Source organism: Butyrivibrio sp. INlla18 (assembly GCF_900103635.1).
GTDB lineage: Bacteria > Bacillota > Clostridia > Lachnospirales > Lachnospiraceae > Butyrivibrio.
The window spans coordinates 55576-286135 of the sequence record NZ_FMXK01000005.1 but is presented as its reverse complement, the minus strand read 5'-3'; the positions used below and the strand labels follow the sequence as shown (position 1 = coordinate 286135).

General features: G+C 40.8%; 197 protein-coding genes, 8 tRNA genes and 2 riboswitches (1 of these 207 cut by a window edge). Of the genes, 176 read left to right on the top strand and 29 right to left on the bottom strand.

All coding sequences use genetic code 11. The annotated features are described in order from the left end of the window. The 3 genes from BLS24_RS15325 to BLS24_RS04110 all read left to right on the top strand — a co-directional run. Positions 1-371: hypothetical protein (locus tag BLS24_RS15325; protein WP_207647964.1), on the top strand; the 371-nt coding region annotated here is incomplete at its 5' end. Next, positions 343-702: a hypothetical protein gene (locus BLS24_RS04115; protein WP_091756377.1), complete on the top strand. Its 360-nt coding sequence runs from the start codon at positions 343-345 to the stop codon at positions 700-702. The genes BLS24_RS15325 and BLS24_RS04115, both read left to right, overlap by 29 nt. Before the next feature lie 24 nt (positions 703-726). Next, positions 727-2130, top strand: coding sequence for a hypothetical protein (locus BLS24_RS04110; RefSeq protein ID WP_091756375.1), 1404 nt, complete (start codon positions 727-729; stop codon positions 2128-2130). A gap of 273 nt (positions 2131-2403) precedes the next feature. On the opposite strand, the gene BLS24_RS04105 is transcribed toward BLS24_RS04110, so the two are convergent. Together BLS24_RS04105 and BLS24_RS04100 are read right to left on the bottom strand one after the other, a co-directional pair. Then, on the bottom strand, positions 2404-3039 hold the full coding sequence (locus tag BLS24_RS04105; protein ID WP_072700871.1) for a helix-turn-helix domain-containing protein: 636 nt from the start codon (positions 3037-3039) through the stop codon (positions 2404-2406). Next, positions 3017-3694 carry a DUF3990 domain-containing protein gene (locus BLS24_RS04100; RefSeq protein ID WP_091756373.1) on the bottom strand — a complete coding sequence of 226 codons (678 nt, stop codon included), beginning with the start codon at positions 3692-3694 and terminating at the stop codon, positions 3017-3019. The genes BLS24_RS04105 and BLS24_RS04100 overlap by 23 nt, the downstream gene beginning before the upstream one ends. Before the next feature lie 148 nt (positions 3695-3842). Here BLS24_RS04100 and BLS24_RS04095 point away from each other — a divergent pair, with 148 nt between their 5' ends. The 66 genes from BLS24_RS04095 (at position 3843) to BLS24_RS03770 (ending at position 70632) form a co-directional block, all read left to right on the top strand. Then, on the top strand, positions 3843-5126 hold the full coding sequence (locus BLS24_RS04095; RefSeq protein ID WP_176764322.1) for a DUF4422 domain-containing protein: 1284 nt from the start codon (positions 3843-3845) through the stop codon (positions 5124-5126). An 18-nt stretch (positions 5127-5144) separates the two neighbouring features. Further along, positions 5145-7523 carry an FAD synthase family protein gene (locus BLS24_RS15370; RefSeq protein WP_242872227.1) on the top strand — a complete coding sequence of 793 codons (2379 nt, stop codon included), beginning with the start codon at positions 5145-5147 and terminating at the stop codon, positions 7521-7523. A gap of 17 nt (positions 7524-7540) precedes the next feature. Continuing rightward, complete coding sequence (locus tag BLS24_RS04085; protein ID WP_091756368.1) at positions 7541-8866, top strand: sugar phosphate isomerase/epimerase family protein; 1326 nt, start codon at positions 7541-7543, stop codon at positions 8864-8866. Beyond that, complete coding sequence (locus BLS24_RS04080) at positions 8863-9813, top strand: sugar phosphate isomerase/epimerase family protein (protein WP_091756366.1); 951 nt, start codon at positions 8863-8865, stop codon at positions 9811-9813. The genes BLS24_RS04085 and BLS24_RS04080 overlap by 4 nt, the downstream gene beginning before the upstream one ends. Next, on the top strand, positions 9810-10961 hold the full coding sequence (locus tag BLS24_RS04075; RefSeq protein ID WP_091756364.1) for a CgeB family protein: 1152 nt from the start codon (positions 9810-9812) through the stop codon (positions 10959-10961). Before BLS24_RS04080 ends, BLS24_RS04075 begins: the two co-directional genes overlap by 4 nt. Positions 10962-11004: 43 nt before the next feature. After that, on the top strand, positions 11005-11784 hold the full coding sequence (rfbF, locus tag BLS24_RS04070) for a glucose-1-phosphate cytidylyltransferase (RefSeq protein WP_071176913.1): 780 nt from the start codon (positions 11005-11007) through the stop codon (positions 11782-11784). A gap of 6 nt (positions 11785-11790) precedes the next feature. Further along, complete coding sequence (locus BLS24_RS04065) at positions 11791-13695, top strand: thiamine pyrophosphate-binding protein (RefSeq protein ID WP_091756362.1); 1905 nt, start codon at positions 11791-11793, stop codon at positions 13693-13695. A gap of 212 nt (positions 13696-13907) precedes the next feature. Beyond that, positions 13908-14123, top strand: coding sequence for a hypothetical protein (locus tag BLS24_RS04060; RefSeq protein WP_091756360.1), 216 nt, complete (start codon positions 13908-13910; stop codon positions 14121-14123). A 49-nt stretch (positions 14124-14172) separates the two neighbouring features. Beyond that, positions 14173-22383: an InlB B-repeat-containing protein gene (locus BLS24_RS04055; protein WP_091756358.1), complete on the top strand. Its 8211-nt coding sequence runs from the start codon at positions 14173-14175 to the stop codon at positions 22381-22383. A 127-nt stretch (positions 22384-22510) separates the two neighbouring features. Beyond that, positions 22511-22975, top strand: a complete 465-nt coding sequence (locus tag BLS24_RS04050) for a hypothetical protein (protein WP_091756356.1) — start codon at positions 22511-22513, stop codon at positions 22973-22975. 10 nt (positions 22976-22985) lie between these two features. Continuing rightward, a complete protein-coding gene (locus tag BLS24_RS15190) occupies positions 22986-24098 on the top strand; it encodes an alpha/beta hydrolase (RefSeq protein ID WP_176764321.1) in 1113 nt (370 codons plus the stop codon). Between the two features lie 3 nt (positions 24099-24101). After that, positions 24102-24377 carry a barstar family protein gene (locus BLS24_RS04040; protein WP_091756354.1) on the top strand — a complete coding sequence of 92 codons (276 nt, stop codon included), beginning with the start codon at positions 24102-24104 and terminating at the stop codon, positions 24375-24377. 282 nt (positions 24378-24659) lie between these two features. Continuing rightward, positions 24660-25928 (top strand): ArsB/NhaD family transporter, encoded by a 1269-nt coding sequence (locus BLS24_RS04035; protein ID WP_176764320.1) that lies wholly within the window; start codon positions 24660-24662, stop codon positions 25926-25928. A 127-nt stretch (positions 25929-26055) separates the two neighbouring features. Then, entirely contained in the window at positions 26056-27327 is a 1272-nt protein-coding gene (locus BLS24_RS04030; RefSeq protein WP_091756402.1) for a M18 family aminopeptidase, read from the top strand. 45 nt (positions 27328-27372) lie between these two features. Beyond that, entirely contained in the window at positions 27373-28677 is a 1305-nt protein-coding gene (locus BLS24_RS04025; RefSeq protein WP_091756352.1) for an SseB family protein, read from the top strand. A 64-nt stretch (positions 28678-28741) separates the two neighbouring features. Further along, positions 28742-29359, top strand: a complete 618-nt coding sequence (locus BLS24_RS04020) for an HAD family hydrolase (protein WP_242872226.1) — start codon at positions 28742-28744, stop codon at positions 29357-29359. A gap of 134 nt (positions 29360-29493) precedes the next feature. After that, positions 29494-30144: an ECF transporter S component gene (locus BLS24_RS04015; RefSeq protein ID WP_091756348.1), complete on the top strand. Its 651-nt coding sequence runs from the start codon at positions 29494-29496 to the stop codon at positions 30142-30144. 10 nt (positions 30145-30154) lie between these two features. Next, positions 30155-30937, top strand: coding sequence for a type III pantothenate kinase (locus BLS24_RS04010; RefSeq protein ID WP_091756346.1), 783 nt, complete (start codon positions 30155-30157; stop codon positions 30935-30937). A gap of 11 nt (positions 30938-30948) precedes the next feature. Then, positions 30949-32145 carry a bifunctional phosphopantothenoylcysteine decarboxylase/phosphopantothenate--cysteine ligase CoaBC gene (gene coaBC / locus BLS24_RS04005; RefSeq protein ID WP_091756344.1) on the top strand — a complete coding sequence of 399 codons (1197 nt, stop codon included), beginning with the start codon at positions 30949-30951 and terminating at the stop codon, positions 32143-32145. A 193-nt stretch (positions 32146-32338) separates the two neighbouring features. Then, on the top strand, positions 32339-32965 hold the full coding sequence (locus BLS24_RS04000) for a GDSL-type esterase/lipase family protein (protein ID WP_091756342.1): 627 nt from the start codon (positions 32339-32341) through the stop codon (positions 32963-32965). Between the two features lie 139 nt (positions 32966-33104). After that, a complete protein-coding gene (locus BLS24_RS03995) occupies positions 33105-33362 on the top strand; it encodes a hypothetical protein (RefSeq protein ID WP_091756340.1) in 258 nt (85 codons plus the stop codon). A gap of 45 nt (positions 33363-33407) precedes the next feature. Beyond that, positions 33408-34148, top strand: a complete 741-nt coding sequence (locus tag BLS24_RS03990; RefSeq protein ID WP_091756338.1) for a class I SAM-dependent methyltransferase — start codon at positions 33408-33410, stop codon at positions 34146-34148. 122 nt (positions 34149-34270) lie between these two features. Next, a complete protein-coding gene (locus BLS24_RS03985) occupies positions 34271-35689 on the top strand; it encodes an alanine/glycine:cation symporter family protein (RefSeq protein WP_242872225.1) in 1419 nt (472 codons plus the stop codon). Positions 35690-35805: 116 nt separating this feature from the next. After that, positions 35806-36396, top strand: a complete 591-nt coding sequence (locus BLS24_RS03980; RefSeq protein ID WP_091756335.1) for a hypothetical protein — start codon at positions 35806-35808, stop codon at positions 36394-36396. A gap of 140 nt (positions 36397-36536) precedes the next feature. Next, positions 36537-37235, top strand: coding sequence for a transglutaminase-like domain-containing protein (locus BLS24_RS03975; protein WP_091756333.1), 699 nt, complete (start codon positions 36537-36539; stop codon positions 37233-37235). Between the two features lie 68 nt (positions 37236-37303). After that, positions 37304-37771, top strand: a complete 468-nt coding sequence (locus BLS24_RS03970; RefSeq protein WP_091756330.1) for a GNAT family N-acetyltransferase — start codon at positions 37304-37306, stop codon at positions 37769-37771. Continuing rightward, complete coding sequence (locus tag BLS24_RS03965; protein WP_091756328.1) at positions 37768-38016, top strand: hypothetical protein; 249 nt, start codon at positions 37768-37770, stop codon at positions 38014-38016. Before BLS24_RS03970 ends, BLS24_RS03965 begins: the two co-directional genes overlap by 4 nt. A 2-nt stretch (positions 38017-38018) precedes the next feature. Beyond that, positions 38019-38693 carry a class I SAM-dependent methyltransferase gene (locus BLS24_RS03960; protein ID WP_091756326.1) on the top strand — a complete coding sequence of 225 codons (675 nt, stop codon included), beginning with the start codon at positions 38019-38021 and terminating at the stop codon, positions 38691-38693. A 447-nt stretch (positions 38694-39140) separates the two neighbouring features. Further along, a complete protein-coding gene (locus BLS24_RS03955) occupies positions 39141-40025 on the top strand; it encodes a chemotaxis protein CheX (RefSeq protein WP_091756324.1) in 885 nt (294 codons plus the stop codon). A gap of 13 nt (positions 40026-40038) precedes the next feature. After that, the gene (locus tag BLS24_RS03950; RefSeq protein WP_071176890.1) at positions 40039-40392 is read left to right on the top strand and encodes a response regulator; all 354 of its coding nucleotides are present in this window, start codon (positions 40039-40041) and stop codon (positions 40390-40392) included. A 109-nt stretch (positions 40393-40501) separates the two neighbouring features. Continuing rightward, a complete protein-coding gene (ymfI, locus tag BLS24_RS03945; RefSeq protein WP_091756322.1) occupies positions 40502-41224 on the top strand; it encodes an elongation factor P 5-aminopentanone reductase in 723 nt (240 codons plus the stop codon). Beyond that, on the top strand, positions 41224-42000 hold the full coding sequence (locus tag BLS24_RS03940) for a Cof-type HAD-IIB family hydrolase (RefSeq protein WP_091756320.1): 777 nt from the start codon (positions 41224-41226) through the stop codon (positions 41998-42000). Before ymfI ends, BLS24_RS03940 begins: the two co-directional genes overlap by 1 nt. 98 nt (positions 42001-42098) lie before the next feature. Continuing rightward, positions 42099-43037, top strand: a complete 939-nt coding sequence (trxB, locus tag BLS24_RS03935) for a thioredoxin-disulfide reductase (RefSeq protein ID WP_091756318.1) — start codon at positions 42099-42101, stop codon at positions 43035-43037. Positions 43038-43141: 104 nt separating this feature from the next. Next, positions 43142-44479, top strand: a complete 1338-nt coding sequence (locus BLS24_RS03930; RefSeq protein ID WP_242872224.1) for a C40 family peptidase — start codon at positions 43142-43144, stop codon at positions 44477-44479. Between the two features lie 170 nt (positions 44480-44649). Then, positions 44650-45678: a LacI family DNA-binding transcriptional regulator gene (locus BLS24_RS03925; RefSeq protein ID WP_091756315.1), complete on the top strand. Its 1029-nt coding sequence runs from the start codon at positions 44650-44652 to the stop codon at positions 45676-45678. A 206-nt stretch (positions 45679-45884) separates the two neighbouring features. Further along, positions 45885-47531, top strand: a complete 1647-nt coding sequence (locus BLS24_RS03920) for an ABC transporter substrate-binding protein (protein ID WP_176764319.1) — start codon at positions 45885-45887, stop codon at positions 47529-47531. 70 nt (positions 47532-47601) lie between these two features. Then, entirely contained in the window at positions 47602-48525 is a 924-nt protein-coding gene (locus BLS24_RS03915) for an ABC transporter permease (protein ID WP_207647963.1), read from the top strand. A 24-nt stretch (positions 48526-48549) separates the two neighbouring features. Then, a complete protein-coding gene (locus BLS24_RS03910) occupies positions 48550-49446 on the top strand; it encodes a carbohydrate ABC transporter permease (protein WP_091756311.1) in 897 nt (298 codons plus the stop codon). 14 nt (positions 49447-49460) lie between these two features. Continuing rightward, positions 49461-50969 carry an alpha-N-arabinofuranosidase gene (locus tag BLS24_RS03905; protein ID WP_091756309.1) on the top strand — a complete coding sequence of 503 codons (1509 nt, stop codon included), beginning with the start codon at positions 49461-49463 and terminating at the stop codon, positions 50967-50969. A 337-nt stretch (positions 50970-51306) separates the two neighbouring features. Beyond that, positions 51307-51837, top strand: a complete 531-nt coding sequence (hpf, locus tag BLS24_RS03900; protein ID WP_091756307.1) for a ribosome hibernation-promoting factor, HPF/YfiA family — start codon at positions 51307-51309, stop codon at positions 51835-51837. 187 nt (positions 51838-52024) lie between these two features. Continuing rightward, positions 52025-53215, top strand: a complete 1191-nt coding sequence (locus tag BLS24_RS03895) for an acetyl-CoA C-acetyltransferase (protein WP_091756305.1) — start codon at positions 52025-52027, stop codon at positions 53213-53215. 68 nt (positions 53216-53283) lie between these two features. Then, entirely contained in the window at positions 53284-54078 is a 795-nt protein-coding gene (locus tag BLS24_RS03890) for an enoyl-CoA hydratase-related protein (RefSeq protein WP_091756302.1), read from the top strand. 39 nt (positions 54079-54117) lie between these two features. Then, the gene (locus tag BLS24_RS03885) at positions 54118-54993 is read left to right on the top strand and encodes a 3-hydroxyacyl-CoA dehydrogenase family protein (RefSeq protein WP_071176872.1); all 876 of its coding nucleotides are present in this window, start codon (positions 54118-54120) and stop codon (positions 54991-54993) included. A 26-nt stretch (positions 54994-55019) separates the two neighbouring features. Further along, a complete protein-coding gene (locus BLS24_RS03880; RefSeq protein ID WP_071176871.1) occupies positions 55020-56180 on the top strand; it encodes an acyl-CoA dehydrogenase in 1161 nt (386 codons plus the stop codon). A gap of 36 nt (positions 56181-56216) precedes the next feature. Continuing rightward, on the top strand, positions 56217-57008 hold the full coding sequence (locus BLS24_RS03875; protein ID WP_071176870.1) for an electron transfer flavoprotein subunit beta/FixA family protein: 792 nt from the start codon (positions 56217-56219) through the stop codon (positions 57006-57008). Between the two features lie 28 nt (positions 57009-57036). Beyond that, on the top strand, positions 57037-58086 hold the full coding sequence (locus tag BLS24_RS03870) for an electron transfer flavoprotein subunit alpha/FixB family protein (protein ID WP_072700788.1): 1050 nt from the start codon (positions 57037-57039) through the stop codon (positions 58084-58086). 91 nt (positions 58087-58177) lie between these two features. Then, positions 58178-58372 (top strand): hypothetical protein, encoded by a 195-nt coding sequence (locus BLS24_RS03865; protein WP_091756299.1) that lies wholly within the window; start codon positions 58178-58180, stop codon positions 58370-58372. A 9-nt stretch (positions 58373-58381) separates the two neighbouring features. Continuing rightward, entirely contained in the window at positions 58382-59467 is a 1086-nt protein-coding gene (mtnA, locus tag BLS24_RS03860; RefSeq protein WP_091756296.1) for an S-methyl-5-thioribose-1-phosphate isomerase, read from the top strand. A 167-nt stretch (positions 59468-59634) separates the two neighbouring features. Next, entirely contained in the window at positions 59635-60639 is a 1005-nt protein-coding gene (locus BLS24_RS03855; protein ID WP_091756293.1) for an energy-coupling factor ABC transporter permease, read from the top strand. Between the two features lie 15 nt (positions 60640-60654). Beyond that, entirely contained in the window at positions 60655-61428 is a 774-nt protein-coding gene (gene cbiQ, locus BLS24_RS03850; RefSeq protein ID WP_091756291.1) for a cobalt ECF transporter T component CbiQ, read from the top strand. Continuing rightward, on the top strand, positions 61425-62177 hold the full coding sequence (locus tag BLS24_RS03845; protein ID WP_091756289.1) for an energy-coupling factor ABC transporter ATP-binding protein: 753 nt from the start codon (positions 61425-61427) through the stop codon (positions 62175-62177). Before cbiQ ends, BLS24_RS03845 begins: the two co-directional genes overlap by 4 nt. Before the next feature lie 130 nt (positions 62178-62307). Beyond that, complete coding sequence (locus BLS24_RS03840; RefSeq protein ID WP_091756287.1) at positions 62308-63489, top strand: acetyl-CoA C-acetyltransferase; 1182 nt, start codon at positions 62308-62310, stop codon at positions 63487-63489. A 31-nt stretch (positions 63490-63520) separates the two neighbouring features. Beyond that, a complete protein-coding gene (locus tag BLS24_RS03835; protein WP_091756284.1) occupies positions 63521-64660 on the top strand; it encodes an HD domain-containing phosphohydrolase in 1140 nt (379 codons plus the stop codon). 56 nt (positions 64661-64716) lie between these two features. Further along, positions 64717-64790 (top strand) — tRNA-Arg (locus tag BLS24_RS03830). A gap of 80 nt (positions 64791-64870) precedes the next feature. Next, on the top strand, positions 64871-66022 hold the full coding sequence (locus BLS24_RS03825; RefSeq protein WP_091756396.1) for a THUMP domain-containing class I SAM-dependent RNA methyltransferase: 1152 nt from the start codon (positions 64871-64873) through the stop codon (positions 66020-66022). 25 nt (positions 66023-66047) lie between these two features. Next, on the top strand, positions 66048-67034 hold the full coding sequence (locus BLS24_RS03820) for an N-acetylmuramoyl-L-alanine amidase (RefSeq protein ID WP_091756282.1): 987 nt from the start codon (positions 66048-66050) through the stop codon (positions 67032-67034). Then, on the top strand, positions 67031-67651 hold the full coding sequence (gene rdgB, locus BLS24_RS03815; protein WP_071176860.1) for an RdgB/HAM1 family non-canonical purine NTP pyrophosphatase: 621 nt from the start codon (positions 67031-67033) through the stop codon (positions 67649-67651). Before BLS24_RS03820 ends, rdgB begins: the two co-directional genes overlap by 4 nt. Positions 67652-67673: 22 nt before the next feature. After that, positions 67674-68156 carry a metallophosphoesterase family protein gene (locus tag BLS24_RS03810; protein WP_091756280.1) on the top strand — a complete coding sequence of 161 codons (483 nt, stop codon included), beginning with the start codon at positions 67674-67676 and terminating at the stop codon, positions 68154-68156. A gap of 109 nt (positions 68157-68265) precedes the next feature. Then, positions 68266-68340, top strand: a tRNA-Pro gene (locus BLS24_RS03805). A gap of 77 nt (positions 68341-68417) precedes the next feature. Continuing rightward, positions 68418-68488, top strand: a tRNA-Gly gene (locus BLS24_RS03800). A 63-nt stretch (positions 68489-68551) separates the two neighbouring features. Continuing rightward, a tRNA-Arg gene (locus BLS24_RS03795) sits at positions 68552-68625 on the top strand. A 100-nt stretch (positions 68626-68725) separates the two neighbouring features. Then, a tRNA-His gene (locus BLS24_RS03790) sits at positions 68726-68799 on the top strand. Between the two features lie 45 nt (positions 68800-68844). Further along, positions 68845-68916 (top strand) — tRNA-Gln (locus tag BLS24_RS03785). A gap of 45 nt (positions 68917-68961) precedes the next feature. Beyond that, positions 68962-69034, top strand: a tRNA-Lys gene (locus tag BLS24_RS03780). Between the two features lie 56 nt (positions 69035-69090). Further along, positions 69091-69171 (top strand) — tRNA-Leu (locus BLS24_RS03775). 96 nt (positions 69172-69267) lie between these two features. Next, positions 69268-70632 (top strand): MATE family efflux transporter, encoded by a 1365-nt coding sequence (locus tag BLS24_RS03770; protein ID WP_091756278.1) that lies wholly within the window; start codon positions 69268-69270, stop codon positions 70630-70632. 150 nt (positions 70633-70782) lie between these two features. Here the strand turns inward: BLS24_RS03770 and BLS24_RS03765 are convergent, their stop codons facing one another. Continuing rightward, positions 70783-73485, bottom strand: coding sequence for a transglycosylase domain-containing protein (locus BLS24_RS03765; protein WP_091756275.1), 2703 nt, complete (start codon positions 73483-73485; stop codon positions 70783-70785). A 127-nt stretch (positions 73486-73612) separates the two neighbouring features. Between BLS24_RS03765 and BLS24_RS03760 the strand changes: the two genes are divergently transcribed. After that, complete coding sequence (locus BLS24_RS03760; protein WP_091756273.1) at positions 73613-74245, top strand: YigZ family protein; 633 nt, start codon at positions 73613-73615, stop codon at positions 74243-74245. A 69-nt stretch (positions 74246-74314) separates the two neighbouring features. On the opposite strand, the gene typA is transcribed toward BLS24_RS03760, so the two are convergent. After that, positions 74315-76147, bottom strand: coding sequence for a translational GTPase TypA (gene typA / locus BLS24_RS03755; RefSeq protein WP_072700770.1), 1833 nt, complete (start codon positions 76145-76147; stop codon positions 74315-74317). A gap of 207 nt (positions 76148-76354) precedes the next feature. Between typA and BLS24_RS03750 the strand changes: the two genes are divergently transcribed. From BLS24_RS03750 to hisA, 5 genes are all read left to right on the top strand, one after another. Then, positions 76355-77788, top strand: a complete 1434-nt coding sequence (locus BLS24_RS03750) for a TldD/PmbA family protein (protein WP_091756394.1) — start codon at positions 76355-76357, stop codon at positions 77786-77788. 14 nt (positions 77789-77802) lie between these two features. Continuing rightward, positions 77803-79077, top strand: coding sequence for a metallopeptidase TldD-related protein (locus BLS24_RS03745; RefSeq protein ID WP_091756272.1), 1275 nt, complete (start codon positions 77803-77805; stop codon positions 79075-79077). Between the two features lie 76 nt (positions 79078-79153). Then, positions 79154-79326, top strand: a riboswitch (Lysine riboswitch). A gap of 103 nt (positions 79327-79429) precedes the next feature. After that, the gene (gene dapA / locus BLS24_RS03740; RefSeq protein WP_091756270.1) at positions 79430-80320 is read left to right on the top strand and encodes a 4-hydroxy-tetrahydrodipicolinate synthase; all 891 of its coding nucleotides are present in this window, start codon (positions 79430-79432) and stop codon (positions 80318-80320) included. Between the two features lies 1 nt (position 80321). Further along, positions 80322-81077 carry a 4-hydroxy-tetrahydrodipicolinate reductase gene (gene dapB / locus BLS24_RS03735; RefSeq protein ID WP_091756268.1) on the top strand — a complete coding sequence of 252 codons (756 nt, stop codon included), beginning with the start codon at positions 80322-80324 and terminating at the stop codon, positions 81075-81077. Between the two features lie 42 nt (positions 81078-81119). Next, a complete protein-coding gene (hisA, locus tag BLS24_RS03730; protein WP_091756266.1) occupies positions 81120-81893 on the top strand; it encodes a phosphoribosylformimino-5-aminoimidazole carboxamide ribotide isomerase in 774 nt (257 codons plus the stop codon). 179 nt (positions 81894-82072) lie between these two features. On the opposite strand, the gene BLS24_RS03725 is transcribed toward hisA, so the two are convergent. Then, positions 82073-82273: a cold-shock protein gene (locus BLS24_RS03725; protein WP_013281837.1), complete on the bottom strand. Its 201-nt coding sequence runs from the start codon at positions 82271-82273 to the stop codon at positions 82073-82075. Positions 82274-82547: 274 nt separating this feature from the next. Between BLS24_RS03725 and BLS24_RS03720 the strand changes: the two genes are divergently transcribed. Continuing rightward, positions 82548-82832: a YerC/YecD family TrpR-related protein gene (locus BLS24_RS03720; protein ID WP_071176850.1), complete on the top strand. Its 285-nt coding sequence runs from the start codon at positions 82548-82550 to the stop codon at positions 82830-82832. Positions 82833-83043: 211 nt separating this feature from the next. On the opposite strand, the gene BLS24_RS03715 is transcribed toward BLS24_RS03720, so the two are convergent. From BLS24_RS03715 to BLS24_RS03705, 3 genes are all read right to left on the bottom strand, one after another. Beyond that, positions 83044-83508 carry a bactofilin family protein gene (locus tag BLS24_RS03715; RefSeq protein WP_091756264.1) on the bottom strand — a complete coding sequence of 155 codons (465 nt, stop codon included), beginning with the start codon at positions 83506-83508 and terminating at the stop codon, positions 83044-83046. A 16-nt stretch (positions 83509-83524) separates the two neighbouring features. Next, complete coding sequence (locus tag BLS24_RS03710) at positions 83525-84304, bottom strand: murein hydrolase activator EnvC family protein (protein ID WP_091756263.1); 780 nt, start codon at positions 84302-84304, stop codon at positions 83525-83527. A gap of 128 nt (positions 84305-84432) precedes the next feature. Beyond that, positions 84433-86877: a glycoside hydrolase family 94 protein gene (locus tag BLS24_RS03705; protein ID WP_091756261.1), complete on the bottom strand. Its 2445-nt coding sequence runs from the start codon at positions 86875-86877 to the stop codon at positions 84433-84435. 386 nt (positions 86878-87263) lie between these two features. Between BLS24_RS03705 and BLS24_RS03700 the strand changes: the two genes are divergently transcribed. From BLS24_RS03700 to BLS24_RS03660, 9 genes are all read left to right on the top strand, one after another. Then, a complete protein-coding gene (locus tag BLS24_RS03700) occupies positions 87264-88286 on the top strand; it encodes a LacI family DNA-binding transcriptional regulator (protein ID WP_091756259.1) in 1023 nt (340 codons plus the stop codon). Positions 88287-88306: 20 nt separating this feature from the next. Further along, a complete protein-coding gene (locus BLS24_RS03695; protein WP_071176844.1) occupies positions 88307-89212 on the top strand; it encodes an ABC transporter permease subunit in 906 nt (301 codons plus the stop codon). Positions 89213-89240: 28 nt separating this feature from the next. Next, complete coding sequence (locus BLS24_RS03690; RefSeq protein ID WP_091756257.1) at positions 89241-90185, top strand: carbohydrate ABC transporter permease; 945 nt, start codon at positions 89241-89243, stop codon at positions 90183-90185. Positions 90186-90362: 177 nt separating this feature from the next. Further along, positions 90363-91916 carry an ABC transporter substrate-binding protein gene (locus BLS24_RS03685; protein WP_091756255.1) on the top strand — a complete coding sequence of 518 codons (1554 nt, stop codon included), beginning with the start codon at positions 90363-90365 and terminating at the stop codon, positions 91914-91916. Positions 91917-92265: 349 nt separating this feature from the next. After that, complete coding sequence (locus tag BLS24_RS03680) at positions 92266-94290, top strand: glycoside hydrolase family 31 protein (RefSeq protein WP_091756253.1); 2025 nt, start codon at positions 92266-92268, stop codon at positions 94288-94290. A 253-nt stretch (positions 94291-94543) separates the two neighbouring features. Next, positions 94544-95050, top strand: coding sequence for a helix-turn-helix domain-containing protein (locus BLS24_RS03675; protein ID WP_091756251.1), 507 nt, complete (start codon positions 94544-94546; stop codon positions 95048-95050). A 147-nt stretch (positions 95051-95197) separates the two neighbouring features. Continuing rightward, positions 95198-95653, top strand: coding sequence for an ACT domain-containing protein (locus tag BLS24_RS03670; RefSeq protein ID WP_071176840.1), 456 nt, complete (start codon positions 95198-95200; stop codon positions 95651-95653). Between the two features lie 36 nt (positions 95654-95689). After that, entirely contained in the window at positions 95690-96898 is a 1209-nt protein-coding gene (locus BLS24_RS03665; protein ID WP_176764318.1) for a homoserine dehydrogenase, read from the top strand. A 25-nt stretch (positions 96899-96923) separates the two neighbouring features. Continuing rightward, positions 96924-98243, top strand: coding sequence for an aspartate kinase (locus BLS24_RS03660; RefSeq protein ID WP_091756247.1), 1320 nt, complete (start codon positions 96924-96926; stop codon positions 98241-98243). Between the two features lie 51 nt (positions 98244-98294). Here the strand turns inward: BLS24_RS03660 and BLS24_RS03655 are convergent, their stop codons facing one another. Then, entirely contained in the window at positions 98295-99092 is a 798-nt protein-coding gene (locus tag BLS24_RS03655; protein WP_091756245.1) for a hypothetical protein, read from the bottom strand. A 312-nt stretch (positions 99093-99404) separates the two neighbouring features. On the opposite strand from BLS24_RS03655, the gene BLS24_RS03650 reads away from it, so the two are divergent. From BLS24_RS03650 to BLS24_RS03630, 5 genes are read left to right on the top strand one after another with little or no spacing between them, the layout of a single operon-like run. Next, positions 99405-99917: a DUF6106 family protein gene (locus BLS24_RS03650; RefSeq protein WP_091756243.1), complete on the top strand. Its 513-nt coding sequence runs from the start codon at positions 99405-99407 to the stop codon at positions 99915-99917. Positions 99918-99937: 20 nt separating this feature from the next. Beyond that, the gene (guaB, locus tag BLS24_RS03645) at positions 99938-101389 is read left to right on the top strand and encodes an IMP dehydrogenase (RefSeq protein WP_071176835.1); all 1452 of its coding nucleotides are present in this window, start codon (positions 99938-99940) and stop codon (positions 101387-101389) included. A 34-nt stretch (positions 101390-101423) separates the two neighbouring features. Then, the gene (locus tag BLS24_RS03640) at positions 101424-104138 is read left to right on the top strand and encodes a bifunctional diguanylate cyclase/phosphodiesterase (RefSeq protein WP_242872223.1); all 2715 of its coding nucleotides are present in this window, start codon (positions 101424-101426) and stop codon (positions 104136-104138) included. Between the two features lie 54 nt (positions 104139-104192). Further along, positions 104193-105899: a glutamine--tRNA ligase/YqeY domain fusion protein gene (locus BLS24_RS03635; RefSeq protein WP_091756241.1), complete on the top strand. Its 1707-nt coding sequence runs from the start codon at positions 104193-104195 to the stop codon at positions 105897-105899. Between the two features lie 22 nt (positions 105900-105921). After that, a complete protein-coding gene (locus tag BLS24_RS03630) occupies positions 105922-106776 on the top strand; it encodes a DUF2225 domain-containing protein (RefSeq protein WP_091756239.1) in 855 nt (284 codons plus the stop codon). A 49-nt stretch (positions 106777-106825) separates the two neighbouring features. On the opposite strand, the gene BLS24_RS03625 is transcribed toward BLS24_RS03630, so the two are convergent. Beyond that, complete coding sequence (locus tag BLS24_RS03625) at positions 106826-107116, bottom strand: hypothetical protein (protein ID WP_091756237.1); 291 nt, start codon at positions 107114-107116, stop codon at positions 106826-106828. Between the two features lie 176 nt (positions 107117-107292). Between BLS24_RS03625 and BLS24_RS03620 the strand changes: the two genes are divergently transcribed. From BLS24_RS03620 to BLS24_RS03605, 4 genes are all read left to right on the top strand, one after another. Further along, entirely contained in the window at positions 107293-107895 is a 603-nt protein-coding gene (locus BLS24_RS03620; protein WP_091756235.1) for a TetR/AcrR family transcriptional regulator, read from the top strand. Positions 107896-107906: 11 nt separating this feature from the next. Then, entirely contained in the window at positions 107907-108848 is a 942-nt protein-coding gene (locus BLS24_RS03615) for a carbohydrate kinase family protein (RefSeq protein WP_091756233.1), read from the top strand. Positions 108849-108959: 111 nt separating this feature from the next. After that, positions 108960-110480 carry a 4-alpha-glucanotransferase gene (malQ, locus tag BLS24_RS03610; protein ID WP_091756231.1) on the top strand — a complete coding sequence of 507 codons (1521 nt, stop codon included), beginning with the start codon at positions 108960-108962 and terminating at the stop codon, positions 110478-110480. 25 nt (positions 110481-110505) lie between these two features. Beyond that, entirely contained in the window at positions 110506-111534 is a 1029-nt protein-coding gene (locus BLS24_RS03605) for a LacI family DNA-binding transcriptional regulator (protein ID WP_091756228.1), read from the top strand. A 126-nt stretch (positions 111535-111660) separates the two neighbouring features. Here the strand turns inward: BLS24_RS03605 and BLS24_RS03600 are convergent, their stop codons facing one another. After that, entirely contained in the window at positions 111661-112191 is a 531-nt protein-coding gene (locus tag BLS24_RS03600; protein ID WP_091756226.1) for a CYTH domain-containing protein, read from the bottom strand. 144 nt (positions 112192-112335) lie between these two features. On the opposite strand from BLS24_RS03600, the gene BLS24_RS03595 reads away from it, so the two are divergent. Next, a complete protein-coding gene (locus BLS24_RS03595; protein ID WP_091756224.1) occupies positions 112336-112887 on the top strand; it encodes a DJ-1 family glyoxalase III in 552 nt (183 codons plus the stop codon). A 350-nt stretch (positions 112888-113237) separates the two neighbouring features. After that, complete coding sequence (tig, locus tag BLS24_RS03590) at positions 113238-114749, top strand: trigger factor (RefSeq protein WP_091756222.1); 1512 nt, start codon at positions 113238-113240, stop codon at positions 114747-114749. Between the two features lie 62 nt (positions 114750-114811). On the opposite strand, the gene BLS24_RS03585 is transcribed toward tig, so the two are convergent. Beyond that, positions 114812-115408: a hypothetical protein gene (locus tag BLS24_RS03585; RefSeq protein WP_091756220.1), complete on the bottom strand. Its 597-nt coding sequence runs from the start codon at positions 115406-115408 to the stop codon at positions 114812-114814. Positions 115409-115619: 211 nt separating this feature from the next. On the opposite strand from BLS24_RS03585, the gene clpP reads away from it, so the two are divergent. From clpP to BLS24_RS03565, 4 genes are all read left to right on the top strand, one after another. Further along, positions 115620-116222, top strand: coding sequence for an ATP-dependent Clp endopeptidase proteolytic subunit ClpP (gene clpP, locus BLS24_RS03580; protein ID WP_071176822.1), 603 nt, complete (start codon positions 115620-115622; stop codon positions 116220-116222). 21 nt (positions 116223-116243) lie between these two features. After that, positions 116244-117521: an ATP-dependent Clp protease ATP-binding subunit ClpX gene (clpX, locus tag BLS24_RS03575; RefSeq protein WP_091756218.1), complete on the top strand. Its 1278-nt coding sequence runs from the start codon at positions 116244-116246 to the stop codon at positions 117519-117521. Positions 117522-117843: 322 nt separating this feature from the next. Beyond that, positions 117844-119577 (top strand): ABC transporter ATP-binding protein, encoded by a 1734-nt coding sequence (locus tag BLS24_RS03570; protein ID WP_091756216.1) that lies wholly within the window; start codon positions 117844-117846, stop codon positions 119575-119577. Then, on the top strand, positions 119577-121358 hold the full coding sequence (locus BLS24_RS03565; RefSeq protein WP_091756214.1) for an ABC transporter ATP-binding protein: 1782 nt from the start codon (positions 119577-119579) through the stop codon (positions 121356-121358). The genes BLS24_RS03570 and BLS24_RS03565 overlap by 1 nt, the downstream gene beginning before the upstream one ends. Positions 121359-121417: 59 nt before the next feature. Here BLS24_RS03565 and yihA read toward each other — a convergent pair whose 3' ends face one another. After that, positions 121418-122017, bottom strand: coding sequence for a ribosome biogenesis GTP-binding protein YihA/YsxC (gene yihA, locus BLS24_RS03560; RefSeq protein WP_091756212.1), 600 nt, complete (start codon positions 122015-122017; stop codon positions 121418-121420). A gap of 151 nt (positions 122018-122168) precedes the next feature. Between yihA and BLS24_RS03555 the strand changes: the two genes are divergently transcribed. The 4 genes from BLS24_RS03555 (at position 122169) to clpB (ending at position 127401) form a co-directional block, all read left to right on the top strand. After that, on the top strand, positions 122169-122900 hold the full coding sequence (locus tag BLS24_RS03555; RefSeq protein ID WP_091756210.1) for a tRNA threonylcarbamoyladenosine dehydratase: 732 nt from the start codon (positions 122169-122171) through the stop codon (positions 122898-122900). 53 nt (positions 122901-122953) lie between these two features. After that, positions 122954-123559: an HdeD family acid-resistance protein gene (locus BLS24_RS03550; protein WP_091756209.1), complete on the top strand. Its 606-nt coding sequence runs from the start codon at positions 122954-122956 to the stop codon at positions 123557-123559. Then, entirely contained in the window at positions 123560-124708 is a 1149-nt protein-coding gene (locus BLS24_RS15365; protein WP_242872222.1) for a cob(I)yrinic acid a,c-diamide adenosyltransferase, read from the top strand. Between the two features lie 104 nt (positions 124709-124812). Next, positions 124813-127401 (top strand): ATP-dependent chaperone ClpB, encoded by a 2589-nt coding sequence (gene clpB / locus BLS24_RS03540; RefSeq protein ID WP_091756207.1) that lies wholly within the window; start codon positions 124813-124815, stop codon positions 127399-127401. A gap of 7 nt (positions 127402-127408) precedes the next feature. Here clpB and BLS24_RS15565 read toward each other — a convergent pair whose 3' ends face one another. Continuing rightward, positions 127409-127591: a DUF4250 domain-containing protein gene (locus BLS24_RS15565; protein WP_091756205.1), complete on the bottom strand. Its 183-nt coding sequence runs from the start codon at positions 127589-127591 to the stop codon at positions 127409-127411. 182 nt (positions 127592-127773) lie between these two features. Here BLS24_RS15565 and BLS24_RS03530 point away from each other — a divergent pair, with 182 nt between their 5' ends. From BLS24_RS03530 to BLS24_RS03460, 15 genes are all read left to right on the top strand, one after another. Further along, positions 127774-128499, top strand: a complete 726-nt coding sequence (locus tag BLS24_RS03530; protein WP_091756203.1) for a CpsB/CapC family capsule biosynthesis tyrosine phosphatase — start codon at positions 127774-127776, stop codon at positions 128497-128499. A 28-nt stretch (positions 128500-128527) separates the two neighbouring features. Continuing rightward, entirely contained in the window at positions 128528-129253 is a 726-nt protein-coding gene (locus BLS24_RS03525; protein ID WP_091756201.1) for a YveK family protein, read from the top strand. A 13-nt stretch (positions 129254-129266) separates the two neighbouring features. Further along, positions 129267-130100 (top strand): polysaccharide biosynthesis tyrosine autokinase, encoded by an 834-nt coding sequence (locus BLS24_RS03520; RefSeq protein WP_091756199.1) that lies wholly within the window; start codon positions 129267-129269, stop codon positions 130098-130100. Positions 130101-130219: 119 nt separating this feature from the next. Continuing rightward, positions 130220-130582, top strand: a complete 363-nt coding sequence (locus BLS24_RS03515; protein WP_091756197.1) for a DUF5011/hyalin repeat domain-containing protein — start codon at positions 130220-130222, stop codon at positions 130580-130582. Between the two features lie 9 nt (positions 130583-130591). Beyond that, positions 130592-131650, top strand: coding sequence for an LCP family protein (locus BLS24_RS03510; protein ID WP_091756195.1), 1059 nt, complete (start codon positions 130592-130594; stop codon positions 131648-131650). A 4-nt stretch (positions 131651-131654) separates the two neighbouring features. Beyond that, positions 131655-132398: a class B sortase gene (locus tag BLS24_RS03505; protein WP_091756193.1), complete on the top strand. Its 744-nt coding sequence runs from the start codon at positions 131655-131657 to the stop codon at positions 132396-132398. Positions 132399-132435: 37 nt separating this feature from the next. Beyond that, positions 132436-133149: a hypothetical protein gene (locus tag BLS24_RS03500; RefSeq protein ID WP_091756191.1), complete on the top strand. Its 714-nt coding sequence runs from the start codon at positions 132436-132438 to the stop codon at positions 133147-133149. 30 nt (positions 133150-133179) lie between these two features. Next, positions 133180-133881 (top strand): sugar transferase, encoded by a 702-nt coding sequence (locus BLS24_RS03495; protein ID WP_091756387.1) that lies wholly within the window; start codon positions 133180-133182, stop codon positions 133879-133881. A 132-nt stretch (positions 133882-134013) separates the two neighbouring features. After that, complete coding sequence (gene hisC, locus BLS24_RS03490) at positions 134014-135063, top strand: histidinol-phosphate transaminase (RefSeq protein WP_091756189.1); 1050 nt, start codon at positions 134014-134016, stop codon at positions 135061-135063. Next, the gene (locus BLS24_RS03485; RefSeq protein WP_091756187.1) at positions 135063-135536 is read left to right on the top strand and encodes a COG2426 family protein; all 474 of its coding nucleotides are present in this window, start codon (positions 135063-135065) and stop codon (positions 135534-135536) included. The genes hisC and BLS24_RS03485 overlap by 1 nt, the downstream gene beginning before the upstream one ends. A gap of 3 nt (positions 135537-135539) precedes the next feature. Then, positions 135540-136376, top strand: a complete 837-nt coding sequence (locus BLS24_RS03480) for a class I SAM-dependent DNA methyltransferase (protein WP_091756185.1) — start codon at positions 135540-135542, stop codon at positions 136374-136376. Positions 136377-136388: 12 nt separating this feature from the next. Then, positions 136389-137087 carry a LytR/AlgR family response regulator transcription factor gene (locus BLS24_RS03475; protein ID WP_091756183.1) on the top strand — a complete coding sequence of 233 codons (699 nt, stop codon included), beginning with the start codon at positions 136389-136391 and terminating at the stop codon, positions 137085-137087. Between the two features lie 4 nt (positions 137088-137091). Next, on the top strand, positions 137092-137754 hold the full coding sequence (locus BLS24_RS03470; RefSeq protein WP_091756181.1) for a sensor histidine kinase: 663 nt from the start codon (positions 137092-137094) through the stop codon (positions 137752-137754). Between the two features lie 92 nt (positions 137755-137846). Further along, a complete protein-coding gene (locus BLS24_RS03465) occupies positions 137847-139655 on the top strand; it encodes an ABC transporter ATP-binding protein (protein WP_091756179.1) in 1809 nt (602 codons plus the stop codon). A gap of 1 nt (position 139656) precedes the next feature. Next, positions 139657-141525: an ABC transporter ATP-binding protein gene (locus tag BLS24_RS03460; protein ID WP_242872221.1), complete on the top strand. Its 1869-nt coding sequence runs from the start codon at positions 139657-139659 to the stop codon at positions 141523-141525. A gap of 53 nt (positions 141526-141578) precedes the next feature. Here the strand turns inward: BLS24_RS03460 and dapF are convergent, their stop codons facing one another. Then, a complete protein-coding gene (dapF, locus tag BLS24_RS03455; protein WP_091756175.1) occupies positions 141579-142490 on the bottom strand; it encodes a diaminopimelate epimerase in 912 nt (303 codons plus the stop codon). Positions 142491-142885: 395 nt separating this feature from the next. On the opposite strand from dapF, the gene BLS24_RS03450 reads away from it, so the two are divergent. Then, entirely contained in the window at positions 142886-144112 is a 1227-nt protein-coding gene (locus BLS24_RS03450) for an LL-diaminopimelate aminotransferase (protein WP_091756173.1), read from the top strand. 64 nt (positions 144113-144176) lie between these two features. Here BLS24_RS03450 and BLS24_RS03445 read toward each other — a convergent pair whose 3' ends face one another. The 3 genes from BLS24_RS03445 to BLS24_RS03435 form a co-directional block, all read right to left on the bottom strand. Further along, positions 144177-144986 carry a hypothetical protein gene (locus BLS24_RS03445; RefSeq protein WP_091756171.1) on the bottom strand — a complete coding sequence of 270 codons (810 nt, stop codon included), beginning with the start codon at positions 144984-144986 and terminating at the stop codon, positions 144177-144179. Between the two features lie 10 nt (positions 144987-144996). Beyond that, positions 144997-146529, bottom strand: coding sequence for a hypothetical protein (locus BLS24_RS03440; protein WP_176764317.1), 1533 nt, complete (start codon positions 146527-146529; stop codon positions 144997-144999). A 151-nt stretch (positions 146530-146680) separates the two neighbouring features. After that, positions 146681-147667, bottom strand: a complete 987-nt coding sequence (locus tag BLS24_RS03435) for an ABC transporter substrate-binding protein (RefSeq protein ID WP_091756167.1) — start codon at positions 147665-147667, stop codon at positions 146681-146683. A 152-nt stretch (positions 147668-147819) separates the two neighbouring features. Between BLS24_RS03435 and BLS24_RS03430 the strand changes: the two genes are divergently transcribed. The 4 genes from BLS24_RS03430 (at position 147820) to BLS24_RS03415 (ending at position 152599) form a co-directional block, all read left to right on the top strand. After that, positions 147820-148326, top strand: a complete 507-nt coding sequence (locus tag BLS24_RS03430) for an SEC-C metal-binding domain-containing protein (protein ID WP_071176796.1) — start codon at positions 147820-147822, stop codon at positions 148324-148326. Positions 148327-148416: 90 nt separating this feature from the next. Next, positions 148417-150300: a threonine--tRNA ligase gene (locus BLS24_RS03425; protein WP_091756165.1), complete on the top strand. Its 1884-nt coding sequence runs from the start codon at positions 148417-148419 to the stop codon at positions 150298-150300. A gap of 72 nt (positions 150301-150372) precedes the next feature. Beyond that, a complete protein-coding gene (locus BLS24_RS03420) occupies positions 150373-151983 on the top strand; it encodes a hypothetical protein (protein ID WP_091756163.1) in 1611 nt (536 codons plus the stop codon). A gap of 13 nt (positions 151984-151996) precedes the next feature. Further along, positions 151997-152599, top strand: a complete 603-nt coding sequence (locus BLS24_RS03415) for a DcrB/PsbP domain-containing protein (protein ID WP_091756161.1) — start codon at positions 151997-151999, stop codon at positions 152597-152599. A gap of 31 nt (positions 152600-152630) precedes the next feature. Here the strand turns inward: BLS24_RS03415 and bilS are convergent, their stop codons facing one another. Beyond that, positions 152631-153173 (bottom strand): flavodoxin family protein BilS, encoded by a 543-nt coding sequence (gene bilS, locus BLS24_RS03410; RefSeq protein WP_091756159.1) that lies wholly within the window; start codon positions 153171-153173, stop codon positions 152631-152633. Between the two features lie 142 nt (positions 153174-153315). Between bilS and trkA the strand changes: the two genes are divergently transcribed. The 3 genes from trkA to BLS24_RS03395 all read left to right on the top strand — a co-directional run bounded on the left by trkA (position 153316) and on the right by BLS24_RS03395 (position 156824). Further along, the gene (gene trkA / locus BLS24_RS03405; protein WP_091756157.1) at positions 153316-154677 is read left to right on the top strand and encodes a Trk system potassium transporter TrkA; all 1362 of its coding nucleotides are present in this window, start codon (positions 153316-153318) and stop codon (positions 154675-154677) included. 3 nt (positions 154678-154680) lie between these two features. After that, a complete protein-coding gene (locus tag BLS24_RS03400) occupies positions 154681-156126 on the top strand; it encodes a TrkH family potassium uptake protein (RefSeq protein ID WP_091756154.1) in 1446 nt (481 codons plus the stop codon). A gap of 113 nt (positions 156127-156239) precedes the next feature. Then, the gene (locus BLS24_RS03395) at positions 156240-156824 is read left to right on the top strand and encodes a hypothetical protein (protein ID WP_091756152.1); all 585 of its coding nucleotides are present in this window, start codon (positions 156240-156242) and stop codon (positions 156822-156824) included. Positions 156825-157860: 1036 nt separating this feature from the next. On the opposite strand, the gene BLS24_RS03390 is transcribed toward BLS24_RS03395, so the two are convergent. Further along, complete coding sequence (locus BLS24_RS03390; protein WP_091756150.1) at positions 157861-158616, bottom strand: TraX family protein; 756 nt, start codon at positions 158614-158616, stop codon at positions 157861-157863. A gap of 15 nt (positions 158617-158631) precedes the next feature. Further along, a complete protein-coding gene (locus BLS24_RS03385; protein ID WP_091756148.1) occupies positions 158632-159777 on the bottom strand; it encodes a DUF3048 domain-containing protein in 1146 nt (381 codons plus the stop codon). Between the two features lie 168 nt (positions 159778-159945). Here BLS24_RS03385 and BLS24_RS03380 point away from each other — a divergent pair, with 168 nt between their 5' ends. From BLS24_RS03380 to BLS24_RS03350, 7 genes are all read left to right on the top strand, one after another. Next, on the top strand, positions 159946-160302 hold the full coding sequence (locus BLS24_RS03380) for a BlaI/MecI/CopY family transcriptional regulator (protein WP_091756146.1): 357 nt from the start codon (positions 159946-159948) through the stop codon (positions 160300-160302). 14 nt (positions 160303-160316) lie between these two features. Further along, a complete protein-coding gene (locus tag BLS24_RS03375; RefSeq protein WP_091756144.1) occupies positions 160317-162377 on the top strand; it encodes a M56 family metallopeptidase in 2061 nt (686 codons plus the stop codon). Between the two features lie 18 nt (positions 162378-162395). Beyond that, positions 162396-162773 carry an SH3 domain-containing protein gene (locus BLS24_RS03370; RefSeq protein ID WP_091756142.1) on the top strand — a complete coding sequence of 126 codons (378 nt, stop codon included), beginning with the start codon at positions 162396-162398 and terminating at the stop codon, positions 162771-162773. Between the two features lie 113 nt (positions 162774-162886). Further along, on the top strand, positions 162887-164491 hold the full coding sequence (locus tag BLS24_RS03365) for an MBL fold metallo-hydrolase RNA specificity domain-containing protein (RefSeq protein WP_091756140.1): 1605 nt from the start codon (positions 162887-162889) through the stop codon (positions 164489-164491). 13 nt (positions 164492-164504) lie between these two features. Then, positions 164505-165356, top strand: a complete 852-nt coding sequence (gene thyA / locus BLS24_RS03360) for a thymidylate synthase (protein ID WP_091756138.1) — start codon at positions 164505-164507, stop codon at positions 165354-165356. Between the two features lie 10 nt (positions 165357-165366). Continuing rightward, on the top strand, positions 165367-165855 hold the full coding sequence (locus tag BLS24_RS03355; RefSeq protein ID WP_091756135.1) for a dihydrofolate reductase: 489 nt from the start codon (positions 165367-165369) through the stop codon (positions 165853-165855). A 37-nt stretch (positions 165856-165892) separates the two neighbouring features. After that, positions 165893-166795, top strand: a complete 903-nt coding sequence (locus tag BLS24_RS03350; RefSeq protein ID WP_176764316.1) for a diacylglycerol/lipid kinase family protein — start codon at positions 165893-165895, stop codon at positions 166793-166795. Positions 166796-166833: 38 nt separating this feature from the next. On the opposite strand, the gene BLS24_RS03345 is transcribed toward BLS24_RS03350, so the two are convergent. Then, the gene (locus tag BLS24_RS03345) at positions 166834-168021 is read right to left on the bottom strand and encodes a DUF362 domain-containing protein (protein ID WP_091756130.1); all 1188 of its coding nucleotides are present in this window, start codon (positions 168019-168021) and stop codon (positions 166834-166836) included. A gap of 79 nt (positions 168022-168100) precedes the next feature. Here BLS24_RS03345 and BLS24_RS03340 point away from each other — a divergent pair, with 79 nt between their 5' ends. The 5 genes from BLS24_RS03340 to BLS24_RS03320 are packed head-to-tail and all read left to right on the top strand — an operon-like array spanning position 168101 to position 176910. Continuing rightward, the gene (locus BLS24_RS03340; protein ID WP_091756127.1) at positions 168101-169021 is read left to right on the top strand and encodes a leucine-rich repeat protein; all 921 of its coding nucleotides are present in this window, start codon (positions 168101-168103) and stop codon (positions 169019-169021) included. 6 nt (positions 169022-169027) lie between these two features. After that, on the top strand, positions 169028-170638 hold the full coding sequence (locus BLS24_RS03335; RefSeq protein ID WP_091756125.1) for an Mbeg1-like protein: 1611 nt from the start codon (positions 169028-169030) through the stop codon (positions 170636-170638). A gap of 45 nt (positions 170639-170683) precedes the next feature. Beyond that, positions 170684-174004, top strand: a complete 3321-nt coding sequence (locus tag BLS24_RS03330; protein ID WP_091756123.1) for a DUF5107 domain-containing protein — start codon at positions 170684-170686, stop codon at positions 174002-174004. 57 nt (positions 174005-174061) lie between these two features. Continuing rightward, complete coding sequence (locus BLS24_RS03325; RefSeq protein WP_091756121.1) at positions 174062-175408, top strand: vWA domain-containing protein; 1347 nt, start codon at positions 174062-174064, stop codon at positions 175406-175408. A gap of 26 nt (positions 175409-175434) precedes the next feature. Next, positions 175435-176910 (top strand): ATP-binding protein, encoded by a 1476-nt coding sequence (locus BLS24_RS03320; RefSeq protein ID WP_091756119.1) that lies wholly within the window; start codon positions 175435-175437, stop codon positions 176908-176910. Positions 176911-176916: 6 nt separating this feature from the next. Here BLS24_RS03320 and BLS24_RS03315 read toward each other — a convergent pair whose 3' ends face one another. Beyond that, positions 176917-177390, bottom strand: coding sequence for a Crp/Fnr family transcriptional regulator (locus BLS24_RS03315; RefSeq protein ID WP_091756117.1), 474 nt, complete (start codon positions 177388-177390; stop codon positions 176917-176919). Between the two features lie 58 nt (positions 177391-177448). Beyond that, on the bottom strand, positions 177449-178288 hold the full coding sequence (locus tag BLS24_RS03310) for an AraC family transcriptional regulator (protein WP_176764315.1): 840 nt from the start codon (positions 178286-178288) through the stop codon (positions 177449-177451). 168 nt (positions 178289-178456) lie between these two features. On the opposite strand from BLS24_RS03310, the gene BLS24_RS03305 reads away from it, so the two are divergent. From BLS24_RS03305 to thiC, 12 genes are all read left to right on the top strand, one after another. Next, positions 178457-180655 (top strand): alpha-galactosidase, encoded by a 2199-nt coding sequence (locus BLS24_RS03305; protein ID WP_091756113.1) that lies wholly within the window; start codon positions 178457-178459, stop codon positions 180653-180655. A 140-nt stretch (positions 180656-180795) separates the two neighbouring features. After that, positions 180796-182139, top strand: a complete 1344-nt coding sequence (locus BLS24_RS03300) for an ABC transporter substrate-binding protein (protein ID WP_091756111.1) — start codon at positions 180796-180798, stop codon at positions 182137-182139. Between the two features lie 16 nt (positions 182140-182155). Continuing rightward, a complete protein-coding gene (locus BLS24_RS03295) occupies positions 182156-183040 on the top strand; it encodes a carbohydrate ABC transporter permease (RefSeq protein WP_242872220.1) in 885 nt (294 codons plus the stop codon). A gap of 13 nt (positions 183041-183053) precedes the next feature. Then, complete coding sequence (locus BLS24_RS03290) at positions 183054-183884, top strand: carbohydrate ABC transporter permease (RefSeq protein WP_242872219.1); 831 nt, start codon at positions 183054-183056, stop codon at positions 183882-183884. 286 nt (positions 183885-184170) lie between these two features. After that, a complete protein-coding gene (locus BLS24_RS03285) occupies positions 184171-185502 on the top strand; it encodes an MATE family efflux transporter (RefSeq protein ID WP_091756109.1) in 1332 nt (443 codons plus the stop codon). 100 nt (positions 185503-185602) lie between these two features. Then, positions 185603-185914, top strand: coding sequence for a helix-turn-helix domain-containing protein (locus tag BLS24_RS03280; RefSeq protein ID WP_091756107.1), 312 nt, complete (start codon positions 185603-185605; stop codon positions 185912-185914). Between the two features lie 5 nt (positions 185915-185919). After that, complete coding sequence (locus tag BLS24_RS03275; protein WP_091756104.1) at positions 185920-187239, top strand: MFS transporter; 1320 nt, start codon at positions 185920-185922, stop codon at positions 187237-187239. 624 nt (positions 187240-187863) lie between these two features. Then, a riboswitch (TPP riboswitch) is annotated at positions 187864-187969 on the top strand. Positions 187970-188167: 198 nt separating this feature from the next. Next, complete coding sequence (gene thiW, locus BLS24_RS03270) at positions 188168-188704, top strand: energy coupling factor transporter S component ThiW (RefSeq protein ID WP_091756102.1); 537 nt, start codon at positions 188168-188170, stop codon at positions 188702-188704. Further along, entirely contained in the window at positions 188705-189523 is an 819-nt protein-coding gene (gene thiM / locus BLS24_RS03265; protein WP_091756100.1) for a hydroxyethylthiazole kinase, read from the top strand. A gap of 10 nt (positions 189524-189533) precedes the next feature. After that, entirely contained in the window at positions 189534-190169 is a 636-nt protein-coding gene (gene thiE / locus BLS24_RS03260) for a thiamine phosphate synthase (protein WP_091756097.1), read from the top strand. Positions 190170-190179: 10 nt separating this feature from the next. Then, the gene (gene thiD, locus BLS24_RS03255; protein ID WP_091756095.1) at positions 190180-191007 is read left to right on the top strand and encodes a bifunctional hydroxymethylpyrimidine kinase/phosphomethylpyrimidine kinase; all 828 of its coding nucleotides are present in this window, start codon (positions 190180-190182) and stop codon (positions 191005-191007) included. Positions 191008-191034: 27 nt separating this feature from the next. After that, positions 191035-192339 (top strand): phosphomethylpyrimidine synthase ThiC, encoded by a 1305-nt coding sequence (thiC, locus tag BLS24_RS03250; protein ID WP_091756093.1) that lies wholly within the window; start codon positions 191035-191037, stop codon positions 192337-192339. A gap of 115 nt (positions 192340-192454) precedes the next feature. Here the strand turns inward: thiC and BLS24_RS03245 are convergent, their stop codons facing one another. Together BLS24_RS03245 and BLS24_RS03240 are read right to left on the bottom strand one after the other, a co-directional pair. After that, positions 192455-192925, bottom strand: a complete 471-nt coding sequence (locus BLS24_RS03245) for a hypothetical protein (RefSeq protein WP_091756091.1) — start codon at positions 192923-192925, stop codon at positions 192455-192457. Between the two features lie 119 nt (positions 192926-193044). Beyond that, complete coding sequence (locus tag BLS24_RS03240; RefSeq protein WP_091756089.1) at positions 193045-194598, bottom strand: glycoside hydrolase family 43 protein; 1554 nt, start codon at positions 194596-194598, stop codon at positions 193045-193047. Positions 194599-194888: 290 nt separating this feature from the next. On the opposite strand from BLS24_RS03240, the gene BLS24_RS03235 reads away from it, so the two are divergent. The 11 genes from BLS24_RS03235 to BLS24_RS03185 all read left to right on the top strand — a co-directional run bounded on the left by BLS24_RS03235 (position 194889) and on the right by BLS24_RS03185 (position 208839). Next, positions 194889-196880, top strand: coding sequence for a 2-isopropylmalate synthase (locus tag BLS24_RS03235; protein WP_091756087.1), 1992 nt, complete (start codon positions 194889-194891; stop codon positions 196878-196880). 145 nt (positions 196881-197025) lie between these two features. Continuing rightward, a complete protein-coding gene (locus tag BLS24_RS03230) occupies positions 197026-198423 on the top strand; it encodes an NAD(P)/FAD-dependent oxidoreductase (RefSeq protein WP_091756086.1) in 1398 nt (465 codons plus the stop codon). Further along, a complete protein-coding gene (locus BLS24_RS03225; RefSeq protein WP_091756085.1) occupies positions 198420-199481 on the top strand; it encodes a peptidylprolyl isomerase in 1062 nt (353 codons plus the stop codon). The genes BLS24_RS03230 and BLS24_RS03225 overlap by 4 nt, the downstream gene beginning before the upstream one ends. A gap of 17 nt (positions 199482-199498) precedes the next feature. Beyond that, complete coding sequence (locus BLS24_RS03220) at positions 199499-201307, top strand: hypothetical protein (protein ID WP_091756084.1); 1809 nt, start codon at positions 199499-199501, stop codon at positions 201305-201307. Positions 201308-201332: 25 nt separating this feature from the next. Beyond that, positions 201333-202073 (top strand): DUF3592 domain-containing protein, encoded by a 741-nt coding sequence (locus BLS24_RS03215; RefSeq protein ID WP_091756083.1) that lies wholly within the window; start codon positions 201333-201335, stop codon positions 202071-202073. A gap of 253 nt (positions 202074-202326) precedes the next feature. Further along, entirely contained in the window at positions 202327-202869 is a 543-nt protein-coding gene (locus BLS24_RS03210) for a hypothetical protein (protein WP_091756082.1), read from the top strand. Between the two features lie 65 nt (positions 202870-202934). After that, positions 202935-204293: an ABC transporter substrate-binding protein gene (locus tag BLS24_RS03205; RefSeq protein WP_091756081.1), complete on the top strand. Its 1359-nt coding sequence runs from the start codon at positions 202935-202937 to the stop codon at positions 204291-204293. Positions 204294-204377: 84 nt separating this feature from the next. Then, positions 204378-205292, top strand: a complete 915-nt coding sequence (locus BLS24_RS03200) for a carbohydrate ABC transporter permease (RefSeq protein ID WP_091756080.1) — start codon at positions 204378-204380, stop codon at positions 205290-205292. A gap of 2 nt (positions 205293-205294) precedes the next feature. Then, entirely contained in the window at positions 205295-206143 is an 849-nt protein-coding gene (locus BLS24_RS03195) for a carbohydrate ABC transporter permease (RefSeq protein WP_091756079.1), read from the top strand. Between the two features lie 103 nt (positions 206144-206246). Next, positions 206247-208028 carry a sensor histidine kinase gene (locus tag BLS24_RS03190; protein ID WP_091756076.1) on the top strand — a complete coding sequence of 594 codons (1782 nt, stop codon included), beginning with the start codon at positions 206247-206249 and terminating at the stop codon, positions 208026-208028. Between the two features lie 4 nt (positions 208029-208032). Next, entirely contained in the window at positions 208033-208839 is an 807-nt protein-coding gene (locus BLS24_RS03185; RefSeq protein ID WP_091756074.1) for a response regulator transcription factor, read from the top strand. A 46-nt stretch (positions 208840-208885) separates the two neighbouring features. Here the strand turns inward: BLS24_RS03185 and BLS24_RS03180 are convergent, their stop codons facing one another. Both BLS24_RS03180 and BLS24_RS03175 read right to left on the bottom strand, forming a co-directional pair. Continuing rightward, on the bottom strand, positions 208886-209371 hold the full coding sequence (locus tag BLS24_RS03180) for a hypothetical protein (protein ID WP_091756072.1): 486 nt from the start codon (positions 209369-209371) through the stop codon (positions 208886-208888). 48 nt (positions 209372-209419) lie between these two features. Continuing rightward, a complete protein-coding gene (locus tag BLS24_RS03175) occupies positions 209420-209860 on the bottom strand; it encodes a PH domain-containing protein (protein ID WP_091756070.1) in 441 nt (146 codons plus the stop codon). A gap of 146 nt (positions 209861-210006) precedes the next feature. Here BLS24_RS03175 and BLS24_RS03170 point away from each other — a divergent pair, with 146 nt between their 5' ends. The 3 genes from BLS24_RS03170 to BLS24_RS03160 all read left to right on the top strand — a co-directional run bounded on the left by BLS24_RS03170 (position 210007) and on the right by BLS24_RS03160 (position 213861). Then, positions 210007-210786: a YdcF family protein gene (locus BLS24_RS03170; protein ID WP_091756068.1), complete on the top strand. Its 780-nt coding sequence runs from the start codon at positions 210007-210009 to the stop codon at positions 210784-210786. Between the two features lie 140 nt (positions 210787-210926). Then, entirely contained in the window at positions 210927-212999 is a 2073-nt protein-coding gene (htpG, locus tag BLS24_RS03165) for a molecular chaperone HtpG (RefSeq protein ID WP_091756066.1), read from the top strand. A 154-nt stretch (positions 213000-213153) separates the two neighbouring features. After that, positions 213154-213861: a hypothetical protein gene (locus BLS24_RS03160; protein WP_091756064.1), complete on the top strand. Its 708-nt coding sequence runs from the start codon at positions 213154-213156 to the stop codon at positions 213859-213861. A 104-nt stretch (positions 213862-213965) separates the two neighbouring features. Here the strand turns inward: BLS24_RS03160 and BLS24_RS03155 are convergent, their stop codons facing one another. After that, positions 213966-214751: a formate/nitrite transporter family protein gene (locus tag BLS24_RS03155; protein ID WP_091756062.1), complete on the bottom strand. Its 786-nt coding sequence runs from the start codon at positions 214749-214751 to the stop codon at positions 213966-213968. Between the two features lie 322 nt (positions 214752-215073). Here BLS24_RS03155 and BLS24_RS03150 point away from each other — a divergent pair, with 322 nt between their 5' ends. The 11 genes from BLS24_RS03150 to metF form a co-directional block, all read left to right on the top strand. Further along, entirely contained in the window at positions 215074-215772 is a 699-nt protein-coding gene (locus BLS24_RS03150) for an ABC transporter ATP-binding protein (protein WP_091756061.1), read from the top strand. A gap of 40 nt (positions 215773-215812) precedes the next feature. After that, positions 215813-217387, top strand: a complete 1575-nt coding sequence (locus BLS24_RS03145) for an efflux RND transporter periplasmic adaptor subunit (protein WP_176764314.1) — start codon at positions 215813-215815, stop codon at positions 217385-217387. A 15-nt stretch (positions 217388-217402) separates the two neighbouring features. Then, positions 217403-218614, top strand: coding sequence for an ABC transporter permease (locus BLS24_RS03140; protein WP_091756056.1), 1212 nt, complete (start codon positions 217403-217405; stop codon positions 218612-218614). Between the two features lie 14 nt (positions 218615-218628). Then, positions 218629-219840, top strand: a complete 1212-nt coding sequence (locus BLS24_RS03135; protein ID WP_091756054.1) for an ABC transporter permease — start codon at positions 218629-218631, stop codon at positions 219838-219840. A 123-nt stretch (positions 219841-219963) separates the two neighbouring features. Next, complete coding sequence (locus tag BLS24_RS03130) at positions 219964-223557, top strand: DUF5717 family protein (RefSeq protein WP_091756052.1); 3594 nt, start codon at positions 219964-219966, stop codon at positions 223555-223557. Further along, positions 223557-224858: a DUF5716 family protein gene (locus BLS24_RS03125; protein ID WP_091756050.1), complete on the top strand. Its 1302-nt coding sequence runs from the start codon at positions 223557-223559 to the stop codon at positions 224856-224858. Before BLS24_RS03130 ends, BLS24_RS03125 begins: the two co-directional genes overlap by 1 nt. 17 nt (positions 224859-224875) lie before the next feature. Further along, positions 224876-225715: a hypothetical protein gene (locus BLS24_RS03120; RefSeq protein ID WP_091756047.1), complete on the top strand. Its 840-nt coding sequence runs from the start codon at positions 224876-224878 to the stop codon at positions 225713-225715. Between the two features lie 21 nt (positions 225716-225736). Continuing rightward, on the top strand, positions 225737-226930 hold the full coding sequence (locus tag BLS24_RS03115; RefSeq protein WP_091756045.1) for an AAA family ATPase: 1194 nt from the start codon (positions 225737-225739) through the stop codon (positions 226928-226930). A gap of 119 nt (positions 226931-227049) precedes the next feature. Then, positions 227050-228495, top strand: a complete 1446-nt coding sequence (gene purF / locus BLS24_RS03110; protein WP_091756043.1) for an amidophosphoribosyltransferase — start codon at positions 227050-227052, stop codon at positions 228493-228495. 180 nt (positions 228496-228675) lie between these two features. Beyond that, positions 228676-230109 carry an adenylosuccinate lyase gene (gene purB, locus BLS24_RS03105; protein ID WP_071176741.1) on the top strand — a complete coding sequence of 478 codons (1434 nt, stop codon included), beginning with the start codon at positions 228676-228678 and terminating at the stop codon, positions 230107-230109. Between the two features lie 110 nt (positions 230110-230219). Beyond that, a protein-coding gene (gene metF / locus BLS24_RS03100) for a methylenetetrahydrofolate reductase [NAD(P)H] (protein WP_091756041.1) crosses the window boundary here: on the top strand, positions 230220-230560 show its start. The gene runs 523 nt beyond the window's last position; only the first 341 of its 864 coding nucleotides appear in the window; the start codon lies at positions 230220-230222; its stop codon lies off the right edge, out of view.

The window sequence follows — 230560 nt, the reverse complement described above, 5'->3', positions numbered from 1 at the left end:
CAGGATTGGTGAGCTTCTGGACAAGCAGGCAGATATTTACAGGACTCTCGGAGTGGCATTGCCAACCTCGTCATGTTAATCCGAGAATCCAGGTTAAAAGTTTCTTGGTAGAAAGATTTATTTCAACCTTACTTCTTTCTTTTAAAACCCAGGTTGGTATACATGCTCATGATAAACAGAACATAGAATTATTGCAGAAGCTTCATAGCATAATTGAGACATATTTAGATAATGGTATGTTGGATTTACAGAGAATTCCAGAATCTTTAAAAGATGACTTGAATTTTCTCATTAATAATATGGCTAGATATGAGTCATACATCTATGAATTAGCGCAAGAAGATGATTCTTACGAGAAAAAAGTTTGCTGAAAGAGTAAATGACTTTAACAGTCTCATTATTTTTGGTGCTGGTAAATCAGGCATCGCTGCATATTTTTATATTGTAAGAAATAGCCTACCGAAGGTAATTGCTGTATGTGACAACAATACAGAAAAATGGGGGAATGCTTTTTATAGCACGGTAGTAGCGAATCCAAAGGAAATAATTGAAAAGGAAAAAGACGCAGGAATAGTAATAGCAAGCAAGAAATATGAAGATCAGATTTATAGACAGTTGATTGACATGGGAATATCAGAGGAACGCATCATTATATACAGATGTGGTGATAGTTCGTTTGAATGTACAGAACTTGCATTTTAGCAGAGAACGGATGAGAGGGAATACATGAACAATACTTGGGCTGTTATGTGTGGCATGATACGAGTAGAATTTGAATTTTGTTCGATGCTAGCATATTTATGTGAACTTCGTAAAAACGGAGAGATTGATGGAATTATTTTCTCCACTTGGGAAGGCGGGGCACAGGGCTATGAAAGTATGCTTGAGAAGCTTGGCGTAATTGTTTTAGAAAGTAAGCCTTTGGAACAAGAGTCAGAATATGGCGAGATGGTCTTTTTAAGACAAGGAACGCAGTTAAAGGCTGCATTGGATCTACTTTCGAATGACGCGTATATTTTAAAATGTAGAACAGATTATTCGAATTATGAAGTAAATCGTATTATGCCTACAATCAGAAAGCTAAACGATACAGATTTAAAAACTGCCGAATTTGGTGAATTCAAACCGCTTTTTGAAAATCGAGTCGTGGTGTTTGGTTATAGCGTTAATGATCTGTTTTCATCTGGAGATATTGTATTTTATGGAAAAGCTAGTGATATTAGGAATATGATCGTCCTAGAGGATACAAAACTAGCGTATGCAAGTAAAGTAGAGTCAGATGCCTGGTTTTTTGCTGGCATATTTGCTCACAAGTATCCAATAATTGGAGATTATTTTAGATATTTATATCCTGGTTTCAGAAATAAAGTGTTTGAGATGGCGGCAGATAAAGAAAACTTTGAATTGCCAGAAGTTTTGAATAAGCTTTATGCACTTTATTTTGTGATAGCATATTGTAATTTCATTTTTTACTATCTGGAAGCAGGAGAGGAATTTAGTAAAACACCCGATCCTAATGAATACGAATTAGGTTTAAAGGATATCTTTTTTGGAAACGCCAGATATGGAATAAAAAGAATAAAGGCTAATCTGGATATTAGAAATTATTCGATAATAGACCAAATTGTTAATGGGAAATTAGCTGATTCTAATGGATATAGGAAACTTTATTCTGAAATAAAGAAAATTAGGGACGTTTCAGATTACGGAATAAGTCTTCAAATGACAAATGAAGATATTCAGGATTTGAAAGAGTGGGGAGAGCAAAACTTTATAAAGTCTGATGATGGATGGGCTAAGGATATAGTTAAAGCTGAAAAAAACACTAACAATTGTGGCTATGATGAAGCATTAGATATTCTGTTTGATAGATTTGAAGTAGGTGAAAGAGAAAAAAAGATAATAAAAGATATATCTTGTTCTGCAAAAGGCTATTACAATATGGAATCAGAATATCTTGCTGAACTAAAAGAGATTAACTACAAACTATACAAGAAAGTATTATTTAGTTTGATCAGGCATGACAGCTCTAAAGCTATACAGGAATTTAAGGAGCTAATAGCTAATGGAGATATGGATGATTTAGAGAAACAAGAGGCTAATTTTATAATTAAAAAGTTTAAGCTATAACTTTAATATACAAAAGCACATTCTGTGACTGTGCTTTTTGTTTGAGATTATATCATAGCATGTCTTGCTTGCATGTGCGAGAGGATGCAAGCAAATGAGTTTCATAATCTTTCATAATTCGATATAGCTTTTATAATTCTTCATAATTTATAATTTCATGTTGCAAATATTCCCTCATAAAAGTGTGATGAGTAGTAGAATATTCGCTCATAAAAATGTAAAGCAATCTCGGAAACGGTGATAAATGCTGCGATTCACTTGATTTTTGACTAGCTACATCAAATCTTCCATACTACATCCAAGAGCCTTGCTAAGCATAAGCACAGTTATTGACTGTGCTTTTCTTATGTCTCTTTGTCTTTGTTCAAAAAGCTGTATCTGTCTAAGCGGGACTCCGGATATGGATGAAAGCTCACTTTGTGATAATCCAGCTATTTCTCTATACCTCCTGAGAGGTGTCTGAGGATAGAAAGTGTTTAAGATATCATCCAATCTATCTACAAATTGATTGATATCCATTTCGTGATAGATGGAATACATTTCGAGTATTTTTGAAAAAGGTGCAGCTTTGAGAATGTGCATAAAATGGTAGTTCCTAAGCCACTGATAGTAGGCAAGAGACCAGCCAGCCCAGTACTCCGGACTTCTATCTATGTACATTACTTCATCTGGAAATCTTTTCGAATAACCACTACCAGTAAGAACTAATTTGGCTATTTCAGGCCCTGTTTTGCCTGCAACATAAGTAGGATTACCTTTCTCAAATTCTTTTGAAATAGGTGAGACAACAAAGCGGTTGGCAAATTCATTTGGTTCAAGACCTACTTCATTTATGGCGTAATCAAACATATGTCCCAAGATATTTTGGGCAGATTCAATATAAAGTTCACTGTAGGCGTGGATCTCCATTTTGAATATTTCCTCTCATGATATCAAGAATGAAAAGCTCATCTAGATTGGCAGTTATGTTCTTTTCTGATCTGTATGCTTGTTTTGCGCGCTTGTCTCGGTCATTTTTCTGATTGTAGTATATATAAGAATCTGCGGATTCATGCTCTAAGTATTTAATATGGGAGAAAGCCTTTTCGCTGATAAGTACAATCTGTTCGCCAAGTTCTCCCAGGTGCATTGCTCTTTGCAACTTTTGAAGTGATATAGTGCCGGAAACAAAATCTTGAGCAAAGGAAAAATAAGAATCGTCAGCTCTATATCCGATGACAACATCATAACCAGAGATATCTACATAAAAATTCTCTTGCAAATATGCCTTAGCTTCAGCTGATATGCTACTATTTTGCCAATATGTACGGTGTTTAGTCAGTACAGCTAACCAGTTTAATATGTTGTATGGTTCTTGATTTAGATTGATTACTTTTAATTCATCCAAGTCTAGTTCATATTTGTTTGCAAAGCCATCAGAACCTTTTCCACATGCCCATTCTTTAGCAAGTTCAAGACTTTTGGTGCAATAAAATCCACGACCATAGTCGTTAGTCGTTGCACCAAGGCCATATTCGGGCTTCTCTATAATATGATCTGATCCGTGATAAATGATTTCTTTCATAGTATTAACACCTCTAACAATATTATATCGCTGTAGCGATATAATGCAAGAAGCAACCCTAAAAGTAACCCCAAAAGCAACCCCGTTGTATAAATTGTTTTTGAAAAACACCCAAAATGTATATACAATTGTTATAGAGGGCAAACCAATGATCAGGTCATTCGATAACTTATTTTCACATAACATAGAGTTTTATTTGTATGGTGCAGGCAAAAGAGGCAGAGAATTGCTGGCACTTATGGATAAATGCGGCTATAAAGACCTTATTAAAGGCTTTATTGTCAAAAATATAAATGAAAATGAAAAAAAAATAGAGCAGATATCAGTGTTTGAAATAAGTGAGGAGTCTTTGGACAAGAATGCACCTGTAATATTGGCATTAGCCAAGAAGGATTATATTCAGGAAGCACAAAAGGATCTTCTTGAGCAGCAGTTTTCAAACATTATTCCGCTTTCAAGTGAATATAGATATTTATATGAGTACATAAAAGCCAAGAGATACCTAGAAAGCCTTGATAAAAAAGTAAAAGTTGAGAAGATGCCCTATGACGAATATGGCTTTTGCCATCTGACAAGAGAAGGCATGAACTATCGCTTTTACTATATGGTGCTCAAAAATGAAGTGACCATAAAATATCCATTTTTTGAAAAGGATAGGCTCAATGAGAGCTTTGAACAGCTATATGGAAAAATAAGACTTCTTAAAGATGAGAAAGCATCAGGTGATGCTGATCTTTCAAAGATTAAGATATTTAGAGCACGCTGTGCATCAGATGTAGCACCTCTTTTATTAGATAAGCCAGCATTTGTAGATGATATTCAGGTTGGCGCAGCCCTGACAAGCAATCAAATCTGTGGATATAGAGACGATACGGGAGAAAATATTTCCAAGCTAAATCGTGATTTCTCCGAAGGCACAGCTCTTTACTGGATGTGGAAGAATGCCCATGACGCAGACTATGTGGGGCTTTACCACTATGCCAGATATATGGATATTGATGAAAAAGACCTGCAAAAGATAGAAGCGGGTGGAATAGATATAGTAGTTACCACTCCTATGCTTGTAGGGGCGCCTATCAAAGATTTCTTTTGCCCAAGATATATTCCAAAACAGGACTGGGAACTAATGGAAAAGGCACTTATAAGGCATTTTCCTGAATATGCCGATACACTAATAGAGTATGGCCACGCGTTTTGTTATCCAGGGGCAAACCTCATGATCATGAAAAAGAGTGTATTTGATGAATATGCAGACTTTGCCTTTACTGTTATGAAGGATGTTACGGATTTTTATGATAGTCAGGGTATTGTCAGAGAAGATCGCTATGCTGGTTACCTTATGGAGAACCTTACGGCGATATTTGTTATGCACAACAAAGATCGATACAAGACGGCGTTTACTGATCTGTTATATGTAAAAAAGATAGATTAGTTTTGGAGGAACTGTAGATTGAATATTAGCACCAAGGCGAAAAACATAATAAAAGACCTTCCAACCGCGATTCTAAGATGGTATCCATTTAAAGATAATTCTAAGATCCTGTACGTTGGTAATAAGGATGCCATTTTTAAAATGCTTTCCGATTGCTATGGAGAAAAAGTTAGCCAGGTATCATTAAAGGGGCTAAAAGGTCTAAAGAACGGCGAAAAAACTGATTATATCGTGTGCATTGGATATTTGGAAATGCTACAGGATATTCAGGAGTTCTTTTGCCGATGCAGAGAAAAGTTATCGCCAAAAGGCACGCTCCTTCTTGGTATGAACAATCGTCTTGGAATTAGATATTTCTGCGGCGATAAAGACGTCTACACTGGCCAGGTTATGGACGGAATAGATGATTATTTCAGAGCTTATAGTAAGGCTGAGGACACATTCGCTGGTAGAACCTATGACAAGTCTCAGATAACTACGAAACTTCAGAGTGCTGGATTTAAGAGCCCAAAGTTTTATTCTGTTTTTTCAGGGCTTGAAAACCCTACGTTTATATTTTCAGAGGGATTTATTCCTAATGAAGATATGTCTAACAGGCATTTTCCTATGTATAACTCAATTTCATCGCTCTTTTTGGAAGAAAGAACTTTATACAAGGGACTTTTGGATAACGGGATGTTCCATCAGATGGCCAATGCATTCCTGGTTGAATGTCCTATGAAGGGTAAGCCTTGTGAAGTTCTCCAGGTGACAAGTTCCTTAGATAGAGGAAAAGAGAATGCCATAATCACTACGATTTACGAAAGTGGAAAGGTTTGCAAGAAGGCACCTTACAAAGAGGGTGAAAAGAGACTACAGAACCTTATTAAAAATGGCAAGAAGTTGGCAGGGCGTGGAATTGGAGTTGTGGATGCCAAGATAGTAAAAGGAATATATGTTACTCCTTTTGTTGACGCGCCTACAGGACAGGTGTACTTGGAGCAGCTTCTTAGAACAGATAGAGATAAGTTTTTGAAAAAAATGGATGAATTCAGAGATATCATCATGAAATCTTCTGAAATCCATATGGGAGAATACAAGACTATAGCTCCGCCAAAAGAAACAGATAAGCAGAAACGAAGCAGACTAAAGAAGGAAAAGGAAGACTGGGGAGGTCAGAAGATACCTCTTTTAAAAGAAGGCTTTATCGATATGGTGCCTCTTAACAGTCTGTATGTTAATGGCAAGTTTGTTTTCTTTGACCAGGAATTCTGCGTAAAAGATCTGCCAGCTGACGTACTTGTGAGCCGCTTAGTATTTACTTTCTTTTGCGGTAGCGCTGATCTTAGAAAGTACATGGACCCTGATGTTTTGTACAAAAGATATAACATACCAAATCCATATACAACACAAGGTGGAAGCAAATATTTAAATATAGAGTTCGACTTTTTTAACAGAGTAATGAACCGCGGCGAACTTGATGAATACTACAAAAATGTTCGAGCAAATGGCGAGATAATTGCAGCCAATCGCCAGCGTATGAATTACTCCGTCGACGATTACCAGCGCCTGTTCGTGGATATCTTTGACCAGGCTGACACCAGGAAGCTCATCCTATTTGGTAGCGGCGTGTTTGCTAGGCGCTTCCTTGCACTATACGGTGAGGACTATGAAGTTGCTGCTGTTCTTGATAATAATGAAAAGAGATGGGGAGATAGGCTCTATCCAGAGGGCTACCAGCCATCAGATGGTAAGTTCAAGGGTGTAGAGATCAAGTCTCCTGAAGCGTTAAAGAAGTTAAAACATGGTGAATACAAGATCATCATCTGCATCAAGAACTACCTTTCAGTAATGAAGCAGCTTGATGCGATGGGAATCTATGAATATAGCATTTTTGATCCGGGTAAGGCATATCCTAGAAAGCGCCATCCTATCTGTGCTGATTCAGCAAGAAGCTACGAGAACAGTACAGTAGGTAAAAAGGGCGGCAAGAAATACCATGTTGGCTATATTGCCGGCGTTTTTGATCTTTATCACATCGGACATCTTAATATGTTCAGGCGAGCAAAAGAGATGTGCGACTACCTGATAGTGGGCGTTGTATCTGATGAAGGTGTTCGCAGATTCAAAGGAACTGAGCCATTCGTGCCATTTGATGAGCGAATCGAGATGGTGAAGTCCTGCAGATACGTTGATGAAGCTGTAGAGATACCATATATGTTCAATGGAACAGAGGATGCCTGGAAGATGCACCACTTCGACGTGCAGTTTTCTGGAACAGATTATGTCAATGATCCGGGCTTTGCTTCCTTCAAGGAATTCCTTGAAAAACATGGCGCAACACTAGAGTTCTTCCCATATACACAGTCCACAAGTTCAACCAAGCTAAAGGAACTGATCGAGAAGAAATTGTTATAAAAGAGGTGACCTATATTATGAAGATAATATGCAGATCTGCAGGCATTATCGGAAACTTAAGACCAAAACAAAATATCAAAGACATACTTGCAGCAGGCTTTGAGTATTCTATGCTTGATGCGGCAGTTCTGTGTTCGCCTCAGGAGTTCAAAAATCTTGGAATCAACAATTACAAAAGAGAGAAGGGAAAGGTTTACCTTACAGAAAATCCTGAAAAGCTCTCAGAGGAGATGAACAAGGCATTTGTGACTTCTGCAAAAGAACTGGGCCTACACCTTCCAGTGGCCATGGCGCCTACAGTTGCTGCAGAAACTATACACAGTAAAAAGACTGACATTAACAAAGTCAACGATACGCTCAAACAGTTATCAAAAGAAACACTAAGGCTTGCAATAGCAGAAAACTGCGAGTCTATCATTGTTCCGCCTATCTACCTTGGACTTTCTCCAAAGGAAGAATGGGAAGTTAACAGCTCTTTTTACCAGGAATTATCGAAAATTGCTGATGACGCAGGAAGTGATATAAGGATTCTTCTAAAGAATATGACCAAGGACATAAACGGCCATTTTGTAAGAGGAATATGCGCTGAGGCAGAAGAGGCGGTTAAGTGGATAGATGAACTTAATGCAAAAGCAGGCAAAAAAGACCGCTTCGGATTCTGCTTTGATGTGGGAAATGCCACTTTATGCGGACAGGACATTAAGGAAATAATAGTTCCAATAGGAGATAGACTGAAGGCTGTAATAGTCAGAGACCTTGACGGCGTTCATGATGCTGCGCTTCTTCCTTATACTGCATGCTTTAAGGGACAGCAGACCAACTGGCTTTCTATGATAAGAGGACTTAGGCAGATCCATTTTGACGGCGCATTTATCATGGACTTTGCTGATACTTACGGCAACATGACAGATATGATAAGACCATCGATACTGTCACTTGCTCATGAGATTGCTGAGCATTTTGCATGGCACATCGGAATGGACAAGCTTGTTAAGAAGCATGACAAAAGAGTTTTGTTTGGTGCCGGCAATATGTGCCGCGCCTATATGAAGGACTATGGCGAGGATTACAAACCTCTTTTTACCTGTGACAATAATAGTGCTAGATGGGGCGAGGAGTTCTGCGGGCTTACTATAGAGAGCCCTGAGAAGTTAAAAGAGCTGTCTCCTGACACGGCAATCTATATCTGCAATATCTATTACAAAGAGATCAGTGCCCAGTTAAAAGAGATGGGACTTAAAAATCCAATCGAATGGTTCAGCGACGAGTATTGTGACACCTTCTATATGGATAGACTTGATATGGCAGCAGATCCAAACGCTGCGAAAGGAGGTAAGTCATGAGCCTTGAAATTGGCGTTCAGAGTAAGAACGTAGTCTATGATGAGAACCCTGCAGAAGGGTTCATGAGACTCAAGAAGGCAGGTTTTACCTGCAGCGACTTTTCTTTAAATAGCTATCAGAAAAATACGGACCTCTATCAGGGAGTTAATAACAGATTCTTTGATAAATCAGTAAATGAACTTGAAGAGTTTTTTACCCCACATAAAAAGGGCGCAGAGGCAGCTGGAATCAGGATCAATCAGATGCATATGCCTTATCCTACATTTGTTCCCGGGGAAAAGACTGAGCTAAATGATTATCTGTGGAATCAGGTGGGACCAAAGAGCATGGAAGTATGCAGGTTCCTTGGTTGCAAGAACATAGTTATACATGGATTTAAACTTGCTAGATACTATGGAAGCGAAGAAGCAGAGTGGGCAAAGACTCAGGAATTCTTTGAATTTCTAGCGCCTCTTGCCAAGGAATATGGCATCACTATGTGCATGGAAAACCTCTATAACGGATATGGTGCTCACATGGAAGAGGGACCTGGCTGCAACGCTTACAAGGCTGCAGAGAGAATAGATGCTCTTAATGATAAGTATGGAGCTGAGATCATGGGCTTTTGCTATGACACAGGACATGGAAACCTTGTGGGAATCGATCCTTACAAGTTTATTACTATTCTTGGAAAGAGGCTTAAAGTCCTTCATATGCATGAAAACGATGGTATCGGAGACCTTCATCAGATGCCATTTACATTTACAAGAACTAGAGAAAACACCAGCGTTCTTGACTGGAATGGAGTATTACAAGGGCTAAAAGAAATCTCTTTTGACGGAGTACTTAGCTTTGAAACGGCGCCAATACTTGATTGCTTCCCTGAGGAATTAAAAGATGACGTACTGCACATGATCGTTAGGATTGGACAGTACTTTTCTGAAAGGATATGTTTGGATAAAAGATGAACATTCTTTTATATGACTTTCTAAATTCATATATTCAATACGATCTTGTGTATTATTTGACCAAGGCTGGGCACAAATGCAACAACGTTTCCTATGACAAGGAAGTTGATAAGTACGAAGACCCTGTTTTTACAGCTCAGATGGAAAAAGACCTTTCAGAAGGAACCTACGACCTTGTTCTTACAACGAACTTTTGGCCGGTAGTATCCAAGGTATGCAACAAACATGATATCAAGTACGTTTCATGGTTTTTTGATAGTCCGCCCAATCTTGTTTCTACTGAATGTATGGACTATCCATGCAATAAGATTTTCTTCTTTGCCCGTGGAGACTATGAGCACTACAAGGATCTAGGACTTGATAACGTATACTATCTGCCACTTGCTGTAAATGTGGACAGATTAAGTGCCATTCAGACTGATTATTGTAAGTATGAAAGCGAGATTTCTTTTGTTGGAAAGCTCTATGAGTCTATGCTTCCAAGCTTCATGGCACATATGGATGAATACCAGAAAGGCTATATTGAGGCTCTTGTTAAGGTACAGATGCAGATCTATGGTGAATATCTGGTGGATGATGTGATCACAGAAGAGTTCACAGAAAGCGTAAGGCAGAGATTTAAGAGCCTTAATGAAAATGCTATTCAGGTAAGCCAGAAGGAACTTGCATGGATGGTGGCTTCCTATATAACGCACCTTGAGAGAATGACGCTTCTTAGCATTTTGTCCAAGAGACATCAGGTGAAGCTCTACACCTATGAGCTTACTGATGATGAAAAGAGACTTCTCCCAAATGTAGACTTTTGCGGCTCGGTTACTTATTTAGAAGAGATGCCACAGGTCTTTAGAGCAAGTAAGATCAACCTGTGCCCTGTTCTTAAGGCTAACAAGACAGGAATACCCCTTAGAGCCCTTGATATCATGGGCTGCGGAGGCTTTTTACTTTCAGCTTATCAGCCTGAGCTCTATGAATACTTTGTGGATGGGCAGGAATGTGTGATGTATTCTTCTATAGAGGATGCCATTGCCAAGGCAGAGTACTATCTGCAGCATGATGACCTGAGAAAAGAAATAGCGGCAGCAGGAGTAGCCAGGATCAGAGAGAGCTTTAGATACGAAGATAGGATAAATTTGCTTTTATCCACTTAAGGGTGTATTTTAGAGGTTAGTTTTTTTTAGGAAGGAAATACAAATGAAAGTTGTAATTTTAGCTGGTGGTTTCGGAACCAGAATCAGTGAAGAGAGCCACTTAAGACCAAAGCCAATGATCGAGATTGGCGGCAAGCCAATCCTTTGGCATATCATGAAAGAGTATTCTCATTATGGATTTAATGAGTTTATCATTTGCGCAGGTTACAAGCAGGAGGTTATCAAGGAGTACTTTGCAAACTATTACCTCCACAACTGCGACGTAACATTTGACTTTGCAAATCAGAACATGACGACATTCCATTCACAGAAGGCTGAGCCTTGGAAGGTTACTGTAGTTGATACAGGATATAGCACCATGACTGGTGGACGTATCAAGAGGATCAGAGAGCACGTTGGTAACGAAGCGTTCTTCATGACTTATGGTGATGGCGTTTGCGATATCGATATGAACGAGCTCCTTAAGTTCCACCAAAAGCACGGCAAGATCGCTACAGTTACCGCTATTCTTGCTGGTCAGCGTTTCGGTGTATTTGATATTGATAAGGACGACAACTCAGTTGTTAGAGATTTCAGAGAAAAGGCAAGCATGGACGGCGCCAGGATCAACGGCGGTTACATGGTTCTTGAGCCTGGTGTATTTGATTACATCGAGGGCGACGCTACTTTCTTTGAAAAAGAGCCTATGCACAACCTAGTAAAAGACGGACAGATGGCCGCTTACAAATATGATGGTTTCTGGAAGTGCATGGATACAGCGCGTGAGAGAGATGAGCTTTCAGAACTTATTGACACAGGAAGAGCTCCTTGGATCAAGTGGTAAGAGAATATGAGAGTTTCAGATTATATAGTAGATTTTTTAGTTAAAAAAGGTGTCACAGACTGCTTTACTGTTGTAGGCGGAGGAGCCATGTATCTCAACAACTCCTTTGGTCATACAGAGGGCATGCACTGCACACACTTTCATCATGAGCAGGGAGCAGCTATTGCGGCTGAGAGCTATTCAAGATATGAGAATAAGGTAGCAGCTCTTTGCGTTACATCTGGTCCTGGCGGAACAAACGCTATAACTGGTGTACTAGGGGGCTGGCTTGATTCACTTCCAATGTTCGTGGTAAGTGGTCAGGTTCGCTATGATACAACTGTAAGGTATATGGAAGATCTTTTGACAAAAGAGTCTCCAAATGTGGTAAATCCTAGACTTCCCCGTGCCATCGGTGACCAGGAGTACGACATCACCAAGATGACAGAAAACATCTGCAAATATGCAGTGATGTTAGAAGACCCAAAGGATATCAGATACCATATGGAGAAGGCTTGGCACCTCATGAATGATGGCAGACCAGGTCCTGTGTGGATCGATGTTCCAGTAAATTTCCAGGCAGCAGAGATTGATCCAAATGAGCTCATTGGCTTTGAACCAGGAGTTTTTGATGATTCCAAGAAGACATGTTCAGTAATAAAGGCTGATGGTTCCAGATATGAAGGCGGAGAGACTACCTTTGGCCGCGCAGCCAAGGAAGTCATAGAAGAGATCAAAAAAGCTAAGCGCCCAGTTATCTATGCTGGTGGTGGCGTTCGTATCTCTGGCGGCTTTGATGCATTTAGAAAAGTAGTAGATAAGCTTGGAGTTCCAGTCTGCACATATTGGAATTCTATTGACCTTATAGAAGATGAGCACCCATTGTACTGCGGCCGTGGCGGCAATATGGGTGACAGAGCAGGTAACTTTGCAATACAGAACTCTGACCTTTGCGTAGTTATTGGATCTAGGCTTTCAATCAGACAGGTTGGTTATACCTGGAAGACATGGGCAAGAGCAGCCAAGGTCATCATGGTAGATATTGATCCTTCTGAAATGGAGAAGCCAACACTTCACCTTGATATGAAGATCTGTGCTGATGCCAAGACATTTTTGGAAGCAATGGACCGCGCGATTGATGCAGAAGACAATAAGGCATCTTCCTATATATTTGAGGGTGATGATTGGAGAAAGCAGTGTCAGACCTGGAAGACCAAGTACCCAGTAGTATCTGATGAGCAGCGTCATACCGGTTCAGAGCTTGTAAATGTATATGGCTTTATCAGGACTTTATCAGAAAATGCCAAGGATGCCAGCCTTTGCGCTGTTAGCAACGGAGCTTGCTGCGTTGCTGGCCATCAGGCATGGGATGTCAAAAAAGGCAGCAGATTTATCATAAACAACGCAGTAGCCAGCATGGGATACGGCCTTCCTGCAGCAATAGGCCTTTGTCTTGCATCTGGCAAGAAGGAAACTATCTGTCTTGAGGGCGATGGAAGTATCATGATGAATCTTCAGGAGCTTCAGACTATCATTACCAATAAGCTTCCTGTTAAGGTGTTCCTTATCAACAACGATGGTTATCACTCCATCAGACTTACTCAGAATAATCTCTTTAGCGATTATTCCAAGGTTGGTATCGGACCTGAGAGCGGAGACTTGGCATTTCCTTCATTTGAGCTTATTGCCAAGGCTTTTGGCTACCCATATGTTGCTATCAAGACCGGAGATGAGCTCGAATCCAAGGTAAAAGAAGTACTTTCAGCAGATGCACCTGTATTCTGCGAGGTATTTACTGATACAACTCAGGTTTGGGCTCCAAAAAGCTCAGCAAGAAGAGAGCCTGACGGAACTCTTACAAGTCCTCCTCTTGAAGATCTTGCTCCATTCCTTCCAAGAGAAGAACTCAAAGAAAATATGTATATAGATTAAAAAATTTGATCTGCAAAGATTTGCGGCTGGTTTGCTCCAGCCGCTTTTTTATGCGCTTTTCTGGACTTTTTTTGGATTCTGGTATTTGGGGAGTTTAGAATTTTTTTATTATTCTCATAGATTTTTTAAAGGAATTTGCAAAAAACAATTTAATTATGATGATTCGTATGATGATGTATTTGTTAAATTATTTTCTACAAAGGGAGATAGACATGAAAAAAAATTTAAATTCAAACAAACAACAAGGAACATTCATAGTAAAAGTTGAGCATTGCCAGAATAACTCGTGGCAGGGGAAGGTCACTTGGGCAGATGAAAATAAGACTCAAAGATTTCGAAGCATGCTGGAACTTATAAAGCTAATGGATGAGGCAGTCAACCAAAACCAAAACATGGATGAGATGGGGGCGGACCATTTCGTTTCATGATTGGAAATACATTTTTTCACTAACGGTTTTCTTATGAGGAGGGATTTTTATGTTGAGAAAATGGAACAGAATGTTAGCATTCATACTGGCATTCGCACTTGTTACAACTACATTTAGTAGTGACTACGCAAGCGCAAAGGTTTATGCCGTTGGAGACGCATCAGAACTTGATGAGAACATAGATGAATCAGGTGATGATGTTCAGGAACTTGAATGGGATGACATCGATAATGAGTCAGATGGAGATGACAATTATGATGAGCCATCTGACGATGATTACGATGCACCATCAGATGATGAATCAAACGATGAATCAGATGCTGCATCAGAGGGTGCCGGGGATGAGGCAAACACTGATGCAACTAATAATGGAGAGACACCATTAGATGAAACTCCATCTGAAGGAGCAGAAGACGCAGCAGATGCAGCTACAAGTGCTTCTACAGAGGAAGAGGCTGTTGCAGCAGCAAGTGCATCTTCCAGTGAAGAAGTAGTTGTAAAAGAAGAAGTTAACATGCCTGCACAGAGCTTCTATGACAGTGATGGTGGCTTGAGAGTTTCAGTAGAAGCTGAAGAGGGAGCATTCCCAGAAGAAACTTCAATGACAGTTTCTGCTATCTCTGATGATGAAGCTATGGATGCAGCTATTGAAGCTCTTGGCGAAAAAGTTAAGCAGGCTAAGGGTATTAATATTACATTCAAGGATAAAGATGGTAATGAGATCGAACCAGCTGACGCAGGAAAAGTACACGTTACTATCAAGCTCAATACAGAACTTGAAGGTGATGTTTTCAGCGTAGTTCATAAAGATGATGATGGAAGTGCAGAGAAGGTTGCTGGAGCTTCTTCTGACGGTGGATCATTTGTAGCAGATTCATTCTCAGTTTATATCATTGCTTCTGAAGATAACGAAGAAGAGTTACTTCGTATGGTTGAGACCTACATCTTCAAGGTATATAACAGCGAAACAGATAGCTGGGAAGTAGTAAATGAGCAGTCTGTTAAGAACGGTGAGACATTGAACAACCCTGGTATTCCTACACTTGGTGAGAACCAGGAGTTCTTTGGATGGTACATTGATGGAACAGAGAATCAGCCAGAATTTGGTCTTAAGAACGATATTACAAGTACAAGAGATGTAATCGTAAAGGCTAAGATCCAGTCAACATATTATGTAACCCTCATTGGTGTTGATGAAGAAGTAGTTCAGGTTCTTCATAAGACAGTAGAAAATGATGCAGAAGCAAAGATCAATATTAATGTTTCTGTTACACCTAAAAAAGATACACAGGCCTTTGTAGGATGGAAGAATAAGGCTGATGTTACTTATGATTACGGTGCAGAGGTTGATGCAAAGAATGAGAACAACCGTACACTTACAGCACAGGTTGTTGACGCATACTGGATCCATTTCCATGAAAATGATGGTGGAACAGGAGGCGGTGCATCTTATACACCACCTATATTTGTAACATCTAAGACAAACTACAAGGCTACACAGCCAAAGAATCCAACAAGATCAGGCTATGAATTTACTGGATGGTTCCTTGATTCAGAATGTGAGCAGGCATTTGATTGGTCACAGTCAATTAGTAGTGATCAGGAACTCTACGCAGGTTGGAGGAAGGGTAAGGCAAGCTTTACAGTAGTTATCTGGAAACAGTCTATTGAAGATGATAGAGATGCAACCGATGCTGCTAAGACATATGACTATGAATCAAGCTTTGTAGTTTCTAATTATAATGCTGGTGCTGAGATCACTAGCTCAATGCTTGGTAACGCACTTACAAGGACATACGAAGGCTTTACATATAGAACATATGATGTAGAGAATTCAGACGATAAAGTTGGCGAGAATGAGATTTCTCCTAAGGGTACAACAATTGTAAATGTAAGATATGACAGAAAGCTTATTACTTATAAGTTCTATACATGTAGTATCACTCAGAATGGATTTGATGCTGGAACTGTAACTAATATTACTGAATATGCGGACTGTAAAGAAATGCACGGTCTCTATGGTCAGACAATTGATAAATATGGCTATACATGGCCAAGTACAAGAGAATGGCATGAAGGAAAAACAGTAAAACATGAGAATCGTAGGTATGTTCTTTCTGGAACTGGTATGACATTCCTTGCAGAGTTTAGTTTGAAGGAAGATCAGGATTTCTATAGTAATGAGAATGAAACAGGTAGTCATTATTTTAGACACTACAAGCAGGAAGCTGATGGAATTAACTATCCTACAAATCCTACAAATACAGCAAAAGTAGAAGATAATACAACTATTACATTTTATTTCTCTAATAAGTATGATGGATTTACAGTAGATAAATACTCAACAGATGGCAGGAATTGGAGTAATATACCTGCAAGTGGAACTGTACAAATATATAATGAGGATCTCTATATCAGATATAAGAGAAACTCCTACAAGCTTACTATTGCAAGTGTATTAGAGCCAACAGACCTTGCTACAAATCAGTCAAATGATACGACTCCTCACGTTGAGAAGGATGATATTTCAGTTCTTTATGGCGCATCACTTAGTAGCCAGAAGAGTAACTCCGAGTCTTTTGCAAAGACGGTTGCAGCTCCTGTTGGATATGAAGCAAAGAAAACAGATGATGGCGGAATCCTTTGGGCAGATCCTATGGGAGCAGTTCCATTTAACTGGAATCAGGCAATGCCTGCTAACAACAATACAAGAGCATACATTGTTTGGACAAAGAATAGATTCGTATTTAACCTTGACCTTAACGTAGATAATGATAAGAACCCAGATACAACAGTTGGTTATGATACAGTCACTATCTCAAATGGCCAGAGAACAAGCTGGAAGCCATACTATGGTGCAGATGGTGCCAACAAAGACGCTATCATGAAGAACTTCACACGTGATGGCTATGTACTTGCAGGTTGGTTCAATTACGAAGATGACAATCCATATGATTATGGTAAGGTTACAAGTAATGTAAATCTCTATGCTAAGTGGAGAAGAGTAGGTGGAGTTAATATCGTTTATGATGCAACTCCAGGAACACTTGATGATGAAAATCGTGATGGTGCAACTTATGCTGCTGATTCTACAGTAGTAGTTACATCCCCAGCTAAGCCTGTTACAGGATTTACATTCGTGGGATGGCAGCTTCTTAAGAGTGATGATTCAGTAGTAGCTACTTTCTACCCAAATAGTAGCTTTGTGATTGATGATTCTTACATCAGAACTAAGACTGAAGATGGAGAAACAATCAACTATGTACTTCTTAAAGCTCTTTATGTTGAGACTGGAACAATAGATGATATTTATACCAAGGTTGTCTATGATGCCAACGGCGGTGAGGGCGGATCAGTTACTGTTACTGAGGTTAAAGGTACTGATGGAACAATGCACAAGATCCGTGTCAACGAGGCTATTACAGCTTGGTCAGCTGCAGAAGCATTAAGCAACGGCTTCAAGAGAAATGGTTGGGAACTCATTGGATGGAATATTGATAAGACTGCCGCAACTCAGGGTGAAGTTAAGATTGCTCTCGGCAAAGAATATATCATAGCTGATAATGAGAACAATGAGGGTAATCCTTCAACTAACACACTCTATGCAGTATGGAAGCAGAAGAAGGCTACATATATTGTTAAGTATTATAAGGGAAGCGTTGCTACAGCAAACGAGATTCCAAGTAATATAGCACCTGCACAGGCTAATGTAGGTGACGATGTAACACTTAGTAATGATATCGTTCAGGCTTATAAGCCAGCTAAGGGTTATGGAGATGGATCTCAGGTTGATGCTCCATACACAATGGATGTTGAGCAGTACGATGCTGATGGTAATGTAGTACCTCAGGTTATAAACGTTGTTTATCCTCCAGTTAAGGTAACTGTAACTATTAAGGGTAGTTCTGATTCTAAGGATTACACTGGCGAAGAGCAGAGCGTAACTGGATATGAAGTAGTAAGTATCAGTGATACAAGTTACACAGAAGATGACTTCGACCTTGCAGAAGGTGTTGAGGCAAAGGTTTCTGGAACAGATGCTGGCACATACAAGATGAATCTTGATAGCGACAGCTTCGTAAATACTAACACTGATTTTACAGATGTTACTTTCGTAGTAACCGATGGACAGCTTGTGATCAAAAAGATCACAACAAAAGTAACTATTAAGGGTGATGTTAAGACTAATGATTACGATGGTCAGGAACATGTTGCTAAGGGATATACTGTAACAAGTACAAATCCTAAGTTCAAAGCTTCTGACGTTGAATTCACACCTATTGGAGATCTTGTACTTGACGGAACAGAGCCAGTAGCAAAGAGAACAGATGCTGGTAAGACTTCTATGGGTCTTACAGTAGATATGTTCAAGAGCACAAATGACAACTTTGAAAATGTAACATTTGAAGTTCAAGATGGTTCACAGACTATCAAGAAGATCAGTGCAAAGGTTACTATCGTAGGTAATAACAATACAACAACATATGATGGAGAAGAACATAAGGTAACTGGATACGAAGTAACAAGTATCAGCAATTCTCTTTATACAGTGAATGATTTTGATTTCACTCCTGCAGATAACATGAATGTTGATGATGACGGTAATCCAGTAGCAGCAAGAACAGAAGTTGGTTCAACTCCTATGGGTCTTGCAAAGGAACAGTTTAGTAATAAGTCTGGCAACTTTGAAAACGTAGAATTTGATGTGACAGATGGTTATCAGGCTATTACAGCAGCTGATAAAGTAACAGTTACAATTACTGGTAATAGCGATACCTCAGATTATGATGGAGAAGAGCATTCAGTATCAGGATACGCAGTAAATATCAGCAATCCTCTTTACACAGAGAATGATTTCGATTTCGTACCAGCTGTAGGTATGGAGCTTGATAACAATGGTAAGCCAGTAGCAAAGGGAACTGATGCAGGAACATATAATATGGGCCTTGCAGTAGGACAGTTCGTAAATAATAGTGACAACTTTGAAGAAGTTGAATTCATAGTTTTGGATGGCTATCAGGAGATCACTCCTATTTCTGTAACAGTAACTATCACTGGTGAGAATGATGAGACAGATTATGACGGAGAAGAGCACTCAGTATCTGGATATTCAGTAGAGATCAGCAATTCTCTTTATACAGAAGAAGACTTCACATTCACACCTGCTAGTGACATGGAAATTGAAGAAGGTGAGCCAGTAGCAAAGGGAACTGATGCAGGAACATATAATATGGGTCTTGCAGTAGCTCAGTTTAAGAATAGTAATAACAACTTTAAAGATGTTGAATTTGAAGTACATGATGGATATCAGACAATCAATCCTATCAGCGTTACTGTAACAATTACTGGTGCTATTGAAAATGCTAAGTATGATGGAAAAGAGCATGTGGCAACTGGCTATTCATTTAGCCCATCAACAGCTCTTTATACAGAAGAAGACTTTACATACACAGCAGAAGAAGGAATGACATTAGTAGGCGGAGAGCCAGCAGCAAAGAGAACAGAAGCTGGTAAGACATTTATAGGTCTTAAGCCTGGTCAGTTTGCTAATGCAAATACTAAGAACTTTAGTAGCGTTGAATTTGATGTTACTGATGGTTATGTATACATTACTAAGGCTGATAAGGTTACTGTTACTATCACCGGACATACTGATGAGTTTGATTACAACGGTGAAAAGCGTACAGTAAGCGGCTTTGATAAGAAAGCTGATTCAGAACTCTTTGATCTTACTAAGGTTGAGTTTGATGGAACAGCATCTGTATCAGAGACTGACGCTGGAACATATCCTATGGGTCTTACAGAGGACATGTTCAGTGCAACAGATGATAACTTTGCAGAGATCGCATTTGAGATAGTAGATGGTGAGCTCAAGATCAAGAAGATCACAACAACAGTTACTATCACAGGTAATCACGATTCTACTCCATATGATGGAGAAGAGCATAGTGTCACAGGCTATACTGCAGAAGCAGATAGTTCACTGTATGATGCAAAAGAAGATGTGGCTTACACAGGAACTGATGAGCCTTCAGCTGAGAGAACAGATGCTGGTAAGACTCCAATGGGCCTTACAGCAGACGATTTCGAGAATACAAATGAGAACTTTGAGAACGTAACATTTGTAATCGTTGATGGTTATCAGGAGATCACCAAGATCAACGCAACAGTTAAGATCAAGGGTACTCAGGATTCAGTAACATTTGATAATGCTGATCATACAGTAACAGGTTATGAAGTTACATCAATCAGTACAGATCTTTATACTGAGGATGATTTCAAGTTTGTTCAGGCTGGCGACGTAAAGGTTAATGAAGACGGCGAACCAATTGCAACTAGAAAGTTTGTCGGAACAACTGATATGAAACTCACAAGTGAGAACTTTGAGAATACTTCAGGAAACTTTGATGAGGTTACATTCGAAGTAACTGATGGTTATCAGGAAATCGTACCTGTTGGCGAAGTTAAGGTAAAGATCTTTGGTAAGCAGGATACTACTGATTATGATGGAGAAGAGCATAGTGTATGGGGCTACACATACGAAACAAGTAGTGAACTCTACACTGATGAAGACTTCAAGTTCACTCCTGGCGCAGGTGTAGTGCTTGATCAGGATGGAAGACCAACAGCAACTCAGACAGATGCTGGCACAGCATATATGGGTCTTGATGAAGGAATGTTTGAGAACACAAATGAGAACTTTGACAAGGTTACATTTGAAGTAGAGGATGGCTATCAGGAAATTACTCCTATCAGTGCAACAGTTACTATCGTAGGTAACAAGAAGACTCTTGCATACAATGGTAAAGAGCAGAAGGTTGAAGGCTATAAGGTAACAAATATCAGTACTAACCTTTATACAGAAGAAGACTTCACATTCTCTGGACCAAAGAATGTAAAGAGAACAGATGTTGGCTCAACATCAATGGGACTTCTTGAAGAACATTTTGTTAATAAGAATTCTAACTTTGATAATGTTAAGTTCGAGATAACAGATGGTGAGATCACAATAAGTCCACTTGCTATTAAGGTTTCTATCATTGGTAACAAGGATAAGAAGGAGTTTAACGGAAGCGAGCAGAACATTACAGGTTATAAGGCAACATTTAATGACACTGTAGTAGCTTCTCCAGAAGGTAACAGTGCTGAGACCTATACACTTACAGCAGATGCGGTCGAGAATATCTACAAAGAAGAATATATAGTATTTGATTACAATGGCGACGGAGTGGCAGATACTAAGAACGATGCTATTGCAAAGGGAACTGTTAAGGGTGAATATCCAATGAACCTTGATAAAGAACAGTTTACAAATAGCAACGAGAACTTCGAAGTAGAGTTTGAAGTAGAGGATGGACTTCTTGAGATCATAAATCGTGAAAAGCCATACTCATTAGTACTTAAGTCAGATGATGTACACACACCATACAATGGAATGAGGCAGAGCTACACAATCCTTGCAGGAGTTGGTGTAGAAGATTCCGAGAATCCAGTACAGGCTACTATCAATGCAATTCTTAATAAGATAGCAAGCTTCTTTGGAATTACAGCTTCCGCTGAAGATGGTGATGTAACATTTACATGCGAAGGTGTAGAATATGTACTTAAGGGTGCAAAAGTAAATGCATTTGGAACAGAGGTTGGTGAATATGCATTTGAATTCATCGGCGAACCAGAGGTTATGCTAGGTGAAGAGCCAGTAACTAAGAACTTTGATATTAAGTATGAGCTTGGAAAGCTTGTGATCGATAAGGCTGAAGTTACTATCACTGTAAATAGCTTTACAAAGGCACAGAATACTGCTGATCCTCAATTTACAGGAGTTATCACAGGTCTTCAGGGAGATGATACACTTGATCTTGGATATGGTAGAGTAGGTGGAGAGGCTCCTGGAACATATGCGATCACACCAAATATGACCAAGGAAGAACTTGAAATGGAGTACACAAACTACACATTTACAATCATTCCTGGCGTATTAACAATTACTGGTGGCGGTGGTGGAGACGAACCTGGTGATCCTACACCAATACCTGACGATCCTACACCTGCAGCACCTACACCTACACCAGCACCTGCACAGGCAGTACTTGGTGCTAGAAGAGAAGAACCTGTAAATGGACAGGCAGTCCTTGGCGCAAGACGCGCTAGAACAGAAGATACAACAGATAACACATCAAGAGTATTTGCAATAGTTATTGCAGCAGCAGTAGTTGCATCTCTTGTATTCACAAAAAAGCGCAAGGAAGAGCAGGAATAATAGAAAACTAAACTAATCCTAAGCCTCCCGGGCAAGTAATTTACCCGGGAGGTTTTTCATGGAAAAATCTTTTGATATGCAATAAAATATATATTGAACGTAAAGCTTTGACTAGCGGGGGAAGACAATGGGAGAGACGAAAAAAGTTCTTTTTGCACGCAATCTGATATGCGTGTGCGTTGAAAATGATAGAGATGGGGATCTGCAGGGGGAACTGTGGCATCAGTATTCAGATGACCCAATAGTGTTTAATAGCGTCGCTGATATGCTTGTTGGAATGGATGCGCTTTATGATCACTGGGACTTTCCCCAGAAAGCCCTGGAAAATAGAGAGTTCTATTCAAGTAAAAAAAGCGAAGAACTTCCTCAACCAGATAAGCTTGTGATAGATGAGATCCAAAAGAAATTTGGAACCAGGAACATTCAGAACAAGAAGGGAAGTCTTGGAACATTTGTAGTTCAGGTTTCATACAGGCAGAAGGCTACCTGGCAGGGACGTGTCATCTATTCAGAAGAAAACGAGCAGTATGACTTTACTAGCGCCAAGGCACTTGTAGAATTAATGGACCAGAAGGTTCATGAAGGAAGGTAAGATTTTATAAATGAAGAAGATCAAAATACATGCAAGGAGAATAGCCCTTGCATTTATTATGCTGGTAATTATCCTTGCTGCCTCGTTCAAGATCTATACCAGCAATTACTACAGAGAAGATAAGGGTATTGTAGACGAGATTGCTGATGAGTATAAAGACAAGGTAAATGCCTATTCTGATGAAAATGGCATGGTATTTATACCTCATGGGCAGGAAATTAAGGCAGTAATTGTCTTTTATCCAGGCGGAAAGGTTGAGTATACCTCTTACAGCGGCTTTATGTATGAGCTTGCAAGTAGGGGGATTGTATGTATCTTGCCTAGAATGCCTGAGAATCTGGCATTCCTTAGGGTAAATGCGGTTGAAGTCATTACAGGTAACAGGCAAGAGGAAACTTCATCGGTAGGCGCTTGTGACTGGTATCTTGCAGGACATTCCCTTGGGGGAGTAGCAGCGTCAACCTATATCAGCGAGCATGCTGAGGACTATACGGGACTTATCCTGTGTGGTTCTTATCCATCAGATGACCTTTCTGACAAGGAACTGAGGCTATTGTCTATATATGGCTCTGAAGATCATGTCATTAACATGGAAAACTACGAGAATGCCAAGTCTCTTTGGCCATCCGATTCGACAGAGTTCGTTATATATGGCGGAATTCACTCATATTTTGGAAGCTACGGCATTCAGGACGGCGACGGAGAGCCAACAATCACTAATAGAGAGCAGATGCAAAAAGCTGCCGATATCATCGTGGAGTGGATTGAAAAGTCAGATGTGGATCCAGAAGGTACCTACGACAGCAAGGAAGATGTTGCTTTATATCTTCAGACTTTTGGTAAGCTCCCGTCTAATTACATGACCAAGAAAGAAGCTAAAAAGCTTGGATGGACAGGGGGCTCTCTGGAAGAATATGCACCTGGTATGTGCATTGGAGGAGACTACTTTGGTAACTACGAGGGCAAACTTCCTCAGGACAAGACGTACCATGAGTGCGACATAGATACTCGCGGCAAGAGTAGCCGCGGAGCCAAGAGGATCATCTATTCAGATGATGGCTACATTTACTACACAGAAGATCACTATGAGACTTTTGAACTTTTATATGAGCCGGTGGAGTAACCTATGGAGAAGGTTTTTTATTTGAATCTAACAGGTATTTCAACTACAGATGAACTTCAGGATTATTTGGTAAAAGAGCTGCCTCTTCCGGAGTACTACGGAAGGAATCTTGATGCGCTTTATGACGCTCTGACAGAGGCAGGAGATGATTGGAATATTATCTTTTACAATATCTCGGGAGCAGAAGAAAAACTTGGTCAATATTTCGATAATATTAAGAGAGTTTGCAGTGATGCGTGTTTAGAAAACCATAAGCTAAAAGTTCGCTTTTATTTATGATTTATTGCATGTAATGTGATAAAATAAACGAAATAGCAATAATTGACAAAATGATTATTATTTCGTAAACTGAGTTGGTGTCCTGATAAAAGGGAGTAGCTGGTCAACAGATATGTTGGCTGCCGGATCCGTCAAGACGATGTTTGGTAACATCCGAGTCCGGCCTAAGGTTAGATTTTTTGATGACTGACAGCAAGACTTTTATCATAGCTTTTGCTATGGTAAGAGTCTTTTTTTATGAATATAAGGCCCTGCCATAAGAAAAATAAAGAGGAGATTTTTATGAAAACACTGGCAATCATTCTATTTATTGTTATGTACGCTCTTTTGATCATTTTGCCAAAAAGACGTGCTATCGTAGCCCTTTGCACAGCGGCTATCTTTGTTATTACAGGAATACTTCCTATAACAGAAGTCTTTGGAGCAGTAGATTGGAACGTACTTATGATGCTTTTTGGAACTATGGTGATCGTTGATTACTTCATAGAATCCAAGATGCCAAATCTTATTGCTGATAAGATTTTGGAACTTGCCCCAAATGTTATGTGGGTAACGATTTTTATGTCATTATTTGCAGGAATCATTTCAGCATTTATCGATAATGTAGCAACACTTCTCATGGTTGCTCCTGTTGGACTTGCTATCTGCAAGAAACTTAAGATATCACCTGTACCAATGATCATCTGTATCGCAGTTTCATCAAACCTTCAGGGAGCTGCTACGCTGGTTGGCGATACAACATCTATCATGCTTGCCGGCGCAGCCAAGATGGACTTTAACGACTTCTTCTGGATGCAGGGCAAGCCTGGTATGTTCTTTGCAGTAGAGCTTGGCGCTCTTTGTACAGTACCTATCATGATGTACATCTTCCGCAAGGACAAAGAGCCTGTTAAGTCAGATGAGCATACAGAGGTAACTGATTATATTCCAACTATCACAATGCTTGGACACGTGGTATTTCTCATTGTTGCTTCATTCTTCCCAAATAAGCCAGACATCACAAACGGTGTTATCTGTATGGTTTGGGGTATCATCAATATTGTTTGGGAGATCATTGCCAGCAAGAGTACAGACAGCATGTGGCATTCACTCAAGGCTATCGACTATGATACAATGCTTCTTTTGTCAGGTCTTTTCTGTGTAATTGCAGGTATCACAAACGTTGGACTTATTGATGACATCGCTCAGCTAATGGCAAGCGCAGGAAAGGGCAACGTATTCCTTCTTTACACTGTTATCGTATTTGGATCAGTTGCTGTATCAGCATTTATTGATAATATTCCTTATGTAGCAACTATGCTTCCTGTATTATCAAGTCTTGCTGCTGTTATGACAGTTAATCCACTTCTTCTTTACTTTGGCCTTTTAGTTGGAGCAACACTTGGCGGAAACCTTACACCTATCGGTGCATCTGCTAATATTGCTGGTGTGGGAATGCTTAGAAAAGAAGGATACGAAGTATCCTTCGGAGATTTCATGAAGATTGGTGTTCCATTCACAATGACAGCTGTAATTGTGGGATATCTCTTTGTTTGGATCTTCTATGCTTAAATATTTTGATCAGTTTACAGCCATCATCCTTTAATGGGATGATGGCTTTTTTTGTTATATATTCGAGAAAAATGGGACGGCATGTGATATACTACTGAAATATGAATGTGTAAAAAGAAAGGCAATGATCATGAAGAAAATATCAGATAGAATGCTCGATTTCATAGACGTTTCACCAACATGTTTTCATGTGGTTGAGAACCTCAAAAAAGAGCTTGTTAAAAATGGTTACACAGAGCTCGATGAAAAGAAAGAATGGAAGCTCAAAAAGGGCAAATATTTTGTTACAAGAAATGATTCATCAATTATTTCTTTCAGAATTCCAAAGAAGGACTTCAAGGGCTTTTATATGATCGCAAGCCACAGCGATTCTCCTTCATTTAAGATCAAGGAAAATCCTGAAATGGAGGCTTCAGGAGCTTACGTTAAGCTCAATGTTGAAAAATATGGCGGAATGCTCTGCGCACCTTGGTTTGACAGACCATTATCTGTTGCAGGTAGAGTTCTTGTTAAGGACAAGAAAAATGGTATCGTATCCAAGCTTGTAAACGTGGATAGAGACCTTGTAATGCTTCCTTCACTTGCTATTCACATGAATCGTGAGGCCAATGAGGGATACAAGTACAATGCTCAGACAGACATGCTTCCTTTATTTGGTGATGAGACTTCAAAAGATAAGTTTTTTGACCTTATTGCTGAGATCGCAGGGGTCAAGAAAGCTGATATTCTTGGTCATGATCTCTTTTTGTATAACAGAGTTAAGCCTACATACTGGGGCGCAAATGATGAGTATCTTGCAAGCTCAAGACTTGATGATCAGGAGTGCGTATATACTACATTTGAGGGCTTTATGAATTCTAAGGATTCTGAGAACGTGCCTGTTCACTGCGTATTTGACAATGAAGAGGTTGGAAGCGGAACCAAGCAGGGCGCAGCTTCTACATTCCTCAAGGATACACTTACAAGGATCAACGAGGCTCTTGGAAGAACTAACCAGCAGTACTTTACAGCTATTGCAAACAGCTTCATGATCTCAGCTGACAATGCTCACGCTGTACATCCAAATCATGCTGAGAAGGCTGATCCAGTAAACAAGCCAGTAATGAACAAGGGTATTGTTATTAAGTACAATGCTAATCAGAGATATACAACAGATGCTGTATCTGCAGCATTTTTCAAGGATGTCTGCAACAAGGCTAAGGTGCCTTATCAGACATTTACTAACCGTTCAGACATCGCAGGTGGTTCAACACTTGGCAATATCTCAACAACTCAGGTTGCAGTTAACACAGTAGATATCGGACTTGCACAACTTGCTATGCACTCTCCATACGAGTCAGCAGGTAGCAAGGATCCAGAGTATCTTGCTAAGGCTGCACAGACATTCTACGGAATGTGATATTGGGGATCAGAGAAATATATAAGTATTAGGAAAGAGGAATAAATGGGTATTTTTAACTTATTCGGTGGAAAAAAGGGTGAGGACGACGCTGTCAAGGCAGAGCAGGAGCTTGCCGTAAAAAAGGAAAAGACTATAGAGGAAATTAAAGAGGCACATGCAGACCTTTCTTGGCCTGTGATCCAGAAGATCAATCCTGTAAATGCCAAGGGCACAGAGGAAGTCTTAATGGATGAGACTGTTTCAGACGAGCGCAAGGACGAGATCGGACCTTATATCTACGAGGAGGAGATCTCAGCAGATACTATTAAGTCATTATCTAGCCAGGAACTACTGTTTCTTTTAACAGCTCTGGAAGTATATCACAAGAAATCTCCACTTCCTGGCTTTGAAAAGAACCACAGAAACATCTACAACGAAGTACTTGGAAGAGTGAGAGATGCAGAGTATCTGTACGTTCTCTACGACGCAGCAACAGGTTATCCTTTCATTGATCATGGTTTTGGAAATGTTTACCTCGAAGAGGAGATTGCAAATAAGGCAGTAGAGCTTTTTGCCAAGCAGTTTAGAAGACTTGTTGTTAGAAAGTGCAAGGTTGAGAATGACCAGCTTCCAACTAATGTTAAGAGAGGATTCTTTGATTACCTCTATTACATTGGAATTGACAATCTTGTGGTTGATAACGGCGCTTACAGAGCGAGATTTAAGAGAACTGAGATCGTAGCTTCTCCTATGGACTGGAACAATGACAAGAAGGACACTTCTCCAGTTAACCCAGCTCTTAACTTTGCTATGCTTGATTTCCTTGGGGAAGTTAAGTGGCCTGTAAACTATGAGAAGAGACCTGAGATCGTTAAGGCCAAAGAGATGAGAATGATTTCTCTTATTCGTTCAGGAAGCTTCATTGTTCCTATGCAGCACGAAGGCCCTGTTGAGACTACAGAAGATGGCAGAATGAAGATGGGTAAGGACACCAAGATCAAGTTCCTTATCGTCAAGGATCCAAATGGCAAGCAGTTCCTTCCAATCTACACTGACGCCATTGAATTTACCAAGAAACTTGCTGGTCCAGAGTGGAACGCAGCAGTATTTAAATATCAGGATATCCTTAAGTTCGTTCAGGACAAGGATGGAATCAGCATCAATCCTGCAGGACAGGGCATCATGATCCCTAAGGACAGGATGATGGCTATCGAGATGGCTGGCCAGCAGGTTGAAGCCATGAAGGCCGCAGCCAAGGCAGCAGGTGCCAAGGGCGCAGCTAAAGGCGCAGTTGCAGGCACTCCAGAGGATGATATCGTCAAGAGTGCACTTAACCAGGCAATGGCAGAACTTAATAGCAATAAGTGATTTACAAAATGAGCCCTAGGGACGGAGGTTAGGGCTCATTTTTTGTAGGAAGGACAGGATGAATATGGACGGAATTAAATGGCTATTTTTTGATATGGGTTCTACGCTTTTGGATGAGACAGGCGTCTACGAAGATATTTTTCATAAGATTGCAGTAGCAGCGAATGTTTCAGAGGATTTGGTAAAAGAGAAAGCGACAGAGTTCTACAAGCAAAATAAAAAGGGCGATAAAGAAGTAGTAAAGATTTATAGAATTGAGAGCCCTAAGTGGAACCCTGGGCTAGAGAGGTTGTATGGTGATACAGAAGCGGCTTTGATCGAGCTAAAGAAAAAATACAAGATTGGCATTATTGCCAATCAGATGTATGGGTCAGAAGGCAGACTTGAGAATTTCGGCATCAGGAAGTATCTTGATGTGATCGTAGCCTCCGCTGAGGAAGGTGTTGAGAAGCCTGACAGAAGAATATTTGATATCGCTCTTGAAAGAGCAGGCTGCAAGCCAAGTGAAGCGGTTATGATAGGTGATAGGATTGATAATGACATCGTTCCAGCCAAAAGGCTTGGTATGAAAACTGTCTGGATCAAGCAGGGATTTGGAAGATATTGGAAGCTTGAAGGCAAGGAGCAGGTTCCGGATTATGAGGTGGAGAGTTTGACGGAACTTGTGGAGGCTCTTAAATAATGAGCCCTAGGGACGGAGGTTAGGGCTCATTTTTTGTGAAATCAATTGACATATATTTATCACATTGCTATATTTGACTTGCACTGTATTCGGGATGCCCGAAACGGTAGCTTTTTTCTAAAGGAGAATTAAATATGGATAACACATCAATGCTTGGCCGCAAGACTACAGAGGAGTCAGTCGGACTTAGCAGCAAGACACGTTTCATGGTGGAGACTGCCCTTATGATCGCAATCGTTCTGATCATGGGTAATACCGTTCTCGGTACAATTCCTACACCAATTCTGAAGGCTTCTATCGTAACTGTACCAGTTGCTTTAGCAGCAATGCTCATCGGACCACAGGCAGGTATCATCTGCGGATTAGTTTTTGGTCTTAACAGCTTTGTTGGAGCCTTTACAGGATCTAGCGCAATGCTTTCTACACTTTTTTCAATCAATCCAATTGGAGCATTTTTTACAGCAGTAGTAGCAAGAGTTTTGGATGCTACACTTGTAAGCTACATTTACAAAGCTCTTCACAGAGGCAAGCTTAAGCAGGCTTCTTACTACATCGCTGGTGCTCTTATGCCAATCTTTAACACAGTATTTTTCATGGGCATTCTTTGCCTCTTTTTCTATAACACAGAGTATGTTCAGGGCATGGTAACCAAGTACAATGCTACAAGTCCGTTTGCCTTTGTAATTGCCATGGTTGGTGTTCAGGCTGCAGTTGAAACTGTTGTTGGCTGCATCCTTGCTGGTACTCTTGGCGTGGTGCTTTCCAAGGTGCTTCACAGAGGATGAGATTCTTTTCATGGGAAAGATATTAACAGTTGATATAGGAAATTCGAATATTGTTGTGGGTGCGTGGGATGAAGATGCACTTACGTCTACATTCAGGATACAGACTAGGAGAGACTATTCGGTAAAAGAGCTACTTGAAGCCTTTACTGAAAATGGTGTTTGCGTAGCAGAATGTGCCTATGAGGGGGCAATTTTGTCTTCTGTAGTTCCTGAGATAAATGACGTTTGTCTTGACGCGCTTAAAGAGGTTACAGGAAAGAGGCCGCTACTAATGGGGCCTCTTCTTGATACTGAAATTGATCTTTCTAAATATGAACCGGGAAGCATCGGCATGGACCGTATTGTGGATGTGACTGCCGCTGCGACTATGTATGGAGCACCTGTTCTTGTGTGCGACCTTGGAACCTGCACCACTATTACTGTGGCTGATTTAGGTGATGCTAATCATAAAGGCAAGATAATTGGCGGCATGATCTGCCCTGGGGTTCAGCTGTCTTTAAATGCAGAGGCGGAGCATACTTCTCAGCTGCCACAGCTTGTAGCATCTGAGGTAAAAGAACTATTGGGCAAAGATACGCCGTCAAACATGATATCTGGTGCTGTAGCCGGCTGCGGACTGATGCTGTCAGAACTTGCAAAAAGACTTTTGAGTGAAATGCCTGGGCTTAAAGTTGTAGTAACTGGTGGCCTTGGAAAGCTTGTGATTCCATGGATTAAGTGTGAAGCAGAAGTGCATTATGAACCAGATCTATTACTAAGAGGACTTAGAGATATTTTTGTAGCAAATAACTAGGAGATTATGAGATGTTAGAAGGAAAGAATATATTACTTGGAGTAACTGGAGGAATTGCAGCATACAAGACGGCAGATCTTGCTTCTAAGCTGGTTAAACAGCATGCAAATGTTGATGTCATAATGACTGAGAATGCGACCCAGTTTATCACACCTCTTACATTCGAGGCACTGACTCATAATAGGTGCGTTACTGATACTTTTGACAGAAATCATCCTTGGGAAGTTGAGCATATAGCTCTTGCTGATAAAGCTGACGCTCTTGTGATAGCTCCTGCTACAGCAAACTGCATTGCTAAGCTTGCCTGCGGAATCGCAGACGACATGCTGACAACTACAGCTCTTGCCTGTAACTGCATTAAGATAATTGCACCTGCAATGAATACCAAGATGTATGAGAATCCTGTAACTCAGAGGAATTTACAAACATTAAAAGATCTTGGGTATGTGATCGTAACTCCAGGAGATGGCTATCTTGCCTGCGGAACTGTTGGTAAAGGCAGAATGGAAGAACCTGCTAAGATTTTAGAGACTATAGTAAGCGAAGTTTCTTTTACCAAGGATATGGAAGGATTAAAGGTCCTCGTAACGGCGGGGCCTACAAGGGAGGCTATCGATCCTGTAAGATATATTACAAATCATTCAACTGGTAAGATGGGCGTAGCCCTTGCCAAGGCAGCAGCAAAGAGAGGTGCCAACGTCACGCTTGTTGCTGGGCCAATAGATATCGATATTCCATCATATGTAAATGTTGTGAGGATAACTTCTGCGGCTGATATGTTCTGTGAGGTTACAAGTAGAGCGAACGAGCAGGACATTATCATCAAAGCAGCTGCTGTTGCAGACTATACACCAGTGACTTGCGCAGATAATAAGATAAAAAAATCAGAGGATGGCTCAGATCTTGCAATCAGCCTCAAGAGAACAGAAGATATTCTTGCTTGGCTTGGAGAGCACAAGAAGAAAGGACAGATCCTTTGCGGATTTTCTATGGAGACTGAAAATATGGTTGAGAACTCCAAAAAGAAGCTCCAGAAAAAGAATCTTGATATGATATGCGCTAATAATCTTAAGACTCCAGGAGCTGGTTTTGGCGTAGATACTAATGTCATAACTCTTTTAACAAAAGATAACGAAACTCAGCTTGAACTCATGAGTAAGGATGAGGCGGCGAAGGAAATCCTAAATGCAATTTTGAAACTAAAATGAGCCGCAACCTCCGTCCCTAGGGCTCATTAAATGAGCCGCAACCTCCGTCCCTAGGGCTCATTTTGGTGGACATAAATTAAAATCAATAGAAGACGATAAGTTTTCCTTAATTGTGCTATTGGCCCATGGCTCTTATGATTAATCCATAAGATATGTAAGCTGTTTGCGGTTAATTATGAGAGAGGGAAAATTTATGTCTAACATACTTGCATTCGGAGATTCAAATACTTGGGGACTCATCCCTGGCACCACAGAGAGATACGCCTGGGGCACCAGATGGACAAGTCTTGTACAGGAAGAATTGAGGGATAATGCGAGAATAATCGAGGATGGGCTCTGCGGCAGGACCACAGTGTTTGAGGATCAGCTCAGACCTTTTAGGAAGGGCGCTGAGATATTGTCACTATCACTTGAGAGCAACTATCCATTGGACGCTGCAATCATCATGCTTGGTACTAATGACTGCAAAAAGAGATTTGGTACTAATCCGCATATCATTGGCAGAGGCCTTGAGATCTGCCTCGATGTTTTGGAAAAATACGTTGCTCCTGAGAATATCCTTGTGGTGTCTCCAATTGAGCTTGGTGCTGAGGTTTGGAGACCGGAAAAAGATCCTGAGTTTGACTCTTTTTCTGTTGAGACCAGTAAAGGCCTTAAAGAGGAGTATCAGCGCATTGCTTCTAAAAGAGGCAATCAGTTCCTTGCTGCATCTGATTTTGCGATGCCTAGCAGCGTAGATGACGAGCATATGGACGAAGGCGGACATAGCAGACTTGCAAACGCAGTTGTGAAGAAGCTTCATGATATGAAGGTTGCATGAAGCGTTTTTGTCAAAAAAGATAATAAAAAGTGCTAAACAGGCTAAGAATTGTTTGAATCCTTAGCCTGTTTTTTGTTATAGTTGTTAAGTGGGCTCATACGCTGGCTCACAGCTTATATGTATAGGAGAGAGTTGGGGAATGGAACAAATAGAAGAAAAGAAAAAGAAAAGCCCATATAGGGCGCTGATCTGTATACCTATTATGTTAGCATTATTTGTGTGTAGCATTTTTTTGGGTATGTATGCGGACGTACATTTGATACCTTGGAATCCCGAGGCTCATGGACATCCAATACCAGTATTATCAATAATTCTTCCAGGCTTAACGCTTGTAGTTGGGGCAGTTGTTAGTTTGATCTCAATCATAGTAACTATAGTCAGATGCTTGAAAAAATGAGCCACAGGGACGGAGGTTTGGGCTCATTTTCGGAGGAGAAAAAAGATGGCACAGCAGAATATTTTTGACAACGAAACTTTTTTTGACGGTTACAAGAAACTTAGAGCTGGTGAGAAGAACGCCAATGACCTCTTTGAGATTCCAGTTCTTTTCTCACTTCTTCCAGACATGAAGGGAAAAAGAGTCTTAGATCTTGGCTGCGGATTTGGCGAGCATTGCAAGGAGTATGTTCGTATGGGAGCTGAGAGAGTTTATGGCATAGACATTTCTGAAAAGATGCTTGAAGTAGCAAGAAAAGAAAACAGCGATCCAAAGATCACCTATGAACTTATGCCAATCGAGGATATTGGCAAGATCACTGAGAAGTTTGACATAGTCATCAGTTCACTGGCATTCCATTATGTTGAAGACTTTTCGGGAGCAGTGAAGACTATTAATAGCCTTTTAGCTGATGGCGGCCAGTTTATCTTTTCCCAGGAGCATCCATTTAGTACCTGCTTTAGCGGCGGCGAGAGATGGACAAGAGATGAGAATGGCGAAAAGATCTATCTCAACCTTAAGGGCTACGGATACGAAAGAGAGAATGAGAGTAGCTGGTTTGTAGATAATATAAAGAAATATCACAGGATGTTCTCAACTATCGTTAATACATTAGTTGAAGGCGGATTTATCATTGATAAGATGATGGAGCCACTTCCAAATGATGAGATACTGGCGAAGTATCCTGATTACACAGATCTATATCACAAGCCGGATTTCCTGATAATTCGCGCAAGTAAAAAATGAGCCACTAACCCCGTCCCTGGGGACCAAAAAATGAGCCCTAACCTCCGTCCCTAGGGTTCATTTTTTTTATTATTGTGATAGAATATTCGAGCGGGTAAAAAGTAAGAGAGGAATTAATTAGTTTGAGTTTTTCACAGATTATCGAGAAGATAGACAGTTTTTTGTGGGGATGGCCACTTATCATACTTTTATTTGGAACACATTTGTTTATGACATTTAGAACAGGATTTATACAGAAAGACATTTTTAAAGCAATCAAGCTCTCTGTAACAAAAGATCCTGATGTAGAAGGTGATGTATCACAGTTTGGAGCTCTTACTACAGCTCTTTCATCTACAATTGGAACAGGTAATATCATCGGTGTTGGTACAGCTATCGCACTGGGCGGACCCGGAGCGGTTTTGTGGATGTGGCTTACAGGTATCTTTGGTATAGCTACCAAGTACGCAGAGACCTTGATCTCAGTTAAATACAGGGTTAAGAGTGAGGATGGTTCCATGATCGGCGGAGCTATGTACGCTCTTGATAGAGGACTTAACAAAAAATATCTTGGCATTATCTTTGCATTTCTTGCAGCTGTATGCGCCTTTGGAATTGGCTGCATGGTGCAGGCAAATGCTATAGTAACTAATATCAGACAGAACTTTTCTGGTGATGAGCACACTGACAAGATGATAATGTACGGAACAGCAATTTTCCTTTGCGTTGTAGTTGGACTTGTAATCCTTGGCGGCATCAAGTCTATCACTAAGGTTTCTGAAAGACTTGTGCCTTTCATGGCTCTTTTCTATATTGTTGGATGTCTTGCAATCCTTGTGATGAATGCTGACGTTCTTGGTGAGACTATTCTTACTATTATTGGTTCTGCAGTTACTACCAAGGCTGCAGGCGGCGGATTTGTGGGAAGCACAGTGGCGATTGCGTGCAGATACGGTTTTGCGAGAGGTCTTTTCTCAAATGAATCAGGAATGGGATCTGCTCCACTTGTAGCATCTGCGGCACAAACTAGAAACCCTAAGAGACAGGCTCTTGTATCAATGACAGGTACTTTCTGGGATACAGTTGTTGTATGTCTTATGACTGGACTTGTTCTCGTTTCAAGTATCATCAAGAATCCTAGCATTGATGCACTTTCTGGCAATGGTTCAGAGCTTACATCTCTTGCATTTGGCAGAATTCCTGTGATCGGGGTTCCTGTACTTGTTATAGGTCTTATCACATTTTCATTTTCTACGATCCTTGGCTGGTACTACTATGGTGAGCGCTGCGCTGTTTATCTTTTTGGAGAAAAAGTCATCATCATCTACAAGTGTCTGTGGGTGGCTGCAGTATTTGTTGGCTCTGTTGTGGAACTTAACCTTATTTGGAATATCGCGGACCTTTTCAATGGGCTTATGGCAATCCCTAACATTATTGCGGTGCTTCTTTTATCTGATGTTATAGCAAAAGAGACTCAGAAGTACTCAGGGGAGCACCTAGAAGATAAGGACGAAACTGAGATTCCAACTGTAAAAAATTCTCAAAATGGAGTTTTGCTATAAACAATTAAAGATAGTTGACGATATATTAGATAGCAATGGAAATGCGTGTCTTTTCAATGGATTGATGATCCGTAGGAAGGGCACGTTTTTGTTTTCTATTAGGAGGGCTTTGGTGTATGGGATTTAGTGTAATTGGTAGTGACTTGATTTCACCGATAGCTGATAATACTGGGGTAAAAGAAAAACCGATGAAATCTCTTGGGGCTTCAGACAGCTTTGCGTCTAAACTTCAGGCAGAAACTAAAAAGAAATGTCCTTACAATTTCCTTACCAAGGATGGGGTTATTAATTACAAGGGCGTTACTTTTGTGTGTGATTATAAGCAGAACGCTATAACCCTTGGAAATATGTATGAAAAGGATAAGGTTATCAAGATTGCGCTTCCAAGCGGCGGTAGTCTTCATGTGAATATTGATAACATTGATCAGCTTGCTCAGGCTGCAGATATGTTTACTCCTGAAGATCTAAATGCCATCATGCGCGCAATCCACGAATACAATCATTGCACCAGAAAGCGCTATGAGATTGAGGAAGAAAAATCTGAGACTATAGACGAAGCTGCTGAAAATGATCAGGTAAAAGAAGAACAAAAAGAGCCTGAGATTGAGGAAGAAGCTCTGATTTCAAGAATAAATGCCTACAGGATTGATCAGTATTATGAGCTGTTTCATAGAGATGAGAAAAAAGTGGCAAATATGCTGATATGATAATTTATTGATTGTTATGTCTGAAAAGCTTTAGGCTGTGCGGCCTAGGGCTTTTCTTTTTGCGTTAAGTAGCATAAAATAAGCTAAATATATTGATACTGAGTTTTGTTGCAGATTTGGAGAGGATAGAGGGAGACTAGATGGAAAATTACTTACAAGAAACTAAGATGCTTGATTTTTCGAATCACGACATTCAGGAACTGGTTGCAACAAGAGGCTGGAAGGAATTAGGTACATTTGATTGCCTTAAGTCTATCTATAACTATGTCAGAGATGAAATTCTTTTTGGCTACAACGTTGATGACAGCATTCCTGCGTCAAAGGTATTAAAGGATGGATTCGGCCAGTGTAATACAAAGGGAACTCTTTTCATGGCTCTTTTACGTGCCTGCGGAATTCCTTGCAGAGTTCATGGATTTACTATTGACAAGGAACTGCAAAAGGGCGCTATGACAGGCTTTGTCTATAGGAACGCACCTCAGAATGTGTTCCACAGCTGGGTTGAAGTATATTTTGAAGATAATTGGTATGAACTTGAGGCCTTTATTCTGGACAAGACTTATCTTAATAAGCTCCAGAATCAGCATCCTGAGTGCAATGGCGCGTTCTGCGGATATGGTGTTGCGGTAAAAGACTTTAAGAACCCAGTGATAGATTTTGACAGAAACAATACATATATTCAAAGCGAAGGCATAAATCAGGACTTTGGAGTTTACGATTGCCCTGACGAACTTCTTAAGGCGCATCATCAGGAAATGTCAGCCTTTAAGGCATTTGCATATAGGAATCTTGGAAGGCACCTGATGAATCATAATGTTAGCAAGATCAGAAATTCATAAATTGGTAAAGAAAAGACTGACACAGTAAGACGTGGTATGGGATTTATAGAATGACAGGAGATAGCCGCATGGAGTACAGGAAAGCTACAATAGATGATCTTGATATGCTTGTTAGTACTAGGATTATGGTCCTTCGCGCTGCAAATAAGCTTGATGACAGTGTTGATATGTCAGAAGTGGAGCGTGAATCAAGAGATTATTATGCGAAAGCTCTTTTAGATGGAAGTCAGACTGCATATCTTGTATTTGATGAAGGTGAATTTGTAGGTGCTGGTGGCGTGAGCTATTTTAGAGTTATGCCTACGTATCATAATCCTACGGGTAAAAAAGCCTATATTATGAATATGTACACTGCACCAGATCATAGAAGACGTGGCATAGCTTTTAATACGCTTGATCTTTTGGTGAAGGATGCAAAGGCTCAGGGTGTGTCTGCTATTTCATTAGAGGCTACTGACATGGGCAGGCCATTATATGAGAAATATGGATTTGTGAAGATGAATGATGAGATGGAACTTGTTGGAGGAGTATTATGAAAAAAGTAAGGATGATTCTGTGCGGAAGTGTTGAGCCAAGTAGCCAGAATCAGGATGAAAATGTAGGAGTTGTTTCTTTCGTCTATGTTTCTGAAGATGAGCAGGGTGTGAAGAGTAAACTAGAAGAACTTCAGAAGGTAAATCCTGAGAATTTTTATATGGAATACGAGGTTCCACTTGATCAGGACTTGACGGAACTTGGGCATTATCCATCTATTGAAATTTCAAAAGAAGATTTGGGGTGAAGATGGATAACAAGAGTAGATATTATTGTGCATACGAGGAACGGTACAAAGCAGTACATAAACAAGGTTATAGCTGGGCTAGTGAAAAAGACACGCCTGTAGTGCTGGATATGATTTGCAAGTATGGCATAAGTAAACAGCAAAAAATCTTGGAAATTGGTTGTGGAGAAGGACGAGATTCAAAATCTGTATTAGAAAGCGGATATAAATTACTTGCAACTGATATTTCTGAAGAAGCTATTAACTATTGCAAGAAAACAATGCCTGGATTTGCGGATAACTTTAGTGTGTTGGATTGTTTGTCAGATACGCTCTGCGATAATTTTGATTTCATTTATGCAGTTGCTGTTGTTCATATGCTTGTTTTAGATGAAGATCGCAATGGCTTTTATAGATTTGTCTTTGATCATCTTAATGATGATGGCTTAGCGCTTATCTGTACTATGGGGGATGGAGATATGGAGGTTTCATCCGATATTACTAAAGCGTTTGATATTCAAGAGAGAAATCATGAGTCAGGTAAGATGATGGTTGCAGCTACATCATGCAGAATGGTTTCATTTGATACATTTGAAAAAGAGATAATTAGGAATGATTTTGAAATAGTTGAGAAGGGAATTACTAGTTCACTTCCGGATTTTGATAAATTGATGTATGCAGTTGTTAGGAAGAAATAAAAAGAAGTTACAAGTCGGAATATCCATCTTGGCAGGAGTAGTTATTTTTTGTATTAGGGCTTTTGTACTCTAAAATGAAGGCAATATGAGGAATTTTTCAATTATTCTTCACCCTTTTGGGCTGTTTTAACCCCTTTTTTCAAGCTTGATTTTCAATGACGTAAGGCTTTTTCAAATTCTTTACCCATAATTAGGAGTTTAGGGGTAAAGATTAGCGGGAAATGTTTCAATATTGACAAAATTTAGCGGCAAGAGCCAAACGCCAAGAGCTAAACGCCCAGAGTCGCCGAGCGCCAAGCTCCAAAGCTAGGAAGTCCCCTTGCGTTTTTACTAAATAGCTTGTTTATGAACGGATAATAGTCTACAATGGTATTACAGTAGGCTATTGTCCGTATTTTTGTCTTATACATAGAAGAGCAGCACGCTTTTTTACTAGGAGAAGAAATTATGTTAGACAGGCTATTAGGTGATTATCTTGTTAAGGAACAGCTCCTGACACCGGGGCAGCTAAATGAGGCGTACAAGATTCAGGACTCCCACAGAGCTAAGCTTGGAGTCATTGCTGTTAATGAGAAGCTTATGTCTATAGCTCAGGCCGAGCAGGTTAATATGCTGCAGGCTACTATGGATATGCGCTTTGGTGATATCGCTGTTGACAAGGGATATCTGACTGAAACTCAGGTGGGAAGACTGCTAGAGCTTCAGGGTAATTCTTATCTTGCATTTCTGCAGGCCATTGTTGATCTTGGCTTTCTTTCCGTTGAACAACTTCATGAAGCAGAAGACAAATACCAGATGGAGCATGGCTTCACGGAAACCGATATGGCAACTCTTAAGTCTGGTGAAGTAGATAGGATGGTTCCTATTTTCCTAAAGACTGAAAATGAGCAACTTGTAAGGATGTTCTCCATGGGAGTCAAAAACCTTTATAGACTGGTTGATAATCATGTCTATGTTGGAGAAGCTTCTTTTACCACGTCTGTAAATGAGGAAGTTCTGGGATATCAGAAGTTCCATCAGGATGAAAAAGCCTTTGTAGCAATTGCAGGCAAATATGACGACGTGCAGAAGATGGCAGTTGCATATACCAAGGAAGAATTTATTGATACTAGAGAGGATGCGCTGGATGCAGTCTGCGAGCTTATCAACTGTATCAATGGTCTCTATGCCACAGCCAGAAGCCAGCAGGAATCAAAGATTGAGCTTGAGCCACCGGATTTTTATGTGAATCATCAGGAAGTAACAAGCGAGGAGATCATGGTGCTTCCAGTTCATATCAGTGGAGCACAGATAAAATATATTATTTCAGTTAAGGGCGATACTAACATCTGATGGAGGACAAAATATGAAAAACGTGCTGATAGTTGATGATTCCAGAACATCCAGAAGGGTTTTGAGGGATATATTAGAAAGAGCTGGCTACAAGATCGTAGGCGAAGCTGTAAACGGCAGAGAGGGTTTTGATAGCTATGTTAAGCTCCAGCCTGACATTGTGACGATGGATATCACAATGCCTGAGATGGATGGCATTGAGTCACTTAAGCTTATTAAAAAGAGCTTTCCTGACGCCAAGGTTGTTATGATCACGGCAGCAGGACAGAAGGAAAAGATGATGGAGGCATTAAAGCTTGGAGCTGCTGAGTTTGTTTCAAAGCCTTTCATCGAAGAATCAGTTCTTGATGCAATGAAACGTTGCTGATATGTTTATATGAATTTTAGGCCTGATATGAAATTTTAACGTTTCATATCAGGCTTTTTTTGTTAGAATAGGAATAGTTGTGCATTTGTGCATATAGAAAGGTAAAAAAGTGAACAGAAAAGTCCTTATTACTGGAGCTTCCAGAGGAATAGGAAGAGCAATCGCAGAGGCTTTTGCCAAGGAAAAAGACGAGCTCTTTTTAACATGTAAAAAGAATATTGAAGAACTAGGGAAACTATCAAAGAATCTAACTGCAGAGTACGGTGTAACTTGCCACTGTTATAAATGCGATGCTGGCGATTACACGGCGGTAAAAGAAATGTTTTCAGAAATTCCAGATATCGACATCGTAGTCAATAACGCAGGCGTAGCTTTCATAGGTCTTTTGACAGATATGGAAAAAGAAGATTGGGATAGCATGATGTCTACTAATCTTGACTGCCTGTTTAATACCTCCAAGTTTGCGGTTCCTATGATGGTTAAAAAGCATTCAGGAAGGATCATCAACATCACTTCAGTTTGGGGCGAAGTTGGTGCATCATGCGAAGTTGCCTATTCTGCCTCTAAGGGCGGCGTTAACTCTTTTACCAAGGCACTGGCCAAAGAGCTGGCACCAAGCGGAGTGCAGGTTAATGCAATATCCTGCGGTGTCATAGATACAGATATGAACAGAGAGCATCTATCAAAGGAAGATCTTGATGAGCTCTGCGATGAGATTCCTGCTGGAAGAATGGGAGACACAGCTGAAGTAGCTAGCCTTGCGGTGATGCTTGCTGATGCCCCTACTTATATGACAGGACAGATTATTAGGATAGATGGTGGTTGGATCTAATGGTTTTATTTTTTGACGTAGACGGAACAATTTGGGATTACAAGAATTACATACCTGAGAGCACCATAGAAGGCATCAGGAAGGCTAGAAATAACGGACATAAGTGTTTTATCAATTCAGGACGAGCAAGGGCTCATATCAAGCATAAAGACCTTTTAGGCATAGGATTTGATGGAATCGTGTCAGCATGCGGCTGCATGATCGAGTATGGAGACGAAGTTATCTTTAATAAGCTTCTTACTAGGGATGAGTGCATCAGAACAGTTGAGACCATTGGAAGGTATGGATTTAAGCCAATTCTCGAGGGACCAAAGTATCTTTATATGGAATATGAAGATTTCAAGGACGACATGTATGGCATGAAGGTCATGACTGAAATGGGTGACAGGCGCCTTGGAATCAAGGATAACTGGGGTAACTGGGAGATCAACAAGCTCTCCTGTGACACCAATGGTGCGGACAAAGAAAGCTGCTTTAAGGAGCTTGAGGATCTCTATGATGTGATGCTTCACACTGAGAATATCTGCGAGATGGTTCCAAAGGGATTTAATAAAGGTACAGGAATAGAAAAGGTTTGCGAGCTTCTTGGTGAAGATATCAAGAATACTATTGCTTTTGGAGATAGTATCAATGACAAAGAGATGCTCATAACAGCTAATGTGGGCATTGCCATGGGCAGAGCATCAGAGGACGCTAGAAAATACGCAGATGATGTGACTGACTTCCTTGAAAACGACGGAATATACAAGGCATTAGAGAAATACAACATCATTTAATTTTTATTTTAGAAAAAAAGTATTTACAAAAAACGATTTAGTGATAAAATTCGATTGTGCACAATTTAAATTTTGTTTTTTGATTCAAGGAGGCTACTATGTACGATTTAGTTATTGTAGGTTCAGGACCAGCGGGACTTTCAGCAGCAGTATATGCTAAAAGAGCTGGACTTAACATGATCATTATAGAAAAAAATCCAGTGAGCGGAGGCCAGATAATTGATACCTATGAGGTGGATAATTACCTTGGAATCCCAGGAGTTAACGGATTTGACCTTGGTATGAAGTTTAGAGAGCATGCTGATAAGCTTGGCGCAGAGTTTGTTGACGGCGTTGTAACTGGCATTGAATGTGTTTCAGAAGGTACTGATACAAAGGCACCAGTATTTAAGGTTGTAACTGAGGACTCTTCATATGAAACTCACACAGTACTTCTTGCAACAGGTGCCCATCACTCCAAACTTGGCATTCCTGGTGAAGAAGAATACATCGGTAAGGGTGTATCCTACTGTGCAACTTGTGATGGAGCATTCTATAGAGGCAAAGTCACAGCTGTTAACGGCGGCGGTGATGTGGCAGTTGAGGATGCTATATTCCTTGCTAGATTCTGCAGCAAGGTTTACCTCATTCACAGAAGAGATGAGCTCAGAGCAACCAAGATACTCCAGGAGGAGCTCTTTGGACTTGATAACGTGGAAGTCATCTGGGATAGCGTTGTAAAAGAGATCGATGGTGAAGATAAGGTTACTCACCTGCAGATAGAGAACGTTAAGACCAAAGAAATGCAGAAATTCGATGTTGATGGTATATTCGTTGCTATAGGTATACATCCTTCCACAGATCTTTTTGCTGATATTGTTGAACTTGATGAAAAAGGTTATGTAATTGCAGATGAAGATTGTGCAACTTCGAAGGCAGGTGTGTTTGTGGCTGGTGATTCTAGACAAAAGAGATTACGCCAGATCGTTACAGCTGTGGCAGACGGCGCAAACGCTGTTACTGCGGTTCAGGACTTCCTTGTGGGCAAAGAGAAGTGACATGAAAAATTGATAAAATTTGACAAAAATGATCAAAAGGCGTATATTGATATCAAATGTGAAAAAAATTGTAACAATTGATTTTGATGATTTGGAGGCCCACTTTGAAAAATAGAGCAAAGCAGCTTGCCGTTCTTGGTATGACAGCTGCCCTTATATTTTCCAATATGAGTATTGATGCTTCAGCGGCATCATCCAATAAGGTAAAAACTGTTCTGCCACAGGCAGGTATAACATATGCGCTTGGCGATAATCAGGTTTCTCTTTCAGCACTTCAGCAGTCTGTTGATGAGAACTCACCAAAGACTGATAATTCCAGCTCAGTAAGTACTAGCAAGGAGGCGAACAGTGAAATTGCTAATTCATCAGCAGTAACTGATGAAACACCGCTGGCATCAACTATTACGGAAAACATTCTTAAAGATATTCAGAGCGCTACAGGCGCAGTAATTAGTAAGAAAGATGGCGCATCTGAAGGTGCTTCTACAGCAGAAGAAGCCGAAGAAGAGCGCTTTAAGAGCCTTGTTATTGCAAAGGTTAATGATTATGTAAATGTCCGCAATCTTCCTAGTGAAGAAGACGGTGAGATAATTGGTAAGTTATATGACAAGTCAGTAGGTACTTTCATAGAAGAGGACAATGGCTGGTACAAGATCAAATCTGGTACAGTTGAAGGTTATGTTAAGGCACAGTACTGCGTAACTGGTGAAGATGCTGTTGAACTTGCCAAGGAAGTTGGAACTAGAATTGCAACAGTTACAACTACAACTCTTAAAGTTAGAAGTGGCCCAGGACTAGATGAAGAGGTCCTCGGACTTGTTCCTATCGAAGACGAACTTGTTGTTGAAGAAGAGCTTGACGGATGGGTTAAGGTTAGTATCGAGGAAGGTGATGGTTATGTATCACTTGACTATGTAACACTTTCCACTGAATTCGTAGAAGCTGAATCAAAGGCAGAAGAGGAAGCCAGACTTGCAAAAGAAAAAGCAGCCAGAGAAGCAGCTCAGGCAGCCGCAAGAAAGGGAACTTCCAAGAATGCTGAATCTTCAGGTACTGCAAGCTACAACTCAGCTAGCTCATATACAACAGATACAAGCTCTATTGGCTCTGCTGTATCACAGTTTGCTCAGCAGTTTGTTGGTAACCCTTATGTATATGGCGGCACATCACTTACAAATGGTGCTGACTGTTCAGGATTCGTAATGAGTGTTTACGCTAACTTCGGTGTAAGCCTTCCTCATTCATCTGGTGCAGACAGAAGCGTAGGTGCAGCTGTAGACGGACTTGCAAATGCTCAGCCTGGTGATATTGTATGTTATTCAGGTCACGTAGCTATCTACATTGGTAATGGACAGATTGTTCATGCATCAACAGCAGCTACAGGTATCAAGATTTCAAACGCTGATTACCGTACAGTACTTGCAGTCAGAAGAATCTTCTAATTCTTATGAATATTGGCCGAATGGTAGTGAGAACTATCATTCGGCTTTTTTATTGTCTTGATGATAATTATTCTTTTCTTGCAATAATCCCACCAGTATAATAAAATAAATAAAACGATTAACCGCAGGTGGGTACTGCGATTTTTTGATGTTAGAGGCAGGAAATTAAAATGATAACCTTAAAAGAGATAGCTAAAGAATGTGGGGTTTCTACAGCTACCGTCTCAAATATTCTTAATGGCAAGAATAAAGTTAGCGAAGAAACTAGAGAAAAAGTAATGGCCGTAGTCAAGGAAAGAGGCTACAAATTAAACTATGTAGCTCAGGGCCTTAGAAAGCAAAAGACTCAGACTATAGGCGTAATAGCAGAGGATATAGTTCAGTTCACTACTCCTGAGATCATCGAGGGCATCATGGAAGTATGTGAAGAAAGGGGCTACAGGACTATAGTTCAGAACCTTCGTCTGTATTCCAGATGGCAGGATCTTTGGTTTGACAATGACAAGATGTATTATTCTGTCATGGATCCAGCGGTTCAGGAGATGGCATCTATCAGAGTGGACGGAATCGTCTATGTTGCAGGCCATGCCCGTAATATTCACAGGTTCCCTAGTGAATATCAGATTCCATCAGTCCTTGCATACGCATATTCTCAGGAAAAAGATGTTCCTTCTGTAGTAATCGATGATGAAGAGGGTGCAAGGCTCATAGTGGAGCACCTTATCAAAAAAGGTCATACTAAGATCGGTGTTATGGCAGGTGAACAGGAAAATATCCATACAAAGCTCAGAGTATTAGGCTATCAGAAAGCTCTTTTTGATGCTGGAATCTTGTACAATCCGGAGCTGATTTGTTACGCAGGTTGGGGCAAGGAGCTTAGCTATGGAGCCGCAGAAAAACTACTGTCTAAGGATATCACAGCAATCTTTTGTATGAGTGATAGAAACGCCGGCGGTGTGTACAAATACCTTTTTGAAAAGGGTAAGCAGGCTGGAAGAGATATATCTATTGTGGGATTTGATGATGAGATGATATCTGATTTTATGACACCGCGCCTCACAACCATGAGAATTGATCGTTTGCAGATTGGCAAAAGTGCCATGGAGCTTCTTTTTGACAAGATGGAAGGCAAGGAAGTGCCTGATGAGATCAAGGTTCCATGTCGTTTGATCGATAGAGAATCAGTTTTGAAACTGTAACAAGCATAGTAAAACGATTAAACATTGTTGAAAGTGCACAATATAATTCAAATATATTCATTATCTATTAACAAAATGTATATTATTTATACGAAATCATGTTGACAACCCATTAGGGTTGTCATATATTTTATTTATCAAGTTAATCGATTAACATAACCGGAAGAAAATTAAATAAGAATTGTTGCTAAATTATGGAGGATGCTATGAAAAAGAAAATTGCTTCTTTATTGCTAAGTGCAACAACTGCAGCCATGGTATTAAGCGGATGTGGCAGTGCAGCAACTGAGACAGGGGAACAGGCTAAGTCACAGGAAAAGACAGAGAGTGCTGATGAGACTGAGGCAACAAGCGAAGGCGGCGACGCAGTAGAGTCAGATAAAGCTGCTCAGGCCATCGCTGATAGAAAGGCAGAAGCTGAGAAGTCAGGAAATTATCAGAAGGTTGTCATTTCTTTCTTTGACTGGACAGGAAGACCAGCAGGTCTTGATAGAGTAAATGAAGCTCTTTGTGCTTACACAGAAGAGACTCTTGGACTTGATGTTGAACTTCAGATCATTGATTCAGCTGCTTATGGAGATGATATGAAACTGATGCTTTCATCTGGTGAGCAGGTAGATATCTTCTCAACATGTATTCTTGGATATAGCTCATCGATCAACAATGGTTATGTTCTTGATCTTGAAGAAGATGGAATGTTTGATGATTACTGCGGCGGTATTAAGGAAAAGGTTCGTCAGGACTATCTTGATGCCTGCAGAGTTGGCGGCGTATTATACGGAACACCTCCAATCAAGGATTACGCTATTGAAACTTGTGCAGTTTGCGTAGGCCAGGAGTACCTCGATGGTATCGGATATGATGTTTCTAAGCTTCCACTTAGTGACCTTGGCTATCCTAAGGCTACATGGGATGACATCAACGAGATCTACAGCCAGTTACATGCAAAATATCCTGATAAGTACGTAATGGCTATCCAGGATAACGAGCTTACACAGGGTAGCTCAGTAGATAACATCGGTGGTGACTACTTTGGAACACTTCTTGATCCTCAGAATTCACTCAAGATTGAAGATGTTTATTCATCAGATATCTTCAAAGAGTGGGCACAGAGAGCATATGATTGGAATCAGGCTGGATACCTTTCACAGGATGCTCTTACAGATACAACTGGTGCATCTGCAAAGGTTAAATCTGGATCATATATGGCTATGATGGCTTGCTGTAAGCCTGGATACAAGACACAGATCTCTGGTGAGTGTGGAAGAGATATGGTTGTATTTGATGTAGGTGAGAGCTTTATGAGTTCTTCATCAATTTCTTCTTTCCCTTGGTGTGTAAATCAGAACACAGAGGACCCTGTAGCTACACTTCAGGTACTCAATGCTCTTTACACAGACTCAACAATCGAGACACTTATGTGCTGGGGACAGGAAGGCAAGGATTTCCAGGTTAACTCTGATGGAACGATCACATATGCTGATGGCGTAGATGCAAACAATTCAGAGTATTATCCAAACGTTCTTTGGCTTATGCCTAACCCATACGTAACATATGTATGGCAGGGAGATCCACTTGATCTTGGTCAGCAGATCTCAGATTTCAACGACAACTGTGCATGTAAGTCAAAGGCTCTTGGCTTTACATGGGACAATTCAGATTATGCTTCTGAGTACACAGCTCTTAAGAATGCTTACGATGAGTATGGACCATCTGTTGTTTATGGCTTTGTAGAACCTGAAAAAGGTATCGCAGATCTTGAGAATGCTCTTAAGGCTGCAGGACTTGATGATTATATGGCTGCCAAGCAGGAAGCTCTTGATGCTTGGGCTAAGGAGAACGGAATCAATTAAAGATGTTAAAAAGCCTCCGATTCTTTCGGGGGCTTTTCTCTTAAGATGAATTACTTGAAAGGGTGATAATATGCCTTCAAAAAAGACTAAACAAAAAAACATTAAAAGATATATTCCACTGTATATCATGGCAGCACCGGGACTGATATATCTTTTTATAAATAATTACCTCCCACTTCCTGGTCTGGTTCTGGCTTTCAAGAAATTTAATGCTAAAAAAGGTATCTTCAGATCAGACTTTGTGGGCTTTAAGAACTTCAAGTATCTCTTTGCTACCAAGGATGCCTTTGTTATCACCAGAAACACTATCGTGTATAATCTGGTATTTATCCTGGTCAACACAATACTTGCAATATTTGTAGCTATTTTGCTGGCTGAACTGACATCCAAGGTTAAAAAGGCATATCAGTCCTTTATTCTTTTGCCATACATGATATCTATGGTAATCGTAAGCTATCTGGTATTTGGATTTCTTTCTACAGAAAATGGATTCATCAATAACTCGATACTTAAGCCTCTTGGCATGGATCCTGTTTCCTGGTACATGGAAAAGAAATACTGGCCATTTATTCTGGTATTTGTAAGTGCCTGGAAGGGAATTGGCTACAACTGTGTTATTTATCTTGCCAGCATTCTTGGAATAGATAGAAATATCTATGAATCAGCATCAATTGACGGTGCTTCCAAGTGGCAGCAGATCTTTCAGATAACCATTCCTCTTTTAAAGACCACTATTATAATGATGACTCTTTTGGCAATAGGAAGAATCTTCTATTCAGATTTTGGACTCTTTTACCAGGTTCCACAGAACCAGGGCGCACTATTTAGTGTTACAAACACAATTGATACCTACGTTTATAGAGGACTTTTGGAGCTTGGCGATATGTCCATGTCTTCTGCGGCTGGTCTGTATCAGTCTATCGTGGGATTTATTCTGGTTTTGGGCTCTAATCTGATAGTAAAAAAGATAGATCCAGAATATGCATTGTTCTAATAAGTAGACAGGAAGGACGATAAAATGAGAACTCGAGAAGAAAGACATTTTCAGATATTTGCTCATATTGTAATGATAATCTTGTCTGCCCTTGCAGTGGTGCCATTTGTGCTTTTGGTTATCTCATCATTTACAGATAATGACACCCTTATTGCCAATGGATATTCTTTTACTCCTGAAAAATGGAGTGTATATGCTTACGAATATATCTTTAAGACAGGTAATTCGGTACTTCATGCGTATGGCATATCTATTATTCTGACAATAGTAGGAACAGCAGTAGCTCTTTCTATTACGACTATGCTGGCTTATGCTCTGTCCAAGCCGGGACTTCCAGGAAGATCTGTACTGTTATTCCTTGTATTTTTTACATTGCTATTTAATGGCGGACTTGTACCAACATACATGGTCTATTCAATCACACTTGGTATCAAAAATACCTTCTGGGCGCTTCTGATACCTGGACTTTTGATGAATGGATTTAACGTACTTCTTATGAAGTCATATTTTTGTAGTAGCATTCCAAATGAAATCTTAGATGCTGCTTATATCGATGGCGCTTCGGAGTTTAAGACTTTCCTTAGTGTTGTGCTTCCGCTTTCAAAGCCTATAGTCGCTACAATAGGTCTTTTCGCAGGAATTGCTTACTGGAATGACTGGATGAATGGCTATATTTATCTGACAAAGAGAACGGACCTTTACTCAGTGCAGAATCTGCTTAACAGGATGATGCAGAATATTCAGTATCTGTCGCAGAACAGTGCTCATATTCAGGATGCTGGAGTAGGTCTTGCCTCCATACCATCTGTTTCCGTCAGAATGGCCATGGCGACTGTAGGCGTTTTACCAATTCTTGTAACTTATCCTTTTATACAGGGCAACTTTGTTAAAGGTATTACACTCGGCGGCGTTAAGGGATAAATAAGGGGTTATATATGAAATTACATATAAATGAAAATCGTAGATTAAGTCACATAGAGCCTGAGATTTATGGCCACTTTAGTGAACATCTGGGAAGATGTATCTATGGTGGGCTTTATGTAGGGGATGATTCGAAGATTGATAATGTCAACGGCATGCGCAGAGACGTTGTTGATGCGTTAAAAGACATTAAGATTCCGGTACTTCGTTGGCCAGGCGGAAACTTTGCTGACGAGTACCACTGGATGGACGGTATAGGTCCAAAGGAAAAGAGAAAGAAAATGATAAATACCCATTGGGGAGGCGTTATTGAGGATAACAGCTTTGGAACCCATGAGTATTTTGAGCTTTGTAAGCAGCTTGGCTGCAAAACTTATGTTAATGGTAATGTTGGAAGCGGAACAGTCAGAGAAATGAGCGAGTGGGTTGAATATATGACCTTTAACGGTGTTTCTCCAATGGCTGACCTTAGAAAAGCAAATGGACATGAGGAAAGCTGGACTGTTGATTATTTTGGCGTTGGCAACGAGAACTGGGGCTGCGGCGGCAATATGACTGCTGACTATTACGGCAATAAATATAGAAATTATCAGACCTATGTTCGTTGCTACAACGGTAATAAGCCTATCAAAAAGGTTTGCTGTGGGCCAAATGCAGATGACTACAAGTGGACAAGAGAAATTCTTGAAACCTGCTATAGACATCCTGCACCTAAGGGAACCCATGGCTTCATGGACGGCTTTTCTGTTCATTACTATGTTGTTGTAAATGATTGGGAACATAAGGGCAGTGCAAAAGAATTCTCAAAAGAAGAATATTATAGGGCTATGCGTAAGGCATATTATATGGATGAGATAATTACTATAAATGACCATATCATGTCTGAGTATGATCCTAAGAAAGAGATCGCTATGCTGGTTGATGAGTGGGGATGCTGGCATGATGTGGAAGAGGGAACTAATCCGGGATTTCTTTATCAGCAAAATTCTATGCGTGATGCTCAGGTTGCTGGCGCTACGCTCAATATTTTTAATAAGCATTCTGACAGAGTTAAGATGGGATGTCTTGCTCAGATAGTAAATGTGCTTCAGTCAGTTATCCTTACTGAGGATGACAAGATGGTACTGACGCCAACCTATCATGTATTTCATATGTACAGACATCACCAGGATGCTGATCTTCTTGAAAGCTATCTTGAAGGCGATGAAAAGATCGGTATAGGTGAGGATGTTGCTTCAAATATTAATGAGTCAGTATCTATTGACAAGGATGGAATAATAACTGTTACTCTAAATAATATTGATGTGGATAAGGATAATATCGTTGAGATTGATCTTAGAGAAAAGGAAGTGGGATCAGTAGAAGGCGCCATTTTGTCTGGCGATATGAAGGATTACAACAGCTTTGATGATCCTGAAAAAGTTGTGGAAAAGAAATTTGAGGGCTTTGAGGCATGTGGAAAAGTCTTAAAGGTGACAATACCACCTTGTAGCCTTGTCACCTTAAGGATTTGCGGAAAGTAAAATTCTCCAATTTGCACATAAAGGAAAAAGTCAACATCAAAAAATAATTTTTTTTTCATACATTGTTCAAAAGTTTTCCACAATCCACAAGTTGCAAATGCAGATTTTTGGACTTATACACGAAGTTATCCACAATGTCCACAAAAAAGGTTAATTACAAATATATTTTACACAATAAAAAGCGATAGATATTTATTTGTGCATTTCTTACAAAAAGCAAAATGAGCTGGATTGAATTGCATATACACTTTCCAAAATGGTATAATATCTTCATAAATAAAAAGTCTTTAGTCAGTGAATTTTAGCTGGCTATGGCGGTAGCAAAGGGGATGATTGCATGAGATTTACTATCGTAGGAAAGAACATTGATGTGACACCCGGATTAAAGGCAGCAGTTGAGGAGAAGATCGGAAAGCTTGAAAAGTATTTCACTCCTGATACAATTGCTAACGTTACACTTAATGTGGACAAGGAAAGGCATAAGATTGAGGTTACCATTCCCGTTAAAGGTAAGATCATTCGTGCTGAGCAGATCAGCAACGACATGTATGTATCTATCGATCTTGTAGAAGAGGTCATTGAGAGACAGCTCAAGAAGTACAAGAGCAAACTTGTTGACAAACAGCAGGCAGAGGCCAGCAACTTCAAGAAAGAGTACATTGACAGCGAGTATATGGATGAGGAAGAGATCAGAATCGAGCGTTTGAAGAAATTCGATCCAAAGCCTATGTATGCTGAGGATGCTTGTGTACAGATGGAACTTCTCGGACATAATTTCTTTGTATTTGTTAATGCAGAGACAGATCAGGTAAACGTAGTATATAAGAGAAAAGGCAATACTTACGGACTGATCGAGCCTGAAAATTAAATACTGTTAAAAAAATATCAAATTATTGACTTTTTATAAAATAACTCCCGAAAGGGAGTTATTTTTGTTGCATTTGTCTAAGGTGTATGCTAGAATTAATCTGTTCTGATAAATTTTTATCAATGTGATTATTCGCTGGCTTCCAGCATAGGATAATCTACCAAAAAACATTATGGAGGAATTTAATATGGCACAGAAAGTTGTTATCGCAGGTGCTGTTAGAACAGCCATCGGTAAGATGGGTGGAGCTCTCAGCAATACTCCTGCAGCAGAACTTGGATCTATTGTTATTAAGGAGGCACTTAATCGAGCTGGTGTAAAGCCTGAGCAGGTTGATGAAGTCCTTATGGGATGCGTTATTCAGGCAGGTCTTGGACAGAACGTTGCAAGACAGGCATCAATCAAGGCAGGTCTTCCAATCGAGACTCCTGCAGTTACACTCAACGTAGTTTGCGGTTCTGGTCTTAACTGTGTCAATATGGCAGCTGACCTCATCAAAGCAGGCGAGGCTGATATAGTTGTAGCTGGTGGTATGGAGAACATGTCAATGGCTCCTTACGCACTTCCAAATGCACGTTTCGGATATCGTATGAACAACGGTACAGTTGTAGATACAATGGTAAACGACGCTCTTACAGATGCATTCAATCACTATCACATGATGATCACAGCAGAGAACATCTGCGACAGATGGAACCTTACAAGAGAAGAACTCGATGAGTTCTCAGCTAATTCACAGCAGAAGTGTGAAAAGGCTATGGCAGAAGGTAAGTTCAACGATGAGATTGTTCCTGTTCCTGTAAAGGTTAAGAAGGAAATCGTTGAGTTCAAGACAGACGAGGGTCCTCGTGCTGGTACAACAGCTGAGAGCCTTTCAAAGCTTAAATGCTGCTCTGGTAAAGAGGGCGGTCTTGTTACAGCTGGTAACGCTTCAGGTATCAATGATGGTGCTGCAGCAGTAGTTGTAATGAGCGAAGAGAAGGCTAAGGAACTTGGAATCAAGCCTATGGCTACATGGGTAGGTGGAGCACTTGCTGGTGTTGAGCCTGAGATTATGGGTATCGGACCTGTTGCTGCTACACAGAAGGTTCTTAAGAAGACTGGTCTTTCACTTGACAACATCGATCTTATCGAGGCTAACGAGGCATTTGCAGCTCAGTCAGTTGCAGTTGCTAAGGACCTTGGATTCGATATGAGCAAGGTTAACGTTAACGGTGGTGCTATCGCACTTGGACATCCAGTTGGAGCTTCAGGATGCCGTATTCTTGTTACTCTTCTTCATGAGATGGGTAGAAGAGCTGATGCTAAGAAGGGTCTTGCAACTCTTTGCATCGGTGGCGGAATGGGCTGCGCAACCATTGTGGAGAAGTACGAATAATCTTATAAATAATAGCCTGCTGTGTGTTAGCACGCTGCAGGCTTTATCAACGTAAAGGAGAGAATGATATGAGTTTTGTTAATTGCGAAGTAAAAGACACAATTGCAATCGTAACAATCAATCGTCCAGAGGCGCTCAACGCTCTTAACTCACAGGTTCTTGATGATCTTGAGGCTGCCTTCGACAGCATTGATACTAACGTAGTAAGAGCAGTTGTTCTTACAGGCGCTGGGGACAAGTCATTTGTTGCTGGAGCAGATATCGGAGAGATGAGCACACTTTCTAAGGCAGAGGGAGAAGCTTTTGGTAAGAAGGGAAATGATATTTTCCGTAAGATCGAGCAGTTCCCACTTCCAGTAATTGCTGCTATCAACGGATTTGCACTTGGCGGCGGATGTGAGATCTCAATGAGCTGCGATATTCGTATCTGCTCAGAGAATGCTATGTTTGGTCAGCCAGAGGTTGGTCTTGGAATCACACCTGGATTTGGTGGAACACAGAGACTTGCTCGTCTTATTGGCGCTGGAATGGCTAAGCAGCTTATCTACACAGCACGTAACATCAAGGCTGACGAGGCTTACAGAATTGGTCTTGTAAATGCTGTATATCCACAGGAAGAGCTCCTTGCAGCTGCAGAGAAGATGGCTTCTCAGATCGCTGCTAATGCTCCTATCGCTGTTAGAGCATGCAAGAAGGCAATCAACGATGGTCTTCAGACAGATATCGACAATGCACTTGTAATCGAAGAGAAGCTCTTTGGTTCATGCTTCGAATCAGAAGATCAGAGAGAAGGAATGGCTAACTTCCTTAGAAAGAAAGATGACCCAGCTAAGGTTAAGGTTGTTGCATTCAAGAACGCATAACTTTTTCATAGATAATAAACATTATAGGAGGAATTTAAAATGAAAGTAGCTGTTATTGGCGCAGGTACAATGGGATCAGGAATTGCTCAGACATTTGCTCAGGCTGAGAGCGTAGAGAAAGTATATCTTTGCGATATCAAGACTGAGTTTGCAGAGGGCGGATTTGCTAAGATCAAGAAGGGTCTTGATAAGCAGGTTGCTAAGGGAAAGAAGACTCAGGAGGAAGCTGATAAGATCACAGGTAAGATCCAGACAGGTCTTAACGATATCTGTGCAGATGCTGATCTTGTAGTTGAGGCTGCTCTTGAAGTTATGGATATCAAGAAGAACCTCTTCAAAGAGCTTCAGGAGAACATTGTTAAGAATCCTGATTGCATCTTTGCATCAAACACATCATCTCTTTCAATCACAGAGATCGGTGCAGGCCTTTCAAAGCCTATCATTGGTATGCACTTCTTCAATCCAGCTCCTGTTATGAAGCTCGTTGAAGTTATCCAGGGTGCTAACACACCTGACGACATGGTTGACAAGATCAAGAAGATCTCTGAAGACCTTGGAAAGACACCTGTACAGGTTAACGAAGCTGCAGGTTTCGTAGTAAACAGAATCCTTGTTCCTATGATCAACGAAGGTATCTTCGTATATTCAGAGGGCGTTTCAGATATTCAGGGTATTGACACAGCTATGAAGCTTGGTTGCAATCACCCAATGGGACCACTTGAGCTCGGTGACTACATCGGACTTGATATCGTTCTTGCAATCATGGATGTTCTTTACTCAGAGACAGGTGACAGCAAGTACCGTGCTTGCCCACTCCTTCGTAAGATGGTTCGTGGTAAGAAGCTTGGTGTTAAGACAGGAATCGGATTCTACAACTATGCAGATGGAAACAAGGTTCCTACAGATCGCATGTAATATTTTATTAAATGGAGGAAAATATAATGGATTTTCAGCTTGATCAGCAACATGAAATGGCAAGAGCTCTTTTCAAAGATTTTGCAGAAAAAGAAGTAAAGCCAAACGCAATAGAGGTTGACGAGACAGAGGTATTCCCAATGGAAACCGTTAAGAAGATGCAGAAGTATGGTTTCATGGGTATTCCTATCCCTAAGGAGTATGGCGGACAGGGTTGTGACCCTCTTACATACGTTATGTGTGTAGAGGAGCTTGCAAAGGTTTGTGGTACAACAGCAGTTATCGTATCTGCTCACACATCACTTTGCTGCGATCCTATTCTTACATATGGTACAGAAGAGCAGAAGCAGAAGTACCTTGTACCTCTTGCAAAGGGTGAGAAGCTCGGCGCATTTGGTCTTACAGAGCCTATGGCTGGTACAGATGCTCAGGGCGTTCAGACAAAGGCTGTTCTTACAGAAGATGGTAAAGAGTGGGTTCTTAACGGATCTAAGTGCTTTATCACAAACGGTGAAGTTGCTGATGTTTATATCATCATCGCTTATACAGATATCGTAGAAGACAAGAAGGGTAGAAAGCAGAAGAAGTTCTCAGCATTTATCGTTGAGAAGGGAACTCCTGGATTCACATTCGGTACAAAGGAAAACAAGATGGGTATCCGTGGTTCATCAACATACGAGCTTATCTTCCAGGATTGCCATATCCCAGCAGAGAACCTTCTTGGTGCTCGTGGAAAGGGATTCCCAATTGCTATGCACACTCTTGATGGCGGACGTATTGGTATCGCTGCTCAGGCTCTTGGTATTGCAGAGGGTGCTCTTGACAGAACAGTTGAGTACGTAAAAGAGAGAAAGCAGTTCGGTAGAGCTATCGGCGCTTTCCAGAATACACAGTTCCAGCTTGCTAACATGGCAACACAGTGCGAAGCTGCTAAACTTCTTGTTTACAACGCAGCAGATGCAAAGAAGAAGAAAGATGTTTATTCTGTAGAAGCTGCTAAGGCTAAGCTTTTCGCAGCAGAAGTTGCTATGGATGTTACAACTAAGGCTGTACAGCTCCATGGTGGTTACGGTTACATCAGAGAGTACGAAGTTGAGCGTATGATGCGTGATGCTAAGATCACAGAGATCTACGAAGGAACTTCAGAAGTTCAGAGAATGGTTATCTCTGGTGCACTGTTAAAGTAATCACTTATTTTGAGAATAATAGAAGGAGACAATAAAATGAAAGTTGTAGTTTGCATTAAGCAGGTCCCTGATACAAAGGGCGGCGTTAAGTTCAAACCCGATGGAACATTGGATAGAGGTGCAATGCTTGCTATCATGAACCCTGATGACAAAGCAGGTCTTGAGGCAGCACTTAGATTAAAGGATCAGTATGGCGCAGAGGTTACAGTTCTTACTATGGGACTTCCTAAGGCTGATGCTGTTCTTAGAGAGGCTATGGCAATGGGTGCTGATAAGGCTGTTCTTGTAACAGATAGAGTACTCGGTGGTGCTGATACTTGGGCAACATCTTCAACAATTGCTGGAGCACTTAGAAATCTTGATTATGATCTCATCATCACAGGCCGTCAGGCTATCGATGGTGATACAGCTCAGGTTGGTCCTCAGATTTCTGAGCACCTTCACCTTCCTGTAATCTCATACGCAGAAGAGATTAAGGTTGATGAGAAGGCTGGAACTGTAGAAGTTAAGAGACAGTTCGAGGATAGATATCACATCGTAAAGGCTAAGATGCCTTGTCTTGTAACAGCTCTTTCAGAGCTCAACGAGCCTAGATATATGACTCCTGGCGGAATCTTCGATGCTTTCGACAAGGAAGTTACAGTTTGGGGAAGAGCAGATCTTAAGGATGTTGACGATTCTAACCTTGGTCTTAAGGGATCACCTACACAGATCGCAAAGGCTTCTGATAAGGTTAAGAAGGGTCAGGGTGAAAAGGTTACTCCTGATTCAGCTGACGAAGCAGTTCAGTATATCGTAGGTAAGCTTACAGAGAAGCACGTCATCTAAAATTTGTTTAAGAAAAAGGAGAAAAGTCATGTCTTTAGAAGAATATAAGGGTGTATTTATATTTGCTCAGCAGGTAGACAATGAGCTTTCAAGCATCGCGCTTGAGCTTCTTGGCAAGGCAAAAGATCTTGCTAATGACCTTGATGAGAAAAAAGTAACTGCTGTACTTCTTGGAAGCGATGTTAAGGGTCTTGTTGACAAGCTTGCAGAGTATGGTGCAGATAGAGTAATCGTAGTTGATGATCCAGCACTTAAGGATTACAGAACAGAGCCTTACACACACGCTCTTACATCTGTTATCAATGAGTACAAGCCAGAGATCCTCCTTGTTGGTGCTACAGCAATCGGTAGAGATCTTGGCCCTAGAGTATCATCAAGAGTACATACAGGTCTTACAGCTGACTGTACAAGTCTTGAGATTGGTGATTTCCCTCTTGAGCCATCACCAGCTAGAGAGACCAAGCACAAACAGCTCCTTATGACAAGACCTGCATTCGGTGGTAACACAATCGCTACAATCGCTTGCCCAGACTTCCGTCCTCAGATGGCTACAGTTCGTCCAGGCGTTATGCAGAAGATTGATCCTATTAAGGGTGCTAAGGCTGAGGTTGTTGAGTTCAACCCAGGTTTCGAAGAGAATAACTGCTATACAGAGATCGTTAAGATCGTTAAGGAAGCTTCTTCAGTTGCTGATATCCAGGCTGCAAAGATCCTTGTATCTGGTGGTCGTGGAGTTGGTTCTGCAGAGAACTTCAAGATTCTTGATGACCTTGCAGAGGCTCTTAACGGAACAGTTTCTTGCTCACGTGCCGTTGTAGATTCAGGCTGGAAGCCAAAGGATCTTCAGGTAGGTCAGACAGGTAAGACTGTTCGTCCACAGCTCTACTTCGCAATCGGTATTTCTGGAGCAATCCAGCACGTTGCAGGTATGGAAGAGTCAGATATCATCATCGCTATCAACAAGGATGAGAACGCTCCTATCTTTGATGTAGCTGATTATGGTGTTGTTGGAGATCTTAACAAGATCGTTCCAGCTCTTACAAAGAGCATCAAGGAAGCTCTTGCTTCTAAGAACTAATTTATAGAATTTTTGAGGAGCTCAGGTTTTTGCCTGAGCTCCTTTTTTAGTATATAATTACTAAAGTTAATTTTTAGAAAGTAGGATCAAAATGGATAAGAAGCAAAAGCTACTAGACCTTATTGATAAGGCTGGAAAAGGAAGTATAGAGGCTGCAGAGAAGATTGCAGTTGGATATTATAAAGGCGATTATGGAGAAAAGAATCTTACCAAAGCTAAGAAGTGGGCTTCATATGCTGCAAAGCATGGCAGTGAAGTGGCAGAAGAATTGATGGGAAAACTATAAGGAGCTAATATGAAAAGCATTTTAGATTACGAGACAGTTGCACTTGTAGATGAGGATGATGCCATTGAGATCATAGATCAGACTCTTTTACCAGGTACTATTGAGACTATAAGACTTCATACAGGCAAAGAGATATGGGATGCCATATATCTTTTACAGGTAAGAGGGGCGCCAGCTATTGGTGTTACAGCAGGTTTTGGACTGTATCTACTTATGAAACATTCTAAAACTGGAAACTATGAAGAATTCATGGCGGAGCTTAAGGAAAAGAGTGATTATCTCAATTCTTCAAGACCAACAGCAGTTAATCTTTCATGGGCTCTTAAGCGTATGGAAAGCCATGTAGTTGAGTTTACAGGAGCCGGTAAGTCTTTTGACCTATCAAAAACTATAGAAGAGATGCGTGCAGAATCTGAGAGGATCAAGGCTGAGGATATCGATGTTTGCAAACGTATCGGAGAAAATGGCTTAAAGCTCATAAATGATGGTTATGGTCTTTTGACACATTGCAACGCTGGGCAGCTTGCTACTTGTAAGTATGGAACAGCTACAGCGCCTATGTATCTTGCTCATGAAAAGGGCATGAATATCAAGGTATACTGCGATGAGACAAGACCTCTTTTGCAGGGAGCAAGACTTACAGCCTTTGAGCTTCATTCTGCAGGAATAGATACAACTCTTTTATGCGATAACATGTCTGCTTCTCTTATGAAGACAGGTGCTATAAATGCTATATTTGTAGGATGTGACAGGGTTGCGGCTAATGGTGATGCTGCCAACAAGATTGGTACAAGCGTTGTTGCAACTGTGGCTAAGAGATATGGAATACCTTTCTATGTATGCGCACCAACTTCAACTATCGACATTAACACCAAGACTGGTGATGATATCAATATTGAGCAGCGTAAACCTGAGGAAGTTACAGAGATGTGGTACAAAGAGCGTATGGCTCCAGAAGGCGTTAAGGTATATAACCCTGCCTTTGATGTCACAGACAACGAACTGATCACAGGAATCGTAACTGAGTATGGAGTGCTCAAGGCTCCATATGATGTGGCAATCAGGAAACTCTTCGAAGAACACAAAAATAGCTAAATTTATATCCCCCTAGGGGGCTTGTGAGCCTTGTTTTTCTTGGCTTATACTCATTATGTTGCCAAGGTGTATTTTGTTCATATCCAGACAAATATACACAGAAACTTATATAGCGCGCATATAAGTTTCGAAAACAAGAATTTGAGTACCATGGGGGTAAAAAAGTTATGCATATGGCAGATGCGTTGGTTGCTCCAGCAGTTGCGGGCACCATGTACGTTTTATCAACAGGAACAGCAGGTCTTTCTGTTAAAAAAGTCAGAGAAGAAAATGATCCAAAGAAGATTCCAGTAATGGGAGTTATGGGAGCTTTTGTATTTGCAACACAGATGCTCAACTTCACAATTCCTGGAACAGGCTCTTCGGGACATCTTTGCGGAGGAATGATGCTTTCAGCAATGCTGGGACCTTTCGCTGGATTCTTTACTATGATCGGAGTATTACTGGTACAGTGCCTCTTATTTGCAGACGGAGGATTACTGGCTTTAGGATGTAATATATGGAATATGGCCTTTTACGGGTGCTTTGTTGGAGCGCTTCTGATATGGAAGCCATTCATGAAAAAAGGCGCCTCAAGGGCAAAGATAATCGCAGCATCAATTATAGGATGCGTACTTACACTTCAGATGGGAGCTTTCTCAGTTACTATTGAGACTCTTTTATCAGGTATAACTGAGCTTCCATTCTCAGTTTTTGTAGCTACTATGCAGCCAATTCACCTGGCTATTGGATTTGTTGAGGGACTTATAACAGCTGCAGTACTTGTATTTGTATACGAGGCTAGACCAGAACTGTTATGGGGCGTTGGCTCAGAGACAAAGGCCAAAGAAGGAAAATTGTCATTTAAGAACACTATTGCTGTTATTGCTGTACTTGCAGCTATCTGCGGCGGTATTGTTTCACTTTTTGCTTCTGCATTCCCAGATGGACTTGAGTGGTCTATGGAGCAGGTTGCCGGAACATCAGAGCTTGAGGCAACTGGCGGAGCTTATGAAACAGCAGCAGGTATTCAGGAAACTACATCACTTCTTCCTGATTACGCCTTTTCTAATAGTGAGTCTGTACTCGGCACAAGCTTTTCTGGTATAGTAGGAGCAATAGTAGTTGTCCTTATTACCGTAGGAGCATGCTATGCGTTCAAGTTCTTCAAGAAGAAAGATGCCTTGAACTAATAGCTGATTTATTAAATGAGTTCTATTGAAAAGAATCTAAATGAATTAAGTAAAATTCAAGAAATGCAGCAGCGTTCTCATTGGGTGAATGAACTTCATCCTTTGGGAAAGCTGCTTGTTAGCATTTTATACATAGTTTTAGTGGCATCTATAAACAAGTATGATATCGTTACACTGATCCTTATGTCAGTGTATCTGGTGTTCATATTTGTGGTAGGTGACCTGTCGTTTAGGGATGGGATATACCGAATGAGGCTTGTTTTGCCTTTAGTAATATTCGTTGGTATATTCAATCCTTTTTTTGATAAAACAGTTCTTTTCTATATCGGTAAACTTGGAATAACTACTGGAATGCTTTCTATGGTCACACTTGTGATCAAAGGCTTCTATACAGTGCTTGCAGCCTACAGCCTTATAATAACAACATCTATTGATGACATATGCTATGCGTTTGGTTGTATAAAGATGCCTAAGATAATGATAGTAGTCATTATGCTGATCTACAGATACTTTGGAGTTATGGCTGAGGAAGCAGGCAGGATCACAACAGCTTATAGTTTGAGGGCACCATCACAAAAAGGTATCCACTATAGCGCCTGGGGAACTCTTGTTGGACAGTGGCTGCTTCGAAGTATGGACAGAGCAGAACGAGTATATGAAAGTATGCTTCTTAGAGGCTTTAAAGGGGATTTCAACACAGTCAAAAAGAGGGTTAAGAAAACAGATATTATCTTTCCTGTTGTATGGATTGTGATCTTTATTTTGATCAGGTGGAGAGTTATTTTATGAAGACTGGTATACACGGAGAACTGTTAAAAATTGAAAACTTAAGCTTTACCTATGAAGATGGTAATAACGTACTTCAGGATATAAGTCTGACAGCTAGAGATGGCGAGAGTATAGGCGTAATAGGAGCAAATGGAATCGGCAAGTCAACTCTTATGAAGCTATTAGTGGGGCTTAAGCTTGATTACACAGGTAAGCTCACAGTAGCGGGCCATGAAGTCAATAAAAAGAACTTAAATCATATCAGAGAGCATGTAGGATTTGTTTTTCAAGACTCTGATAGTCAGCTCTTTTTGTCTAAAGTAGAAGATGACGTAGCTTTCGGCCCTCGTAACTATGGGCTTTCAGAGGACGAGGTCCAAAGAAGGGTTACTGAAGCTCTTGAGAAGGTACATGCTACACATATTAGAGATAAGCACACCTATAAGCTTTCTGGCGGCGAAAAAAAGCTTTCCTCTATAGCTACGATCCTTTCCATGGAGCCTGATATCATCATCATGGATGAACCTTCTATCGCCCTTGATCCTAGGAACAGAAGAAATCTGATAGGTATACTTAATGAACTAGATGTTCTTAAGATCATTACCTCTCATGACCTTGATTTCATCATGGATACCTGCAAGAGGACGATTCTTTTGGATGAAGGCCGCATTATTGCTGATGGGGATACTAATACGATATTGCGTGATAAAAAACTTCTGGAAACTCATGGCCTAGAGCTTCCTCTTAGTTTATATACTCGACAAATATAATCAATAAAACGATAAAAAAATATGTAAAAACATTGAGCCTATAGGCTAGTAATGGTAGAATAAAAGTGGTATGAGGTCATAGCGGGCTCTACCACTTCTTTTAATTCACAAAAACGGAGGAAGATATAATATGGCAAGAAAAGTAGTTTTGGCCGGAGCTTGTAGAACAGCTATCGGAACAATGGGTGGAACATTATCAACAACACCAGCACCAGCTCTTGGAGCAATCGTTGTTAAGGAGGCTCTTAAGAGAGCAGGCGTTAAACCAGAGCAGGTTGATGAAGTATACATGGGATGTGTAATCCAGGCAGGACTTGGACAGAACCCAGCTAGACAGGCAGCTATCAATGCAGGTATTCCTGTAGAGGTACCAGCAACAACTATCAACGTACTTTGCGGATCAGGACTTCACTGCGTAAACCTTGCTGCTAAGCTCATTGGAATGGGCGATGCAGACATCATCGTAGCAGGTGGTATGGAGAACATGTCAATGGCTCCTTATCTCATGCAGCAGGGTCGTTATGGATACAGAATGGGTTCAGGCGAGCTTCAGGATGCTATGATCAGGGATGCACTTACAGATGCATTTGGCGGATATCATATGGGTATCACAGCTGAGAACATTGCTGAGCAGTGGCACCTTACAAGAGAGCAGCTTGATGAGTTTGCTGCTTGGTCACAGAACAAGGCTGAAAAGGCTATTGCAGAAGGTAAGTTCAAAGAAGAGATCGTACCTGTAGAGATCAAGACCAAGAAAGGTACTATCGTATTTGATACAGATGAGGGACCAAGAAAGGGCGTTACTGTTGAAGGCATCTCACATCTTAAGCCAGCATTCAAGAAAGATGGCGGCGTAGTTACAGCAGCTAACTCTTCAGGAATCAATGATGCAGCTTCTGCGATCATCGTTATGAGTGAAGAGAAGGCAAAAGAGCTCGGAGTTAAGCCTTTAGGAACATGGATCGCTGGTGAGCTTGCAGGTGTTGAGCCTAGCATCATGGGTATCGGACCTGTAGCTGCTACACAGAAGGTTATGAAGAAGGCAGGATATTCAATCGGTGACTTCGAACTTATAGAAGCAAATGAGGCTTTTGCTGCACAGTCAGTTGCTGTTCAGCACGACCTTGGATTTAGCAATGATGTACTTAATGTTAACGGTGGCGCTATTGCACTTGGACATCCAGTAGGATGCTCAGGAAACAGAATCCTTGTTTCTCTTCTTTACGAGATGCAGAGACGTGACGCACACAAGGGTCTTGCTACTCTTTGCGTAGGCGGCGGAATGGGATGCGCTGCAATAGTAGAGCGCTGATACTTCACTACTTCTTTTGACGGAGGTATGTATGGCAGATCGCTATATTCTTGTTGTTGATGATAATGAGATCAACAGAGGCATTCTGGCAGAGATATTCAAAGAAAAATATAATATCCTTGAAGCTGGAAATGGCGTAGAAGCTATCAAGATGATGGAAGAGAACGAAGGCAAGCTTGCCGCTATCCTTCTTGATATTGTCATGCCAGAAATGGATGGCTACGCTGTTTTGGAGGCTATGACAGAAAAGGATAATTTAAATGAGACTATCCCTGTACTTATGATCACAGCAGATACTTCTACTGAGGCTGAGAGAAACAGTTATCAGAAGGGCGCTGCTGATGTTATCCATAAGCCTTTTGATCCTGTTATCGTTGATAGACGTGTGTCTAGAACAATAGAACTCTATGACCACAAGAATAACCTTGAAACTCAGGTAGACGATCAGACCAGAGTCCTCAAGAAGCAGTATCTGTACCTCAAAAAGCAGGAAGAAAAATTGCAGTCCAGCAATGAGAAAGTCATAGACACTATTGCTACGATTGTTGAATTTAGAAGTATGGAATCAGGATACCACTTAAAGCGTATCAAGGGCTTTGTGCGTATCCTGGCTCTTACTGCTATGAACAATTATCCGGACCTTGGATTGACACCACATCTGATCGATGTAATGACTCAGGCCTCTGCTATGCATGATATAGGTAAGATAGCAGTTCCTGATTCAATCTTGCTAAAGCCAGGCAGGCTTACATCTGAAGAGTTTGAAGTTATGAAATCACACACCACACGAGGTTGTGAGATCATCGAGAGGTTAAAGGATATTCAGGAAAAAGAGTACTATGAGATGTGCCTTGATATCTGTAGACATCACCACGAGAGATGGGATGGCGGCGGTTATCCTGATGGGCTTAGAGGAAAAGAAAATTCTATAGGCGCTCAGCTTACTGCAATTTCTGACGTTTATGACGCCCTTATAAGTGATAGAGTATATAAGTCTGCATATCCTTTGGATAAAGCCTTTGAGATGATCAAAGATGGAGAATGCGGCGTATTTTCACCTGAAGTTCTTGCATGCTTTGAATTTGCAAGACCTGACATGGAAGCACTTGTAAACCAGACCAAAGCTGAGGAAGCGGCAGAAAATGGTGGATATTCACCTTATGAGAAATAATTGTTGACAAAGATATTTGCCGCGAATATAATATAACATGTTGTCGCAAGACATGAGTGCGTGTAGCTCAGCTGGATAGAGCGTCTGGCTACGGACCAGAAGGTCGTGGGTTCGAATCCTGTCACGCACATTTATATGGATGCATCTGATTTCAGATGCATCCTTTTTTTCTATAAAAAAAAGAATGGATATTGTATAATTTAATCTATGATGAAAAAATTTGAATTAATTGCTCCATGCCACTTTGGTCTTGAAGCAGTACTTAAAAAAGAAATAATCGATCTTGGCTATGATATTACTGAGGTTTCGGATGGCAGGATCTCTTTTGCAGGGGATGCTGATGCTGTATGTCGTGCCAATATTGGACTTAGGACAGCTGAGAGAATCCTTATCAAGGTAGGAAGCTTCCACGCTGAGACCTTCGAGGAACTCTATCAGGGTACTAAGTCTCTTCCTTGGGAAGAATTTATTCCTGAGAGAGGAAGATTCTGGGTAAAAAAGGCATCTAGTGTTAAGAGCAAGCTCTTTAGCCCATCAGATATCCAGTCCATCATGAAAAAAGCCATCGTTGAAAAGATGAAGCAGAGCTATCATACAGACTGGTTCAAGGAAGATGCTGAGGATTACCCTATCAGAGTTTTTCTTATGAAGGATGAAGTGACTGTAGCTCTTGATACAACTGGAGATTCATTGCATAAGAGAGGCTATCGTAGGCTCGAATCCAAGGCTCCTATAGCTGAGAACCTTGCTGCAGCTCTTATCATGCTGACACCTTGGCGCGGAGACAGGATACTTGTGGATCCTTTTTGTGGTAGTGGTACATTCCCTATCGAGGCTGCTATGATGGCTGCTAACATTGCACCAGGCATGAATAGACACTTTACAGCTGAGGCTTGGAAGCATCTTATTACTCCTCAGAACTGGACAGACGTACGTGATGAGGCGAGGGACGAGATCATTACTGACATTGAGACAGATATTCAAGGCTATGACCTTGATCCTGAGATGGTTGAGATTGCTAGGATCAATGCCAAGAAAGCTGGCGTAGACCATCTTATCCACTTCCAGGCAAGGGACATTGCAGATCTTAGCCACAGAAAGAAATACGGCTTTATCATCACCAATCCACCATATGGTGAGAGAATCGGTGATCAGAAGGAACTTCCAGCTCTTTATAAGACTATTGGAGAGAGATACAAGGCTCTTGATTCATGGTCTATGTACCTTATTACTGGCTTTGAGCAGGCAGAGAAATACATTGGCAAAAAAGTTGATAAAAACAGAAAGATCTATAACGGCATGATCAGAACTTATTTTTATCAGTACATGGGACCAAAGCCGCCAAAGAGAACAAGTAACTAATTGTAACTTATGATGGAATCAGATAATGAATAATTCGGAAATGAAAAAGATGGCTATCAGAACAGCTGTCTTTGGGGTGGTTTCTATTGCTGTGATGCTGCAGAGGTCAGCAACCAAGCATATTATGATCACGGACGCTGCAGGAACTCATGTGGATAGAGGAAATGCTGAAGATTCCTATAACATTCTCATAGATAGAAATGTTACGGATAGTCAGTCGGGCAAGCTCATTATTCCTCTTGCCAAGACTGTCAGCTCTGATGATATTATTCTTGAAGATAAATATATCGATCATGAACTCAAGATCTATATCGAGAGCCGCGAAGAGGGATTTTATCTTGATAACGCGGTTCTGACGGACCTTGATATCTTAGAAAGTGCTGTTTGCTATGCTGAGAATGACACAGGTAGCGTATGTCTTGATTTTAAATTTGATGGATTATACGCCAATGCCAGCTCTCTCACAGAAAACAGCACAATTGAAGTTTCTTTTGCAAAACCTAAAGATATGTATGACAATATAGTAGTTGTGGACTGTGGGTGTGAGGAACCGGGAGATGCCCAAGCTCTTTTGGATATGTCCCTTGCTGTACGCGGCATTGCGGCTGCAGATGATGACAAAAACATCAAGTTTTATTACACAAGACTTTCAGCTGATGAAGTTGATATAGAAAAGAGATGTGCACTTATAAAGGATAGTGAAGCAGACTTCGTGGTGGAGCTTAAGATTGGTGGAAACGGCGTAGCATCTTTTTACAACGGAGAATATTTCCTTAGAGATTTTAACAACGCTGAATTTGCCAATATCCTTGAAAAGAACTGTGCATATAAGCTTGGAGCTACGGCAGAAGGTGTATTTGAGGATGATGGAAGTGACCAGGTCCTAAGTTGTACAAAAGTTCCAGCGGCAAGAGTGGAAATAGGCAAAGACTACGCTGGCATAGATAATAGTAAAAAAATAGCTGAGGGAGTATATCAGGCAATCCTGGAGGCATTTGAGGAGAAAAAATGAGAATAGTATTTGCTACTGGAAACAAGAATAAAATGATTGAGATCCGCGAGATCTTGGGAGATCTTGGGGTAGAAATCCTTTCTATGAAAGAAGCGGGCGTAGAAGGAGATGTAGAGGAGAATGGCACAACATTTGCTGAGAATTCTCTTATCAAGTCCAAAGCTGTGTATGAAGAACTTAAGGCAAAAGAACCAGAAAAGGCAGCAGAGACAATTGTTCTTGCTGATGACTCAGGACTTGAGATCGATTATCTTAACAAAGAACCGGGAATCTACTCAGCTAGATACATGGGTAAAGACACATCATACACAGAAAAGAATAACAATCTCATCGAGAGATTAAACGGAGTTCCTGATGAGAAGCGCACAGCTAGATTCGTATGTGCTATATCAGCTTTTTTACCAGATGGAAGCAGCCTTTCAACACTTGGTACTATTGAGGGCAGAATAGGCTATGAAATAGCAGGAGAAAACGGTTTTGGCTATGATCCTATCTTCTATCTGCCAGAATATGGCAAGACCAGTGCAGAGATCTCTCCAGAGGAAAAGAATGCCATTAGCCATAGAGGTAAGGCACTTAGGGAGATGGAGAAACTCTTAAGGGAAAAGATATCTTAAAAAGGCAGTGGGGAGCTTTGGGATGCGTAAGTACTTGATCGTTAGTGATACACATGGGAGAGATGATAATTTCTATGATGTTTTGGACATAGAAGAGCCATTAAACGGGATCATTCATTGTGGAGATTTTGAGGGTTCTGAAGGCAAGTTTGCACTTGCTGCAAATTGTCCGGTTTATTTCGTGGCAGGCAACAATGACTTTTTCTCAAACTTAAGTAGAGAACTGGAGTTTGAGCTTGAAGGACACACTTTCTTTGTAACTCACGGGCATAACTACATGGTGAGTATGGATCTTGAGTATATTAGGAGCGAAGGAATATCAAGAGGAGCAGATATTATTTGCTTTGGACATACGCATAAACCAGTGGCAAAAAATGTTGACGGTGTGTATGTGTTTAATCCTGGCAGCCTTTCTTATCCAAGGCAAGAAGGCCGAAGACCAAGCTACATCGTGCTTTCCGTGGATGACAACCATGAAATAGAGTATGAAATAAAGTACTTATAAGAACGCAAAAAAACTTAGAAAAAAACTTGAAAAAATGTGTTGACATTGGAGTGAAAATCATTATATAATAAATCTCGCGTTACGGCTTAGGACATAACGCGAAGCGAGACGGGGTGTGGCTCAGTTTGGCTAGAGCACCTGCTTTGGGAGCAGGGGGTCGCAGGTTCGAATCCTGTCACCCCGACTTTTAAGAAATATCACTGGTTGATTTTTCTTAAAGCCGGTGAATTTCTTAATTTACATATAGCATGTGATTAACATGCGGGTGTAGTTCAATGGTAGAACACTAGCCTTCCAAGCTAGATACGTGGGTTCGATTCCCATCACCCGCTTAAGCAAAGTACTTAATACGATGCTTGGGTACAGAGCACTTTTACAATGAGTATCTGTTACATGTGTCCGTAGCTCAGCTGGATAGAGCAACGGCCTTCTAAGCCGTGGGTCGGGGGTTCGAATCCCTTCGGGCACATTTGAGCACTTGGAAGATTAAAATCTTATCATGTGTAAGCCATGGGGTTGTACTTGATTAGCAAATATGGAATAGTACAAATCCCTTTTTGTTTATTATGGTGGCTATGGCGCAGTTGGTTAGCGCGCCAGATTGTGGTTCTGGAGACCGTGGGTTCGAGTCCCACTAGCCACCCTATTTGTAATTGCTCCAGCGAGATGCGCAAAGCTCTTACAATCTTGGGCTATCGCCAAGCGGTAAGGCACAGCACTTTGACTGCTGCATACGACGGTTCGAATCCGGCTAGCCCAGCTAGGTGTGACGGAATTATGCACCGAAGAAGTACAAATATTTTATGGGATATTAGCTCAGGTGGTAGAGCACTTGACTTTTAATCAAGTTGTCGGGGGTTCGAATCCCCCATGTCTCATTGTTTAAAACCTTGGAAAATTTCCGAGGTTTTAATTACATAACGACAAGTATTATGCGGATGTGGCGGAATTGGCAGACGCGCTAGATTTAGGTTCTAGTGTCCCCGACGTGCAGGTTCAAGTCCTGTCATCCGCATTTTCCTTTAGAGTAGGTGGGAAGTGTATTGCTTTCCACATTTTTTTTGCGTAATAGTGGTTTGTTTTTTTCTTTTCTATTGTGGAGATTTAAGTAATGGAAAGTACCAAGAATAAAGTCATAAACGGTCCTATCTGGACCAGTATGTTATCATATTTCTTTGCTCTGATGCTCGGGGCATTTTTTCAACAGTTATACAATACAGTGGATGCCGTTATAGTAGGTAGAGTAGTAGGACCTGATGGACTTGCTGCTGTAGGAGGATCAGCTGCTACAGTTGTGAACCTGTTTGTAGGCTTCTTCATTGGCCTTTCATCTGGAGCTACAGTTGTCATTGCTCAGTTCTATGGGGCTGGTCGCACAGAAGAGGTTTCTAAGGCTGTTCATACAGCTATTGCTATGGCTATCATAGGCGGCGCTGTTATTACATTAATAGGTCTTGCTACAGCGGGATGGGTCATTGATATCATGAAGACACCTCCAGAGATTGTAGATGCCTCTGCAGTGTATTTAAGGATCTATTTCATAGGTATGATACCAAACCTTATATACAACATGGGTGCAGGTATTTTAAGGGCTGTAGGAGACTCTAAGAGGCCTCTGATAGTACTTATCATAAGCTGCTTTGCTAATATCATCCTGGATATGTTCTTTGTCATTGGCCTTGGAATGGGAAAAGTCAGTGTTACCATGGGTGTTGTTGGCGTTGCTGTTGCGACAATCCTATGTCAGCTAATTAGCGCTATTATCGTCCTCATTATGCTGGTTAGAAGCACTGACACGTATAAACTAGCCATAAATAAAATACGCCTCGATATGGGCATGCTAAGGCGTATAATTCGCATAGGTCTTCCTGCGGGCATTCAGTCAACTATGTATACCCTTTCAAATATGCTGATCCAGACATCTATCAATGAACTTGGTAAGGACTATACAGCAGCCTGGGCAGCTTACGGTAAGATAGATATCCTGTTCTGGATGACCATCAGTAGTCTTGGAACTTCAGTTACAACCTTTGCAGGTCAGAACTTCGGCGCAGGCAAATATGACAGAGTACATAAGAGCATGAGAACGGCCTTTATCATAGCCCTCACAATTACTATTCCACTTAGCTGCTTATTATACTGGCACGGCGACTTTCTCCTTAGGATATTCGTAGAAGATGCCAACGTAATCTACGTGGGAATCCAGATGATACGCTTCCTGGCGCCATTTTACTTCACCTATATCGGCGTAGAAGTCTTCTCCGGAGTCCTCCGCGGAATGGGAACAGCCTTTGTGCCAATGATCATCACCTTAGGCGGTATTTGCCTCCTTCGTGTTGCCTGGATACTAATTGCCTTCCCAATGAATAAGACCATAGAAACCGTAGAATTTAGCTATCCACTAACCTGGATCACAACCTCTGTTTTATTCTTCTTCTACTTTATTTACTACACTAGGAAAAAGAATATTAGATAACGATACATGGCATGAAAAAATCCCCCTTAGATTTATGTTTTGAATAACATGAAATAAATCTAAGGGGGATTTTTGAATGTCTTATGTATCCTGAAAAAACTATCGGAGTTCTGCAGAGGACTTTTCTATTTAATACTCCCTGCGTCCGGTTTAGTTACCAGCAGCTACGTCTTCTGGAACGGCTTCAGCTGGTGGCTGCTCAGCGGCAGCTTCTGGATTGGCCTGTGCTGCTGCAGCCTGCGCTGCGGCCTGCTCCTGAGCTAAGATACCGTCAATACCCTCCTGCATCATAAACTCATATGTATGGTGACAGGTGTTAAGTACTTGAGTTGTGTTTCCGTTTTCATCTGTGACGGTAGTATAAGCTGAATTTGCTGGTGTGTAATTTACAAATCCTGACTGAAGTGCTGGTGGAACTTCTGGAGTAAGTTCAAATACACCTGTTGTCTTGAATGGACAGTTCTCTGTAGCTGGAAGACCATCAATGGCACACATTGTGCCAGCATAATGTACATCGCAGTTCGCTGTAGGTACTGTACCCTCTTCAAAGTATTCAGTATAGAGAGTTCCATCACAGAGCCCAGCAATTGGCTGTTTACCTGATCTTGAACATACTGTTGCAGAAACAATTCCATCTGGAACTGAGAATGATGAGTATGGAAGATCTTCGTGTATCTTGGACATTACCTTACGCCACATAGTCTTGGAGAAGTTCTTCTCGGCTGAATCTTTCATCTTGGCGTTGTTGTCATAACCTGTCCACGTTGTTGCTGTGTAGTAGTTAGTGTATCCTGCAAACCAAACGTCTACGTAATCAGATGTTGTACCTGTCTTACCTGCGATAGCGGTAGTACCAAAGTTAACAGATGAACCTGTTCCACCATTTACAACGTCCTGCATTGCACTTGTAAGAAGAAATGCTGTTGTTTCCTTGAGGATACGCTTTGATTTAGCTTCTGTATTATCAAGGATAACGTTTCCGTCATGGTCTACAACCTTTGTATAAAGCTTAGGCTCAATATAAACACCACCATTTGCAATAGCGGCATATGCGGCGTTAAGCTCATAGTTCTTGACACCCTTTGTAAGTCCTCCAAGAGCAGTTGCCTGCTGGATATCTGAGAAAGGCTTACCATTTATGACTTCGTGCTCAACAAGAGTTGTGAAGCCAAAGTTCTTGAGATAGTCAAATGCAAGTTGAGGAGTTATAAGAGTGATAGCCTCAACTGCGATAACGTTCATTGAATCTCTGATAGCTGTTCTTACGTTGTTGAGACCTCTGTATTCTGATCCCCACCAGTTTCTAACAAGTGTTCCGTTTGAATAGGCAAATGGAGCATCATTAAATACTGTAGCAAGTGTAAGACCTGCGCTATCAATACCAGGTGCATAAGTTGAAATAACCTTGAATGTTGAACCTGGCTGTCTGTATGAATCAGTAGCTCTGTTAAGTGTTCTGCTGGCTGTCTTTTCTCCTCGACCACCAACCATTGCTACGATATAACCTGTGCTCTGTTGTTCAATAGTGATACAAACCTGAGGCTGAGGAGTAAGATCTATTCTTTCAGCAAGTACTGTGTCGCCTTCGTTCATTACTGCTTCTTTGTATGCTTCAATAGCAGCTTCAGCATCCTCTTTTGAACTATAGAGCATATTGAAGTTCTTGTTCTGCTCTTTGTAATATGCTGAATACATTTCGCTACTGTGGTTGGTTACTGTTCCATCAGCTGCTTGAACTGAAAGCTTATAAGAAAGAAGGTACTTGGTTCCTTCTGGGTAGTTGCTCTCGTCAAGGTAAACATCATCACAGATCTTCTGAATCTTAGGATCCTGAGTTGAGTAGATCTTAAGACCACCGCTGTAAAGAAGTGTGTAGGCCTGAGTCTCTGTATAACCAGCGTTCATAAGGTCTTGAAGAACTTCATTGGTAAGAGCATCTACGAAGTAAGAATTAACTGTATCGTCTCCACCTGTTTCCTGGTTGACGTTCTGAATTCTGGAATATACATCATCAGCCATAGCTTGATCGTACTCAATCTGTGAAATATATCCCTGCTCAAGCATGTTTTTAAGAACCTTGTTACGACGCTCAGCATTTTTTTCTGGGTGTGTAATAGGATTGAACTTACTAGGGTTCTGAGTGATACCAGCGATAACTGCGCACTCTGAAAGAGTAAGCTCGCTAACAGGCTTGTTGAAATACCTAAGAGAAGCAGCCTGAACACCAAGTGTGTTAGAACCAAGGTTGATGGTGTTCATATAGTTGATAAGAATGTCCTCTTTAGACATGTTCTTTTCAAGCTGAATGGCAAGGTACTGTTCCTGAATCTTACGCTTAACACTCTGAAGCTTGGACTCATTGGTCCAACCAGAGAAGACGTTATTCTTTAAAAGCTGCTGAGTAATCGTACTAGCACCTTCAGAGAAGTGACCGCTTGTAATACCTCTAACGGCAGCACGGATGATACCTTGAATATCAATACCGTTGTGGTCGTAGAAACGCTCGTCCTCGATAGCTACAAAAGCATGAGTAAGATTCTCTGGAACCATATCCATAGTAACTGGAATACGGTTAGAATCAGTAGATACAAGCTTAGCAATTTGGTTACCTTCAGTATCATATACAAAAGTTGAGAATCCTGAAGGAGTAACGTCTATGTTGCCGATATCAGGTGCAGTAGCAATGATGCCGTTGAATACACCGATACCTGCGCTTGCTCCTATAATAACGATTCCAATGATAAGAGAAAGCATAATATATAAGCCAAAAAGGCTGAGCTTTTTACCCCATTTGCTGGTACCGGAGTTAAGCGTTTTAGCTTGCTTAACGATACCTCTTTTACCAAAATTCATATAAAAACCTCACTTTAAATCCAATTTAACCAAGTTAGTATATCATACATCCCCTATATAATAAAGAAAAGGGCTTTAAATTTAAGATTTGTAACATATGTAGGATAAATCTGCTATAATTTTGCTCATGAGTAATTTAGAATCTTACAAAGTAGTAATTTCAGACGGAACTGGCGAGATTGTTGAAAAGAAATCCAGATTCATTGCTAATGTCTTTGCAGTAGAAAATCAGCAGCAGGCCGAGGAAAAGATTGCAGAGATCAGCAAAAAATACTGGGATGCTAGGCATAATTGCTACGCCTATGTTATTGGTAAAAACAGCGAGAACACCAGATGCAGCGATAATGGAGAGCCATCAGGTACTGCGGGCAAGCCAATCCTAGAAGTTATAACTGGCGCAGGACTTACTAATACCCTAGTCATAGTCACAAGATATTTTGGCGGGGTACTTTTGGGAACTGGCGGACTTGTCAGAGCCTACACGCAGGCAGCTCAGGCAGGAATAGCAAACTGCGAAGTGGGAGAGATGGTATTTGCCCAGAAGCTTACTATCGAAGTTGGCTACAACATGGTCAATAATGTTCAGTATTATCTGGGACAGAATGATATCTCCATTGCAGAATCAAGATATGAAGCTCAGGTACAGTTTGATATCTGCGTAAAAGAGTGTGATCTGGACAAGATAAAGAGCGGCCTTACACAAAAATGCGAAGGTCAGCTCCAGATCATAGAAGGTGATAAAGATTATTACAGACTTTGAATTCTATAATAGATAGGACAATCAAAAAGCCTACACCCCTTAAGGTGTAGGCTTTTATTATAAGTAAAATTACTGCTTCTTGAATCCAGCTCTCTTACGAAGTGTAGGATCAAGGATTCTCTTTCTGATACGAAGGCTTGTAGGTGTAACCTCAAGGAGCTCGTCTGTATCGATGAATTCGATGCACTGCTCAAGTGACATTACACGAGGTGGAACAAGTCTAAGAGCTTCATCAGATGCTGATGTTCTTGTGTTTGTGAGGTGCTTGGTCTTGCATACGTTAACCTCAACGTCCTCTGACTTACCACTTGTGCCGATTACCATTCCGGAGTAAACCTTGTCACCAGTCTTGATAAAGAGTGTACCACGGTCCTGAGCATTGAAAAGACCATAAGCTGTAGCTTCACCAGTCTCGAATGCGATAACAGAACCTGTCTTACGATAGTTCATATCTCCCTTGTATGGAGCATATCCGTCAAAAATAGTATTGATGATACCGTTACCCTTTGTATCTGTCATGAACTCACCTCTGTAACCGATAAGTCCACGTGATGGGATGCTGAACTCGATACGTGTATATCCGCCGTTACCAGCGCCCATGTTTACGAGCTCACCCTTTCTCTCACCGAGCTTTTGGATAACGCTTCCTGAGAACTCATCAGGAACATCGATGTAGCACTTCTCCATAGGCTCGAGCTTGTGACCAGCTTCATCTGTGTGGTAGATAACCTCTGCCTTACTTACTGCGAACTCGAAACCTTCACGACGCATTGTCTCGATAAGAACTGAAAGGTGAAGCTCACCACGTCCTGAAACCTTGAATACGTCTGTTGAATCTGTCTCTTCTACACGAAGTGAAACGTCTGTATTAAGCTCTCTATATAATCTGTCACGAAGGTGACGGCTAGTTACGAACTTACCTTCCTGTCCAGCAAGAGGAGAGTCATTAACAATGAAGTTCATTGAGATTGTAGGCTCTGAAATCTTCTGGAATGGAATAGCAACCTGATTATCAACTGAGCAAAGAGTATCACCGATCTTGAGATCTTCGATACCAGAAATAGCTACGATAGAACCAATCTTAGCTTCCTGAACTTCAACTCTTCCAAGTCCTTCATACTCATAGAGCTTGCTGATCTTGGTCTTGATACGTCTCTCTGGCTCGTGGTGGTTAACTACAACAACTTCCTGGTTAACCTTAACTACACCGTTATCAACCTTACCTACACCGATACGTCCAACGTATTCGTTGTAGTCGATCGTGCTGATAAGTACCTGTGTGCTTGAATCAGGATCACCAACAGGAGCTGGAATGTAGTTGATGATAGTATCAAGAAGAGGCTTCATATCCTTACCAGGCTCATCTAGTGAAAGAGAAGATGTTCCTGCCTTAGCTGAAGCAAATACGAATGGGCAATCAAGCTGATTGTCATCTGCGCCAAGGTCCATAAGAAGCTCAAGTACTTCGTCGATAACATCATTTGGTCTAGCCTCTGGTCTATCGATCTTGTTGATACATACGATAACTGGAAGACCAAGGTCCATTGCCTTACCAAGAACGAACTTAGTCTGTGGCATAGGTCCTTCGAAAGCGTCAACTACAAGGATAACACCATTAACCATCTTGAGAACTCGCTCAACCTCGCCACCGAAATCAGCGTGACCAGGAGTGTCGATGATGTTGATCTTGATATCTTTATATGTGATAGCAGTATTCTTGGACATGATTGTAATTCCACGCTCTTTTTCGATATCGCCGGAATCCATTACTCTCTCTACAACTTCCTGTCCTTCACGGAATACACCGCTCTGTCTAAGAAGTCCGTCAACCAGAGTTGTCTTACCATGGTCAACGTGGGCGATGATAGCTACGTTTCTTACATCATTTCTTGTCTGTTTCATAAAACTGTCTCCTCAAATAATTAAAACCAAACTGTTTCCAAACTAATGTAGTATATCACGCGTTTTTTTATTCTTCAACCAAAAAATTCATAAACAGTCTCTACTATATATTAATGAGAATTTTTTGAAAAAACTGTTAAATATATTGCTAAGGCGCGTCCTTTGTACATATAATGGAGAAAGTTTATGGAAAGGGGAGGAACAATAATGAAAGCTAGATTTTCATCATATTTAACTGGTATAGCACCAGGTCTTAAGAAGCTTATTGATCTTCTTGGAAAAAGTTACGATTACGTAAGCGTTCTTTCAACAGATTCTGTTGGATTTAGCATGTCAGCATCACAGAGAATGAAGAGTATCACTGGTAAAACTCTTATGACAGAGAGAGGAACGGTAGTAAGGGTTTACAAGGATGGCCTTTACAGCGAATATTCTTTTAACCTGTTTGATACAGATAATGTAGAAGCTATGGCAGACAAGATCAAAAGAGCTTTAGACTTGCAGCTTGATGTATTAAAGGCTACAAGTACTAAGGTGTTCAACACTGCAAAGCTTGATGACGACAAGGAAGAACTTTTTGTGGAGATGGAGACTAAGTCTCTTCCTGAGGAAACTGACCTTGATGCACTTATGAAAAAGCTCCAGGGCTTTAGTGACAAGGCAGTAGCTCTTTCAGAGGAGATCATTGATTGCACATTAAGAGCACAGTCTACACATGTTTGTAAGATGTTCCTTACAGCAAACAGAGACCTTCGTCAGAGCTATGTTTATTCAGAAGGAGCGGTCATGCTTGTTGGTGCTAGAAATGGTAGAACAGATATGGCTTACAATGGCATATCTGATAGAGAAGGTCCATCAATCTTTGATGACTTAAGCGCTGAGATCGATAAGTCATACAAAGAGCTCATGGATAACCTTGGAGCAGGAAAAGTTGTTCCTGGCGAGTATGAGATCATCACTACTCCAGAGGTTTCAGGTCTTATTGCCCACGAAGCTTTTGGTCATGGCGTTGAGATGGATATGTTCGTTAAAAAGAGAGCTCTCGGAGCAGAATATATCGGTAAGCGTGTAGGTTCAGATCTTGTAACAATGCACGAAGGTGCTAACTGCGTAAAAGATGTTGCCAGCTACGCCTTTGATGATGAGGGAACTCTCGCAGGCGATGTTATCGAGATCGATAAGGGAATCCTTAAGACTGGTGTATGCGATGCACTTGCTGCGCTTCGTCTTGGAATCAAGCCTACTGGAAATGGTAAAAGAGAAAACTTCGAGCATAAGGTTTACACAAGAATGACAAACACAATGTTCGATAGTGGTAATAGCACAAAGGAAGAGATGATCGCTTCAGTTAAGAAGGGATATCTTTTATCTGGAATGTTCTCTGGAATGGAGGATCCAAAGCATTGGGGAATCCAGTGTATCATCGCAAGAGGCTATGAGATCATCGATGGTAAGCTTACTGGAAAGGTTGTAGCACCAGTTGTTCTTACTGGCTATGTACCTGATCTTTTGGGATCAATCTCAATGGCAAGTAATGACTATGTTTCATTTGGTACTGGAGCTTGTGGCAAAGGCTACAAGGAATGGGCAAAGGTTTCAGATGGTGGCCCATATCTTAAGGCAGTAGCAAGACTTGGCTAAATGGGGAGGATAACATGACTGATAAGATTATTGAGTTATTAAAAAAGTCCAGTGCTGATGCCTGGAGTGTTACAGATATAGTTACAGAAGCGTGGGAGTTTTATTTCATCAAGCACGAGCTCGATCAGAACAGAGTACGTGACGTAGAACATATCACAGTTACTGTATTTAAGAAACTTGAGGATGGTAAGTTCCTTGGAAAAGCAACAGAGGAGATTGCTCCTACTGCAACAAAAGAAGAGGCTGCAAAGATCATTGCAGATCTTTGCGAGAGAGCTTCTTTTGTTAAGAATCCATATTATGAGCTTAATAAAAAGCAGGTAGCAACTACAAACAAGGAATATGATCCAAAGCAGATGGCTAAGGATTATATCGAAGCCCTGCAGCAGATTCCTGAGACATCAGGCGAAGACATCAATTCATACGAGATCTTTGCTGAGTCTTGCAAGAGAAGATTTGTGAACTCTGAGGGAATCGATGTTACTATCACATATCCTAATTCAATGGTAGAAGTTGTAGTTAATGCCAGAAACAAAGAGCATGAGATTGAGCTCTACCGTATGTACAAGGCTGGAACTTGTGACAAGGAGCACCTTGTAAAAGAGATCACAGAAACCTTAAAGACTGGTAAGGACAGACTTGAGACTAAGCCAACTCCAGCTCTTAATAAGGCTCCTGTAGTATTTTCTACAGAGGATTCAGCCAAGATCTACGCATGGGTAGCTATCAAGATGAATGCTGCTCTCAAGTACGCTGGTTACTCAGATTGGGAGATAGGAAAAGAGATCTTTACCGACGTTAAGGGTGACAAGATCACCATCAAGGCTCTTAAGGAGCTTCCAAATTCCTCCAAGAACTTTGCAGTTGATTCAGAAGGTGCAGAAGTTCACGATATGGATATTGTAGTAGATAACGTAGCCAAGAATTACTGGGGAGATTGCCAGAACTGCTACTATACTGGAATAAAAGACTCTTTCATTGCAGGAAACTTTGTTGCTGAAGGAGGAAGCACTCCTGAGTCTGAGATCAGAACAGGTTGCTACCTTGAACCAGTTGAATTTTCTGATTTCAGCGTAGATGACATCACAGGAGATATTGCTGGTGAGATCAGACTTGCTTACTATCACGATGGAGATAAGGTTACTGCTGTAACTGGAGGATCTGTTTCTGGCTCACTTGCTGAGCTTCTTAAAGATGTTAAGCTTTCTAAGGAAATGAAGCAGTACGATAGTTATCTTGTTCCTTCTGTTATCAGAATTGAGGGAGTAACCATCGCTGGCGCAGAATAACTGCCAATAATATGGTAAAAAATGCGTATCTATTGACAGAGGCTTGACTGCTGGTGTAGTATTTAAAAAATGAAAACAAAAAGATAGAGGTTGCGTAATTCAATGAGTAATCCTGCGGATGTGTCAGGCACAGGAGAAGCAGGACAAAAGGTGAATACGCCGAAAGGCTTAGTACCTGTTTACTAAGTACTTGGGCATGAAGTTAATAGCTTTATGACTGTCATCGCAAGATGGGGCGCTATCAAACAGCTTATTTATAGTACATGCTGTAATTAGATTTATACGGCCCATCAGATTATCTGATGGGCCTTTTCTATTGCAAATAGTGCGCCAAAGCCAGAAGGAGGATAAAATGGCAATTTTTAAGGGAGCAGGAGTTGCAATCGCAACACCATTCAAAGAAAACGGAGAAGTGAACTACGAAGAGTTCGGAAGACTTATCGAGTTCCAGATCGAGAACGGAACAGATGCTATCATAGTTTGCGGAACCACAGGCGAAGCAGCAACCATGACAGAAGAAGAACACATGGATGTTGTTAAATATTGTATTGATAAGGTAAACAAGAGAATTCCTGTTATCGCAGGAACAGGTTCTAATTGTACAGAAACAGCAGTAAAGCTCTCTAAGATTGCTGAAGAATACGGTGCAGATGGAGTCCTTCAGGTAACGCCATACTATAATAAGGCTACTCAGAATGGCCTTCTTGCACACTTTGGTGCAGTTGCAGATGCAATTAATATTCCAATCATTTTATATAACGTTCCTAGCAGAACAGGCTGCAATATCCTTCCAGAGACAGCTGTTAAGCTTTGCAAGGAGCACAAGAATATCGTAGGTATCAAGGATGCTACAGGTAATATCGCTCAGACATCCAGGATGATGCAGCTTGCAGAAGGATGCATCGATCTATACTCAGGAAATGATGATGAGATCGTTCCTATCATGTCTGTTGGTGGACTTGGCGTTATCTCAGTTCTTTCTAACGTAGCACCTCGTGAAACTCACGAGATCTGCCAGAAATGTCTTGATGGAGATTATGCAGCAGCTAGAGAGCTCCAGTTCAAGGCTCTTCCTCTTGTGAAGGCTCTTTTCTCAGAGGTTAATCCTATTCCTGTAAAGAGTGCTCTCAAGATGATCGGCATCGAGGCTGGCCCACTTCGTCTTCCACTTACAGAGATGGAAGAGGCAAATAAGGCTAAGCTCAGAGAAGAGATGGTAAAGTTTGGTCTGGAGGTAAGATAAGATGACAAAGATGATTATGCACGGCTGCAATGGCCGTATGGGTCACGTTATCATTGATCTCGTAAAAGAAGATCCAGAGATCGAAGTAGTAGCAGGCGTAGATGCTTTTGGTGAGAATAGTTACGATTTCCCAGTATTTAAGAGCCTTGCTGAGTGCAATGTAGATGCAGATGTTATCGTTGATTTTTCTAATGCATCAGCAGTTGACGGACTTCTTGATCACTGCGTAGCAAGGAATATTCCTGTTGTACTGTGCTCAACAGGTCTTTCAGAGCAGCAGCTTTCTAAGGTAAAAGAAACAGCTACAAAAGTAGCAGTGCTTAAATCAGCAAACATGTCTGTTGGTGTAAATGCCCTTTTGAAGGTCCTCAAGGAGGTATCACCTCTTTTTGCGGCAGCAGGTTTTGATATTGAGATCGTTGAAAAGCACCACAATCAGAAGCTCGATGCACCAAGCGGCACAGCAATTGCTCTTGCAGACAGCATCAATGAATCTCTTAATAATGAATATGAGTATGTTTATGATAGAAGCACCAGAAGAGAGAAAAGACCTGTTAAAGAGATAGGTATTTCTGCTGTTCGTGGTGGTACAATTGTAGGAGACCACGATGTTATCTTTGCTGGTCACGATGAAGTTGTAACTCTTTCACACAGAGCATATTCAAGAGCTATTTTTGGCAAAGGAGCTATCGAAGCAGCTAAGTACCTTGCTGGTAAGGCAGCAGGAATGTACGACATGAGCGATGTCCTTGCCTAATTGTAACTGTAGACCTAAGCAAGTGATAAGGATTTACCACAGATGAACTTTAGACCTTGTATAGACATACATAACGGCAAAGTAAAGCAGATAGTTGGAAGTTCGCTTAAGGACCAAGGAGATGTAGCCAGAGAGAACTTTGTAGCAACCAAGGATGCGGCGTTCTATGCAAATATGTATAAGGCGCTGGGGCTTTCTGGAGGTCATATCATCCTCCTTAACCCTGTAGACAGTCCCTTTTATGAAGGAACCAAGAAACAAGCTTTAGAGGCCCTTAAAACGGCTCCTGGGCTCTTGCAGGTAGGTGGAGGCATAACAGCTGATAATGCTCAAGAATTCCTTGAAGCCGGTGCTTCTCACGTGATAGTAACTTCCTATGTGTTCAAAAATGGTAAGATAAATTACACTAACTTAAATAAGCTTGTTAAGGCTGTTGGCAAAGAACGTATAGTCCTTGATCTGTCCTGTAAAGCGCAGGATGACAAGTACTACATAGTAACTGACAGATGGCAGAAGATGACAGATGTTGAACTTAATGCTGAGACTCTTGATACACTTTCTGAGTACTGCGACGAGATACTTGTTCATGCAGCTGACGTAGAAGGCAAGCAAAACGGAATAGAAGAGAATGTGGCAGCTATATTAGGAAAATGGGCCAAGCTTCCAATTACCTATGCTGGCGGCGTACATTCAATTTCTGATGTTAAGCAGCTTAAAAAGCTTGGTAAAAGTAAGATAGACGTAACAGTAGGTAGCGCCTTAGAAATCTTTGGCGGCTCACTGAAAATAGAAGATATAGTAAAGGCCTGCCAGTAATAATCTGGCGGGTTTTTTATGTTAATAATGGGAAACTTAGAGGCAACGAAAAAAAGAGATATCGATCGAATCGATATCTCTTTTCTCTTAATCATTGGTACAATATTGCAAATTCAAAATATATATATACTTAGAATAAGGCACTTTGTAGTCTGATTAATAGCGCTTAATTCCTAGAATTAAAGCTTGTTTACGTTTACGGCCTGAGGTCCCTTTTCGCCCTGGATTACATCATACTCTACAGAAGCGCCCTCTTCGAGAGACTTGAAACCTTCCATGTTGAGTCCTGAATAATGTACGAATACATCATTTCCAGCCTCGTCTGAGATGAAGCCGTAACCCTTCTGGTTGTTGAACCACTTAACAGTACCTTTGTTCATTGTAATACCTCCACTAAAAATAAAAAAATAATCGTTCTGTTGTAATAGTACACTACCACAACAAATTTAGATTATCACAGATAAATCCAAAAGTAAAGCGCATTTTTTGGTATTTTGCGTACATTCATTACAATTTTTAGTGCTTTTTCGAGTTTTTTATGTCGCCTCTTTACTTTAAAAGGTTAGAGTGTTAAAATATTTAAGCACAAAAGTTTTTTAGACGAAAAACTGATAATTATGATGGGGTAAAAACTAGAATGGAGGAAATGGCAATATGAACAAGAAGATTAGAACAGATGCAGTGGATCACCTGTTTGACGCAATACTATGCCTTCAGAATAAAGAGGATTGTTATAGCTTTTTTGAAGATCTTTGCACAGTAAATGAGCTTCTTTCTCTTTCACAGAGATTTGAAGTTGCATCAATGCTCAGAGATCACAAGACCTATCTTGAGATTGCAGAAAAAACAGGAGCTTCTACCGCTACTATTAGTAGAGTAAACCGTTCACTCAACTACGGCGACGACGGCTACGAATTAGTCTTCGAAAGAATGCAGTAATTGGTGAAGGGCGTTTGATGGTATAAAGCTTTATCGTTCGCTCTATAGTATTTTTTTGCAGGATGCATAAAACATTCAAAAAGACTGAGAAAATTTGCTTCACATTCGTTCAGAACGCAAATTTTCCCAGTCTTTTTTCATGCTATGCATCAGCTGCAAAAAATAAATCGCTCACGCTAAAACTTTATACGCATCAAACGCATTAACTAAATTACTTGCTCTCTTCCTCTGAAGATGTGGCTGTGGCAACATCGGATGATTCTTTGTCGGCTACGGCGCGTTCTTTGGCAACTTCGGCTGAGTTCTTGTCGATTCCAGTCATTTCACACTTGCCCTGGAATACAGCGTTCTCGTCGATGATGATGCCTTTGCATGTGATGTCGCCGATAACTTTTCCTGTGTCGCTGATCTCAATCTTACCCTGTGATGTTGCGATGTTTCCATTAACTTCTCCAGCTACATAAACGTTAAGAGCTGAGATAGTACCAACAACCTTGCCCTCCTGACCAATGATAAGAGCACCGCTTACTGTTACGTTACCTTTGATTGTTCCATCGATTCTTGTTGAATCTTTTGTTGTAAGAGGACCATCAATCACAGCACCAGGGCCAATGATGGTTCCTACCTGCTCTAAAAGAGTATTATCCTCAGTAGAGTCTTTCTTGTTTCCAAACATTTTATTTCCTCCAATTTTAACCGTTGATCTCTATAAGCTCTTCAGGATCTACATACTTGTCATCCTGCATTATCTGATAACCTAAAGTGGTATCATTGCCTACAACAAAAAGGATGTTGCCTCTGGCTATTTCATCACCTTCAGAAACTAAAGGATCGCCAGAATATCTGTATATAGAGATATAGCCATTTCCGTGGTCTATAGTGACTGCATTGCCAAATTTGGCATCGGTTGTCACAGACAAAACAGTACCTGTACCGGCAGCGATGATGTTACTTCCTGATGCTGCTTCAAAAAGAACAATAGGATTACCTACGGCGTCGTCTTTATTATCATCTGTGATCTTTGTAATAGTAGTTGAATTAGTGTCGTCTACTGCATTTGTCATAGAAGCGGTTCCTGTTAAAGGAAATCCTGATGGGATAGCAAGAGTTTCAGCCTCTTCAGCGGACTGCTGCTCATTTTCAAGCCTAAGATTAAGAGCGGCTCTTAATTGCTGTTCCTCTGTGACAAGTTTTTCGTTTGAAGCTTCCAGAGTGCTGTTCTCAGTTTGGAGATCTTCAATTTGGACCTTCTGTTCAGCCTGTATTGTCTTTAGATTATGTATGGTCATTGCTGAAAAGATTATGTAGCAAAGAAGCACTAATGCTACTACGAAAGCAGTGTAAGCAAGAAGCTGTGTTTTAAAATGATTCAGATGGAGACGCTTTGTAGTTCCGTCTGAGTCACCTGAGATAACCATAAAGGTATAATGCCTCTTGTGTCTGTGCTTTCTGGGCTTTTGTTCTGCGCTCATATTCACCTCCGACTAACAAGCTATTTTAACATAAGTGCCACAAAGTATGCAAGAACCCCTGCAAGCCACTATTTATGCGGCTTGCAGGGGATTTTACATAAGCTTATTTCGTTTACATAAATATGTAATTACATAATTACTTCTACGTTATACTCTTTTACGCCTTCTTCATAAGGAATTACGTTGCCAGAAAGCTCTTTTCCGTTAACGATGAGCTTCTTAACACCCTTCTGAGAACCATTCTGCTTAACAGAGATGTTGTATACGCCACCACGGTACTTTCTTGTTACCTCGAAATCACCAAAGTCAGAAGGGATACATGGATCAACTGAAAGTCCCTTGTGAGTAGGATAGATACCAAGGATGTACTGTGAGATATTTACAAATGTCCAAGCAGCTGTACCTGTGAGCCAGCTGTTCTTGCCCTGACCATGGAACTTAGCATCTCTACCAGCAACCATCTGTGAATATACATAAGGCTCTGTGCAGTGGATCTCACTGATGTCTTCGATGTAAGCAGGACATGTCTTCTTGTAAACGTCGAATGCTCTGTCGCCGTGACCCATAACTGTTTCTGCGATTGAAACCCAAGGGTTGTTGTGGCAGAAGATACCAGCATTCTCTTTATATCCTGGTGGATATGAGCTAACTTCACCAAGCTCTAAGTGATACTTAGTATAAGCAGGCTGAAGGATCATTACACCGTACTTGGTATCAAGTCTCTCTTCAACGCTCTTAAGAGCCTTCTCAGCAAGACCTTCCTTGACACCAATACCTGCAAGTACGCAGAAGCCCTGAGGCTCGATGTAGATCTGGCCTTCCTCACACTCTTTTGAACCGACTTTATTAGAATGAGCATCATAAGCTCTTACGAACCATTCGCCATCCCAACCAGCTGTGATAGCTGCATCATAAACCTTCTGAACTTCCTCACGTGCACGCTTAGCTTCAGCGTCATCTCCAAGGAGTTCACAGAGCTGAGCATACTCTTCACCGTACTTAACAAACATACCAGCGATGAATACAGATTCAGCAACAGGACCTTCTGAAGGACCAAATGTCTGGAATGATTCACCTGGGTGCTCTGAGAAGCAGTTAAGGTTAAGACAGTCGTTCCAGTCAGCACGTCCGATAAGTGGAAGACCATGAGGTCCCTTGTGAGTTGCTGTGAAATCAAATGAGCACTTAAGGTGTCCCATAAGAGTCTTGGCAACGCTCATATCGTTGTCGAAAGGAACCATCTCGTTAAGAATTGAAATATCACCAGTCTCTCTGATGTAAGCACTAGTACCAGCAATGAGCCAAAGTGGATCATCGTTGAATCCTGAACCGATGTCTGAGTTACCCTTCTTGGTAAGTGGCTGATACTGGTGATATGCGCTACCATCCTGGAACTGAGTGGAAGCGATATCAATGATTCTTTCTCTGGCTCTGTCTGGGATAAGATGTACAAATCCAAGAAGATCCTGACAAGAATCTCTAAAGCCCATTCCACGTCCAATACCTGACTCATAATATGAAGCAGATCTAGACATGTTGAATGTAACCATACACTGATACTGGTTCCAGATATTTACCATTCTGTCTACTTTTTCATTAGAAGACTTGATGTGGTAGATACCAAGAAGCTCTGACCAGTAATCATTGAGTTCCTTGAGTGCTGCATCAACAGCCTCAACAGTCTTATATTTATCAAGCATAGCAAAAGCAGGCTTCTTGTTGATAACACTGTATGACTCCCACTTCTGATCCTCTGGGTTCTCAATATAGCCAAGAGTGAATATGAAAGTCTTAGATTCTGATGGAGCAAGCTCGATATCGATCTGGTGTGAAGCGATTGGTGACCATCCGCTTGCCACAGAGTTTGTGCACTTGCCATTTGCAACAACGTCTGGAGAATCAGGTCCATTATATGCACCAAGGAATGCATCTCTGCTAGTATCATATCCGTTAACTTCTGTGTTAACGCCATATACAGCATAGTGATTTCTACGCTCTCTGTACTCAGTCTTGTGGAAAAGAACTGAACCACCGTTTGCAATCTCAACTTCACCTGTGCTTAAGTTCCTCTGGAAGTTCTTCATATCATCATCTGCGTTCCAGAGACACCATTCTACATATGAGAAGAGTGAAAGCTTAGCAACCGTATCCTTATTATTAGTAATAGTGAGCTTAGATACTTCACAGTTGTCATTCATAGGAACAAAGGTTAAAAGATCAGCTTTAACGTTGTTCTTGGAAGATGAGAACTTACTGTATCCAAGACCGTGACGACACTCATAGCTGTCAAGAGTTGTCTTGACTGGCTGCCATCCTGGGTTCCAAACAAGACCATTCTCGTTCAGGTCCTTGATGTAAAAATACTTACCATTATTGTCATAAGGAACATTGTTGTAACGATATCTGGTAAGTCTGAGAAGCTTGGCGTCCTTATAGAATGTATAACCACCACATGTATTAGATATAAGTGAAAAGAACTCTTTATTACCTAAATAGTTGATCCAAGGTAATGGAGTCTTGGGGGTGGTGATGACGTATTCACGGGCGTTATCGTCGAAAAATCCGTACTTCATATAAACCTCCTAATACTTAAACGTTTAAGATAAATTTCTAGACACATTATATATGGGAAAAAACTTTTGCGCAATAGAAAAATTATAAAAATAATCCCTCAAAAAACTGCGATTTTATGCGGAAAAACCAACGCTTTGATAAACGTTTCCTATAAACATAGATGTTTACTGAATCATATCGAAAACGTTTAAACCAAATATTAATAAACAATGACTAAATTTGGAAATATATATGAAAAAGCGACAAGTAATTTGTTCAAACCAAACAAAAATATAAATAATGCACAAAAAAATAACAGGCATACTTGATTTAGGTGTCAAATTGATGTATATTGAAAGTGCGAAAACGATTAAGTGATTTTAGTAAAGGTTGTAAGACAAAAAGAATGGTTTCACTAAAGGACATATCTAAGGCTTGCGGGGTTTCGGTAGCTACGGTTTCTAAGGCGCTAAATGACCACAGTGATATTAGCAAAGAGACCAAAGAAAACGTTAGACAAGTTGCTGAAAAGCTGGGATATCATCCTAATGCTGCAGCCCAGGCGCTTAAGACAAATAAAACTAACAACATAGGCGTTCTGTTTGTAGATGAGGCGAACAGTGGCCTGACTCACGACTACTTTTCACATGTGCTTGATAGCTTTAAGAAAAGAGCTGAGAGGAGCGGCTTTGACATCACTTTTATAAATGGAGATAAGACAAGAGCAAACAACATGTCATATTTATCTCACGCAATTTATAGAGGCTTTGATGGTGTCATGATCGCCTGCGTAGATTTTACGGATCCACAGGTAGAAGAACTTATCAAGAGCAACATTCCTGTTGTGACAATTGACTATATGTTCAGTAACAGGATCTCAATTGTTTCTGATAATGTTAGCGGTATGAGGGAACTTGTTTCCTACATATATAAAAGAGGTCATAGAAAGATTGCTTACATTCACGGTTTGGAATCTGCGGTAACCCAGGGGAGATTATCTAGTTTCTATAAGACCTTGCAGGATTTCAAAGTAACGATTCCTGATGAGTATGTAGTGACAAGCCCATATAGAGATACTGATTCAGCTTTTGCCATGACCAACAAATTGCTTGATTTAAAAGATCCTCCAACTTGTATCCTTTATCCTGATGACTTTGCAGCCTTTGGAGGGTTGAATGCAATTAGACAGAGAGGACTTAGGATTCCAGAGGACATATCTGTAGCGGGATATGATGGAATCGACATTAGCCGAAGGATCAGTCCTAGACTTACTACTGTGGTACAGGATACCGAAGAGATAGGAAGTCTGGCTGCTACCAAACTGATAGACCTGATCAATAACCCTAAGGGAACTCTTATAGAGCATATAACAGTTGAAGGGGAACTTGATGAGGGCGAATCAATTCTGAATATTGCAAACAAAAATTAAGTAAGACCGGGAGGAATATTATGAAAGCTTTTTTGCATAATACTTGGAAACACAGAGCACACGTAGTAATGGCTCTACCAGTATTTCTGATTTTGTTCTTTATTATGTACGTACCAATGGCAGGTCTTGTAATGGCCTTCAAGAATTTCAATTACGCAGACGGTATTTGGAAGAGCCCATGGAACGGTATTGAAAATTTTAAGTTCCTTTTAGCATCAAAGGCTACTTTCATTCAGATAACAAGGAACACAGTTCTCTACTATCTTTTATTTACTATAGTAGGAACATTCTTGAATGTAACACTTGCAATCATGATCGATAAGCTTGTATTCAAGAAACTTGCTAAGACAATGCAGACACTTATGATCATCCCAGTCTTCATTTCTTATGCAGCTGTACAGTTCATTGTATATGCATTCATCAGTTCAGACACAGGTATCATCAACCACACATTTGGTTCCAGCACAAAGTTTTATTCAGCTGTTAATCTGTGGCCGATCATCTTACTTGTAGTTAAGATTTGGAAAGATACTGGATATGGTTCAGTTCTTTATATGTCAGTACTTGCAGGAATTGATTCAGAGCTTTATGAGGCAGCAGATATCGATGGCGCTAACTCATGGCAGAAGATCACAAACATCACAATTCCTTCACTGATCCCAATGATCACTGTAATGCTTCTTCTTTCAGTTGGATCAGTAATGCACTCAGATACAGGTCTCTTCTATCAGGTAACACGTAACAGTGGAATCCTTTATGAGACAACACAGGTTATCGACTCTTATGTACTTAATGCGATCTTCAAGAATTCAAACTTTGGATTTGTTGCCGCAACTTCTTTCTTCCAGTCGATTGTCGGACTTTTGCTTATGCTTTTTGCTAACACAACAGTTCGTAAGATTGCACCAGAGAACGCATTGTTCTAATTGGACTAGAAAAGAGAGGTAAAAAGAAATGGCAAAGATGTCGGTAAAGAAAGAAAATCACAAACTTGATATAGCGCCTTCCAGACAAGAGAGGGTGACTGTAGGACAGATCATACTTGCAATTATTCTTATTGCATTTACATTATTTGCTTTTCTTCCTGTAGAGCTTACATTCGTAGCTGCTTTTACAGATGAAAAGAGTATCGTACAGAACGGATTTAAGTTCTGGCCTAAGGACTGGTCACTGGCTGGTATGGGTACAGTGCTTAGATATGGTCAGCAGCTTGCTAGATCATACACAGTTACAATTTTCGTAACTGTTGCTGGTACATTCCTTGGACTTTTGTTCATGAGTATGTATGCATATTCAATAAGTAGAAAAGATTTCTGGCTTTCAAAGTTCTTATCAATCTATCTGCTTATTCCTATGCTGTTCAATGGTGGAACACTTTCAGGATATATTATCTTCACAAGTTATTATCACTTGAAAGATAGCCTTTGGCTCCTAATCCTTCCACTTTGCGTAACAACAATGAATGTAATCATTTTGAGAACTTACATTGCTAACAGTATTCCAGCAGAGCTTATGGAAGCAGCCAAGATTGATGGAGCAGGAGAGTATTACACATTCTTTAGGATCACTCTTCCTCTTATGAAACCATCACTTGCAGCGGTTGGATTCATGATGGCAACAACATACTGGAATGATTGGCAGAACGCACTTTTGTACATCGATTCAGATGCTAAGAAGCCTTTGCAGTTACTTCTTATCAACATTCAGAAGAGTATTGAGTTCCTTCTCAACAACTCAAACGTTCCTGCATCAGCAAGAGCAGCTATGGGTGGAACTATTCCACAGTACTCTGCAACAATGGCAACTGTATTAGTAGTTATCGGACCTATCATGGTAGTATATCCATTCTTCCAGAAGTACTTCATCAAAGGTCTTACAGTTGGTTCAGTTAAGGGCTGAACTGAGCTCTTAGCGAGGTATTTTCGAGCTTAGAAGCGAAGTTCGTTCTGGCGAGCGAAGCGAGATCAGAACTTCCTTGTTACAATTTTATGAAGTTCAAAGCGGTGGGTTATTACGGTTGAAACTCCAACAACGGGGGATCACATACATTTATTTTCTTAATTAAAGGAGGAAAATATGAAGAAGAAAGTTATTTCAGTACTTATGGCATCAGCAATGTCACTTTCATTACTTGCTGGATGCGGAAGCACAACTCCTGCAGCTACAGAGTCAAATGATTCAACAGCTACAGAGACACCAGCAGCTGACTCAAATTCAGATTCAGCAGCAGCACCTGCAGCAAGCGGTGATGTAACAGAAATCAGTGTTTACAGATGCACATTCAACCTTGCAAACCCTGATTCAGCTCAGGTTCAGAAGGTTCAGGATGCAATCAATGCGTATATCGCAGACAAGATCCCTGTACAGATCAAGCTTACAGATATCGGATCTGGTGAATACACAGATAAGGCAAACCTTGCACTTGCAAACAACGAGATCAACCTTCTTTGGACAGCTTCATGGGAAGGAACAATCGGTACTAACGATCTTTATCCAGCAAACGCTGTATACGATCTTACAGACCTCGTTCCTGGAACACCTCTTTACAGCTCAATGGCTGAAGGACAGTGGGAAGCAGCTAAGTATGATGGAAAGATCTATTTCGTACCTGTATACAAGGACAACGTTGAGGGATATGATTTCATGTTCCGTCAGGATCTTGTAGACCAGCACAACTGGGATCTTAACAGCGTAAAAGAGCTTAAGGATCTTGAGCCAATGCTCGCTGACGCTAAGGCAGATGGTCTTAAATATCCATTCCTTACACAGAAGACAGCTATGTTCTACAGATGGTACATTGATAAGTTTGATTTCTTCACAGCTGATTCAGCTACAAACTTCTTTGCTGTAGATAGAGCAAAAGATGAAGTTGTTGATACAATCCAGACTCCTGAGTACCTTGAGTTCTGCAAACTCATCGCTGATTGGGCAGACAAGGGATACATCTCAGAGGATGACTTCACAAAGGTTACAACAGATACAACAACACAGACACAGGATTGGGCTATTTCATGGTGGACAGATATCCCAGTTAATGACGAAGCAGATGCTCGTTATGGCCAGGATGTAACAATGGTTCCAGCAACACAGAGATGGGCTCACTCAACATCAGCTCTTGGATCATGCTACTGTGTAACAGCTAACTCAACACCTGAGCAGGCTAAGGCTTGTGTAGACTTCCTTGGTCTCCTTTACACAGATTCAACACTTGCTGATATGTACACATTCGGTATCGAAGGTGAAGACTTCACATATGATGCAAATCATCAGGTAACACAGACATCTGATAAGTACAACCACTCAATGTGGGAGTCAGCTAACGCTACAATCGTTACTCCACTTGACAACGAGCCAGCTAACAAGGCAGAGCTTTACAATGATTTCAATGGTGGTGCTAACACATCATCAGCAGCTGGATTCAGATTTGACAAGTCTTCTGTAGAGGCTCAGTACACAGCATGCGCTGGTGTATTTGATACATACGGATTCGCTCTTGAGAACGGTGGTGTTGCTCCTGCAGACGTTGAGTCTACACTTGAGAAGTACCAGGCAGCTCTTGACGAAGCTGGTTACCAGGATGTACTTGCTGAGTTCCAGAAGCAGTACGACGATTGGAAGGCTTCAAAGTAATTAACTTTTGAGCACCTAATAATGGTATAATAAGAGCCATGGCATCTACGATGCCATGGCTTTTTTAAAAGTGTTGGCTTCCCGATTTTTTATTGGGGGCGCTGTGTGAACACATAACATTTTTGCAGACGCTTTCGCTTGATAAAAAACGTAACGGTACTAAGGTGCCAAAAAACAGCACCTAAGTACCGACGTTTTTTAACACTGCTTCAAATATTATGTATTCACACAGCGCCATCTAATGATAAGATGGTGAAGTGAGAAACAAAAGCTAAGTCGAAATGCGTACTTGGCAAAAAGTAACAATTGAATTTTTATATCAAACAGAAGAAAGACAGCGAGGTATTGTATGGAGTTTATCGCAGAGAAAAATGCCCTTGTGTTTAAGAGGCAAGGCGAGACAGTCAGAGTTGAAGCTTGGGGTGAGAATTCACTTAGGGTTAGAGCAACAATGCTCAAGGATTTTACTGGCAATAATTGGGCGTTAACAGAAAAAGTGAAGGAAACAAGCGCAGAGGTTAAGACCTTTGACGTTACTTACAGAACTGGTGAGGGAACAGATGTAGACAGAACTCACGGAAAGATTACAAATGGTGATATTTCCTGTGAAGTGAATTTTGCAGGCGTTATGTCTTTTTATAAGAAGGATAAGCTTATATTAAGAGAATATTTCCGTTCTTATGATGGAACTATCTCTAGAGAGAGTAGATGCCTTAAGATTGTTAACAGAGAGTGGAAGGGCGTTCAGGGCTCAGATAATTACAAGCTTAAGGTACGCTTTGATAGTAATCCAGGCGAGAAGCTTTTTGGTATGGGACAATACCAGCAGCAGAACATGAACCTTAAGGGATGTACTCTTGAACTTGCTCAGAGAAACTCACAGATTTCAGTACCATTTGCTGTATCTTCTCTTGGTTATGGTATGTTATGGAATAACCCTGGTGTTGGACAGGTTACCTTTGGTAACAATATGACACTTTGGGATATGTACTCAACAAAAGAGCTGGATTACTACATCACAGTAGCTGATACTCCAAAGGAGATCGTAGCAAACTATGCATCTGCAACAGGATATGCAGGAGAGTTCCCAGAGGAACTTATGGGTCTTTGGCAGTGCAAATTAAGATACAGAACTCAGGATGAGGTTCTTTCTATTGCACGCAAGTACAAAGAGCTTGGAATCCACATTGATCAGATCGTAATCGACTTCTTCCACTGGACATATCAGGGAGATTGGAAATTTGACAAGAAATACTGGCCAGATCCAAAGGCTATGGTAGATGAACTCCACAGCATGGGAATCAAGGTAATTGTATCTGTATGGCCTTCTGTAGATAGAAAGAGTGAGAACTTCTATCCTATGCTTGAAAAAGGCCTTCTTATCAAGACTGAGAGAGGTGCCCTTCAGACATATGATTATCAGGGCGACTGCGTGGAAATCGACGTATTTAATCCTGAGACCAGTAAATATGTATGGGAAGTTTGCAAAAAGAACTACTATGACTTTGGAATAGATGGATTCTGGCTTGATAACTCTGAGCCTGATTATGGCGTATATGACTTCGAGAACTTCAGATATATTGATGGTTCAGCTCTTGAAGTTAGTAACCTTTATCCACAGAAGTATAGCCGCGTATTCTACGATAATATGGTAAAAGAGGGCCAGAAGAACCCTGTAAACCTTTTAAGATGCGCATGGGCGGGAAGCCAGAAGTATGGAAATGTAGTATGGTCAGGAGATGTTCCAAGTACATTTGAAGCTCTTCAGGATCAGCTTCAGTGCGGTCTTAATATGGGACTTGCGGGTATTCCTTGGTGGACAACAGATATCGGCGGATTCATGACAGATGATGTAAATGACCCAGACTTTAGACAGCTTCTTATCAGATGGTATCAGTTTGCTGTTTATACTGCTGTATTCAGACTTCATGGAGACCGTGGACCTTACAATATTCCAGCTCTTGATGATAGAGATTGGGGCGGCGGATATCTTCATACAGGCCAGGATAACGAAATGTGGAGCTATGGCGATGACAACTTCGAGATCATGAAGAAATATTATGATATCAGAAAAGAGTTAAAGCCATATATAAAAGCTCTTTATAATGAAGCATCTACAAATGGCTCACCACTTATCAGAACAATGTTCTATGAGTTCCCTGAGGACGAGAAGTGCTGGGATATTCAGGATCAGTACATGTTTGGTGAAAAATACCTTGTAGCTCCTATTCTTCATTTGAATGAGTTTGAGAGAGAAGTTTACCTTCCAAAGGGCAATTGGAAACTGACAAGTACTGGTGAAGAGTTTGCAGGTGAAAGAACTGTGAAGGTCAGTGCTCCAATTGAGTACATGCCAGTTTTTGAAAAACTCTGAAAATGTTTGAATTGGTCAGACAATTGTGATAACATAATAGATGCGTTAAGAAGTGCTACATGAAAATGTAACACTCCTAACTCTTTCCTTTTATAAGCGTATGAAAAGTCACGGCACCCCAATAACCGTGGCTTTTCGCTTTTTCTGATGTTTTTATTGTAAATTATCGCAAAATACAGTAACATACTAGTGATTGCAAAATATGATAGTTTAATTTGCTAAAACGGCGAAATGCAGATTTTTGGGAGGTTTCATGGGAAAGAGATCCATTAAGGAAAACAAGAATATCTTTTTCGAAAGTAGAGAAGCAATGGGATTTTCCAGAGCTCAGGCAAGTGAGCTTATGGGAGGAATCTCTGAGAGCAGTCTTGAAAAGATGGAAACAGGCAAGACTAATATTTATCCTGAAGATGTAGTTGCTATGGCCAAGGCATATAGAAAGCCTGAGCTTTGCAATTATTATTGCACTCACGAGTGTGCTATAGGTAGAACTTCAGTGCCTGAAGTTAAGATTTCTTCATTATCAGAAATCGTACTTGCTATGTTATCTTCCCTTAATTCTCTTGAGCGTCAAAAGAATAGATTGATCGAGATAACTGCTGATGGTGAGATCACAGATGATGAGCTTCCTGACTTTGCCAGCATTCAGACACAGCTTGAGCACATCGATGTAACTGTAGAGGCTCTCAAATTGTGGGTTGCTAATACTATTGCAGATGGTAAGATTGACAAAGAAAAGCTTGATAAGCTGAGAAAATAAAATAGTATCCAAAAAAGTTCAGCAATTATGCTGAACTTTTTTTGTTTTGCCTATTGCCTTTATAACTTTAGTGTGCTAAAATTCTTTCCAGTACATACAAATGTCCGTGGTACAAAAACAAATATTTCGATTTTGTAGGTGAGAGAAATGCAGCAGGATGCAGGCTACTATGTTATAAGAAAACAGGCAGTTCCAGAGGTTCTTTTAAAGGTTGTAGAAGCCAAGAAGCTCCTAGAATCTGGTAAGGTAAAAACTGTAAATGACGCAGCCGATAGTGTGGGCATCAGTAGGAGCTCTTTTTATAAATACAAAGAGGACATCTACGAATTCCACGACAGCCTGCAGGGAACAACATTAACTCTTACATTCCAGATGAATGATGAAGTAGGTCTTTTATCCTACGTTCTAAATCTTATTGCTGAATTTGGTGCAAACATTCTGACTATTCACCAGTCTATTCCACTTAATGGAGTTGCATCAATTTCGATAACGATCCAGGTTCTCCCAACTACAAGAGATGTTATGGATATGATCGACAAGATGGAAAAGGCAAGCGGCGTCCACAAGGTCCACATTTCCGGACGCAGCGCAACCTTTGCATAAATTGAGGAAAAATATTATGAAAAATTGGAGGATGTAATGGCAAAAGTAGCAGTCTTGGGATATGGCACAGTAGGTAGCGGTGTTGTTGAAGTTCTTGATACCAACGCAGCTGAAGTAGAGAAGAGCTCAGGCGAGAAGATTGAGCTTAAATATATTCTTGATCTTAGAGATTTTCCTGGTGACAAGCATGAGTCACAGGTGGTTCACGATATAAATGTTATTCTCGATGATCCAGAAGTAGACGTGATCTGCGAAACAATGGGTGGAATTGAACCAGCCTTTACATTTGAGAAGCAGGCTCTTTCAAAGGGCAAGAGCGTCTGCACATCCAATAAAGAGCTTGTGGCGGCTCATGGACCAGAGCTTGTAGAGCTTGCAAAGGCAAACGGTGTAAGCTACCTTTTTGAAGCAAGTGTAGGTGGCGGAATTCCCGTTCTTAGAAGCCTTAACGATTCCCTTAAACATGAAAAGATCGACTCAATCACAGGTATCTTAAATGGAACAACCAACTATATCTTAACTAAGATGGATAAAGAGGGAATTGGCTTTGAGACAGTCCTTAAACAGGCACAGGAGAAAGGATATGCTGAGCGTAATCCAGAAGCTGACGTAGAGGGCTATGATGCATGTCGTAAGATCGCGATTCTTTCAAGTCTTATGAGTGGCAAGCATGTTGATTATGAGGATATCTACACAGAGGGTATCAGCAAGATCAATATTCAGGACTTTGAATATGCAAGATCACTTAATATGGCTATCAAGCTTCTTGCAATGTGCAAAAGAAATGAGAATGGCTTTTTTACTATCGTTGCACCATTCCTCATTCCTTATGAGAATCCACTTGCAAATGTAAATGGGGTATTTAATGCCATCAATGTTCATGGTAATATGTTAGGCGACGTTATGTTTTACGGCAAAGGAGCGGGCAAGAATGCCACAGCAAGCGCGGTAGTAGCTGACGTGATCGATATGGTCAAGCACAAGGGCAAACACATCGAAGTAAACATGAAGGCTGAGAAAGCAGCTCTTTCGCCTAAGGATAACGCTGTAAGGCATTTCTTTGTAAGAGTTGCAGCTGATCTTGAAGATCAGGCAAGAGAGATCTTTGGAAGCAACTTAGACGTAGTCAAGAGAAACAGCATTCCAAATGAGTTTGCATTTATTACAGATTCCATTTCAGAAAAAGACTTTGAAGAAAAGCTTTGGAAGATGGATAGTGTTAAGGGTTATATCAGATTATATTGATGAAATTTGAGGAGATCATACTATTATGAAGAAGGTAGTTAAATTCGGAGGAAGTTCACTTGCTAGCGCAGAGCAGTTCATGAAAGTGGGCGAGATCATCAAGTTAGATCCAGACAGAGCTTATGTAGTTCCTTCTGCACCTGGTAAAAGAAATTCCAAAGACACAAAAGTTACAGACATGCTCTACAAGACTTACGCTCTTGCAGAGGCTGGAAAAGATTTCCAGAAGCAGCTTGATGCTATCAAGGCTCGCTACGATGAGATCATCAAGGGACTTGGCTTAAAGCTCAATCTTTCAAATGAATTTAAGACCATTGAAAAGAACTTTAAGGCTAAGGCTGGTAACGACTATGCTGCAAGCCGTGGAGAGTACTTAAATGGTATCGTAATGGCTACATATCTTGGATTTGAATTCATTGATTCTGCAACTGTAGTTGCTTTTGACAAGAACGGTGATTTCGATGGTGAGAAGACTAACAAACTCATGGCCAAGAAGCTTGAGAAGACACCTAATGCAGTAATCCCAGGATTCTATGGAGCATATCCAGATGGAACCATCAAGACATTCTCAAGAGGTGGTTCTGATATAACAGGATCTATCGTTTCAAGAGCGATCAAGGCTGATGTATACGAGAACTGGACTGACGTTTCAGGTTTCCTTGTTGCAGATCCTAGGATCATCGACAAGCCACCACACATCGATACTATTACATACACAGAGCTTCGAGAGCTTGCATACATGGGTGCATCTGTTCTTCATGAAGACGCCATCTTCCCAGTTAGAAAAGAAGGTATTCCTATCAATATTAGAAATACCAACAAGCCAGAGGATCCAGGAACATGGATCGTTGAGTCAACAGCCAAGAAGTCAAAGTTCGTCATCACTGGTATTGCTGGTAAAAAAGGCTTCTGCTGCGTAAATATCTTAAAGGATCAGATGAACTCTGAGGTAGGCTTTGTGAGAAAGGTTCTTCAGGCATTTGAAGATCAGAATATCTCCATCGAGCATGTTCCTTCAGGAATCGATACTATGACAGTATTTGTTCAGCAGGATGAGTTCATTGAAAAAGAGCAGTCAGTAGTTTCAGAGATCCACAGACTTGCTCGTCCAGATATGCTTGAGATTGACTCAGACCTTGCTCTTATTGCAGTTGTTGGTAGAGGTATGAAGTCTACACGTGGTACTGCCGGCAGAATCTTCTCAGCACTTGCACATGCAAGCGTAAATGTTAGAATGATCGATCAGGGTTCATCAGAGCTTAATATCATCATTGGTGTTGAGACAAGAGATTATGAAAAGGCAATCAGAGCTATCTACGATATCTTCGTAACAACTCAGGTTTAATGACAATATAAAAGTGAGCCCTAGGGCTCACTTTTTGTTTGCATATATTTATTATTGTAAAAGAAATTCTACAAACTGCTTGGCAGTATCAAGTCTGCCTGTGTTAATGATCACTCCTACAATGCACTTCTGACCATAGTAGGCATTGTTCTCTTTGATGGCATTTGAATCTTCGATATATAATCCAACTGGAACAGGGTCTTCCATTTCAGAAACAGGAATGTCAGGATATATTCCTCTGTTGTAGATTTCAGCAGCCATGACAGCATATTTGTTGTTCTCATCATATTCTCCATTTAGCATGAAATTCTGATATTCTTCGGAAGAGATATATTCAATAAGCTTTCTATCTACGTAGCAGATCTTGTCTGAATACTTATCAAGAAACGCCTGATCAAAGGCATCTCTAAGATCCATGTAAACATCCTGATATGCATAATATCTGAACATGTCAGTATCTGCGGCCATGACATCCAGCTCTTTGGCTGAGATATTAGCCATGATCTTCTCTGAGGTAGCAATTGTCATCTCATTGATGGCATCAGTCCTATAAGAGGAAGATGTATCTACGAAGCAGGTATAGCTATTAGTATCGATCTGCGCGTATTCAGTAAAATCAGACTCAAAGGTCTGCTCGGTATCAGGCACATTGCTGTTTAGTAAGACTGCGTAAAGAGCATAAGGCTTGTTATTTGATATATCTTTTATAAGAACTGTAAGAAGTATGATAGCTGCAATAACTACGAAGGTATGGATCTTGTAGTATTCCCAGAAGTATTCCCAGTGAGCTTTAAATCCCTGACCTTTTAGTTTCTTTTGCTGTTCTTTGATCTCATCGTGCAATGACATGGCTTTTTCCTCCGCTTTGAACAGATAAATATTACAAAAATATAATTTTATTTAATCGCAAAAACATATATAATTAATGATGGTATACTTTTTATCCTACTATTAGATCACATACGAAAGATATAATACAGATTTTAATCTGTAAATGTCAATGAGATAAGGATTTTTTAGCATAAAATTTAGGTTTAATATTTGCTAAAAACTAGATACTTTTCACCTTGACATTGGCTGAGATTACATATAAGATAGTCGATAAAATGGGCTGTAAATGGGGAGTTTATAGCTGAGACTATAGGAGGATATTAGACTAGCATGGGTGTAGAGAACAATTATGTAGAGTGTCTGGTTCCTAGTAAGGGATCACCAGTAATGGTTTTTCTTAAGTATTTGTTACTTATTTTTGCGATTCTTTTCTTTATCGGAGCATTTTTGCTCGGCGGTGGATTGGTGTTCATGATCCTTTGTATAGCCGCAGGTTTTGGTTATCATTTTGCAGCTCTTAATGCAACTATCGAGTACGAATATCAGTATTGCGAAAGAGAAATTTCAGTAGATAAAGTTCTTAATAAAAGTTCCCGTAAGCACGTGGGCAATTATTCCGTTGAGCACATCGAGATCATGGCTCCATCACGTTCATATCATTTAGACGAATTCAAAAACAGAACATTCAAGGTTGTAGATTATTCATCAAAAGACAAGAATGCTCAGCCTGATCCTACATATACGATCATTTACGATGGCAAAGAGAAGATCATCTTAGAGCCTACAAGTGAGTTTGTATCTGCTATCAAGGCAGTTGCACCTAGAAAAGTTTATACAGAATGATAAAAGAGGAGTAAGAAAAAATGGGACAGATAATTGGCGAAGGAATTACTTTTGACGACGTACTTTTGGTACCTGCTTATTCACAGGTTGTACCAAATCAGGTAGATGTTAGCACATATCTCACCAAGAAGATCAAGCTCAACATTCCTATGATGAGCGCAGGAATGGATACTGTAACAGAGCACAGAATGGCTATAGCAATGGCTAGACAGGGTGGTATCGGTATCATTCACAAGAACATGTCTATCGAAGCTCAGGCAGAAGAGGTAGATAAGGTTAAGAGATCTGAGAACGGTGTTATTACAGATCCATTTTCACTTTCACCAGATCATACATTAGCAGATGCAGATTCACTTATGGCTAAGTTCCGCATCTCAGGTGTCCCAATCACAGAAGGAAGAAAACTGGTTGGTATCATTACTAACCGTGATCTTAAATTCGAAAAAGATTACTCCCAGAAGATAAAAGATGTAATGACAAGTGAGAACCTTGTTACAGCCAAGGAAGGTATCACACTTGAGGAAGCAAAGAGCATCCTTGCTAAATCAAAGAAGGAAAAGCTTCCGATCGTTGATGACAACTATAATCTTGTAGGTCTCATCACAATCAAGGATATTGAGAAAACAATCAAATATCCTCTCGCAGCCAAGGATGACCAGGGCAGACTTCTTTGCGGCGCAGGCGTTGGTATTTCTGCTAACTGCCTTGACCGTGTAGCAGCCCTTGTTGATGCTAAGGTTGATGTTATCGTACTTGATTCAGCACATGGACATTCAGAGAACGTTCTTAAGTGCCTTAGAATGATAAAAGAAAAATTCCCAGATCTTCAGGTTATTGCAGGTAACTGTGCAACAGGTGAGGCTACAAAGGCTCTCATCGAGGCTGGTGCTGATGCTGTTAAGGTTGGTATCGGACCAGGTTCTATCTGCACAACACGTGTAGTTGCAGGTATCGGTGTTCCACAGATCACAGCTATCATGGATTGCTACAAAGTTGCTAGAGAGTATGGCGTGCCTATCATCGCTGATGGTGGTATCAAGTACTCTGGAGATGTTACAAAGGCTATTGCTGCTGGTGGTAACCTCGTAATGATGGGGTCAATGTTTGCTGGATGTGACGAGGCTCCAGGAGACTTCGAATTATATCAGGGTAGAAAATATAAAGTTTACCGTGGAATGGGTTCAATCGCAGCTATGGAGAATGGCTCTAAGGATCGTTATTTCCAGGAAGATGCCAAGAAGCTTGTTCCAGAAGGCGTAGAAGGACGAGTTGCTTATAAGGGAACTGTAGAGGATACAGTATTCCAGCTTATGGGCGGTCTTAGAGCTGGTATGGGATATTGCGGATGTGGATCGATCGAGGAGCTCAAGGAGAACGGCAGATTTATCAAGATGTCTGCAGCATCACTTCGTGAGTCTCATCCACATGATATTCAGATCACAAAAGAAGCACCTAACTATAGTGCAGTTTAATCAGGGGTGAAAATTGCAGGAGCGGGTTTCGGATTTGGAATCTAAAAATGTTGCAAATGAGGGCTCTCTAACTAACTTTAGTAGAGCCCTTGGGGATTTTGCGCAAAAAAATGGTAAGACTATGCAGTCATGGCAGGATCAGTTCTGTGAGATGGCTGGTATCTATGCCATGTGTTTAGATGCCTCCGGTAACCCACTTAGCGATTTTTCCGGAAACCCTCATGAGGTTCAGATCATCAGAAAATATGTGACAGACGTCAGAATTCGCAATATTTACAGACGCGTTTCTGATAGCGAGTTAGAGGATCAGGCTGTTGAGATTACAGAAGTTCCTAATCTGAAGCTTGCAGCTGTTGCAGTCAAAAATGGTAATTCCACCACAGCAGTATGGATCGTTTGTGGTGTCTTTTCAGACGCGGACTATGATCAGGAGTTCTATCACATTCCGCCAATAGATTCTTTTAGCTATCAGATTTCCGAACTTAAATTTTATAAGACCCTTGATCTCTTAAGAGAGACATTAAATGTTCTCATCAGAATAGAGACTTCTAAATCTCAGGCTGTTGCTAATAGTGAGTTTAGCAAGAAGCAAGAGATAGAGATGACTTCATCATTTAGACGAGCAGAGACTATGACAGAGATCGTATCTCTCCTTGATAATGATGATTCCATAGAAGAGATCATGGTTGTCATAATTTCCAAGCTCTGTGATTATCTGCAGATCAGTAACGGCTTTACCTGTAGAGTTCACCACGGACATCTCATGGATATAGTTGTTCAGTGGACTGCTCCTGGAGTCAATAAGATGTTCACTGATACTACAGATCAGGAACTTTGCTGGTTTTTGGGTTCCGATCAGGCAACGGTCATATCAAGTGATACACAGATGAATGCTGGCGAGAGAGAACAGATCGATAGCCTTGGTATCAAGGCACTTGTCTCAATGCCTGTCATCATCAACAACGCAGTTCTTTTCTATGCTTGTTTTTCTGAGACTAGAGAATTAAGGAACTGGTCCATAGACGATATCAAGTTTGTAAATGATGCTATCAAGGTTCTTCAGGGCATCATCACCAAGAGACTTCAAAAGAACTCATTAGCTAGCTCTTTTGCCTCTTTGGAAGCAGTCCTTGATAACGTGGGAAGTGCTATCTATGTAAGAGATATCAATACCGGAGTGCTTCTGTTTGCTAATAGAAGCCTTAAAAAGAACTTCAAAAAAGAAATTACAGAAAACAGTCTTGTTAGTCTGTTTGAATCAAATATTCCGTCCAAGAGCCACAGCGGTAACTATGAAGTAAATCATAAAGCTAGAGGCAAATGGTACGACGTATATTACACAAGGATCAAGTGGGTAGACGGAAGAGCAGTATCCCTCTGTGCTATATACGACATTACTGAAAAGAAGCTCTATCAAAAGAGAATTGAGCTTCAGGCCTACACTGACTTCCTTACAGGTCTTTACAACAGAATGTGCTGTGAGAAGGATCTGGCTAGGTATGTGGATGAGGCTAGACAGACTGGTAAACATGGCGCACTTATGTACCTTGACCTTGATGACTTCAAGCATATTAACGATAGCCTTGGTCATCAGTATGGTGACGTGCTCCTTCAGGATATTTCCAAGACCATCAGTAGAGTAGAAGGAATCTCAAACTCCTGTTACAGAATGGGCGGTGATGAGTTTGTCATCATCATTCCACCTGAAAGCTTTGAGAGAATGGACAAGATAATAGAAGATATCAAGAAAGCCTTTGCTACACCTTGGTATCTCAAGAATAGTGATTATTACTGCACAATGAGTATGGGTATCGTAAGATTCCCAGATCAGGGTGACAACGTATCAGAGCTTATCAGAAAATCTGACGTTGCCATGTACGAAGCCAAGAAATCTGGTAAGAACAGGATTGCTGAATATTCAGACAAGATAGATTCTTCATCCATCCACAGACTGGACCTTGAAAAGAGCATGTATGATGCCATCAACAACAGCTGTGATGAGTTTGAAGTTTATTTCCAGCCTGTCATCAGCGAGTTCTCGATGAAGGGCGGAACCAAGCAGTACAGACACATGGGGGCTGAGGCTCTTGTGCGCTGGAATAGTAGTAAGCTTGGATTTATCAAGCCTGATGAATTTGTTCCACTTGCTGAGTATCTGGGACTTATCAATCCTATTGGTAACTTTGTTCTGCAAAGAGCATGTGAGTGCTGCAGAATGTGGAATGAATCAGGAACAGGCGACTACGCAGTCAGCGTCAATCTGTCAGTTGTACAGATCATGCAGACTGATATCGTAGATACGATAAAAAATTGTATTGAAGAAAATCAGATAAAGCCTCATAATCTAATTCTTGAGTTGACAGAGAGACTTGCTATTAATGACCTAGCAAGGACCAAGCAGATTCTGCTTGATATCAAGGCTCTCGGCGTAAGACTTGCACTTGATGACTTTGGAACTGGTTATTCAGCTCTTAGTAGTATCAGAGCTCTTCCATTTGATATCATCAAGATCGATCAGAACTTTGCAAAAGATGTGGCTGAGGATGAGTATTCCAAGGCATTTATACGTACAATTGTCCAGCTTGGTGAGACCATCGGCGCAGAGATCTGTGTTGAAGGAATTGAGACCAAGGCGCAGTTTGATGCTCTTAAGGGCATGGGTGTTAAATACATTCAGGGCTACTATTTTGATCAGCCTTTGCGTAGAGCGGCTTTTGAGGAAAAGTACGTATATAATTCAAAAGTATGATATGATATACTTGTTAAAATTTATTCTAATTAGAAAGTTGGTTTTTTAAGAGAAATGGCAGAAGAAGTTGTAACTAATTTAAATGAGAATTCAGAAGGAGGAAATACACCTTCAAGACATTTTATCGAGCAGGCTATCGATAAGGATCTCAAGGATGGAGTGTATGATCACGTACATACACGTTTCCCACCTGAACCAAACGGATTTTTACATATAGGACATGCTAAGAGTATTCTTCTTAACTACGGTATGGCCAAGGAGTACGGCGGCAAGTTCAACATGAGATTTGATGATACTAACCCAACCAAGGAAAAGGCTGAGTTCATGGATTCTATCATCGAAGATGTTAAGTGGCTTGGAGCTGATTACGAAGATCGTTTATTCTATGCATCAGATTATTTCGACGAGATGTATGAAGACGCTGTTAAGCTCATCAAGAAGGGCAAGGCATATGTTTCAGAGCTTTCTGCAGATGAGATGCGTGAATATAGAGGAACTCTTACTGAGCCAGGTAAAGATGACCCTAACAGAAATAGAAGTGTAGAAGAGAACTTAAAGCTCTTTGAAGATATGAAGAATGGCAAGTTTGAGGACGGAAGCGTTACTCTTCGTGCCAAGATCGATATGGCTTCTCCTAACATCAACATGAGAGACCCTATCATTTATAGAGTTGCCCACATGACACATGCCAGAACAGGCGATAAGTGGTGCATCTACCCTATGTATGACTTTGCTCATCCTATCGAGGATGCTATCGAGGGTATTACACATTCTCTTTGCACTCTTGAATTTGAAGACCACAGACCTTTATATGACTGGGTAAAAGAGGAATGCGAATACAAGAACCCTCCTCGTCAGATCGAGTTTGCTAAGCTCTACCTCAACAATGTTGTAACAGGTAAGAGATATATCAAGAGACTCGTTGAGGATGGAATCGTTGATGGATGGGATGATCCAAGACTTGTAACTATCGCATCACTTCGTAGAAGAGGATTTACTCCAGAGTCTATCAAGATGTTCGTAGATATGTGCGGTATCAGTAAGGCTAACTCTACTGCAGAGTACGCAATGCTTGAGTACTGCATCAGAGAAGACTTAAAGCTCAAGGCTATGAGAATGCTTGCAATTCTCGACCCTGTTAAGCTTGTTATCGACAATTATCCAGAAGGACAGACAGAGTATCTGGATATTGAGAACAATAAAGAAGTTCCTGAGATGGGATCAAGAAAGGTTCCATTTGGCAGAGAACTCTACATTGAGAGAGAAGACTTCATGGAGGAGCCTCCAAAGAAGTACTTCCGTTTATTCCCAGGTAACGAAGTAAGACTTATGAATGCATATTTCGTTACATGCACAAGCTTTGTTAAGGATGAAAGTGGCAAGGTAACAGAGATCCACTGCACATATGATCCTGAGACAAAGGGCGGCGACAGTGCTGACGGCAGAAAAGTAAAGGGAACAATTCACTGGGTAGCAGCCAAGGAAGCTGTTAACTGTGAAGTTCGTCTTTATGAGAATATCATTGATGAGGAAAAGGGTGTTTACAACGAGGACGGTTCACTTAACCTTAACCCTAATTCCATCACAGTTATCAAAGATGCAAAGCTTGAGCCAGAACTTGGCGAAGCTGTTGCTTATGACAAATTCCAGTTTGTCAGAAATGGTTTCTTTAGCGTAGATAGTAAGGATTCAAAACCAGGAGCACCTGTGTTCAACAGAATAGTGTCACTTAAGAGTTCTTTTGTTCTGCCTAAAAACTAATTGTTAGAAAAGAGGTAAAGTTATGGCTGGTATTTTTTCCGGACTTGAAAAACTTGGATTAGGAAACATCGGAGGCGGAGATCTCTTTGAGGATCCAAAGAAAAAAGAGGCTGCTGTAAAGCAGGGTGAACCTCAGAAGAAGCTTACTCTTGTTAACGAAGAAGATTATCTTTTTGACAAGAAGTATAAGTGTCCTGTATGCGACATGGACTTTGAGGCAAAGACCGTCAGAACTGGTAAAGTCAGAATGAAGGCCGTAGATATCGACTTAAGACCTGATTACGCTGAGCTTGACCAGACCAAGTATGACGTTATCGCTTGTCCTGAGTGTGGATATGCAGCACTTGGAAGATACTTCAATACACTTAACAAGTATCAGATCGATGACATCAGAGTCAAGATCTGTATGAATTACAAGAAGCTTGATTACAAAGAACCAACATATACATATGAGCATGCCAAGAACCTTTATCAGCTTGCGCTTGCAAATGCTGTAGTTAAAAAGGCTAAGAACAGTGAGAAGGCTTATATCTGTCTTAAGACAGCATGGGTACTTAGAGGTGAGACTCAGAGACTTGATTCTGCTGATCCTGATTATCAGAAAAAGAAGGATGAGAATGATGCTCAGGAGAAAGAACTTTTAAAGAATGCACTTAATGGATTTGTAATGGCTAGACAGTCAGAAGAATTCCCTATTGCAGGAATGGATTCAACTACGCTTGATTACCTTATTGCAGCACTTGCAATGGAGACAGGCGATCATGATGTGGCTGGTAAGATGATCTCAGAGATCCTTACATCAAGAACAGCAAATAGCCGAATCAAAGATAAAGCAAGATTATTAAAAGAGATGATGGCTGAAGAAAAAGAACAGTAATAAAAATGGGACATAGGATAAAACCTATGTCCCTTATCTTTAAGAGCAATTATTTGGATTCTTCGTCATCAAAGAATTCTTCTGAAGATGAAGGCTCTTTTGATGAATCATCTGTCTCGGAAGTAGTCTTTATATCAACATATCTTCTAGATGAGTTCTTGTAGTCCTTTTCTTCTTCGAGGTCATCTTCGAAATCGTCAACGTCTTCGTAATCTTCATCATCGAATTCATCGGCAATTTCAGCTTCTCTTTTAGAAAGATAGTAGTAAGCTCCTGCGGCAGCAGCACCTACTGCAGTGCAGAATAATATAAATTTACCAAATCCATTATTTTTGGACATATCGGGAATCCTCCTATCAAAACGCTGACTTTATTTTAATACAATTTATTTATAAATAAAAGTGTACTGTATTAAAATTTGATAAATAACGTAAAATCGTTCGAATAACTACTGTAATAAATGATATAATTAACCTAGACTACGATGGTCAATTGGGGACTTGGGGAAGAGACATAATGAATGAAAGATTTTTTGAACTAAAGAAAGAAAAGCAGGATCGTATGATAAACGCAGCCCTCTACGTATTTGCTGAAAGAGGTTATTATCATGCAAGTACTGATGAGATCGTTAAGGCGGCGAATATCAGTAAGGGACTTCTCTTTCACTATTTTGGAAGCAAGATTGGGCTATATGCCTTTTTATACGATTACGCCACAAGATTTGCAACGCTAGAGCTTACTCAGAATGTGGATAAAGATGAAAATGGATACTTCGAGCTCTTTAAACAGATAGTATCAGCCAAGGCTAATGCAATGGCTCAGTATCCCTACATATATCTTTTCCTGAAAAAAGCTGAAGAGGAGACACATCCAGAAGCGCTAGCCCAGATAAGTGAGAGACGAGACAAGTACAGAAGGATAATGGAGACCCTAAAAGAAAGGGCTGATATAACGATACTTCCACCGCATTTTGATTACAATAGACTTGGAGACATCCTGGAATACACAATAGATGGTTTGCTGACAGAAAATGTGAAAGGTGAAAACTTCAGAGCTGATTTATTCCTCGAAGAAGCTGAGGAGTATGTTGATATGATACAAAAAATGGTATTGGCATAAAGGAGGCGCAAATGAGCAAATTCTTAGTAGCTGGAGTAACACAGATTGAGACGATCGTCAGAGTTGATAAGGTTCCTGTAAGTTATGTACCACTTACCAGTGAAAATGATTCTATTTTTACTGCAGTGGGCGGCGATGCTTATAATGAATCATTGGCACTTAAGTGGCTTGGCGATGACGTTACATTTATGTCCATTGTGGGAAGAAATCAGGACTTGGGAATCATTAACCCACCTGATAGAAAGGTTACACTATCTACTGAGTACATTATTCCTCAGATGAATGAAACTCCAACTGAGGTTGTTTTCTATGACAAGAACAGAAAGCAGCAGATCTTTGAGGATATCAAGGATCTAAGAGAGAATACCTATGACATGTCCATGGTAACTCCTCTGGTAAACGGCTGCGATATGATGGTTCTTGCTAATGCCAATTTCTGCAGACCTTTTGCAATAGCTGCTTCTGAGCATGGTAAGCCTATAGCAGTTAATATCAGAAATTATAACCCAGAGAAAGAGAAATATAATACGGACTTCTTAAAGCCAGCTAAGGTTCTGTACTTTAGTGATGATACTCTTACAGAGGATCCATACGCATTCATAGACAGAATGGCTTCAACCTATGGAACAGAAGTCATTATCCTTGGACAGGGTAGTGAAGGACTTATCATCTACGATAAGACCAAGGATATCAGGGCACATTACAAGACAGTTAAGACCAATGAAGTAGTTAATACTATCGGTGCTGGTAATGCTCTCTTTGCATGCTTCCTTCATTATTACATGGAGACAGGCGACAGCGTTAATGCTATCAAGAATGCGCTCCTGTTTGCTTCTTACAAGATCGGTTTCATGGGCACATCTAATGGCTTCATGACCACTGAACAGGTAGAGCAGTGGAGAAATCTGATCTGGGGTATCGCAAAGACTCCTTTTGAGGAGCATGGTAATTAAAACTTGAAAATGTGAGAAAAAACTGATAAAGTAAAGTTACGGAAACGTTACCGGTAACGGTAATTTTTTCCGTAACTTTTTTAATGAAGATGATCAAAGTGAGGTATATCTATGGCAAAGAATAAAAAGAAACAGACAAGGCGTTGTGGAGTTCTTTTACCAATTTTTTCACTTTCCTCTGAATATGGTATAGGAGCCTTTTCAAAAGAAGCCTATGAATTTGTGGACTTTTTAAGCGATGCAGGCCAGAGCTATTGGCAGATCTTACCTCTGGGACCTACAAGCTATGGAGATTCACCATATCAGTCCTTCTCCACATTTGCGGGAAATCCATATTTTATCGATATAAATGCCCTTATTACAGATGGGCTTCTTACCAAGAAGCAGGCTTTAGGATGTGACTTTGGCGGCACAGAGGAAAAGATTGACTATGAGAAGCTGTACCGTACACGATTCAAACTCCTCAAGACTGCTTATGACAACGTAGACAAGAGCCCCATTGCCAAAGATATCAAGAAGGAATTTGAAGCCTTCAAGAAAAATCCAGACAATGACTGGCTTTCAGACTATGCTCTTTTCATGGCACTTAAAGATGCCAACAATGGAAGAGCATGGAATACATGGTCAGAAGATATCAAGCTTAGAAAGAAAGATGCTTTAAAGAAGGCTCATGAGAAGTATAAAGAGGAAGTAGATTTCTACAGCTTCCTTCAGTATCTTTTCTCAAAACAGTGGGAGGCACTTAAGTCCTATGCTAATAGTAAGGGAATCGAGATAATCGGTGATATTCCAATCTACGTTGCCTTCGATAGTGCAGATACTTGGGCTAATCCAGAGCTCTTTTTACTGGATAAGGAGAACACACCTATTGATGTTGCTGGATGCCCTCCAGATGCATTTAGTGCTACAGGTCAGCTCTGGGGCAATCCTCTCTACAGATGGGATTACCACAAAAAGACTGGCTATAAGTGGTGGCTTAAGAGAATCTCTCAGTGCTACAAGCTCTATGATGTAGTCAGGATTGACCACTTCAGAGGTTTTGATGAGTACTATGCAATTCCTTATGGCAATCCAACTGCTGAGATTGGCGAGTGGCGCAAGGGACCAGGTTACGACCTCTTTGATGTTATGAAGAGAGAGCTTGGTGACAAGAAGGTTATTGCAGAGGATCTTGGCTTCCTTACAGATACTGTTATTAAGCTTGTTAAAAAGACAGGCTTCCCTGGAATGAAGATCCTGGAATTTGCCTTTGATTCAAGGGAAGAGAGTGATTACCTTCCACACAACTATACCAAGAACTGCATTGTATATACAGGAACTCATGACAATGAGACTGCAAGAGGCTGGTTTGATCACCTTCCTAGAAATGACAAGAGATTTGCCAAGGAGTATCTTGGAATCCACTATGCCAAGGATGCAGTATGGGCTATGATCAGAGCTGCATTTGCAAGCGTTTCAGATACAGCCATCATTCCTATGCAGGATTACCTTGAGCTTGGTGCATATGCTAGGATCAACACTCCATCTACACTTGGCGGCAACTGGACATGGCGCATGAAGAAGGATGCTTTGTCAAAAGAGCTTTGCCAGAAGATGTACGATTATGCTAGAATCTATGGCAGACTTAGTTAAATCGAATACCAGGTAGGAACTAATAATGGCAGAGATTACAATTGTTGAGATAGCAAAAAGATGTGGAGTAGGCGTTAGTACTGTATCCAGAGCCCTTAATAACCACTCAGATATCAATCCTGAGACCAAGAAAAGGATCATGGCGGTTATCAAGGAAACGGGATACATTCCAAACAACAGCGCGCGAAACCTTAAGAGAACAGATGCAAAGTGCATCGCAGTTCTTGTAAAAGGTATCACTAACCCATTCTTTACTCCAATGATAGAGATTGCTGAGGCGGAGGCGGAAGAGAGAAAGTATGCTCTTGTGCTTAGACACGTTGAGGCCTATGAGGATGAGGTTGATGTTGCTCTTGAACTGGAAAAAGAAAAGAGACTTCGCGGTATCATCTTTATGGGAGGTAGCTCCAAGCACTCCTCACACAAGCTAAAACAGCTTAACGTACCTGTAGTTTTTGCAACTGTAGGTTCAGATATCTCAGAGAAACTTAGCAAGAATTCATATTCAACAGTTTCTGTAGATGATAAGCTTGAGAGCCGCAAGATGACTGAGTATCTTATCAGTCTTGGTCACAAGAAGATAGCTATCCTCTCAGAGGGAAGCGACAAGCCTTCAATTGTAAAACAGCGTCTTGAAGGATATGTAGAAGCTCTTGAAGCAAATGGAATCAAGGTTAATGAGAATCTTATCAGATACGTAGATCGCAGAATCTATTCCATGGAGAATGGATACAAGACTACTAAGGCACTTATAGAGTCAGGTGAGGAGTTTACAGCTCTTTACTGTATATCAGATGTTTTGGCAGTAGGTGCTCTTAGAGCATTTGCTGATGCTGGAATCCGAGTTCCAGAAGATGTGAGTGTTGCGGGATTTGACGGACAGGATATTTCAAAGTTCTGCGTACCAAGACTTACAACACTTCGCCAGCCACTTGAAGATATTTCTCGTGAGACCATGAAGCTCATCTTCAACATCATCGACGAAGAGAGTGGTCACAAGCACATCGTATTTCCAGGAGAATTAATTGTGGGAGAATCCACAGCAAAGAGATGAGTCCTCGGGGACGAAAGTGAGCCCTCAAGGGACGGAAGTGAGCCCTAGGGACGGAGGTTATGGCTCATTTTACTCTGTAAAATGAGCCATAACTTCCGTCCCTTGAGGGCTCACTTCCGTCCCTTGTTACATGGCGCTCATATACGCATTGCTATACTCTTTCTGCCCAGTTACATCCTCTGCAAACCAGCTTGCAGGCTTATAGGCAGCAGCGGATTCTTCATCTGGGAATTCAACTTCTGCAATAATTGTTCCATCAAATGGAGCTTCAAAGACATCAAGTTCGATCTTGATGTTTTTTTCTTGGATTTCTTTGTGGATATCTGGATGGCTGGACAGATACTCTGTGGAAAAGCCATCTTCGTTTAGTGGCAGCAGATATCTCTTTTTCCTGATCATGTTTCCATCAGCCTTAGTGACCATGTGATCGTAGCTGTCCTTATCAAGAGGCATGTTGTATTCAATCTTGCCGATTTCTCCAGCCTTAGCAAGGGCATTATCGCCTTTGTAAGTCATGTAGTAGATGTCGTCCTCACGCCTTACGCGGATCGCGGGGCGGACATTGAGATAGCCCTGTTCTATTATGTGGAAAGGGTATTTATCTAAATCCTTTGGAAGTTCTTTTACTGTGAATTTTCTTTCTATTTCTAATCCCATGATATTTCCTCTAAATTTAAGTGTTTTATCTACAGTTTTTATTTTACATGGTTATAAGCTTAACGTACAATGGAAAAGTAAAGGCTTATTCAGTAGAAAACAAATAATACAAATACATATAAAAGTTAATTGGAGGGAAAAGAAATGGCAAAGACAGCACTTTTTTTAGCAAATGGATTTGAAGAGATCGAGGCACTCACAGTGGTGGACCTCTTAAGAAGACAGGGAATCGAGATCACAACAGTATCTATCACAGACGCAGTCGAGGTTACAGGATCTCACAATATAACGGTTAAGGCTGATACAGTATTAGGAAAGGTTGATTTTAGCTCTTTTGACATGTTGATCCTTCCAGGTGGACAGCCAGGAACCACAAATCTTGGTAACTGCAAGGCTCTTACAGATGAGCTTATCAAACATAACGACGCAGGAAAAGACCTTGCGGCAATCTGCGCAGCTCCTACTGTTTACGGTAAGCTTGGCTTATTACAGGGGAAGAAAGCTTGCTGCTACCCAGGATGCGAAGAGGGACTTCTTGGAGCAGATGTTCAGACTACAGAAGTTACAGTTGATGGCAACTTCATCACAAGCCGCGGTATGGGAACAGCAATTCCTTTTGGACTTGTTATCATCGAGAGATTCTGTGGAAAAGCTGCAGCAGATGACATGGCAAAGAAGATCGTGTTTAACAAGTAATATCAGCATGTGCGGGGGTGACGACATGAGTATTACATACAGGAAACTAACCAAAGATGATCTAGACACATTTATTCATAATGGGAATTTCATGCAATATAAGCTTTGATTGAAACTTATGAGATACCAAAAGAGAATAACAAGAAAAAGCCACAAGAATCTCGATTTAATTTCTAGGGTGTTCAATATTGAACACCCTTTTTCTTCGAAATTTTCTTTAAAAAATAAGTGGAAAAATAAAACTGCCTATGTTATAATCGGAAGGCAATTGTGCCTTAGTGGGCTTATTGCATTATTGGACAATACTTAAATTGTAAACAATATATTTTTAGAAGGAGATATTAGTTAACATGAGCGTAACAGTTGAGAAGCTTGAAAAGAGCATGGCTAAGCTTAAGATCACAGTATCTGCAGAGCAGCTTGAGAAGGCTATTCAGAAAGCCTACGACAAGAACAAGAGCAAGATCCAGATTCCTGGATTCCGTAAGGGTAAGGCTCCTCGTAAGATGATCGAGCAGATGTATGGCAAGGGAGTATTCTATGAGGATGCAGCTAACGAGCTCATCGAGGAAGAGTATCCTAAGGCTATTGAGGAGTGTGGAGAGGATGTTGTTTCTTCACCTAAGATCGATGTAGAGCAGCTTGAGGCTGGTAAGGACTTCATCTTTACAGCAGAGGTAGCTCTTAAGCCTCCAGTTAAGCTTGGTAAATATAAGGGAGTAGAAGCTCCTAAGATGGATATCGACGTTACAGACGCTGACGTTGATGCTGAAATTGATAAGCAGAGAAATACAAACGCTAGAACAGTTGAAGTTACAGACAGAGCTGTTAAGGATGGCGATATCGTAACTCTTGATTTCGAGGGATTTGTTGATGGTAAGGCTTTCCAGGGTGGAAAGGGAACAGATTATCCTCTTACAATCGGTTCAGGTGCTTTCATTCCTGGATTCGAGGAGCAGCTTGTTGGATTTGAGATTGGTAAGGAAGGCGATGTTAACGTAACATTCCCTGAGGATTACCAGGCAGACGAACTTGCAGGTAAGGCTGCAACATTCAAGTGCACAATCAAGGCTATCAAGGCTAAAGAGCTTCCTGAGCTCAATGATGAGTTCGCTAGCGATGTATCAGATTTCGATACACTTGCTGAGTACAAGGAAGATGTTAAGAACAAGCTCGTTGAGAGAAAGACAAACGAAGAGAAGGCTAAGAGAGAGGATCTCGTTGTTAAGGCCGTTATCGAGGATTCAGATATGGAGCTTCCTGAGGCTATGGTTGAGACTCAGGCTAGACAGATCGTTAATGATTTCGCTCAGAGACTTCAGATGCAGGGCATGAGCATGGATCAGTATCTTCAGTACACAGGTAACACTGTAGACAAGATGCTTGAGCAGGTTAAGCCACAGGCTGTTGAGAGAATTCAGGCTCGTCTTGTTCTTGAGGCAGTTGCTGAGAAAGAGAAGATCACAGTATCTGATGAAGAGTTCGAGGAAGAGCTCAAGAAGATGGCTGAGCAGTACAGAATGGAGCTTTCAAAGCTTAAGGAGCTTATGTCAGAGTCTGAGCAGAAGACAATGCGTAGCGACCTCGCTGTTCAGAAGGCAGCAGATTTCCTTGTAGAGAACGTTAAGGAAGTTGCTGCAGCAAAGAAGACAGCTGCTAAGAAGACAGCTACAAAGAAGGCTGATGAAGCTGAAGAGAAGCCAGCAAAGAAGACAGCTGCAAAGAAGACAACAACAAAGAAGGCTGATGCTGAAGAGAAGCCAGCAAAGAAGACAGCTGCTAAGAAGACAACAACAAAGAAGGCTGACGCTGAAGAAAAGCCAAAGAAGACAACAACTAGAAAGAAAAAGACAGAAGAATAATTCTATAGATGTAGTCATTAAGAGATCCCCTCTTTACTGATAACAGTAAGGAGGGGATCTTTTTATTTTCTATTGGTGTGATATAAGGCAAGGAATGAACCTGCAACTGAGTAGAAGATTGCGAGAGCTTTTTTAGATGCTTCATATCTTGGAAGACTGTTTTCTGTAAGCAAAGAAAATAAGGATGAACTAGTATTATACTCTGGAAGAACATTGATGAAATGAATGATCATCAGTATGTATATAATTGCGGCAAGAACAGTACCTATCAGGAAAAGTGGATTTGTGTTTCCGTTTTTTTTATTCTTGTACTGTGCTACGTGAAATACACTTTCTAAACATAAGATGCTCTGTACGGCATAAAAAATATAGCCCAATAGCTCTGATATTTCATATAGCATAGGAATTAAGAATAGTTCAGTAAGAGTCTCGATCACAACCCATATGATCAAACAGATGAGACCACTTATTGCGGAAGATTTCAGGTCTTTTCCAGACCATACAAAGATCGAGCTAAAGACCAAAAACCAAAGCATCAGATTGACGATACCTATAGGTGTTGCCATGTTGTAGATAGGTAGGATTCCCAATGATCCAAGGACTAAAAATATCAATCCTTGCATAAAAATAGATAGTGGCAAAAATAATGTTTTATTCATGTAACTTCTTTCCTTTCAAGCGAGTATTATCAAGCAGTTATTTTACCATTTCTTATACTTTTATTAAATAGCGCAAAAGTCTTTCAAAAAAGAACATATGGACGTATAATATAAATTGGTTGTGTATAGTTTGTTGTAGGATATACACATCCGCACTAGTTAGGTTGTAGTGCAAAAATGCTGACGACAGCAGAGTTGGAGGACTAGAATAATGAGTTTGATACCTTATGTCATTGAACAGACCAGTCGTGGAGAGAGATCTTACGATATCTACTCAAGACTTTTAAAAGAAAGAATTGTATTCCTTGGTGAGGAGGTTAATGCAGCATCTGCAAGTACAGTAGTTGCTCAGCTTCTTTTCCTTGAAGCAGAAGATCCTAACAAGGATATCCACATGTACATCAATAGCCCAGGAGGAGAGATCACTTCCGGTATGGCTATTTATGACACAATGCAGTACATCAAGTGCGATGTTAGCACAATCTGCATCGGTATGGCAGCAAGTATGGGTGCATTCCTTCTTGCAGGCGGTGCAAAGGGCAAGAGAATGGCTCTTCCTAATGCAGAGGTTATGATCCACCAGCCACTTGGCGGAACACAGGGACAGGCTACTGAGATCGAGATCGCAGCTAAGCACATCATCAGAACCAAAGAGAAGATGAACAGAATGCTCTCTGAGAACACAGGTAAGTCTTATGAGCAGGTATGCGCAGATACAGAGCGTGATAACTGGCTTACAGCTCAGGAAGCTCTTGAGTACGGACTTATCGATTCTATCGTAGAGAATCGTCCTACAGAGAAAGAAAAGAAATAATTAGGACTATAAGGAGATAAAATGGCAGGAAAGAATTCTGGAGAGATCAGGTGCTCTTTTTGTAACAAGACACAGGATCAGGTAAAAAAACTTATAGCAGGACCTGCGGGAGTATATATCTGCGATGAGTGTGTAGACATCTGCGCAGATATCATCGAAGAGGAATTCGAAGATGATGATACTGCTACACCAGTGATGGACAAAGACATCAATCTGCTTAAGCCTGTTGAGATCAAGAATTTCCTTGATGATTACGTAATCGGCCAGGAAGAAGCCAAGAAAGTGTTGGCTGTTTCTGTATATAATCACTACAAGCGTGTACTTGCACCAAAGAATGAGGGTGCAAACAACGAGGTAGAGCTTCAGAAGAGTAACATCATCATGGTAGGCCCTACAGGTTCAGGTAAGACATATCTTGCGCAGACACTTGCCAAGATCATCAATGTTCCATTTGCTATAGCTGATGCTACAACACTTACTGAGGCAGGCTATGTAGGTGAAGACGTTGAGAACATTCTTTTAAAGCTTATTCAGAATGCTGATTATGATATCGAGCGTGCTCAGTATGGTATCGTTTATATCGATGAGATCGATAAGATCACCAAGAAGAGCGAGAACGTATCTATCACAAGAGATGTATCTGGTGAAGGCGTTCAGCAGGCACTTCTTAAGATCGTAGAAGGTACTATCGCAAGTGTTCCACCTCAGGGCGGAAGAAAGCACCCTCATCAGGAACTTATCCAGATCGATACCAGCAACATCCTCTTTATCTGTGGTGGTGCATTTGATGGTCTCGATAAGATCGTTGAGGCAAGACTTGATAGAAATTCAATCGGATTTAATGCAGAGATCGCAGACAAGTCCGAGAGAGAGATTGGTGAGATCTTCAAGGAGGTTACTCCTCAGGACCTTGTTAAATTTGGACTTATCCCTGAGTTTGTAGGACGTGTGCCTATTACAGTAACTCTTGAGGGACTTTCAAAAGAGGCTCTTGTAAAGATCCTCACACAGCCAAAGAATGCTCTTGTTAAGCAGTATCAGAAGCTCTTTGATTTTGATGACGTTAAGCTTTCATTTGAGGATGAAGCTGTTCAGAAGATCGCAGAGATGGCTTACGAGAGAGAAACTGGTGCAAGAGGACTTCGTTCTATCATGGAGAAAGCTATGATGAACGTAATGTACGAGATTCCTTCTGACGATTCTATCAGCGAATGTGTTATCACAAGCGCTGCTGTAGAAGGCGAGAGCGAGCCTCTCATCGTACACAGAGACCAGAAAAAACTTAAGCAGGCAAAATAATTGCTTGACAAGTTTCCACTAAAGTGTGATTATACCTATATCGGCGTTGCTACTAGCTGATAAAATTATTCAGAAAGCGAGGTAAAAGTAATGATTAGAGTGGCGAATTTATTTACATGGCATAATAACATTGTTTCTTTACCTCGGGATGTTGTATTCAGATAAGGTAGCTCTTTTGCTATAGTTATTTGAATATGGTTTTGTGCATGGTGCCCCTAGGTAAAGGAATTTGCCTAGGGGCTTTTTATGTGCTTTTTTCTGTGCATAAAACTCCCCCGAGGACAACTGGTGTTATTGCTTTATTTTGAAAGGAGGAGAAAAAGTGAATTCATTAGGTAGTTATGTGCGAAAGTATTTGAAGACTTACACAATGGCAGTGACTTTCATGCTATTTGCTATCGCACTGGATATGCTATATCCAAAGATTACAAAGAAACTTGTTAATGAAGTTATTGTAGGTAGAGATTTTCACAGACTTGGTTTGTTTTTACTGACAATAATACTTATTGGCGTTGGACGCAGCATTTTTGGATACTTCAAGGAATTTACCTTTGACAGAAACTGTATAACTATTGGTACAGAGATGAGAAAAGACCTATTTGACCACATTCAGGGACTGTCACTTGATTATTTTGATGATGCTAATACTGGCGAACTCATGGCCAGAGTTAAGGATGATATAGATAAAGTTTTCCAGATGGTAGGAATGGAAGCTATGCTGGGTATGGAGGTTATCTTAAACGCAGTACTTTTGCTGTTCTTTATGTTTAGGATCAATCCAGTACTTACTATCCTTCCATTTGTATGCATGGCGATCTCCGGATCAGCAGCCATCATCATGGAAAAGAAGCTTGATAAAGTTTACGATGCTATAAGTGAGGAAAATGCGGAGCTTACAACTATTGCAGAAGAGAACCTTACAGGAGTTAGAACTGTAAAGGCTTTTGCAAGGGAAAAGATGGAGATCGAAAAGTTCCTTGCTCACAACCAGAAATATTATGACCTTAACATGAAAGAGGCCATGACAATAATAAAGTTCTATCCAATCTGGCAGCTTGTTTCAATGTTCCTTCCTGTAGCATGTGCTGTTCTGGGAGGAATGGCAGTAGTAAGAGGAGAGATGGATCTTGGTGACCTTGCGGCATACATTATCTACAGCCGTAACTGTACATGGCCAATGGAGGAGATCGGCTGGATCACAAACGATTTCTCAAGCTCCCTTGCTTCACTCAAGAAGATCAAGAAGATCTATGAAGAGCATTCAACTCTTGCTAAGTCAGAGGACAGCGTTCATGTAGACAAGATTGCAGGTTCAGTTGAGTTTGATAAGGTATCTCTTTCATTTGGTGAAAAAGAGGTCCTTAATGATATCAGCTTCAAGATTCCTGCTGGAAAGACCCTTGGAATCATGGGCGAAACAGGATCAGGTAAGTCAACTATCATAAATCTGCTCCAGAGATTCTATGATCCTACAAGCGGCAATATCAAGATTGACGGAGTAGAGATCAAAGACATGGACCTTGATCAGGTAAGGGGTTCATCAGCAGTTGTTATGCAGGATGCATTTCTTTTCTCTGATTCAATTCAGGAGAATATCAGAATGGGTCGAAGAGACGAGATGACCATGGAAGAGATCAAGGATGCGGCTAGAATGGCCAAAGCAAGCGACTTCATTGAGAAGCTTGAAGATACTTACGAAACAGTAATCGGAGAGCGAGGCGTTGGACTTTCTGGAGGACAGAAGCAGCGTATCAGTATTGCGAGAGCAATCTCCAAGAAGGCACCTATCCTGGTGCTTGATGACTCTACTTCAGCTCTTGATATGGAGACAGAGTCAGAAATACAAAAGACATTAGATGGAATTACAGGAGTTACAAGAGTTGTGGTAGCCCACAGAATATCAGCAGTCAGAAACGCAGATGAGATCATCTATCTCAAGGATGGCAGGATTGCTGAGCGCGGCACACACGATGAACTCCTTGCTAAGAAGGGCCTTTATTACGATACATTCGTTGCGCAGTACGGGGCTCTTGACGAGAGGAAGGTGAGTGCGTAATGGCAGCAAACTCATTTCGCGAAGATGAGAACATGCGGCATACGGACTATAAGAAGGTCATCTCAAGGATGATGGGGTATCTAAAGCCCCATATGAAAGAGATCATTCCGGTACTCATATCTCTTTTGATAGGAGTAGGAATAAACCTTGAGAGTCCGCTACTTATCGAGTATGCCATAGATGAACTTGTAGCAAACAAAAATATAAAGGGACTGGTCAATATAATCCTTGTGATCGTGGTCCTGAGCCTTATTTATGTGGCAACAGTTGAGCTTAGACTTTTCCTCATGAACAAGATGGCCAACAAGATCCTTTTGGACATCAGACAGGAACTGTATGAACACATTCAGACTTTGTCATTTACATTTTTTGACAATAGACCAACAGGTAAGATCCTAGCTAGGATAATTGGTGATGTTAACTCGTTAAAAGAGGTTATGAAGAATACTATCACAAACCTCATCCCAAACTTCCTGACAGTTTTGGGTGTTGTGATCATCATGCTGGTGAAGGATTGGAAGCTTGCCCTTGGAACCTTGTGTTCCATGCCTGTTATGATAGCTTGTATCTTCTGGATCCGTGAAAAGACTCATAAGAGCTGGGAGGATACCAGAAAGAAGTCATCAAACATGAACGCCTATGTTCATGAAGATATAGCTGGAATCTCAGTTGTACAGAGTTTCCATGCTGAGAACGAGACTAAGTCAACTTTCAGACACTTGGCAAATGAGCACAGAGATGCTTATATCCTGGCTTGCAAGTATTCAGATCTCTTTGGACCTGCAATTGATATGAGCTGGGCTATCAGCAGCATGGTAATGTACCTGGTTGCAATATATTTCCTTGGCTATACCGAGAGCTCACTTGGTATCATAGTTGCCTTTGCAACCTATGCAAATATGTTCTGGCGCCCAATCATGGGACTTTCAGGATATTACAACCAGCTTGTTACTAATCTTTCAGCAGCAGAAAGAGTCTTTGACCTCCTTGATACTGAGGCTGAGATCGTAGATAAAGAAGATGCCACGGAGCTTCCTGATATTAAGGGAGAGGTTTCTTTTGAAAACGTTGGATTTACTTATGATGAGGGAACAAGTGAAGAGACGAAGGTTCTTGATAATGTTAGCTTTACAGCAAAGCCTGGCGAGACCATTGCTCTTGTGGGACCAACTGGAGCAGGTAAGACCACTATCGTAAATCTTATCAGCCGCTTCTATGATATTCAGAAGGGCAAGATTAAGATCGATGGTCATGACCTTACAGATGTTACCATCAACAGCCTTCGTAGACAGATGGGTGTCATGACTCAGGATAACTTCATCTTCCATGGTACAGTCAGAGAGAACATCATGTATGGCAAGCCTGATGCTACTGAGGAAGAGATGATCGCAGCAGCTAAGTCAGTAAATGCCCATGACTTTATCATGAAGATGGAAAAAGGCTATGATACAGAGCTTAAGGGACAGGGAGCAGGTCTTTCTATTGGTCAGAAGCAGCTCATTGCCTTTGCAAGGACTATGATATCAATGCCAAAGATCCTGATCCTTGATGAGGCCACAAGTAGCATTGATACACATACTGAGATGCTGGTTCAGAAGGGAATTCAGACACTTATAAATGGTAGAACAAGCTTTGTTATCGCTCACAGACTTTCTACTATCAAGAATGCAGACCGCATATTTGTCATAAATAACGGTGGTATTCAGGAAAGCGGAAGTCACGATGAACTTATTTCAAAGCACGGCGCTTATTATGATCTTTATATGGCACAGTTTGCTTGATCTATTACATATTACAAAAAGAAAAGCTGTCATCAGGTTAACTGATGGCAGCTTTTAAATTACTGATTGTTACTAGCTTCAAGAAGCTCATCCATGAAATCGTAGATCTCATCGCGGCCTTCTTTTGAAAGAGCTGAATAAGGGAAGATCTTAACTTCATCTGGAAGACCAAGTCCCTGACGGAGCATATTAAGGTGCTTCTCGTGCTGGCTCTTTTTGATCTTGTCAGCTTTGGTTGCGATGATAACTGGCTGGAAGCCCTGATGTACGATCCACTTGTACATCTGAACATCATTGGCTGATGGCTCGTGTCTGATGTCGATCAAAAGAAATACTCTAAGGAGCTGCTTGGATGAGTGAAGATATCTTTCAACCATCTCGCCCCACTGAGCCTTAACCTTTTCAGGAACTCTCGCAAAGCCATATCCAGGAAGGTCTACAAGATAGAACTCATCATTTATGTTGTAATAGTTGATGGTCTGAGTCTTACCAGGCTCCTGAGATGTTCTTGCGTAGTTTTTTCTATTCATTATTCCATTTATAAGAGAGCTCTTACCAACGTTACTCTTTCCAGCAAAGGCAAACTCTGGATGCACATTTTCTGGAAGAGTACTGGTAATACCGCAAACGGTCTCTAAATTTACATTCTTGATTACCATAATAGATTAGATCATTCCTTTCTTTTTCTAATTCTAGATTCTACACTATAATGATATTTTAGGCAAAAATAAGCTTTTGATCCGGTTGACATGGTATAAAAATGAGGATAAGCTTTTTTCAGTTAAAACAAAGTATTTGAAAGGTGTAATTATGTCAGAGCAGTTTTCCAGAACCGCACTTTTGATCGGTGAGGACAAAGTAGAAGAATTACATAAAAAGAGGGTAGCCGTTTTTGGAATCGGCGGAGTTGGTGGATATGTCTGCGAAGCCCTTGTTCGAAGCGGAATTGGAGCATTTGACTTAATTGATAATGATACGGTTTGTCTTAGTAACTTGAATCGTCAGATTATTGCCACCCAGAAGACAATTGGAAGATACAAGACGGAAGTTATGAAGGAGCGCATGCTTGATATCAACCCAGATGTTGATGTTACGATACATAACTGCTTCTTCCTTCCTGAGAACGCAGATGAATTTGATTTTTCTCAGTATGACTACGTTGTGGATGCGGTAGATACAGTAACTGCCAAGATAGAGCTTATAATGCGTGCCCAAAAAGAAAATGTACCTATCATAAGTGCTATGGGAGCAGGCAATAAACTAGATGGCAGTAGATTTAGAGTTGCAGACGTCTATGATACCAGCATTTGTCCACTGGCAAGAGTTATGCGAAGAGAACTTAAGAAAAGAGATGTGAAGCATTTAAAGGTTGTTTACTCAGATGAGGAGCCGATCACTCCTATGACTGATACTGCAAACGCTTCTGAAAAAGATGCTAAGCCTACTGGCAAAAAAATTGCACCAGGAAGTACCGCATTTGTACCGGCTGTGGCAGGTCTTTTGATTGCGGGAGAAATTGTAAAAGATTTGAGCGGAATTTGATCAATAGTGTCTTAAAAGGACTATAATATATTTATATTGTTGGAGGTGGGGAGATGGAAAAGCTTAAGAAATTAAAACTTAACCACGTTTTTGAAGCTCTTATCATGATCACTATAGGCTTCGTGCTTATCTTTTGGCCAAAGGCAAGCCTTGTCATAATGGCTAGAGCACTGGCTATCTTGTTATTCCTTGCAGGAGTAGTGATGGTTGTCAGCTACTTTGTTCGCAAAGAAAAAACTTTTATACACTCCAGCGGATTCCTTATTGGAATCATCATTGTGGGCGTTGGAACCTGGATATTCTTTAACCCTAACGATTTTACGGATTTTATTCCTAAGATATTCGGACTCTTTATCCTGATAACAGGAATGGTCAATCTGTCACAGACATTTTCACTTGTAAGCTACAAGTATCCACTTTGGTGGCTTTCACTTGTTCTTGCTATCATAACTATTGGAATGGGAGTATTCCTTATTGTTGATCCTGCGTTCTTCAAGAAGTTTGCAGTTATGATCATAGGAATCTTTCTTGTCTATGACGGAGTATCCAATATTTGGACAGTTTCAAGAGTAGGCAAGTACTCAAGAAAGGCTGAAGCAGACCTTGAGCCTATCGATGTTGAAGCGGTCATAGAAGATGTTGATGAAGGAAAGAAATAAATGACTTTTGAAGCGCTTAATGTATCGCTTGATGAAAACTGCTTTTCTGATTTCATCAAGCGATATCATTTTAATGAAGAAGATAAAAACGAGATCATAAGGCTCTATAGGAAAGTTCATCCTAGAGTTCATGCTATTTTTCACTACATAGTTGAGGATGATAAAGAAGGGGGCAAGGTAGCAACTGTGGTAGCGAGCCTGGGAAGAGCTTTTGATGAATACCAAAATGTCCTTGTAAGGCAGCAGGATATCCATGGAGCTTATATCGTGGACTGCCTTGGACTTGAGCTTTTGTCTAAGGCCTATGATCAGATTGATGCCAAGATTCATGAAATGACGGGACTATATACTGGCGGATATACCTTTGCTGGCAGCAAGGAACTTCCGCTGGAAGATATTCCTGCCATCATGAAAAAGCTTGGTCAAAAGAAGATAAGATATAACGAAGCTTATGTGCTTGTGCCTAAAAAGAGCGTTCTTTTTACTACAAAGCTTTATGATAAGGAGCAGGAGAGCCATTCTAAGTGTGCTGAATGTAATGCCAAGAATTGTAGCATGAGAATGGAGGAGTATAAGGGAAAAATTGTTGATGAAGCTAAATTAGAAACTAAGCCTGCCCATGAGGAAAAAGGACTTATCCACTTATATACTGGCGAGGGCAAGGGCAAGACAACTGCAGCTATAGGTCTTTCTGTAAGGGCAGCAGGAGCTGGTAAAAGAGTTATCTTCTCGCAGTTCATGAAGGGAAGAGAAACTTCAGAGCTTAACTCCTTTGAGAATCTGCCTAATATTACTGTTATCAGGAAAAAAGAGGATATGGGCTGGTTTAAGAAAGACGACGAGGAGAGTATAGCTCTTTTCACAAAGGCTCACAATGAGATCCTGGATAAGATAACAGATAAGGTCAAGGCTGGAGAGTGCGACGTTCTGGTGCTTGATGAAGTGACCTATCCGTGGAACTTTGGAATAATTGATAAGGCAAGACTTAAAGATCTGATAGCAAATAAGCCGGAGAACATGGAGATAGTCTTAACTGGAAGAAATGCGGATGATTTCTTTGTGGATCATGCGGATTATATCACCAGGATGGAAAAGGGAAAACATCCTTTTGATGCGGGAATACAGGGAAGACTTGGAATCGAATTTTAATGTTGACATTATGTTTTTGTGTGTTATAGTTGTAATAGAACAACAAACACAAAGACATAATGTCTTTTTATGTGGGGCGCTTAGAAGTTAGAAGGGAGGTGCCTATGAATATACAGAAATTCACACAGAAGTCCATAGAGGCAGTCAACGGCTGTGAGAAAGTTGCTATGGAATATGGCAATCAGGAGATTGAACAGGAACATCTCCTTTATTCTCTTATGACCATCGAGGATAGTCTTATTGCCAAGCTCATTGAGAAGATGGGTATTAACAGTGAGACTTTCCTTAACAGGATCATTGACGCAATAGAGAAGAGGACTAAGGTTCAGGGAGGACAGCCATATATTGGGGCTGATCTTAACAGAGCTCTTTTATCAGCTGAAGATGAGGCCAAGGCTCTTGGAGATTCCTATGTTCCAGTTGAGTGCCTTTTCCTTGCAGTTATGAAGAGACCTAATAGAGAGGTCAAGGAGATCTTCAAGGAGTTTGGTATAGACAGGAACAGATTCCTTCAGGTTCTGGCAGAGGTCAGAGGTAACAGAAATGTTACTACTGATAATCCTGAGGCAACCTACGATACTCTCAATAAGTACGGAACAGAGCTGGTTGAGAAGGCTAGGAAGCAGAAGCTTGATCCTGTGATCGGCAGAGATACTGAGATCAGAAATGTTATCAGGATCCTTTCCAGAAAGAGCAAGAATAATCCGGTTCTCATCGGTGAGCCTGGTGTTGGTAAGACTGCAGTAGTAGAGGCTCTTGCCCAGAGAATAGCTAGCGGCGACGTTCCAACAGCTTTAAAGGATGAGAAGATCTTTTCTCTTGATATGGGCGCGCTTGTTGCTGGTGCCAAGTATAGAGGCGAATTTGAAGAGAGACTCAAGGCAGTTCTTGAGGACGTCAAGGAATCTGATGGAGAGATCATTCTTTTCATAGATGAGCTTCACTTGATCGTTGGCGCAGGCAAGACTGATGGCGCCATGGACGCTGGCAATATGTTAAAGCCTATGCTTGCAAGAGGCGAGCTCCACTGTATCGGTGCTACAACTCTCAATGAATACAGACAGTATATTGAGAAGGATGCAGCTCTTGAGAGACGTTTCCAGCCAGTTATGGTCGAGGAACCAACAGTTGAGGATACCATCAGTATTCTTCGTGGATTAAAAGAAAGATATGAAGTATTCCATGGCGTTAAGATCATGGACAGTGCTCTTGTGAGTGCTGCAGTTCTTTCTAACAGGTACATTTCAGATAGATTCCTTCCAGATAAGGCTATCGACCTTGTGGATGAGGCCTGTGCTCTTATCAAGACAGAGATGGATTCTATGCCAGCTGAGCTTGATGAGATGAACCGTAAGATCATGCAGATGCAGATCGAGGAGGCAGCTCTCAAGAAGGAAGATGACTCACTTAGTAAGGAGAGACTTTCTAACCTTCAGAAGGAACTTGCAGAGCTTAGTGAAGACTTCAATACCAGGAAGGCTCAGTGGGCCAATGAAAAAGAAGCTGTGGACAAGCTTGCAGCTATGCGTGAGCAGATAGATACCATCAACTCAGAGATTGCTATAGCTCAGAGAAATGGCGATTATGAGAAGGCTGGTGAGCTTCAGTATGGTAAGCTCCCTGCTCTTAAAAAAGAGCTTGAAGAGGCTGAAGAAGCTGCCCGTGAAAAAGAGTCAGATGGAGCTCTTGTACATGAGAGAGTTTCAGAGGATGAGATTGCAGGTATCATTAGCAGATGGACAGGTATCCCAGTCAGCAAGTTAACTGAGAGCGAGAGAAACAAGACTCTTCATCTTGGAGATGAGCTTCATCAGAGAGTTATTGGTCAGGATGATGCTGTAACCCTTGTTTCAGAGGCTATCATGAGATCCAAGGCTGGAATAAAGGATCCTACCAAGCCTATCGGTTCATTCCTTTTCCTTGGACCAACTGGTGTTGGTAAGACAGAGCTTGCTAAGAGCCTTGCTCAGGCACTTTTTGACGATGAGAACAATATGGTCCGCATCGATATGAGTGAATATATGGAGAAGTATAGCGTATCCAGACTTATTGGAGCGCCTCCAGGATATGTGGGATATGATGAAGGTGGTCAGCTTACAGAAGCTGTCAGAAGAAAACCTTATGCGGTAGTTCTTTTTGATGAAGTTGAGAAAGCTCACCCAGATGTATTCAACGTATTATTGCAGGTTCTAGATGATGGACGTATCACAGATTCCCAGGGTAGAACAGTGGATTTCAAGAATACTATCCTCATCATGACATCAAACATTGGTGCACAGTACCTTCTTGATGGCATAAAGGAAGATGGAAGCATTGACCCTGCTGCAGAAAAAGAAGTTATGGATGACTTAAGAGCTCACTTTAGACCTGAGTTCCTTAACAGACTAGATGAAACCATAATGTTCAAGCCTCTTACAAAGGACAACATTGGCGGCATCATAGACCTCGTAGTCTCAGACCTTAACAAGCGTCTCGCAGACAGAGAAATCTCCATCACTCTCACAGACGCAGCCAAGAACTTCGTAGTAGACAACGCCTACGACCCAATCTACGGCGCACGTCCACTCAAGCGTTTCATCCAAAAGAACGTAGAAACCCTCTCCGCCAAACTCATCCTCGAGGATCAAGTCAAACCTCACGGAACAATTGAGTTTGATGTAGTAGATGGAGAATTAAAAGCTAAAGCTGTATAAAAAATTATCAAATAAACTGGTTGCGGTCGGCATTGTATGTGAAGCCGGCTGCTTCCAGTTTTTTTGTTATGGCTAAGAGTTCCTCTGATGAAAGGTCGTTGTCATCAGCGAAAGCCTGTAAAGAACTATAATTGTCGCGAAGTTTGGTGTTTAAGTAGCTCATTAACATGATTGGATCTTGAGGTAACATTTTGGTCTCCTTTGGGCGCCCCAACATCTTGATAAAAGTTTTATAAATTACCACATTATGTTGAAAGTGCCTATTTTGTGGGTGTATAATTATTGTGTTAAATTATATTATCTTGTATGTTGATCTCGATTAAAAACCGGCACACACAAGTAAGTATACATCTAAACTTTGGAAGGTTAAATATGCTGGAATCGATAGATATACATTGTCATATTATGCCTGGCGTAGACGACGGATCAAGAGATGTGGAAACTAGTCTCAAGATGCTTAAGATAGCCGAAAAAAATGGCATCACTCATATTATTCTAACACCACATCACAAACCGATGCATCACAATGTCAGCCCACAACACAATGAAGTATATAAAGATAAACTGCAACAGCAGGCAGATGAACTGGGGATCAAAGTAAAGCTTTACTCAGGAAACGAAATATACTATAGTGATGAGACGCAGACAGAGCTTGAACAGGGCAAGATATGTACCTTGGCAGGTTCTGATTATGTTTTAGTAGAGTTTCATCCTACCAATCCTTACAAAGCTATACACAATGCAATATATCAGGTACAGGCAGCGGGCTTTATACCTATAATTGCCCATGTAGAGCGTTATAGCGATATAGTATCTCATCCTTCTTACGTAGAAGAGCTTGTGAACATGGGATGCCTCATTCAAGTGAACGCATCCAGCATTATGGGCAAGTATGGCTTTGGTATTAAATTATTTGTCAAAAAACTTTTGAAAAACAGGCTGGTTCACTTTGTAGCCACAGATGCTCATGATACCAAGACAAGAGCACCAGAGCTACTTGAGTGCCGCAGTTATGTAGACAGGAAATATGGGGAAGCATACGGTAAAAGAATCTTTTACGATAATCCTGTCGCAGTTTTAAATAACGAAACTCTGTGACGTTAGTCACCAGATAAGGGAGAAATGTGTGGATAGAAAAGACGACATCATAGAAATCAATCTGGGGGAACTATTTTCCATATTGCTGGGAAGAGCTTTTCTGATCATCAGTGCAGGACTTTTCTTTGCGCTTTCAGGTCTTTTTGTCAGCAAGTTTGTAATGCACCCTACATATGAATCTACGACCAAGATTTATATCCTGAACAAAGAGGAGAACCAGACAGTCACATATTCAGATGTGCAGATCTCCACTCAGCTCACACAGGATTATGCAGAACTTATAAAGAGCAGATACGTTCTTGAGGAAGTTATTCAGAGACTTAACCTCATAGATATGGAGTACAAGCAGCTGGCATCAGTTCTTAGAGTTGATACACCATCAGATACACGTATCGTTGCTATTACAGTCAAGGATGAAGATCCTTTAATGGCCATGAAGATAGCAAACTGCATCAGGGAAGTGGCCAGTGAGCATATTACTAACGTTATGGATATCGATGCTATCAATATTGCAGAGACAGCTAATGTTCCTACTGAGAAGGCAAGTCCTAGTGTCATGAGATGGACTATCCTTTCAGGATTTGTTGGGGCTGTGATCGTAGCATTTTTTGTAGTACTTGGATACCTTCTTGATGACACCATTAAGAGCAACGACGATGTTGAGAGATATCTGGGACTTAGCACACTTGCACTTGTTCCACTCTCAGTTGATGAGCAGGACAAAAAGAAAAACAAGAAAGCCAAGAAAAAGTAGGATGGGGTAGCCTATGCAGACAGCTAAACTTCACTTTAGCCAATCAGAAAACAATTATCAGATAAAAGAAGCATACAAAACACTTAGAAGTAATATAGAGTTCAGTGGACAGAATGTCAGAGTTATCTCTGTTACAAGCTGTACCCCTGGTGAAGGTAAGACAACAGTAGCAATGGCCCTTGCAAGAGCCTTTGCAGAAGCTGGCAAAAAAACTGTTCTCGTAGATGCAGATATGCGTAAATCAGTCCTTGTTGGAAGGTACAGAACAGGATCAGTAAGACTTGGTCTTACACATTGCCTTGTAGGAAGAGAGAGACTTTCAAGTGTTATCTGCGAGACAGATACACCTAATCTCTATGTAATATTCAGTGGACCTGTTCCTCCTAACCCAAGTGAGCTTTTGGGCGGCAGGATCTTTAGCAAGGTCCTTGAGAATATGAAGCAGGTATTTGACTATGTCATCATTGATACACCTCCTCTTGGAAGCGTTATCGATGCGGCCGTTGTATCCAAGCAGTGCGACGGAACAGTTATGGTAATAGAGAGTAATGCCATCAGTTACCGCTTTGCTCAGAGAGTCAAGGATCAGCTTGATAAGGCTGGTGCCAAGATGCTGGGCGTGGTCCTTAATAAGGTTGATATTTCAGGTAAGGGCTACTATGGCCATTACGGCAATTATTATGGCAAGTACTATGGCAAATATTATGGCAAGTACTATGGTAAGTATGGGGATGACGCAGAGATAAGCTCTGGCTCAGGAAGACCAAAGACTCCAGAAGCTGACCTTCCTGATGATGACGATCTTGATGAGCTCAATTATCTTGCAGGAGTTACCAGAAAAGACTAATATTTCATTGCATATATGTGGAGGAACTTGTGAAAGGGAATATTCTTGGGATATTTTTTACCATATTGAGCGGATGCCTCATTGCTCTTATAGTGATCGCGTACGGTAGGAGCGACAGGATGGCACCCGAATTTAGATTTTCTTCAGTGAATCTGGTATATGATTCAGAAACTGAGGAAAAAGATCTGATCGTAGGAATAAACGCTTATGATGCCAAGGATGGCGATCTTACAAACAGGATCGTTGTAGAAAAGGTGGTACTTAACAGAGATGCCGGAACTGCAGTGGTTTATTACGCAGTTGCTGATTACAGCGGAAATGTGACCAAGCAGTCACGAGTTTTCCCAGCTGATGTCAGAGACCTTGATAGCAACGGAGATCCTTTGGATGAACTAGAGGAAAATCAATTTCCTAATATGATGTTTAGTTCAGAAGATGCGGCTACAGAGGCAAGTAGCGAAAATGAGGAGACGGAAGACTAGGAGTTTTAGATGAAGAAAGCAGGCAGAATAATTCTCATTGTCTGGGCTGTGGTGATGACTATTACAACACTTGGACTTGCAGGCCTTGAAGTAATGAGGATACTTGGAAAATCAAATCTTGGATCTAAATCTGCTACGAGCACACCGATGATGGCCCAGACAGATGATGGCGCTATGCAGGGAACAGAGCAGCGTTGGGAATCAGACTGGGTTAGATATAATGGATGTGTTTACGATTATAACGAGGACATTACTACATTCCTTATAATGGGAATCGATAAGGATGATGAGATAGTATCAAAGGTTACAGATGGACAAAATGGTGGCCAGGCGGATGCTCTTTTCCTGCTGGTACTCAATCCACATGATGAGACCATCAAGATCATCGGCATCAACAGAAACAGCATGGCTGACATAGATGTCTATGATGAATACGGTAGATATCAGACTACAGAAGTTGGACAGATCGCAATTCAGCACGCATACGGCGATGGACTTGAGCAGAGCTGTGAATATCAGGTCAAGGCTGTTTCAAATATGTTTTACCAGTTACCTATCCATGGATATGCAGCTATCAATATGAGTGCCATTCCTACTATAAATGATCAGGTAGGGGGCGTTGATGTTACAGTTCTTGAGGACCTTACCAAGTGGGACAAGTCCCTTAAGAAAGGGGCGAAGGTTCATCTTGAAGGTGACACAGCTTATTACTATGTTAAGGCCAGAGACGTTAACATATATGCTTCAAATGATGGCAGACTTGAGAGACAAAAGCAGTATCTTAATGGATTCCTCGAATCAGCAAGAAAGACTGCAGAAAATGATAGTAATGCTCCTATAGAGCTCTTTTCAGCAATAAGTGGTATGATGACTACCAATATCACAGCAGATGAGATCAGTTACCTTGCTCCTAGCATTACCACCTATAGTTTTGGTGAGGCAGATCTTATCCTTTTGGATGGTGAGACCAAGAAAAGCGGCAAGTTTGAAGAGTTTTATGTTGATCAGGATGATCTTTACGAGACAATACTTGAAGTTTTTTATGAAAAAGTTGATGGTGTGAGCTAAACAAATGCGTAGAATTGGACGATATAAAGATATAGAGAGGCTGTCTTTTAAACGGCTTTTTGCTGTTTTATTAATAGCAGCTATGCTAGTAGGATGTTCAAAAGAAGTAAAGACACCAGATTCGGAAAATGGCAAATTTGTGGATGTACACGCACTGCGTGAAAAGAACAGCGACATATTTGCCTGGATCTATGTTAAGGATACAGATATAAATTTACCGCTTTGTCAAAACGGTGATGGCGATGATTACTTTTACGCTACTCATAATGCAGACAAAGAACCGGCGACAAATGAATGTGCTTATATAGAAGCAGCTAATATGCCAGACATGTGTGACTTTAATGAGGTTGTACATGGAGTTGCACCATCGGAGCTTGAAAAGTTCCTTGATAAGGTATATTTTGATGACCACCAGTTCATTTTGGTATACATGGAAGGAAATGTTCTTGCTTATTATGTCATTGCGGCATATACTACTGAGGGCACAAGACTAGTTGAAAAATATGATTTTTCATATGCGTACGGATGCCAGCAGTTCATTGATGATATGTACTCCCAGAGGAGTATGACCAATATCATCAGACCAGGTTGGGAGCAGGGACTTAGTCCAGAACATTTTTTACTTACAATGACAGCTCCAAGCCCAAGTGATCCTAGCAAACAGATACTTGTTGTGGGATGTCTTGTAGGTGATCCTGCAGGTCAGATCGACAGAGAAATTGACTGGAGCAATCCAGAAGATGAATAAATGAAGCGTTGTTTTTAAATGTATGGAGGCAAATTATATGAAAAAGATTCTTGCGTTGATGGTTGTAGGCGTCATGATGTTTTCATCAACATTGTGCGTATGCGCTGAAGATGCAGCAGGTACAGGGACTAGTACGGACAACAATGTAGGTGGTTCTATCAGTATTTCCAAAGAAGAATGGGAAAAGATGCAGAAGAACCAGGAAGAAAACAACAAGACAATTGCTGAGCTCACCAAGCAGATCCAGTCTTTGACCAATGCTGTTAGAGCTGGTCAGAACAATAACAATAATAACAAGAGCTCATCAGGCGGTGAATCAAGACCTAGCTCAAGAGCTTCAGCTAATGAATTCTATAAGAGAAATAATGCTGTCGGCTATGGCAGCAATACCGTAGCCCAGGGCGGACACGTGGAGATAAATGGTGGTAAGAGTAACGTTACATTCGTTCTCACACCAGCTACAGGTGGACAGCTTACAGCTGCAACTACTCTTGCATCAAATGTAGGCGGTACACTTCTTAATGTGGTTACAACAAGCTCACCAGGAGCATCATTTACATCAGCAAAAGTTAATTTCTATGTTAGTGGGGTAGTTGTTGGGGATAACATAGCAGTTTACCAGATTCAGAATAATCAGTGGGTACAGTTACCAACAGCAGAGATTCGTAAAGACCACGTAGTAGTTAACATGACTAAGCACGGCACGATCGCCTTTGTAAGGGTACCTGTTCTCGCATCAGTTACAGGTTGATAAAACCTTTTACAAAGAGGAAAAATGAGAATGGCTAAAGCAAATGCAATACCTGTTTCCGAGCTTAGAGCAGGTGCAGGTAGAAAGATAATTGAGCTTAATTATCAGGAAATATATGATCATAAGCCCAATATCTATAAGTGGATAAAGAGATTATTTGACATTGTCTCTTCTAGTGTGGCACTGATTCTTTTGTCACCTGTATTTTTGGTGACTGCACTTGCCATATTCCTAGAGGATGGTGGTCCTGTATTCTTTACCCAGCAGAGAGCTGGCAAGGATATGAAGAGCTTCAAGATCTACAAGTTTAGAAGCATGTACAAGAACGCAGAGTCAATGTTTGAACGCATGCAGGCTCAGAATGAGCAGACAGGCCATGCCTTCAAGATCAAGAATGATCCACGAGTAACACATGTAGGAAGATTCATTAGAAGATTTTCTATTGATGAGCTTCCACAGTTGTTTAATATCATTAAAGGTGATATGAGCGTAGTTGGTCCTAGACCAATTCTTACTTCCCAGATGGAAGAATGTAATGCCTACGAAAAACAACGCACTATCGTTAAACCAGGTCTCACATGTTACTGGCAGGTTTGTGGCAGGTCCAAGATCAAGTGGGACAGATGGGTTGAACTTGACCTTCAATACATCCAGGATATGAGTCTTGCCAAAGATATCGAGCTCATATTCAGAACCTTCCCGGCTATCTTTGGTCAGGACGGTGCATACTGATCATAATGTAAATAGTTATAAAGCCTCGCTCTATTTTGGAGCGAGGTTTTTTAAGCATAAAATACTTTCTTGCAATAGCGTAACAGAGTGTATATAATGAGGACATGTATTTTATAAAAAAGGAGTATTACTATGAGCTGGGAAGAAAACGTAAGGAAGGTAGTTCCATATACACCAGGAGAGCAGCCAAAGATCCAGAATATCATCAAGCTTAATACAAATGAGAATCCATATCCTCCAGCACCAGCAGTGGCTGAGGCGCTTAAGAATATGGATGTTGATAAATTCAGAAAATATCCGGATCCAACATGCTCGATCTTGGTTGATGCAATTGCCAAATTTTATAATGTTTCATCAAAGAATGTGTTTGTTGGTGTTGGATCAGATGATGTGCTTGCTGATGCTTTTCTTACATTCTTTAACTCTGATAAGCCAGTATTCTTCCCTGATATTACATATTCATTTTATGATGTATGGGCAAATCTCTATAGGATTCCCTTCAAGCAGATGCCTCTTGCAGAAGACTTCACTATAAACAAAGAGGATTACTTTGCTGAGAACGGCGGAGTTGTTATTGCTAACCCTAATGCCCCTACAGGCGTAGAGCTTCCGCTTAAGGATATTGAGGAGATTGTTCAAAAGAACCGTGACGTAGTGGTTATCGTTGATGAAGCCTACATCGATTTTGGCGGTGAGTCAGCACTTCCTCTTACTGATAAGTATGATAACCTTTTGGTAGTTCAGACATTTTCTAAATCAAGGTCGATGGCAGGCATGAGAATTGGCTATGCCATAGGAAATGAGAAGCTTATTAAGTACTTGTCTGACGTCAAATACTCTATCAACTCATACACAATGAACACAACTACTCTTGAACTTGGAACGCTTGCCATTTCAGACAGATGCTACTTCGACAAGACCAGGAACATGGTCATTGACACCAGAGAAAGAGTCAAGAAAGAGTTAAAGAATCTTGGATTTGAATTTGCTGATTCAAAGACTAATTTCATTTTTGCTAAGCATCCTAAGAAGTCTGGTAAGGAAATCTTTGCTAATTTGAGAAGCCGTGGTATAATAGTGCGTCGATTTGATTTACCTAGAATTGATGAGTATCTCAGAATCTCAATTGGTACAGATGAAGAGATGGATACTCTTATCAGAGCTTTGAAGGAGATTATTTGATGTTAAAACAATATTTGATCGTATTTTTGGTTTCTATGGTGCCACTTATTGAGCTTAGAGGAGCTATTCCATACGCTATTAAAATGGAACTTCCAATTCTTCCAAGCTACATCATTGCTATCATAGGAAACATGATTCCAATGCCTTTCATTTTCTTCTTTGCAAGAAAAGTTCTTGAATGGGGAAAAGATAAGCCAGTGATCGGCAAGTTCTTTACATTCTGTCTTGAAAAGGGACACAAGGGCGGTGAGAAGCTTAAGGAGAAGGCTGGAAAAGGCCTTTACTGGGCACTTTTCTTATTCGTAGGTATCCCGGTTCCTGGTACAGGTGCTTGGACAGGAACACTTGCAGCTTCTATCCTTGATATGGATTTCAAGAAGAGCGTTAGAGCAGTTGTTTGCGGAGTAGTACTTGCAGGCGTTATAATGGGACTTGGAACTAAAATCATTTTGATCATAGGAAGTTTATTTTAATTTATGGAAGCATACACAGATTTTGCAGCTGTATATGATACATTCATGGATGAAACCCCATACGAAGTATGGGGTAATTTTGTTGTATCACTAATTGAGAAATATGGAGTGAGCAAGCCTTCTGCATCTTCAGACCAAAAAGCTGAGGACTACGATACTATAGAAGACTCAGAGGTAGCTCTTGCAGAAGAGAGAAATCTTGTGGTTGAGCTTGGCTGTGGCACCGGCTCTTTTACCCAGGAAATGGCTAAAAGAGGCTATGACATGGTGGGAATCGACTTGTCATCCGATATGCTCAATATTGCCCGCAATAAGGCAGCTCAGAACGGCCTTAACATCATGTACCTTGAGCAGGACATGAGAGAACTAGACCTTTATTGCACAGCTGGAACTATCGTAAGCGTATGTGATAGCGTCAACTACCTTCTTGAGGATGAAGACGTCATCGAGACCTTTAAGCTTGTTAATAACTTCCTGTTTCTTAAGGGAGTGTTTATCTTTGATTTCAATACTCTCCACAAGTACCGCGATGTGATCGGCGATACGACCATAGCCGAGAGCCGCGAGAACTGTAGCTTTATCTGGGAAAATTATTACCACGAAGAAGAGCACATCAACGAATACGACCTTACTATTTTTGCTATGTGTGATGAGGAAAAGGAGCTCTTTAGACGTTCGGTTGAAACTCACTACCAGCGAGGTTACACTCTCGATGAGATGAAAAACTTCGTATCAAAATCAGGCCTTGAGTTTATCACTGCCATCGATGCAGACACCCACGAAGAGCCTACCGAGGATAGCGAGAGAATCTATATTGTAGCAAGAGAAAGCGGAAAGTAAGGAACTGACTAGATGGGATATAAGATTGCAATCTGTGACGACTCAGATATAGATAGAAAGTACGTAAGTGACATGGTCTGTCATTGGGCCAAGGATAATGGCTACATGGTCCATGTTGATGAGTTCCCATCTGCGGAGAGTTTTTTATTTAAATACGAAGACGAGAATGACTATGACATCATCCTGTTAGATATAGAAATGGATGGCATGGATGGAGTGACACTTGCCAAGAAGCTTAGGAGAGTCAACGAGAACATTCAGATAGTCTTTATTACCGGATATTCTGACTATATTGCGGAAGGGTATGAAGTAGCAGCTCTTCACTATCTCATGAAGCCTGTAAAAGAGGATAAGCTGTTATCTGTATTGAGCAGAGCATCTGAAAAGCTCCAAAAGAATGAGAAAGTATTGAATTATGAAGTAAATGGTGAAATGGTACGTGTTCCTATATATCAGATTAAATATGTTGAGGTATATGGAAACTACGTTACCATCCATGCTCAGCAAGAGTTAACAGTCAAGATGACACTTGGTGAAGTTGAAAAGCAGCTTGATGATAGATTTTATCGAGTTGGACGTTCGGCAATCGTTAATCTGACTCAGATCAGCCGTGTGACCAAAAGTGATATCAAGTTAAGTGATGGAACATTGATTCATCTACCCAGAGGCGCATATGATGGAGTTAACCGTGCTATAATCAACATGGGGTAAGAGAATGGGATTCTTTTCAAAGAAAATTGATAAACAGATTGCTACCTATCAACATGAACTGATTGAGACACACTACAGAGAAGTTGATAATATGTATCGCCAAATACGTGGCTGGAGGCATGACTATCGCAACCATATCCAGACAATGAAAGCATATGCAGCTGCTGGAGACTGGGAAGCAATCAGCAAATATTTGGATCTTCTTGACGAAGACCTTACTACTGTTGATACAGTTATCAAGACTGGCAATGCCATGACAGATGCAATCCTTAATTCTAAGATATCTTTAGCAAAATCTAAGGGAATAAAGGTAATTGCTGATGCGCATATTCCGGTTAAGCTTAATATGTCTGAGATAGATCTTTGCTGTATAATTGGTAATCTTTTTGATAATGCTATAGAGGCAAGTGTGAAGCTACCTGAAGAAGACAGACTTATACGTGTCTATATGGATATGAAGAATACTCAATTATACATTTCTTTTACGAATTTCACTGCGGAAAAGAAGCTCACTAAAAGAGGAAATCTATTTAGTACTACCAAGGGCGAAGGCCACGGATTTGGACTTGTTCGTATTGACACTATTGTGGAACGCCTTGATGGCTATATAAGTAGAAATAGTGAAGATGGAGCTTTTACTACGGAAATACTCCTGCCACAGGTATAAAGCAATTCATCACCTGAGAATAACAATTCGTCCCCAGAGAAATCCGGGGACTTTTTTTGTGGCATGATATGTGGGAGAGGAGACAAACAGCTATGAATAATAAAGAAAAACCTAAATATAATACTCTCCAAAATGTTTGGTGGATGTTAAAGGTGGCTTGGAAAGCTGGCAAAAGAGCTATTTTCTTTTGCATTATTTCTGCAGCATTGGAAGTGGCTTATAATCTGGCACAGTTGTATATTGCACCAAAAGTTCTTTTACGCATCGAACAGAGAGCTTCAATTGGAGCATTATTGTCCACAATAGGACTCTTTACAGCAGCTATTTTTATACTTCGTGGACTGATGCATTATTTCACTCAGAATTCGCTATTTCCAAGAGTAGACGTTCGATCAGCTATAATTAGCAAGGTCACGCTCAAGAGTAATATGACTTCGTATTCAAATACTCTTAAAGAAGATTTTCAAAAGCTTAGAGATAAGGCATATCAGGCTACAAATGATAATGAACAGGCAACAGAAGAAATCTGGCAGACCTTGACTGAGCTTCTAACAAATATTGGCGGACTCATAATATATCTGTCTATTTTATCTAAAATTGATCCTGTGATCTTGCTTGTGATAATTGTTACATGTCTTGCAGGCTTTGTGGTATCCAGATATACAAACAACTGGCGCTATGCACATAGAGATGAAGAAGAAAAGTATTATCTGAAGAAGTCATATATCAGAAGAAAAGCAGAGTCTGTAGAGCTTGCAAAAGACATCCGAATATTTGGACTTCAGAACTGGCTTAACGACTTACTTGATAAAGTTCATGACGCATACCTTGCTTATGCTTTCCGATGCGAAAAAGCTGAAGTGCTTGCAGAAGTTGTGGAAGCAGTTCTTACTATGGCAAGAAATGGAATTGCCTATTTCTATCTTATCAAGATGACTTTGAATGAGGGACTTAGCGTCTCAGAGTTTGTTTTATATTTTGCGGCAGTTACAACCTTTACCACATGGGTAATGGGAGTACTAAAGGATCTTAGTAAGCTGCATAAACATGGTATGGATATATCACGACTACGTGAATATCTGGATTACCCAGAACCATTCAAATTTGAAGATGGTTTAAAGATACCTGAATATAAAGAATTTGAACTTCAGTTATCAGGTGTGTCTTATAGATATCCAGGTGCAAGTGAGGACACTATACATGATGTTAATCTCACGATTAAGCCAGGTGAAAAGCTGGCAATCGTAGGCCTTAATGGGGCTGGTAAAACAACTCTTGTAAAGCTTTTGTGTGGACTGCTTGATCCTACAGAGGGATGTGTACTTCTAAATGGAAGAGATATACGAGACTTCAATCGAAGAGAATACTACAGGCTATTTAGCGCTGTGTTCCAGGATTTTTCTATAGTTGATGTAACAGTAGCTGAAGAGATTGCCCAAACTAAAGAGAATATTGATTATGAGAAGATAAAAAAATGCATTGATCTTGCAGGACTAACTTCTAACATAGAAAAACTTCCAAAGGGGCTAGAGACGCATATTGGAAGAGATGTTTATTTGGATGGTGTTCTTTTTTCTGGGGGAGAGACACAGCGTTTGATGCTGGCTAGAGCTCTTTATAAAGATGGCCCAATATTACTTCTTGATGAGCCTACAGCTGCACTTGATCCTATAGCAGAAAATGATATGTACATGAAATATGGTGAAATGTCAGAAGGAAAGACTTCACTATTTATTTCTCACAGGCTTGCTTCAACAAGATTTTGTGATCGTATCATCTTTGTGGCAGATGGAGGAATCAAAGAAGAGGGTACTCATGAGAGCCTTATGAACCTTGGCGGTGAATATGCCCAGCTCTTTGAAGTACAAAGCCGTTATTATCAAGAAGGAAAGGAGTTCTAATATGAAGAAAAAAGTAGATTTTAGACATGCCATAGCAATGAATCTTCGCGGTGTCAGAGAACTCCATAGAGTGCAAAAGAGCTATTTCCCCCTTTTGACAGTAAAGTGCATTTTTGAAGCAGTATCGCCGTATATAACAGTTTTTTTCTCAGCTCAGATATTAAAGGAATTAGCTGGACTTAGAAGAGAAGAAGTGTTATGGAATTGGGTAATTGCAGGAACTATCTGCACTTGCGTATTAGCAGTCATGAATGCCTTTTTGAAGCAAAGACATGAAACGCTATTAAATGACTTATGGGGAAGAAAAGAAATTCTTTTTATTCACAAGATGTTTTCTTTGGATTTCTCTGAACTTGATAAACAGGAAAATCATGACCTGAGGGCGCAGATCAAACAAAATGAGAACTGGGCGAGTTGGGGACTTATGAGATCCCAAAGAGCTTATGAACGTTTTGTTACGGGAATGATAGGTATGATAAGTGGAATTACGCTCACTGTAACACTTTTTACTTCTCCTGTTCCAAAGACAGCTGGACGGCTGGTAATTTTGAATAATCCTATATTTATATTGATTTTTGCTGCTGTTATGGTGGGAATTAGTGTCTTTTCGGGAAAGCTTTCTGGTATAGCACAAAAGTCTTGGAGTAATTATGCTGATTTTGCAACTCTTGGGAATCGCTTATTTTGGCACTTTGGATTCATAGGACTTGATAAAAAGCGCAGTGTAGATATACGAATGAATGATCAGCAAGGCTTAGTTGCAGCCTATTGGGATGGAAATTCTGTTTTCGGAGTGGATGGCCCTTTGGGAAAGATGTTTATGGGGAAAATGGGCATCTGTTCTAGCATGGGAGTATGTATGACAGTGCTTATTACTGGTTTTGTCTATGTATTTACATGCTTAAAAGCGTGGGCTGGAGCCTTTGACGTAGGAAGTGTAACTCAGTATGTTGGAGCAGCTACTGCGATGATAGGAAACATCTTTGCGTTCACAGAACTTATCTCTCTTATGGAGACGAATACAAGCTATTTGGACAAAACCTTTGAATTCCTCGATATTCCAAATGCCATGTATCAGGGCTCTCTTACTACAGAAAAGCGTAGTGATAGGAATTATGAGATTGAGTTTAAAGATGTATCATTCAAATATCCAGGATCAGATGTTTGGTCTCTAAGACACGTAAATATGAAATTTAAGGTTGGACAGAGACTTGCGATCGTTGGAGAGAATGGAAGCGGAAAGACTACATTCATAAAGCTATTGTGTCGTTTATATGATCCTCAGGAAGGACAGATACTTTTAAATGGTATTGATATCAGAAAATACAAATATGATGATTACATGGATATCTTCTCTATTGTATTTCAGGATTTCCAGCTTCTTTGTCAGCCAATAGGAGCAAATGTAGCTGGTAACGCGGATTATGATAGAGATAGAGCGTATAAAGCATTAGTAGATGCTGGATTTGGCGAGAGGCTTGAAAGTCTAGAAAAGGGACTAGATACCATGATATATAAGGACCTTTCTGATGATGGAATCGATGTTTCTGGCGGAGAAGCCCAAAAGATTGCAATAGCAAGAGCATTATATAAAGACGCTCCATTCATCATCCTTGATGAACCAACAGCTGCTCTTGATCCTATAGCAGAAGCTGAGATTTACAGCAAGTTCGATGATATCTCTGGTGATAAAACAGCAATCTATATTTCTCATAGATTGTCATCATGTAAGTTCTGCGACGAGATAGCTGTATTTGGTGAAGGACAGGTTATCCAAAAGGGAACACACGAGAAACTCCTTGAAGATCATGCTGGAAAGTACTACGAACTCTGGAATGCCCAGGCACAGTATTATGTAGAACAAGAATAATGAATATCAAAAAGACCGCCATATGGCGGTCTTTTGCTTATAAAAAAGAAGTATTAAATTTCAATTTCTCCATCAAATACTGTTGTAGCAGGACCTTCCATGATTACAGAGGAGGAAGGATTCTTGTCCCAGCTGCACTTGATGTCGCCGCCAAGGACGTGGATTGTTATAGAGGTGTCTGTGTGGCCGTTTAAGATGCAGGCAACAGCTGTTGCGCAGCAACCTGTACCGCAGGCAAGAGTTTCGCCTGTTCCGCGTTCCCAGACTCTCATATGAACATTGTTTTTATCATCAATAGTAACGAACTCAGTATTTACACGTCTTGGGAAATACTCATGATTTTCAAACTGTGGGCCGATCTTTTCAATATCAAAGGTAGCAAGATCCATTCCCTCAGGAAGGAAGACTACTGCATGCGGATTACCCATTGATACGCAGGTCATATGCCACTGTTTTCCATCAACTGTAATTGGAACATCTACTGCAAGGTGACCATATTTATCTTTAAGTTCTTGGTACTTGTCAGAAGAAGTAAGCTTTTCTTCTGGAACACTTACAGGAACAGTCTCGGCATCAAGGATAGGAGCACCCATATCAACTTTAACGCTCTCAACCTTATTGTCAGAGCCAACTGTCAGGTCAATATATTTCTTTTTACCAGCACTCACGATAGTAAGCTTCTTCTTGTCAGTAAGCCCCTTATCATATACATATTTAGCAACGCATCTGATACCATTGCCGCACATCTCAGACCTTGATCCATCAGCGTTGTACATTTCCATCTCAAAATCTATATCATCATCTTCAACAGGATTTATAAAGATAAGTCCATCTGAACCAATTCCAAAATGCCTGTCAGACACCTTTATGGCAAGATCAGATTTCTTTTCCTGAGAAATCTTTTCACTCCCACCATCAACATATACATAATCATTTCCACAGCCCTGCATCTTAGTAAACTTCATACGCATTCTCCTCTATATAATGATAAGTTGTATATTCATACAAAACCATTTCGTTTACATAAATCAAACACACCAATTAGCATGTATATTGCTATACTATCTGTTCCAGAATAAAAATACAAGAAATTTGTATACAATGATACAAATTTGTTATATCATATTCTCTAGTTTATTATAGTCACGCAATTAGATGTTATAAAATTGTTTTTAATTGCATGTCTATTGGATTAATTGCTAAGTTAGTTGATGGTCTTATGTGATTTGGATGCTTTGAAAAACGTCGGTACTTGCTGGTGTTTTTTACCAGCTTAGTACCGCTACGTTTTTCGCAGAGCGAAAGCGTCATCCAAACGCATAAGACCACAACTAACTATCACTTATCGGGAGGCCAATATATGTTCAGACCAAATGAGGATTATTTGAAGTTACCAGGAAGTTATTTGTTTAGCACTATTGCTAAGAAAGTTAATGCTTATCAAGAGGCTAATCCAGATAAAAAGATCATCCGCCTCGGAATTGGTGATGTTACTCAGCCACTTTGCCCAGCTGTTATCGATGCACTTCATAAAGCAGTAGATGAGCAGGCAAGCGAGAGTACTTTCAGAGGCTATGCTCCAGACCTTGGCTATGAGTTCCTTAGACACGCCATGGCAGAGAATGACTTTAGAGCTAGAGGTTGCGATATCGCTGATGATGAGATCTTTATCTCTGATGGAGCTAAGAGCGACTCAGCCAACATTCAGGAGATCTTTGCAAAAGACTCTAAGATAGCAGTTTGCGATCCAGTTTACCCAGTATACGTAGATTCAAACGTTATGGCTGGTAGATGTGGAGATTATGATAAAGAAAGTGGAATCTGGAGTAACGTTATCTATATGCCATGTACAGCTGAAAATAACTTTGCACCTGAACTTCCAAAGGAAACACCAGACCTTATCTATCTGTGCTTCCCAAATAACCCAACAGGTGAGGCTATCACAAAGGATCAGCTTCAGGTATGGGTTGACTATGCTAATAAGGTTGGAGCAGTTATCATATTTGATGCGGCTTATGAAGCATATATTTCACAGGATAATATTCCTCACTCTATCTTTGAGTGCGAAGGAGCTAGAACCTGCGCTATAGAGCTTAGGTCTTTTTCTAAGAATGCTGGATTTACTGGTCTTCGTCTCGGCGCTACCATCATTCCTCATGATCTTAAGGTTAAGTTTAATGGTGAGGAAGTGGAGATGCACAGACTCTGGGCTAGAAGACATGGAACCAAGTACAACGGAGCTCCATATGTAGTACAGAGAGCAGGAGAGGCTTGCTACTCAGCTGAAGGTAAGGCTCAGATAAAAGATATGGTTAGTAAGTATATGAAGAATGCTACTTATATCTACAATGGACTTAAGGATGCAGGCTACGAAGTGTACGGTGGCAAGAATTCACCATATGTATGGCTTCATACACCAAACAACATGACAAGCTGGGAGTTCTTTGACCACCTTCTTGAAAATGCAAATGTTGTAGGTACTCCTGGATCAGGCTTTGGACCAAGTGGAGAGCATTACTTCAGACTTACAGCTTTCGGAAGCTATGAGAACAGCGTAGAAGCATTAGAGAGAATTAAGAGACTATAATGTATGAATAGATAAGAAAAGAGGCTCAATTGAGCCTCTTTTTGTGTCATTGATTTTTAGGTGGCTAAGAGAATAGCTTTTTTGTTCCTTCGATGAACTTAACATTGGAATTCATTAGTTTAATTAAATGGCTAAGGCCCATTCCTTTCGAGTAATTTGAAGAATGTACCATTCCTAAAAAGCTGTTTCTAGCATCTATCATAATAGAATTAACGGAATCATTATAACTTTTATCAAAATAGTTATAACTCGGATCATAATCCTGAATATGAGCTTTTGAAAATTGAGGTTCAGGTAACCCCATTCTTCTGAAATAGCTATCTATTTCACCACGCATTCCACTTGTTGAAAACTGCTTATTTGATTGTAGACACGTAATATAACCTTGCAAATCTGAAAGAAAACGATTATATGCTTTATTTAAACCATCAAGATCTTTTTCAAGAGAAATATGTTCTTTCCCACTGAGTTTATAATTAGCTTCACGGTCTCCATCTTTATGAGCGTCAACTATATTTAAATAAAGCGTTTCATAAGTCTCCATTATACTTTTCATGACATCATTAATATCTTCTTCTCGATTTTCATTTTTTCTAATTGACTCATATTTTTCTGAACATAGATGTCGCATAGTCATATAGTGTTCAAATTCAACTTCGTTAGTGTTTTCTACTGTCCAAAGAACTTCTTTTGAAGTATCTATATCAGGCATTAGTTTTTGAGCGCTTTTTCGTAATTCATCTAGACCTTCATTAGAAATATTCAGTTCAACATCTTTACTAGCTTGGGGCTTTTGTACTTGATTAGTATGTGGTGCGCTTAACTTGTTCTCAAATAAATTTATGTCTTTGTTGAATGATGATGCAATTTTCATTGATTGCCTCCTACCACTGTTCTGGCTCTTTACCATTGTAATAAGGATAGTAGTATTTTGTGTTTTTGCTATAAGGACGGAAAAATTTCATATTATCAGAGCTTGCAGCTATGTCATACAGATAATTGATATGATAGATATCTACTAATTTACCTGTATTTGGATCTATGAAAACAGTTGCAAAATTTAAATCTTGCCAGAATTTGTAGTCTTTATAAGCTCCAGTACAAATGCAATGAATGTGATAAAATCTTACGGGTAGAGTTGAATAAATTGATAAATCAAGAAGATTTCCCGTAACACCAGTTCCTTTGGTACCCCACATATACTCTACAGTATCTGGCATATCCATTCCTAAGTATACGGATTTTTCAGCATCATCTGTGAATTGATCCTGAAATATTTTGGCTTTTATTACAGAATCATTCGTCATTGAAATATCATATTCTCGTCGTCCAGTAGAATCAGAAGCAGAACCTTTAAATGAGTAGCTTACATCAATTGGATGGCTATTTACATACATATTTCCACCTGTACTATCGCATTGAAATACGATGTTGGCTGCATCATTCACCATAAAATAGAAAGCTTTAGAATTGTCTGCTACGTTAGCTATTTTATTTGTGGTAATCGTATAGGTATCAGAACTACTGTACTTACCTGTTGAACTAAAAATGTAGATGCAATATGTTCCTGGTGTGAATTCGTATATAGGATCCACATTAGAAATATGATAAGCATGGGAAGTAGAATCTAAACTTGCAATGTTTGCTTCATAATCGAGAGTGTCCATTGGTATAGATATTATAGCAGAAGAATCTACTGAAAATACGTAATAGTCTATATCATATGGAGAATCAATCTTGCCACTAATAGTTTCATTTAGACCTATCGATGATGCGTTATCAACTGCATCATTTATTTCATTTTGTGTATCATCTGTTGAGTAAAATGCAAATGCATATTGCCCTGAGCCAGCATATGCACTTACAGCGAAATAATAGATTCCTGAATTAAGTATTCCTTTGTATTGTTCGTGTATGCCGTTTCCTTCAGTGGCGCTACCTCCGATCAGTGATAACTGATAAGATTCTTGGTCAAGCGCAAATAGGTAAAGATCAGCATCTACATCAGATACACTTTGTAGCTCTATTGTGACTTTGCTGTCCTGGTCAAGTATGAAAGCGTACCATCTCATTTCATTTGTTTGTCCGAGATTCCCTTGAAAAACATTTTCGTTGGAAACTACGTAGGCTCCGTTTGGGTCTGTGTTATCAGGCTCGTTTGCCTCCGCTGTTTCTGAAAATAGTGAAAAGCCCTGAGTTTGTAAAGAAAGATCGAAACTATCTATGCTACATGAGTGACTGCTAGTATCTGATGTTTCAGATGATTCGATTTGCTCTATTTCAGGATAGGCTTCATCGATGGTAGTAGCAGTGCTTTCTGTAGCAGAAACATTTAAAGTGTTTGCATCTGATAGCACGATAAAACATGTTGTAACAACTGATAAAAATACCCCAATATATCTTTTTGCTTTCATCATACCCTCCTTTTGATGATGAGAAAAACTAAAAACCCCTACAAACGATATATCGTCATATTTGTCTGAAAATTTAATAATTAATCAGAAAATAATGAATTTTTTCAAAAAAAAGCCTCATTAAGAAAAACTTAATGAGGTTTTGAGAATATATTTATTTACCTGTATAGTAGAACTCATCTGGTGGAAGGCTTCCGCCAACTGACTTTGGATCTTGTTTGTATAGAACTTCTAGGTATCCTTCAAGGGGTTTCCTTAGCTCTTTTCCGTGGATACAGCAGACGTTACAGTTGCCAATTGCGATAAGGGCTATAGGCTCCTTGGCGATGATGCCTTGCTGAACTACAAGACCAGCCGTGCCCTCCAGATCTTCTGATACTTTCTTGGTGCTTGCTTCATGATCTTTGATAAAGGCGTTTACCAGCTCTTTGTGGTTTTCTAAGAAGTCTTTTCTGACAACCGTCACACCTGTGACCATGCGGCAGTCAGTGTTTACCTTGTTCCATTCATCATCTAGAGAAAAAGCTATCTTAAGCTCTTGGTTTTGAGTAAGAGCAGCAGTAACAAAGGGCTGAGGAAGTATTGCGACCCCACTTGGGTCTTCTGCTAGAAAAGCTGCAACTTCTGTAGCTTCTGACTTAAATTCAAGAGTGCAATCAGTTACGCCGTTTTGGGATAACAAGTATCTTATGGTGTATTCAGGAGTTGAGCCCTGGCCAGTTGTGTAGACTGTCTTACCTGATAGATCAGAAATGGACTTTATAGATTCATCTCCTGATACGCAGTAGAGAACTCCGAGAGTGTTGATATCTATTACAGCGACGCCGCCTTCAACTTTGTTATTCATGACTGCAGCTACGTTTGCAGGTACAAGGCCTATGTCTATATCGCCGGCTGCCATAGCTGCCATGATGTCTGAACCTTGTGTGTACATTGTGAATTCATAGGAGTGCTCACATTCTTCTCTAGAAGCCTCATCCATGAGATTTACAAGACCAATTGTTGTGGGACCTTTTAGTGATGCTACCCGGATCGTGGTATTGTCAAATGTAGCCGAAGAGTTCTTTTGACAACCTATCAAAAGAAGCAAAGATAAGAGTAACAAGATACATTTCAAGCCTAAAGAACTAGTCTTTTTCATATTTATTCCCCCATGGTGATATAGATTTTTGATGTCGCTTTTTAGTACGATATTTCATCACCACTTACTATTTTATGCGGTTTACATATCTTTGCAAATATATTAAAATGTTCTTTATTATTAAATTCATTTGAGAAACAGAGGTAGTAATTATGGCATTATTAAAAAAGTGGCGTGATATGGCATATTCTGAGACTGCAGATAAGGGAAGTCTTCAGAAATTATGGACAGAATATTTCCAGAAAGAGCGTGATATCTACGCAGTTCTTTTAAAGAATCCTGATGAAGTTGTAAAGGGAACAGTTAAGGAGCTCGCTGACAAGTACGGCGTTGATCTTATGACTATGGTTGGTTTCCTTGATGGAATCAACGACAGCTTGAAAGAGCAGAACCCTATTGATGATATGGAAGAGGATACAGAGGTTAACCTTGGCTTTGACAAGGAGCTTCTTTACAAGAACATGGTAAATGCTGGTGCTGACTGGCTTTACAACCTTCCTGAATGGGAAGCAATCTTTGATGAGGACAAGAGAAAGGCCCTTTACAAAGAGGAGAAGGCTTCTCACACAATCAGAAAAGAAGAGAAGGTTTATCCTAACGATCCATGTCCATGCGGAAGTGGCAAAAAGTACAAGAAGTGCCACGGCAAAAATAAGTGATAATTTTGAGCCATTAAACATAGCTCTTAATTAAAATATTATATTAGAAAGAGGCTGCTCCCGGTTGGGGTAGCACGAAAGGAAAAACAAATGAATAAAGAAGAGTATTTAGAAGTATATCGTCACTCACTGGCACATGTTCTCGCCAAGGCTGTTATCGAGCTTTATGGCAAGGAAGTTCAGTATGCAATCGGACCTCAGATCGACGATGGTTGCTACTATGATTTTGTACTTCCTAAGGCTGTAACTCAGGATGACTTCAAGACTATTGAAGACAAGATGCGCGAGATCATCAAGAGAAAAGAGAACTGGACACGTAAAGAGGTTTCAAAGTCGGAAGCACTTGAAATGTTCAAGGATCAGAAGTTCAAGACTGAACTTATCAATGATCTTCCAGAGGGAGAGACAATTACAGTTTATTATACAGGCGATGATTATGTAGATCTTTGCCGCGGACCTCACGTTGAGAACTCACAGGAACTCATGAATGCAGCTTATCAGATCAAGGCTGCATCTGGAGCATACTGGAGAGGCGACGAGAAGAGAGATCAGCTTTCTAGAATTTATCTTTATGCTTTCCCAAGCAAGGATGAGCTCAAGAAGCACATCAAGCTTATTCAGGAAGCATTAGAGCGCGATCACAAGAAGATTGGTGCTGAGCTTGATCTTTTCATGTTCGATGAAACTGCACCTGGTATGCCATACTGGCTTCCAAGAGGATGGAAGATGTACCAGGCACTTCTTAAGTATTCAAGAGAAGTTCAGGAGAGACACGGCTACACAGAGATAGCTGCTCCTTTAGTAAATAACAAGAAGCTATGGCTTATCAGTGGACACTGGGCTCACTATGTAAACAATATGTTCATGGTACCAGGTGTTTCAGGATGGCTTAAGGCTGACGCTGAGATTCCAGGCGTACTTGAGAATATCAACGAGCCTACAGAAGAGCCACAGAACATTAAGATTCAGGCTGGTTCTGTAATCTATAATCGTGAGCAGAACGACACAATGGCAGCTAAGCCTATGAACTGTCCTAATGCCATGATGACATATAAGAGAACAAACCACTCTTATAAAGAGCTTCCTATCCGTTACAGTGAGTACGATGTACTTCACCGTAAGGAGAAGTCAGGACAGATGAATGGTCTTTTCCGTGTTCAGGAATTCCGTCAGGACGATGACCATACATTCGTAATGGAATCACAGATCAAGGATGAGATTGCAGATGTAATCGCAATCGCAGATGAGATCTACTCAACATTCGGTGTTACATACAGAGCTGAGTTCTCAACAAGACCAGATGACTTCATGGGAGACATCGAGGTTTGGAACAGAGCTGAGGCTGCTCTTAAGGAAATCCTTGACGAGAAGTACGGCGAGGGTGGATATGAGATCAACGAAGGTGATGGTGCGTTCTACGGACCAAAGATCGACCTTCAGATCAAGGATGCTCTTGGAAGAGAATGGCAGTGCGGTACTGTACAGCTTGACTTCCAGCTTCCTCATAACTTTGGCCTTACATACCAGGCTCAGGACGGAACAATGCAGATGCCTGTAGTTATCCACAGAGCTATCTACGGTTCACTTGAGAGATTCATCGGTATCATCATCGAGAACTTCAAGGGTGTATTCCCATTCTGGCTCAGCCCATATCAGGTAGGTATCGTTCCTATCAGAGTAGAGCACAATGAGTATGCCAAGAAGGTAGAAGATGCTCTTATCAAGGCTGGTATTCGTGTTGAGGCTGACTACTCAGACAACAACATGAAAGAGAAGATCAAGAAGTTCAAGAACTACAAGGATCCATACATTCTTGTAATCGGTGACAAGGAAGCTGCAGAAGGAACTGTATCAATCAATGTACGTGGTTCTAACAAGCAGATCCAGAACGTTCCTCTTGATGCACTTGTAGCAATGTGCAAGAAGATGAACGAAGAGCGTCCACTTGAGCTCATTGATTCATACGAAGCTTAATAGACATTAAATAAACAGTAAGACTATTGATAGGCACAGCAACGAAAAGCTGTGCCTATTTACGAGGAAAAGATGAAAGAAAAAGTCAAAGGTAACATAGATAAGATAATAGGCATGGCGCTGTTCATATTGGCATGCTTTTTTCTTGTGCGCTCATTTTTCCTATCTATGTCCACAGACATATGGTATGACGAGCTCTTTTCAATGAGATTTGCAAACTCATCTGTAGCTGAGCTTGTGAGCCGCACAGCAAGAGATGTCCATCCGCCTCTTTACTACCTGATACTTAAGGGCTTTCTTGTGTTCTTTGGTAAGGGCACAGGAGTTCCACTTGAGATAATCGCCAAGCTGGTATCTATAGTGCCTCTTATTCTTTTATTTATCTATTCCATGACTGTTATCAGAAAGCACTTCGGGCTACTTACAGCGGGGCTCTTTAGCTTCATGGTAGTTAGTATGCCAGCTCTTCCTGAGTACACAACAGAAATCAGAATGTATACCTGGGCGCTGTTTTTTGTGACAGCAGCTCTTTTGCATGGATTTAATCTCATGAGAGATATGCTAGAAGGCAAGGCTAAGTGGGACATAGGAAACGGCTTTGCATTGTGGCTTTACGGAACGGCAGCTGCTTACACTCACTACTATGCAGCAATTTCTGTAGGCATTATTTATGGCATCATTTTCATTTGGATGCTGGTTACATATCTTAAAAACATGAAGGACCCTGATCACAAGGGTAAACTTGGGGCTAAAGCCTTTGCAATGCTGATCATTTGTGGAAATCTCACGGTAGTTTCATATATTCCATGGATATCAGCTCTTTTATCACAGGTCAAGCAGGTAAGCGGCAACTACTGGATACAGCCTGTGGGACTTAGATCCTTTGGAAGCGGCATCAAATATCTATTTAGCGGATATTTTAGTAATTCTAAGGTGACGGTAGTCCTTGCAGTTATCATGTTCCTTTTTGTGGCAGCGCTATTTGTCCTTTCATTTATGAAGTTTATCAAGGGAAAAGAGATAGAAAGCTGCGAGCAGTTCTTTGCATTTCTAGTGCTTCCAGTACTTGTAGTCTTTGGAATCGTGGTATCGATCCTTTTAAGACCTGTGTTTGCTAACAGGTACATGATACCGGCCCTTGGATGCTTTTATCTGGCTGTGGCCATTGGCATAGGGGAATATTTTAAGAATTCTGCCAAAAAAGTGTTAAAGATATCCTATTGTCTCTTTACAGTCATAGTTGTTATAGTTGGGTGTGTAGATTTTAAGGCCTTTATCGGCAATGAAAAGTACAGACAAGTAAATATGGACAAGACCCTGGAGTTTTTTGCAAGCCTTGATCCGGACACTGTTATCATCAGCAACTTTGACCATGTGCAGGGACTACTTGATTACTATCTCAACAGCGGTGCATCTTCCGAGGATCAGTATGGAATATACCTTTACTACGCAGAACCAGAAACTTTGGTAAAAGAAATGGGAACTGGCCTCTACACTATTGAGGATTCCATAGATATTGAGAATTATCTTTTATCAGGTAAAAAAGTTCTTTTCCTTGGAAGCTTTAATAGCAGAGAAGTACTGCTTGAAGAATGGTATAATGATTATGGTATCACATCAGAAAATCTTGGAAGTTATCTGATGGAGAGATACTGGTTCGACGTATTTGAACTAAGCTTGTGATTTAGGAGTGTTTATGAAAAAGGCTAAGATTGTAGCAGGATGCGTTATGACATTTGCCCTTGTACTGGTAGCAGCGCTATCTAGCTCAAAAGTTGCAAATGCTATGGTAGAAGAGGATTTAAAAGAAGCGCATCATTGCTCATTTGTAATACCTACCGATTTTGTTCCAGGAGAGGAAAAAGACCTCTTTTTAAACAGGAATTATCCTATGGAATCATCAATGATCGCCTATAATGTCCTGTACAACGGCAACGATATTGTGCTGACCAATAGGGAAAAAGAAGAGCATCCAGAGGCTATTGCTGAGGCGGTTGTTGATAACACAGAAAAGCTTACCAAAGATAAGTATTTAGAGATAATGTCACAGTCTTATAACAAGGCGTATGGTGAGGATGTGGGATTATCCGTTACTTCTTTTGAAAATGTTGAGATTGATGGCTTTCCAGGATATAAGGTAGTATCAGAATATCAGAAATCTGGAGAAGAAAAGATTCATCAGACTGTTGTAATTGTTCTTTCAAAGTACAGAACATTTACCATAACATATCAGCGAGCAGAAGATGATGACTGCGAAGCTTTATTTGAAAAGAGCATTGCCACTATTCACGTAAAATAATACACTACAAATTGGCTCTTTAAGGAATATGTCATACAGGTGCAAATTCCTTTTTAGGAGCCTTTTTTAGGCAATTATCTACGAACTGGTGAGTTCTATATATATCCTGACTGTCAGGGTGATTATAGGCGTTGTCAAAGCATTCCAGCATATGATCAATCTTGGCATCGTCGCACTTGCCTCTGCAGGCTTCATATCTGTCACGAATTTCCATAGGCATTCTGCCTTGGCAGAAGTATGAACCCAGGAAGGTGTTGCTGTCAGGAAGCCAGACTTTGGTATTTTGCTCGATCCTTTTGTAATAATCATCGGTGTTGCCAAGGCCACAAGTGCCAAAGAAAGCAACATTTGATTCTTTGATAGAGGAAATCAGGTCGATGATCTCAAGAGAGCAGGAACCGCGGTTGATCCAGAAGCCGATAAAGTAGTTTTCGGCAAAAAGAGTACCATTCCATGAGCGAATATTGACGATATCTTTAGTGCCCATGGAATCAGGAAGATAATAGTATATCTCCTCTGCAAGGAGTTTTGTGTTTCCAGTCTCACTGGAATACGCCACGAGATTAGTGATCATTTATCACCTCCGACACTCTAATTGTAGGTAGATACTGGATTTAATGCAATGAAATGCCGATAAAGAAGTATAAAAAGTTGATTAAAACAATTTATGTCAATATAATTAATTAGTATTTTTATGTAGTGCTTGGAGGAATGTTATGCAGATTATCGTTGTGGGCTGCGGAAATGTAGGACAGACAATAACACAGCAGCTTAGCAAAGAGGGACATGATATCACTGTTATAGAAGAAAAGAGCAGTGTAGTTCAGAATGTAGTTAATAGCTACGATGTAATGGGATTAGTTGGAAATGGTGCCAGTTACTCCATGATGAAGGATGCTGGAATTGAAACCGCTGATCTTATGATCGCCGTTACTAATTCTGACGAGCTCAATCTTTTGTGCTGCCTTATAGCCAAAAAAGCTGGTAATTGCCACACTATTGCCAGAGTTCGTAATCCTATCTACAAGAAAGAGATCAACTTCATCAAAGAAGAACTTGGCCTTTCTATGGTCATCAACCCAGAAGAGGCAGCAGCAAATGAGGCTGAGAGACTTCTCAAATTCCCTTCTGCCACAAAGGTTGAGACTTTCTTTAGAGGTAAGGCAGAGCTTGTAAAACTAGTAATTGATGAGGATTCAAAGCTTTGTGACAAGGCTCTTAGAGATATTCCTCCTGAACTAAAAAAACAGGTCGTAATTACTGCAGTTTCCAGAGGAAGTGAAGTTTATATTCCTGACGGTAACTTTATCCTGCGCGCAGGCGATGAGATCACTATCATCGGAGAAAGTCGCAATACAATGCACTTCTTTAGAAAACTTGGTCTTCCAACAGCCAAGGTTCATTCAACAATCATTGTTGGTGGTGGAGAGACCAGCTACTATCTTGCAGGTCATCTTCTTTCCCTTGGTATCAAGGTTACTATCTTTGAAAGAGATGCAGCTAGATGCAAGGAGCTTTCAGAACTTCTTCCTCAGGCACTTATCATTAACGGTGATGGTACCGACAAGGATATGCTCATGGAAGAGGGCGTTACAAGCGTAGAGTCTTTTGTTGCTCTTACAAACCTTGATGAGGAAAATATCATGCTCTCTATGTACGTTAAGAGCATCAACCCTAAAGCTAAGCTTATTACCAAGGTTCATAGAGTTAACTATGGCGATATCATTGGTTCTCTTGGAATTGGAAGTATCATCTATCCAAAGAACATTACAGCAGATAGAATTGTTCAGTTTGTTCGTGGCAGATCAGCTTCTCAGGACGGTAATATTGAAGCTCTCTACAGACTCAACGATGAGAAGGTTGAGGCACTTGAATTCATCGTTAGCAAGGACAGCCCAGTTATCGGTATTCCTCTTGCACAGATGAAGCTCAAGAAGGGCATTCTGATCGCTGCTATAAATCACTATGGTGAACTTATATCTCCTACTGGAGAAAGCGTTATCAGAGAAAGAGATTCTGTAATCGTTGTAACAACTAATACAGGATTAAAAGATATAAGCGATATACTGGAGAACTAAAAAATGAACTATTCGATGGTCAGATACATCTTATTTAGGATCATCAGGGTAATGGGATGTCTTTTGATGTTGCCATTTCTGGTGGCTCTTGTTTACAAGGAATATGACAGTGCTGAGTCATTTTTCCTGCTAATCGTAGTAACCTTGATCATAGGCATAGTGGGATCACATTTAAAGCCAAAGAGTAAAGTTATTTATGCCAAAGAGGGCTTTACTATCACAGCTCTTGCTTGGATACTTATGAGTTTACTTGGCGCTGTCCCATTTGTTATGACAGGAACTATTCCAAATTATATTGATGCTCTTTTTGAGACAATCTCAGGTTTCACAACAACTGGAGGTAGTATCCTTACTTCTATGGATGGAATCGAGAAGAGCGTACAGTTCTGGAGAACCTTCACTCACTGGATCGGTGGTATGGGCGTTTTGGTATTCCTTCTTGCTGTAGTACCTATGGCTGATGGATATAGCATGCATCTTATGAGAGCAGAGAGCCCTGGACCAGTAGTAGGTAAGATCGTTCCTAAGGTAAAAGACACAGCTAAGATCCTTTACCTTATTTATCTTGGAATTACATTGGCAGAGATCATCTGCCTCTTTATCTCAGGACTTCCAATCTATGATGCGGTCACTATTTCTTTTTCTACAGTAGGAACTGGTGGATTTGCTGTTAACAATGCTGGTATTGGCGGATACTCAACTATCAGCCAGGCAATCATCATAGTATTCATGGCACTTTGCGGTGTTAACTTTACTGTTTACTATTTCCTTTTAAACAGAAAGCCAAAGGAAGCCTTTGCTATTGACGAAGTTAAGTATTACTTTGGAGTAATGCTGATCGCGGCAGCAGTTATTTCACTTAACATCTACAGAGCTGGCGTACTTGATAGTGCTGGATTATCATTCCATCATGCTTTATTTGCAGTTACATCAGTAATGACTACAACTGGTTTTGGAACTTTGGACTTTGATAAATGGCCTATGCTTTCCAAAATGATACTTTGTATCTTGTCTTTGGTAGGTGCCTGCGCCGGATCAACAGGTGGTGGATTTAAGTTCTCAAGAGCCATCATCATAATCAGAAATGCTAGAAATGAACTCAACTACCTTGTTCATCCAAAGGCTGTTAAAAGAGTTTATATGGACGGACATACAGTAGAGGGCACAACAGTTAAATCTGTTTCAGCTTACCTTGGACTTTATGTTGTAACATTCATTGCTTCAACTTTGGTTGTAGCACTTGATAACTTTGATTTCCAGACAACAGTTACATCAGTTGCAGCTACACTTAACAATATCGGACCTGGCCTTGGAATGGTAGGACCTATGGGTAATTACTCAGAGTTCTCTTATTTATCCAAGATTGTCCTTATGTTTGATATGCTTGCTGGAAGACTTGAGCTGTTACCAATTTACATAATGATAAAACCAAAGACTTGGAGTAAATAAAAATCTAAAATAAATATAAAATTTTTATAACTTTTTCTGTTGATAAATGTGTCCAAAGTGTGATAATATTTAGTAGGCTTTGTGAAATAAAATATTATACAGGTGGGTAAAAGATGACAAAAGCTAGAAAATTAGCGCTTATCGTCCTTACTACCGTCTTATTTGGGGTAGGTTTCTTCGCAGCAACGGTGATATATGCGAAGACTGATTCAAATGTCAACGCGGAAGACTCTAAGAGCGTTTATTGTGAGAGCGCCGAAGAGAATTTCAAAGACTTATTGGCACAGGATGAGAATGGCGATAGCAGTTCTTTGACAGAATCTTCAGGGGAAGATGAAGATTTAGTTAGGCTTACACAAAGAGTTACGGTTTACGACGAAAACGGAATTCTCCCATATAGTGGGACTTTAACAAAGATTCAGGATGCTTTTTATCCTGGAACATACAAGATCAAATTCAGTAATAATGCAATACTCAATTCAGATGCAACTATTTTAGTTACTATGGACGTTCAGGCGGGGGATAGCGTGTACGTTCTTACAGGTAACAAGGAAGTTGGCTACAAGGAGTATGCTGAAGTGACAGTTTCAGAGGCTGGTAGTGTTGCGTTTGAGACAAACATACTTCAGAACTACACACTCTCAACAACTGATATCAGTAGTGCACAGGCTGCAATGGCAGAGTATGTTACCGAGTGATCAAGTCAAATAATTTAGATTATTGCTCCAGAGCAGGTGATGAACTTGTTCTGGAGTTTTTGTTTGCCCCGCTATCCTTAATTGGCGCTGGGAATTTTATTTAAAAAGCTAGGGTAGTCAATCCCAAGCCGCTTTGCGGTGCGCTTCGCACAGGATTGACAGCCCTAGCCTTTTAAATATTCGGTAGTTAAGCCAATTAAGGAGTAGGAGTGCCTTGGCGGCGAGCCTCTGTTACCTGCAAGTCAAGGCAAAGAGTAGATGCAGGTAAAGATTTGCGAGGAGATGAAGCATTGATGTCGAAAATATTACCTGCAAGTCAAGTGAACGAGCAAATGCAGGTAAAGATTTCCGGGGAGATGGAGCCTAAGGGCTGAGAATATTACCTGCAAGTCAAGTGAACGAGCAAATGCAGGTATAAATTTGTGGGAGGAGAGAGCCGGAAGGCCGAGAATATTACCTGCAAGCTAAGAGAAAGGGTAGATGCAGGTAAAGATTTGCGGGTGGATGGAGCCTAAAGGTTGAGAATATTACCTGCAAGTTAAGTAGAAGAGTAATTGCAGGTAAAGATTTGCGGGAGGATGGAGCCAGAAGGCTGAGAATATTACCTGCAAGTCAAGTGAACGAGCAAATGCAGGTATAAATTTGTGGGAGGTGAAGAGCCAGAAGGCTGAGAATATTACCTGCAAGCTAAGAGAAAGGGTAGGTGCAGGTAAAGATTTGCGGGAGGATGGAGCGTGAATGCTGAGAAAGTTACCTGCAAGTTAAGAGAAAGAGTAGATGCAGGTAATATTTGCAGGGAGAGAGTGCGTTTAGGCGTGCCGATGCCCTTTCCTCACCCTCCGTGGCGGCGTGACGCTCACCTCTCCTTGCTCGGCTTAACTACTTAGTATTAGAAAGAAAAGGCTTGTCAACTCCGTAGCTGCGAAGCGGTGCGTATGTCGCAGAGTTTACAAGCCTTTTATTTCTAATACAGTAGTTCCCGCCGAGCAAGGACCTGTCTGAAAACACTTTACGTTGTCGCTGGTCCCTATACAAGCTAATTACACAGCGCATACCTTATCAGATACAGCACCGTTAAATGAACGGGATAATAGGCGTAGAAGATATACTTGAGATTGCCAAGCTTCTTGCCCTGCAATCCACTATAGAATGCCATTAGGATAAATGCTGGGAAAGCATGAGATTCATTTGGCATAAGTGAAATAAAGAGAAATCCTGCAATGAGGTTAACAAGGTCAAATGGACGTAGGAAATAGAAGATGATCACAAGAGCTATTCCATAGCCGCGGTAGTCACAATGAATATATTCTGCTAATAGAATTGCAGGTGTCATCAAAACTCCAGAAAGTATGTAGAACAAGATAGTTGGAAACTTCTTATCTTCCATCCATTTCTTGATAAATTCAATTCCCCACAGCGTAATAAATGCAATGAATAAAGTCCACATTACGTTACACTGATCTGAGCCTGTGTCAAATGCGTAGTCATAAGGAAGTTCAGATAGAAGAGCAAAACAAAGCAGACTAAGAGCATATCTTAGTCTGCTTTTTGTATGAATGAAACCTTCTACAAGAAGGAAGCAAAAGATGGGGAAGGCAGACCTTCCAATCCATCTGCATGCTTTGTATATAGTTTTGATCTTTTCAAATGTTTCATGGTCAGGAATAAGACCTGCCTGATTAACTGGAATAATGATAGCTGCGCCTATGTGATCGATGAGCATCGTGATACAAGCGATGATCTTTAAAACATTGCCATTAATTTTGCGATAAGGTTTAAGATCTATAGGCATTTGTTTGTCCTCGTATTATTCGAAGATTACTTTATCCCAAGTGTCATCAGGGATAAGAGCAATGTAAGTCTTACCAGTGTTGATCTGAAGCTCTTCACCGTTCTCATCATAGAACTTTGTTACAGCAGTCTCGCTTGACTTAACCCATGTGATATCCTTGGCTACACCATTTGTAAGGTACCAAGCATTCTCACCTGAACCGATACAGTTGTAGATGAGGTAACCGTTTTCATCAAGCTGTGTGAAAGAACATTTCTGAAGGATTACGTTCTTGAATGCAAGAACTTCACCTGAATCTTCATCTTCGTGAGGCTCGCCATACTCTGAGTACTCATACATGCCTGTCTCAGCGTTGTATGTAAGAGTTGAACCATTGTGCTTGAAAGGAAGAGAAACCTTGTTGGCTGTGTATGATCTGTCATACTTCTCATCGAGGTTGATCTCTGTTCCGTAAGGTACGAAGTTGAAGTGTGAACCTTCATTAGCAAACTCATTATAAGTAGCTGAGATATTATACTTCTCAATCTGAGAATTCATATCGCCGCTTAAGATGTACTCTGTAAACTCTCTCTTCTTACCATTGTTTACTCTTGAGAATACTCCTGAAAGATGGTCCTTAGCCCAATCTTTTGCGAAGTAAGCATCGTTGTGGTATGGGCCACCATCGTGGCAAAGAATTGCGTTCCATTCTGAAGCAAGAAGGATGTTTGTAGGACGTGTACTACGAATACTTCCGAGCTGCTCTACATTGTTCCAATCCTTAACGACGCACATAAGTCTTGTGATACGGTCGTTCTTGGTGCTGTTCATAAGTTCGTAAACTACGTCAGCCTGAGCTGTACCATAGTGTGGAAGAGCTGTAAGCTCATTATCTACCATTGCAGCGATAGGACGTTGATCCTGGATATCTTTGCTGATAGGCTCACCAGTAAGTTCACTGAAGTACATGTCATCAGGAAGAACATAAGCTTCATCAGCAGCTGCTTCTTCTGTAGTGCTCTCTGTAGCTGCGTCATTAGCTTCGATCTTTTCATAAGAAACTTCTGACTGAGCGTCATCATTTGTATTACCGTCTGTCTTACCACAAGCTGCTACTGAAAGAATCATAGTCATGCTAAGTATTGCAGCAAGGGCTTTTTTTCCGTGTGTTTTATTGAACATATAAATAATCTCCCTTATAAAATCAAATCAGTAACTATTGTACCAAATATCTATAGAAAAAGCTAATTGCTATATGGATAAAAAATGATAATGATAGATGTTGACAAAACAGTCTATTCATTATAGACTTAAAATAGGTCTAACACAAATAGACCAGAAAGGAAAGAAATGAAAATAGAATTAGGCGAAGTACAGATGAAATTTGCAGAATTAATATGGGAAAATGAACCTATCGGTTCTGGAGAGTTAGTAAGACTATGTTCACAGAATTTTGGGTGGAAGAAATCTACTACTTATACAGTGTTAAAAAAATTGTGTGAAAAAGGTCTATTCCAAAATAATGAGGGGATTGTTTCTTCGTTGATTAGCAAAGATGAATTTTACTCAAAAAAAACAGAAGAGTTTGTGGAGAATACATTTGGGGGTTCACTTCCAGCTTTTTTTGCAGCTTTTACTTCGAAGCAGAAACTTTCTAAGGAAGATATAAAGGCGATAAAGAAAATGATTGATGATGTTGAAAAATAGAATGGGGGGAAAATATGGGGAGGTTATTTACTAGTGTCATTGAGATGAGTATATCGTCTGTTTTCTTGATTCTATTTGTGATAGTAATTAGAAATCTTTTTAACAGAATGTCAAAAAAATTCATGAGTGTATTGTGGCTCTTTGTGGCTATCAAGCTACTTATTCCTGTGTCTTTTGAAGTACCTATAGTATTGCTTCAAAACTTTACTCCTATATCTGACACTGTAATGAGTGAAATTCAACGGGGAAATATGATATTTTCTTCAATGGAGCAAGATTTTCAATCTAATCGTATGATTGCTGAGGAATATAATTGGGAATCTTATGAGCCTGATAATAGTTCCAATGTTGATTCTGGACAACAGAACAATAATGTAGATATATCTGATGCAAGCAGGATAGATGATAAAAAACTGATTATCGAAAAGGCTTTTGAGTGTTTTACTATCATTTGGTTATTAGGTATATTGACTTTTTTTGCATATGATGTGTTTAGTAACGTACAAATCATAAGAAGGGTTAGAGAATCGATTGAGCAAAAAAAATATAGAAATGTGTTTCTTTGCGATAATATTGATACACCCTTTGTTTTTGGGGTGCTAAATCCGAAAATTTATATACCATCAGGAATTGATGAAGAAGTATTAAAAAATGTAATAGCGCATGAGATGGCACATATTAAACGTGCTGATCATATCAGAAAACAGTTAGGATATATTATATTGGCAATACATTGGTTTAATCCACTTGTATGGGTGTCGTATATTCTCTTTTGCAGAGACATAGAATATGCATGCGATGAGAAGGTAGTGAGTAGAATGTCACTTGAGGGTAAAAAATCATACGCGTTATCATTGCTTTTTTGTAGCACCAGGCGGAAAACAGCTATTTATTATCCTATAGCATTTGGGGAAATTGCTGTTAAAAAAAGGATAAAACAAGCATTTAATTACAAAAAAGTGCAAGTATGGATGATAATCTTGTTTTTGTGTACATGTACATTTATTTTTGCACTGTTTTTTACCCATTTTACTAACTCAACTTTTGGAAAAGACAATTCGGGATTATTTGATGTGGTTAGAACAATTTCAAATGAAGGAGTGTATGACGTAGGAAACAGCTTAACGCTAGATGAATCGCAAAGTATATTTGATGTAAACCATTATTATAATGTTTCAACAAAAGTTTATGATGGGAGAGTATTTGTTGAAAAAAACGATGGAATATATGAGTACGATAATAATAGTAACATATTTAAAAAAATAACAGATAAATATTATTCATTGGGAGCTGTTGCTCAGAATGGTTTGTATTTGTGTGAAATAGTATTAAATGATAATAGTTGTAGTTATAATTTGGTATATTTGGATGCAGGAGATTATAGCATTAGTATACTGGACGATGATATTGACTTGTCAAATTCGGAGGGCGTTTCAAATTATTTAGGGATGTATGTTGATGGTGAAAAATTATATATTGAAGGCGCTAGTTGTTGCTTAACATATATAATTCATTCGGATACAAATGTTGAATATGAATCAAAGCAAGCCAATATTAGCAACAATGTTTATCCATTTGCTGCAATATATTCTGCTGGGTTAAATAACGCTGAGTTGATTGAAAGAGACGACTATTTAGTGGGGAATTTAAAGATAACTAAATATGATAATAGCGTTGAAATATATGAAAATGTTAGAGATGTTATGCTGACTCCTTATGGAGCTCTTGCAAGAAAAGGTAAAGAAGATAATGATATCTATTTCATAGATTTTGAATCTAATGCTATGAAACTTGTTTATGATTTAGAAGAACACCAAGGAATTTATGGTGGATATAATACGTACGACCAAGATGGATTTTATGGGATGGTATTTAAAGAAAATAATAAATATGCATTAATTTATTGTTCATGGGAAGGAGAAAGCAAGGAACTGTATGAATATTCTAGCGATGAATTAATCTTAGGAGTAGACGCAAATATGAGTATTGTTGATAAGTGGCTATATTTTTATGATTACAATGATCACAACATGAAAAGAATCAATGTTATGAATGGTAACATTGAAAAAATATAATGCAAAGGAGAAGAAGGTATGAAGAAAGTGATAGCAGCATTGTTGTGTAGTAGTGTGGTTTTTGCATTATTGGTTCCGCACTCGGTGGTTTTTGCAGAGGAAGACGATTCTGAAATGGAAACTGTGGAATTGGATTTGTCTGATTTAGAAGAGATGGGGCCTGATTATGTTGAAGAAAGCAAGTACAGTTTGATTGTTACAACAAGTGGTGGAAACCTTAACGTGAGAGATTGGCCTATTACTGGCAATATTATTGCAACTTTGCCAAATGGAACGATTGTGGATACTCCCTACAAAACAAAAGACAAAGCGCATGTAGATGGATGGATATGGATTGATGTTCCTGTTGAGGGATATGTTTGCATGGATTATTTAAAATATCCCGGCGGTAGATAAAATAATTGCAGACTAAAAATTTCGAATTATACGCACTAAAGGGCCTTTAGATAAGGCCCTTTTTGATTGGAATACAAGATATGGTATACTTAGAAGCATGAGGTGACAAAAATATGAGACTGAAATTTATTGGGGCAGATCATGAAGTTACAGGCAGTTGCCATTTTATTGAGGCATGCGGCAAGAACATTTTAGTTGACTACGGAATGGAGCAGGGCAAAGACTATTTTGAAAACGTTCCTCTTCCAGTGTCAGCGCCAGAAATAGATTATGTTTTCCTGACACATGCTCATGTGGATCACTCGGGAAATCTTCCACTTCTATATGCTAAGGGTTTTAGAGGCAAGATATATGCAACAGAAGCTACAGTAGATCTCTGCGATATCATGCTTAGAGACTGCGCGCATATTCAGATGCAGGAAGCTGAGTGGCGTAACAGAAAGGCCAAAAGAACTAAGGATTTAGATCTTATGGAGCCTTCCTATACCATGGAAGATGCTGAGAAGACCATAAAGAGCTTCATTCCATGTGTGTACAACAAAGAGATAGAAATCTGCGAAGGCGTCAAGATACGCTTTACTGATATAGGACATCTCTTAGGATCAGCCAGCATAGAAGTTTGGCTCACTGAAAAGAATGTCACAAAGAAGATCGTTTTTTCCGGAGATATAGGAAACAAGCATCAGCCACTAATTAGAGATCCTCAGAAGACTCCAGATGCTGACTATGTAGTCATGGAGTCAACCTATGGAGACAGGCTTCATAGCGAGACAAGACCTGATTACATAAAAGAGCTTGCGGAGATCTTAGAGAGAACTTTTAAAAGAGGCGGAAACGTAGTCATTCCTTCTTTTGCAGTAGGAAGAACTCAGGAGATGTTGTACTTTATAAGAAAGATCAAAAAAGATGGCCTTGTAAAGTCACTGCCAAACTTCCCTGTGTTCGTAGATAGTCCCCTTGCTGTTGAAGCAACTGAAATATTCAGAGCAAATCAATCAGACTGCTACGACGAAGAAGCCATGGAGCTTGTTAAGAACCACATAAATCCAATAACTTTCCCAGGACTTAACCTGGCAATTACTACAGAAGAGTCACGAGCTATTAACGAAGATCCAGAGCCAAAGGTCATAATCTCAGCATCAGGTATGTGCGAAGCAGGTAGAATCAGACATCACCTTAAGCACAATCTCTGGAGAGAAGACAGCACCATTCTTTTTGTGGGATATCAGTCAATCGGAACCACAGGACGAGCCATCATAGATGGAGCTGACCAGGTCAAACTCTTTGGAGAGACGATCGACGTCAAGGCAGACATCTGCAAGCTTGACGGACTTTCAGGACATGCTGATAAAAACGGTCTTATAGAGTGGATAGAAGGATTTACTGCCAAGAGACCAAAGAAGGTATTCATCGTTCATGGCGAAGATAGTGTATGTACTTCTTTTGCCGAGTGTCTTAGAAACGAACACGGATACGATACCTACGCGCCATATAGCGGAACAGAAGTTGACCTTATATCAGGAAATATCCTGGTTGAAGGTAAGCCGATTCCTGTTAAGAAGAAAGAATCAACTCTTGTATCTGACGTTTATGCAAGACTTAAGGCGGCAGGTGCAAGACTCATGGGCATCATCGCAAGGAGCGAGGGCATGACCAATAAAGACAAGGCGAAATTCGCCGATCAGATCAATTCACTTTGTGACAAGTGGAGCAAATAAGGGAGGAGCAAACATGAGTAGAGCAGACGAGATCTTTATCGACATGTGTAAAGATATCTTAGAAAATGGAACATCAACAGAAGGGGAGAAAGTAAGACCACACTGGCCTGACGGAACACCAGCTTACACCATCAAGAAATTTGGCGTAGTCAACAGATATGATCTGTCAAAAGAGTTCCCAATCATGACTCTTAGAAAGACTGCCCTTAAGAGCGCAACAGACGAGGTCCTTTGGATATATCAGCAAAAGAGTAATAACATCCATGACCTTCACAGCCACATCTGGGATGAGTGGGCTGACGAGACAGGCTCAATTGGTAAGGCTTATGGTTATCAGATCGGTCAAAAGAGTATCTATAAAGAGGGCGAGTTTGACCAGATGGACAGAGTCATCTATGACCTTAAGAACAACCCATTTAGCAGACGTATCATGACAAATACTTATGTATTTAATGATCTGCATGAGATGAATCTTTATCCTTGCGCATACAGCGTAACTTACAATGTTACACAGAAAAAAGGCGAGGACAGACTTACACTTAACGCAGTATTAAACCAGAGATCACAGGACGTTCTGGCAGCAAACAACTGGAACGTAGTACAGTACGCAGTTCTTGTGCATATGCTTGCACAGGCATGCGATATGAATGTTGGTGAGCTTGTGCATGTAATTGCTGATGCTCACATCTATGACAGACATGTGCCACTTATTAAGGAACTTATTGAGAGAAAGCCTCTTCCAGCACCTAAGTTCCACTTAAATCCAGATGTTAAGGACTTCTACAAGTTCACTCGTGATGACGTTTCACTTGAGGGCTATGAAGTCGCTGGAGAACAGCTTAAAGATATTCCAATAGCCATCTAAGGAGGATTTTATGCAGGCAATCGTAGCAGTAGACAGCAATTGGGCAATTGGTAACAAAGGACAGCTCCTTGTGAGCATTCCTGCTGACCAAAAGAACTTTAGAAATATTACAATGGGTAAGACAATCGTATACGGAAGAAAGACTCTTGAGACCTTCCCAAGACAGGTTGTGCTCCCAGGAAGAGATAATATCATTCTTTCTACAAGAGAAGACTACAAGGTAAAAGACGCAGCTGTTGCTCACAGTAGAGAAGAGCTTCTTCAGCTTGTAGATGATTTTGATACCAATGATGTATTCATCATCGGAGGAGAGAGAGTATACGCAGATTTCCTTGATCTGTGCGATACAGCGATCGTTACAATGATCGACAAGGAATATGAAGCAGATGCGTACTTCCCAAATCTTGATGAGAACCCTGAGTGGGAACTTGTTGATGAGAGCGAAGAGCAGGTATATTTTGATATTACTTACACATACAGAACTTATAAAAGAAAATAAAAAATATTAAGCTTGTTAATATGGAAAGAGTATGAAAATGGCAAGAAAGAAAGCGCTTGTTCTGGTGAACAATACGTCAGGTATGGGGAAAGCAGGAAATGATACATTAGCTATCGTGACTAGGCTTGCTGAAGGCGGTTTCGAGCCCATAATCTATCCCATTATTCCGGGAACTGACCTTACATCAGAAACTATTATAAATGAGTATGATGGAAAAATTGAAAGGCTGGTATGTAGCGGCGGAGATGGTACATTAAATCATGTACTGAACGCAGTTATGGATATGAAAAAGAAGCCTGTTCTAGGTTATATTCCATCAGGAAGTACCAATGATTTTGCAAAGGGCTTGGGAATTCCAAGTGTCCGAAGTAAGGCTCTTGAAATTGCAGTAAATGGAAGGCCATACACCTACGATGTAGGTAAAATGAACGACCACTACTTTAACTATGTGGCGGCGTTTGGAGCTTTCTCAAAGGTAAGCTATGCAACAGATCAGGAACTTAAAAATGTTCTTGGCTACGCTGCTTATGTACTGAGCGCCATGACTGAGATACCACAGAGTTTGGGTTATAGCTGCCACATGAAGATTGAGGCAGATGGCCTCATGGAAGAAGGAGATTATATCTTTGGCGCAGTTAGTAATTCAGCGTCAGTTGCAGGTATGACACTCTTTGCAGATACAGATATCAAGCAGGATGACGGACAGATGGAACTACTGCTCATAAGAGCTCCAAAGAATCTGGCAGAGTTCAATGCTATCATTGCTGCTCTAGCAACCAAAGAGCCAGACAATCCATATCTTACTTATAAGCAGGTAAAAAATGTTAAACTTGTTTCAGATGAAAAGATTGAGTGGACACTAGATGGTGAGTTTGGTGGAGCTTATAAGAAAACTACAATAGAAGTAGTAAATAAAGCAGTATCAATAATGATTAAGTAAAGATTTTAAATTGAATGCTGCTCAACCAGTTTTGATGATCACTTCCTATTTATCATCTTTCCTATAGGATTCTCATGAACCTTCATGGCTCCCTTAGGGCAGAACTCCTGGCAGCAGAAGCATTTGATACATTTACTTCTGTCGATTTCAGGTAAAAGAGCTTCTTTCCCCTTAACCTTCTTGGTAACCATGGTAATGGCGTGAGCTGGGCAAGTTTCATAGCACTTCTTGCAGCCAATACATTCAGAAGGCTTAACTAAAGGCTTTGTTGAGAACAGGAATTTTACAACACTAGCTTTTATAGCGTTAAATGCGCTACCTCCTTCAAAGGTAATACTCTGATGGATGGTAGCTTTTTTATAGTCTGAGATCTTAACATCTGGAAGTAAAGCGCTACCTACAACTTCTACTTCATCTACAGACTTAGGTCCAAGGCCTCTTTCATAGGCTGCCTTCATAGTCTGAACATCATTGATACCAAGGCCTATTATGTCAGCACAGACCATATCAAGGGCATAGGGCTTTTTGGATGCAAGCACAAGGCCGATGTGTCTCTTTTCACCTGCAGTTGGTCCATTGCCCTCCATGCCGTCGATGGCGTCAACTACGTACAAAGCTGGCTTGAAGTATTCATTAAGGTCCACCATAAGATTAGCAAAGGCGTTCTCCTCAGGAAAACGCATGTGGTACTCAGGCTTGGTGGTGCCTGGGATTGTGCCGAACATGTTCTTGACTGCGCAGCTCATACCCATCATGGCGTGGGTCTTGAGCTTGGAGAAATTGATGATAAAGTCTACATCATCAAGCCATGCTGTATAGATAAAGGTCTTGATGCTGACAGCCTCTGGGAATTCGGCATCTTTTATCTCAAAATTTGTGTTAAGTCTTACCTTGCCTGGGAAGGCTTCTTCTAATTCGTAGAGGCCGCAGGTCTTGTACACGTTTCTTACAAATGCAGGAGTGAAAAGACCTCCTGGACTATCGCCGACAATTACGCTAGCGCCAAGTTCCACAATGCGCTCACAGAGTCTTTTTAAAAGTGCTGGGTGAGTAGTGACAGCTTTATCTGGATTCATGGCTGCTACAAGGTTAGCCTTGATGCCGATAGTCATGCCTTCTTTGACAAAGTCAAGACCGCCAATTGCGTCAATGACGTTATCAAGGGCTTTATTTATTTCGAGCTGTTCGTAGGAACTGCATTTTTCTACTGAAACTGGATCAAACATAGGAATCTCCTAGACTATGATTTCGGTGGTAGTTTAACATATTTTCAATAAGATGTACAATTAACTGTATACTATAAACATGAAGAAAATAGGGTATGATATGCCATTTACATACGAAGTAGTACAGCACAAAAAAGATAATCATTATTTTATACAGATCACAGGCTTTGAAGGCGAAGTAAGAGACCTGGTGATCCCTGCAGAAATAGATGGAAAAAGCGTTGAAGCAATTGGAAATCACGCCTTTTCTGGAAGAGATGATATTAGGATAGTTCAGATTCCGGAGACAGTGAAGACTCTTTACGGTTTTTCTTTTCACAATTGCAGAAATCTCTACAAGATATCACTATATGACAGCATTGATGACTATTATGACGGCGTTTGTAGGCAGTGTGACAGCTTGACTGACATAGATATTACTATCAAAAGAGACTGGTACGAAGTTATCAGGAATTTCCTTGCGGACAACGACAAGACCTTGAGATTTACTATTCATAGGCAGGAGGAGACGTCACAGCTAACTTTTCCTGAATACGTCTATGATTTTGCAGATAATACCATGGCAAGGACAATACAGTTTTCTATCAGCGGCTCAGGTTATGCCTACAGAGAATGCGTAGATAGGCGTAAAATAAATTATAGAGAGTATGACAAGCTCTTTGAAAAAGCTCTGATAGACGGAAATGAGATTTCTGAGGACATAGCTGTGGGAAGGCTCATCTATCCTCATGAACTTGATGACTCTTTTAGAATCATGTATGAAGACTATGCTAGAGCCAATATGAAGGATATCTTAGAAAGGCTTGTGCAGAGGGCTTCTGAAGAGATCGACACAACAGATGTCATAAGGGCGCTTAATCAGTATGGCAAAGACCTAGTGTCAGACGAAGCTATGGAGCATGCACTTAAGATTGCCACAAGCAAAGGACTAACTCTTGTAAGCGCAGCTCTTATGGATAGGAAAAAAGATAATAGCAGCTCATTGGAATTTAAATGGTGAAGGAAAATGGCAAATATTATTGATTATGTTAATTGGCGTGGTGATATCTCTTTTGACGAAAGACCTATGAATGAAATTGACGTTATGGTCCTTTGTCACCTTGGTTATGCAGATATGACGCCGGCTTTTACAGGACTTAGAGCCAAAAGAGAGCGAACTATCAAAGAGATATGGGATGAACTTGGAGAAAATGTGAAGTTCAGGCTCATAACTTCCGGAAGGAATGACAGAAGACTTTTAGAGCAGTGCGCAAAGTCCAAGAGATTTGGTTCTGTCCTTATCTCAAACTATGTGGACGAGACCAGCGTCATAGAAAATATGCAGTTTGCGGCATTGACCTACCACGTTTCTGACAAAGAGGCTGTTGTAGTCTTTAGGGGAACTGACGACACCATCGTAGGCTGGAAGGAAGACTTTATGATCAGTTATACCAAAGTTCCTGCCCAGGAAAAGGCCTACAGTTATCTGAAAAGAACTTTGGCTAGGAATGAAAAGTGTCATGTGGCCGGTCACTCTAAAGGCGCGAATCTGGCTCTTTTTGCGGTAGCACATCTTGAAAAAGAAGAACTTGATAAGGTTGCAAAGGTTTATCTAAATGATGGACCTGGTTTTTGCAATGAAGTTCTTGATACAGAGCTTGTCAGTAAGATTGATCATAAATGCGTGAGGATTACCCCTGAATTCTGCATTGTAGGTGGGATTTTTGAACCTAAGATAACAGAGAACTACATAGTTAAGAGTAGTGGCACGCAGATGATGCAGCATAGTCTCTTAACCTGGCAGGTTAGTGGTGATGGACTGGTGACGACTACTGAGCATGATTCAGCCAGTGAGCAGATAAATACTCTTTTTGATAAATTCATTGAAAAGATGGATGATCTAAAGGACAGGCAGGCATTTGTCAATTCTATCTTTGATACCATGGGTGAAAATGGCGCTGTCACTGTAGAGGAGTTTACCAAGGAAGGCCCTAAGGCCTTTGAGAATCTTATTTTTACTGTACTTGGTGACAATGCGGAGGGTCTAAATCCTCTAAAGAGCGTTAAGGACAACGTGGTTTCAGATATCAAGAATTCCTCTATTGGAAAGGTTATGGAGGAAAAGAAGGATAAGCAAAAAATATACAGGATCCTGTTCTGTGTGGGCTTTGCGGCACTATGCTTTTTGATTCCAGATTCCCTTATTAAGACAGCCTTTGCGGTAACTATATTTGTGCTGGTTGCTTATCAGTCCTATCTGACAATTTATCATTTGATAAAGGCTAAATGGGATTTTAGTAAAGAAAGGCTCAGAGTAAACGTCAGCATAGTTCTGATCGTTGCTTATGTGGTGCTGATAGTTAAGGATGATGCGCTATTTCTTTTTGCCAGCATCTTATTTGGAGTCATATTCCTTGTGAGCGCTTATCAGTGCTTTATCAACATCAAGGCTAGCTGGGATGACAAGCTAAGAGTTGTAAGATACTCATTTCAGGGAATCCTTTTGACTTTGTATGGAGGCTACCTCATGATAGGACCTGAGGTTGGGCTTGATTGGTACACACTAAGCTGTGGAATATTCGTACTACTTGATGCAATCTTTGAACTGATACACCTACTTAGGATCAGAAAGAAATAAATATGCCAATGCAATAATAAATAAATAACAGCTATGGAGGGCAGAATGAAAAAAGCGAAGATTTGGGAAGAATGGGTAGTTATTCCAACATATGAGGTTGGGGCGCCTGACAAGAACCCTATGTTTCTGGAAAAGAGAGTATACCAGGGAAGTTCAGGCAAGATCTATCCATATCCATCAACTAACGAGATAAGCACAGAAAAGACAGACAAGAACTGGAAGGCTGTCTATCTTGAAAATGACTACATAAAGGTCATGATCCTTCCGGAGCTTGGAGGCAGGATTCAGAGAGCCTACGACAAAACCAATGACTATGACTTTGTATACTATAACCATGTAATTAAGCCAGCGCTGGTGGGACTTACAGGTCCATGGATCTCAGGAGGTATCGAGTTTAACTGGCCTCAGCACCATCGTCCAACAACCTATATGCCAGTTCGCTATTCCATCAAGGAAAATAAGGACGGTAGCGTAACGCTCCTTACTGGCGATGTGGACCAGATGTATGGAACCAAGGAAATGACTAAGTTTACCTTGTATCCAGATAAGGCTTATATCGAGATCACGGGCCAGCTCTATAATAAGACCCCACTTCCACAGACATTCCTGTGGTGGGCTAATCCTGCTGTTGCAGTTAATGACCACACTCAGTCTATTTTCCCACCTGATGTTCATAACGTGTATGACCACGGTAAAAGAGCTGTTTCAAGATTTCCAATTGCAACTGGAGAGTACTACAAGCACGACTACAGCGAAGGTGTAGATATCTCTAGATACAAGAACATTCCTGTTCCAACTTCCTACATGGCTGAGAAGTCTGATTATAACTTCGTTGGCGGCTATGATTACAAGAAGGAAGCAGGACTTCTCCACGTGGCAGATCATCACGTATCTCCTGGTAAGAAGCAGTGGACCTGGGGATGCGGCGACTTTGGAAAAGCCTGGGATAGAAATCTTACAGATGAAGATGGCCCATATATCGAGCTTATGACTGGTATGTACTGTGACAACCAGCCTGATTTCTCATGGCTTAAGCCTTTTGAAGAAAAGGTCTTCAAGCAGTATTTCATGCCTTACAAGAAAGTAGGACAGGTCAAGAATGCCAGCATTCACGCAGCTCTCAACATGGAGCTTAGAGAGGGCGGCAAGCTGTACCTTTGCGTATATGGCACAAGTCCTAGAGAAAGCGCTAGAGTAGCTGTTTACTATGATGGAAAAGAAATTTACTCAGAAGAAACCAAGCTTTCACCAGTTGATATCTACGAAAAGACAATATCTCTTAAGAAGCTTATTTCTGGAGATATAGATCAGTACAAGCTTAAGGTGAGTGTCTTTGATGGTTACAAAGAGCTTGTATCCTACGAGCCAAAGGATCAGGGAATTCCTAAGGTGGCTGAGCCGGCTAAGGCAGCTCTTTTACCAGAAGAGATCAAGACTAATGAAGAGCTCTACCTTACGGGACAGCATATTGAGCAGTACAGGCATGCAACCTTCCTTCCTGATGACTACTATCTTGAGGGGCTTAAGAGAGATGAGGGTGATACAAGGCTTAATAATGCTTATGGCCTTTTGATGTTTAGAAGAGGCAGATTTGAGATAGCAGAGAAGTACTTTAAAAAAGCTCTTGAAAGACTTACTGTCATGCATCCAAATCCTTATGACAGCGAGCCATATTACAACTTGGGACTAGCTCTTTTCTATCAGGAAAAGTATGACGAAGCCTACGAGGCATTTTATAAGGCAACTTGGGTAAATGAGCTTCAGGAGATGGGCTATTACTATCTTGCAGCAATTGATGCCAGAAGAGGTGAATACGAGGAAGCTATTGAGCATGTGGAGAGAGCTCTTGTTAAGAATGCGCACAATATCAAGGCAAGGGGCCTTAAGACAGTTCTTTTACTCAAACTTGAAAGAGAAAAGGATGCCATGAATATGGTGAAGGAAAACCTTGAGCTTGATGAGTTTGATTATTTATCAAGATATATCAGCATCCAGTTCCACAAGGGAAGAAACAGGGAGGATGCTTGGCTTGATTACATGTCCTTTATCAGAAGTAACCATGAGATCTGCCTCCAGGTTGCAAGAGACTTTATGGAGTGGGGCATGTACTCAGAGGCTTCAGGAGCAACCGGTGTAATGGGCGAGGAAGATCATCATCCTATGCTTCGCTATTATAGAGGCGCCTGCGATATCAGAACTTACCACTACATGGATGAGCCTCTTCGCCAGTTTGAGACTGCGCAGAACATGCCATCAGATTATTGCTTCCCTAATAAGCTTGAGGATATAGCGGTCTTGAAGACGGCTATTAAGGTGTCCAAGAATCCTTCTAAGGCTTGCTACTACCTTGGATGCCTGTATTACGACAAGCTCCAGTATGACCTTGCTATTAAATATTGGGAGAAGTCACTAGCTCTTGATGACACATTCCCAACTGTTTGCAGGAACCTTGCTATTGCTTATTACAACAAGCGTGATGACAAGAATAGGGCAAAAGAGCTGATGGAGAAAGCCTTTAACCTTGATAAGACAGACGCTAGAGTATTCCTTGAACTTGACCAGCTCTATCAAAAGCTTAATGTTCCACTTGGAGAGAGACTAACTAAGTTTGAAGAAAACATCGGACTTATCGAAAAGCGTGATGATCTCTATGTTGAGTATGTGACACTTCTTAATAACCTTGGCATGCACGACGATGCTCTTGCAAGGATTAAGAGTCACCTCTTTAGAACCTGGGAAGGAGCTGAGGGCAAGATCACAACTCAGTTTAAGGTTAGCCTCGTTGAGCAGGCGAAAGCTCTTTTGGCAAAGGAAGATCCAAAGTCTGTTAAGGAAGCGGTTAAGCTCTTAAAAGAAGCTGTGAGCTATCCTGAAAACCTTGGTGAGGGAAGACTTGAAGGAACCAAGGATAACCATGTTTACTATCATCTTGGACTTGCCTATGAGAAGCTTGGTGATGAAGAAAAAGCTAGAGAGAACTACGAAAAGGCAACTCTTGGTGCTATGGAAGTTGCAGGTATGATGTACTATTACGACCAGCCAGCAGACATGATCTTGTATAAGGGACGAGCATTTGAAAAGCTTGGAGATATCAAGGAAGCAAACTCCAGATTCTATAAGCTTCTTGACTATGGGCAGCAGCATCTTGATGACAAGTTCAAGATGGACTATTTTGCAGTTTCAATGCCTGATATGTCTGTCTTTGACGCAGATATGGACCTCAAGAACAAGGCACATTGCTATTATCTTATGGGACTTGGAAGCCTTGGAATTGGGGATAAGGACAAGGCTAAGGAGTACTTTGGAAAGGTGCTCATTATGGAAAACACACATCAGAATGCCGGAATATATCTAAAGGAGTGCTAGCAGTGTTTGCCTTTTGGATTGTATAATAGGAATATCTATCACAAGTGAGAGGTTGGTATGGCAAGTAGCAGGAGATTAGAGCTTGAGGCAGCAGGTAGAGAAGTCCTAAATGCTTCAAGAACAGAACTTTATATTGCTATGCGTTTCATGGGAGCGGCTCTTTCTAGCCTTTCCTATGAGATGGACCTTTCTACTACCAGCGTAGGTACAGATGCTGTTAATATCAGATTTAATCCATCCTTTGTCTGCAAGCTCTTTTTGGAAGAGCCAGGTAAGCTTAACAGGACTTATCTTCATATGATCCTGCATTGCATCTTCAGACATATGTATACTTCTGCTAGGTACGAGAATGTGCGTATTTACGACCTTTGCGCTGATATAGTTGTTGAGTCGATCCTTGATGGAATGGACTATCAGTGCATTTACAGGGTGTCATCGGATTATAGGGACAGATGGTATTCTCTTTTGGAAAAAGAGCTTAAGGTCTTAACGGTAGAAAAACTCTACAAGTACTTTAAGGACAATGAGGATACTATAGATATATTCGAGATTGAAAAGCTTGAGAGGGAATTTAAGCTTGATGATCACGGCTTTTGGCAAAGGCTTCCAGAGGAACCTCCAGAGGATGATTCTCAGGATGAGCAAAAGAAGCACATAAATCCTATTATCCTCAAGCAGATCCAGGACAAGGAAAAGGACTGGGATAAGGAAGCTAAGAGGCTACAGACTGAGATTGAGACTATAGGCAAGAACGCCAGCGATAGACTTGGAAAATTATCATGGATACTGAAGTTCCACAATACATCTAGAACTGACTACAGAGAGTTCTTGCAGAGGTTCATGGTCATAAGAGAAGAGGGCGGAATAGATATGGACACCTTTGACTATGGTATGTACGCCTTTGGCCTTGATCACTACGGGAATATGCCTCTAATTGAAGAGAATGAATTTAGGGAAGTTAAAAAGATTCAGGAACTTGTTATAGCAATTGACACTTCCGCTTCCTGCAAGGATGAGCTTGTTCAGAAGTTCTTAAATGAGACGGCTTCCATATTGCTAGATAAGGGCAATTTCTTTCAGCGGATCAGAATTCATGTGCTCCAGTGCGACGATCAGTTGCAACGGGATGACGTTATAAATTCTGTAGAAGATATGAAGCGCTACTCAGAGGGAATCCACGTAGAAGGTGGCTATGGAACTGACTTTAGACCTGTATTTGAGAAGGTTGAGAGTTTAAGAGCAGCAGGGGATATTGGAAATCTCAAGGGCCTTATCTATTTTACAGATGGCTACGGCGTCTATCCCGACAAGCCTACGGATTATGATACAGCATTTCTTTTCCCAGAGGATGGGGATTATAATGATGAGAAGGTGCCTGCCTGGGCGCTGAAGCTCTATGTATGATACAGATGGAGAATTAATTGCAAGCTATGAATATCAATGAAGCCAAAAATGAGGTAAAAAACGCCGTTAAGGCATATCTTTTGAAGGATGAAGCAGGTCAGTACGAGATTCCTGTTGAAAAGCAAAGACCAATACTTCTCATGGGACCTCCCGGAATCGGTAAGACAGCCGTAATGGAGCAGATTGCCCACGAGCTTGGAATTGGACTTGTGTCCTATACTATAACCCATCATACAAGGCAGAGTGCTATTGGTCTTCCCAAGATTTCCGAAAAGACCTATGGAGGAAAAGAGTACTCTGTTACTGAATATACCATGAGTGAGATCATAGGTGCTGTTTACGAGCAGATCGAAAAATCTAAGGTAAAAGAGGGAATTCTTTTCCTTGATGAGATCAATTGCGTATCCGAGACTCTTGCGCCAACTATGCTGCAGTTCCTTCAGTACAAGACTTTTGGTAGCCACAAGCTTCCTGAAGGCTACATCATCGTAACAGCTGGAAATCCTCCACAGTACAATAAGTCTGTAAGGGATTTTGATATTGTAACTTTAGATAGAGTGCGCCAGATCAATATCGATGAGGACTTTGATGCCTGGAAGGAATATGCCTACAAGGCAGGTGTTCACGGCTCAATCCTTTCATATCTTGAGATCAAAAAAGACAACTTCTATAGCATAAAGACTGATGTAAATGGAAGAAGCTTTGTGACAGCAAGAGGCTGGGAGGATCTTTCAAGGATCATCAAGGTTAATGAAAAGCTTGGCATCGAGGTTAATGAGAATCTCACAAGCCAGTACCTTCAAAACGCAGAGATAGCAAGAGATTTTGCTGATTACTATGAGCTGTATCGCAGGTACAATGAGCTTTACAAGATTCCTGATATCTTGGAAGGAAGATTCCCAGAAAATAAAGAAGCGCTAAGAAATGGCTCTTTTGATGAAAAACTCAGTATCCTTGGGCTTCTGACAGATAAGCTAATGGATGAGTTTAGAGATTATGCGAAGGATCAGGCTGTTCAGAAAATCTTATTCGAGAAGATAAAGGAAATGGCTTCTGGAAGTGCTGGTGATGCGAATTTTGGTGCTGCTGCAAAAGAGATGGAAAGTACCCTTGATTCAGAAGTGGCGGCGGGCATGATCAGTAGAGATGATGAGAAGGTAAAACGCCTTGCGATTGGGTTTATTAGGGAGCTTGATGGCACAGATGTGGCCTATGCCAAGAAGTGGTTCACTGAAAGGGAAGATGCCCGTCAGGCTAGAATCAAGGCTACAGATTCTCATCTGACACATAGCTTTGAATTTGTTGAACAGACCTTTGGAGACCCAGAGTCTCTTACTGGTAGCCAGGAGATGGTAATCTTTATTACAGAGCTTTCTAATGCCTATTACAGCCTTAAATTTGTTAAGGATACAGGTAATGAAGCTTATTACAATTATAATAAGCTCCTACTTCTAAATGATAGAAAGCAGGAGCTTAGAAATCTTGTATATGAGCTTACTTGATAGATCTTATTTCTTTTTCTCGTACTTTGTTCCGGCAACTTCGCCGCGAACATTGTACTTGGCAAATTGATTTGAAAAGAACCCTTGATAGTTCTTTTCCCTAACATCCACGCGGCCTTCAGCCACGTCTTTTACGAACATATCCATGCTGTATTTCATGTTGTACATGGATTCAGCCATTTTCTTCATGATGACGAAGGTGTCGTGATGATTACTCTTAATGTATTCGTCGATATCTGCAAGAGTAATCCTCATGACCGCCATGTCATTGAATGCCACAACAGTGTATATTGCTGGCTTCTGGGTTAAAAGACCCATCTCTCCAAAATAATCGTCTTTTGAAAGGATACCAAGAATGGCCTCCTTATCTGTACCATAACCTGTGTATATTTCTGCATTTCCACTTATTATCTTGTACATGTCCATATTTACTTCGCCTTCGCGGATTATGACAGTACCTTCGGGTATTTTCATCAGCATGTTTTCGCCCTCGTATTGAAAAAACGATAGTTTATATTCTATATTATAACATTAAATATTAATGATTTCCCTTTCTGTAATTTGAAGGTGATTTGCCAAAGTGACGCTTGAACGCCTTGGAGAAGGTGAAGGTGTCGCTATAACCTACGCCCTCAGCTATTTGATTGATACTGAGAGATTCATTGGTCATGAGTTTAACTGCCATTTTCATACGGTAGGTTAGAAGGTATTCCTGAAGGGAATAACCAGTGGCTTCCTTGAAAAGACGGGTAAGATAGCTTCTGTTAAGACCAAGAGACAGTGCGATCTGGTCTATTTTTACAGGTTCAGAGTACTTGAGTCTTATGTAAGAAATAACATTTTTGACATATAGAAGAGAATTGCTGACGCTTCTGTCTTCACGAGAAGCTGAGTTCTCAATCATGTAATCGCAGATCTTGTAAAGGGTTCCGATGCAGTAATACTGACGTTTGTAATGCTTCATCATATCCATCGCAAGATCTTCTATTTTCTTGGCTGAAGATGTTTCTAGCGGCGTATATACCGGGTGATCTGGTGAAAGACCTGCTTCCTTCAGGATTTGAGGAATCTTAGGGCCGCCTATGTGAAACCAAATATACTCCCAAGGATCATTTTCATCTGCCTGATAGAAGGCACGAGTGTTATCAGGGATAAGGAAAATCTGGTGCTCCCTGACGTCGTACTGCCTGTTGTTTATCCTGAGAATCCCCTTGCCTTTTAGGATGATGTGCAGTATTACTCTGTTTTTGACGAAATTTTCATAGGAATAAAGAGGCTCGCATTTATACCTGCCAACCTCGTACAGATAGAAATCATCAGAATCTTCATAGTTAACGAATTTACAGAAATCACACCCCACAAGTCCCTGTACTGCCATATTCATAACCTCCATATTTCCCCAACACAAATAGTATATAACATATGTCGCATTTTGACATTTATAAATCAAAAATTACCATTCTGAGGCTTTGATACATTCAGCTATACTAGTATTACCTTATTCCGATTACAAATCGAACAATTTAACATTTGAAGGGTTTTACGAATGAACATTATTTGGCACAGCAAATCTAAACAGTATCATTTGTATAACGACAAGATCAGTTACATCTTGGGAGTTTCTCCTGTGGGAGAGCTGGAGGGTATCTACTTTGGGAAAAAAGTCCATGATAAAGAGGACTTCTCCTATGTGGAATATCGCTATATGCTTCCAAATGTCGCGGTAGATCCTGATACAGAGAGTTATTCCTGCGAGCTTAATAGACAGGAATATCCATCCTTTGGCACTACCGACTTTGGGACAGAGGCTTTTGATATAGAACTTCCAAATGGCTCAAGAGTCAGCTCTTTTACCTATAAGGAACACAGGATATACAAGGGTAAGGAGTCTCTGAAGGGACTTCCAGCAACTTATGCTTCTGAAGATGAGGCTATGACATTAGAGGTTACTTTGGAAGATGAAGTTGCTAGGATGATGCTGATATTGACTTATACGATCTTTGACAGATATCCGGTTGTCACAAGGCATGCGACTTTTATAAACAACGCATCTGATGTGACTAAGCTTAGAAAAGCGCTGAGCGTTTGTTTGGATCTTCCGGATCAGGGTTACCAGTGGATGCAGTTTTCTGGAGCATGGGCAAGGGAGAGGATTCCTCAGATAAAAGATCTTTCATCTGGCTCTGTCTTGATCGAAAGCAAAAGAGGCGTTTCTAGCGCAAATCAAAATCCTTTTGTGATCCTTAAAAGACTTGAAACAGATGAGTTTAACGGTGAGGCAATCGGTTTTTCTTTTGTCTACAGTGGGAACTTTGTGGCTCAGGCTGAATGCGATACCTTCGGACGAACCAGAATGCTTATGGGAATAAACCCTGACAGATTCACATGGCCGCTAGAAAAAGGAGAGAGATTTGAGACTCCTGAAGTTGTTATAGCCATGACGGATAGAGGTCTTAATGATCTGAGCCAGACTTATCACAGGCTTTACAACAATAATCTGGTCCGTGGTAAGTGGAAGAATCAGCCAAGACCTATTCTAATTAATAACTGGGAAGCGACATTCATGGATTTCACTGAAGAGAGGATCCTTAGCATAGCAGAAAAGGCTAAAAAAGCAGGGGTTGAGCTCTTTGTTCTTGATGATGGATGGTTTGGTGAAAGAAATGATGACTTCGCTGGACTTGGAGACTGGATAGAAAATCCTGAAAAGCTCCCTCAGGGAATGAAGGGGCTGGCTAGGAAAATGAACGCCATGGGGCTGAAATTTGGATTCTGGATCGAGCCAGAGATGGTTAATCCTGATAGTAACCTTTTTAGGCGTCATCCTGACTGGGCTTTGTCAACACCTGGAAGAAAGGCATCTCTTGGAAGACATCAGATGGTGCTGGATTATTCACGGGAAGAGGTAGTGGATTATATTTATGGAATGCTAAAGAAGGTTATAGCAGATGCTCCTATCAGCTACATCAAGTGGGATATGAACCGCTCTCTTACTGAGGTTTACAGCACAGCACTTCCTCCAGAACAGCAGGGAATGGTCTATCACAAGTATGTGCTTGGAGTATACAGCTTGTATGAGAGGCTTAGACAAGACTATCCTGATATCCTTTTTGAATCCTGTTCATCAGGTGGAAACAGGTTTGATGCAGGAATGTTGTATTACGCACCACAGGCCTGGTGTTCGGATAATACTGATTCCATAGACCGTGTGCGCATTCAGTATGGAACATCCTATGGCTATCCTATATCTTCTATAGGAGCGCATGTGTCGGCAGTTCCAAATCAGCAGACTGGAAGAAATGTACCGATCAGTACAAGGGCAAACGTGGCGTACTTTGGAACCTTCGGTTATGAGCTTGATCTTAACCACATAACAGATGAGGAATTTGAGGAAGTCAAGGAGCAGATCGCCTTTATGAAGGCTAACAGAGAACTCTTGCAGTTTGGAAGATTCTACAGATTAAGATCTCCCTTTGAGAAGGATCAGGCAGCATGGATAGTGGTTTCTGAAGATGGCAAAAGAGCTATTTTCGGATTGTACTGTATGAAGTCAAACGTGAACATGCTTCCTGGATTTTTGAAGCTTGCAGGATTGAAGGATGATCTTTTGTATAAGCTTGGAGAGGGTGAGTACTATGGCGATGAGCTTATGAATCTCGGCGTTCCTATTGGAAAGCTTGGCTCTGGCGGTCTTACAACCGGACAGGATTTTATATCCTATGTAGAGCTTTTAGAGGCTGATTAAAGTAATATCACAAAATGACATCAATACTACACGAAATACCATACCCAAACCGACGGAGATTGATTAGTATAAGATAGTAATCATGATCGGAATGGGGAAAAGGCAAAAATACTATATTTAGTGAATTGGAGGTTATGTTTATGAAAAAGAGATTTAGATTTTGTTCTATGGTCATGGGTGCAATCATGGCAGCATCTATCGTTGGATGCGGAAGCACAGCACCTGCAGAAACTGCTCCTGCTACAGATGAAGCACCAGCAGCTGAAACACCTGCAGCTGAGGAACAGCCTACAAGTATTGGCAGCAGTGTTGAAGGAGAACTTTCAGTAACTATATGGGATGAAGGCCAGAGACCTGGCTTGCAGCAGATTGTTGATGAGTGGAGCAAGGAGTCAGGTGTTAAGGCAACAATTCAGGTTGTTGACTGGAATAACTACTGGACACTTCTTGAAGCTGGTGCAACAGGCGGAGAACTTCCTGATGTATTCTGGATGCATTCAAATGTAGCTCAGAAGTACATGGAAAATGATCAGCTCCTTGATCTTACAGATAGAATCGCTTCAAGCGACAAGATCGATCTTGGAAATTATTACGAAGGTATCGTTAATCTTTATCAGTCTGATGGAAAACAGTACGCTGTTCCTAAGGATATTGATACTATAGCTCTTTGGTACAACAAGACTATCTTTGATGAGATGGGTGTTGCTTATCCTGATGATACATGGACATGGGAGCATTTTGCTGAGGCTGCAGCACAGCTTACAAATGATCAGCATTGGGGATTTGCTCTTGCTCCAGGTAACAACCAGGAAGGTTACTACAACACAATCTATTCAATGGGCGGATATGTTATCAGCGATGACAAGAAGAAATCTGGAATGGATGACCCTAACTCAATCAAGGCTGTTAAGCTCTTTACAGATATGATCGCAGCAGGCTCTTGCCCTGATCTTGCTACTGTTTCTGAGACAGCTCCAAATGAACTTCTTAACGCTGGAAAGACAGCTATGTGCATCAGTGGATCATGGATGCTTGCTGGTTATCGTGACAATGAGTATACATCAGCAAACTGCGATGTAGCAGTACTTCCATACACAAGCTCACCTTCAGATAGAGTTTCTATCTACAACGGACTTGGATGGGCTGCAGCAGCCAACACCAAGAATCCAGATGCAGCTTGGAGCCTTATCGAGTACCTTTGCTCAAAGGAAGGCCAGCTCAAGCAGGCAGAACTTGGTGTAACAATGTCAGCTTACAAGGGAACATCAGATGCATGGGTTAACAGCGTTGATTGCTTCGACCTCAACGGACATATGAAGATGCTTGATGCTAAGCTTGTATTCAGACCATATTCAAGAGATACCACAGTTTGGGAAGACATGATGATCGAAAAGCTTCAGGATGCATGGACAGGCGACAGACCTGTAGAAGATGTATGTAAGGATATCGCTGCAGAAATGAATGAAGCACTGGCTGAGGAATAATTGACAGGAGAAACTCGTGAAGAAGATATCGGCAAGACAAAAAAGTGAATTTATTTGGGGATGGCTATTTATTCTTCCAACAATGCTGGGGCTTATTGTGCTAAATATCTATCCGATGATAGACACAGTAAGGCAGAGTTTTTATAAGACTGGTGATTTTGGCAAAGGCAATGTCTTTGTCGGACTCAAGAATTATGAGAAAGTCCTCGGAGACTCTGAAGTTTGGCAGGCTCTTTGGAATACAGTTAAATATGCTATTGTGGAAGTTCCTTTTTCAGTGGTAATCGCTCTCCTTTTAGCTGTTCTTTTGAACAAAAAACTTAAGGGCAGAGATGTATTTAGAACCATCTTCTTCCTTCCCATGGTTGTCGCACCCGCAGCGATAGCCATGGTTTGGAAGTGGCTCTACAATTCAAATTTTGGACTGATAAACAATGTCTTCCACATAAAGGTCAACTGGATATCTAGTCCTAGCCTTGCTATTTATTCGATAGCAGTTATTGGTATCTGGTCAATGCTTGGTTATAACATGGTTCTTTTCCTGGCTGGACTTCAGGAAGTGCCTAGAGACTTTTATGAGGCAGCAGCAATTGACGGAGCTAATGGATGGGATCAGTTGATACATATTACTGTACCGCTGATATCTCCAACGATCTTCTTTGTAATCGTTACCAGGATCATAGGGGCCATGCAGGTTTTTGACCTTATTTATATGATGATCGACCTCAATAACCCAGCATGGAAGAAAACTGAATCCTTAGTATTCCTGTTCTACAAGTATTCTTTTGAACAGAGTAAAAAAGGTTATGGAGCTACTGTTGTAGTAGTTCTGTTAATAGTAATCATGATACTTACTGGAATTCAGCTGATCGGACAGAAGAAGTGGGTTCACTATAGCTAATGGGAGTACGGGTGTGAAATCTAAAAATATAATTAGCAATACAATCATTTACATAATACTTATACTGGTTTCGATAACCATGCTGGTTCCATTTTTGTGGATGTTCTTGACTGCCTTCAAGTCGGTTTCGGAGACAACTCAGGTTGATCCATTCGTTATCATTCCTAAGGTTTGGAAGGTGGAGAACTTTTCCAATGTTATCAAGGCAATGGACTTTGTAAGGCTCTACGCTAATACGATCATGATGGTGGCACTTCGTATCCTATGTGCTATTATCACATCAACTCTTAGTGGATATGCCTTTGCAAGACTTGAGTTTAAGGGAAAAAACCTAATGTTTGCGCTGGTTCTTTTGCAGATGATGATACCAGTTCAGATCTTCATTATTCCTCAGTATGTAATGGTCAGCAATCTGCATATGACGAATAGTGTTTTAGGACTTTTGTTCCCAGGTGTCGTATCTGCTTTTGGAGCTTTCCTGATGAGGCAGGCATACATGCAGCTTCCAAGGGACTTAGAAGAAGCAGCCCGTCTTGATGGTTGCAGTATACCTCAGACTTTTTACTTCATCATGGCACCCCTTGCCAAGTCTTCTATGATTGCTCTTGGCATCTTTACCGCAGTGTTTGCATACAAAGACCTTATGTGGCCTATGATCGTATGTCCTGATAATCGTGCCACAACCCTTGCAAGTGCTCTTGCCAAGATGAACGGACAGTATTCACAGAAGTATCCGGAACTTATGATGGCAGCGCTAATTTCTTGCGTACCTATGATCATTATCTACATAATATTCCAAAAGCAATTCATCGAGGGTATCGCAACCTCAGGTGGTAAGCTGTAAATGGTAGAAGTTAAATAAAAAAATAAAGTATAAAGCTTGTCCTCATCCCGTTTAGGTCTGAAATACGGGATGAGGATTTTTGACTATTAGAATATGTGGATTATAAATATCGGGCATAAAGATGATAAGATAAAAGGTTTGACAATTAAAAATTGTAATGGTAGCATAAAACCCGTTGAAAATATTGTTAGTAGGGCGGAAGTAATTCTGCCACGGTACGGAAATCCATAATCCTAGCGGGTTATGGATTTTTTTGTTTTAATAATATGTTTTAGTGAGGTCAGTTATGCAAAACGATTTATTTGAAAAAGAAGCTATTCCAAAGGCCTATATGAAAATGGCACTTCCTGTAGTGATGGGAATGGTTGTGACCCTTGTTTATAACCTTGTGGACACCTATTTCATTGCCCTTACAGGAAATACTAATTTAATTGCAGGAATATCACTATGTGCGCCGCTTTTCACACTTCTTTTGGCAATAGGAGATATATTTGGTATCGGCGGAAGCTCAGTTATATCTAGAATTCTTGGAGCTCACGATACAGATGATGCTAGAAAGAAGAGCGTTCTGTGCTTTTATAGTGCGATCATTACAGGTTTAGTATTTACAGTAATCATGCTTGCATTTAAAAAGCAGATACTTATGGTCTTAGGCTCTACTGCTCAGACTTATACATATGCTGATCAGTACTATTCATGGCTTATACTTGGATCAACCTTTGTTATCTTTTCACTTGTTCCATCTAACCTGTTAAGGGCAGAGGGAATGTCGCTGCAGTCCATGATTGGTTCCATCGTTGGAACAGTTGTAAACATGATCCTTGATCCAATATTTATCTTTGGACTTGGCCTTGGGGCAGCAGGTGCAGCTATTGCGACGGTTATCGGATATATTGTGACCTGTGTTTTCTTTGTAGTAATTATTGTTAAAAAGAGTAATGTGCTCTCCATGGACTTTAGGATGTTTAGTCTTGATGCTGCATCCTTTGGAAGTATCCTTGCTATCGGACTTCCTTCAAGTATCACAAACCTCATGCAGACAGTTGGTATCACGCTTACTAATAGATTCCTTCAGCCATATGGTGATGACAATATAGCTATCATGGGAATTGTGCTCAAGATCGTTAATATAGCTCTTCTGGTGATCGTAGGTCTTGCCTTTGGCGGACAGCCACTTATTGGCTACAACTACGGCGCTGGGCTTAAGGATAGATTAAAAAAGATATTGGCTTTCGGAATGGCTGTTACTGGCGGAACTGGAATTGTGTTCTTGGTTCTTTTATCTGCATTTGCAAATGGGCTTATCTCTAGATTCCTGACTGATCCTGAGATGATAAAGATGGGCGTAATGATGCTCAGGATGCAGCTTCTTGGAATGCCACTTATGGGCGTGTGCCTTATAGTGATATGCTCCTTCCAGGCAACAGGTAAAGCTACCGGAGCATTTGTGTTGTCAGCATGCAGGCAGGGAATTGTATTCTTGCCGGTTATGATAATTCTCTCTATGGCAATGGGACTAAATGGTGTTATTTCAGCTCAGTTTGTATCTGATCTTTTTACCACAGTTGTGGCTTTTGTGCTTTTCAAAGTTTTTTTGTGGAAAGAGATATTTGATTGACACCCTACAATGTAGGGTATACCATAAAATATGAGGGGGATATTTATAAGAAACTTGTTAAATCCTTGAAAGAAGAGACAGCCAGAAATAGGAGGTGAATATGAGCTCACTATTTGACGATTTGCAAGAAGGGTTACAAGAGGCAATAGCATATGAGAAAGGCTTGGGGAAGGCAAAGACTACGACATATGTTATTGAGCCGGTTAATAAGTACTCAAATGAGGATATAAAAGAGATAAGAAATAGAGCTGGTATGACCCAGAGCGTTTTTGCTAGTTATATGGGGATATCCAAGAAAACCGTTGAGGCTTGGGAGCTTGGCAGAACACATCCTACTGGACCGGCGTATCGATTACTCGAGATATTAGATGAAGGAAGGGCAGAAAGCTTATCTTTTATTAAAAGGGGGTAACTAATATGGGGAAAAACAATGCAAAAAGCGGTATTGGATTTTGGGCTTTGATATGGCTTCTTGGTCTTGCGGGACAGCTGTGTTGGAACATGGAGAATCAATGGTTTAATACCTTTGTGTATGCCAAGATTGCCAAGGACCCAACTATCATCTCGTGGATGCTGGCTATATCTGCGGCAGCAACTACAGTTTCTACATTTCTTTTTGGATGTGTATCTGACAGAAAGGGTAATAGAAAGACACTTGTATCTGTTGGCTACATTCTCTGGGGAATCTTCACTATCCTCTTTGGAACAACAGAGTTTATGAATAAGGGCAGTAATCCTGCACTTGTTGGAATCGCATTTGCTGTTGTGGCAGCAGACGCCATCATGAGCTTCTTTGGATCTATGGGAAATGATATAGGCTTTAATGCCTGGATCAATGACCATATGACTCCTGACAATTCGGGAGCACTTGGAGCTGCACTTGCAGTTCAGCCTGTAATAGGAACAATTGTAGGAACTATAGCTGGTGGACTTCTTGTTGGCGCAGATGACAATTACATGAGACTCTTTACAGTTATTGGTGGAAGCGTGATTCTTCTTGGAATAGTATCACTGTTTGGTATGAAAGATGTTGATACCTTGAAGCCTTCTATAAAGGGTTCTTTCTCAGAGCAGTTCTTTTCAATATTTAACTTAAAAGCATATCTACAGCACAGAGAACTTGTATTTGTAAACCTGATGCTTGCGGTATACTTCATCTCTTTTAATGTATATTTCTCACATCTTGGTAACTTTATGATCTATTATCTTGGATTTACAGCAGATACCATGGGACTTATAGAGGGTGTGGGACTTATTGTTGCCATGTTCGTTACAATTCCAGCTATTAAGCTTATAAAGGCTGATAGGTCATCACTACTTATATTTGCAGCTATCATCCTTAATTCCATTGGCCTTCTTATCATCGGCCTTTTGGTATCACCTACAAATGTTGATCCAAGCACTGTATGGAATCCTAACCTTATGGCAGGAATGCTGTTTGTGGGCATCGGATATATTCTATTTTTGCAGACTATCACAGTGTGGTCCAAGCGCCTATATCCAGAGGACTCAAGAGGTCAGTTTGAGGGCATCCGAATTGTCTTTTACGTACTGATACCTATGGTAATTGCGCCACTGATATCCAATCCTGTTATCAAGAATAGCGGAGAATTTACCGATGAGTACGGCTTTACAGAGTACCTACCTACTAACGCAGTATTTATCGCAGGACTCATAGTGGTACTGATCACACTTATCCCACTATACTTCGCTCACCGCGAACACCAAAAGTCTTAAATTTATATCACCATTCACAACTTCAGGCTTTGGAGGAGAGGCCCACAGTAGGCTATATACCGCCCATAGTCACCCCAGTGGGGCCGCCAGCCTGAAGTTTATTTTTGTTCATCCTTTGGATTTTTATGTTCATGGCATTATATTTCTTACTTTAAATTCTTTGAAACAAACTCGTCTTTGAGGCACATTTTTGGCTGTAAAGTTTTGGGTTTGAACGATTGTCAAAAAAACGCCATTTTCTTGTGCTCATAAGCAGCTTTTGACACGCATGCGGTTTGCGTTTAGCAAGAGCATGCGTATTAAAACAAAAGCTGCATGAGCACATAGAAAAGTATCGTTTTTTTGATGAGGGCAAAACAAAACTTTACAGCAAAAAATGGCATCAAAGACTCAGACAGTGTTTCAAAAACAGAATTTAAAGTAAGAAATATAACGCTCATGAACATAGAAAAATCCTCAGAGACTCACAAATAATAAACTTCAGGCTGGCGGCCCCACTGGGGTGACTATGGGCGGTATATAGCCTACTGTGGGCCTCCTCCAGAGCCTGGAGCTGTGAATAGTGGTAAAAAAGTAATAAAGACTATTGCATTCTGACATATGCAGGTGTATAACAAATAAGACAACTAAAGAAACGGGAGCTTGTATTACAGGCTGAGAGGAAGGTATGACCTTCGACCGAGAACCTGATTTGGATAATGCCAACGTAGGGATGCCTTGTTTTAGTAGGAGTGAATTTATGCGGAAGCTATCCATATGGTAGCTTCCGTTTTCCGTGATAAGCAGAGTCGTGCACATGCATATACTTTCATGCATGCATGAAAAAGTATATGCATGTATACGACGAGCAACACGAACGAGAAAATACAAAGTATTTTCGAGTTTGTGTCTGCTTATCACACTCACTACATTACAAGGAGATATGGCTATGAAAAAAAGTAACTACTTACTACGAATGGTGATGCTTGCAATGTTTGTTGCATTGGGAGTTGTAATATCACCAATCCTAAGAGTTGAGGGAATGTGCCCAATGGCGCATCTTATCAACGTCACGTGTGCAGTGTTTATGGGACCTGCCTATGCATTTCTTTGCGCAGTTCTGATAGGCGTTATCAGAATGATGATCATGGGGATTCCACCTCTTGCGCTTACTGGGGCAGTGTTTGGCGCTACACTTTCAGGTATTTTCTACAAATTATCAAAAGGCAAGATTATAGCAGCAGTTCTAGGTGAGATCATTGGAACAGGAATCATCGGAGCTATCGTTTCATATCCTGTAATGACCTATTTGTGGGGCAAGGAAGGCCTTACATGGTTCTTTTACGTACCATCTTTTATCATGGGAACTTTGATCGGCGGAAGCATCGCATTTGTACTTCTTTTAAGGCTTAAGGCTACAGGCCAGCTTCAGAAGATACAGGATGCGTTAAAAGACGTACCAAAGGACGAAGATAAGGCGGCGTAAATGGAAATCATAAAAAAGCTAAAGGAAAGTAATAAGCTGATCCACTGCATAACAAATCCAATATCTATGATGCAATGCGCTAATTCAGTATTGGGGCTTGGGGCAAGGCCTATAATGGCTGAACATCCAGGGGAAGTTATAGATATTACGGATTCCGCAGATGCTCTTTTGATAAATCTTGGGAACATAACTGATGTAAGAATGGAAGCCATGAGGAAGTCCTTTGAGACAGCGCTCTATAAAGGGATTCCAATAGTTGTGGATGCTGTGGGAGTGGCCTGTTCTGACATTAGAAAAGAGTTCTTTTACAAGAAACTGATCACAGCGATGGATTGTATATGCACTACTCAAGAATCCAAGCCATTTCTGGTGATAAAGGGAAACTACTCAGAGATAAAGGCTTTATATGATGAAAGTTACAAGGGAAGCGGCGTTGATGGCGACGCTTCCCTAACTGAAGAAGATATAACCAGTGTGGCAAGAAAACTAGCAAAGGACCTTGGGGTAGTGATCCTAGCAAGCGGCAAGACTGACATAGTTACTGATGGAGAGAGAACTTTTACAGTAACTAACGGTGTCAAAGAACTAGGGATGATCACAGGTACTGGCTGTATGTTAGGGGCTATATGTGCGAGCTTCTTATCAGCCCAGGAAGATATCGAAGCTGTGGCAGAAGCCTGTGCGTTTCTTGGAATTGCTGGAGAAAGAGCGGCTAAAGAACCTGTCGGAAGCGGAACATTCTTAGTAAAGCTTTTAGATGAAATAAGCCTTTTAACGGATGAAGTCTTAGACGAATTAGCAAAGATAATAAAAGAGTAGGACGGGAGAAATGGAGAGACTAGATAAAGATAGCATGAAGCTATACCTTGTGACGGATAGTACAGGCCTTACAGAAGCTCTTTTCCTAGAAAAGATAGAGGCGGCGCTGAAGGGCGGCGTAACCATGGTACAGATAAGGGAAAAGGATAAGAGCACTAGAGAGTATATGGAACTTGGACAAAAGGTTCATGAGGTAACTAAAAAGTATGACGTTCCCCTTATGGTAGATGACCGCATAGATGTTGCTATGGCTATAGGGGCAGAGGGAGTGCACCTTGGACAGAGTGATATGCCTGTAGATATAGCAAGAAAGATTGTCGGCGACAAGATGATAATCGGAGCAACTACAAAGACTGTGGATCAGGCTAGGGAAGCCTATGAGCAGGGGGCAGATTACCTTGGAGTTGGAGCAATCTATCCAACAACCACTAAGGTTAAGACAGTTCTGACTTCAGTTGATACCTTGAAAGATATTTGCAGAGCAGTGCCTATTCCTGCAAATGCCATAGGAGGACTTAATAGCAGTAACCTTCAGATATTGAAAGGGACGCCAATAGCTGGTATTTGCGTGGTATCAGCAATCATGAAGGCAGAGGATCCTGAGAAGGCTGCAAGGGACTTACTTGAGGCGACTAAAACAATTTAAGGGGAATGGTATGAAAACAGTTTTGTCGATAGCGGGATCTGACCCATCCGGGGGAGCTGGAATACAGGCGGATCTTAAGACTATGGAGGCTCACGGCGTATATGGAATGAGCGTTATATCTGCTCTTACGGCACAGAATACTCTGGGAGTGCAGGGAGTAATGGAAATACCGGCAAATTTTGTTAAGAGCCAGATTTTGTCAGTGTTTGACGATATATATCCAAATGCCGTGAAAATAGGGATGCTTCCAAATATAGAGGTCATGAAGGCAGTAGCCATGGCACTTGATAAGTACAAGGCTGGGAACGTGGTACTGGACCCAATAATGAGCTCTACATCGGGAACAGAGCTATCAAGGAAAGACTCAAGGAAATACATGATAGATGAGCTTTTTCATAGGTGCACTCTGGTGACGCCAAATATCCCTGAGGCGGAAGCAATATTGGACATATTAAAAGAAGGATCAGGTGGGGGTAATAATCCTCATGAAAGCCTTGATTCAAGGGAAAAAATAGAAGAAGCAGGTAGGAAGATTGGAGAGACCTGTGGCTGCAATGTACTTATAAAAGGCGGCCACAGCTCTTTTGCTGTAAAGAAATCAATGGATTATCTGTATATAGCAGATAAAAAGGGTGGTCTATGGCTTAAAGGAGAGAGGCTAGATAACCCAAATACTCACGGTACTGGATGTACCCTATCAAGCGCCATAGCAAGTAACCTTGCCCTTGGATATGACCTTGAAGAAGCAGTAAGAAAAGCCAAGGAATACCTTGAAAAATGTATCAGAGCGGGGCTTGACCTGGGACATGGAAGAGGTCCACTGCTTCATAACGTATAAAAACAAATCACATAAAGGAGAATAAACATGACTAACTACACAACACAGATGGATGCTGCAAGAAAAGGCATCATCACACCTCAGATGGAGGAAGTAGCAAAGGATGAGTACAGAACACCTGAGGAGATCAGAGACCTGGTGGCTAAAGGACAGGTAGTTATCTGTGCTAACAAGAATCACAAATGTATAAAGGCAAAGGGCGTAGGTTCTATGCTTAAGACCAAGATAAATGTAAACCTTGGTGTCTCTAGGGACTGCAAGGATTACAATATCGAGATGGAAAAGGTTATGGCAGCAGTAAACATGGGAGCTGACGCTATCATGGATCTTTCTTCTCACGGAAATACACAACCCTTTAGAAAAAAGCTTGTGGAAGAGTGTCCTGTTATGCTGGGAACAGTTCCTGTGTATGACAGCGTAATTCATTATCAGAGAGACCTTGCTGAACTCACAGCCAAAGACTTCATCGATGTTATAAGGCTTCACGCTGAGGACGGCGTTGACTTTGTAACCCTTCACTGCGGAATTACTAGAAAGACTATTGATCAGATAAAGAACCACAAGAGAAAGATGAACATTGTATCAAGAGGCGGTTCCTTAGTATTTGCCTGGATGAGCATGACAGGAGAAGAGAATCCATTCTATGAGTACTATGATGAGATCCTTGAAATCTGCAGAGAGCATGACGTTACAATTTCTCTTGGAGATGCCTGCAGACCAGGGTGCCTTGCTGATGCCAGCGATGTATGTCAGATTGAAGAGCTGGTGCGCCTTGGAGAGCTTACAAAGAGAGCTTGGGAAAAAGACGTACAGGTTATGGTTGAAGGGCCTGGCCACGTTCCGATGGATCAGATCGCAGCAAACATGAAGATCCAGCAGACTATCTGCATGGGAGCTCCATTCTACGTACTTGGACCTCTTGTAACTGATATTGCCCCTGGTTACGACCACATCACATCTGCTATTGGCGGAGCTATGGCAGCGGCAGCAGGTGCAGCCTTCCTTTGCTACGTAACACCAGCTGAGCATCTTGCTCTTCCTAATGTAGATGACGTTAAGCAGGGAATCATTGCCTCCAAGATAGCAGCTCACGCAGCTGATATAGCCAAAAAGATCCCTCATGCCATGGATATTGATAATAAGATGGCGGATGCCAGAAGAGTATTTGATTGGGATAAACAGTGGGAATGTGCGATTGACCCTGAGACAGCCAAGGCAATCCGTGCTGACAGGTCACCTGAATTTGATGATACCTGCTCAATGTGTGGTAAGTTCTGCGCGGTACGAAGCATGAACAAGGCTCTTGCTGGAGAACATATTGATATATTATAAAGTTACCATTCACAGCGTATGGAGAATCCGCAAACTGTGAATGGTAACTTTATAAAAGGGCAAAAATATACCCTGGCAAGGAATTTCCTTGGCAGGGTTTTGTTATGCCTTATGATTAAGCTACGCTTGAATTTGTGAGTCTGCTAAGTGCTGCAGCAACTGCTGATGCGCTTTCAGCCTGGTTCTCAAGCTGTGCACCAAGAAGCTTCTTAGGAAGCTGGAAGAAGTATTTCTTCTTGCCTACCCAGATATTGATGCTAGCATGTGTCTTCTTGTCGTTAACTTTGATGTTTGTGATATCTGAGAAGTTGATCTTAACTGTATTCTGAAGCTTTGTTACGTTGTACATGTTAAGTACAGCGAAGTTGATGCTGTCGTTTGTTACACCAACATATCCGTTGTGACGTCTTGAGAATCCGTCATCTGGGAAGAAGCTTCCGATAATTGCTCCGATTGCTCCAAAGAAGCTGAAGAAATCAACACTTGATGGAATTGTGTTCATAAATGCTGTTGCTGTGTACTGCTCTCCCTCAGCAAGAAGTGCACCGAGCATAGCGTTCTTGTCTGCGTCATTAACCTTTTTCATCTGAAAAAAACCTCCATAAAAAAATAATCTTTAAATAAGCAACTCATATACTATACACCATTTTTTTTAAAATGTTGCTTTTTTGAAAAAATATTTGATTTTTTATTCTATAAATCCTCTTAAGCCTCTTCATATCTGAATTCTGAGAAGGATGCTGTTCCACCAAATTCAGATGTACTGAAGTTAAATAGTCCATATCTTGCTCCAGTAAAGTGGTCAAGCTTAAAGGAAAGGGATGAAGTCTGGAGTATCCTTATAAAACCATCTCCTATATCATAGCCAAAGCTTACTTTATCAGGGCATACGCTACTTTGAGTTGTATATCTTTCTGGATCAAAGCTTGCTTCTGCTGATAGGCGAACCTTAGGAGATGAGAGCTTTACCTTGAATAGTTCAAGAGCATAGGAGTCATCATTTCTTTCACCCCAGATTCCAGGAACTGTAACAACGTGATTGCCCATAACAAGATAGTATTCACCGTTTCTTTTGGTTACGGCCACAAATGCGTAGTTACTCTGGAGGATGCAAAGCCCTGAGTAGTCGCCTTCCTTAATATCGGATGCATCTAGCATTACAGACGCTTTTGACTTAGGGAAAAGACATCTCTGAGTCAGGGTGTTCTTGGCCTGAGTTACATTGTTACATAATTTATCAGTAGTGATGGAAAATGTTCCTTTATCTTTATCATGTGAAATAAGCGTTTTGTCAGGCTCGTGATTGTACTGCCAAAAGCTCTTTAGCTCGCCCTTAAAATCATCATCTCCAAAAAGAGGTGCATAACTATAGCCTGGATTAAGGTCCGGTGTGGAAAACTCTTCAGGGATCACACCGTTATCACCAAATATAGGGATGCTAAGCGTGTCTTTTGACCAATTAATAGGCATCAAGATAGGAAGACGACCTACAGCACCGCTATCCTGGAAGAGGATTGAATACCACTTTCCATCTGGCGTATCAACAATACCGCCCTGGGCTACGCCCATTCCTCTAAAGCCTCTGTCATCATCCATTACGTCAAGGCCTACAAATTCGTCATCGAGAGATTTAGCGTAAAAGCAGCTCTCAGTTCTTTTACCAGTTGTTCTAGGCATATGTATAAGGAAGATGTAGTAGTAACCGTTTATCTTGTAGAAGTGAGCGCCTTCATAGCCAAGATAGGCATCTAACTTATCTCTAATAATGATCCTGCTGTCTGTTCCTTCCTTGGGACCAGTTAGATCAGCGTTTAACTCAGTTAAATAGATATCCCTGTTTCCTGACAAGATGAAGATTCTTCCGTCATCATCAAAGAGAATAGAGTTATCGTGATAGAATCCTTCAATCTCGCTCTTTTCCCAAGGACCGTCTATAGTTTTGGACTTAAATAGGTATGTCTTGTGAGTGTCATTGGCCACAAAGATGATGTAGAACATACTCTGATGGTATCTGATACTGGCAGCCCACATGCCCTGGCCATAGATGTTCTCCTTGCCTGTAAGACGCTGAGATGGTGTTGAATCAAGGGTCTCATACACATAGGAAGCGTGCTCCCAGTGAAGAAGGTCGTAGGAGCGCAGTATCTCGCAGCCAGGCATGAAGTACATGGTGGTACTGACCATATAGTAGGTATTGTCAACGCGGATAACATCTGGATCTGGATAGTCCAATGGGATCAATGGATTAATTGGATTCATAAGTATAGACCTTTCGTTTTATTCTGAAAACAATTATAGATTTTGAGGACAGCTCTTTTCTCTGAAATTATTGCTGATTTTATATCGCTTTTTGCGGACCGGATAGTCGTTAATATTAATTTTTATCAATAAAAGAGATTAAGTTTGCCATGATGTAATTGTTTAAATTTGTGGTATCATAATATTTATCAACTAATATGTGCGAAATTAATGTCGATATTATAAATATAATCAACAAACAAGAACAAAATTAATGTCGACATATTAAAAAACATCAAGAGGAGTGAGTTATGAGGAATGTAGAGAAGTATCAACGTCAGTATTTCATGCCACCAAAGGTAACCTACGACTGGGTTACTAAGGACTATATCGATCATCCACCTATTTGGTGCAGTGTTGATTTAAGAGATGGTAACCAGGCCCTTATTGAGCCTATGAGCCTTGATGAGAAGCTTGAGTTCTTTACCATGCTTGTAAACCTTGGATTTAAAGAGATTGAGATCGGCTTCCCAGCAGCATCAGAGACAGAGTTTGAGTTTGCAAGAACTCTTATTGAGAAGAACATGATCCCTGATGACGTAACAGTTCAGGTTCTGACTCAGGCAAGAGAGCATATTATCAAAAGAACTTTCGAAGCCGTTAAGGGCGCTCCAAGAGCTATCATTCATCTTTACAATTCCACATCTGTAGCTCAGCGTGAGCAGGTGTTCAAAAAGAGCAAAGAAGAAGTTAAGAAGATTGCCGTTGAAGGCGCTAAGCTCCTTGATAAGCTTGCAAAAGAAACTACTGGAAATTTCTCTTTTGAATATTCACCAGAAAGCTTTCCTGGAACAGAGGTAGACTATGCTGTAGAAGTCTGCAACGCAGTTCTTGACGTATGGAAGCCAAAGAAGGATAACAAGGTTGTCATCAATATTCCAACAACTGTAGAGATTGCAATGCCACACGTTTTTGCAACTCAGGTTGAATATATCAGCAAGAATCTTAAGTACCGCGATGCTGTAACTCTTTCTCTTCATCCACACAATGACAGAGGAACAGGCGTCAGCGACGCTGAGCTTGGATGCCTTGCTGGAGCAGATAGAATCGAGGGTACACTTTTTGGAAATGGTGAGAGAACAGGAAATGTTGATATCGTAACTCTTGCGATCAACATGTATTCTCACGGAGTAGATCCAGGACTTGATTTTAGCCACATTACTGAGATCGGTGAGACCTATGAGAGACTTACCAGAATGCATATCTATGAGAGACAGCCCTATGCTGGACAGCTGGTATTTACAGCCTTTTCTGGATCACATCAGGATGCTATCTCCAAGGGCTTTGCTTGGCACGAGCAAAAGAAGGACGGCGGCATATGGTCAGTTCCTTATCTTCCAATAGATCCAAAGGATCTTGGAAGAGAGTACGACGGAGACGTTATCAGGATCAACAGCCAGTCTGGTAAGGGCGGCGTAAGCTACATCTTAAAGACTAACTATGGCATGATGGTTCCTAAGGAAATGCAGGCCGATGTCAGCTACACTATCAAGGATATTTCTGATAGAGAGCATGCTGAGCTTTCACCTGCACGTATTTATCAGATCTTTGAAGATAAGTACATTCACAATGACAATATATTCAAGATCACAGAGTGTCACTTCAAGCAGATAGATGGTATCCTTGCAGAGATCACCATAAGTCATGCAGACAAGGATCACACTGTAGAAGCTAACGGTAACGGACGTCTCGATGCTGTCAGCAACGCTATCAAACAGTACTTTAATGTAAGCTATGAGCTTTCTACTTATGAAGAGCATGCTCTTTCAAGAGGATCATCTTCTAAGGCTTGTACATATGTAGGAATCACCTACAATGGCAAGAAGTTCTGGGGCGTAGGTATCGACGAAGATATCATCAGATCTTCTATCAACGCTCTTGTAATAGCTGTAAATCAGATCGATACTGTTAGAGATATCAAGAACAGCAAGGATGAGAGGATCAACTCTATCATCAATTACATTCAGGAAAATTACCTTACTGTAACCCTTGATGATTTGTCCAAGCAGTTCTATCTGTCCAAGCCTTACCTTTCTAAATATATTAAGGAAAAGTCAGGTATGACCTTTGGCGAAAATGTTAAGAGGATCAGACTTAACAAGGCCAGCACTCTTCTTAGAAATGGAAATATGAAGGTTGAGAAGGTTGCAGAGGCTGCTGGATATCAGAATGTTGAGCATTTCAACAGATTATTCAAGAAAAAGTATGGAATGACGCCTGTACAGTATAGAAGTAGCAGATAATATAGAGTAGATACAGTCCCTGTCTGGAAAATTTGACCAGACAGGGATTTTTTTGTGGATACATCTGCACTCTTGAGCTAATACTATTGGCTTTTGAAATATGATATAATGAGTTGCTTATATAGAAATAGGAGGTTTATTCTTTATGGCAAAAAATTACGATGTTATTATTATTGGCGCAGGCCCAGGTGGTATATTCTGCGCGTATGAACTCATGGAAAAGAGACCTGATCTTAAGGTCCTTATTGTAGAGAAGGGACGTTCAATTGAAAAGAGAAATTGTCCTAAGAGAGTAACAAAGACATGTGCAGGCTGTAAGCCATGTTCTATCACAACAGGATTTGCAGGAGCAGGAGCTTTCTCAGATGGTAAGCTTTCTCTTTCTCCTGACGTTGGAGGAAATCTTCCAGAGATCCTTGGCTATGACCTAGCTACACAGCTCATCCACGAGTCAGATGAGATCTATCTTAAGTTTGGTGCTGACAAGAGCGTATATGGTGTTGATAAGGAAGCTGAGATCCGCGAGATCCGTAGAAAAGCTATCAATGCTAACTTAAAGCTTGTTGAGTGTCCTATCAGACACCTTGGAACAGAGGAAGGTTACAAGATTTACTCCAAGCTTCAGCAGCATATCCTTGATAAGGGTGTAGAGATCCAGTTTAACACTATGGTTACAGATATCATGGTAGAAGATGGAACTGCTACTGGAATCAAGACTGATAAGGGTGATGTATTTACAGCACCTGAGATCGTAAGTGCTGTTGGTAGAGAAGGCGCTGACTGGTTCAAGGACAAGTGCGAAGAGATCGGAATCGAGACTAAGCCTGGTACAGTTGATGTTGGTGTTCGTGTTGAGGTAAGAGATGAAGTTATGCAGTTCCTCAATGAGAATCTCTATGAGGCTAAGCTCATCTATCACACACCTACATTTGATGACAAGGTTCGTACATTCTGTACTAATCCATCAGGTGAAGTTGCAACTGAGTACTACGAGAACGGTCTTGCAGTAGTTAACGGACATGCTTACAAGGGAAAAGAGCTCAAGACAAACAATACAAACTTTGCTCTTCTTGTATCCAAGAACTTTACTAAGCCTTTCAAGACACCTATTGAATATGGTAAGAAGATCGCTGAGCTTTCAAATATGCTCTGCGGCGGCAAGATCTTAGTTCAGACCTATGGCGACTTTAGAAGAGGTCGTAGAACTACAGAAGAGAGACTTTGCAGAAACAACCTTATCCCAACACTTAAGGATGCTGTACCTGGAGATCTTTCACTGGTATTCCCTCACAGAATCATGGTGGATCTTGATGAGATGATCCAGGCTCTTGATAAGGTAACACCAGGAATTGCTTCTGATGAGACACTTCTTTATGGCGTTGAAGTTAAGTTCTATTCAAATAAAGTAATCGTAAATAAGGATTTTGAGACTAGTATCAAGGGACTTCGTGCTATCGGAGATGGAGCTGGAGTAACTAGAGGACTTCAGCAGGCAAGTGCCAACGGTATTTCTGTCGCACGTAGTATTATGAGCAAACTATGAAAAGACACAGACTACTTACATGCTTTTTGACAACACTTATGATGACATCTTTTGTGCTCACCGGCTGTGGTAATGAACTTGAGAATACCAGAGTTGTATTTACTACGGGCTTTTCTAATAATGAGGTCTTTAGAATAGAAGATTCTATCTGCACCTTGTCTGAGGCTATGGTATATCTTGTTAATACCCAGGAGGGCTATGAGGACACCTTTGGCCTTGGCATCTGGAAGGAAGAGACTGATTCAGGAACAGTTGAGCAGAGGTTAAAAGATTCAGTGCTGGCCAAGGTTGCTCAGATCAAGGCTATGAATCTTTTGGCACAGAATACTGGCATAAGCCTTACGGAAAAAGAGCTGGAGCTGGCTGAAACTGCAGCTAAGGAATACTATAGCTCTTTATCTGAGGCAGATATTGCTGCAATGAACAACGTAACTGAAGCTGAGATAAACTCAATCTACTGTCAGCAGGCACTTGCAGACAAGCTTTATGAGTATATTATCAGAGACATCAATCCTGAGATCAGTGATGATGAAGCCAGAACCATTACTGTTGAGCAGATCTTTTTAAAGACTTATACACTAGATGCCAGCGGTGAAAAGGTTCCTTTAAATGATGTGGATAAAAGGCAGGTCTATGCAACGGCCAGGTCCATCCTTTCACTTCTTAAGGATGGCAACAGCTTTGAAGAGCTTATGTCTGAGTACAACGAAGCTGATGAGGGAACAAGGTCATTTGGTAAGCATGAGGTAGATTCTGTATATGAAGAAACTGCATTTAACCTGGGAACAGGCGAGATCAGTGACATTGTGGAAACTGAGGATGGTTTTGTCATCATAAAGTGCATAACTACCTTTAACAGAGAAGAGACAGAGGCCAACAAGATCAAGATCGTGGCTCAAAGGAAAAGAGAAGTTTTTGGAGAGCAGTATGATGCCTTTGTTTCTACCTTAAACAAGCAGTTAAACGAGAAGTTGTGGGATTCTGTATCCTTGGTAGAGGATGAGAATGTAACGACCAAGAGTCTTATGGATGTTTATCAGAAGTATTTTGGAGACTGATACTGGAGATTAAAGACATGGGGTATGTAGCGGTAATTGTGGTAGCTGCAGCTATTTTTACTGCAGTGATCTTGTACTTGGCAGTAAATCAGGACAATAGAGAAAAGTGGCTTGGTATCACTTTCCTAATAGCTTCTACAGGTGGCTTTTGCTTGTATGGCTCAGCCAATGCCTATGGAAGCGGTTCATTCTTCGCAGATGTATTTGAGACCATCGTTGATGTGGGCAGGATGTTTGCTGGCATCAATGATGTGGCTGCTTTCCAGAAGTTTGTAGGTGAAGATTCACCATGGATGGTCCTTTTTTGGGCAATTCACTTTCTTGCCTACTATTCAATGGCTAGCGCTATCATCATGGCAATTGCCAAGGGAACTCTCAAGAAATTAAGGTCATGGTTTCTTAAGGTAAATGATGTAGAGCTCATCTATGGAATTACTGGTAACTCCATAGCCTATGGCAGAAACCTTGCTGAAAATAAGCATGCTTCTGTAGTGTTCGTTGGAACCAGTAGTGGAGGTAAGGAGTCTGATATCAGTAAGATGGGAGGACTCTTATATTCTGATAATGTTTCCCTTAATCCAGACAAAAAGCTCCTTAAGAGACTTGCTGTCAAAAAAGGAAAAGGCAAGATCAGACTGAGCGCCCTTTCCCGTAACATTGATGCAAACTACGAGTACGCACAAAAGCTCCTTAAATGTCTTAAGGATGCCGATATTGATCCACAGCAGACAGAAGTAGTTCTCTATGGACATGAGGAACATAATGGTGAACCACTTCAGGCCCATGGTGATAGGTACGGCTATGGCACAGTCAGAGTATTTGACAAAGCTGAGCTTGTGGCAAGACTTCTGATGCAGAAGTATCCTGTTTGTGACGCTATCTCTTTTGATGAAAATGGCAAAGCTACTGAGGATACAGATGTACTTCTTGTTGGATTTGGTAGAAAAGGCCAGGAGATCCTGGAGAAGATAGTGGTCAACGGTCAATTTGAGGGAAGCCATTTCAGGATCAAGGTATTTGATTCAAATGGTAAAAATACTGATGGCTTCTTTAGAATGAGACATGAATCTCTTTTAACTAATTATGATATAACATTCGAGCCCTATGATGGACGCAGCAGACAGTTTGCTGAGTACCTTAGTAGCGACTTAAAGACTCTTAAATACATTGTTGTTGCTGTTGGCGATGAGGGAGTTGGCAGAGAGATAGCTATGAATATATTGGAATTCATGGCTACCTGCAAGATGGATATCCCTGTATATCAGTGCAATGGCGACAGTGTCGTGAGGTACCAGAGCGGACAGGTTACAGAGTGCTCAGGCCTCTATGATGCAGATATAATGTACGGCGGACATATGGATGATTTTGCCAAGCAGCTCAATCACCAGTATTGTCATAACGATGCTTCAGCCAAGAAGAACTGGGCTGATTGCAGGTATTTTGACAGAATGAGCTCAAGAGCAAGTGCAGACTATCTCAGCAGTCTTCTTAAGAGGATTGGCGTAGACAAGATGGACACCATACCAGAAGAGATGCTGTTAAATCTTGCTAAATCAGAGCACCTTAGATGGAACGCATTTCATCATGCTTGTGGCTACAGGAAGATGGAAAAAGACGAACTTAAGAAAAGAGCTGAGCTATATGCGAATGGGGACATTAGCAGGATCACAAAGGATACAGAAAATAAGCTTCATGCCTGCCTTGTAAGCTGGGATGAGCTTGATGAATTATCAAAGCTTGAAAGCAGTGTGACTGGAAAAGATGTAGACTACAAAAAGAAAGACATGGAAAATGTCTTGATGGTAAAAGAACTGCTTAATAGATAAATACGCAAAGGAAAGAGGAGTGATCATGAGAAATTCAGGAGTTATAAGAACTAGAGTAAATAATGCTAACACAGTAAGGATTGTTGGAGCTGTGTTTGCAGTACTGTCAGTAGTGTTTTTACTGATTGGTATAATTGCATTTGTAGCAACTACAAAAGCAGAAAATAGCGGCGATGAAATAGAAGCCACAGTAACTAGGATTGAAGAATACAGGGATAGTGATGGCGATAGAAACTATCGAGTATTTGTTTCTTATACTTACGAGGGAACACTTTACGAGGACATCAGACTTGATTTTTATGATTCATCAACTTATGAAGGAAACACTATTACACTTGTAGTTGATCCTAAGAATCCTACAAAGGTTCTCAAAAAGGGTGAAGCAATATTCTTCCTTCTTATATTTGGATTCTTCTTCCTTGTATTTGGAAGCATTGGCTTTACGATCCTTGGAGTTACAGCCTCAGGAGAGGGCAAAAAGAAACGCCTTATGGAAAATGGAAGACTTGTCCATGCTGTAGTTGAAGGCATTGAGCTTAATACCTTCATTACAGTAAATGGTATGAATCCATACAATGTATTTTGCGGATATGTTGATCCTGCAACTGGAGAAAAGATTGAATTTAAGAGTAACAATCTTTACTTTAACCCAAATGAGTTCTATGAGCTTGGTTCATATATTGACGTATATGTAGATCAGGACAATTACAAAAAGTACTACGTTGATGTAAGAAATAAGGCTCTAGAAGGCAATTACAATATGTGATAACAATATGTGATAGATCGTAATAGTCAATATGTACAAAGAATGCAGCAGATAAGTAAAATTATCCGCTGCATTTTTTATGCACTTTTGTATAGTCTCATCTAAACTTATTTAAATTGGTGAAAAATTGCACAAAAAAGTATACGATAAAAAGTAAAAATTGTGCTTAATGAAGTAAAAGAATTACATTAATTCTTTTTACTCCTTTGTTTATAGTTAATTTATAAAATATGTAAGAAGAAGGTGACAAAAAATGAGAGCAAGAAAGAGAACATTTTTGGCGGTCGCTTTTTTACTACTTCTGATCATTCCAACTGGATGCGGCAAAAAAACTGAAAGCTGGGCTTATGCCTACGAACCTACTGAAGAAGTCGTATCTTTTTATGATAATGGCAAAGCAGTATATAAGGGAAATGACTATTCCTATTCTAAGGATGATACATATATCACTTTGAAGGCCAAAGATGGCTCAGAAGAAAAACTCAGATACGAGATGGAAGGCGATACGATGCTTCTTTATGAGAAGTCAACCTATAAGCTTTCTGGAGAAGAGAGTAAGGGCAGCATAGTTGGTACTTGGCTTCAGGATAACGGCTGGTCATATGTATTTACAGAAGATGGAACATTTAGTGAAGAAGGCTTCTTTAATGGACATTACAGTGTTGATGAAGAAAAGTCCTGCATCAGACTTATGTATGATGATCCTATAGAGGATGCATATCTTTACTACACATTAAGCGGGGATGAGCTTACTATCGACTATCCATGGCCTATGACCAAAATAGCTCTTAATTAGTTCCAAGGCGCTAAGCGCTTTAGATACACACACACATTTTTTTATGAAAAAAGGAGAGGTGAGTTATGAAAATGAGACGTTTTGTTTCAATGTTGTTGACGGGTGTAATGGCTCTGTCAATAGCTGGCTGCGGAAGCACAACAGCACCAGCTACAACTGATGCGGGAACAGACACAAATGCTACTGCAGCAGCTACAGAGGCTCCAGCTGAGACAACAGACACTGCTACAGCTACTACAGATAGTGGCGAGCAGATCGATCTTACTATGTGGTGTATTGCTACTGAGAGTGATTCTAACCGTCACGCTTATGAAGCAGCAATCGCTGACATGCAGGCAGCACATCCTGAAGTAAACTTTACTTGGGAAGCTTTTGAGAATCAGTCTTACAAGACAAAGATCAAAGCTGCTGTATCTGCTAACGAGTTACCTGATATCTTCTTTACATGGTCATGTGCATTCCTCGGTGACTTCGTAGATGCTGGTAAGGTATATTGTCTTGACGATGCTTATCAGAACTACAAGGATGAACTTCCAGAAGTTATGCTTGGAAACACAACATATAACGGAAAGCACTATGGTGTTCCTACAACAATGAACATCGTTGGTCTCTTCGCTAATATGGATCTTCTTAAGGAAGCAGGATACGACGAGATTCCTGGAACATATGATGAGTTCATCGCTTGCTGTGATGCACTTAAGGCTAAGGGAATCATTCCTTTCGGATGTGCAGGAAAAGAGACATGGTGCGTTACTGAGTACCTTGAGTCAGTTATCGAGAAGAGCGCTGGCGCAGATACACTTAACGACATCTTCCTTGGCAGAGCTTCTTGGAACAACCAGGACGTAGCTGATGCTGTTGACACATTCCAGGCACTTGTAACTAACGGTTACTTCGATCCTTCAGGAATCGGTCTTACAAACGACGAAGTTAAGAACAACTTCATGGCTGGCAAGTATGCATTCTACATGAATGGTACATGGAACTGCGCAGACTTCGCAGCAAACGAAGAGTTCTTCCCTAAGGTAAGAGTAAGTGAGTTCCCAGTAATCAACGCTGACAAGGCTAAACTCGGACAGCTCATCGGTGGACCTTCAGATACACTTGCAGTATCAGCTTCTTCACCTAACGCTGAGAAGGCTGCTGACTACGCTTTCGAACTTGGTAAGCTTATCTGCCACTATGGTTACCTTGATGGATGCGGACTTCCTGCATGGACACCTTATGGTGACACAAGCTCAGTTAACGAGCTTACACAGGCAGTTTCAGAGATCTGCTCAAAGGCTGACACATACGTACTCTTTGGTGATACAGCTATGAACGCTGATTCAGCTAACACATATCTTTCATATGTTGATCAGGTTTATGGATGCCTCCTCGATGGCAAACAGTTTATCGAAGGATTAGCTAAGGACATTCAGTAATTAACTAAAATATTTGGTCCTTCCTGCGCTTCCTCCTTTGTAGCAGGAAGGACCATTTTTAGGCTTTGGGAAGGTAGCTAGTGTATGGAAGAAATTAAGAACATAAAAAAACAAAGAAGAAAAAGGGATATAGAGAAGGGGCTTGCTATATTCGTCTTTTTACTTCCAGGTCTGCTTTTGTTTATTAGTATTCTGATTGCACCTATTGCTGTTTCTGTATATAGAAGCTTGTATGATTGGAATGGATTTTCAGAAGCAACATTCATTGGTTTTAACAACTATATAGAGCTTTTTACTAACGGTTCTATCAAGTTTATGACGTCACTCAAGAATTCACTTATTCTGGCGTTCTTTTCAGTATTTATCCAGTTACCACTGGCTCTTTTACTGGCTCTTTTACTTGGAAGAGGTGTTAAAAGAGAAAAGACATTTTTATCAATATTCTTTATGCCGGTTCTGATCTCAACAGTAGTTATCGGTCAGTTATGGCTCAAGATCTATAATCCTGATTACGGCCTTTTAAACAGATTCCTTGATGCCGTTAATCTGGGACATTTGAAACATGTATGGGTAGGAGATGTTAAGACTGCTCTTGGCAGTATCATTGTTCCAACTGTTTGGCAGTATGTTGGATATCACATGCTTCTCATGTACGCAGGTGTCAAAGGGGTAGACATCGACCTTAGAGAAGCTGCAATGCTTGATGGTGCTACGAAGTGGCAGGTAGATAAATATATTGTTATTCCAATAATCAAGCCAATTCTCAGGGTAAGCGTTATCTTTGCTGTAACAGGTTCTCTCAAGACCTATGACCTTGTTCGTATTTTGACAGAGGGCGGACCATTCCAGTCTACTGAAGTTCCTAGTACACTTCTTGAAAATATGCTGTTTCTTAGAAACAGATACGGAATGGGAAGTACCATATCAGTTATGCTGATCATATTGTGCTTTGCCTTTGCACTACTTATCACTGCAGCATTTAAGGAAAAGGATGATTAAATATGGAGAGCTATACATTAAAAGAATCTAAGCCAGTACTTAAGGTCTTTGTATACATATTCCTTGGTATCTGGGCTATCATAAATCTGTTTCCAATATACTTCATGTTTACTTTTTCTCTTAAGTCAAATGAAGAAATATTTGGATCAAATATCATAGGTCTTCCAAAGCACTGGTTGTGGTCTAACTTTGCATCTGCTATGAAGACAGGTAACATGGGACTGTATTTCTTTAACAGTTTACTTGTAACTACTCTTGCCATTGGCATATCGCTTATGGCAGCTCTGATGGCATGCTACGCTATCACAAGGATTAAGTGGAAACTAAGCGGCCTTACAAATGCATTCTTTATGCTGGGACTTACGATTCCTATTCAGGCCTCAATCGTTCCTGTATATGTAATCTTGTCCAAGGCACATTGGCTCAATAAGTATTCAACTCTTATTGTTCCTTATTCAGCATTTGCTCTTTCAATGGGAATCCTCATCTGTACAGGATTTATGGCTGAGATTCCAATGGCCCTTGATGAAGCAGCCAGGATCGATGGATGCGGACTGTTTGGCACATTCTTCAAGATCATTCTGCCGCTTATGAAGCCTGCTTTTTCTACTGTTGGTGTTTATTCATACCTTCAGTGCTGGAATGAGTTTATGTTTGCCAACGTTTTCATTTCCGATTCCTTCCACAGGACACTTCCTGTAGGTATTAAGGCACTTTCCGGAGCCTATACAACTGACTGGGGACCAATCGGTGCGGCACTTGTAATTGCTACATTCCCAACACTTATCGTTTACATCTTCTTAAGTGGTAAGATCACCTCAAGTTTCATTGCCGGAGCGGTTAAGGGTTAATCAAAATAATGTTAAAAATAATTTTCAGCAGTGTCCTTTTTGTAAGGGTACTGCTGAAATTTGTTGTATAATAGGATAAACGCTTTTTAGTTTGTGGGGGAATATGAGAAGGTTTTTGTGGCGGCGTATTAACGAACTTAATGAGAAAAAGACTCTTTCATCCAGCCTAAAGAAGATGATCCTTGGTATAGTTCTTTCTACTGTTGCAGCATTTATGCTGGCAACCTATGTCATTACCAAGAGGGAGCAGATAGATTACGGAATGAGAGATTCAGAGAATGTTCTTAGGACTCTTTCAAGTAATATCAGCTCTGAAATGGAAAAGTATATGTCTCTTTCAAGACTTATCATGACTGAAGACAGGCTTGTGACCTTCCTTAGAGCGTCTACACTTTCCGTTGATATAGGTATGATCAATGATGCCCGGTACGGTATTATGGATATCCTCAATGTTACTGAGGGTGTCGACACTGTTATGATATTTAGAGAAGATATGATAATGCTTGCCACCAGGAACTTTATGTATATTTATGACCATGACCGTATGGATGGCGATGAGTGGAAGCAGGAAATCTATGATGGTTTTGGAAGTACTGTGGTGTCTCTTAACACCTTTGGAATTGCAGAGAGGAAGGATTCAAAGGCTGTAGTTACCGTAGGCAGAGCTATTTACGATATATCTTCTCAGAAGAGAACCGGAATTCTTCTGATGAATATCTCTAATAATGTCTTTGAGAGGATGCTCTTTAGAATACGCTATAACAACATCTGTATTCTGGGAGATGACGGTACTTATATTGCAGGAAACAAGGGTTATGCCCAGTATTATGATGACTATTTTCTAAGTGAAAAGATAAAGCACAGGAATATTAAGGTTGGGGGTGAAAGCCAGCTTTTGTCGGGCTGCCAGGTGCAGAACCTGCCAATAGTGATCCTTAGGGTATCGCCTTATGGTATGGAAGGAATTCCTTTTAGAATGCTGTATGTACTCCTGTTTCTTTTGACTGTGTTTATGATCATTGCGGTATATGTAGTTCTTTTCATAAGACAGACAATTACCAATCCTATATATGAGCTGTCTGCGTCAATGGAAAATAACAAGAAGTCAGGAGAATTAAAGAAGATTGACGTTGAGGTGCCCTACAGCGAGCTAGAGATGCTAGAGGGTGACTACAATAGCATGATCGATCACGTAAATGAGCTGTTTGACGAGCTAGTTGAGAAGGAAAAGACTCTTCAAAGGGCAGAGCTTAGGGTTTTACAGGAGCAGATCAAACCGCACTTTTTGTATAATTCAATTGAGACTATAGGCTATATGGCCATGGATGCTGGAGCTGAGAAGGTTCATGATGCCTTGGAAACCATGGGAAGCTTTTACAGGAACTTCCTTAGTAAGGGAGATAGAGAGATACCTCTTTCTAGGGAAATATGGATCGTTAAGGATTATCTGTCCCTTCAAAAACTCAGGTATGGCGATATCTTGGAGGATGAGTATCATATTGATGAGGAAACTCAGGACTTTGTGGTACCAAAGCTTATATTACAGCCCCTTGTGGAAAATTGTATCTACCATGGTATACGTATGAAGGGGGAAAAAGGTAAAATAGAGATAACCAGTAAGCTTGTGGATGGAGAGCTTCATCTGACAGTCAAGGATACTGGAGTTGGTATGAAGCAGGAGGATATAGACAAGATCCTTTGTTCAAAAAGGGAAGAGATGGATTCAAATGACTCAGAGAGCTTTGGCCTTTGGGGAACTATTGAGAGAATTAGATATTATGCTGGCAGGGATGACGTTGTTAAGATCACAAGTGAAATTGGGGAATTTACTGAGATCGAGTTTATCATTCCAGATAAATCGGCGTTGATATTGAGGGGTGAATAAAGTTATGGGAAGAATGTACAGGGTTATGATAATTGATGACGAAGAGTCTGCAAGAAAGCTCATGAGGGCATCAATTGACTATGAGAGCCTTGGAATGCAGGTGGTTGGAGAGGCTGCCAGCGGAATCGAGGCTATCAATACTATTGATGAGCTAAGGCCTGATATAGCCTTTGTTGACATTAATATGCCATTTATGGATGGGATTGAATTTACAACGGTGGCAACTGGCCGCTATCCTAATCTCATCATTATCATCATGACGGCTATTGACCAGTTTGAATATGCCAGAAAGTGCGTTAGCCTCCCTGTATTTGACTATATGCTTAAGCCTATGGTGAGAGCAGAGGTTACCAAAGTCTTGGAGAGAGCCAAGGAAAAGCTTGAAAGTAGCGGGGCAGCTTCTAGTGAGGAAGCTAAGACCGCCGATGAGGCTGGGGAAGAGATTTCCGAAGAGGGAAATCCTGGAGAAGCTAATGCTACTGAAATCATCAAGAAGTATGTAAAAGAGAACTTTACGGATTCCAAGCTTAATCTTGCTTTTATAGCTCAGAATTTTGGATTTAGTTCTAGCTATCTATCAAGGAAATTCAAGCAGGACACAGGCAAGAACTTTGTGGAATATCTCACTGATCTTCGCATGAAGAAGGCAATCAAATACGCAGAAAACGGCTACAAGATGTACCAAACCGCCTCTGAAGTTGGCATACCAGATCCCAACTATTTCAGCAGGTGCTTTAAAAAATACGCTGGCATGAGCTACTCAGATTACGTAGCCGAGAGGGGAGCGCAACCCGGAACTTCTGTGAGTTGAGGACGCCAAAAGAAAACTCCCTATCCTACACTTTACCGTCCTGACTTCAAGGATGTGCATTCCCTGGTCCATATTTTTTCATGAGCTGACCAAGAAACATAGGCATGAAGATGAAGATCAGGATGTAACCTACGATGAAGGTTAGAATTAGTGACTTTAAAAACATTGGCATGAATGAAAGCTGTGCCATGCCGCCACTTTGTTTCATAGCCATGGTGTAAGCAAGTGATACCATTATAAGTGTCATGAGCGGAGTATAGATAAGATTTGAGATGAGACTGCTCATGCATCTCTCTGGAAGAGAGTGAGGTTTCATTTTCATCTTTTTGCATACATCACTAGATATCTTGCCAACTGGAATGACAAGGCCTATCAAAAGGCTGATTATGGTGCTGGCTACAAAGCTTAGCAGGAAACCTGGAATAGTAAAGTGACCTGATGAAAGAGTTCCAACAAGTGCAAGACAAAGACTCATAAGGATACTCATTCTGATGGCCATGTGGATACTGATCTTTCTCATCTGTTCCTTCATATCTACCTCCATATGAACTTAAACTAAATACCAATAATATAGAACTAATTAGTTATCAAGATCATCAACGTCGTGAATGTCATCAGCACCAAATCCGATGTTCTGCATGCTAACTGTCCTGCGACGAATTCTTGCAGCCTCTGAAGCCTGGAGAAGGAAGTCCTTGATCTCGCGACCGTGCTTGATGTTCTTCATAACGATAGTGCGGTCTGTAACATCTGAAGTGTAAAGAGTAATGGTTGAAAGACCTACAATACGCTGCATAAGCGTTCTTGTGATCTCAACATCACTGATCTTGTACATGTAGCAGTCGTTCTCGCGAACTGTGAAAAATCCTTTGATGATTGTGAAATCATTTTCTCTGATCTCATAAGTTGTGAATGTCCAAGGAAGTCCAAAAAGGAGAATGCGTCCGCGCTCTCTGTATCTGAGCTCACCCTTAGCTTCTTTTGATGATTCATATTGTTCTGGATTTGCTATCTTTGCCATAATTTCGCTCCATAAGTAATTTTTTTAAGTTTCTTCTATTTTCTCATGATTAGCCCAAAAAGGAAATAGAAGTTTACGCATTTATCGGATTATCATGGCTGATGTGTTATAATTTGAGAGACATTTTGATCAGGATGAAAAGACATATGAAAAAGCTATTTACACCTAAAATAAGGATTCTTTGGTTTATACTTGCAGTTTTGAATTTTCTATATGGAGTTACAGTATTCCTTGTGGGAAGCGGGACTCTTTCTTTTGTTATCTGGATATTCGGAGCTCTTTTCTTTATGCTATTATATTTCCTTGCTGGGAAAAAGAGATGGAGCAAGATCCCTAAAGCCATTAGAAAGCTCTTTTGCATAATAGTCGCAGCGTGTGTGCTGACAGTTACGATCCTGTCTTGCCTGATGCTCTCCCACTTTGGAGATAAGGGTGAAAAAGACATGGATTACATTATCGTCCTAGGTGCTCAGATGAAGAGCTATGGGCCTAGTGTTATCTTCAGATACAGACTTGATGCGGCTTACGAGTATATGCAGGAAAACCCTGATTGTATCTGCATCGTTTCAGGAGCACAGGGCGCAAATGAGCATATAAGCGAGGGCGAAGGTGGAAAAGAGTATCTGATATCCAAGGGAATACCGGAGGGTAGGGTAGTTGCTGAGACCAATGCTTTTGATACTGTAGAGAACGTCAGATATTCCATGGATATTATAGAGGAAATGGATTCCAGACCAGAAAAAGAGCTTAAGATTGGAGTTGTAACCAATAACTACCATCTATTTAGAGGCATGCATATAGCTATGGCTAAGACTGAAGGAGAAGTCAGCGGCATTGCAGGATATACGGTTCCAAGATTTCTTCCAAATAATATGATCAGGGAATGTTTTGGAATACTGCGAGACCTCAGAAAAATGAAGTTTTGATCTATTAGAATTTTTTTGTTAGCACTCACTGTTTGCGAGTGCTAATTTTTTATTGACTTTTAGTCATGTGGGTTTTACAATTTCTTTTGTACGGAAAAACCGATTTCCGTAGATTATTATAATAAAAGGGAGTGAGAATTATGGCTTCAAAAAAGGGTAATCTTTCAATCAACAGCGAGAACATGTTCCCTATAATCAAGAAATGGTTATATTCGGATCATGATATTTTTTACAGAGAAGTAATTTCCAATGCTTGCGACGCTATCACCAAGATCCGCAAGATGGATATGATGGGTGAGTATCAGCTTCCAGATGGATTCAAACCACGTGTGGACGTTGTACTAAACGATAAAGAAAAGACTATCAAGATCACAGATAATGGTATTGGTATGACAGCAGAGGAGGTTGAGGAGTACATCAACCAGGTAGCTTTCTCAGGTGCTACAGATTTCCTCAACAAGTACAAGGACAAGGCTAATGCAGACCAGATCATCGGTCACTTCGGACTTGGATTTTATTCAACCTTCATGGTATCTGATTCAGTAGATATCGATACACTTTCATACAAGTCAGATGCAGCATCTGTTCACTGGACATGCGATGGCGGTTCAGATTTTGAAATGTCAGATGGTAGCAAGACTACAGTTGGTACTACAATTACGCTTCACCTCTCAGAGGATTGTCTTGAGTTCTGCAACGAGTACAAGGCTAGAGAAGTGATCGAGAAGTACTGCTCATTCATGCCTTATGAGATCTACCTTTCAAAGGAGAACGAAGAGGGCACAGAGACTATCAAGGCCAGCGAGAAGCTTGACTCTGATACAGTTATCGAAGAGGTTCATCCTGAAAAGAAAGAGGGCGAGGACAAAGATCCAGAGCTTGAGTACAAGATAAAGAGAAGACCTCAGCTCTTAAATGATACACATCCTCTTTGGGCTAAGACACCTAAGGATTGTACAGATGAGGAGTACAAGGAGTTCTACAGAAAGGTATTCCGTGATTACAAGGAGCCTTTATTCTGGATCCACCTCAACATGGACTATCCATTTAACTTAAAGGGTATCCTTTACTTCCCTAAGATAAACATGGAGTTTGAGTCAATTGAGGGAACTATCAAGCTTTACAACAACCAAGTATTTATTGCAGACAACATCAAGGAAGTAATCCCTGAGTATCTGATGCTCCTCAAGGGAGTTATCGATTGCCCAGACCTTCCACTTAACGTTTCAAGATCAGCCCTTCAGAACGATGGCTTTGTTAAGAAGATCTCTGAGTACATTTCCAAGAAGGTAGCTGAGAAGCTTGCAGGTCTTTGCAAGACTGATAAAGAAAACTATGACAAGTACTGGGACGACATCAGTCCATTCATCAAGTATGGTTGCCTTAGAGATGACAAGTTCTGCGAGAAGATGACAGACTTCATCCTCTTTAAGAACCTTGACGGCAAGTACCTTACAACTCCTGAAGCACTTCAGATCAACAAAGAGGCTGAGGACGAGGCAGCTAAAGAAAGCGCTGTAGATGAAGATGGCAACAAGGTAGAAGCTGAGGTAGTAGACGACAAGAAAGAAGCTGAGGACAAGAAGGACGAGGACAAAGAGCCACGTACTATCTACTATGTGACAGACGAGCAGCAGCAGAGCCAGTACATCAAGATGTTCAAGGCTCAGAAGATGGAAGCTTTCATCATGAATCACAACATCGATGTTCCTTTCATGCAGCAGCTTGAGTCCAAGAATGAAGGCATCCGATTTGCTAGAATCGATGCTGACCTTACAGATACATTTAAGTCCAGAACTTCCAAGAAGGCAGCAGCTGAGCTTGAAGAAAAGGAAAAAGAACTTTCAGAGAAGATCAAGAAGGCTCTCAAGAACGACAAGCTTACTGTTAAACTCGAGAAATTAAAGGACAAGAAGATGTCTTCAATGCTTACAGTTTCTGAAGAGTCCAGACGTATGGCTGAGATGATGAAGATGTATGCTATGAACGGCATGAACATGGGAGACTTCGGAGCAGAGGGACAGACACTTATCTTAAATGCTAACCATCCTCTTGTTGAGTACGTAATGGAGCATGGCGACGACGATAACACCAAGCTTATCTGCGAACAGCTCTATGACCTTGCTCGTATTCAGAATGCACCTCTCGAAGGCGAGGCTATGTCTAAGTTTATAGCTCGAAGCAATGAAATCATGATGAATATTCTCAAGTAATTTTATTTCAATAGTACAAACTCAAGAAACTCCACTAAAAAGGTGGAGTTTCTTTTTTGGTTATATTTACTTTATTCTTATTTTAGATTTAGAAAGAAAAATCTGTTGTAGAATTTACATTGTGCATATTTGATTTTACATAAGGGAGGGGAGTATGAGGAACAAAATATTTATTGCTATTTTTGTTGTAGGTGTACTTGCAACTATTGTTGCTGCATGCGGGGATCGCAAAAAAGATACTTATGATGTGTCTGACCTGGAAGCTACTACTCTTACTTCTCAGGCCATTGTAGAAGCCAAGGAAGAAGCTTCTGCTACAGAAGCGAGCGCATATAATGAAATGTTAAAGGAACATGTCCCTATGGATATTTCGGGATGTGACACTTTTACACAGATAGTCGATAAACTTAGCCCAGGCATGGCCTATGCTAATGTCAGGATAGGTGATACAGATGTACTCTTAGTTACAGAGTATACCTACGATTACAAGATGGATAATTCAGGAAATATGGCAGCAATTGATGCTGAAGTTTACAAGTACAATGAAGCTGGCGCTCCTGAATACGTAGGATATGTAACTGCAGGAGGAACAGCTTATCCACTGTCAGTTAAGGATGATTTCCTCTATGTGGGAGGTAATCATTTCATCAAAAAATATACCATGAAGGCAGGTCATCTTGAGATAGATGAAGAGGCTTTTGTTGAGTATCAGTCAAATGGAGATGCCCAGTATTACCATAGATCTGATTACAGAGAGGTTGAAGCAGATGAAAATGGTCAGGTTGACTCTGATTCATTTATGACTTCAATTTATGCAGAGACAGAAGATGCTGAGATCATTGATTTTAGCGTTGTCCAATAACTTGGGTGTTATGCGGTTTTTTAGTTTATGTATAGAGGGGACAAAAGCCTTGCGCTATTACTAGCGCAAGGCTTTTGAATTTTATATAGATATATTTAACTTCATTATTTGTTTTTGAGGTAGATAGCGTAGTACATAGCTCCAACGCAGATGCCACCACCGATTATATTTCCGATTGTTACTGGAATAAGGTTAGTAACAAAGAAATTGAAAAGTGAAAGACCTTCAGCTGGGATTCCATGAACGAAAGATGCAAGCATTCCTGCAGGAATGAAATACATATTTGCAATGCAGTGCTCAAAACCGCAGACAATAAAGAGCATTACTGGAAGCCAAAGGGCAAGTACCTTTCCTGCAAGTTCATCAGCAGCAAATGAACACCATACTGCCATGCATACCAGAACGTTACATAAGATTCCTCTAAGAAGAGCATCACTAAATGAAATAGTTGATTTTGTGATTGCTGTGTTTATTACGGAAGTAGCAAGGGCATCTCCATTAAATGAATAGATGTGAGAGAAGGCGGCAAGGGCGGCAATTATAAAGCCTCCAACCATGTTTCCGAAATATACTACAACCCAGTTCTTGAGCATTCCTGATACCTTTGCTTTGCCAGATAATACTGGGATTGTTATAAGGCAGTTGCCGGTAAAGAGCTCTGCTCCTCCAACAAGTACCATGAAAAGTCCAATTGGGAATATTACTGAGCTGATAACTCTTGCTGATGATGGGTCAGGGGAGCAAAGAGATCCTATCTGACTTCCAAGTCCGCCAAGGGCGATAAATGCTCCAGCTAAAATAGCTAAAAGAAAGGTCTTGCCAATAGGGGCATTTGCTTTAGATTCTCCAACTGATTCGTATTTTTTTGCGATTTCTGCAGGTGATTTCATACACTGCTCCTTTCGAAATTTAAAACATATTTACACTGTATATTGTATGATATTACGTCATAATATACAAGATATAGACGCAGTGAAAAATTATAATACAAATTTTGAAGATTTTCTACTAGCAGATTCGTTTATATAACTGTAGGCCCAAATATGTTGTTGAAAAAGCACATGATTTCACAGAAATTTTATTTTTGAAGAACGAATTGTACTTGATTTATTATTGCAGTAAAGCATATAGTAAAAAGAACAGCGAAAGGAAAGAGTTTCCGCATAAATATTGGGCTAAATAACTTGATTTATGCGACGTTAGAGGTTGGTTATGAAGAAACTAGTTGAAATTAAGGATGTATGCAAGATATACAATCCGGGAGAAAATGAAGTACGTGCATTAAATCACGTAAACCTGACTATAGGTGAAGGTGAATTTGTAGCCATCATCGGACAGTCAGGATCTGGTAAGTCTACACTTATGAATATGCTAGGCTGCCTTGATACACCTACAAGCGGTAAATATTACCTGCATGGTCAGGATGTATCACATATGACAGATGATGAGCAGTCAGATGTCAGAAACAGGGAGATTGGATTTATTTTCCAGGGCTTTAACCTGATCCCATCTCTTACAGCATTAGAAAATGTTGAGCTTCCTCTTATATATAGAGGAGTCAGCAAAAAAGAAAGAGACAGACTTGCACATGCAGCTCTTAACAGTGTTGGTCTTGAGAAGAGAAAGACCCACAGACCAAATGAGATGTCTGGTGGTCAGCAGCAGCGTGTGGCTATTGCAAGAGCAATTGCTCAGGCGCCACCGATTCTTTTGGCGGATGAGCCTACTGGTAACCTGGATACAGGCTCTACCAAAGAGATCATCAGTATCATAAAGAGGCTTTATAAGGAAGGCAGAACAGTGATCATCATCACACATGATCCTGGAATTGCCCAGCAGGCTAAGAGAATCATCACTATCTCCGATGGAGAGATCAAAAGTGACATTATAAATGAAAATTATGTTGATTAAGTATAACTGATATTCGGTACGCTTAAAAATGGAGGATGAAATGGCTGATAATAAGAAACTTGAAGAGATCAAAGAAGTAAGTAATGAAATAAAGGAAACCACAGGATCTGGTGTAGAGATCTATGATGAAGTTGAAGAAAAAGAAGAAAAGTCAGGCAAGCCAGCCAAGAAGAAGTTCAAACTTAAGAAAAAGCACGTGATCATCGGAATTGTAGCGCTTATAGTTCTTTTCTTTATTGTAAAAACTGTATTTGGCGGAAAGAATCAGGTAATGCCTGTTCAGACTACAGAGGTAGCAAAGAGTGATATCGAAAATATCCTTTCTATCTCAGGAACAGTACAGAGCGCAGAGACAAAGACTTATTTTTCTGAAGTAGCAGCTCCAGTTGATGAAGTAAATGTTAAGGTTGGAGACAAGGTAAAGAGCGGAGATGTTATCTTTACTTACGATGCTGATAGTCTTGATCTTGCAGAAAAGAATGCACAGCTTGCGATCACACAGGCTAAAGGTTCTTACAGCAGCTTATATTCTGGAACAGGCGCAGCAGACAGAAAGTATGCTGAAGGAATGACACCAGATCAGATCAATGCAAGACTTGATGCTATCACAGCTGAGATCAATGCTCTTAACAACAAGATCACAGATAAGACAAGTCGTATGAATCAGACACTTACTGACCTTCAGAAGACAGCTCTTGATATTAACCAAAATGGTATCGCTGATGGTTCAGCAGAGTCATATCTTGATGGCAATGACGGTTATATCACAAGAAGAGAAAATGATAACAATAATAGCGATATTTCTGAGAGCAACAAGCAGATGTCACTTGCAGTACAGGAGTCTATCGCGGATGTACAGTATGCTCTTGCAAATGATCCTGAGATTCAGGGATGGAAGAGACAGATCACATCTCTTCAGGAAGAGCAGAGTCATCTTCAGAGCGCCAAAGCTGCAACAATAAATGGCGGACAGGCTCAGGCTTCAAAGGCTCAGTATGAGTCAACACAGCTTACACAGGAAGATGCTATCAGCAAGATCCAGGAAGCAAAAGAAGGCATCAAGGCTGAGTTCAATGGTGTTGTAACTGAGGTCGCTGTAGTTGAGGGGGCAACACTTGCTACTGGAACTAAGACTGTTACAATGGCAAACCTTGATAATGTTGAGATCACGATTCAGGTTTCAAAGAGCGACCTTCCTAAGATATCCGTTGGACAGAAGGTTGATATCACTATAAATGGCAAGGCATATGCTGGAGAGGTTTCTAAGATCTCAGGTGCAGCAACCAAGAATAACAACGGTGTTGCTGTAGTAGATACTATCATTAAGGTTACAAACCCAGATTCAGACATTATCCTTGGAGTAGAAGCAAACAACAAGATCCACGCTGAAAAGGCTGAGAACACTATCGTACTTCCTTATGAGTACATTCTTACAGATGAAACTGGTGATTATGTTTATGTAGTTGATAACGGCGTAGTTGCAAGAAGAGATGTAGAGCTTGGTATCACAACGAGTACAGATGCTCAGGTCGTAGCAGGTCTTAATGAAGGAGATGAGATCATTACATCAGATACTTCTTTCCTTACAGAAGGAATGGCTGTAGTTAACATGTAATGAATCGGTAACAACATGGGACAGATTAAAGAATATTTTAAAAGTGCGATTAAACAGATAATAGGTAATGGATACCGAACTCTTATGACAATGCTTGGTATCGTCATAGGTATTGCTGCGGTGATCGCTGTAGTTGCTCTTGGTAACGGAATGACTGAGTTCGTTCAGAGTCAGCTCAATGGAATCGCAGGTAATTACGGTACTATCAGTATTAATAGAACAAAGACATCAGATAACCTAGGACCAGATGATGTTGCTATCTTAGAGGAAAAACTCACTGATATAAAAGGTGTGTCTCCTTTTTATAGCGGCGGCGGAAAAGTTAAAGGAACAAGAGGAACCTATGAATGCGACCTTATGGGTGGCTCTGAATCTTTTGAACGAGCCTTTGGTAATGAGGTGGTAAAGGGACAGTATTTTACCAGGCAGCAGGTTGAAAGTGGACAGAGAGTCTGCGTTATGCTCCTTGATGATGCCAAAAAACTCTTTGGAACAGAGGAGTGTATCGGAAGAGAAGTAGAGATCACATGCTGGGGAAGGACTGCGACATATACTATTGTTGGCCTTCGTGACCACATGAATGAAATGTATGAGTTCATTATGGCTGGACAAGATTACTATGCCCAGATAGAAGTTCCATATACTGCAATGGCGGGGGATTACGGCTATTATACAGACAGATACGATATGATAGTTCTTTTTGCAGATCAGGGCGTTCTTGCTAAAAAAGTTAAAGAAGCTCAGGACATTCTCACAAACAGGCATGGATTAAGAGGCGTTAATAATGCCATTTCTGCTTATAGTATGGCTGATCTTTCAAAAGAACTGGATACCATTCTTGGATATGCATCCACATTTCTTTTGCTGGTGTCTGTAATATCACTTGTGGTAGGTGGTATCGGTGTTATGAATATCATGCTGGTATCAGTTACAGAAAGAACAAGAGAGATCGGTATCAGAAAGTCCATTGGAGCCAAGACTGGTGCAATTATGTCACAGTTTTTGTTTGAGGCGTGTATTCTTACTTTTTTGGGCGGAGTACTTGGCATAATTCTGGGTATTGTTGCAGCACATATTATCTGTACTGTTATAGGCTTTAAGGTAATCATTACACCAACATCGGTTCTTGGAGCAGCATTTTTCTCAATCCTGGTAGGTATTTTCTTTGGACTTTATCCAGCAAGAAAAGCTGCCAAGATGAAGCCTATTGATGCTCTTAGACTGTAAGAAAGAGGAACTAGATGGGAACCTTTGGAGAATATATAAAAAGTGCATTATCAAGCATAAAGAACAATAAAGGCAGATCTTTTTTGACCATGCTTGGTATCATCATCGGTATATCAGCCGTACTTACGGTTCTGGTGCTGGGTGATGGAATGAAGGAGACTGTAAATGGTGAGATTGACTCAATGGGAGCAGCCACTATTTCAGTAAATCTAGATACAACAAAGACCGACAAGACATTTGACCAGGATTCGATAAATCAGGTTGAAGAAAACTTGAAGAATATCTACGGTGTAGCACCAAGCTTCACTACTTGGGGATATGTCAAAGGTAAGCACACACAGTACGAGATGATGATGCAGGGTACTTCCGAAGCCGCTAAAGAAGGCGGCTCTGTTAAGCTGGCTCATGGAAGATTCTTTACTAGGGGCGATGTAGAAGATTGTAAGCCTGTGTGCGTCATAAGTCAGATTGCTGCTGAAAAGATCTTTGGATATGAGGATGTAGTTGGGCAGAATATAGAACTTACTTTTGACGACAGAACAGCTGAGTTTACAATTGTTGGTGTGACGGAAAACACTCCTCAGGATATTTCTTATGCTGGTTACGGCGGAGATCCTTATTTTATCGGAAGCGCACCTTATACATCTTTTGCTACAGCCTTTAACTGGAACATAGATGATTTTACCAGCATCACTATCTATCTTGATAGCGAATACAAAAATGATGTCCTCAAACAGACCAGATCAGTTGTAGAAAACGTTTTGGGTATCAGAGGAGAGAATGCTGTTAAGGTATCATCCGGCTACGGCACAGACCAGACCACAGAGACAATCCTTAACATCATCACTTCAGTAGTAGCTATCATCGCCGCAATATCCCTCCTTGTAGGTGGTATCGGCGTTATGAACATCATGACCGTATCAGTTACAGAGAGAACCCGCGAGATCGGTATCAGAAAGTCACTTGGAGCCAGAACATCTTCAATCCTTGTTCAGTTCCTTGCAGAAGCCGCTATCCTCACCTTCACAGGTGGACTTATAGGCATAGCCCTAGGCCTTTCTCTTGCCTTCCTCATCTGCAAAGTAATCGATTTCGCCTTCGTAGTGAACCCACTACTCATAGCAATAGTAGTAGCAATCTCAACAGCCATAGGACTTTTCTTTGGAATTTACCCTGCCAGACGTGCAGCCAAGCTAGATCCAATCGAAGCCCTCAGAACAGAGTAATTTAAGCCCGCTTTCGGCGGGCTTTTTTTATTAGAAAACTGGGAAGAATGGAGTAGATTTGTTAAAGAAATTTGGGGATTTTATGGTATACTAATATGGAATAATTGTTTTTTGGGGTGAGTTGTGAGAGAAATTGTTGACAGGCTGTTGAAGGGACAATTTGAATATGACGAGAAGAGCCTTGATTTTTCTACGCCCAGAGTGGAACTTCTGCTGGGACCGGATGAGACTGTCGAAGGTTCTTTTACTATTTTTGGGCCCGAGAACAGGCTTGTTGTTGGAGTTGTAAGTTCAAGTGACCTTAGAATGGAGATCCTGACCAAGGAGTTTTCAGGATCACCTTATGAGGTTTCTTTTAGATATGATGCCCACGGACTTTCAAAAGGTGATGTTATTCAGGGAACCTTTAGGATCGTGTCCAATCAGGGTGAGTATAGCCTTCCTTTTGCTGTCACTGTAAGGCATGATCACATTGCATCCAGCCTTGGTGATATCAAGAATCTTTTCCACTTTGCAAACCTTGCCAAGACTGACTGGCAGGAAGCTATACGTCTTTTTTATTCAAAGGATTTCATCAATTTATTTCAGGGAAATGATACTCAGTACGAGAGCCTTTACAGAGGCCTTGCTGCTGTGCCTGGTAATGAGCAAAATGTCGAGGAATTTCTGATCGCCATTAACAAGAAACAGCCAATGGCGTTCCTTATTGACCAGGAAGAGATCCATATAGATTTTACGGGGCTTACCCATGATAATGGCCTTCTGATCACCAGAAATGGCTGGGGGTATTCTCATTTAAAGGCTGAAGTTGACGGCGACTTCATAGCTCTTGATAAGTATGAACTTAGTGAAGAGAGCTTTAGCGGTAGCTCCTGTCACATGAAGGTGAGACTTCGCACAGAGAAGCTTCACGAGGGCAACAACTTTGGCAGGATCGTATTTAGCAACGCTTTTGTCAGAACCGAGATTCCTGTAACAGTATCAGTTGAGCTCAATGACAAGCATCCAACTGCAGATTATCAGGAAAAGAAAAACCTCAAAGTCCAGCTTGTTAAGGTCTATGAGGGCTACAGATGCAAGAAGATATCATCAAGGGTATGGCTTTCTGAAACAGGCAAGATCATATCTAGGATGAATGCTATAGATGACAAGGATCTTGAGTTTAGGCTCTACACGGCTCATTACTATATAACTGCAGGTAGAGTCAATGAAGGCAAGTGGATCCTTGATCATGCGGCAAAAGAGGCACTGGATGCACCTGGAGATACTATCTACAGCTATTATCTGTATCTTTCAAGTTTGTGCAGCAAAGAGGACAGTGTCATAAATGATATTTCTGAGAGACTTGAAGGAATATTCAGAAGGAACCCTGATAACTGGAGGATTGCTTGGCTTCTTCAGTATGTTTCTGATGATTCAGCTTCATCAAGCCCTAGAAAGTGGATGTCTCTGGAAGAGCAGTTTTCATTTGGTTGCAGGAGTCCAATCCTGTACCTGGAAGCTATGAATCTTTTAAATGAGACACCATCTATCCTTACAAGACTTGATGACTATGAGCTTTATATTCTTGAATATGGTGCCAAAAAGCAGATCATAAGCCTTAATCTTATAGACCAGATCGTTTACCTTGCGGCTAGAGCAAGGAACTACGATGAGAGACTCTTTAGGATCTTAAGAGCAGCCTATGAGACCAAGGACAGCGATGAAGTTCTTGAGCAGATAGTAGCTCTTTTGATAAAGGGTGGCAAGACCTCAAGAATGGCATTTGAATGGTACGCCAAGGGTGTCGAGAGAGAGCTTAGGATCACAAGACTTTATGAGTATTACATGATGTCGATCTATGTTGACGACGATGGGCTACTTCCTTGCGAGATCAGCAAGATGGTCCTAATGTACTTCTCATATCAGAGCGACCTTGATTATGAGCAGAACGCTATCCTTTACAGATATATCCATGAAAAGAGAGAGGAATACCCTGAGCTTTACGAGTCATATGTGCCTCAGATAGAGAAATTCCTTATGGCACAGCTTGATAAGGGCAGGATCAACAAGGATCTTGGCTATCTGTACAGGAATCTTTTGACCAAGCAGATGGTGGATGCTGCCAATGCAGCTAAGGTCTTGTATGTGGTATCAACTGCTGAGATCAAGACTTCCGACAAGCGCGTTAATAGCGTTTGCGTTGTATATGATAAGTGTGAAAAAGAGATGCGTTATCCGGTAGTTGATGGTAAGTGCTATGTGCCATTATACGGAACGGATTACACAGTTCTTTTGACAGATAGAGATGATAACAGATACGCAGCCAGCATCCCATATTCTAATGTGAAGATGATGGTGCCTGGTAAACTCACAAGCTATGCGGTTCCATATATCCAAAAAGGACAGGAGAATCTGGACCTCTTCCTTAGTGACCTTGGCAAGAATGCCTATAACATTGACATGGAGAATGTTGGCAGATACAGGGACCTGGCTGAGTCTGAGCTAGTAAGGGCTAAGTATAGGAACGATATCCGTAGTAACCTTATCAAGTTTTATTATGACAATGACTTTACAAGGCAGCTGACAGAGTATCTTGTGAATGTTGATCCTTTGAACATTACCAGCACTGAGAGAAACGAACTCTTAGAGCTCATGGTAATGGCGGGACTTTATGAGAAGGCTCTTGAGTGGGTCAAGGCCTATGGTACCTATTCTATCGATGCCAAGATTCTGATGCGTATGTGCGGCAGAATGCTGGATAGAGGCATTTACGAAAACGGCGAGCAGGAAGTTGAGATTGCTTACTGCGCCTTTTCTCAGAGCAAGTATGATGAGCAGATCCTTTCCTACCTTGTGGAGAACTTTAACGGTACTATCAAGGAAATGAGAGATGTGTGGAAGGCTGCAGAGTCCTTTAAGCTTGATACCTATGCTCTTTCCGAGAGAATGCTGATACAGATGATGTACAGCGGCTCCTATGTGGGAGAAAAGATAGATATATTCAGGTCGTATGTTTCAAGCGGCGCGGGAACTGATGTGGAGACTGCATTCCTTGCAATGTGCTCCTATGACTACTTTGTAAGAGGCAAGGTTACAGACAGCTTTATCTACGAGAGAGTAGAGGCGCTGGCGCTTACAGGAGTTCCACTTCAGGATGTATCAAGACTTGCATACCTTAGATACTATGCAACAGAGAAGAGAACTGAAGAAGAATATAACGAAGAGGTAGCAATTTCATTCCTCAAGAAGCTGATGAATGAAAATATATACTTCCCATTTTTTACAGAGTATGAGGATCTGGTTCCGGATATGGTGCAGTTTACAGACAAGACTATGCTGGAATACAGGACATTACCTGGAAGAAAATGTGTGATCAACTACCGAGTTGATAATGACCCTGATGCTGAGTACAAGAGCATGGAAATGCGCGAGATGTACGATGGAATCTATGTATGCTCATTCATTCTTTTCTTTGGAGAACAGCTTCAGTACTACATTACTGAGGATACGGGAGCGGAGGAGCCTGCTCTTACTGAGAGTGGCACTATCCAAAAGAGTGATATCATCAAGATTCAGGGTAGCAGCAGATACAGCATTATCAACGACATTATGATCGGTGAGACTTTGCAGGATTATGACACGGCTTACAAGCTTATGGCAGAGTTTTACAAAAAGAGATTTATAAGTGACAAACTTTTTACTCCAATACTGGATAATACAGAAGGAAGATACTAATGCTTTTTGGAAGTTCGGATGAAAAGCGCTTTGTACTGGGCTATGATCTAGGGGATAAGGTTTCGCAGATAAGCTATTTGGCTTCAGATGCGGACATGCCTGAGACATTGTCAGTGCTTGCGGGAGCAGAACTATATAATATCCCAACAGTTCTTTGCAAAAGAAATGAGGTAAACCAGTGGTTTTACGGCAAAGAAGCTGTTAGGCATATTGAAGACGGTGATGGCATTGCTGTTACCGGTCTTGTTGCTGCGGCCAGAACTGGAAAAGCAGTGGTAGTTGGAGATGCTGAATATGATCCAATAGCTCTTTTGACCTTGTTCATAAAAAGGAGCTTATCATTACTGTCTATGGAGCTATCCCTTGATAACGTGGATGCTATTATGTTCACCACCAAGAGCCTTGATCACAGAATGGTTCAGGTCTTAAATGCGGTGACATCGGCACTTGAGCTCAAAACTCAGAATATCTTTTACCAGAGTCATGAGGAGAGCTTTTATAACTATATGCTCTATCAGCCTGATGATCTGATGCATCATTCGATACTGGCTTGTGATTATGACCTGGATGACCTTCATGTTTATGAGATGAACCTTAATCACAATACTACGCCGGTGGTTGCAACTATAGATGTAAAGAGCTTTGACGACCTAAGGCTTCCTAATGAGGAATTTCCTAAGGAGGCACCTCTTTTCCACAAGACCTGTGAGAGGCTTGATGATGAGTTTTTGACTATCATGCAGAAGGTCTGTGAGGACAGGATTGTTTCTACGGTATTTCTTTTGGGAGATGGCTTCAAAGAGAAGTGGCCAAAGCGCTCGCTGGAGTTTTTATGCAGGACAAGGCGCGTGTTCCAGGGAAACAACATGTTCAGTAAGGGTGCCAGCATAGCAGCAAGAGAGAGGATCAATCCTTCTGATAATTCCAAGAAGTATGTATTTCTTGGGGAGGACAAGCTTAAGTCTAATCTTGGAATGAAACTCTTAAAGTGCGGCACGGAAGTTTATTACGCACTTTTGGATGCAGGTGCTAATTGGTATGAAGCCGGAGCACAGCTTGAGATAATCATGGATCCAAGCGGTATCCTTAATATAGAGGTCACACCTCTTACGGGCAAGATGCCCAAGATGGTGCAGCTTTATCTTGACGGTCTTGAGAAAAGACCTGAAGGCACCACGAGACTTCGCATCACGCTATTTATGAATTCTGTGAGCGAGGTTGCAGTCAAGGTTCAGGACCTTGGCTTTGGAGAACTGTTCCCTTCAACAGGAAAGGTTTGGGAGCAGGTTATTGAATTGTAACTAGAGAGGTTAGAGTTATGAGCAGACCGATTCTTTGTATCGGAACCTATGCAAAAACTCCATATCACTTAGAAAAAGCAGGCAGAAACGTGTTCTGTATAGAGGAACTTTGCTACTGCCTTGTTAATAATGCGTTCCTTTTGGATGAGGACTCTTTTGGCAATGAGCTTTTTGACTGGATCGACAAGGAGTGCTCCTTGGAGAATCTAGCCGATGAGCTTAGGGGAATGTATCTAAAAAAGTGCTCTATTGCGTCACTTGCTGGTACTATTCTTGATTATGTCGGCTATAACAGCCGCAAGGAGATAGATAGAACTGAAGAGATCCTTAGAGCCAATGCTGGAATGGACGTATACATGAAGAAGCTTGCAAGAGCTGAGTTTCTTATTAGAAATCACAAGTACAGCCTTGCTTTCAGGGAATATGAATTTCTTTTGAATAATACTCCTGATCTTGATAAGTCTATGAGAGCTAGAATCGAGCACAATGAGGGTGTTATGTATGCCAAGCTGTTCTTGTTTGATAAGGCTTCTAACATGTTCCTTAGAGCCTATGAGGACGGCGGAGACAGGGAGTCTTACCTTCAGTATCTTGCAGCAGTTAGGATGAAGCTTTCTGACAAGGAATATGTTTCTTTTATCGCAGAAAATGAAGAGGCTTACGAGGCTTCCCTAGAACTTGAAAAGCGCATGAATGAAGCAAATGAGCTTTATGGCGCCACCAAGGAAAATCATGCTCTTGGAACTCTTTCAGTATACAAGGCTGAGGGTAGGATGCATGAGTACTACGCTATGGCTGGCGAAATGGCTGAGGAACTCAAAGAGGAATACAGAAATCTTGTGAAGTACAAAAACTAAGGTTGTCTTAGGGAGTAAGATATGGGGATTCTTGATAATATTTTTAAAAATCCAAGAGACGATGAATGGGAACAGCAGGTAGAGCTTGAGAACTGGAATGACATAGTCTATACCAGAAAGTCCCTTGATATGGATGATCCTGTTCAGAGAAGAGAATATATAGGAAGCTGCCTTCAGCAGATGGAGGAAGCTGCCAAAGAGCTTGACGCCCTGGAGTTTGAGTACAACGATGTTACCAGTCACTTAAGGGATATGGAAGAGATCGATGCGCTTCCACCTGAGCAGAGAGCTGAGATCAATGAATGTGCTCAGAAGATCCTTGATTCTCAGGATCAACAGGATAAGTTCAGCAAGAGAAAGAGCAAGATGACTGATGAAGAATTTGAAAGAATGGAAAGACTTCAGTCAGAAGCTCAGGCCGGTTCCAAAAAGCTTATGGAAGCTGAGGATTTTCAGAGGAAGATCAGGAATGATCTTAAACGTCTTGATGGTGAGCTTGAAGCTTATTTCTTTAGAGAGGAAGAGCTTGAACAGACCATGGAGAATTCCAAAAAGCTTATTATTGCTATAGGTACGGCGCTGGTATTTATAATATTCGTTTTACTGGTGCTGCAGTTTGGACTTAAGCTTAACGTGGTATATGGCTATATGGTGGCAATTTTGCTGGCGGCCATATCTATAACAGTACTGTATGTTCAGAGCACTAATGCTGTAGTTGAGATGAAGACGGTAAAAAAGTCTATCTCAAGGCTTATAATGCTTCAGAATCAGGTAAAGATCCGCTACGTCAACAATACTAACCTTATTGATTATCTGTGCCTTAAGTACAGAGTTATGAGTTCAGGCGAACTCACAGATCTTTTTGAGAGATATAGCAGGGAAAAGAGGGAGCGTGCAAAGTACGAGGATGCCAGAAAGCTTCTTGATTCAAACCAAAAGGATCTGATCTATATGCTAAGGCACTTTAGGGTAAGGGATTCTGAAATATGGATCCATCAGCCAGAAGCACTTCTTAGTCACAATGAAGAAGTTGAGATCAGGCACAACTTAAATGTTCGCAGGCAGTCTCTTAGAAAGAGAATGGAGTACAACAAAGATGTTGTGGCCGGCAATGCCAAGAGAGAGATTGAAGATACTGCTCGTCTTTATCCTCAATATGCTCAGGAGATACTTGATATGGTATCAAGATATGAAGAAAGATATCCAGACATGTAAAAAATCATGTCTGGATTTTTTTACATATAGTTTAATTTTTCCATTGTCAGAAAATCCGGTTGATGATATTATTTCTTTGTTTGTGGAAATCATAACTTTTCATTAATTGAGGAGATTAGATGGGAAACGATATCAGAACGGAAAACTACAAGCGCCTCGGGGAAGAGTGCGGTGTTTTCGGAATGTATGATTTTGATGGAGGAGACGTTGCAGGTTCCATTTACTATGGACTTGTCTCTTTGCAGCACAGAGGTCAGGAGAGCTGCGGTATCGCTGTAAGTGATACTAGTGGGCCTAAAGGTAAGATCGTAAGTTACAAGGACATGGGACTTGTAAATGAAGCTTTTACACCAGATACACTTGATAAGCTTAAGGGCGACATCGGTGTTGGTCACGTTCGTTATTCTACGGCTGGCAGCAGTACTAGAGAGAATGCTCAGCCACTTGTTCTAAACTATGTTAAGGGAACCTTGGCACTTGCCCATAATGGTAACCTTGTCAATGCGCCAGAGCTCAGACAGGAGCTTGCTTATACTGGTGCAATTTTCCAGACTACAATTGATTCAGAAGTAATTGCATATCATATTGCCAGAGAGAGACTTGTTTCTACTTCAGTAGAAGAAGCTGTTGGAAGGGCTATGCTCAAGATAAAGGGTGCATATTCACTTGTTATCATGTCACCTAGAAAGCTTATCGGAGCAAGAGATCCTTATGGATTCAAGCCACTTGTGATCGGTCGCAGAGAGAACTGCTACGTTCTTGCTTCTGAGACATGTGCTCTTGATACCATAGGAGCTACATTCATCCGTGATGTTGAGCCGGGCGAGATCGTAACTATTTCTCCTGAGTTCGGTATTCAGTCCAACAAGAGTCTTTGCCTTCCTAAGGAAGAGCATGCAAGATGCATCTTTGAATATATCTATTTTGCTAGACCAGACAGTAATATTGACGGCGTAAGCGTATATGATGCAAGAATTGCTGCAGGTAGATTCCTTGCCAAGGATTCACCAGTTGATGCAGATCTTGTAGTAGGTGTTCCAGAGTCAGGTAACGTAGCAGCCCTTGGTTATGCTATGGAATCAGGAATTCCTTATGGTCAGGCATTCGTCAAGAATTCATATATTGGCAGAACTTTTATCAAGCCAAAGCAAAAGAATAGAGAATCCAGCGTTCAGGTCAAGCTCAATGCATTAAAGAGTGCAGTTGAAGGTAAGAGGATCATCATGATCGATGACTCTATCGTAAGAGGTACAACTTCAGACAGAATCGTTAGAATGCTCAGAGACGCCGGAGCCAAGGAAGTTCACATGAGAGTAAGTTCACCTCCATTCTTGTGGCCTTGCTACTTTGGTACAGACGTTCCAGCTAGAGATCAGCTTATTGCCTACAACAGAAACGTAGAGGATATCTGCAAGATCATTGGCGCTGATTCACTTGCTTATCTTGGAATTGACAGACTTGAAGAGATGGTTGGCGGCAATCTTGGAATCTGTAAGGGATGCTTTACAGGCAAATATCCGGTTGACCCTCCTAAGGGTGATATCCGTGGAGAGTTTGAGCAATAAGTGGATGAAAAACCAATTTTATTTCTGCTTGCAGAAAAATAAAATTGGTTTTGAAGACACAATGGACATGAGGAAGTAGCACGATAGTGCGGATTCCGAATGGCCGTAGGATTGCGAGAGCGAAGCGGAGCAATCCGTATTGCTCAAAATGTGAAAATTGGTTTTTAAAAGGAGATTAGTATGAGTACAGATCGTTATACAAGCCCATTATCAGAGCGATATGCAAGTAAAGAGATGCAGTACATCTTTTCCCAGGACATGAAGTTCAAGACTTGGAGAAAGCTGTGGATCGCTCTTGCAGAGATAGAAAAAGAGCTTGGACTTAATATAACCCAGGAACAGATCGATGAGCTTAAGGCTCATCAGGATGACATCAACTATGATGTTGCCAAGGCTAGAGAAAAGGAAGTTCGTCACGATGTAATGAGCCATGTATATGCATATGGCCAGCAGTGCCCAAAGGCTAAGGGTATCATCCACCTTGGTGCAACAAGCTGCTACGTTGGTGATAACACAGATATCATCATCATGACAGAAGGTCTTAAGCTTGTTCGTAAGAAGCTTGTTAATGTTATCTACGAGCTTTCTAAGTTTGCTGACAAGTACAAGGATCAGCCAACACTTGGATTTACACACTTCCAGCCAGCACAGCCAACAACAGTTGGTAAAAGAGCTACACTCTGGCTTCAGGACTTTACTATTGACCTTGAGGACCTTGATTATGTCCTTGATAATATGAAGCTTCTTGGTTCAAAGGGAACAACAGGAACACAGGCTTCTTTCCTTGAGCTTTTTGATGGAGATCTTTCAAAGGTTGATAAGCTTGATCCAATGCTTGCAGAAAAGCTTGGTTTCAAGGGATGCATGGCTGTTTCAGGTCAGACCTACAGCCGTAAGATCGACATGAAGGTTATCAACGTTCTTGCAGGCATCGCATCATCTGCCACTAAGATGGCTCAGGATATCAGACTTCTTCAGCATCTTAAGGAAGTAGAAGAGCCATTTGAAAAGAGCCAGATCGGTTCATCAGCTATGGCTTATAAGAGAAATCCAATGAGAAGTGAGCGTATCTGCTCTCTTGCAAGATACGTCATCATTGATACACTTAATCCAGCTATCACTGAGGTTTCACAGTGGTTTGAGAGAACACTTGATGATTCTGCCAACAAGAGACTTTCAATTCCTGAGGGCTTCCTTGCAACAGACGGTATCCTTGATCTGTGCCTTAACGTTGTAGACGGACTTGTTGTATATCCTAAGGTTATTGAAAAGAGACTTATGTCAGAGCTTCCATTCATGGCTACAGAGAACATCATGATGGATGCTGTTAAGGCTGGCGGAGACAGACAGGAGCTTCATGAGAGGATCAGAGAGCTCTCAATGGAAGCAGGCAAGACAGTTAAGGTTGAAGGTAAAGACAATAACCTTCTTGAGCTTATTGCTGAGGATCCAGCATTCCCTCTTTCACTTGAGGAACTTAAGGCTTCTATGGATCCAAAGAAGTATGTTGGATGCAGTGCTCATCAGGTTGAGAAGTTCTTATCTGAAGTTGTTGATCCTATTCTTGATGCCAATAAGGATGATCTTGGAGTAAAGGCTGAGATCAACGTTTAATTTTGCAAAATAATATAAATTACAGTGCATTAAATGGCGCAGGTGATAACTTGCGTCATTTTTGTATATTTGATAGACTAGCGAAGAGGATTTTTTAGGAGGCTACCGGTATGAAAATCATTGATATTCTAAATAGCAAAGATGTCACACTTTCTTTCGAGGTTTTTCCACCAAAAACAGATGCGGGATATGCAGCGGTAGAGAAGGCTTCAGCAGAAATTGCAGCACTTAAGCCTGATTTTATGAGCGTAACCTACGGAGCAGGTGGCGGAACCAGTCAAAATACTGCAAATATCGCAGCAAATCTTCAGAATAAATATGGCGTTGATGTTATTGCCCACCTTACATGCGTTTCTTCTACCAAAGAATACGTAGATTCAATGATCGACGCATACAAGGAAAAGGGAATCGAGAATATCATGGCACTTAGGGGAGATATCCCAAAAGAAGG

Bases quoted from the DNA above. Each gene is read 5' to 3' on its own strand.
- BLS24_RS04115 (WP_091756377.1), top strand. From the start codon at position 343: ATGATTCTTACGAGAAAAAAGTTTGCTGAAAGAGTAAATGACTTTAAC.
- BLS24_RS04110 (WP_091756375.1), top strand. From the start codon at position 727: ATGAACAATACTTGGGCTGTTATGTGTGGCATGATACGAGTAGAATTT.
- BLS24_RS04105 (WP_072700871.1), bottom strand. From the start codon at position 3,039: ATGGAGATCCACGCCTACAGTGAACTTTATATTGAATCTGCCCAAAAT.
- BLS24_RS04100 (WP_091756373.1), bottom strand. From the start codon at position 3,694: ATGAAAGAAATCATTTATCACGGATCAGATCATATTATAGAGAAGCCC.
- BLS24_RS04095 (WP_176764322.1), top strand. From the start codon at position 3,843: ATGATCAGGTCATTCGATAACTTATTTTCACATAACATAGAGTTTTAT.
- BLS24_RS04085 (WP_091756368.1), top strand. From the start codon at position 7,541: ATGAAGATAATATGCAGATCTGCAGGCATTATCGGAAACTTAAGACCA.
- BLS24_RS04080 (WP_091756366.1), top strand. From the start codon at position 8,863: ATGAGCCTTGAAATTGGCGTTCAGAGTAAGAACGTAGTCTATGATGAG.
- BLS24_RS04075 (WP_091756364.1), top strand. From the start codon at position 9,810: ATGAACATTCTTTTATATGACTTTCTAAATTCATATATTCAATACGAT.
- rfbF (WP_071176913.1), top strand. From the start codon at position 11,005: ATGAAAGTTGTAATTTTAGCTGGTGGTTTCGGAACCAGAATCAGTGAA.
- BLS24_RS04065 (WP_091756362.1), top strand. From the start codon at position 11,791: ATGAGAGTTTCAGATTATATAGTAGATTTTTTAGTTAAAAAAGGTGTC.
- BLS24_RS04060 (WP_091756360.1), top strand. From the start codon at position 13,908: ATGAAAAAAAATTTAAATTCAAACAAACAACAAGGAACATTCATAGTA.
- BLS24_RS04055 (WP_091756358.1), top strand. From the start codon at position 14,173: ATGTTGAGAAAATGGAACAGAATGTTAGCATTCATACTGGCATTCGCA.
- BLS24_RS04050 (WP_091756356.1), top strand. From the start codon at position 22,511: ATGGGAGAGACGAAAAAAGTTCTTTTTGCACGCAATCTGATATGCGTG.
- BLS24_RS15190 (WP_176764321.1), top strand. From the start codon at position 22,986: ATGAAGAAGATCAAAATACATGCAAGGAGAATAGCCCTTGCATTTATT.
- BLS24_RS04040 (WP_091756354.1), top strand. From the start codon at position 24,102: ATGGAGAAGGTTTTTTATTTGAATCTAACAGGTATTTCAACTACAGAT.
- BLS24_RS04035 (WP_176764320.1), top strand. From the start codon at position 24,660: ATGAAAACACTGGCAATCATTCTATTTATTGTTATGTACGCTCTTTTG.
- BLS24_RS04025 (WP_091756352.1), top strand. From the start codon at position 27,373: ATGGGTATTTTTAACTTATTCGGTGGAAAAAAGGGTGAGGACGACGCT.
- BLS24_RS04020 (WP_242872226.1), top strand. From the start codon at position 28,742: ATGGACGGAATTAAATGGCTATTTTTTGATATGGGTTCTACGCTTTTG.
- BLS24_RS04015 (WP_091756348.1), top strand. From the start codon at position 29,494: ATGGATAACACATCAATGCTTGGCCGCAAGACTACAGAGGAGTCAGTC.
- BLS24_RS04010 (WP_091756346.1), top strand. From the start codon at position 30,155: ATGGGAAAGATATTAACAGTTGATATAGGAAATTCGAATATTGTTGTG.
- coaBC (WP_091756344.1), top strand. From the start codon at position 30,949: ATGTTAGAAGGAAAGAATATATTACTTGGAGTAACTGGAGGAATTGCA.
- BLS24_RS04000 (WP_091756342.1), top strand. From the start codon at position 32,339: ATGTCTAACATACTTGCATTCGGAGATTCAAATACTTGGGGACTCATC.
- BLS24_RS03995 (WP_091756340.1), top strand. From the start codon at position 33,105: ATGGAACAAATAGAAGAAAAGAAAAAGAAAAGCCCATATAGGGCGCTG.
- BLS24_RS03990 (WP_091756338.1), top strand. From the start codon at position 33,408: ATGGCACAGCAGAATATTTTTGACAACGAAACTTTTTTTGACGGTTAC.
- BLS24_RS03980 (WP_091756335.1), top strand. From the start codon at position 35,806: ATGGGATTTAGTGTAATTGGTAGTGACTTGATTTCACCGATAGCTGAT.
- BLS24_RS03975 (WP_091756333.1), top strand. From the start codon at position 36,537: ATGGAAAATTACTTACAAGAAACTAAGATGCTTGATTTTTCGAATCAC.
- BLS24_RS03970 (WP_091756330.1), top strand. From the start codon at position 37,304: ATGGAGTACAGGAAAGCTACAATAGATGATCTTGATATGCTTGTTAGT.
- BLS24_RS03965 (WP_091756328.1), top strand. From the start codon at position 37,768: ATGAAAAAAGTAAGGATGATTCTGTGCGGAAGTGTTGAGCCAAGTAGC.
- BLS24_RS03960 (WP_091756326.1), top strand. From the start codon at position 38,019: ATGGATAACAAGAGTAGATATTATTGTGCATACGAGGAACGGTACAAA.
- BLS24_RS03955 (WP_091756324.1), top strand. From the start codon at position 39,141: ATGTTAGACAGGCTATTAGGTGATTATCTTGTTAAGGAACAGCTCCTG.
- BLS24_RS03950 (WP_071176890.1), top strand. From the start codon at position 40,039: ATGAAAAACGTGCTGATAGTTGATGATTCCAGAACATCCAGAAGGGTT.
- BLS24_RS03940 (WP_091756320.1), top strand. From the start codon at position 41,224: ATGGTTTTATTTTTTGACGTAGACGGAACAATTTGGGATTACAAGAAT.
- trxB (WP_091756318.1), top strand. From the start codon at position 42,099: ATGTACGATTTAGTTATTGTAGGTTCAGGACCAGCGGGACTTTCAGCA.
- BLS24_RS03925 (WP_091756315.1), top strand. From the start codon at position 44,650: ATGATAACCTTAAAAGAGATAGCTAAAGAATGTGGGGTTTCTACAGCT.
- BLS24_RS03920 (WP_176764319.1), top strand. From the start codon at position 45,885: ATGAAAAAGAAAATTGCTTCTTTATTGCTAAGTGCAACAACTGCAGCC.
- BLS24_RS03915 (WP_207647963.1), top strand. From the start codon at position 47,602: ATGCCTTCAAAAAAGACTAAACAAAAAAACATTAAAAGATATATTCCA.
- BLS24_RS03910 (WP_091756311.1), top strand. From the start codon at position 48,550: ATGAGAACTCGAGAAGAAAGACATTTTCAGATATTTGCTCATATTGTA.
- BLS24_RS03905 (WP_091756309.1), top strand. From the start codon at position 49,461: ATGAAATTACATATAAATGAAAATCGTAGATTAAGTCACATAGAGCCT.
- hpf (WP_091756307.1), top strand. From the start codon at position 51,307: ATGAGATTTACTATCGTAGGAAAGAACATTGATGTGACACCCGGATTA.
- BLS24_RS03895 (WP_091756305.1), top strand. From the start codon at position 52,025: ATGGCACAGAAAGTTGTTATCGCAGGTGCTGTTAGAACAGCCATCGGT.
- BLS24_RS03890 (WP_091756302.1), top strand. From the start codon at position 53,284: ATGAGTTTTGTTAATTGCGAAGTAAAAGACACAATTGCAATCGTAACA.
- BLS24_RS03885 (WP_071176872.1), top strand. From the start codon at position 54,118: ATGAAAGTAGCTGTTATTGGCGCAGGTACAATGGGATCAGGAATTGCT.
- BLS24_RS03880 (WP_071176871.1), top strand. From the start codon at position 55,020: ATGGATTTTCAGCTTGATCAGCAACATGAAATGGCAAGAGCTCTTTTC.
- BLS24_RS03875 (WP_071176870.1), top strand. From the start codon at position 56,217: ATGAAAGTTGTAGTTTGCATTAAGCAGGTCCCTGATACAAAGGGCGGC.
- BLS24_RS03870 (WP_072700788.1), top strand. From the start codon at position 57,037: ATGTCTTTAGAAGAATATAAGGGTGTATTTATATTTGCTCAGCAGGTA.
- BLS24_RS03865 (WP_091756299.1), top strand. From the start codon at position 58,178: ATGGATAAGAAGCAAAAGCTACTAGACCTTATTGATAAGGCTGGAAAA.
- mtnA (WP_091756296.1), top strand. From the start codon at position 58,382: ATGAAAAGCATTTTAGATTACGAGACAGTTGCACTTGTAGATGAGGAT.
- BLS24_RS03855 (WP_091756293.1), top strand. From the start codon at position 59,635: ATGCATATGGCAGATGCGTTGGTTGCTCCAGCAGTTGCGGGCACCATG.
- cbiQ (WP_091756291.1), top strand. From the start codon at position 60,655: ATGAGTTCTATTGAAAAGAATCTAAATGAATTAAGTAAAATTCAAGAA.
- BLS24_RS03845 (WP_091756289.1), top strand. From the start codon at position 61,425: ATGAAGACTGGTATACACGGAGAACTGTTAAAAATTGAAAACTTAAGC.
- BLS24_RS03840 (WP_091756287.1), top strand. From the start codon at position 62,308: ATGGCAAGAAAAGTAGTTTTGGCCGGAGCTTGTAGAACAGCTATCGGA.
- BLS24_RS03835 (WP_091756284.1), top strand. From the start codon at position 63,521: ATGGCAGATCGCTATATTCTTGTTGTTGATGATAATGAGATCAACAGA.
- BLS24_RS03825 (WP_091756396.1), top strand. From the start codon at position 64,871: ATGAAAAAATTTGAATTAATTGCTCCATGCCACTTTGGTCTTGAAGCA.
- BLS24_RS03820 (WP_091756282.1), top strand. From the start codon at position 66,048: ATGAATAATTCGGAAATGAAAAAGATGGCTATCAGAACAGCTGTCTTT.
- rdgB (WP_071176860.1), top strand. From the start codon at position 67,031: ATGAGAATAGTATTTGCTACTGGAAACAAGAATAAAATGATTGAGATC.
- BLS24_RS03810 (WP_091756280.1), top strand. From the start codon at position 67,674: ATGCGTAAGTACTTGATCGTTAGTGATACACATGGGAGAGATGATAAT.
- BLS24_RS03770 (WP_091756278.1), top strand. From the start codon at position 69,268: ATGGAAAGTACCAAGAATAAAGTCATAAACGGTCCTATCTGGACCAGT.
- BLS24_RS03765 (WP_091756275.1), bottom strand. From the start codon at position 73,485: ATGAATTTTGGTAAAAGAGGTATCGTTAAGCAAGCTAAAACGCTTAAC.
- BLS24_RS03760 (WP_091756273.1), top strand. From the start codon at position 73,613: ATGAGTAATTTAGAATCTTACAAAGTAGTAATTTCAGACGGAACTGGC.
- typA (WP_072700770.1), bottom strand. From the start codon at position 76,147: ATGAAACAGACAAGAAATGATGTAAGAAACGTAGCTATCATCGCCCAC.
- BLS24_RS03750 (WP_091756394.1), top strand. From the start codon at position 76,355: ATGAAAGCTAGATTTTCATCATATTTAACTGGTATAGCACCAGGTCTT.
- BLS24_RS03745 (WP_091756272.1), top strand. From the start codon at position 77,803: ATGACTGATAAGATTATTGAGTTATTAAAAAAGTCCAGTGCTGATGCC.
- dapA (WP_091756270.1), top strand. From the start codon at position 79,430: ATGGCAATTTTTAAGGGAGCAGGAGTTGCAATCGCAACACCATTCAAA.
- dapB (WP_091756268.1), top strand. From the start codon at position 80,322: ATGACAAAGATGATTATGCACGGCTGCAATGGCCGTATGGGTCACGTT.
- hisA (WP_091756266.1), top strand. From the start codon at position 81,120: ATGAACTTTAGACCTTGTATAGACATACATAACGGCAAAGTAAAGCAG.
- BLS24_RS03725 (WP_013281837.1), bottom strand. From the start codon at position 82,273: ATGAACAAAGGTACTGTTAAGTGGTTCAACAACCAGAAGGGTTACGGC.
- BLS24_RS03720 (WP_071176850.1), top strand. From the start codon at position 82,548: ATGAACAAGAAGATTAGAACAGATGCAGTGGATCACCTGTTTGACGCA.
- BLS24_RS03715 (WP_091756264.1), bottom strand. From the start codon at position 83,508: ATGTTTGGAAACAAGAAAGACTCTACTGAGGATAATACTCTTTTAGAG.
- BLS24_RS03710 (WP_091756263.1), bottom strand. From the start codon at position 84,304: ATGAGCGCAGAACAAAAGCCCAGAAAGCACAGACACAAGAGGCATTAT.
- BLS24_RS03705 (WP_091756261.1), bottom strand. From the start codon at position 86,877: ATGAAGTACGGATTTTTCGACGATAACGCCCGTGAATACGTCATCACC.
- BLS24_RS03700 (WP_091756259.1), top strand. From the start codon at position 87,264: ATGGTTTCACTAAAGGACATATCTAAGGCTTGCGGGGTTTCGGTAGCT.
- BLS24_RS03695 (WP_071176844.1), top strand. From the start codon at position 88,307: ATGAAAGCTTTTTTGCATAATACTTGGAAACACAGAGCACACGTAGTA.
- BLS24_RS03690 (WP_091756257.1), top strand. From the start codon at position 89,241: ATGGCAAAGATGTCGGTAAAGAAAGAAAATCACAAACTTGATATAGCG.
- BLS24_RS03685 (WP_091756255.1), top strand. From the start codon at position 90,363: ATGAAGAAGAAAGTTATTTCAGTACTTATGGCATCAGCAATGTCACTT.
- BLS24_RS03680 (WP_091756253.1), top strand. From the start codon at position 92,266: ATGGAGTTTATCGCAGAGAAAAATGCCCTTGTGTTTAAGAGGCAAGGC.
- BLS24_RS03675 (WP_091756251.1), top strand. From the start codon at position 94,544: ATGGGAAAGAGATCCATTAAGGAAAACAAGAATATCTTTTTCGAAAGT.
- BLS24_RS03670 (WP_071176840.1), top strand. From the start codon at position 95,198: ATGCAGCAGGATGCAGGCTACTATGTTATAAGAAAACAGGCAGTTCCA.
- BLS24_RS03665 (WP_176764318.1), top strand. From the start codon at position 95,690: ATGGCAAAAGTAGCAGTCTTGGGATATGGCACAGTAGGTAGCGGTGTT.
- BLS24_RS03660 (WP_091756247.1), top strand. From the start codon at position 96,924: ATGAAGAAGGTAGTTAAATTCGGAGGAAGTTCACTTGCTAGCGCAGAG.
- BLS24_RS03655 (WP_091756245.1), bottom strand. From the start codon at position 99,092: ATGTCATTGCACGATGAGATCAAAGAACAGCAAAAGAAACTAAAAGGT.
- BLS24_RS03650 (WP_091756243.1), top strand. From the start codon at position 99,405: ATGGGTGTAGAGAACAATTATGTAGAGTGTCTGGTTCCTAGTAAGGGA.
- guaB (WP_071176835.1), top strand. From the start codon at position 99,938: ATGGGACAGATAATTGGCGAAGGAATTACTTTTGACGACGTACTTTTG.
- BLS24_RS03635 (WP_091756241.1), top strand. From the start codon at position 104,193: ATGGCAGAAGAAGTTGTAACTAATTTAAATGAGAATTCAGAAGGAGGA.
- BLS24_RS03630 (WP_091756239.1), top strand. From the start codon at position 105,922: ATGGCTGGTATTTTTTCCGGACTTGAAAAACTTGGATTAGGAAACATC.
- BLS24_RS03625 (WP_091756237.1), bottom strand. From the start codon at position 107,116: ATGTCCAAAAATAATGGATTTGGTAAATTTATATTATTCTGCACTGCA.
- BLS24_RS03620 (WP_091756235.1), top strand. From the start codon at position 107,293: ATGAATGAAAGATTTTTTGAACTAAAGAAAGAAAAGCAGGATCGTATG.
- BLS24_RS03615 (WP_091756233.1), top strand. From the start codon at position 107,907: ATGAGCAAATTCTTAGTAGCTGGAGTAACACAGATTGAGACGATCGTC.
- malQ (WP_091756231.1), top strand. From the start codon at position 108,960: ATGGCAAAGAATAAAAAGAAACAGACAAGGCGTTGTGGAGTTCTTTTA.
- BLS24_RS03605 (WP_091756228.1), top strand. From the start codon at position 110,506: ATGGCAGAGATTACAATTGTTGAGATAGCAAAAAGATGTGGAGTAGGC.
- BLS24_RS03600 (WP_091756226.1), bottom strand. From the start codon at position 112,191: ATGGGATTAGAAATAGAAAGAAAATTCACAGTAAAAGAACTTCCAAAG.
- BLS24_RS03595 (WP_091756224.1), top strand. From the start codon at position 112,336: ATGGCAAAGACAGCACTTTTTTTAGCAAATGGATTTGAAGAGATCGAG.
- tig (WP_091756222.1), top strand. From the start codon at position 113,238: ATGAGCGTAACAGTTGAGAAGCTTGAAAAGAGCATGGCTAAGCTTAAG.
- BLS24_RS03585 (WP_091756220.1), bottom strand. From the start codon at position 115,408: ATGAATAAAACATTATTTTTGCCACTATCTATTTTTATGCAAGGATTG.
- clpP (WP_071176822.1), top strand. From the start codon at position 115,620: ATGAGTTTGATACCTTATGTCATTGAACAGACCAGTCGTGGAGAGAGA.
- clpX (WP_091756218.1), top strand. From the start codon at position 116,244: ATGGCAGGAAAGAATTCTGGAGAGATCAGGTGCTCTTTTTGTAACAAG.
- BLS24_RS03565 (WP_091756214.1), top strand. From the start codon at position 119,577: ATGGCAGCAAACTCATTTCGCGAAGATGAGAACATGCGGCATACGGAC.
- yihA (WP_091756212.1), bottom strand. From the start codon at position 122,017: ATGGTAATCAAGAATGTAAATTTAGAGACCGTTTGCGGTATTACCAGT.
- BLS24_RS03555 (WP_091756210.1), top strand. From the start codon at position 122,169: ATGTCAGAGCAGTTTTCCAGAACCGCACTTTTGATCGGTGAGGACAAA.
- BLS24_RS03550 (WP_091756209.1), top strand. From the start codon at position 122,954: ATGGAAAAGCTTAAGAAATTAAAACTTAACCACGTTTTTGAAGCTCTT.
- BLS24_RS15365 (WP_242872222.1), top strand. From the start codon at position 123,560: ATGACTTTTGAAGCGCTTAATGTATCGCTTGATGAAAACTGCTTTTCT.
- clpB (WP_091756207.1), top strand. From the start codon at position 124,813: ATGAATATACAGAAATTCACACAGAAGTCCATAGAGGCAGTCAACGGC.
- BLS24_RS15565 (WP_091756205.1), bottom strand. From the start codon at position 127,591: ATGTTACCTCAAGATCCAATCATGTTAATGAGCTACTTAAACACCAAA.
- BLS24_RS03530 (WP_091756203.1), top strand. From the start codon at position 127,774: ATGCTGGAATCGATAGATATACATTGTCATATTATGCCTGGCGTAGAC.
- BLS24_RS03520 (WP_091756199.1), top strand. From the start codon at position 129,267: ATGCAGACAGCTAAACTTCACTTTAGCCAATCAGAAAACAATTATCAG.
- BLS24_RS03515 (WP_091756197.1), top strand. From the start codon at position 130,220: ATGGCACCCGAATTTAGATTTTCTTCAGTGAATCTGGTATATGATTCA.
- BLS24_RS03510 (WP_091756195.1), top strand. From the start codon at position 130,592: ATGAAGAAAGCAGGCAGAATAATTCTCATTGTCTGGGCTGTGGTGATG.
- BLS24_RS03505 (WP_091756193.1), top strand. From the start codon at position 131,655: ATGCGTAGAATTGGACGATATAAAGATATAGAGAGGCTGTCTTTTAAA.
- BLS24_RS03500 (WP_091756191.1), top strand. From the start codon at position 132,436: ATGAAAAAGATTCTTGCGTTGATGGTTGTAGGCGTCATGATGTTTTCA.
- BLS24_RS03495 (WP_091756387.1), top strand. From the start codon at position 133,180: ATGGCTAAAGCAAATGCAATACCTGTTTCCGAGCTTAGAGCAGGTGCA.
- hisC (WP_091756189.1), top strand. From the start codon at position 134,014: ATGAGCTGGGAAGAAAACGTAAGGAAGGTAGTTCCATATACACCAGGA.
- BLS24_RS03485 (WP_091756187.1), top strand. From the start codon at position 135,063: ATGTTAAAACAATATTTGATCGTATTTTTGGTTTCTATGGTGCCACTT.
- BLS24_RS03480 (WP_091756185.1), top strand. From the start codon at position 135,540: ATGGAAGCATACACAGATTTTGCAGCTGTATATGATACATTCATGGAT.
- BLS24_RS03475 (WP_091756183.1), top strand. From the start codon at position 136,389: ATGGGATATAAGATTGCAATCTGTGACGACTCAGATATAGATAGAAAG.
- BLS24_RS03470 (WP_091756181.1), top strand. From the start codon at position 137,092: ATGGGATTCTTTTCAAAGAAAATTGATAAACAGATTGCTACCTATCAA.
- BLS24_RS03465 (WP_091756179.1), top strand. From the start codon at position 137,847: ATGAATAATAAAGAAAAACCTAAATATAATACTCTCCAAAATGTTTGG.
- BLS24_RS03460 (WP_242872221.1), top strand. From the start codon at position 139,657: ATGAAGAAAAAAGTAGATTTTAGACATGCCATAGCAATGAATCTTCGC.
- dapF (WP_091756175.1), bottom strand. From the start codon at position 142,490: ATGAAGTTTACTAAGATGCAGGGCTGTGGAAATGATTATGTATATGTT.
- BLS24_RS03450 (WP_091756173.1), top strand. From the start codon at position 142,886: ATGTTCAGACCAAATGAGGATTATTTGAAGTTACCAGGAAGTTATTTG.
- BLS24_RS03445 (WP_091756171.1), bottom strand. From the start codon at position 144,986: ATGAAAATTGCATCATCATTCAACAAAGACATAAATTTATTTGAGAAC.
- BLS24_RS03440 (WP_176764317.1), bottom strand. From the start codon at position 146,529: ATGATGAAAGCAAAAAGATATATTGGGGTATTTTTATCAGTTGTTACA.
- BLS24_RS03435 (WP_091756167.1), bottom strand. From the start codon at position 147,667: ATGAAAAAGACTAGTTCTTTAGGCTTGAAATGTATCTTGTTACTCTTA.
- BLS24_RS03430 (WP_071176796.1), top strand. From the start codon at position 147,820: ATGGCATTATTAAAAAAGTGGCGTGATATGGCATATTCTGAGACTGCA.
- BLS24_RS03425 (WP_091756165.1), top strand. From the start codon at position 148,417: ATGAATAAAGAAGAGTATTTAGAAGTATATCGTCACTCACTGGCACAT.
- BLS24_RS03420 (WP_091756163.1), top strand. From the start codon at position 150,373: ATGAAAGAAAAAGTCAAAGGTAACATAGATAAGATAATAGGCATGGCG.
- BLS24_RS03415 (WP_091756161.1), top strand. From the start codon at position 151,997: ATGAAAAAGGCTAAGATTGTAGCAGGATGCGTTATGACATTTGCCCTT.
- bilS (WP_091756159.1), bottom strand. From the start codon at position 153,173: ATGATCACTAATCTCGTGGCGTATTCCAGTGAGACTGGAAACACAAAA.
- trkA (WP_091756157.1), top strand. From the start codon at position 153,316: ATGCAGATTATCGTTGTGGGCTGCGGAAATGTAGGACAGACAATAACA.
- BLS24_RS03400 (WP_091756154.1), top strand. From the start codon at position 154,681: ATGAACTATTCGATGGTCAGATACATCTTATTTAGGATCATCAGGGTA.
- BLS24_RS03395 (WP_091756152.1), top strand. From the start codon at position 156,240: ATGACAAAAGCTAGAAAATTAGCGCTTATCGTCCTTACTACCGTCTTA.
- BLS24_RS03390 (WP_091756150.1), bottom strand. From the start codon at position 158,616: ATGCCTATAGATCTTAAACCTTATCGCAAAATTAATGGCAATGTTTTA.
- BLS24_RS03385 (WP_091756148.1), bottom strand. From the start codon at position 159,777: ATGTTCAATAAAACACACGGAAAAAAAGCCCTTGCTGCAATACTTAGC.
- BLS24_RS03380 (WP_091756146.1), top strand. From the start codon at position 159,946: ATGAAAATAGAATTAGGCGAAGTACAGATGAAATTTGCAGAATTAATA.
- BLS24_RS03375 (WP_091756144.1), top strand. From the start codon at position 160,317: ATGGGGAGGTTATTTACTAGTGTCATTGAGATGAGTATATCGTCTGTT.
- BLS24_RS03370 (WP_091756142.1), top strand. From the start codon at position 162,396: ATGAAGAAAGTGATAGCAGCATTGTTGTGTAGTAGTGTGGTTTTTGCA.
- BLS24_RS03365 (WP_091756140.1), top strand. From the start codon at position 162,887: ATGAGACTGAAATTTATTGGGGCAGATCATGAAGTTACAGGCAGTTGC.
- thyA (WP_091756138.1), top strand. From the start codon at position 164,505: ATGAGTAGAGCAGACGAGATCTTTATCGACATGTGTAAAGATATCTTA.
- BLS24_RS03355 (WP_091756135.1), top strand. From the start codon at position 165,367: ATGCAGGCAATCGTAGCAGTAGACAGCAATTGGGCAATTGGTAACAAA.
- BLS24_RS03350 (WP_176764316.1), top strand. From the start codon at position 165,893: ATGGCAAGAAAGAAAGCGCTTGTTCTGGTGAACAATACGTCAGGTATG.
- BLS24_RS03345 (WP_091756130.1), bottom strand. From the start codon at position 168,021: ATGTTTGATCCAGTTTCAGTAGAAAAATGCAGTTCCTACGAACAGCTC.
- BLS24_RS03340 (WP_091756127.1), top strand. From the start codon at position 168,101: ATGAAGAAAATAGGGTATGATATGCCATTTACATACGAAGTAGTACAG.
- BLS24_RS03335 (WP_091756125.1), top strand. From the start codon at position 169,028: ATGGCAAATATTATTGATTATGTTAATTGGCGTGGTGATATCTCTTTT.
- BLS24_RS03330 (WP_091756123.1), top strand. From the start codon at position 170,684: ATGAAAAAAGCGAAGATTTGGGAAGAATGGGTAGTTATTCCAACATAT.
- BLS24_RS03325 (WP_091756121.1), top strand. From the start codon at position 174,062: ATGGCAAGTAGCAGGAGATTAGAGCTTGAGGCAGCAGGTAGAGAAGTC.
- BLS24_RS03320 (WP_091756119.1), top strand. From the start codon at position 175,435: ATGAATATCAATGAAGCCAAAAATGAGGTAAAAAACGCCGTTAAGGCA.
- BLS24_RS03315 (WP_091756117.1), bottom strand. From the start codon at position 177,390: ATGCTGATGAAAATACCCGAAGGTACTGTCATAATCCGCGAAGGCGAA.
- BLS24_RS03310 (WP_176764315.1), bottom strand. From the start codon at position 178,288: ATGGCAGTACAGGGACTTGTGGGGTGTGATTTCTGTAAATTCGTTAAC.
- BLS24_RS03305 (WP_091756113.1), top strand. From the start codon at position 178,457: ATGAACATTATTTGGCACAGCAAATCTAAACAGTATCATTTGTATAAC.
- BLS24_RS03300 (WP_091756111.1), top strand. From the start codon at position 180,796: ATGAAAAAGAGATTTAGATTTTGTTCTATGGTCATGGGTGCAATCATG.
- BLS24_RS03285 (WP_091756109.1), top strand. From the start codon at position 184,171: ATGCAAAACGATTTATTTGAAAAAGAAGCTATTCCAAAGGCCTATATG.
- BLS24_RS03280 (WP_091756107.1), top strand. From the start codon at position 185,603: ATGAGCTCACTATTTGACGATTTGCAAGAAGGGTTACAAGAGGCAATA.
- BLS24_RS03275 (WP_091756104.1), top strand. From the start codon at position 185,920: ATGGGGAAAAACAATGCAAAAAGCGGTATTGGATTTTGGGCTTTGATA.
- thiW (WP_091756102.1), top strand. From the start codon at position 188,168: ATGAAAAAAAGTAACTACTTACTACGAATGGTGATGCTTGCAATGTTT.
- thiM (WP_091756100.1), top strand. From the start codon at position 188,705: ATGGAAATCATAAAAAAGCTAAAGGAAAGTAATAAGCTGATCCACTGC.
- thiE (WP_091756097.1), top strand. From the start codon at position 189,534: ATGGAGAGACTAGATAAAGATAGCATGAAGCTATACCTTGTGACGGAT.
- thiD (WP_091756095.1), top strand. From the start codon at position 190,180: ATGAAAACAGTTTTGTCGATAGCGGGATCTGACCCATCCGGGGGAGCT.
- thiC (WP_091756093.1), top strand. From the start codon at position 191,035: ATGACTAACTACACAACACAGATGGATGCTGCAAGAAAAGGCATCATC.
- BLS24_RS03245 (WP_091756091.1), bottom strand. From the start codon at position 192,925: ATGAAAAAGGTTAATGACGCAGACAAGAACGCTATGCTCGGTGCACTT.
- BLS24_RS03240 (WP_091756089.1), bottom strand. From the start codon at position 194,598: ATGAATCCAATTAATCCATTGATCCCATTGGACTATCCAGATCCAGAT.
- BLS24_RS03235 (WP_091756087.1), top strand. From the start codon at position 194,889: ATGAGGAATGTAGAGAAGTATCAACGTCAGTATTTCATGCCACCAAAG.
- BLS24_RS03230 (WP_091756086.1), top strand. From the start codon at position 197,026: ATGGCAAAAAATTACGATGTTATTATTATTGGCGCAGGCCCAGGTGGT.
- BLS24_RS03225 (WP_091756085.1), top strand. From the start codon at position 198,420: ATGAAAAGACACAGACTACTTACATGCTTTTTGACAACACTTATGATG.
- BLS24_RS03220 (WP_091756084.1), top strand. From the start codon at position 199,499: ATGGGGTATGTAGCGGTAATTGTGGTAGCTGCAGCTATTTTTACTGCA.
- BLS24_RS03215 (WP_091756083.1), top strand. From the start codon at position 201,333: ATGAGAAATTCAGGAGTTATAAGAACTAGAGTAAATAATGCTAACACA.
- BLS24_RS03210 (WP_091756082.1), top strand. From the start codon at position 202,327: ATGAGAGCAAGAAAGAGAACATTTTTGGCGGTCGCTTTTTTACTACTT.
- BLS24_RS03205 (WP_091756081.1), top strand. From the start codon at position 202,935: ATGAAAATGAGACGTTTTGTTTCAATGTTGTTGACGGGTGTAATGGCT.
- BLS24_RS03200 (WP_091756080.1), top strand. From the start codon at position 204,378: ATGGAAGAAATTAAGAACATAAAAAAACAAAGAAGAAAAAGGGATATA.
- BLS24_RS03195 (WP_091756079.1), top strand. From the start codon at position 205,295: ATGGAGAGCTATACATTAAAAGAATCTAAGCCAGTACTTAAGGTCTTT.
- BLS24_RS03190 (WP_091756076.1), top strand. From the start codon at position 206,247: ATGAGAAGGTTTTTGTGGCGGCGTATTAACGAACTTAATGAGAAAAAG.
- BLS24_RS03185 (WP_091756074.1), top strand. From the start codon at position 208,033: ATGGGAAGAATGTACAGGGTTATGATAATTGATGACGAAGAGTCTGCA.
- BLS24_RS03180 (WP_091756072.1), bottom strand. From the start codon at position 209,371: ATGAAGGAACAGATGAGAAAGATCAGTATCCACATGGCCATCAGAATG.
- BLS24_RS03175 (WP_091756070.1), bottom strand. From the start codon at position 209,860: ATGGCAAAGATAGCAAATCCAGAACAATATGAATCATCAAAAGAAGCT.
- BLS24_RS03170 (WP_091756068.1), top strand. From the start codon at position 210,007: ATGAAAAAGCTATTTACACCTAAAATAAGGATTCTTTGGTTTATACTT.
- htpG (WP_091756066.1), top strand. From the start codon at position 210,927: ATGGCTTCAAAAAAGGGTAATCTTTCAATCAACAGCGAGAACATGTTC.
- BLS24_RS03160 (WP_091756064.1), top strand. From the start codon at position 213,154: ATGAGGAACAAAATATTTATTGCTATTTTTGTTGTAGGTGTACTTGCA.
- BLS24_RS03155 (WP_091756062.1), bottom strand. From the start codon at position 214,751: ATGAAATCACCTGCAGAAATCGCAAAAAAATACGAATCAGTTGGAGAA.
- BLS24_RS03150 (WP_091756061.1), top strand. From the start codon at position 215,074: ATGAAGAAACTAGTTGAAATTAAGGATGTATGCAAGATATACAATCCG.
- BLS24_RS03145 (WP_176764314.1), top strand. From the start codon at position 215,813: ATGGCTGATAATAAGAAACTTGAAGAGATCAAAGAAGTAAGTAATGAA.
- BLS24_RS03140 (WP_091756056.1), top strand. From the start codon at position 217,403: ATGGGACAGATTAAAGAATATTTTAAAAGTGCGATTAAACAGATAATA.
- BLS24_RS03135 (WP_091756054.1), top strand. From the start codon at position 218,629: ATGGGAACCTTTGGAGAATATATAAAAAGTGCATTATCAAGCATAAAG.
- BLS24_RS03125 (WP_091756050.1), top strand. From the start codon at position 223,557: ATGCTTTTTGGAAGTTCGGATGAAAAGCGCTTTGTACTGGGCTATGAT.
- BLS24_RS03120 (WP_091756047.1), top strand. From the start codon at position 224,876: ATGAGCAGACCGATTCTTTGTATCGGAACCTATGCAAAAACTCCATAT.
- BLS24_RS03115 (WP_091756045.1), top strand. From the start codon at position 225,737: ATGGGGATTCTTGATAATATTTTTAAAAATCCAAGAGACGATGAATGG.
- purF (WP_091756043.1), top strand. From the start codon at position 227,050: ATGGGAAACGATATCAGAACGGAAAACTACAAGCGCCTCGGGGAAGAG.
- purB (WP_071176741.1), top strand. From the start codon at position 228,676: ATGAGTACAGATCGTTATACAAGCCCATTATCAGAGCGATATGCAAGT.